Source organism: Clostridium sp. CM039 (assembly GCF_055081075.1).
The window spans coordinates 1,845,483-2,076,168 of sequence record NZ_CM143649.1 but is presented as its reverse complement, the minus strand read 5'-3'; the positions used below and the strand labels follow the sequence as shown (position 1 = coordinate 2,076,168).

202 protein-coding genes, 2 tRNA genes, 3 pseudogenes and 1 riboswitch (2 of these 208 only partly in view) are annotated in these 230,686 nt (G+C 31.7%); of the genes and pseudogenes, 151 read left to right on the top strand and 56 right to left on the bottom strand.

Features of this window, described 5'->3' with window-relative positions; all coding sequences use genetic code 11:
* Both yfcC and iadA read left to right on the top strand, forming a co-directional pair.
* Positions 1–978, top strand: the 3' portion of a protein-coding gene (yfcC, locus tag ACWJJ2_RS09785) for a putative basic amino acid antiporter YfcC (protein ID WP_258280750.1). 693 nt of this gene lie to the left of the window's left edge; the window shows 978 of its 1,671 coding nt (coding positions 694–1,671); its start codon lies off the left edge, out of view; the stop codon is at positions 976–978.
* A 27-nt stretch (positions 979–1,005) separates the two neighbouring features.
* Positions 1,006–2,181 carry a beta-aspartyl-peptidase gene (gene iadA / locus ACWJJ2_RS09780; RefSeq protein WP_216302709.1) on the top strand — a complete coding sequence of 392 codons (1,176 nt, stop codon included), beginning with the start codon at positions 1,006–1,008 and terminating at the stop codon, positions 2,179–2,181.
* Between the two features lie 46 nt (positions 2,182–2,227).
* On the opposite strand, the gene ACWJJ2_RS09775 is transcribed toward iadA, so the two are convergent.
* Positions 2,228–2,998 (bottom strand): polysaccharide deacetylase family protein, encoded by a 771-nt coding sequence (locus ACWJJ2_RS09775; RefSeq protein ID WP_220286454.1) that lies wholly within the window; start codon positions 2,996–2,998, stop codon positions 2,228–2,230.
* A gap of 350 nt (positions 2,999–3,348) precedes the next feature.
* Here ACWJJ2_RS09775 and ACWJJ2_RS09770 point away from each other — a divergent pair, with 350 nt between their 5' ends.
* A complete protein-coding gene (locus tag ACWJJ2_RS09770; RefSeq protein WP_220319914.1) occupies positions 3,349–4,500 on the top strand; it encodes a Rossmann-fold NAD(P)-binding domain-containing protein in 1,152 nt (383 codons plus the stop codon).
* Between the two features lie 167 nt (positions 4,501–4,667).
* Here ACWJJ2_RS09770 and ACWJJ2_RS09765 read toward each other — a convergent pair.
* Positions 4,668–4,769 (bottom strand): annotated as a pseudogene (locus ACWJJ2_RS09765) (chemotaxis protein CheV); the annotation flags it as partial.
* Between the two features lie 237 nt (positions 4,770–5,006).
* On the opposite strand from ACWJJ2_RS09765, the gene ACWJJ2_RS09760 reads away from it, so the two are divergent.
* From ACWJJ2_RS09760 to ACWJJ2_RS09745, 4 genes are all read left to right on the top strand, one after another.
* Positions 5,007–8,036, top strand: a complete 3,030-nt coding sequence (locus tag ACWJJ2_RS09760) for a DEAD/DEAH box helicase (protein WP_220286452.1) — start codon at positions 5,007–5,009, stop codon at positions 8,034–8,036.
* Between the two features lie 70 nt (positions 8,037–8,106).
* The gene (locus tag ACWJJ2_RS09755; RefSeq protein WP_216302713.1) at positions 8,107–8,919 is read left to right on the top strand and encodes an SWIM zinc finger family protein; all 813 of its coding nucleotides are present in this window, start codon (positions 8,107–8,109) and stop codon (positions 8,917–8,919) included.
* 46 nt (positions 8,920–8,965) lie between these two features.
* Positions 8,966–10,768, top strand: coding sequence for an ABC transporter ATP-binding protein (locus tag ACWJJ2_RS09750; protein ID WP_462953182.1), 1,803 nt, complete (start codon positions 8,966–8,968; stop codon positions 10,766–10,768).
* Positions 10,769–10,783: 15 nt separating this feature from the next.
* The gene (locus ACWJJ2_RS09745) at positions 10,784–12,616 is read left to right on the top strand and encodes an ABC transporter ATP-binding protein (RefSeq protein ID WP_462953181.1); all 1,833 of its coding nucleotides are present in this window, start codon (positions 10,784–10,786) and stop codon (positions 12,614–12,616) included.
* Positions 12,617–12,721: 105 nt separating this feature from the next.
* On the opposite strand, the gene ACWJJ2_RS09740 is transcribed toward ACWJJ2_RS09745, so the two are convergent.
* Positions 12,722–15,331: a cation-translocating P-type ATPase gene (locus ACWJJ2_RS09740; RefSeq protein WP_462953180.1), complete on the bottom strand. Its 2,610-nt coding sequence runs from the start codon at positions 15,329–15,331 to the stop codon at positions 12,722–12,724.
* Positions 15,332–16,039: 708 nt separating this feature from the next.
* Here ACWJJ2_RS09740 and ACWJJ2_RS09735 point away from each other — a divergent pair.
* The 5 genes from ACWJJ2_RS09735 to ACWJJ2_RS09715 all read left to right on the top strand — a co-directional run bounded on the left by ACWJJ2_RS09735 (position 16,040) and on the right by ACWJJ2_RS09715 (position 19,637).
* Positions 16,040–16,732, top strand: a complete 693-nt coding sequence (locus ACWJJ2_RS09735) for a response regulator transcription factor (protein ID WP_216302717.1) — start codon at positions 16,040–16,042, stop codon at positions 16,730–16,732.
* A 127-nt stretch (positions 16,733–16,859) separates the two neighbouring features.
* On the top strand, positions 16,860–17,009 hold the full coding sequence (locus ACWJJ2_RS09730) for a hypothetical protein (protein ID WP_462953179.1): 150 nt from the start codon (positions 16,860–16,862) through the stop codon (positions 17,007–17,009).
* 35 nt (positions 17,010–17,044) lie between these two features.
* Entirely contained in the window at positions 17,045–17,968 is a 924-nt protein-coding gene (locus ACWJJ2_RS09725; protein ID WP_462953178.1) for an ATP-binding cassette domain-containing protein, read from the top strand.
* Positions 17,961–18,698, top strand: coding sequence for an ABC transporter permease (locus ACWJJ2_RS09720; protein ID WP_462953177.1), 738 nt, complete (start codon positions 17,961–17,963; stop codon positions 18,696–18,698). The genes ACWJJ2_RS09725 and ACWJJ2_RS09720 overlap by 8 nt, the downstream gene beginning before the upstream one ends.
* 39 nt (positions 18,699–18,737) lie before the next feature.
* Positions 18,738–19,637 carry a sensor histidine kinase gene (locus ACWJJ2_RS09715; protein ID WP_462953176.1) on the top strand — a complete coding sequence of 300 codons (900 nt, stop codon included), beginning with the start codon at positions 18,738–18,740 and terminating at the stop codon, positions 19,635–19,637.
* Positions 19,638–19,673: 36 nt separating this feature from the next.
* Here the strand turns inward: ACWJJ2_RS09715 and gltX are convergent, their stop codons facing one another.
* The gene (gene gltX / locus ACWJJ2_RS09710; protein WP_462953175.1) at positions 19,674–21,329 is read right to left on the bottom strand and encodes a glutamate--tRNA ligase; all 1,656 of its coding nucleotides are present in this window, start codon (positions 21,327–21,329) and stop codon (positions 19,674–19,676) included.
* 511 nt (positions 21,330–21,840) lie between these two features.
* On the opposite strand from gltX, the gene ACWJJ2_RS09705 reads away from it, so the two are divergent.
* Positions 21,841–22,491, top strand: a complete 651-nt coding sequence (locus ACWJJ2_RS09705; protein ID WP_216302725.1) for a Type 1 glutamine amidotransferase-like domain-containing protein — start codon at positions 21,841–21,843, stop codon at positions 22,489–22,491.
* 53 nt (positions 22,492–22,544) lie between these two features.
* Here ACWJJ2_RS09705 and ACWJJ2_RS09700 read toward each other — a convergent pair whose 3' ends face one another.
* The gene (locus tag ACWJJ2_RS09700) at positions 22,545–23,963 is read right to left on the bottom strand and encodes an MATE family efflux transporter (RefSeq protein WP_216302726.1); all 1,419 of its coding nucleotides are present in this window, start codon (positions 23,961–23,963) and stop codon (positions 22,545–22,547) included.
* Between the two features lie 146 nt (positions 23,964–24,109).
* Entirely contained in the window at positions 24,110–26,194 is a 2,085-nt protein-coding gene (locus ACWJJ2_RS09695; protein WP_216302727.1) for a helix-turn-helix domain-containing protein, read from the bottom strand.
* A 211-nt stretch (positions 26,195–26,405) separates the two neighbouring features.
* Here ACWJJ2_RS09695 and ACWJJ2_RS09690 point away from each other — a divergent pair, with 211 nt between their 5' ends.
* The 3 genes from ACWJJ2_RS09690 (at position 26,406) to ACWJJ2_RS09680 (ending at position 28,421) form a co-directional block, all read left to right on the top strand.
* Positions 26,406–27,074, top strand: a complete 669-nt coding sequence (locus ACWJJ2_RS09690; RefSeq protein ID WP_216302728.1) for a hypothetical protein — start codon at positions 26,406–26,408, stop codon at positions 27,072–27,074.
* Positions 27,075–27,263: 189 nt separating this feature from the next.
* Positions 27,264–28,172: a GNAT family N-acetyltransferase gene (locus ACWJJ2_RS09685; protein ID WP_216302729.1), complete on the top strand. Its 909-nt coding sequence runs from the start codon at positions 27,264–27,266 to the stop codon at positions 28,170–28,172.
* Between the two features lie 102 nt (positions 28,173–28,274).
* Positions 28,275–28,421 (top strand): DUF2651 family protein, encoded by a 147-nt coding sequence (locus tag ACWJJ2_RS09680; RefSeq protein ID WP_369811888.1) that lies wholly within the window; start codon positions 28,275–28,277, stop codon positions 28,419–28,421.
* A gap of 8 nt (positions 28,422–28,429) precedes the next feature.
* On the opposite strand, the gene queC is transcribed toward ACWJJ2_RS09680, so the two are convergent.
* From queC to queD, 4 genes are read right to left on the bottom strand one after another with little or no spacing between them, the layout of a single operon-like run.
* Positions 28,430–29,086 (bottom strand): 7-cyano-7-deazaguanine synthase QueC, encoded by a 657-nt coding sequence (gene queC, locus ACWJJ2_RS09675; protein ID WP_216302731.1) that lies wholly within the window; start codon positions 29,084–29,086, stop codon positions 28,430–28,432.
* Positions 29,087–29,125: 39 nt separating this feature from the next.
* Positions 29,126–29,716: a GTP cyclohydrolase I FolE gene (gene folE, locus ACWJJ2_RS09670; RefSeq protein WP_216302732.1), complete on the bottom strand. Its 591-nt coding sequence runs from the start codon at positions 29,714–29,716 to the stop codon at positions 29,126–29,128.
* 3 nt (positions 29,717–29,719) lie between these two features.
* Positions 29,720–30,385 (bottom strand): putative 7-carboxy-7-deazaguanine synthase QueE, encoded by a 666-nt coding sequence (queE, locus tag ACWJJ2_RS09665; protein WP_462953174.1) that lies wholly within the window; start codon positions 30,383–30,385, stop codon positions 29,720–29,722.
* A gap of 1 nt (position 30,386) precedes the next feature.
* Complete coding sequence (queD, locus tag ACWJJ2_RS09660; protein WP_216302734.1) at positions 30,387–30,818, bottom strand: 6-carboxytetrahydropterin synthase QueD; 432 nt, start codon at positions 30,816–30,818, stop codon at positions 30,387–30,389.
* Between the two features lie 366 nt (positions 30,819–31,184).
* Between queD and ACWJJ2_RS09655 the strand changes: the two genes are divergently transcribed.
* Positions 31,185–32,693 (top strand): DUF1846 domain-containing protein, encoded by a 1,509-nt coding sequence (locus ACWJJ2_RS09655; RefSeq protein WP_165413913.1) that lies wholly within the window; start codon positions 31,185–31,187, stop codon positions 32,691–32,693.
* A gap of 90 nt (positions 32,694–32,783) precedes the next feature.
* On the opposite strand, the gene ACWJJ2_RS09650 is transcribed toward ACWJJ2_RS09655, so the two are convergent.
* Positions 32,784–33,542 (bottom strand): acyl-CoA dehydratase activase, encoded by a 759-nt coding sequence (locus ACWJJ2_RS09650; RefSeq protein ID WP_220319925.1) that lies wholly within the window; start codon positions 33,540–33,542, stop codon positions 32,784–32,786.
* Entirely contained in the window at positions 33,530–34,540 is a 1,011-nt protein-coding gene (locus ACWJJ2_RS09645; protein ID WP_462953173.1) for a 2-hydroxyacyl-CoA dehydratase family protein, read from the bottom strand. Before ACWJJ2_RS09645 ends, ACWJJ2_RS09650 begins: the two co-directional genes overlap by 13 nt.
* Before the next feature lie 342 nt (positions 34,541–34,882).
* Here ACWJJ2_RS09645 and ACWJJ2_RS09640 point away from each other — a divergent pair, with 342 nt between their 5' ends.
* Positions 34,883–35,677, top strand: coding sequence for a MerR family transcriptional regulator (locus ACWJJ2_RS09640; RefSeq protein WP_165413910.1), 795 nt, complete (start codon positions 34,883–34,885; stop codon positions 35,675–35,677).
* 223 nt (positions 35,678–35,900) lie between these two features.
* Positions 35,901–36,932, top strand: a complete 1,032-nt coding sequence (locus ACWJJ2_RS09635) for a PTS sugar transporter subunit IIC (protein ID WP_462953172.1) — start codon at positions 35,901–35,903, stop codon at positions 36,930–36,932.
* A 100-nt stretch (positions 36,933–37,032) separates the two neighbouring features.
* On the opposite strand, the gene ACWJJ2_RS09630 is transcribed toward ACWJJ2_RS09635, so the two are convergent.
* Positions 37,033–38,157, bottom strand: coding sequence for a 3D domain-containing protein (locus tag ACWJJ2_RS09630; RefSeq protein WP_220319927.1), 1,125 nt, complete (start codon positions 38,155–38,157; stop codon positions 37,033–37,035).
* Between the two features lie 485 nt (positions 38,158–38,642).
* Between ACWJJ2_RS09630 and ACWJJ2_RS09625 the strand changes: the two genes are divergently transcribed.
* Both ACWJJ2_RS09625 and ACWJJ2_RS09620 read left to right on the top strand, forming a co-directional pair.
* A complete protein-coding gene (locus ACWJJ2_RS09625; RefSeq protein WP_462953171.1) occupies positions 38,643–41,591 on the top strand; it encodes a DEAD/DEAH box helicase in 2,949 nt (982 codons plus the stop codon).
* Between the two features lie 54 nt (positions 41,592–41,645).
* The gene (locus ACWJJ2_RS09620) at positions 41,646–42,059 is read left to right on the top strand and encodes a hypothetical protein (RefSeq protein WP_220319929.1); all 414 of its coding nucleotides are present in this window, start codon (positions 41,646–41,648) and stop codon (positions 42,057–42,059) included.
* A gap of 87 nt (positions 42,060–42,146) precedes the next feature.
* On the opposite strand, the pseudogene ACWJJ2_RS09615 reads toward ACWJJ2_RS09620, so the two are convergent.
* A pseudogene (locus tag ACWJJ2_RS09615) lies at positions 42,147–42,461 on the bottom strand (tyrosine-type recombinase/integrase); the annotation flags it as partial.
* Positions 42,462–42,523: 62 nt separating this feature from the next.
* Here ACWJJ2_RS09615 and ACWJJ2_RS09610 point away from each other — a divergent pair.
* Complete coding sequence (locus ACWJJ2_RS09610) at positions 42,524–43,006, top strand: DnaB-like helicase C-terminal domain-containing protein (RefSeq protein WP_220319930.1); 483 nt, start codon at positions 42,524–42,526, stop codon at positions 43,004–43,006.
* A gap of 230 nt (positions 43,007–43,236) precedes the next feature.
* On the opposite strand, the gene ACWJJ2_RS09605 is transcribed toward ACWJJ2_RS09610, so the two are convergent.
* The 4 genes and pseudogenes from ACWJJ2_RS09605 to ACWJJ2_RS09590 all read right to left on the bottom strand — a co-directional run bounded on the left by ACWJJ2_RS09605 (position 43,237) and on the right by ACWJJ2_RS09590 (position 48,556).
* Positions 43,237–44,523, bottom strand: a complete 1,287-nt coding sequence (locus ACWJJ2_RS09605; protein ID WP_462954307.1) for a TolB family protein — start codon at positions 44,521–44,523, stop codon at positions 43,237–43,239.
* Between the two features lie 62 nt (positions 44,524–44,585).
* Complete coding sequence (locus ACWJJ2_RS09600; RefSeq protein ID WP_462954306.1) at positions 44,586–46,088, bottom strand: HAMP domain-containing sensor histidine kinase; 1,503 nt, start codon at positions 46,086–46,088, stop codon at positions 44,586–44,588.
* Between the two features lie 24 nt (positions 46,089–46,112).
* Positions 46,113–46,799, bottom strand: coding sequence for a response regulator transcription factor (locus ACWJJ2_RS09595; RefSeq protein ID WP_220319933.1), 687 nt, complete (start codon positions 46,797–46,799; stop codon positions 46,113–46,115).
* Between the two features lie 819 nt (positions 46,800–47,618).
* Positions 47,619–48,556 (bottom strand): annotated as a pseudogene (locus tag ACWJJ2_RS09590) (magnesium transporter CorA family protein).
* A 234-nt stretch (positions 48,557–48,790) separates the two neighbouring features.
* Here ACWJJ2_RS09590 and ACWJJ2_RS09585 point away from each other — a divergent pair.
* The 5 genes from ACWJJ2_RS09585 (at position 48,791) to ACWJJ2_RS09565 (ending at position 52,969) form a co-directional block, all read left to right on the top strand.
* Positions 48,791–49,339 (top strand): manganese efflux pump MntP, encoded by a 549-nt coding sequence (locus tag ACWJJ2_RS09585; protein WP_165411501.1) that lies wholly within the window; start codon positions 48,791–48,793, stop codon positions 49,337–49,339.
* Between the two features lie 17 nt (positions 49,340–49,356).
* Positions 49,357–50,817 (top strand): aminoacyl-histidine dipeptidase, encoded by a 1,461-nt coding sequence (locus ACWJJ2_RS09580; protein ID WP_216302740.1) that lies wholly within the window; start codon positions 49,357–49,359, stop codon positions 50,815–50,817.
* Between the two features lie 186 nt (positions 50,818–51,003).
* Complete coding sequence (locus tag ACWJJ2_RS09575) at positions 51,004–51,411, top strand: Fur family transcriptional regulator (protein WP_216302741.1); 408 nt, start codon at positions 51,004–51,006, stop codon at positions 51,409–51,411.
* Between the two features lie 15 nt (positions 51,412–51,426).
* On the top strand, positions 51,427–51,825 hold the full coding sequence (locus ACWJJ2_RS09570) for a DUF6762 family protein (protein WP_216302742.1): 399 nt from the start codon (positions 51,427–51,429) through the stop codon (positions 51,823–51,825).
* A 139-nt stretch (positions 51,826–51,964) separates the two neighbouring features.
* Positions 51,965–52,969 (top strand): rhomboid family intramembrane serine protease, encoded by a 1,005-nt coding sequence (locus ACWJJ2_RS09565; protein ID WP_216302743.1) that lies wholly within the window; start codon positions 51,965–51,967, stop codon positions 52,967–52,969.
* Positions 52,970–53,026: 57 nt separating this feature from the next.
* Here the strand turns inward: ACWJJ2_RS09565 and ACWJJ2_RS09560 are convergent, their stop codons facing one another.
* Entirely contained in the window at positions 53,027–54,790 is a 1,764-nt protein-coding gene (locus ACWJJ2_RS09560) for an ATP-dependent metallopeptidase FtsH/Yme1/Tma family protein (protein ID WP_216302744.1), read from the bottom strand.
* 416 nt (positions 54,791–55,206) lie between these two features.
* On the opposite strand from ACWJJ2_RS09560, the gene ACWJJ2_RS09555 reads away from it, so the two are divergent.
* The 5 genes from ACWJJ2_RS09555 to ACWJJ2_RS09535 all read left to right on the top strand — a co-directional run bounded on the left by ACWJJ2_RS09555 (position 55,207) and on the right by ACWJJ2_RS09535 (position 62,328).
* Entirely contained in the window at positions 55,207–56,136 is a 930-nt protein-coding gene (locus ACWJJ2_RS09555; RefSeq protein ID WP_216302745.1) for a ribonuclease H1 domain-containing protein, read from the top strand.
* 23 nt (positions 56,137–56,159) lie between these two features.
* Positions 56,160–58,892, top strand: a complete 2,733-nt coding sequence (locus ACWJJ2_RS09550; protein ID WP_462954305.1) for an ATP-binding protein — start codon at positions 56,160–56,162, stop codon at positions 58,890–58,892.
* 179 nt (positions 58,893–59,071) lie between these two features.
* Positions 59,072–59,248, top strand: coding sequence for a YtxH domain-containing protein (locus ACWJJ2_RS09545; protein ID WP_165411508.1), 177 nt, complete (start codon positions 59,072–59,074; stop codon positions 59,246–59,248).
* Positions 59,249–59,511: 263 nt separating this feature from the next.
* Entirely contained in the window at positions 59,512–60,810 is a 1,299-nt protein-coding gene (locus tag ACWJJ2_RS09540; protein ID WP_165411509.1) for a helix-turn-helix domain-containing protein, read from the top strand.
* Between the two features lie 222 nt (positions 60,811–61,032).
* Positions 61,033–62,328 (top strand): helix-turn-helix domain-containing protein, encoded by a 1,296-nt coding sequence (locus tag ACWJJ2_RS09535; protein ID WP_216302747.1) that lies wholly within the window; start codon positions 61,033–61,035, stop codon positions 62,326–62,328.
* Positions 62,329–62,364: 36 nt separating this feature from the next.
* Here ACWJJ2_RS09535 and ACWJJ2_RS09530 read toward each other — a convergent pair whose 3' ends face one another.
* Positions 62,365–63,090, bottom strand: coding sequence for a type 1 glutamine amidotransferase (locus tag ACWJJ2_RS09530; protein WP_216302748.1), 726 nt, complete (start codon positions 63,088–63,090; stop codon positions 62,365–62,367).
* A 32-nt stretch (positions 63,091–63,122) separates the two neighbouring features.
* Entirely contained in the window at positions 63,123–64,481 is a 1,359-nt protein-coding gene (locus ACWJJ2_RS09525) for a Mur ligase family protein (protein WP_216302749.1), read from the bottom strand.
* Between the two features lie 742 nt (positions 64,482–65,223).
* Between ACWJJ2_RS09525 and pckA the strand changes: the two genes are divergently transcribed.
* Together pckA and ACWJJ2_RS09515 are read left to right on the top strand one after the other, a co-directional pair.
* Positions 65,224–66,801 (top strand): phosphoenolpyruvate carboxykinase (ATP), encoded by a 1,578-nt coding sequence (gene pckA, locus ACWJJ2_RS09520; RefSeq protein WP_216302750.1) that lies wholly within the window; start codon positions 65,224–65,226, stop codon positions 66,799–66,801.
* Between the two features lie 416 nt (positions 66,802–67,217).
* Positions 67,218–68,045, top strand: a complete 828-nt coding sequence (locus ACWJJ2_RS09515) for an undecaprenyl-diphosphate phosphatase (protein WP_462954304.1) — start codon at positions 67,218–67,220, stop codon at positions 68,043–68,045.
* A gap of 101 nt (positions 68,046–68,146) precedes the next feature.
* Here the strand turns inward: ACWJJ2_RS09515 and ACWJJ2_RS09510 are convergent, their stop codons facing one another.
* Positions 68,147–69,013: a ComEC/Rec2 family competence protein gene (locus tag ACWJJ2_RS09510; protein WP_462954303.1), complete on the bottom strand. Its 867-nt coding sequence runs from the start codon at positions 69,011–69,013 to the stop codon at positions 68,147–68,149.
* Between the two features lie 153 nt (positions 69,014–69,166).
* On the opposite strand from ACWJJ2_RS09510, the gene ACWJJ2_RS09505 reads away from it, so the two are divergent.
* Positions 69,167–69,895 (top strand): lysophospholipid acyltransferase family protein, encoded by a 729-nt coding sequence (locus ACWJJ2_RS09505; protein WP_462954302.1) that lies wholly within the window; start codon positions 69,167–69,169, stop codon positions 69,893–69,895.
* A 114-nt stretch (positions 69,896–70,009) separates the two neighbouring features.
* Here ACWJJ2_RS09505 and ACWJJ2_RS09500 read toward each other — a convergent pair whose 3' ends face one another.
* Complete coding sequence (locus ACWJJ2_RS09500) at positions 70,010–70,231, bottom strand: DUF378 domain-containing protein (protein ID WP_165411517.1); 222 nt, start codon at positions 70,229–70,231, stop codon at positions 70,010–70,012.
* Between the two features lie 321 nt (positions 70,232–70,552).
* On the opposite strand from ACWJJ2_RS09500, the gene ACWJJ2_RS09495 reads away from it, so the two are divergent.
* Positions 70,553–70,939 carry a hypothetical protein gene (locus tag ACWJJ2_RS09495; RefSeq protein WP_462954301.1) on the top strand — a complete coding sequence of 129 codons (387 nt, stop codon included), beginning with the start codon at positions 70,553–70,555 and terminating at the stop codon, positions 70,937–70,939.
* Positions 70,940–71,057: 118 nt separating this feature from the next.
* Here the strand turns inward: ACWJJ2_RS09495 and ACWJJ2_RS09490 are convergent, their stop codons facing one another.
* Positions 71,058–74,090, bottom strand: coding sequence for a vitamin B12-dependent ribonucleotide reductase (locus tag ACWJJ2_RS09490; RefSeq protein ID WP_220319939.1), 3,033 nt, complete (start codon positions 74,088–74,090; stop codon positions 71,058–71,060).
* A gap of 467 nt (positions 74,091–74,557) precedes the next feature.
* On the opposite strand from ACWJJ2_RS09490, the gene ACWJJ2_RS09485 reads away from it, so the two are divergent.
* Entirely contained in the window at positions 74,558–75,088 is a 531-nt protein-coding gene (locus tag ACWJJ2_RS09485; RefSeq protein WP_462954300.1) for a gamma carbonic anhydrase family protein, read from the top strand.
* A 164-nt stretch (positions 75,089–75,252) separates the two neighbouring features.
* Positions 75,253–76,092 carry a CvfB family protein gene (locus tag ACWJJ2_RS09480; protein ID WP_220286427.1) on the top strand — a complete coding sequence of 280 codons (840 nt, stop codon included), beginning with the start codon at positions 75,253–75,255 and terminating at the stop codon, positions 76,090–76,092.
* Positions 76,093–76,149: 57 nt separating this feature from the next.
* Here ACWJJ2_RS09480 and ACWJJ2_RS09475 read toward each other — a convergent pair whose 3' ends face one another.
* The 4 genes from ACWJJ2_RS09475 to ACWJJ2_RS09460 all read right to left on the bottom strand — a co-directional run bounded on the left by ACWJJ2_RS09475 (position 76,150) and on the right by ACWJJ2_RS09460 (position 82,078).
* Positions 76,150–78,813, bottom strand: coding sequence for a cation-translocating P-type ATPase (locus ACWJJ2_RS09475; RefSeq protein ID WP_462954299.1), 2,664 nt, complete (start codon positions 78,811–78,813; stop codon positions 76,150–76,152).
* 44 nt (positions 78,814–78,857) lie between these two features.
* Positions 78,858–79,382, bottom strand: coding sequence for a chromate transporter (locus tag ACWJJ2_RS09470; protein WP_165411523.1), 525 nt, complete (start codon positions 79,380–79,382; stop codon positions 78,858–78,860).
* Positions 79,383–79,901, bottom strand: a complete 519-nt coding sequence (locus ACWJJ2_RS09465) for a chromate transporter (protein WP_216302766.1) — start codon at positions 79,899–79,901, stop codon at positions 79,383–79,385.
* Between the two features lie 266 nt (positions 79,902–80,167).
* Positions 80,168–82,078 carry an NAD(+) synthase gene (locus ACWJJ2_RS09460; RefSeq protein ID WP_216302760.1) on the bottom strand — a complete coding sequence of 637 codons (1,911 nt, stop codon included), beginning with the start codon at positions 82,076–82,078 and terminating at the stop codon, positions 80,168–80,170.
* Positions 82,079–82,508: 430 nt separating this feature from the next.
* On the opposite strand from ACWJJ2_RS09460, the gene ACWJJ2_RS09455 reads away from it, so the two are divergent.
* The 3 genes from ACWJJ2_RS09455 to ltrA all read left to right on the top strand — a co-directional run bounded on the left by ACWJJ2_RS09455 (position 82,509) and on the right by ltrA (position 85,793).
* A complete protein-coding gene (locus ACWJJ2_RS09455; protein ID WP_220286424.1) occupies positions 82,509–82,937 on the top strand; it encodes an NfeD family protein in 429 nt (142 codons plus the stop codon).
* A 30-nt stretch (positions 82,938–82,967) separates the two neighbouring features.
* The gene (locus ACWJJ2_RS09450) at positions 82,968–83,933 is read left to right on the top strand and encodes an SPFH domain-containing protein (RefSeq protein ID WP_216302762.1); all 966 of its coding nucleotides are present in this window, start codon (positions 82,968–82,970) and stop codon (positions 83,931–83,933) included.
* A gap of 450 nt (positions 83,934–84,383) precedes the next feature.
* Entirely contained in the window at positions 84,384–85,793 is a 1,410-nt protein-coding gene (gene ltrA / locus ACWJJ2_RS09445) for a group II intron reverse transcriptase/maturase (protein WP_462952630.1), read from the top strand.
* A 77-nt stretch (positions 85,794–85,870) separates the two neighbouring features.
* On the opposite strand, the gene ACWJJ2_RS09440 is transcribed toward ltrA, so the two are convergent.
* Entirely contained in the window at positions 85,871–86,464 is a 594-nt protein-coding gene (locus ACWJJ2_RS09440) for a flavin reductase family protein (RefSeq protein ID WP_216303397.1), read from the bottom strand.
* A 182-nt stretch (positions 86,465–86,646) separates the two neighbouring features.
* On the opposite strand from ACWJJ2_RS09440, the gene ACWJJ2_RS09435 reads away from it, so the two are divergent.
* Both ACWJJ2_RS09435 and ACWJJ2_RS09430 read left to right on the top strand, forming a co-directional pair.
* Positions 86,647–87,003, top strand: coding sequence for a hypothetical protein (locus ACWJJ2_RS09435; protein WP_216303398.1), 357 nt, complete (start codon positions 86,647–86,649; stop codon positions 87,001–87,003).
* A 363-nt stretch (positions 87,004–87,366) separates the two neighbouring features.
* Positions 87,367–88,290 carry an alpha/beta hydrolase gene (locus tag ACWJJ2_RS09430; RefSeq protein ID WP_165411530.1) on the top strand — a complete coding sequence of 308 codons (924 nt, stop codon included), beginning with the start codon at positions 87,367–87,369 and terminating at the stop codon, positions 88,288–88,290.
* A gap of 162 nt (positions 88,291–88,452) precedes the next feature.
* Here the strand turns inward: ACWJJ2_RS09430 and ACWJJ2_RS09425 are convergent, their stop codons facing one another.
* The 4 genes from ACWJJ2_RS09425 to ACWJJ2_RS09410 all read right to left on the bottom strand — a co-directional run bounded on the left by ACWJJ2_RS09425 (position 88,453) and on the right by ACWJJ2_RS09410 (position 92,052).
* Positions 88,453–89,229 (bottom strand): nitroreductase family protein, encoded by a 777-nt coding sequence (locus ACWJJ2_RS09425; RefSeq protein WP_462954298.1) that lies wholly within the window; start codon positions 89,227–89,229, stop codon positions 88,453–88,455.
* An 85-nt stretch (positions 89,230–89,314) separates the two neighbouring features.
* Positions 89,315–90,112, bottom strand: a complete 798-nt coding sequence (locus ACWJJ2_RS09420; protein ID WP_165411532.1) for a metal ABC transporter permease — start codon at positions 90,110–90,112, stop codon at positions 89,315–89,317.
* Positions 90,113–90,121: 9 nt separating this feature from the next.
* Positions 90,122–90,781 carry a metal ABC transporter ATP-binding protein gene (locus ACWJJ2_RS09415; protein ID WP_216303400.1) on the bottom strand — a complete coding sequence of 220 codons (660 nt, stop codon included), beginning with the start codon at positions 90,779–90,781 and terminating at the stop codon, positions 90,122–90,124.
* 209 nt (positions 90,782–90,990) lie between these two features.
* The gene (locus tag ACWJJ2_RS09410; protein WP_462953225.1) at positions 90,991–92,052 is read right to left on the bottom strand and encodes an IS30 family transposase; all 1,062 of its coding nucleotides are present in this window, start codon (positions 92,050–92,052) and stop codon (positions 90,991–90,993) included.
* A gap of 267 nt (positions 92,053–92,319) precedes the next feature.
* Between ACWJJ2_RS09410 and ACWJJ2_RS09405 the strand changes: the two genes are divergently transcribed.
* The 4 genes from ACWJJ2_RS09405 to cobS all read left to right on the top strand — a co-directional run bounded on the left by ACWJJ2_RS09405 (position 92,320) and on the right by cobS (position 95,334).
* A complete protein-coding gene (locus tag ACWJJ2_RS09405) occupies positions 92,320–92,580 on the top strand; it encodes a DUF3892 domain-containing protein (protein WP_253198210.1) in 261 nt (86 codons plus the stop codon).
* Positions 92,581–92,770: 190 nt separating this feature from the next.
* A complete protein-coding gene (gene cobT, locus ACWJJ2_RS09400) occupies positions 92,771–93,853 on the top strand; it encodes a nicotinate-nucleotide--dimethylbenzimidazole phosphoribosyltransferase (RefSeq protein ID WP_216303402.1) in 1,083 nt (360 codons plus the stop codon).
* Between the two features lie 19 nt (positions 93,854–93,872).
* Positions 93,873–94,463 (top strand): alpha-ribazole phosphatase, encoded by a 591-nt coding sequence (gene cobC / locus ACWJJ2_RS09395; RefSeq protein WP_216303403.1) that lies wholly within the window; start codon positions 93,873–93,875, stop codon positions 94,461–94,463.
* A gap of 118 nt (positions 94,464–94,581) precedes the next feature.
* The gene (cobS, locus tag ACWJJ2_RS09390; RefSeq protein ID WP_216303404.1) at positions 94,582–95,334 is read left to right on the top strand and encodes an adenosylcobinamide-GDP ribazoletransferase; all 753 of its coding nucleotides are present in this window, start codon (positions 94,582–94,584) and stop codon (positions 95,332–95,334) included.
* A gap of 322 nt (positions 95,335–95,656) precedes the next feature.
* Here cobS and ACWJJ2_RS09385 read toward each other — a convergent pair whose 3' ends face one another.
* Positions 95,657–96,568, bottom strand: a complete 912-nt coding sequence (locus ACWJJ2_RS09385) for a transposase (protein ID WP_216303405.1) — start codon at positions 96,566–96,568, stop codon at positions 95,657–95,659.
* Positions 96,569–96,781: 213 nt separating this feature from the next.
* Positions 96,782–96,966: riboswitch (cobalamin riboswitch) on the top strand.
* Between the two features lie 145 nt (positions 96,967–97,111).
* Here ACWJJ2_RS09385 and ACWJJ2_RS09380 point away from each other — a divergent pair.
* From ACWJJ2_RS09380 to ACWJJ2_RS09325, 12 genes are all read left to right on the top strand, one after another.
* Positions 97,112–97,945, top strand: coding sequence for a sirohydrochlorin cobaltochelatase (locus tag ACWJJ2_RS09380; RefSeq protein ID WP_462954297.1), 834 nt, complete (start codon positions 97,112–97,114; stop codon positions 97,943–97,945).
* Positions 97,946–98,014: 69 nt separating this feature from the next.
* Positions 98,015–99,133, top strand: a complete 1,119-nt coding sequence (locus ACWJJ2_RS09375) for a pyridoxal phosphate-dependent aminotransferase (RefSeq protein WP_216303407.1) — start codon at positions 98,015–98,017, stop codon at positions 99,131–99,133.
* Between the two features lie 41 nt (positions 99,134–99,174).
* On the top strand, positions 99,175–100,500 hold the full coding sequence (locus tag ACWJJ2_RS09370; RefSeq protein WP_462954296.1) for a cobyrinate a,c-diamide synthase: 1,326 nt from the start codon (positions 99,175–99,177) through the stop codon (positions 100,498–100,500).
* Positions 100,501–100,568: 68 nt separating this feature from the next.
* Positions 100,569–101,195 (top strand): precorrin-8X methylmutase, encoded by a 627-nt coding sequence (locus tag ACWJJ2_RS09365; protein ID WP_462954295.1) that lies wholly within the window; start codon positions 100,569–100,571, stop codon positions 101,193–101,195.
* Between the two features lie 92 nt (positions 101,196–101,287).
* On the top strand, positions 101,288–102,382 hold the full coding sequence (gene cbiD, locus ACWJJ2_RS09360) for a cobalt-precorrin-5B (C(1))-methyltransferase CbiD (RefSeq protein ID WP_165411543.1): 1,095 nt from the start codon (positions 101,288–101,290) through the stop codon (positions 102,380–102,382).
* Between the two features lie 59 nt (positions 102,383–102,441).
* Positions 102,442–103,047, top strand: a complete 606-nt coding sequence (gene cbiE, locus ACWJJ2_RS09355; protein ID WP_165411544.1) for a precorrin-6y C5,15-methyltransferase (decarboxylating) subunit CbiE — start codon at positions 102,442–102,444, stop codon at positions 103,045–103,047.
* Between the two features lie 67 nt (positions 103,048–103,114).
* Positions 103,115–103,780 (top strand): cobalt-factor II C(20)-methyltransferase, encoded by a 666-nt coding sequence (locus ACWJJ2_RS09350; protein WP_216303410.1) that lies wholly within the window; start codon positions 103,115–103,117, stop codon positions 103,778–103,780.
* 81 nt (positions 103,781–103,861) lie between these two features.
* On the top strand, positions 103,862–104,614 hold the full coding sequence (gene cobM / locus ACWJJ2_RS09345; RefSeq protein WP_216303411.1) for a precorrin-4 C(11)-methyltransferase: 753 nt from the start codon (positions 103,862–103,864) through the stop codon (positions 104,612–104,614).
* Positions 104,615–104,634: 20 nt separating this feature from the next.
* Positions 104,635–105,351, top strand: coding sequence for a precorrin-3B C(17)-methyltransferase (cobJ, locus tag ACWJJ2_RS09340; protein WP_216303412.1), 717 nt, complete (start codon positions 104,635–104,637; stop codon positions 105,349–105,351).
* Positions 105,352–105,450: 99 nt separating this feature from the next.
* Positions 105,451–106,218 carry a cobalt-precorrin-6A reductase gene (locus ACWJJ2_RS09335; RefSeq protein WP_216303413.1) on the top strand — a complete coding sequence of 256 codons (768 nt, stop codon included), beginning with the start codon at positions 105,451–105,453 and terminating at the stop codon, positions 106,216–106,218.
* 213 nt (positions 106,219–106,431) lie between these two features.
* On the top strand, positions 106,432–107,280 hold the full coding sequence (locus ACWJJ2_RS09330) for a DegV family protein (RefSeq protein WP_216303414.1): 849 nt from the start codon (positions 106,432–106,434) through the stop codon (positions 107,278–107,280).
* A 6-nt stretch (positions 107,281–107,286) separates the two neighbouring features.
* Positions 107,287–107,742, top strand: coding sequence for a PadR family transcriptional regulator (locus tag ACWJJ2_RS09325; protein ID WP_165411550.1), 456 nt, complete (start codon positions 107,287–107,289; stop codon positions 107,740–107,742).
* Between the two features lie 80 nt (positions 107,743–107,822).
* Here ACWJJ2_RS09325 and ACWJJ2_RS09320 read toward each other — a convergent pair whose 3' ends face one another.
* Positions 107,823–108,848: a PTS transporter subunit IIC gene (locus tag ACWJJ2_RS09320; protein WP_220319947.1), complete on the bottom strand. Its 1,026-nt coding sequence runs from the start codon at positions 108,846–108,848 to the stop codon at positions 107,823–107,825.
* Positions 108,849–109,195: 347 nt separating this feature from the next.
* On the opposite strand from ACWJJ2_RS09320, the gene ACWJJ2_RS09315 reads away from it, so the two are divergent.
* Genes ACWJJ2_RS09315 through ACWJJ2_RS09290 form a run of 6 tightly spaced genes read left to right on the top strand, consistent with a single transcriptional unit; the run spans position 109,196 to position 114,927 of the window.
* Positions 109,196–109,771, top strand: a complete 576-nt coding sequence (locus tag ACWJJ2_RS09315; RefSeq protein ID WP_216303416.1) for an RNA polymerase sigma factor — start codon at positions 109,196–109,198, stop codon at positions 109,769–109,771.
* Complete coding sequence (locus tag ACWJJ2_RS09310; protein WP_462954294.1) at positions 109,740–110,567, top strand: hypothetical protein; 828 nt, start codon at positions 109,740–109,742, stop codon at positions 110,565–110,567. Before ACWJJ2_RS09315 ends, ACWJJ2_RS09310 begins: the two co-directional genes overlap by 32 nt.
* On the top strand, positions 110,551–111,435 hold the full coding sequence (locus tag ACWJJ2_RS09305) for an ABC transporter ATP-binding protein (RefSeq protein WP_462954293.1): 885 nt from the start codon (positions 110,551–110,553) through the stop codon (positions 111,433–111,435). The genes ACWJJ2_RS09310 and ACWJJ2_RS09305 overlap by 17 nt, the downstream gene beginning before the upstream one ends.
* Positions 111,419–112,522 (top strand): hypothetical protein, encoded by a 1,104-nt coding sequence (locus ACWJJ2_RS09300; protein ID WP_462954292.1) that lies wholly within the window; start codon positions 111,419–111,421, stop codon positions 112,520–112,522. Before ACWJJ2_RS09305 ends, ACWJJ2_RS09300 begins: the two co-directional genes overlap by 17 nt.
* A gap of 35 nt (positions 112,523–112,557) precedes the next feature.
* Positions 112,558–113,589 (top strand): ABC transporter permease subunit, encoded by a 1,032-nt coding sequence (locus ACWJJ2_RS09295; protein ID WP_462954291.1) that lies wholly within the window; start codon positions 112,558–112,560, stop codon positions 113,587–113,589.
* 18 nt (positions 113,590–113,607) lie between these two features.
* The gene (locus tag ACWJJ2_RS09290) at positions 113,608–114,927 is read left to right on the top strand and encodes a S8 family serine peptidase (RefSeq protein WP_462954290.1); all 1,320 of its coding nucleotides are present in this window, start codon (positions 113,608–113,610) and stop codon (positions 114,925–114,927) included.
* A gap of 86 nt (positions 114,928–115,013) precedes the next feature.
* Here ACWJJ2_RS09290 and ACWJJ2_RS09285 read toward each other — a convergent pair whose 3' ends face one another.
* The 4 genes from ACWJJ2_RS09285 to ACWJJ2_RS09270 form a co-directional block, all read right to left on the bottom strand.
* A complete protein-coding gene (locus tag ACWJJ2_RS09285; protein WP_220286411.1) occupies positions 115,014–115,682 on the bottom strand; it encodes a DUF4397 domain-containing protein in 669 nt (222 codons plus the stop codon).
* A gap of 277 nt (positions 115,683–115,959) precedes the next feature.
* Complete coding sequence (locus tag ACWJJ2_RS09280) at positions 115,960–116,793, bottom strand: carbohydrate ABC transporter permease (RefSeq protein WP_165411558.1); 834 nt, start codon at positions 116,791–116,793, stop codon at positions 115,960–115,962.
* Positions 116,790–117,653 carry a carbohydrate ABC transporter permease gene (locus ACWJJ2_RS09275; RefSeq protein WP_216303424.1) on the bottom strand — a complete coding sequence of 288 codons (864 nt, stop codon included), beginning with the start codon at positions 117,651–117,653 and terminating at the stop codon, positions 116,790–116,792. Before ACWJJ2_RS09275 ends, ACWJJ2_RS09280 begins: the two co-directional genes overlap by 4 nt.
* Positions 117,654–117,747: 94 nt before the next feature.
* Positions 117,748–119,070, bottom strand: a complete 1,323-nt coding sequence (locus ACWJJ2_RS09270; RefSeq protein ID WP_216303425.1) for an ABC transporter substrate-binding protein — start codon at positions 119,068–119,070, stop codon at positions 117,748–117,750.
* Positions 119,071–119,661: 591 nt separating this feature from the next.
* On the opposite strand from ACWJJ2_RS09270, the gene ACWJJ2_RS09265 reads away from it, so the two are divergent.
* Positions 119,662–121,359 (top strand): oleate hydratase, encoded by a 1,698-nt coding sequence (locus ACWJJ2_RS09265; protein WP_216303426.1) that lies wholly within the window; start codon positions 119,662–119,664, stop codon positions 121,357–121,359.
* Positions 121,360–121,500: 141 nt separating this feature from the next.
* On the opposite strand, the gene ACWJJ2_RS09260 is transcribed toward ACWJJ2_RS09265, so the two are convergent.
* Positions 121,501–122,061, bottom strand: a complete 561-nt coding sequence (locus tag ACWJJ2_RS09260) for a TetR/AcrR family transcriptional regulator (RefSeq protein ID WP_462954289.1) — start codon at positions 122,059–122,061, stop codon at positions 121,501–121,503.
* A gap of 204 nt (positions 122,062–122,265) precedes the next feature.
* Between ACWJJ2_RS09260 and ACWJJ2_RS09255 the strand changes: the two genes are divergently transcribed.
* From ACWJJ2_RS09255 to ACWJJ2_RS09240, 4 genes are all read left to right on the top strand, one after another.
* A complete protein-coding gene (locus ACWJJ2_RS09255) occupies positions 122,266–122,685 on the top strand; it encodes a HutP family protein (RefSeq protein ID WP_216303448.1) in 420 nt (139 codons plus the stop codon).
* 414 nt (positions 122,686–123,099) lie between these two features.
* Complete coding sequence (locus tag ACWJJ2_RS09250) at positions 123,100–124,110, top strand: ABC transporter substrate-binding protein (protein ID WP_216303428.1); 1,011 nt, start codon at positions 123,100–123,102, stop codon at positions 124,108–124,110.
* Positions 124,110–125,003, top strand: coding sequence for an ABC transporter permease (locus tag ACWJJ2_RS09245; RefSeq protein WP_165411564.1), 894 nt, complete (start codon positions 124,110–124,112; stop codon positions 125,001–125,003). The genes ACWJJ2_RS09250 and ACWJJ2_RS09245 overlap by 1 nt, the downstream gene beginning before the upstream one ends.
* Positions 124,987–125,781: an ABC transporter ATP-binding protein gene (locus ACWJJ2_RS09240; RefSeq protein ID WP_165411565.1), complete on the top strand. Its 795-nt coding sequence runs from the start codon at positions 124,987–124,989 to the stop codon at positions 125,779–125,781. The genes ACWJJ2_RS09245 and ACWJJ2_RS09240 overlap by 17 nt, the downstream gene beginning before the upstream one ends.
* 80 nt (positions 125,782–125,861) lie before the next feature.
* Here the strand turns inward: ACWJJ2_RS09240 and ACWJJ2_RS09235 are convergent, their stop codons facing one another.
* Positions 125,862–126,146, bottom strand: a complete 285-nt coding sequence (locus ACWJJ2_RS09235; protein ID WP_216303429.1) for a DUF4491 family protein — start codon at positions 126,144–126,146, stop codon at positions 125,862–125,864.
* 426 nt (positions 126,147–126,572) lie between these two features.
* Here ACWJJ2_RS09235 and ACWJJ2_RS09230 point away from each other — a divergent pair, with 426 nt between their 5' ends.
* The 19 genes from ACWJJ2_RS09230 to ACWJJ2_RS09140 all read left to right on the top strand — a co-directional run bounded on the left by ACWJJ2_RS09230 (position 126,573) and on the right by ACWJJ2_RS09140 (position 142,611).
* Positions 126,573–127,742, top strand: coding sequence for a 1-propanol dehydrogenase PduQ (locus ACWJJ2_RS09230; protein ID WP_216303430.1), 1,170 nt, complete (start codon positions 126,573–126,575; stop codon positions 127,740–127,742).
* 220 nt (positions 127,743–127,962) lie between these two features.
* Positions 127,963–128,307, top strand: coding sequence for an ethanolamine utilization microcompartment protein EutS (eutS, locus tag ACWJJ2_RS09225; RefSeq protein ID WP_165411568.1), 345 nt, complete (start codon positions 127,963–127,965; stop codon positions 128,305–128,307).
* Positions 128,308–128,316: 9 nt separating this feature from the next.
* Positions 128,317–128,748: a EutP/PduV family microcompartment system protein gene (locus ACWJJ2_RS09220; RefSeq protein WP_220286410.1), complete on the top strand. Its 432-nt coding sequence runs from the start codon at positions 128,317–128,319 to the stop codon at positions 128,746–128,748.
* A 38-nt stretch (positions 128,749–128,786) separates the two neighbouring features.
* A complete protein-coding gene (locus ACWJJ2_RS09215; RefSeq protein ID WP_165411570.1) occupies positions 128,787–129,362 on the top strand; it encodes an ANTAR domain-containing response regulator in 576 nt (191 codons plus the stop codon).
* A complete protein-coding gene (locus ACWJJ2_RS09210) occupies positions 129,352–130,761 on the top strand; it encodes a sensor histidine kinase (protein WP_220286409.1) in 1,410 nt (469 codons plus the stop codon). The genes ACWJJ2_RS09215 and ACWJJ2_RS09210 overlap by 11 nt, the downstream gene beginning before the upstream one ends.
* Before the next feature lie 140 nt (positions 130,762–130,901).
* Entirely contained in the window at positions 130,902–132,335 is a 1,434-nt protein-coding gene (eutA, locus tag ACWJJ2_RS09205; protein WP_220286408.1) for an ethanolamine ammonia-lyase reactivating factor EutA, read from the top strand.
* A 22-nt stretch (positions 132,336–132,357) separates the two neighbouring features.
* Positions 132,358–133,722 carry an ethanolamine ammonia-lyase subunit EutB gene (locus tag ACWJJ2_RS09200; protein WP_216303434.1) on the top strand — a complete coding sequence of 455 codons (1,365 nt, stop codon included), beginning with the start codon at positions 132,358–132,360 and terminating at the stop codon, positions 133,720–133,722.
* Between the two features lie 17 nt (positions 133,723–133,739).
* A complete protein-coding gene (eutC, locus tag ACWJJ2_RS09195) occupies positions 133,740–134,618 on the top strand; it encodes an ethanolamine ammonia-lyase subunit EutC (RefSeq protein ID WP_216303435.1) in 879 nt (292 codons plus the stop codon).
* A gap of 30 nt (positions 134,619–134,648) precedes the next feature.
* Positions 134,649–135,302, top strand: coding sequence for an ethanolamine utilization microcompartment protein EutL (gene eutL, locus ACWJJ2_RS09190; protein ID WP_165411575.1), 654 nt, complete (start codon positions 134,649–134,651; stop codon positions 135,300–135,302).
* A gap of 14 nt (positions 135,303–135,316) precedes the next feature.
* Positions 135,317–135,895, top strand: coding sequence for a BMC domain-containing protein (locus tag ACWJJ2_RS09185; protein WP_220286407.1), 579 nt, complete (start codon positions 135,317–135,319; stop codon positions 135,893–135,895).
* A 14-nt stretch (positions 135,896–135,909) separates the two neighbouring features.
* A complete protein-coding gene (locus ACWJJ2_RS09180; RefSeq protein WP_216303449.1) occupies positions 135,910–137,355 on the top strand; it encodes an acetaldehyde dehydrogenase (acetylating) in 1,446 nt (481 codons plus the stop codon).
* Between the two features lie 47 nt (positions 137,356–137,402).
* Complete coding sequence (eutM, locus tag ACWJJ2_RS09175) at positions 137,403–137,699, top strand: ethanolamine utilization microcompartment protein EutM (RefSeq protein WP_165411577.1); 297 nt, start codon at positions 137,403–137,405, stop codon at positions 137,697–137,699.
* A gap of 85 nt (positions 137,700–137,784) precedes the next feature.
* Positions 137,785–138,540 (top strand): cobalamin adenosyltransferase, encoded by a 756-nt coding sequence (locus ACWJJ2_RS09170; RefSeq protein WP_216303437.1) that lies wholly within the window; start codon positions 137,785–137,787, stop codon positions 138,538–138,540.
* A gap of 13 nt (positions 138,541–138,553) precedes the next feature.
* A complete protein-coding gene (eutD, locus tag ACWJJ2_RS09165; protein WP_165411579.1) occupies positions 138,554–139,180 on the top strand; it encodes an ethanolamine utilization phosphate acetyltransferase EutD in 627 nt (208 codons plus the stop codon).
* 97 nt (positions 139,181–139,277) lie between these two features.
* Positions 139,278–140,042 carry a hypothetical protein gene (locus tag ACWJJ2_RS09160; RefSeq protein WP_220286406.1) on the top strand — a complete coding sequence of 255 codons (765 nt, stop codon included), beginning with the start codon at positions 139,278–139,280 and terminating at the stop codon, positions 140,040–140,042.
* 45 nt (positions 140,043–140,087) lie between these two features.
* Positions 140,088–140,366, top strand: coding sequence for a EutN/CcmL family microcompartment protein (locus tag ACWJJ2_RS09155; RefSeq protein WP_165411581.1), 279 nt, complete (start codon positions 140,088–140,090; stop codon positions 140,364–140,366).
* 42 nt (positions 140,367–140,408) lie between these two features.
* Positions 140,409–140,951, top strand: a complete 543-nt coding sequence (locus ACWJJ2_RS09150) for a BMC domain-containing protein (RefSeq protein WP_216303439.1) — start codon at positions 140,409–140,411, stop codon at positions 140,949–140,951.
* Positions 140,952–141,024: 73 nt separating this feature from the next.
* Complete coding sequence (gene eutH / locus ACWJJ2_RS09145) at positions 141,025–142,122, top strand: ethanolamine utilization protein EutH (RefSeq protein ID WP_216303440.1); 1,098 nt, start codon at positions 141,025–141,027, stop codon at positions 142,120–142,122.
* Between the two features lie 36 nt (positions 142,123–142,158).
* Positions 142,159–142,611, top strand: coding sequence for a cupin domain-containing protein (locus ACWJJ2_RS09140; RefSeq protein WP_220286404.1), 453 nt, complete (start codon positions 142,159–142,161; stop codon positions 142,609–142,611).
* Between the two features lie 79 nt (positions 142,612–142,690).
* Here the strand turns inward: ACWJJ2_RS09140 and ACWJJ2_RS09135 are convergent, their stop codons facing one another.
* On the bottom strand, positions 142,691–144,262 hold the full coding sequence (locus ACWJJ2_RS09135) for an acyl CoA:acetate/3-ketoacid CoA transferase (protein ID WP_220286403.1): 1,572 nt from the start codon (positions 144,260–144,262) through the stop codon (positions 142,691–142,693).
* Positions 144,263–144,484: 222 nt separating this feature from the next.
* Here ACWJJ2_RS09135 and ACWJJ2_RS09130 point away from each other — a divergent pair, with 222 nt between their 5' ends.
* The 22 genes from ACWJJ2_RS09130 (at position 144,485) to ACWJJ2_RS09025 (ending at position 170,557) form a co-directional block, all read left to right on the top strand.
* Positions 144,485–145,648: an iron-containing alcohol dehydrogenase gene (locus tag ACWJJ2_RS09130; RefSeq protein ID WP_462954288.1), complete on the top strand. Its 1,164-nt coding sequence runs from the start codon at positions 144,485–144,487 to the stop codon at positions 145,646–145,648.
* Positions 145,649–146,494 carry a class II fructose-bisphosphate aldolase gene (locus ACWJJ2_RS09125; protein ID WP_462954287.1) on the top strand — a complete coding sequence of 282 codons (846 nt, stop codon included), beginning with the start codon at positions 145,649–145,651 and terminating at the stop codon, positions 146,492–146,494. It abuts the gene before it with no gap.
* 9 nt (positions 146,495–146,503) lie between these two features.
* Positions 146,504–147,520, top strand: a complete 1,017-nt coding sequence (gene iolC / locus ACWJJ2_RS09120) for a 5-dehydro-2-deoxygluconokinase (protein ID WP_216303445.1) — start codon at positions 146,504–146,506, stop codon at positions 147,518–147,520.
* Between the two features lie 11 nt (positions 147,521–147,531).
* Positions 147,532–148,320: a 5-deoxy-glucuronate isomerase gene (locus ACWJJ2_RS09115; RefSeq protein ID WP_216303446.1), complete on the top strand. Its 789-nt coding sequence runs from the start codon at positions 147,532–147,534 to the stop codon at positions 148,318–148,320.
* Between the two features lie 35 nt (positions 148,321–148,355).
* The gene (gene iolD, locus ACWJJ2_RS09110; RefSeq protein WP_216303447.1) at positions 148,356–150,290 is read left to right on the top strand and encodes a 3D-(3,5/4)-trihydroxycyclohexane-1,2-dione acylhydrolase (decyclizing); all 1,935 of its coding nucleotides are present in this window, start codon (positions 148,356–148,358) and stop codon (positions 150,288–150,290) included.
* A gap of 19 nt (positions 150,291–150,309) precedes the next feature.
* Complete coding sequence (gene iolG / locus ACWJJ2_RS09105) at positions 150,310–151,323, top strand: inositol 2-dehydrogenase (protein WP_216304652.1); 1,014 nt, start codon at positions 150,310–150,312, stop codon at positions 151,321–151,323.
* An 18-nt stretch (positions 151,324–151,341) separates the two neighbouring features.
* Entirely contained in the window at positions 151,342–152,238 is an 897-nt protein-coding gene (iolE, locus tag ACWJJ2_RS09100; protein ID WP_220286536.1) for a myo-inosose-2 dehydratase, read from the top strand.
* 26 nt (positions 152,239–152,264) lie between these two features.
* Positions 152,265–153,860, top strand: coding sequence for a solute:sodium symporter family transporter (locus ACWJJ2_RS09095; protein ID WP_216303165.1), 1,596 nt, complete (start codon positions 152,265–152,267; stop codon positions 153,858–153,860).
* A gap of 96 nt (positions 153,861–153,956) precedes the next feature.
* Positions 153,957–154,712 (top strand): DeoR/GlpR family DNA-binding transcription regulator, encoded by a 756-nt coding sequence (locus ACWJJ2_RS09090; RefSeq protein ID WP_216303164.1) that lies wholly within the window; start codon positions 153,957–153,959, stop codon positions 154,710–154,712.
* Positions 154,713–155,339: 627 nt separating this feature from the next.
* Complete coding sequence (locus tag ACWJJ2_RS09085; protein ID WP_216303163.1) at positions 155,340–156,038, top strand: FadR/GntR family transcriptional regulator; 699 nt, start codon at positions 155,340–155,342, stop codon at positions 156,036–156,038.
* Positions 156,039–156,254: 216 nt separating this feature from the next.
* Positions 156,255–157,043 carry an electron transfer flavoprotein subunit beta/FixA family protein gene (locus ACWJJ2_RS09080; RefSeq protein WP_216303162.1) on the top strand — a complete coding sequence of 263 codons (789 nt, stop codon included), beginning with the start codon at positions 156,255–156,257 and terminating at the stop codon, positions 157,041–157,043.
* Between the two features lie 17 nt (positions 157,044–157,060).
* Positions 157,061–158,269, top strand: a complete 1,209-nt coding sequence (locus ACWJJ2_RS09075) for an electron transfer flavoprotein subunit alpha (RefSeq protein ID WP_216303161.1) — start codon at positions 157,061–157,063, stop codon at positions 158,267–158,269.
* Positions 158,270–158,358: 89 nt separating this feature from the next.
* Positions 158,359–159,756 carry an FAD-binding oxidoreductase gene (locus ACWJJ2_RS09070; RefSeq protein ID WP_216303160.1) on the top strand — a complete coding sequence of 466 codons (1,398 nt, stop codon included), beginning with the start codon at positions 158,359–158,361 and terminating at the stop codon, positions 159,754–159,756.
* A gap of 110 nt (positions 159,757–159,866) precedes the next feature.
* Positions 159,867–161,390, top strand: coding sequence for an L-lactate permease (locus ACWJJ2_RS09065; RefSeq protein WP_216303159.1), 1,524 nt, complete (start codon positions 159,867–159,869; stop codon positions 161,388–161,390).
* A 12-nt stretch (positions 161,391–161,402) separates the two neighbouring features.
* A complete protein-coding gene (larA, locus tag ACWJJ2_RS09060; protein ID WP_216303158.1) occupies positions 161,403–162,677 on the top strand; it encodes a nickel-dependent lactate racemase in 1,275 nt (424 codons plus the stop codon).
* Between the two features lie 508 nt (positions 162,678–163,185).
* Positions 163,186–163,677 carry a MogA/MoaB family molybdenum cofactor biosynthesis protein gene (locus ACWJJ2_RS09055; RefSeq protein ID WP_216303157.1) on the top strand — a complete coding sequence of 164 codons (492 nt, stop codon included), beginning with the start codon at positions 163,186–163,188 and terminating at the stop codon, positions 163,675–163,677.
* A gap of 17 nt (positions 163,678–163,694) precedes the next feature.
* A complete protein-coding gene (locus ACWJJ2_RS09050; protein WP_462954286.1) occupies positions 163,695–164,918 on the top strand; it encodes a molybdopterin molybdotransferase MoeA in 1,224 nt (407 codons plus the stop codon).
* A 14-nt stretch (positions 164,919–164,932) separates the two neighbouring features.
* Positions 164,933–166,840, top strand: a complete 1,908-nt coding sequence (locus ACWJJ2_RS09045; protein ID WP_462954285.1) for a molybdopterin biosynthesis protein — start codon at positions 164,933–164,935, stop codon at positions 166,838–166,840.
* Between the two features lie 11 nt (positions 166,841–166,851).
* Entirely contained in the window at positions 166,852–167,811 is a 960-nt protein-coding gene (gene moaA / locus ACWJJ2_RS09040; protein WP_462954284.1) for a GTP 3',8-cyclase MoaA, read from the top strand.
* A gap of 4 nt (positions 167,812–167,815) precedes the next feature.
* Positions 167,816–168,295: a cyclic pyranopterin monophosphate synthase MoaC gene (moaC, locus tag ACWJJ2_RS09035; protein ID WP_253198186.1), complete on the top strand. Its 480-nt coding sequence runs from the start codon at positions 167,816–167,818 to the stop codon at positions 168,293–168,295.
* Positions 168,295–168,729 carry an MOSC domain-containing protein gene (locus ACWJJ2_RS09030; protein WP_165411605.1) on the top strand — a complete coding sequence of 145 codons (435 nt, stop codon included), beginning with the start codon at positions 168,295–168,297 and terminating at the stop codon, positions 168,727–168,729. Before moaC ends, ACWJJ2_RS09030 begins: the two co-directional genes overlap by 1 nt.
* A 31-nt stretch (positions 168,730–168,760) precedes the next feature.
* Positions 168,761–170,557, top strand: a complete 1,797-nt coding sequence (locus ACWJJ2_RS09025; protein WP_220286531.1) for an aldehyde ferredoxin oxidoreductase family protein — start codon at positions 168,761–168,763, stop codon at positions 170,555–170,557.
* A gap of 175 nt (positions 170,558–170,732) precedes the next feature.
* Here the strand turns inward: ACWJJ2_RS09025 and ACWJJ2_RS09020 are convergent, their stop codons facing one another.
* From ACWJJ2_RS09020 to ACWJJ2_RS09010, 3 genes are all read right to left on the bottom strand, one after another.
* On the bottom strand, positions 170,733–171,764 hold the full coding sequence (locus ACWJJ2_RS09020) for an ABC transporter substrate-binding protein (RefSeq protein WP_268064209.1): 1,032 nt from the start codon (positions 171,762–171,764) through the stop codon (positions 170,733–170,735).
* 74 nt (positions 171,765–171,838) lie between these two features.
* Entirely contained in the window at positions 171,839–172,621 is a 783-nt protein-coding gene (locus tag ACWJJ2_RS09015) for an ABC transporter ATP-binding protein (protein ID WP_216303152.1), read from the bottom strand.
* An 85-nt stretch (positions 172,622–172,706) separates the two neighbouring features.
* Positions 172,707–173,750 (bottom strand): FecCD family ABC transporter permease, encoded by a 1,044-nt coding sequence (locus ACWJJ2_RS09010; protein ID WP_220286542.1) that lies wholly within the window; start codon positions 173,748–173,750, stop codon positions 172,707–172,709.
* A 206-nt stretch (positions 173,751–173,956) separates the two neighbouring features.
* Here ACWJJ2_RS09010 and ACWJJ2_RS09005 point away from each other — a divergent pair.
* The 6 genes from ACWJJ2_RS09005 to ACWJJ2_RS08980 all read left to right on the top strand — a co-directional run bounded on the left by ACWJJ2_RS09005 (position 173,957) and on the right by ACWJJ2_RS08980 (position 179,732).
* Positions 173,957–174,048: transfer RNA gene (locus ACWJJ2_RS09005), tRNA-Ser, on the top strand.
* 469 nt (positions 174,049–174,517) lie between these two features.
* A complete protein-coding gene (locus ACWJJ2_RS09000; protein WP_220286529.1) occupies positions 174,518–175,219 on the top strand; it encodes a response regulator transcription factor in 702 nt (233 codons plus the stop codon).
* Complete coding sequence (locus tag ACWJJ2_RS08995) at positions 175,194–176,657, top strand: sensor histidine kinase (RefSeq protein WP_258876419.1); 1,464 nt, start codon at positions 175,194–175,196, stop codon at positions 176,655–176,657. The genes ACWJJ2_RS09000 and ACWJJ2_RS08995 overlap by 26 nt, the downstream gene beginning before the upstream one ends.
* 86 nt (positions 176,658–176,743) lie before the next feature.
* Complete coding sequence (locus ACWJJ2_RS08990; RefSeq protein ID WP_220286527.1) at positions 176,744–178,063, top strand: hypothetical protein; 1,320 nt, start codon at positions 176,744–176,746, stop codon at positions 178,061–178,063.
* Between the two features lie 37 nt (positions 178,064–178,100).
* Positions 178,101–178,343 (top strand): hypothetical protein, encoded by a 243-nt coding sequence (locus tag ACWJJ2_RS08985; protein ID WP_462954283.1) that lies wholly within the window; start codon positions 178,101–178,103, stop codon positions 178,341–178,343.
* A 249-nt stretch (positions 178,344–178,592) separates the two neighbouring features.
* Entirely contained in the window at positions 178,593–179,732 is a 1,140-nt protein-coding gene (locus ACWJJ2_RS08980; RefSeq protein ID WP_220286526.1) for an MFS transporter, read from the top strand.
* A gap of 129 nt (positions 179,733–179,861) precedes the next feature.
* Here the strand turns inward: ACWJJ2_RS08980 and ACWJJ2_RS08975 are convergent, their stop codons facing one another.
* The 4 genes from ACWJJ2_RS08975 to ACWJJ2_RS08960 form a co-directional block, all read right to left on the bottom strand.
* The gene (locus ACWJJ2_RS08975; protein ID WP_220286525.1) at positions 179,862–180,644 is read right to left on the bottom strand and encodes an ABC transporter ATP-binding protein; all 783 of its coding nucleotides are present in this window, start codon (positions 180,642–180,644) and stop codon (positions 179,862–179,864) included.
* Between the two features lie 15 nt (positions 180,645–180,659).
* On the bottom strand, positions 180,660–181,676 hold the full coding sequence (locus ACWJJ2_RS08970; RefSeq protein ID WP_462954282.1) for a FecCD family ABC transporter permease: 1,017 nt from the start codon (positions 181,674–181,676) through the stop codon (positions 180,660–180,662).
* Positions 181,676–182,671: a FecCD family ABC transporter permease gene (locus tag ACWJJ2_RS08965; protein WP_462954329.1), complete on the bottom strand. Its 996-nt coding sequence runs from the start codon at positions 182,669–182,671 to the stop codon at positions 181,676–181,678. Before ACWJJ2_RS08965 ends, ACWJJ2_RS08970 begins: the two co-directional genes overlap by 1 nt.
* A 142-nt stretch (positions 182,672–182,813) precedes the next feature.
* Complete coding sequence (locus ACWJJ2_RS08960; RefSeq protein ID WP_462954281.1) at positions 182,814–183,752, bottom strand: ABC transporter substrate-binding protein; 939 nt, start codon at positions 183,750–183,752, stop codon at positions 182,814–182,816.
* A 326-nt stretch (positions 183,753–184,078) separates the two neighbouring features.
* Here ACWJJ2_RS08960 and ACWJJ2_RS08955 point away from each other — a divergent pair, with 326 nt between their 5' ends.
* On the top strand, positions 184,079–184,942 hold the full coding sequence (locus tag ACWJJ2_RS08955) for a YitT family protein (RefSeq protein WP_462954280.1): 864 nt from the start codon (positions 184,079–184,081) through the stop codon (positions 184,940–184,942).
* A gap of 38 nt (positions 184,943–184,980) precedes the next feature.
* Positions 184,981–185,898 (top strand): S66 peptidase family protein, encoded by a 918-nt coding sequence (locus tag ACWJJ2_RS08950; RefSeq protein ID WP_462954279.1) that lies wholly within the window; start codon positions 184,981–184,983, stop codon positions 185,896–185,898.
* A 49-nt stretch (positions 185,899–185,947) separates the two neighbouring features.
* Here the strand turns inward: ACWJJ2_RS08950 and ACWJJ2_RS08945 are convergent, their stop codons facing one another.
* The gene (locus ACWJJ2_RS08945) at positions 185,948–187,333 is read right to left on the bottom strand and encodes a tryptophanase (protein WP_462954278.1); all 1,386 of its coding nucleotides are present in this window, start codon (positions 187,331–187,333) and stop codon (positions 185,948–185,950) included.
* A gap of 433 nt (positions 187,334–187,766) precedes the next feature.
* On the opposite strand from ACWJJ2_RS08945, the gene ACWJJ2_RS08940 reads away from it, so the two are divergent.
* From ACWJJ2_RS08940 to ACWJJ2_RS08930, 3 genes are all read left to right on the top strand, one after another.
* Complete coding sequence (locus ACWJJ2_RS08940; RefSeq protein WP_462954277.1) at positions 187,767–188,456, top strand: helix-turn-helix transcriptional regulator; 690 nt, start codon at positions 187,767–187,769, stop codon at positions 188,454–188,456.
* 150 nt (positions 188,457–188,606) lie between these two features.
* Positions 188,607–189,569 (top strand): aromatic acid exporter family protein, encoded by a 963-nt coding sequence (locus ACWJJ2_RS08935; protein ID WP_462954276.1) that lies wholly within the window; start codon positions 188,607–188,609, stop codon positions 189,567–189,569.
* 143 nt (positions 189,570–189,712) lie between these two features.
* The gene (locus tag ACWJJ2_RS08930; RefSeq protein WP_165413093.1) at positions 189,713–190,171 is read left to right on the top strand and encodes a hypothetical protein; all 459 of its coding nucleotides are present in this window, start codon (positions 189,713–189,715) and stop codon (positions 190,169–190,171) included.
* A gap of 165 nt (positions 190,172–190,336) precedes the next feature.
* Here ACWJJ2_RS08930 and ACWJJ2_RS08925 read toward each other — a convergent pair whose 3' ends face one another.
* Both ACWJJ2_RS08925 and ACWJJ2_RS08920 read right to left on the bottom strand, forming a co-directional pair.
* Positions 190,337–191,704 carry a TolB family protein gene (locus tag ACWJJ2_RS08925; RefSeq protein ID WP_462954275.1) on the bottom strand — a complete coding sequence of 456 codons (1,368 nt, stop codon included), beginning with the start codon at positions 191,702–191,704 and terminating at the stop codon, positions 190,337–190,339.
* An 81-nt stretch (positions 191,705–191,785) separates the two neighbouring features.
* The gene (locus tag ACWJJ2_RS08920) at positions 191,786–192,052 is read right to left on the bottom strand and encodes a hypothetical protein (protein WP_462954274.1); all 267 of its coding nucleotides are present in this window, start codon (positions 192,050–192,052) and stop codon (positions 191,786–191,788) included.
* 156 nt (positions 192,053–192,208) lie between these two features.
* Between ACWJJ2_RS08920 and zwf the strand changes: the two genes are divergently transcribed.
* The 11 genes from zwf (at position 192,209) to nadE (ending at position 203,254) form a co-directional block, all read left to right on the top strand.
* The gene (gene zwf / locus ACWJJ2_RS08915; protein WP_216303138.1) at positions 192,209–193,714 is read left to right on the top strand and encodes a glucose-6-phosphate dehydrogenase; all 1,506 of its coding nucleotides are present in this window, start codon (positions 192,209–192,211) and stop codon (positions 193,712–193,714) included.
* Positions 193,715–193,725: 11 nt separating this feature from the next.
* On the top strand, positions 193,726–194,352 hold the full coding sequence (locus tag ACWJJ2_RS08910) for a cyclase family protein (protein WP_462954273.1): 627 nt from the start codon (positions 193,726–193,728) through the stop codon (positions 194,350–194,352).
* Positions 194,353–194,488: 136 nt separating this feature from the next.
* On the top strand, positions 194,489–196,261 hold the full coding sequence (locus ACWJJ2_RS08905; protein WP_462954328.1) for an aminopeptidase P family protein: 1,773 nt from the start codon (positions 194,489–194,491) through the stop codon (positions 196,259–196,261).
* Between the two features lie 558 nt (positions 196,262–196,819).
* Positions 196,820–197,239, top strand: coding sequence for a SoxR reducing system RseC family protein (locus ACWJJ2_RS08900; protein WP_462954272.1), 420 nt, complete (start codon positions 196,820–196,822; stop codon positions 197,237–197,239).
* A gap of 73 nt (positions 197,240–197,312) precedes the next feature.
* Positions 197,313–198,650, top strand: coding sequence for an electron transport complex subunit RsxC (gene rsxC, locus ACWJJ2_RS08895; RefSeq protein ID WP_216303136.1), 1,338 nt, complete (start codon positions 197,313–197,315; stop codon positions 198,648–198,650).
* The gene (locus ACWJJ2_RS08890) at positions 198,647–199,639 is read left to right on the top strand and encodes an RnfABCDGE type electron transport complex subunit D (RefSeq protein WP_220286520.1); all 993 of its coding nucleotides are present in this window, start codon (positions 198,647–198,649) and stop codon (positions 199,637–199,639) included. Before rsxC ends, ACWJJ2_RS08890 begins: the two co-directional genes overlap by 4 nt.
* Positions 199,640–199,645: 6 nt before the next feature.
* Positions 199,646–200,218, top strand: coding sequence for an RnfABCDGE type electron transport complex subunit G (locus tag ACWJJ2_RS08885; RefSeq protein WP_220286519.1), 573 nt, complete (start codon positions 199,646–199,648; stop codon positions 200,216–200,218).
* Between the two features lies 1 nt (position 200,219).
* A complete protein-coding gene (gene rsxE / locus ACWJJ2_RS08880; RefSeq protein ID WP_165413101.1) occupies positions 200,220–200,843 on the top strand; it encodes an electron transport complex subunit RsxE in 624 nt (207 codons plus the stop codon).
* On the top strand, positions 200,843–201,424 hold the full coding sequence (locus ACWJJ2_RS08875) for an electron transport complex protein RnfA (RefSeq protein WP_165413102.1): 582 nt from the start codon (positions 200,843–200,845) through the stop codon (positions 201,422–201,424). Before rsxE ends, ACWJJ2_RS08875 begins: the two co-directional genes overlap by 1 nt.
* 29 nt (positions 201,425–201,453) lie before the next feature.
* Complete coding sequence (gene rnfB, locus ACWJJ2_RS08870; RefSeq protein WP_165413126.1) at positions 201,454–202,320, top strand: RnfABCDGE type electron transport complex subunit B; 867 nt, start codon at positions 201,454–201,456, stop codon at positions 202,318–202,320.
* Positions 202,321–202,450: 130 nt separating this feature from the next.
* Positions 202,451–203,254, top strand: a complete 804-nt coding sequence (nadE, locus tag ACWJJ2_RS08865; protein WP_216303133.1) for an NAD(+) synthase — start codon at positions 202,451–202,453, stop codon at positions 203,252–203,254.
* Positions 203,255–203,341: 87 nt separating this feature from the next.
* Here nadE and ACWJJ2_RS08860 read toward each other — a convergent pair whose 3' ends face one another.
* Entirely contained in the window at positions 203,342–204,967 is a 1,626-nt protein-coding gene (locus ACWJJ2_RS08860) for a methyltransferase (protein WP_220286518.1), read from the bottom strand.
* A 292-nt stretch (positions 204,968–205,259) separates the two neighbouring features.
* On the opposite strand from ACWJJ2_RS08860, the gene ACWJJ2_RS08855 reads away from it, so the two are divergent.
* The 9 genes from ACWJJ2_RS08855 to ACWJJ2_RS08815 all read left to right on the top strand — a co-directional run bounded on the left by ACWJJ2_RS08855 (position 205,260) and on the right by ACWJJ2_RS08815 (position 214,762).
* Positions 205,260–206,969 carry a peptide ABC transporter substrate-binding protein gene (locus ACWJJ2_RS08855; protein ID WP_216303131.1) on the top strand — a complete coding sequence of 570 codons (1,710 nt, stop codon included), beginning with the start codon at positions 205,260–205,262 and terminating at the stop codon, positions 206,967–206,969.
* Positions 206,970–207,036: 67 nt separating this feature from the next.
* Positions 207,037–207,993, top strand: a complete 957-nt coding sequence (locus ACWJJ2_RS08850) for an ABC transporter permease (protein ID WP_165413127.1) — start codon at positions 207,037–207,039, stop codon at positions 207,991–207,993.
* Positions 207,994–208,008: 15 nt separating this feature from the next.
* Entirely contained in the window at positions 208,009–208,926 is a 918-nt protein-coding gene (locus tag ACWJJ2_RS08845; protein WP_216303130.1) for an ABC transporter permease, read from the top strand.
* Between the two features lie 13 nt (positions 208,927–208,939).
* Entirely contained in the window at positions 208,940–209,965 is a 1,026-nt protein-coding gene (locus ACWJJ2_RS08840) for an ABC transporter ATP-binding protein (protein WP_216303129.1), read from the top strand.
* Complete coding sequence (locus tag ACWJJ2_RS08835; protein WP_462954271.1) at positions 209,962–210,930, top strand: ABC transporter ATP-binding protein; 969 nt, start codon at positions 209,962–209,964, stop codon at positions 210,928–210,930. The genes ACWJJ2_RS08840 and ACWJJ2_RS08835 overlap by 4 nt, the downstream gene beginning before the upstream one ends.
* Positions 210,931–210,975: 45 nt before the next feature.
* Positions 210,976–211,326 carry a hypothetical protein gene (locus ACWJJ2_RS08830; RefSeq protein ID WP_462954270.1) on the top strand — a complete coding sequence of 117 codons (351 nt, stop codon included), beginning with the start codon at positions 210,976–210,978 and terminating at the stop codon, positions 211,324–211,326.
* 210 nt (positions 211,327–211,536) lie between these two features.
* Positions 211,537–212,097, top strand: a complete 561-nt coding sequence (locus ACWJJ2_RS08825; protein WP_462954269.1) for a nitroreductase family protein — start codon at positions 211,537–211,539, stop codon at positions 212,095–212,097.
* 258 nt (positions 212,098–212,355) lie between these two features.
* Positions 212,356–212,432, top strand: a tRNA-Lys gene (locus tag ACWJJ2_RS08820).
* A 107-nt stretch (positions 212,433–212,539) separates the two neighbouring features.
* A complete protein-coding gene (locus ACWJJ2_RS08815) occupies positions 212,540–214,762 on the top strand; it encodes a flotillin family protein (RefSeq protein ID WP_165413112.1) in 2,223 nt (740 codons plus the stop codon).
* A 68-nt stretch (positions 214,763–214,830) separates the two neighbouring features.
* On the opposite strand, the gene ACWJJ2_RS08810 is transcribed toward ACWJJ2_RS08815, so the two are convergent.
* Positions 214,831–215,409 (bottom strand): NUDIX hydrolase, encoded by a 579-nt coding sequence (locus tag ACWJJ2_RS08810; RefSeq protein WP_165413113.1) that lies wholly within the window; start codon positions 215,407–215,409, stop codon positions 214,831–214,833.
* 45 nt (positions 215,410–215,454) lie between these two features.
* Positions 215,455–215,739: a hypothetical protein gene (locus ACWJJ2_RS08805; protein WP_165413114.1), complete on the bottom strand. Its 285-nt coding sequence runs from the start codon at positions 215,737–215,739 to the stop codon at positions 215,455–215,457.
* Between the two features lie 744 nt (positions 215,740–216,483).
* Here ACWJJ2_RS08805 and ACWJJ2_RS08800 point away from each other — a divergent pair.
* The 9 genes from ACWJJ2_RS08800 to ACWJJ2_RS08760 all read left to right on the top strand — a co-directional run bounded on the left by ACWJJ2_RS08800 (position 216,484) and on the right by ACWJJ2_RS08760 (position 230,277).
* Positions 216,484–217,959 (top strand): Na+/H+ antiporter NhaC family protein, encoded by a 1,476-nt coding sequence (locus tag ACWJJ2_RS08800; RefSeq protein ID WP_220286513.1) that lies wholly within the window; start codon positions 216,484–216,486, stop codon positions 217,957–217,959.
* A 212-nt stretch (positions 217,960–218,171) separates the two neighbouring features.
* The gene (locus tag ACWJJ2_RS08795; protein ID WP_462954268.1) at positions 218,172–221,270 is read left to right on the top strand and encodes an insulinase family protein; all 3,099 of its coding nucleotides are present in this window, start codon (positions 218,172–218,174) and stop codon (positions 221,268–221,270) included.
* 143 nt (positions 221,271–221,413) lie between these two features.
* On the top strand, positions 221,414–224,665 hold the full coding sequence (locus tag ACWJJ2_RS08790; RefSeq protein WP_462954267.1) for a DEAD/DEAH box helicase: 3,252 nt from the start codon (positions 221,414–221,416) through the stop codon (positions 224,663–224,665).
* Between the two features lie 69 nt (positions 224,666–224,734).
* Positions 224,735–225,925 carry a sensor histidine kinase gene (locus ACWJJ2_RS08785; protein WP_462954266.1) on the top strand — a complete coding sequence of 397 codons (1,191 nt, stop codon included), beginning with the start codon at positions 224,735–224,737 and terminating at the stop codon, positions 225,923–225,925.
* 52 nt (positions 225,926–225,977) lie between these two features.
* Entirely contained in the window at positions 225,978–226,652 is a 675-nt protein-coding gene (locus tag ACWJJ2_RS08780) for a response regulator transcription factor (RefSeq protein ID WP_462954265.1), read from the top strand.
* 126 nt (positions 226,653–226,778) lie between these two features.
* Entirely contained in the window at positions 226,779–227,918 is a 1,140-nt protein-coding gene (locus ACWJJ2_RS08775) for an ABC transporter permease (RefSeq protein WP_216303119.1), read from the top strand.
* A gap of 16 nt (positions 227,919–227,934) precedes the next feature.
* Positions 227,935–228,639, top strand: coding sequence for an ABC transporter ATP-binding protein (locus tag ACWJJ2_RS08770; RefSeq protein ID WP_216303118.1), 705 nt, complete (start codon positions 227,935–227,937; stop codon positions 228,637–228,639).
* On the top strand, positions 228,617–229,747 hold the full coding sequence (locus tag ACWJJ2_RS08765; RefSeq protein WP_220319989.1) for an ABC transporter permease: 1,131 nt from the start codon (positions 228,617–228,619) through the stop codon (positions 229,745–229,747). The genes ACWJJ2_RS08770 and ACWJJ2_RS08765 overlap by 23 nt, the downstream gene beginning before the upstream one ends.
* An 83-nt stretch (positions 229,748–229,830) precedes the next feature.
* Positions 229,831–230,277: a DUF2383 domain-containing protein gene (locus tag ACWJJ2_RS08760; RefSeq protein ID WP_216303116.1), complete on the top strand. Its 447-nt coding sequence runs from the start codon at positions 229,831–229,833 to the stop codon at positions 230,275–230,277.
* A gap of 48 nt (positions 230,278–230,325) precedes the next feature.
* On the opposite strand, the gene ACWJJ2_RS08755 is transcribed toward ACWJJ2_RS08760, so the two are convergent.
* On the bottom strand, positions 230,326–230,686 hold the 3' end of the coding sequence (locus ACWJJ2_RS08755) for a tetratricopeptide repeat protein (protein ID WP_220286507.1). Its footprint extends 392 nt past the window's final position; the window shows 361 of its 753 coding nt (coding positions 393–753); the start codon falls outside the window, past its right edge — the gene reads right to left on this strand; it ends in the stop codon at positions 230,326–230,328.

Genomic DNA, 230,686 nt, shown 5'->3' with positions numbered 1-230,686 from the left:
ATAGCCATGGGATATGATGCAATAGTTGGTATTATGATTACTTATGGTGCAACTCAAATAGGGTTTGCTACATCATGGATGAATCCATTTAATGTGGCCATTGCACAAGGTATCGCAGGTATACCTATTTTATCTGGTGCAGGATTTAGGATAGTTTTATGGGTATTCTTCACTACATTAGGCATCGCATATATTTGGTTTTATGCTAAAAAGATAAGAAAGAATCCATTATTATCAGTTGCATATGAATCAGACGGCTTTTATAGAACGGATTTCAAAAAAAAGGAGCTTAAGGATATTGATTTTACATTTGGACATAAGTTAGTGCTTGTTACCATAGTACTCGGAATGGTATGGGTTGTATATGGGGTTACTAAATACGGGTACTATATTCCGGAAATTGCAACAGTATTTTTTACCATGGGACTTGTTTCAGGTATTATTGCTGTAATATTTAAGCTTAACAATATGAGTGTAAACGATATTTCAATTTCATTCAAAGAAGGAGCAAAAGACTTAGTTGGAGCTGCATTAGTAGTAGGTATGGCACAGGGTATTATTTTAGTGCTTGGAGATTCGTCTCCTGTAACTAACTCTGTTCTAAATACTATGCTTAATGGTATGGCTATTACACTTAGTGGGCTTTCTTCAGGATTAAATGCATGGTTTATGTATATATTCCAAGCGATATTTAACTTCTTTGTTGTTTCTGGATCAGGTCAAGCGGCTATAACAATGCCACTCATGGCACCACTTGCAGATATGGTAGGTGTAAGCAAACAAGTTGCAGTATTGGCGTTCCAATTAGGTGATGGATTTTCAAACCTAATTGTTCCAACTTCAGGATGTCTAATGGCTGTATTAGGTGTTGCAAAATTAGACTGGGGTAAATGGGCAAAATTCCAAATGAAATTTCAAGGTGTATTATTTGTTACATCTTCAATTGTAATGTTTACGGCTGTAGCAATAGGTTACTAAAATACTTATAATGAAAGGAGAATTAGCATGTTAACGTTAATTAAGGGAGGAAAAGTATACTCGCCACAGTATATGGGAAAGAAAGATGTTTTAATATGTGGTGATAAAATAGAGCTTATAGAGGATAGTATTAATATAGAAAATAGTGGGTTAGAAATTAAAGTCATAGAAGCATATGGAAAATTATTATTCCCAGGATTTATTGATTCGCATGTCCATATTTTAGGAGGAGGAGGAGAGGGTGGATTTAAAACCCGAACTCCAGAAATAAATTTATCTGATTTAACAACTGCAGGGGTAACTACAGTAATTGGGTGTTTAGGGACTGATGGTATATCAAGAGATGTGAAGTCTTTACTTGCAAAGGCAAGAGCCCTTGAAGAAGAAGGAGTATCAACATTCATATATACAGGATCGTATAAGATACCGATTAAATCTATAACTGGAAATGTGCAAGAAGATATTATTTTAATTGATAAAATTATAGGTGTTGGAGAAGTAGCCCTGTCAGACCATCGATCAAGCAATCCAACATTTGAACAGTTCTCACAATTAGTAGGAGATGCAAGAGTAGCTGGGATGTTATCTGGAAAAGCAGGAATCATAAATGTTCATATGGGTGATGGTAAGGATGAACTTAACTATCTGGATAGGTTAGCTGAAGAAACGGATATACCGCTAACTCAAATTATTCCAACACATATAAATAGGAATCCATCCTTATTTAAAAAAGGTTTAGAATATGCAAAAAATGGTGGGTATGTTGATTTAACGACAAGTACTACAAAAAAATTTCTAGAAGAAGGAGAACTGAAATGCAGCACTGGTCTTAGAATTATGCTTGAGGGATGTGTTAATATTAAGAATATAACATTTACTTCAGATGGACAAGGAAGCCTTCCAGACTTCGATGATAAAGGCGAATGTATTGGTCTTAAGATTGGGGGATGTGATTCGCTATATAAAGAGGTAAGAGATGCTATAATTAATGAGAATGTTAGTATAGAAAATGCAATTAGTGTAATAACATCAAATCCTGCAGAACACTTAAAACTGAAAACAAAAGGATACTTAAAGGTTGGCTTTGATGCAGATATTGTTGTAGTTAATGAAGATGATTTAAATATCAATACTGTAGTAGCAAAGGGTATAACAATGATTCATGAAAATAAGGTTTTGGTTAAGGGAATGTTTGAAAAATAAACAAGCTATTAGTTGTAAAATATATATTTTACAACTAATAGCTTGTTTATTTTTGTTTATTTATAATATCTATTAAAATCTTCATTCTTTCATGAATATTTGGTTCTATGTTATCACGCTTATAATGAAAATCATTTGGATCTAATAAGTAACTATGAGTTACTCCAAACAGTGTTTTATTTTCCTTGATTCCTTTTTTTAATATTTCTGAAAGTTTTTCAATGTTAAAGTATTCGAGTCTTAACTCTTCATTCTCATTTTGTGCGTAGACAGGTAAAGAAGTTAATATATTTTTTGTTACTTTATACTGAGGTCTATAAATATTGTGAGATTCATATTTTATATTAGTTAACTCTGATAATATTTTTGATGTATTATCATCTATTGAAAAATATCCTCCACGAAAAGCCTCAATAGGCTCAATTCCTATTTTTGAAATATATTCGTAACAATGCTTTATTATAATCTTTTGCTGATCATAAGGGTAGTAGGATATTAAATCTTCATCGCTTTTTATAAATGGACAAAGCTTTTCTATATGTTCTGGCAAATTATTTGGATGAATATGAAGGCCAAATATAACTTTATAATTATTTTTTATCTTTTCTATTAGATTTAGCTCATTCATCATTTCGGCAAAAAACGGAGTTATGAATAAAAGTGTATATATATTGTTCTCGGAATTTAATTTTAAAAGCCTCTCTAAATTCATTACATTGCTTTTTAAATTTTTATCGAAATTGTATCCTTCACAATCTATAGTTAAAACAAAATCGAAATTTGGATATTTAATATACTTATCTAAAAAATACTTCATAAATTAACACAACCTCCTAATAAACATTGCAAACTTGCAATTTGCATTGTATAATCAAATTACAGTAAGTAACAACTTAATTATACAATGCAGATTGTTACTTGTCAAAAAGTTAGTAACACTCAGTCTCACACTGCTTCATAATACAATTTTAAAATTAATACTTTGAAATTTTAAAGCCTTTCAAAATATAATTCAATTATTAGTACATCTATTTTTCAAAAACAAAAAAATAAAACTAAGAAGGATAAAGGTGTTATTTTATTTTAAAATAACAACTATTTTGGTTGTGCAATTTTTCAAAAAAATGAATTAAACAAAAGAAGAGAAAGACAAGGAGGATGATAATATTGAAAACTATAGGTTTTCCAAGAATGCATAAAGAAATAAATGAGAAAAGAGATTTTTTGCCAACATTTTTTGATATACTTCAAAAGGAAAAAGTGAAAATATTTCTTGAAGAAGGATATGGTTCGGCCTTAGGTTATACAAAGGAAGATTATTTAAATAAGAATAGCACAATACAATTTGTATCTAATAAAGAATCTTATGAAAAAGATATAGTTGTAGTTTTAAGATCTCCAGAGTTTGAGCAAATTGATTATATGAAAGAAGGAAGTATTTTATTAAGTATGCTCCATTATCCAACTAGAGCTACCAGAGTAGAAAAGCTTAAAGAAAAAGGCATATTTGCTGTTTCTATGGATTCTATTAGAAATGATTTTTCAGAAAGAATTGTTGTAGATTATGAGGGAACTTCAGGAAATGGAATTAATGCAGCATTTACTGAACTGGCAAAAAACTATAAAAATACTTGCATTGAAGAAAGAAAACCTATAATTGTGAGTATAATGGGAATGGGACGGGTTGGTTTAACCGCAGCAAGACTGGCAGGTAAATATGGGAATAACAAAGCAAATGAAGATATACTTAAGGAAAAAACTAAAGGTGTACTTGTTAAGATGCTACCTAGAAATATAACTGATGATAAAAAGCATATGATTGAAATTCTAAAAAATACGGATATTTTAGTAGATGCAACTACTAGGGATGATGCAACAGAGTATATTGTCAGTAATGAATTATTAGGATATTTAAAGGAGCATTCTATAATTTTAGATTTAACATCAGATCCTTATTTATCAGATGTTTTTCCTATTCAAGTAAAGGCAATAGAAGGTGTACCACATGGAACACTAGATAAAATTGTTATTTACCCTGCTGATGACGAGTATAGTACTATACCAAAGTGTTTGAAATCACTTAATCGAAGAACAGTAGTAAGCTGTAATGCTTGGCCGGGAGTTAACCCAAAGGGTTGTATGGATTTATATGGTAAACAACTTGTATATATTGTACAAAATCTTATAGGATATTCTGTTGATAATTTTGATTTATATAATAATGACTATTTTAATAGATCAATATACAGAGGAACTATTGAATGTTTTGAAGAAAGTTTGAATGATTATGGAGATGAAATAGTAGATGTAGTAATATAATCGTAAAAGCTGTGAACTTGACTTTCACAGCTTTTACAAGTATATAGGATAAATATCCATCTGAGTTATTTTAATATCGGTTATAATTATAGTATAATGAGGGCTAATATTAGTAACTATTTTTTTTAAAACCAGTAATAATATTATTTTATTGTCTAAAATAATATTTCTATAACTAGTGAATTAATTGCATAGTGTTTATTATTTATGATGAATTCTAGTATTTCAAGTTCACCAGTTCCAGATTCTAATAGTATATTATTATTCATATTTTTCCTCACTTTCAAATAGGTATAAACATAGCATTTTAAAATAAATATTTATATTTATATTTCAAGCAAAATGTCCATAGCTTTACTTTTAAATGTTAAAATAAAGCTTTAAGTAACAAGTTAAATTTAAAAATAGTAAAATAGAATATAAAAGTGAAATTTTCCAGTAAAATATGGTAAACTATATAGTATATAGTAAAATGTTAACAGCATTATTTAGAGGGTGAAGTAAAATTGATATTAAATGGCGGATGGATAGAAACTACAGAAGGTATGCATACATTTATATTGTGGGGCGAGAGTGGAGAAACTAAGTGCACAAGACGAGGTAGAAAGCCTAAAAATGCACTTCCACTATATGAAAAAATGGCTTCAGTTGTAGAATTGCGTAGCAAAACAAATAATTCAGCAATAGATATAAAACATGGGAAATATAAATATGATGCAATAAAAAAGGAACTTCTAAAAAGAGAAATTAGGGGTATTACTTTTAGTAATTTAGATTCATTTAATTTGATTTTGAATATAGAAAGAGACTGTACGAAGCAGATAGAGTTATCAGGGGAAATAAAGTTTTGGATTACAGTGGCAAAGTTTACTGCTGAGCTAATTATAAAGCATAAGTATTTACCCTCTTTAACCATCGATAGAGCAAAGAAAAAAGTGAATTCTCAGTGGAGATGGCACACAAGCGATCCTGAGTATATTGATAAAAAGAAGGTTTTATGTAGTAATATGCCTACAGAGTGTAAGGCATATTTTCATTTAGATGATCAGCAATTCATATACACAAATAGTAATAAACTGGTAAGTAATTTTATGGATTCTATGATTGACAGTATGGTAAGAAGTAGTTGTAACGAAATAAACAAAGATAATGATTACTTAGAGTATGATTTTAATAATTTAAGTAGTACTTGGATGCATTCTCTTTTTTCAGAATTGCCTGAGATACCGATAGACACAAGTGATCAGGTTAAAATGCTAAATGAGTATAAGAAATGGATAGAACCTATAAAAATTAAAAATAATAATTTTAAATTCCGTACATGTTTCAAAGTTATTCCACCTACAAGAGAAGAGGAGTGGACAATTGAATATTTGCTTCAAGCAAAGGATGATCTTAGCCTTGTGCTACCAGCAAAAATGATTTTTGAAGAATCTGTGGATACAATAACCTATTTAAATAAAAAATTTAATAATCCCCAAGAAAGGCTTCTAGAGGATTTAGCAGTTGCCTCAAAAGTATTTATTCCTATTGAAAGGAGTCTTTATGATGCAGTACCCATAGAGTGCAAGCTATCTATGGAGGAAGCCTATTCATTTTTAAGAGAATCAGCTTATTTCTTGAAAGAAAAAGGATTTGGTATTATTGCACCAGCCTGGTGGAAAAAACCTTCAAGGATCTCTGTTAAGCTAAAGGATAAAAAGCACATTACAAATACTAATTTAGCAGTAAAGAGTACATTCAATATGGATACTATTCTTGAATACGACTGGAAATTGGCATTAAATGGAGAAGAGATAAGTGAGAAGGAATTTGAAAAAATTTCAAATTTGAAAATACCATTTATTCAATTAAGGGGTCAGTGGGTACAGGTTGATATACATCAAATTAAAACACTTTCCAAGATGAAAATGAATAAAGGGTTAAATGGGAAGATTCCTGTCGGAGAATTATTAAGACTCAACTTAAGTGATGAGGAGATAATTCCAGGAGTTACTGTTGATAATATAGATAATCAAGAAGCTGTGGGGCATTTTTTTGAGAAATTGTTTAATTTGAATAATATAGAAGAAGTTGATATTCCATTAGGATTTAGAGGTACCCTTCGTGAATACCAGAAAAGAGGGTTTTACTGGTTAACTTTTTTGCGAAATCATGGTATAGGGGCATGCCTTGCTGATGATATGGGGCTTGGAAAAACTGTACAAAGTATATGTCTTATGCTTTATGAGAGAGAAAAGGGGTTAACGGATAAACCTACTTTAATAATATGTCCTACGTCTGTTGTGGGAAATTGGGAAAAAGAAATTGAAAAGTTTGCACCTAATCTTAAATCAGCAATTCATCACGGAAATAGTAGGTGGAGTTATGAAACTTTTAGCGAGGAAATACATAAAAATGAGGTTGTTATTACAACTTATGCGCTAATGGTAAGGGATAAGGAGTTATTCCAAAAAGAAGAATGGGCAGGGATTATATTGGATGAAGCTCAAAATATTAAGAATAGCGCGTCCAAACAAACTCAATATATAAAAAAACTTAAAGCGGAATATAAAGTTGCATTAACAGGAACGCCGGTTGAAAATAGACTTTCAGATTTGTGGTCTATTATGGACTTTTTAAATAAAGGATATCTATATAATTGGTCAACATTTAGGAGTGAATTTGCAGTTCCTATAGAGCGGGATGGAGATTCTAAAAAAAGTAATAAACTAAAAAAAATAATTGCTCCATTTGTGCTACGAAGACTTAAAACTGACACAAATATTATCAAAGATTTGCCAGAAAAAATAGAGACTAAGGAATATACAGCTTTAACAAAGGAACAGGCTACTTTATATCAAGCTGTGGTAAATGATTGCATAAATAAAATTGATGAATCAGAAGGTATTCAGCGTAGGGGACTTATTATTTCTTCATTAACAAAGTTCAAGCAAATTTGTAATCACCCTGTGCAATTTTTAAAGGACGATGGCGACATTGAAGGACGCTCTGGAAAACTTGAAAGGCTTCTAGAAATGCTGGAAGTTGTTATAGAAGAAGGGGATAGGTCGCTTGTATTTACGCAGTTTGCGGAAATGGGACATATTTTAAAATCAGAAATTGAGAAAAAACTAGGGGTAAGAACACTATTTTTACATGGAGGAACCAGCAGAAAGAAAAGAGAAGAGCTAATTAATGTTTTTCAAGAAGATGGTAATGAGCCTATGGTATTTATATTATCTTTAAAGGCTGGTGGACTTGGGTTAAACCTAACAAAAGCCAATCAGGTATTTCATTTTGATAGATGGTGGAATCCTGCTGTAGAAAATCAAGCAACGGATAGGGCATTTAGAATAGGGCAACTTAAGAATGTCCATGTTCATAAATTCATATGTATGGGAACCTTAGAGGAAAAAATTGATGTTATGCTAGAAAAGAAGCAGGCACTTGCTGAAAGTGTAGTTTCAACAAATGAAAACTGGATATCAGAGATGAGCAATGAGGAGCTTCACGAACTCTTTACATTAGAGCAGGACAACAAAGATTACAATTGATAGATAACATCGAAGGTGATAATTAATAATTGTTACCTAAACATAGACATTGGCAAGGAGGTGGAAACCTGTGGCTGGAAGAATAAGAAATGAATTTGGTAGCAATTGGTGGTCTAAAAAATGGAATAACGCAATTTCGAGCTTTACTATAAGTTCTAGAGTTGACAGTGGACGAGAATATGCAAGAGGTGGAAATGTACTGAGCATAGAGGTTTCAAAGGGGAGAATTGAGGCAGAAGTTCAGGGAAGCAGATTAACACCTTATAAAGTGAATATGGAGCTTGATAGTTTTTCGGAGCAGCAGTGGGGGAAAATCATGAAGATTATGTCGCAAAAAGCTATATTTTGCGCTAAACTTTTAAATGGAGAAATGCCTGAAAATATAGAGGAAGCTTTTAAAGAAGCCGGAGTTTCTCTTTTTCCCAAAAAACAAATACATTTAGTAACTCAGTGTTCCTGCTCAGACGTTGCAAACCCATGCAAACATATCGCTGCAGTTCATTATATGCTTGGGGTTGAGTTTGATAAGGATCCCTTTGTAATTTTAAAACTGAGAGGCATGGATAAAGATGAATTTTTACAAGCTTTGAGAACTTTAAGAAGTGGAAATGAAGGTGAAAAGGTTAAACGAAAAGCAAAAATACACCGTAGGTCAAGAAAAACTATTGAAGATTTAAAAAGAGAATTTGAAAATTTTAATAAAATAGATGATGATGTATTAAACATGACATTTTCTTATATAACACCCGAAGTTAAGCATGGAGTTATAAAAACATTGGGTATTCCAGACTTTTGCACAAGCACAGATGAGTTTAGGTGCAAAATGGGGACAGCGTATACTAGCGCTGAAGAGGAGACTAGAAAGTATATACATGAAAAGTGATTAATAACCAGTATCAAATAGGCCCAGCTACAAGGAGACAAATTATATGAAAAAACTTTTAAAGTTAACTAAAGGAAATAGATTATTATATATTACAGCAATAATTTCTATAGCAGTAGCTACTTTCATAGCAATGCTGGAGCCTATGGTTATAAAAGTAACAATAGATTCAATAATAGGAAATAAACCAATGGACGTTCCATTACCTATGCAAAAATTGGTTATGCTATTAGGTGGCACAGGTATGCTTTCGAGAAATCTATGGATATGTGCTTTGGGGCTTGTAATATTAACATGTATAAGAGGGGTTTTCTTATTCCTAAGAGGGAATCTTTCTGCTCGCGCTGCTGAAAATATTGCAAGAAATATGAGAGTTAAGCTGTATGATCATATTCAGAATTTGCCATATGGATATCATGTAAAAGCAGAAACAGGTGATCTTATTCAAAGATGTACGTCAGATGTAGATACCGTTAGAAAATTCTTTGCGACGCAAATGGTGGAAATAGGAAGAGCGTTTTTTATAGTAACATTCGCAATTTTAATGATGTTATCACTTAATAAAAAAATGACGATTATTGCCATGGTAATAGTACCAATTATATTTGTATTTTCATATGTGTTCTTTTATAAAATAAAGGATACTTTTGAGCACTCAGATGCACAAGAGGGGGTACTAACCTCAGTGCTTCAAGAAAATATAAGTGGAGCACGCGTGGTTAAAGCTTTTGGAAGGCAAAAGTTTGAGATTGAAAAATATGAAAAAGAGAATATGAAATATAGAGATTTAAATTTCAAATTAGTAAAGCTACATTCAATTTATTGGTCTACATCAGATATACTTTGTATGACTCAAATTGGTTTGGTTTTAGTATCGGGCATATATTTTGCAGTTAATGGAGAAATAAGTTTGGGCAGTTTGGTGGTATTTAACACATATGAAGGAATGTTATTATGGCCAGTAAGGCAGCTGGGTAGAATTCTTTCAGATATGGGCAAAATGTCAGTTTCGCTTAAGCGAATAACGAATGTTCTTGAAGAGCACGTAGAACAAGAATATGGAAAAGCACTTAAGCCACAAATTAAAGGTGATATAAGCTTTGAAAATGTAAACTTTGAATACGAGAAAGATAATAAAATTTTAAGCGATATAACTTTCACAGTAAAGAAAGGCGAAACAGTGGCTATTGTTGGACCAACAGGTTCAGGTAAGTCATCGCTAGTGCATCTATTATTAAGACTTTATGACTACAATAGTGGGTCTATAAAGGTTGATGGAGTAGAGCTTAAGGATATTGGAAGAAAGCATATGAGAAGTAATGTTGGAATAGTGCTTCAGGAGCCTTTTCTCTATTCAAGAACTATAAAGGAAAATATCAAAATGGCAAAGATAGACTCTGAAGATATAGAAATTCATGATGCGGCTACAGTAGCTGATGTGCATAATGTTATATCTTCTTTTGAAAAGGGGTATGACACTATTGTAGGAGAAAAGGGTGTTACCTTGTCAGGAGGACAAAGGCAAAGGGTCGCCATAGCAAGGACACTTATAAACAATATGCCTATGTTGATATTTGATGATTCACTAAGTGCGGTGGATACTGAAACTGATAGAGTTATAAGGCAAAAACTTAAAAAGAAAAGTGAAAGTAATACTACCTTCATAATCTCACACAGAATTTCTACAGTTATGGCTGCGGATAAAATTATTGTAATAAATCATGGAAAGATTGAGGACATAGGAACCCATGACATACTCATTAAAAAGGATGGTATCTATAAAAGAATATGGGATATACAGACATCGTTAGATTCCATAAAGGATGAAAAGCAGGTGCTTAATGAGTAAAAGGCAGGTGATATTATGGATAGGATAGATGAAAATAAAGCTATTAAAAAAATAGATATAGGTATATGGAGAAAGCTCTTTAAATATCTTACAGAATTCAAAAATGGACTTATATTTTTGGCTTTCCTAATGGTAGGTGTGGCAGGCGTAGATGTAGTAATGCCACTACTTACAAGGTATGCTATTGATAATTTTATAGCAAAGAAAACTATAGACGGGCTTACAATATTTGCATTGGTTTACTTTTGCATAATTGTTTTTCAAGCGTTAAATGTAAGATTATTTATAATGCATGCAGGTAAAATTGAAACGCACTTGGCTTATCATATAAGAAAGCTTGGGTTTAAAAGGCTTCAACAGCTATCTGTTTCATATTATGATAACTCATCAGTGGGATGGCTTATGGCAAGGATGACCTCAGATGTAACAAGGCTTAGTGAAATAATATCCTGGGGATTAATTGATATGGTGTGGGCAATAGTTATGATGACTGGGTTTATAGGAGTAATGCTTTATAATAACGTAAAGCTAACTCTTATAAGCATGAGTGTGGTGCCATTCTTATTTTTAATAGGGATATTTTTTCAAAAAAAAATATTAAAATCATATAGAAAGGTTAGAAAATTAAATTCACATTTAACTGCGGATTTTAGTGAAGAGGTATCTGGAGCTAAAACTACTAAAACTCTTGTTCGTGAAGAAGAAAACTTAAACGAATTTAAACAAGATGCAGGCAATATGAGAAATTCTTCAGTTAAGGCAGCTATGTTCTCTGCTCTCTTTCTTCCAATTGTTATATCTATGGGTAGCGTAGGAGCAGGTTTTGCTTTATGGCTAGGAGGGGATAGGGTTATATCACAATCGCTATCTTATGGTACTTTTGTAATGTTTATTGCTTATACTGTGCAGTTCTTCGACCCTGTAAGTCAGCTAGCTGGAACCATTGCAGAACTTCAGAATGCTCAAGCATCTGCAGAGAGAATTATAGCTTTAATAGAAACTGAGCCAGATATATGGGATAAAAATGATGTAATTGAAAAATACGGAGATTTATTTAATGCAAAACAAGAAAACTGGGAAGAAATACATGGAGATATTGAATTTAAAGATGTGTGCTTTTCCTATAAAAATGGAGAAAAGGTGTTTCAAAACTTTAACCTAAAAGTGAAAAAAGGTGAAACTATAGCGTTAGTTGGAGAAACAGGTTCTGGTAAAAGCACCTTAGTAAACCTACTTTGTAGATTTTATGAACCAAGTAGTGGAGAAATATTAATTGATGGAAAAGATTATAGAGAAAGATCACTATTGTGGCTTCAATCTAATGTAGGCTATGTACTTCAAAGCCCACATTTATTTAGTGGAAATATTAGAGATAACATTATATATGGAAAGCTTAATGCAACCTTCGATGAAATTGAAAATGCATCAAAGCTTGTAAATGCTCATGGGTTTATAAGTAAACTAGAAAAAGGCTATGATACGCAGGTTGGTGAAGGGGGAGGGAATCTATCCACAGGAGAGAAACAACTTATTTCCTTTGCTAGAGCCATTGTAGCAGATCCAGCACTATTTGTTCTTGATGAAGCTACATCATCTATAGATACGGAAACAGAAAGAATGATACAAAATGCCATAGAAAAAGTTTTAAATGGTAGAACTAGTTTTGTGGTTGCCCATAGACTTTCTACCATAGTATCTGCAGATAGAATTCTTGTTATAAGGAATGGAAAGATTACGGAGTCAGGAAATCACAGAGAACTACTAAAAAGAAAAGGTTATTACTATAAACTATATACAAATCAGCTCTTAGAAGATAAGGAAATGGAAAGCAAAACGGTGCTTTCTTAAGAGAAAGCACCGCATAGAAAATTCTGATATAATAAATTATAAATACAAGGGACGGTTAATAACTTTACTAGAAGTTATTAACCGTCCCTTGTATAGTTTAGTATATTACGTATGAGCTCTTACAAATAATAGTTTATATATTTGAATAAGAATTAGAGGCATAAGGGAGAGTCCATATATCATAGCACGTTGGGTTATTGTTAAAGTAGCTACTTCGAAAACTCCCATAAATGGCTTAAAGCTTAAAACAAATTCTAAAAGTAAATAACCTAATATAGTGGCAATCCATAAATATTTATTTGAGAAAACTCCTATTCTAAATATTGATTCTTGTGACCTAGAGTTAAATCCATGGAGCAGTCTTGATAAACACAGTGTTGCAAAGGCCATTGTGCTTGCAACCACAGTATCACCGGTGGATAATCCTATATGGAACGCTGTCATTGTACATAGTGCAATTAGTAACCCTTCAAGTAGTACTTCTATTGAAAAGGATTTATTTAATATAGGTGAGTTTATATTTCTAGGTTTTTCATCCATTATATTTTTATTATGAGGCTCAAGTCCTATTGCAATAGCTGGAAGGCTATCTGTAACCAAATTGATAAACAAAAGGTGCACTGGTGCAAAAGGCATTGGAAGCGATGCAAGTGAAGTATAAAGCACCGAGATTACAGCGGCAGAATTTCCAGATAATAAAAATTTGATTGAATTTTTTATGTTTGAATATATACTTCTGCCATTGGAAATTGCCTTTACAATGGTTGAAAAGTTATCATCCATAAGTACTATAGAAGCAGCATCTTTAGCAACCTCAGTACCCGTTATTCCCATAGCTATACCAATGTCTGCTTGTTTTAAAGCAGGGGCATCATTTACACCATCACCGGTCATTGCCACTACATTTCCTCTTTCTTGCCATGCTCTTACTATTCTTATCTTATGTTCAGGGGATACTCTTGCATATACAGAAATATTTTCTACCTTAGATTTAAGCTCTTCATCATTCAAGGAATCAATTTCATAGCCTTCTATAGCAACAGATCCATTATTTAATATACCTATTTGTTTAGCTATGGCAGAAGCGGTTATTTTATGATCTCCAGTTATCATTACTGGCTTAATGCCAGCCTTGATACATTCTGCAACTGCGACTTTAGATTCCGCTCTTGGAGGATCCATCATGGAAATTAGACCTACAAATGTCAAGTCATTTTCATCGCATGTATCAATTGTTTTTCCATTTTCTATTTCTTTATAAGCAAAAGCTAAAACTCTGAGTCCACTTTCAGAAAATTCCCTATTTACCCTTTCAATTTCCGTTTTATCATCATCAGTGAGGGTTTTAACTCCACTTGATGTAACAATAGTTATTGTCCTTAATAAAAGTACATCAAGTGCACCCTTGGTTATCATAAAGGTTTTGTCTTTAAGTTTATTTGCTGTACTCATTAGTTTTCTATCGGAATCAAAGGGTACCTCGAAAGCTCTTGGATAGTCTTTTCTGATATCTAGCTCATCCAAATCGTATAATTCACCTAGGTTTACAAGTGCAACTTCAGTGGGATCACCAATCTCTTTGTCTTTAATAGTTACAGCATCATTACATAATAGCGCCATTAGTACAAGATTCTTTTCCAAAAGATTATCATGGTCAAGTTCATCATGAGACAATACTTTTTCATCAACATATACCTTTTGTACAGTCATTTTATTCTGTGTTAGCGTCCCAGTTTTATCTGAGAATATCACTGAAATGCTTCCCAAGCTTTCAACTGCATGAAGCTTTCTTACAACAGCATTTTCATGAGACATTTTTTGGGTTCCAATGGCAAGAACTATTGTTACTATTGAGCTTAAGGCTTCAGGTATTGCAGCAACAGCAAGAGATACAGCAAACATGAAGGAGTCAATAATTGCATAGTCTCTAAATATATTGAGAGCGAAAATAAGAGTTGATATTGCAAGTATAACAAAGGCAAGTTTTTTACCAAAGTTATCCAAATTAACTTGTAATGGAGTCCTCTTTTCCTTTGCAGTTTCTAAAAGGTTAGCTATTTTACCTAGTTCTGTTTTCATTCCAATAGATGTAACTAAAACAACAGCTCTTCCATAGGTTATAAAACTTCCGGAAAACACCATATTTTTTTTATCACCAATTGATACATTATCCTCATTTATTATATTTGTTGTTTTTAAAACGCTTTCTGACTCACCTGTTAAAGAACTTTCATTTACCTGAAGACTGTAGTTTTCAATTATTCTTCCATCAGCACTTACATAGTCTCCTGCATCTAAATATAAGATATCTCCAACCAGCAATTCCTTTGAGGGGATTTCTAGCTTTTGACCATTTCTTAGAACCTTGGCTGTGGGAGAAGAAAGAGCCTGAAGGCTTTTTAAAGATTGTTCTGCTTTAATGTGCTGAAGAGTTCCAAGAATCGCATTTATAACAACAACTACAATTATAACAAGGGTACTCTCAAACTTTGAAAGAAAGGCTGATATTATTGCAGCGCCTATAAGTATTAATACTAAAAAGTCCTTGAACTGATCTAAAAACACCTGTATGTGACTTTTTCTAGCAGTTTCAGTTAATTCATTAAAGCCCTGTTCTTCCCGCCTGTTTTTTATTGCAAGGTCATCTAATCCTTTGTCATTAACCCCCAGAGTGCTCATCACTTCTTTTGATGTTTGATTATAAAATATTTTCATTATTGGCCCCCTTCTCAAAGTAGGATAGTGTAAGCACTATCTCTGTTTTATTACTATTAAATGAAAAATAGCTAATAAAAATAGATATAAAACTATTGATTATAATAACAGGGCAAAACAAAAAGACTCTACAATTGATAGTTATATCAATTGTAGAGTCTTACTAAACTTTAGAAGTTATCAAAGCCGGGATTTAATCCGTGGTGACGACTTTGAACCTGCTAAAAAAAACAGGAAGTTACTCCCTCTACATATATTATTTTGTAACCCGTACATAATCTTTATACTCATATACTAATATTTTTAAGTGAATTTGTCAACATAAATATATCAAATATTCAATATATTAAGAGATGAAGGTAACTGCAAATGTTAATTATGATAAAAATAAGAGAGTGTAAGTACATAATTTTTAATGACATTTCAGAAGGAAAGTCTCCCACTTCTATAAGCAAGAGTACCTACTATAAGTAGGAGTTACTTACCCTAACAAATAGAAAACTTCAGTCGGAGTATAAATCTCCTTTTGAAGTCGTCAATGCACCTTCTGCGAAGCTGTTGCAGCTCCGTAGAAGATTTAATGGTAATATTTAAAATAAAAAAGTATAAATCATGATATAGTATAAGGGTAACCTTCCGGATGCCCTTAAAAAACAATAAATACATAATGAAATAGGTGGTATAAAGGTTGCAGATTGGGGGTGGAGTATGAATAAGGATATTAATATATTAGTGATAGAAGATGATGATTATATAAATAGTATGTTAGCTAGACTTTTGCAAAAAGATAATTATAACGTAAGACAAGCTTATTCAGGTACAGAGGCTATGATGTATATTGAAAACAATGATTTTCAATTGGTACTACTTGATTTAATGTTGCCTGGAATGAATGGAGACGAAGTATTAAAGGGTATAAGGGAAATTAAGCAAATGCCAGTAATTGTGATTTCAGCGAAAATAGATAAACAAGATAAAATAGATATGCTAAAGCTAGGAGCAGATGATTATATTACAAAGCCTTTTGATATAGGGGAGGTTTCAGCTAGGGTTGAAGCAAATATTAGAAGATATATGGATTTTAATAATAGTGATAATTGTGAGCGGAATTTAACATATAAAGATATAGTTCTAAACAAAGAAACTAAAGAAGTTATTGTAAATAACCAGGAGTTAATATTAACAGCTAGAGAATTTACAATACTTGAGTTGTTTCTGTCTCACACTAAAAAAGTATTTAGTAAAGCTAATTTGTTTGAAAGTGTTTGGGAAAGTGAGTATTTAGGAGATGACAATACAATTAATGTTCATATGAGTAATTTAAGAAGTAAATTACATAAGGCAAACCCTAATGAACAATATATAGAAACAATATGGGGTATGGGATATAAAATATCATAAAAAATAACTAGTAAATACGCTAGTTATTTTTTTATTCTTAAGGTTTTCTTAAGGAGTTCTTTAATTTCTCTTATGCATTGAGTATTAAGATAAATATATAAGAAATAAAAAATTTGGGGGAGTTAAAGTGAGTGAAGTTTTAAGGGTAAGTAATATTAGTAAAGTTTATGGAAGGCAAAAGGTTCTTGATAAAGTAGGTTTATCTATAAATGAAGGAGAAATTATAGGCCTTGTAGGTAAACACTATATTTCTTATAGCAACCTGCATTATAATTAATAAAAAAAATATCTAAAGAAAGGGTGGAGCTGATTATGAATAATGTAATAGTAAAAACTACAGCAATCTCAAAGATATATAAAGGAATAAAGGCATTAGATACAGTAGACATGACTATTAATAAGGGGCAGATATATGGACTTATAGGATTAAATGGAGCGGGGAAAACCACATTAATGAGGGTTATAGCTGGCCTTTGCGTAAAGGACAGTGGAAGTGTGGAGTTATTTGGTGAAAATGATGAAATGACTGTTGAAGCTAATCGAAAGCGTATGGGGTGTTTAATAGAAACACCAGGGATTTATGTTAATAAGACTACTTATGAAAATTTAGAAATTGAAAGGATTCAAAAGGGTATACCAGGAAAAGAGTGTATAGAAAAAGTTTTAAATGATGTAGGATTAATAGATTTAAAGAATAAAAAGGTGAGAAATTTTTCTAAAGGTATGAAACAAAAATTAGGCATAGCAATGGCACTTCTTAGTGAACCAGAATTTTTAATACTAGATGAGCCTATTAACGGATTAGATCCTATTGCAATAATGCAGATAAGGGAGTTATTAAAAAAGCTAAACACTGAAAATGGAGTTACAATGTTAATATCTAGTCACATATTAGCAGAACTTCATCAACTGGTAAATTGCTATGGAATAATTCATAATGGTAAACTCATAGAACAAATTAGTGATAGTGAATTAGAGGAAAAATGTAAAAAATTTATTCACATTAAAGTAGACGATGCTGCTAAAGCATCAGTTGTGTTAAATACAAAGTTACAAACAAGGAATCTTGAGGTTTTACCTAATAATATAATTAAATTATATGATTATGTAGATAATGCAGGTAAAGTGTCGAAGGTCCTTTCAGGGGAAGGAATTTCAGTAGAAGAAATTATGCCTATGGGAGATGACTTAGAAGATTACTTTACTAAAGTAATAGGGGGCGAATTAGATGCTTAATTTATTAAAAGTTGAATTTTACAAGTTGAAAACATCAAAAACATTCAAGTTGATATTAGTGTTAATGGTACTCCAATCAATTTTGTGTCCTATATTATTTAGTAAGGAAATGACTGGGAAACAGGTGCTATTACAGGTGTTTGGGGCACAAGAATTTATAGCTTTATACATGTTAATAGGCGCGTTCGCAGCATGTTATATAGGCGATGATTTTAACTCAGGATGTATAAAAAATTTAATTGCTTATGGACATAAAAGAAGCAATATTATTATAGCAAAAAGTATAAGTTATTATTTTGGCATTGCAATTATTAGCTTAACATCTCCAATTTTAATTACTACAATAAACACTATTATGAATGGATATGGTGAGGTATTTACTTTGATTTCACTTGCATTTATACTTAAAGTATCATTTCTTATGGTTCTTATATATATTGGCATAGGAAGTATTGCAGTTTTAATATCATTTATATGTAGAAATGGCATAATTACAGTGGTAGCCTTTATTTTAATAGATACAGTTAATAGAACTTGCAGAGGTTTAGTTTTTCAAAAATACCTTAGTGGTGAAATTTACACTAGAACTATATTTGGTCAATCATTGTTTTTGGACACGCATTATGTAGAATTTTCACAGGGATTTAAAATAATAGGAGTCGCTATAACAACAATAGTAGTTTCAACATTATTAAGTGTGTATTTTTTTAACAAAGCAGAGATTAAGTGATTTTAGAAAAAAATATATATAGCAAAGGTGGAAGATAAAGTGATATTTATAGTTGTAGGACTATTAGTTGCATCAGTAGTTTTGTTCGTTCGCCTATTTTATATGAAAAAGCAAGTAATAAGTATAACAAATCAACTTATAGATATTAATGAAAAAAATATAGATAAAAAATTAACTATAAGTCTTATAAACCCAGAAATTGAAGCATTAACTAAAGTTATAAATGACACTACAAATATGAGAAAACAATGCGAAGCAAGCAAAATTAAATTTCAGAATGAGCTAAAACAAAACATTGCAAATATGTCACACGACCTTAGAACGCCATTAACATCAATAAAAGGATATATTCAATTTTTAAAACTAGATAATATAAGTGATGAAGAAAGAGTGGAATATTTAAACATATCGGAGCAGAGGACTAAATCTCTTGAAAGCTTATTAAATGATTTTTATGAACTATCTTTAGTTGAATCCCAAGATTTTGAATTGAATCTTGAAAAAATAAATATCACTAATATATTGCAAGAAATATTACTTGGCAAGTATAGTGATTTTACAAGTAGAAATTTGAAGCCCAATATACAAATACCAAATCAAAACATTTATATAATAGCAGAAAAAAAATCTTTAGAGCGAATAATTGAAAATCTGTTAAGTAATGCTATTAAATACGCAAGAAATAATGTATCGATTTATTTAGAAACCAACTCAAATGTGGTATTATTAAAAATAACAAACACAGTTATAAATTTATCTGTGGAAGATGTAGAAAAGATTTTTGACAGATTTTACATGGCAGACAAAACCCGCTCAGAAAAAGGAACAGGACTTGGACTTTCTATTGTAAAAACATTAGTAGAGAAAATGAATGCAGTCATAATAGCGGATATTAATAATGACGTGTTATGCATTTGTTGTGAATTTAAAAGACTATAAAAATTGCCACCTACATGTAGGTGGCAATTTTATTTCTTAAATAAAATTTTGACTTAATCTTTCAATAACACGGTTTTCACCCATAACCTGCATTACTTCATGTAAATCTTGAGTTTGTGTTTTATTGGTTATTGCTACCCTTACTATTGTGGCAACATCTGATAGTTGACCTATAAATAAATCTGGGTTCTTTTTATAAGTTTTAGCATTTTTTGCATACCCAAGTTCGAGTGCTAGCGCTTTAAGGGTTGCAAACCAGGTGTCATTATCATGGGAATGATCATATACATCTATATAGCTAGTAAGTACTCTTCTTACCTCATCCATTGGTATATGGGTAGGGAAATTGTAACTACCTTTTATGCTGTTTTTATAAAGATCATCAAAGAAATATTCAATATGTTCTTTTACATCTAACCATTTTACAAAATCTTTTCTTGGCTTTTCATTTTCTCTTTCAATATTAAATATTTTTTTAGAATAATCTTCATTTTCAATTAGTTCATTTGCAATTGTAGTATCATAATGTTTAGCCCAATTAAGATAAAGGTCGTATACGGTGGATGCATCCATAGTGGCTATAACATTTTTACTAATATCATTAAGTTTTAAAATATCAAATAGAGCTCCACTTTTGCTCATGTTTTCAAGGGTGATATTAAAGTTTGTGCAAGGTTCATCTTCATGGGTATCTCTCCACTCTTGAAAATTAGAGTTAATAAGATTTACAAGGTACTCAGTTACAGCTATAAAAGGATAACCTTGAGATTTATAAAAATCTACGGAAATTTCAGGGTCGTTTCTTTTACTGAGCTTACGTTTTGATGTCCCATCCATTTTCATAATTGTAGGTATATGAGCGTATTCTGGAGGAGTACATCCTAACATTTCAAATAGTTGCAAATGTATAGGAAGAGACGAAAGCCACTCTTCACCACGGATTACATGGGTTGTTCCCATTAAATAATCATCTACTGCATGTGCAAAATGATATGTTGGAATCCCATTAGTTTTAAGGATCACAATGTCTTGGTCATTTTCTGGCATACTTATAGTCCCTTTAATTAAATCATTACAAACTACTCTTCGACCTGATTCTTCAGGAGATCTAAGTCTTATAACATAAGGTGTGCCCTTTGATAACTCAGAATTAATTTCATCAAGACTAGAATTTCTGTGAATAGCCCATTTTCCATGATACCCTGTATTAATCTTAAGTTCTTGTTGAGTTTTCCTTGTGTTATCTAAAGCTTCTTCAGTGCAAAAGCAAGGGTAAGCTAATCCTTTTTTTATTAGTGATTTTACAAAAGCATGATATATACTAATTCTGTCGCTTTGTTTATAAGGTCCATATGTACCCTTTTCATTATCAGAATCTACAACTCCTTCATCAAAAAGAATTCCAAAATCCCTTAGAGTGTTAGTGGTGTCTTCAATGGCGCCAGCAACCTCTCTCTTTTTGTCAGTATCCTCTACTCTAAGATAAAATATTCCTTCGCTTTGATGAGCTAGTCTTTCAGATATAAGAGCCGCAAATACACCTCCAAGATGCTGGAATCCAGTAGGGCTTGGGGCATATCTTGTAACCATAGCATTAGGTTTAAGATTTCTTTTTGGATAAAACTCTCTATAGTGTTCTGGAGTTGTGGTTATGCTAGGTAGCAGTAAATCTGATAGTTTTATATAATCCATTTTAATCATCCTTTCTTATAAAAGTGAAGCAATGTACGTGATAATTTAATTAAAAATAAAAAAACCTATCATCCTATAATAGGATGAAAGGTAAACTTATTGGTTATCTTTAAATTGAAATTACAATTACTTTTCTTTTCCATTATAGTTAACACTAATTATACATATATTATCTAGATTGTCAACATACAACAAATTATATTTTAAGCAAAAATTAACAATATATATATATTGGGAGATAACTTGGCGTCAATTTTATAATAAGGCTAGCATTTAGAATTACATAAGGTGTCAAGATGTAGTTGTATAGAATAGAATAGCATCACGAGTTGAAAAAGTATAAGAAGTCAAAGATTTAGAAGTGCACCTATGGCTAATGAAAAAGCAATAAATCTATACAAATGTCTAGGTTTTGAAAAATAAGGTATAATATATAAAATAAATGAAACATATAATTAGAAGTTATCAAAAGTAAAGACTTAAGGGAAAAATATGGAAGTGAGATGATGATATGGGAGCATTGGTTCTGCTAAGCGATTTTACTGAAAAAGATAATGTTTTTTTGAAAAAAAAGATGAAAGAATTATTTTTAGATAAAAAATATACTTTAAGCTATATACCTTCAATGACTGATAGAAATTTAAAGTGTTTTGAAAAAACAAAAAATAAGTTAAGTGAATATGGGAACTTCGAATTTAATTATTTTGATATAGATTATTTTTGTAATATAGAAAAAATAGATAAAATATTTAAATCGGAAGTAATATATCTATCATCAGGGAATACCTATTATTTTTTAAATAGCTTAAAGAAAAGATATTTTATAACTAGACTTAGAAGGTATGTTGAAAATGGAGGTTATGTTATAGGATTAAGCGCAGGGGCAATAATGATGGCAAAAGACATATCAGCTGCACAATTTGGTGATGAAGATATAGTTGGATTATCAGATTTATCATCTTTAGATCTAGTTGATTTTGACTTTATGCCGCATTGGAATCATCACAGTCATTATTTAGAGGATTTAAAGGAGTATTCTAATAATACGGGCAATACAGTTTATACATGTAATGATGGCGATGGAATCATTGTGATTGATAATAAATTGCACTTTTATGGGGATATAAAAATGATAAAAGAAGGTGAAATAAGGAAAGCTTAGTTAAAAGTCGATGTAATAATTTATACATCGACTTTTACTGGAAATATAAAATATTAAATAGTTGCATTAGCAAGTCTAAGTTTAGTCTTATTATTCTTGAAAATTTGATGCATCTCTAGTATTTCTAAAGAAATATAAGTATATTTAATGAATATAGCAGCTGTAATGAAGGATATCATGTCCGATACAGGATAAGCAAGCCATGCTCCAAATACACCCATATCCAAACCACTTACAAAGGCATATACTAGTGGAATAAATACTATTAGTTGTCTAAAAATAGATAATTTTAAAGAGGCTTTAACTCTATTTATAGCTTGGCAATAGGCGATTGATAAATAATATACTCCAATGCAAGGGAATACAGCTATAACTACTTTAAAAGCCTTTGCTGTCTGTTGTATAATGGCAGGATCATTTATAAATAATCCTATAAGTTGTTTTGAAAAGATCATGAATATTGCCCATAATAAAGTTGAACTTACAGATACTGCAATTATAGATGTTTTAACAACTTCTTTTAATCTTGTATAATTTCCAGCACCATAATTATATGCGGCTATAGGTTGCATAGCTGAACTTATACCCATAATCGTCATAAACAAAAACATTGAAACTCTTGTAGTTAAACCAACTGTTACGATGGCCAAATCTCCGCCATAAGAGGCTAGTAAATTGTTTAAGATAGCAGCGACTACGGCATCTGATATCTCTATTATAAAGGTTGAAAACCCAACACATATTATTCCAATTGATACTGCTTTATTAAGGGTTAATTTAAAAGAAAATTTTAATCCCTTTTTTATTTTTATAAATACAATTAAAACATATATAAAAGCGATTATCTGAGATATTACTGTTGCGATAGCAGCTCCCTTTACTCCATATGAAAATATATTTACTAGGAAATAATCTATAATTACATTACAAATTGCTCCAATAGAAGTACTTAATAAAACTATTTTAGTGTTTCCAAAAGCAGTTATAATATAAGATGCAATTAATGTAAAGGATTGAAATAAAACTCCCATTAATATTATACTTACATAATCTTTTGCAAGAGGAAATGTATTTTGCGAAGCACCTAAGCTAAGTAAAATTTTATCTTGAAAAATAAAAATGCTAAAACTAAACACAGATATTATTATAAACATTAGAACTATAGCATTAGGTATAATAATTCTTAAATTTTCAAAATCCTCGTCTCCACAGCTTCTTGCAACGGCGGTAGAAGCACCAATGGCTATAAGCATAGATATAGCTAAAAATAATCTTTGAATTGGAAAGGCTATGGTTAAAGCACCGATTGCATTAGCTCCTATTGATTGTCCCAAAAACATAGAATCTACCATGTTGTACATTTCTGCTACCATTAAAGAAATTATTGCTGGCACGGAAAATTTTAATAACAGTTTCCAGATTTTTTCCTCGCCAAACATTTTATTGCTTTCTGTGACGCTACTCATTGTCATGAAATCCACTTCTCCTTAATCAATTTGTTTCCTTAATATTATTATACGCTGTTATGAATATTTTAACATTCACACAATTGCTACATAAAAAGTACAAAGTTGCTGACATGTGAGAATGGATAATACTTAAATAACACAAAAACACCTTAAAACAGGTGTTTTTGTACTTCTTGAAGAACTATTAAGGTAGAACCATAGCCTTCAATCTTTATTATGTTATTATAAACTGCAGTTTTTTTTGCAAAAGATAAAGAAATATTGGGAGCAGAAATCTTAGTTAGAATTTTCCATTCATCATAACCCAGTCTTTTCGGCTTACCCATGCGTAACCAAATATCGTAAGCTGATCCAACTTTTTCTCCAATTTCATATTTAATAACTTTATAGTCATGCACTAAATTTTTAATGGATAATGATATTTTTCTTTCAGTAATATTTTTACTACCCTTACCTTTAGATAAATCCTCTAACTTAATCAGGGTATTAAGTTCATCACTGTAACTGTAAAGTAAGACCTGGATATCTTCATCTTGCCTTGTGATAATATATCCATCACCTTGGTCTACAACCTCATTTCCTAGTTTTGATAATAAATAATAAGCGTAGTAGGAAGCTTTCTTTATACCATCTAAAGTAAGTAGGCCTGGTGAACCAAAAAACAATTCGTTGTTTAAAATTGAGTTCTCCTCCACGGTATCAAAAGCTTTTAGGGTGAGCAGACTGCTATTGTTGTTAATAAAATTATGAATAATATATGGAAGCATATAGGAAGAATCATAAATAGTATTTATAGCTTTAGGAACATTAAAAGGATCCTCTATTAAATTTTGCAATTTATATTTTACAAAAATTTCGCGAGTAATATTTATGTACTCTACAGATAAATCCTTTGAGGCTTGGAATTTCCACAGCTTTACTACCTCAATTCCATATATATTAGCAAAATATAGTATAAAGCTTTCTAAAAGTTTTATGAAAGAACTTTTATCTTCAAAAGTCTGATTCAAAATTATTAATGGTACAAGGGATATATCCATTAAGAATTCTAAAAGTTTTTCAACTTCATTCCAGTTTAAAAACCTTACATTCTCATTGAAATATATTTTCATTTCTTTTCCAAATAGGTTTTGAACTATACCATTTTTAAAACCTATAGCATCTTGAATAGCTCTTAAATATCCTTGTTCCCGTGCTTTAATAAGTTCTTTTGCTTGTCCTAAATTTATTTTTTCCTTCCATTTATGTTGTAATTCTGTGCTTGGGTATGCGAAATCTGTTTGGAGTTTTATAATTTTGTTAGTATAGTTAAATCTATCATAGTCCTCTAAATAATAAGATAAATACTGAAGTGAGCTAGATAAATCATAAGTTTCTACTTTTTTAAAGCTATCAAATTCTTCCTCTGGTATATGATATTTTTTTCTGAATTGCAGAGGAGTACACTTGTAGTAATCTTTAAAGCTCTTATTATAATACCTAGCATGAGAAAAGCCAACATCCAAAGAAATATCTGAGATTGTTTTATCAGTATCTAATAGTAGTTTAATAGATTCATCTACTCGAACATTATTTACTAAATCTTTAAAAGTTGTTCCAGAGATGTCTTTTATTTGATGACATAAATAGTAAGAACTTAAGTATTCTTGATTAGCTATATCCTGTAAAGTAATTTTATTCATGTAGTTATTATATATGTACTTGATGATTCTATGATACCTCTGAAATTGCATTACATTTTCTTTTAAAGCGTTCTCATAAGTAAGATAGTGAAAGTTATTTATTAAATGGAATAATAATTTTACTAAAACAGCATCTATATGATCGTCAAAGTTTTCACTTTTTTGTATTACCTCGCAAGCTAGTATAGATAAGTATTGCCTTAAAACATCATATTTTTCTTCATGTTGTGCACCTTCTTTACTAGAGTTCGTATAAAAATAAATATTTTTCATATCATCATAATACTTTTCAAAAAATGTAAAATCCAAGTGAAAAATTAAAACCTTATTTTTCTCATTTGAATAAATTCTATGGGGTTCATCACAATTTATGATTTCAAGCTCATGTGCGTATACTTCATAATTCTCTGATTCTATAAGTACATTAATAGTGCCCTCAAGCACAAAGATTATTTCTATAGAATTATGCCAATGGATTGGATAATCCTTTATATTCTCAAGGGAAATGCTTATAGGTAAATCGTTTATATAACTTATATATTCTTTTCTCATTGTAATAACCTCTTCATTAATTATTATGTATAGGTATATTATACATCATGAATTTAAAAGTTATACCCACATGGTAAGTTGCAGGAAAAAATAAAAATATGGAGGGTTAACAATTTACTGAAAAATTACATAATAAATGAATAATATGGAAACAATATTATTGTAATACTTCAAGAATTGATATGTATTTAGAAGTTGTAAGGAGGAGTTAATGGGGAAATATATTTATATTGTTATTTCAAGAACACCAACTTCTACAGGCAAGATAGTTAGAAAATTTTTAAAAGAAAAATATAATCATGCATCAATTAGCCTGGATAAAAATTTAATTCAAATGTATTCCTTTTGTAGATTTTCAATTAGCAATCCCCTTGTAGGAGGTATAGTGAGAGAAAGTGCATTTACGCTTACCATAGGACTTGAAAAAGATGTTCCTATTAATGTATATCGGATACCAGTAACTGTTAGAAAATATGAATTAATAAGTAAATTCATATATGATATATATAATGATACTGAGATATATTACTATAATTTTCTTCAAGCTATTGGGATTATTTCTAATAAGAAGCATGCTGTTTACAAGACATATATATGTTCTGAATTTGTCATGGAAGCATTAAGGCAAGGAGGGATCAAGCTTACTTCATTAGAACCCTATCAGATAACACCAACAGAAATTTGTGACATTATGGAAAAGTTTATTTGTTATTCTGGAAATCTCAACGACTATCCATTTAAACAGAAGGTAAAAACAAAAGAGGATGAGCTTTTCTTTTGTAAAACAGGTTTTCTTTATGAATGGGTACATACGCTTAGACATTTTTGGAAGGTTATATATAGAGATATGAATAGCAAAAAAAATAGTAGTAGGATCTAAATTTAAATTGTTGATAAAGTGTCTTATTTAGGGTAGTAACATATAATGCAAGAATTAAAAATAAAAATAAAACATATAAATCGTATGTATCAATAATTTATACATCTGATTTATATGTTTTTTGCATTGAGATACACTAAAATGTAGATTATACTTTAAATATGAATTTTTAAATTAGGGGGAAAAACGATGGATAATTATCATCATACAATTTCTATAAAGTTGGAATTAAATGAAGAAGAATATGAAGCTATTAAAAGTTTGGAAGCTGCTTGCTATGAAAAACAAAAAATTAATTTGAAATTAGAACTTGGTCTTAAAATGCGCCAAAGAAAAAAAAATGTAAAAAATAAAATTGTTGGAGAGTTCCTATATTATGAAAATGAAATTCTAGTAGGTTATTTAGGCTTATGCAATTTCGGAGGAGCTACAGTAGAAATAAGCGGTATGGTACACCCTAATTTTCGTAGAAAAGGAATCTTTAAAAAACTATATTTAATTGCTAAGGAAGAATGGCAAAGAATATGTCCTCAAGAGGTGTTAATGATATGTGACCATACATCGGTTTCGGGCCTTGCATTTATTAACTCCATTGGAGCAGAATATGGTTGTTCAGAGTATAAAATGTGCTTAAATAAGAAAGTATTAGAGGCTACTCCTAGCAATGTAATTAAACTTAGATTGGCATCAACAAGTGAAGACGCGGTTGAAATTGATAGGCAAAGTTCTATTTATTTTGGAACTCCTAAAAAAGATGCTCATGATAAAGAGGATAAAATGGACATGGAAAAACCGTCAATTAATGTGGATGATAATTTTATTAGTTATATGGCTGAGCTTAATGGGGAAATTATAGGTAAAATTCATATTTGTATAAATGATAATGAGGGGTTTATTTATGGAGTTGGAGTAATTCCAGATTTTCGAAGAAAGGGATATGGACGAGAAATTTTAAATTCTGCCCTTAATATATTAAATAATAAAAATGTAGATAATATTTTTATTGAAGTTTCTAGGTCAAATAAAAATGCACTTGGACTTTATGAATCCTGTGGATTTGAAGAAATTTCTGTAATGGATTATTATGTAGTATATTAAAGCACTAGATGTTCATTATATCTACTGAGGAACATCTTTTTTTATATTGATTTCGATTTAAATCTATTAAATGCTTGTTATTTTACTGATTAACTTTGGAGTTTGTTGAGTGTAACCTTTACTGTATTTAATTCAAGTTTTCTAATTTGGTGTTTTGTATACACCCTTATTTCTTTTTTTGGAACACTTATAGGAGATTTAATCATTATATCTAGGAATGAGTTGGTTAACAAAAGAAAAAATCTATAAAATAATATTTATAGATTTTTTTCTTTGAATTCTAAATATCCATTTTTTCTTAGTTTACAAGAGGGGCAGTCTCCACAACCATTACCTTTTATTCCATTATAACAAGTTAAAGTATCCTCTTTAACTATATCAAGTACACCTAAATCATAAGCCATTTTCCAAGTTTCTGCCTTGTTAATCCACATTAAAGGTGTTTCAATTACAAAATCATAACCCATAGCTAAGTTTAAGGTAACATTTAGAGATTTTATAAATACATCTCTACAATCTGGGTATCCACTAAAATCACTTTGAGATACACCAGTTATAATATTGCTTATACCTCTTTGCTTTGCAAACACAGCTACAAAACTTAAGAATAATAAGTTTCTTCCATCTACGAAGGAATTAGGTACACTATCTTTAGGTGCTGACGTGTCCACCTCTATATCTTTTCTTGTTAATGAATTTGGTGCTAGTTGGTTTAATAGGTTTAAGTCTAAAAAATGATGCTCAACGCCGTGCTTTTTACATATATCCTTTGCACATTCGAGTTCTAATATATGTTTTTGACCGTAATCAAAAGATACAGCTATAACTTCTTTATATCTCGCCAGCGCCCAAAATAAACAAGTTGTGCTATCTTGTCCGCCACTGAATACTACTACTGCTTTTTCTCTATTCATAATTAATACGCCTCCCCTTATTTACTATAAACCCTCTATTTATTTACTATAAAGCATCATCAATTTATTATTTAAAATCACATCAGTATTAAATCTTCCCCTAAAAGTAGTTGACAATGTTTTAGTGCCTGGCTTTTTTACTCCACGGGTCGTCATGCAGGCATGCTCACCTTCTATAATAACAGCCACATCGCGTGAGTTAGTAACCATCTGCATAATCTCAGCTATGTCTGTACCTATTCTTTCTTGAAGCTGTAATCTGCGACCTACCATATCAGCTATTCTTGCAATTTTACTTAAACCAATAATTTTTTTGGTAGGAACATATGCAACTGTAACTTTCATATCATACATTAAAGCTAAATGATGTTCGCAATGACTAAAGATTTGGATATCCTTCATTATTACCATATCACGAGACCCTTCTTCAACTATTAAATCATCAACAAATGTTGTATTAAACATTTTTGAAATTTCATCATTGCTATATCGCATGCCAGCGAATACTTCTTCGTACATTTTAGCTACACGGGTTGGGGTATCTTTAAGGCCTTCCCTTGAAGGATCATCACCTATTGCTATTAAAATACCTTTTATATGTTCTTCAATTGCTTTCGTATCAATTGCCATATTTTACACACCTCTCTTATTTGGATCCCAAATGATTTTATGAAGTTGTACTTGAAGATTAATACCATTCATTTTATTATACTTCATAAATTCTACAATCTCTTCTAGGTCAATTTGTCCGAATACTGGACTAATATATACATTTGTTTTGCTAGTTAGCTCATATTTATCTATTATAAATTTGGCCTTTTGTAAATCTGACCTGCTGCCAGATACAAATTTAACTGTGTCTTTATAACCTAAATATTTAAAGTTATTTAAAGTCATTTTATCTTCCATATTACTTGAAGGTAATTTATAATCCATATTAAAGCTTGGTGGATTTTCTATACTTAAAAATTCATCTAAAATAACACTACCATTAGTTTCTATTTCAACATGAAGCGATCTATCGCTAGAGAGCGTTTGTAATAGTTCTATAATTCCTTCTTGAAGCAGTGGCTCACCACCAGTTAAGGTTATATTTCTAATTTTAGTAGATTTTATATATTTGTATATCTCAACAGGCGTCATGAAGTCATAACGAACATTTTCATTATTGGCCCAGGTGGTATCGCAATAGCTACAATGTAAATTACAGCCTGCAAATCTTATAAATACTACTAGTTGTCCTGACAGAGGACCTTCTCCATTAACACTTATAAATTTTTCAACTACTTTGTATTTCATTTTAACGTGCCCCGCTTTCTTCATATGATGCACTATTAGTAGGCGTTTCATAAACCGTAGTTTTTTTTACAAGATAACCTTTATCTTTCATTAGTTCAAAAAAAAATGATGCAAAGTTTTCAGCTGTTGGTCTAAAATCAACCAGAATTACATTAAAGCCATCTTGCTTTAGACAATTTAAGGTTTCGCTTCTCATGGTATCTTCTTGCACTATTAAGGCATGGTCATAAGAATCTACCATATCTTTAACATCTTTTTTTAGATCACCAAAATCTATTATCATGCCGTCAAGTTGTCCGCCTTGTGCCAAGGTTTCTGATTGAACGTAAACTTCAACTTTCCATCTATGTCCGTGAATATTTGAACACTTTCCTTTATAACCAGAAAGAAAATGTGCACTGTCAAAGCTGTGTTCTGTCTTTAAAATATACATGGGTTCACTCCTCTTAATATTTATGTTAATATCCTTAATATTTCGAAAAAATCATTTTATTTTTCATGTTTATAATTTTTTGTAAATAAAAAAGGGCATAATCTACCCTCATACAAAAAAAGCTACCTAAAACGGTAGTTACGTCCTAGTTTTGTTTATAGACAGGATGGTTTAGAACTGTCTTATTAGGTTTTATTATTACTAATTTTACTATAAGTTATGAGGTATGTCAACTCAATATAAAGTTTACTTTAAACTGAAATTGTGTAATAATATAAAGTTGTAAAAGCATATTCAATTATAGTATCATGGAGAAATATTGGGTATAATATATCTAAAAAATAATGTTGTTAGTGAGGAGTAAAAATGAAAATAGGATTTGATCAGAAAAAATATTTAGAAGAACAATCAAAATATATTTTAGAAAGAGTTAATAATTACGATAAATTATATTTAGAATTTGGGGGGAAACTTTTCAATGACCTTCATGCAAAAAGAGTTTTACCAGGATTTGATGAAAATGCAAAGATTAAGTTACTACATAAATTAAAAGAAAAAGTTGAAGTCATTATTTGTGTATATGCAGGAGATATCGAGCGAAACAAAATTAGAGGGGATTTCGGTATTACATATGATGTTGATGTTTTAAGATTAATTGATGATTTACGTGAATATGATCTTGATGTAAATAGTGTTGTAATAACCAGATATGATGGGCAACCAGCAACTACGATTTTTATAAATAAGCTAGAGCGTAGAGGAATAAAAGTATACAAACATAGGGCAACCAAAGGATATCCTACAGATGTAGATGCAATTGTAAGTGATGAGGGATATGGCAAAAATCCATATATTGAAACAACAAAATCTATTGTAGTTGTAACAGCACCAGGGCCAGGAAGTGGCAAGTTAGCTACTTGCCTTAGTCAGCTTTATCATGAACATAAGCAAGGCAGAGCAGCCGGTTATTCAAAGTTTGAAACCTTTCCAGTATGGAATATTCCTTTAAAGCATCCTTTAAATATAGCCTATGAAGCTGCAACAGCGGATCTTAACGATGTAAATATGCTGGATTCATTCCACTTTGATGCTTATGATAAAATATCCGTAAACTATAATCGCGATATTGAAACTTTCCCTGTACTTAGGCGAATTATAGAAAGGATAACAAATGAAGAAGCTGTTTATAAATCTCCAACAGATATGGGAGTTAACAGAGTAGGCTTTGGAATTATTGACGATACGGTTATTAAAGAAGCATCTAGACAAGAGATAATAAGAAGGTATTTCAAAACAGGATGTGAGTATAAAAAAGGTTACATAGATAAAGAAACCTTCGAGCGGGTAAAGCTTCTTATGGAAGAGCTTAATTTAAAACAGCAAGATAGGAAAGTTGTTATTCCTGCAAGAGAACGCTCGTCGGCTTTAAAACAATGTTCGAGTAAAAATGAAACTTGCCCAGCAATGGCAATGGAGCTTAATGATGGAACAATAGTAACTAGTAAAAGTTCATCTGTAATGGATGCAACAGCTGCCATAATTTTAAATGCTGTTAAATATTTTGCAAATATAAATGACGAGATTCACCTTATTTCTCCAGTTATACTTGAGCCAATTATAAATCTAAAATCAAAAACATTAGGTAGTAAGAAACCAGCTTTAGATTGTGAAAATGTGTTAATTGCCCTTAGTATATGTGCTGCTACAAATCCAACAGCAAAGGTAGCCATGGATAAATTAGTAATGCTAAAAGGATGTCAAGCTCACTCAACTACAATCATAAGTACAAATGATGAGCAAACTTTTAGAAAACTTGGCATAGATATAACCTGTGATGCAGAATATGCAACTGAGAGTCTTTACTATAACAATTAGTTATTTTAAATACCTTGTTTCTAATAACATAGAAGTAAAAGCTCACTCTATCAAAGTAGGGTGGGCTTTTATGATAAAAAAAGAGTAAGTTTATAAAAACTTATCTCCATAATAGCAACATCCAATGGCTCCATTAAATTGTGGATGCTCAATTGATACTATCTCTTCATAATCTTCTTTTAAATATCTTTTTAGTGCGGTATTATTAGCAACACCACCAGTTAAAATTAATTTTTTACCTTTAAATCTACTTAAAAGAGGTTGAAGTCTCTTGTATAGAGAATAGTTAACACTGGAACATAAGTTTTCTATACTTACACCTTCAGCTATTTTTCCAATTAACTCTGACTCAGAAAACACAGCACATGTTGAATTAAGTTCTACAGGATTTTCATAATTCACACTCATGTCATCAAGAGATATTTCAAGTACATTTGCCATATTCTCTAAATATCTACCACAGGAAGCAGCACATTTTTCATTAAGCTCTAGGTCAGTGGTGATGCCTTTTTCTACTTTTACAACCTTAACATCTTGGCCACCTACATCTAAAAGTATAAAATCTTTTAAGCCAGTTTGATAGAGCCCCCCATACACGTGGGCCTTTATCTCATTTATTGGTGTGAATAACAATAAGTCAATATTATTTCTTCCGTAGCCTGTAGATACTGCCTTATCAATTTGCCTAATATCAAGCTTATCTAAATTAACAACAATCTTACCATCAAAGTCGCAGTAATTTCTGTAAAAGCTCATGGTACTTACTTTAGCCTTCTGTATTATCTTATTATTTTCCATTAAAACAATTTTAACCTCGCGGCTTCCAAGGTCAATTCCTAACACTCGCATTTTTCAGCCTCCTTCAAATCTAGTAGCATATCAAGAAAGGCTTCTAACCTAAGTTTTGTTCTTGCATCTAAGATATTTAACTTGTCACCTTCGATATTTAATATGGGTATATCTAGTTTTTCTTTTAAAATAATATTTTCGACTGCTCTATAGCAAAAGGCTTGAGTGTAGTGAATTATTCCATCTAGTTTACGTTCGTCAATTTGCGTTTGTAACTCTTTGATCCTAAAGTCAGTATCATAAGGATAAGTGTAGTCATAATATTGCTGAAATATATTTAGTGATTTATCTGCTCTTGGAAAAGCAAATTCTCTTTGAACTTCATTGTATACAAAATTAGCATTAAACTTCTCAACAAATTCATAGATATCGCAAGTCATGGGAGGAACCCCTATATATCCAAGTCGTAGTTTTCTAATTACTGGTTTTTTATTTTTCATATAACAAATAGATTTTTTAAGTTCGACTTCAAAGGTATCTATATCTCCATTAAAATCACTTAAGCTTACTTGATATAGATGATTTTCAAAACCAGTTACCTTATTATGGATATGTGTTAGTTCATCAATTGTTTTAGCTAAGGCTCTAATTTCATTTAGCCTTTTTCTAACTACTTCAACTTCTTCAATCGTTACATTAAAGATACTCATAAATTTATTTATTTCGTGTTCTACATCATCTAATTTGTGACTGTGTGGAAAGGAAAAGGGATAAACTTTTATTCCTTTTAACGTAAGCACTTCAATAAGGGCTTTGGTATTAGAACAGTCGCCCTCCACAACTCCGATTATCTCTTTAATGCCGTTTGCTAAGCACGCTCCATAAATTCCCTTTATCCAAGTGCACAAGCTTTTAGGAAAGCCATCTTTTTCTGCAATGTCTATATATTTCAAATAGTCCTTAGAGGTTATAAAAACATTATTTAAATCTACAGGGGTATAACCCGCCGCAATTAGAACCTCTACAGGTACGGTAGTTGTTAAGCCTATTTTCTTCATTTTAAATCCTCCTAAAAAATAAAAAAGGGCGTAAAACGCCCTTAACGTCCTAGTTTTGTTTATAGACAGGATGGTTTAGAACTGTCTTATTTAAGTTTTATATTAATAAAGTTTACTTCATATAATTAAGTATGTCAATTAGACATTATTTCTACGTACATAAATAAAATTTAAAATATTATTGAAAAATATATTGACGCTAACGTTACGTTATAGATTATTATAGATTTGTAGGGAAGAAAATAGAGAAGGGATTTCTAGGGTAACGACACTTTAGTTTATGAAGATGCAAAGCTGATTCGGTATTGATGATGATTAATAAAGAACGAAGGAGATGATTTTATGTCCTACAAAATAAAAGAAGTAGCTGACATGGTTGGAGTAAGCGTACGTACACTTCATCATTATGATCAAGTAGGTATTCTAAAGCCAGATTCTGTAACAACAGCAGGATACAGACTTTACACTGAGATGGACATTGAAAGATTACAGCAAGTTTTATTTTTTAAAGAACTGGATTTTACTTTGCAAGAAATAAAAGAAATTTTAGATAATCCAGGTTTTGATAGAAAACATGCGTTAATGACACATAAAGAGCTACTGATAGAAAAAAAGAAGAGACTTGATAAGATAATAAAATCTGTAAATAAAACTATAGATTCCATTGAAGGGGGAACAGATATGAATAAGAAGGAAATGTTTGAGGGATTTGATATGACTGGAATAGAGGCACATAAAGAAAAATATGCAGAGGAAACAAAGCAAAAATATGGTAACTCTGATGAATACAAGGAAAGCGTGAAAAAAACCTCAAAGTACACAAAAGATGATTGGGCCAGAATCAATACAACAAGTGGACAAATATACAAGAAAATTGTAGATAATATGGATAAAGGTGTAGAACATTCGGAAGTTCAAAAGGCAGTAGGCGAGCTAAGACAGCAAATTACAGATAACTTCTACAATTGTACTATAGAAATATTTAGAGGACTTGGAGATTTATATGTTTGTGATGAACGATTTACAGCTAATATTGATAAGTATAAAGAAGGTCTAGCTAAGTTCTTAAGTGAGGCAATGTATTACTATTGTGATAAGGCAAAAAAAGGTGTCACCCACTTGGAAAGTAGCAAGTAAAGAAAAGGGACAGTTAATAATTTGTATAAATTATTAACTGTCCCTTTGAAAATTTCATTCAGGTTTTGTTTTATAATTTGATTGTAACATGTATATTGGAATGTTATTATTAGATTGTAAAACTTTAAATTTCGCTGCAAGGATAAATATTACAAATATAAGAACTAACAAATTAAACAAGTATAATAAATGATAGTATTTCAAAATGAAAAGGGGGATAAATTTGTTTGTATTAATTAAAGGTATAGGATTATTACTTTTTACATTGTTCTTGTTTTCACTTTTTAGTTTAAAAATGCCTAAAGGTCAAAAAGCTATGTCAGGCCTGGCAAATGCTGCTGTAGCAACATTTTTAGTAGAAGCGATACATAAATATATAAGCGGAAATTTATTAAACATTAAATTCTTGGGTGAAGTAGGCGCTTCCTCAGGAAGTATGGGTGGCGTAGTTGCTGTAATATTAGTTAGTATAAATATGGGGTTGAATCCTATATATGCTGTAACAGCTGGTGCTGCAGTATTTGGGTATGGTATTCTTCCAGGCTTTGTAGCTGGATATATAATTGCATTTATCGGCCCAATTTTAGAGAAAAAGCTACCCAAAGGACTAGATATAATAGTTGGTGCAATTTTGATTGCACCACTTGCTAGGGGTATCGCTTTAGTGGTAGATCCAATAGTAAATTCAACTTTACTTAGTATTGGAAGTATGATAACTGTCGCTGCTAATCAATCCCCTTTTATTATGGGGTTCTTATTAGGTGGAATTATGAAGATGATATGTACATCTCCTTTAAGTGCTATGGCACTAACCGCGATGCTTGGGTTACAAGGTCTTGCAATGGGGATAGCATCTATTGCCTGTGTTGGTGGAGCTTTTTCAGATGGTATAGTATTCAAAAGACTTAAACTTGGTGATAAAAGTAACATAATAGGTGTGATGCTTGAACCGCTAACACAGGCTGATATAGTAACTTCAAATGCACCTCCTATATTTTTTTCAAACTTTATAGGAGGTGCACTAGCTGGTTTAAGTGCTGCTTATTTTAAAATAATAAATAATGCTCCGGGTACAGCTGCACCTATTCCTGGATTATTAGCACCATTTGGTTTCAATGAACCTAAATCAGTTATTTTTGCTATATTATTTGCCATATGTGGTGGAATTATTGGTGGACTCTTTGGTTCTACTATAGTTCTTAATATTAGAAAAAAAAGAAATAAAAAAGTAGAAAAGAAAGATGTTGTAGCGTAAAGTAGAAAAATCAAGGACCGTTAATAATTTTATAAATTATTAACGGTCCCTGATTTTGGTTTATTATTCTCTAATCGCATATGAGGCATTTACAAAATAATTAATCTAGTATTTGTACGTTTAAGTATTTAACGCCCCAGTTATTAACTTCTTCAGGGGTGTTGAAAAATACATCTATAAAGTTACCTTTTATTGCAGAACCAGTGTCCGCAGCAATTGCATTGCCATAACCTTCAACATATAATTTTGTTCCTAAAGGAATGACATTAGGGTCTACGGCTATTGTACTATAGCCATTTGGATTTCGCTCTGTCTTTCTTCCGGAGGCAGTATAAGTATTACCTGGAGAATCTGTCGAATAGGCAGTGGCCTTTACACTAAAAGACCTACCAGAAGATGCAGTAGCTTTTAAATTAGCAGCCCTTGAAGGAGCTGAACCATTTTGAGGATTCACAGAATTTTTTAAAGATTCTCCTCTTGAAGGGGTTATGGGTGACAAAGTGCCTTGAGCTATAATTTTACTCTGAGGTTCTTTAACTACAGCTTCTTTAACAACTTTTCTAGTTACTTCTTTCCCATTCTCATAAGTTACATTTAAAGTAATACTTTTTTCGCCTTTTGTTCCATTTTGTACAACCTTACTTTCAGATTTTAATGTATCGCTATCCTTTTTAATAACAGTTTTAAAATCAATGGGTTTTGTCTGTTTTAGTGTTTCTATTTTAACTCTAGTTATGGTAACATCCATACCTTTAGATAACTTCGTTTTTACTGATGGTGAAATCTTATCAGTAGGGCTTAAAACGATTTTTTCTGTAGTTAACATTCGGGCGATATCTTTTTCAGCAGACTTTACGTTAAGCTCTTTATTGTCTACTAAGACTTTAATATTTACAGCGCGATCTATAGTTATAACATCATTGGTAGTTATTTTTGAATTTAAAGATTTGTCAATCCTATCTTTTACTGCTATATTTATACCAGCTTTTTCTAAGGCGCTGTCAAAAGTTTTTTGGTAAGTTACTAATTTAGTAGGTTTGCCATCTACAACCACTGTAATATTTTTTCTGATAAAGCTCATGAAAACAGTTAAAGTTGCAAGTATGGTGATAAGAATAGATCCAATAACAATTTTTGTTCGCTTATCTTTCATAAATTTAAGCAGAATATCATCTCCTATTATAAAATTCAGTACAAAGCATCTACAAAAAATAATACTAATCATTCTAGTCTATTTTTTTTGATGATTAAGTACTGGTGTCAGATGCCCAAAATACAGTAATCTTAAACATATTATAGTTAAAATCACTCTCAAAAGATGCATGAGAAGTAGGGGAATCATGTATCTGTACCAATATATGGAACGATAGAATATTTCAACAATATTGTAGCACGTTTATTTGTGGGAGGCAACTATTTTTTGTTGCAAGTAGGTTGTAGAGTGCAAGCAACTCATTTGTAGCGTGAGCGGCACCATGCTATAATATGACTATAAATATTTGAACAAAATTATACAAGGCCTCAGAACGATATCTAAAAAATTACAGTATTTGCAAGGTAACTGTGCAAGCACTTGTGAATATGGTAAGGATATCAAAAGGTGCTTTTTATATATTTATGAATCAAAAGAAATATTATTCTTCGAGGTACCTCAAAATTTTCTCGAAAAATATGACAATAAGTGATATAAACAATTAGTGAGGAGCATTTATGAAATTAAAAGAGCTTGAGAATATAGTATTTAAATCATCTTCAGAGCTTATGAGAAGTGAGGGAGAAAATGCGTTTAATAGTGGATTAGTTATTAAGATTAAAGGCAAGAAAATAGAAAATATATATCATATTTATGGTCGCGTCAAGAGTGATACTCAATGGAGTGAGTTAAACACGCATATTAAAATAGATTTATTAAAGAAAAAATTGGATGGTATAAAATGTACTTGTGAGGATTTCAAAACAGCATCTAATGTGGGATATTTATTTATGTGTAGCCATTTAACGGCTACAGCATATAGTTTTTTTAGCATAACTGCAAAAAAAAATTATGAGAAAAATGAAAAAACGGAAAAGTTAAAAGAAGATAATTCAAATAATCAGGGAAGCGAAAGTATTATAAAGTTAGTTCGTAAGGTTTCAAAAGGCCCAACTTATTATGAAGCGCAATATGCAATAGGTAAGGAAAAAATAAAGATAGAGCCTAAGGACTTGAGAACTTTTTTAACTGGGACTAACCATAAGAAAATTAAGCTAAACTATGATAGTTTTGAGTTTGAAGCTCCAATAGTGCTAAAAGATTTACCACTAAACTTTACATTAAAGATTAGAAACGAATATTTTGTTTTAACAACTCATAGGCAGTTCCCAGTATCATTAAATGATAAAAATGATGTGTATTTATTTAATTGGAAACTTTATATACCATCAAAAAATCAAGTTCTAAAATATGTTGCGTTATGTGAAAAGTTAAAAAAAAATGGTGAAATTCTATACCCCGGCGGAATAGAAAACTATAACAAAATTATCTCATTTTTAAGTAGTATTTCAAATAATATTAATATTAGTGAAGAGATAAAAGATTTTGCAGCAAATTTCATAAAACCTGAGTTTTACATATATGAGATAGGCAGTGATATTTATTGTGATATAGAAGTGATTTACGATAATGATAAAATAAATATATTAAAGAAAGATAAAAGTAAAAATATAATTACACGTAATTATAAAAAAGAAGACAAAATACTTATGGAACTAGAAAAGTATAGGTTTATAAAAAGAAATGAGAAGCTACTTTTTATAGGCTCAGATGAGCAATTGTTTGACATATTAAGTAAGAACGAGAAGAATCTACATTCTCTTGGCAATGTTACATTTGGAAAAGGGATTAAAGACAGGAAAATATATGATTTCACGGCTATTGAAGCAGAAATTAAAGAAAAGGATGGCTACTATGATTTTTCCTACGGTATACATGATATCGAAAATAAAGAATTAAATAGTGTACTCTCTTCATTTAAGCAAAAAAGAAGGTTTTATAAAACTAATAATAATAACTTTTTAGATTTTAAAGATGCGGGAGTTAAAAATTTCTTTGATTTAATAGAAGTGTTTAATATTAATAAAAAAATAGAAAATGGATTAATGCATATGGATAAAGGTAAGGCATTATATTTAAATGAAAAGATGAAAAACAAGGGTATTCAGTTTGTAAAAGGTACTGAAGTGTTAAATGATATAGAAAACGCTTTATTGGATATAAATAATATGGATATAAGGGTGCCAATGAACTTAAAAGCCACACTTCGTGAATATCAAATAGATGGTTTTAAATGGCTTAAAAGTCTAAGTCGGTTAGGATTTGGAGGGATATTAGCCGATGAAATGGGACTTGGTAAAACAATTCAAACAATAGCTCTTCTATTATCAGAAGAGAATAAAAAATCTATTATTATTAGTCCAACTTCCCTTATTTATAATTGGAAGGCTGAACTAGAAAAATTTTCACCTAGTCTAAATGTAGCTATTGTACATGGCGAAAAAAGCCGGCGACTTAAATTGATTCATAGTTTAGAGGAGTATGATATAATACTAACAACCTATGGAACTTTAAGAACAGATATAGGGTTATATGAGGATATTAGTTTTGATTATTGTATTATAGATGAAGCCCAAAATATAAAAAATCATTTAGCACAAAATACAAAGGTTATTAAAGAAGTTAAAGCTAAGGTAAGATTCGCATTAACAGGCACTCCTATTGAAAATAATTTAATAGAACTTTGGTCTATTTTCGATTTTATAATGCCCGATTATTTATACTCTAAAGAAATTTTTGAATCAAAATTTATAATTAATAAAGAAGGTGATTTAGAAGAACTTAAATTGCTAATTAAGCCTTTTCTCCTAAGGAGAACAAAAAAAGAAGTATTGAAAGAACTACCAGATAAAATAGAAAAGAAGTTTATAGTTGAGATGACATCAGTTCAAAAGGCTGTATATAAATCTTATACTAAAGTTGTCAGGGATAAAATGAAAAATAATAACGGTGATGATAAAATAGAGATTTTTTCTTGTTTAACTAAGTTGCGACAAATTTGTTTAGATCCTTCACTTGTAATAGATGAATACAAAGGTGGAAGTGGAAAGCTGAAAATTGCAACTGAGCTTATAGAAAAGCATATGGAAACATACGGAAAAGTGTTATTATTTTCTCAATTTACGGCAGTACTTAAAAATATAGGAGAGAATTTAAATGAAAAGGGAATTCGGTACCTTTATTTAGATGGAAAAACAAAAGCAAAGGATAGAATTAAACTGGTAGATGAATTTAATAACAGTTGTGAATCATTAGTTTTTTTAATCTCGCTAAAGGCAGGGGGAACAGGTCTTAACTTAACCTCTGCAAATTTAGTTATTCATTTTGACCCTTGGTGGAATCCAGCAGTAGAGAATCAAGCAACAGATAGGGCTCATAGAATTGGTCAAAAAAATGTAGTAGAAGTGATTAAGTTAGTTACTAAGGGGACTATAGAAGAAAAGATCATTCTACTCCAAGAAAACAAAAAACATTTAATAGACAGTGTAATTACAGGGGAACTTACAAGTAGTGATATTCTAGGCAAACTTACAAAGAAAGAACTTCTGGAAATTTTTAGATTTTAGGGTTTAGAGTGAGGGTGCCACGCGCTAAAGATAGCACCAAAAGGAGATATAAAAATGTACGTAGAGTTTAATAATAAAATTGTAGATAGCAAGGATATAAAAGATATAATTGAAAAAAATACAGAATTTAAAGTAGTTAAAGACATGAGTAAAGGTTCAAAGAGAAATGATATATTAGCTTTTAATTTAAGTGTAGAAATAAATACATTAAATGACCTAATGGAAGGTGAATTTAATTTAAATGAATTAACAGAAGATGAATTATTCGATGAATACTTATCACTGGCAGAAGAAATTGCAATGGACATTGAAGAATACGTTCCTGACGGTGCTATTATGGACATTAAGTCTTATAAATGGGATAAATCAGATGATGGGATAAAGTTAGTTATAATTATAGCATCAGAGGATACTACAGAATTAAAATTAAAGGATATTATGAGGAAACTTATAACTCAAGTGGAGTAAAATTGCAGACTAACGTTGAAATAACTAGGGTTTACAAGTAACCAATCTTTTGATTTGGTCTATATGCCACCCCTTTGCCACCCTTAATTATTTTTGGGTGGCAAATATATTTTCAAGAATATTTACAGTATCATTTTTCATTTTTAAGGTTACATGAGAATAAGTATCCATAGTGGTGCCTATTTTGCTATGTCCAAGTCTTTCTTGAATATCTTTTGGAACAGTGCCACCTTCTAAAAGAATGGTGGCATGAGTATGTCTTAAAGAATGAAAATTATATTTAATTCCTAACTCATAATTAACTACACGATATATATATATTAAACTATTATTTGAGACAAGTCCACCATTTTCTTGAGTACATACAAAATCATTTTTAGTATAAAATTCACCATAATATAAAAACAGTTAAGAACTTAAGTATTAAACGAGAACTAATAAAGGCGTGTCAAGATGATCTAAACATGGTGTATGGAGAAAATATAGACATAAGAGACGTAATTGCTACCTTAGAAACTAAGATGTTTAGCGCAAGCGATATGTACGAAGAAAAAACAGTAAACTTAGAAGAACTAATGACTCAATCAATAGATTTAATTGATAATGGATATAAAAATGGGGGACAACTACTAGGAACGACTACAGGATATAAGCCTCTTGATAATGCTATAAATGGTTTTGTAAAAGGAGATTTACGTATTATAGCTGTAAGGCCTAGTATGGGCAAAACTGCACTGAGTATGGAAATGTTAAACAAACTACCTCCTGGGAAAAAAGGCTTAATATTTGAAATTGAAATGCCTAAAGGTAAATTAGGAATAAGAATGTTAGCACCCAGGACATGCATAAACCAACAAGATTTAAGCAAAGGATTAATAAAAGATACTGACTTTAGTGTGATCCAAAAGGAAGCTGAAAAAATGGCATTTAAAAATATAGTCTCATAACTTAACTTAGTGGTCAAGTATTAATACTATGATTCTGAGATAAGATTTGATACAGTTTTGATGCCCTTTTATTAAAATTCACTTAAAACCAAATAAGTCTCAAAAACGAACGTTTTTGAGACTTGTTTATATATTTCAAATAATTTAACTAACTCATTTTGAGAGAATCAACAAAAGCATTATCATTTAATGCAGTCTTTGATAACCATTCTAAATAGGATTACTTTTTTCTATTTTAAATATATGCTATGAATACTTCCATTTTCAGCAAAAATCCTACTATCTAAATTTAAAATTTTAGATTCAAAAATTGTAACTTTATTGCTATCATTATTCCAAAATACTCCATTAGGGTTAAGTATATTAAAATAATTTATATCTTTAAGCAATAAAATCTTATTAACTATTTCGTTTCCATTAAACTTTGCTGCATATATACTCCATACTCCTTTATAATCTTCACCACTATATGTTGCATAAACAATTTTGTTTTCATCCGGCGAAATCCAAAATGGTACAATATGGCTTCCTATTGATTGTGCGAATTTATTTGTTTTTTTACTATTTACATCATAAATAAATAAGCCATCTTCCCCATTTATGTTTCCTTCAAAAACTATTTTTTGTCCTTCATTAATAACAGCAAAACCATAGTTAACTATACGGTTTTTTTGTGTCTTTGCTTCAGCAGATGGTAAAACCATCACAGGTTGCACTTTCCCATCATCTGTAGTTATCTTATAAATGCCTTCTGTTATAATTGTTTTTTCATTGTTTTTTGTTTTAGCAGTCCCTACAAAGTAAACATCTTTTCCATTATTACTATAAACACCTGCTAATTGATTTATTCTCTGATTACCCTCTTTAAATTCTTTCAATTTGTCATTCTCCACGTCATATACAACTATTGATGGGCTTTTAGCAAATGTTAATCCTACTATATATTTACTATTTATAGACCATTGTCCCAGCATATTGCCTTTCACATTAATTTTCTTCTTGGAATTGCTTTTTATATCAACTATATAATAACAGCTTTCATCATTTTCCTTTGTGTTATACATATACTTTGTTTTATCGGGAGAAATTGTAGCACCATCTTCTAAATTGGAAGGTGACTTTTCAAAAGTAGATAAGTTAAGTTTATAGGTGCCTCCTCTAACCTCCTTAATAAATTTAAGTTCTTCTTCTTCATTTGTATTTTCATTATCAATCTTTTCAAATTTCTCCTCTATATCCTTTCTACTGAGGCCTATTTGAACAATAGCTTGGTTATCTCCTACCAGGCCTATCATATTATTAAGTCCTTCTATTCTATCTGTTTTTTCACTCTTTACTACTTGAAGTGGTTTATATTCATCTGGGGCGATTGCCTTTATTTTGTTATCCGACAGCACTACAGAATTATTACTTGCCATTAAGGGCTTGGAGTATGAATATACTACACTCACTGCCCCTAACACTAATATCCCTACAACTACAGCCCCTACTTTCCAATTCTTATTTCCTTGTCCCATAATTTCTTCCTCCTAAATTTAAATTTTATAAGTTAATTATAAACAAAAGTTGTGACATTGAGTTAACACGATGTTACAATGTTGTAAACTTTTAGAGGAATTACTATATGTACTTCAGTGCCTTTTCTCTCTTCACTAATTATTTTTATACTTCCATTATGTTTATCTATAATTTTTTTTACTATAGATAGTCCTAATCCAGAACTTCCTGCTTCTCTTGAAGTTTGTTTATTCACCCTATAAAAAGGTTCAAATATCATTTCTAACTTATTAGAAGGTATTCCTTGTCCTTTATCTTTAATAATTATATTACAGTTACCATTTTCCTTGGATAACTTCACATTTATAGTAGAGTTAACATTGCCATACTTAATAGAATTATCTATTATATTTATAATTACCCTTCTAATCTCGTTTGGATTACCTAATACAATAACCTCTTTATCTATAACTTTTTCTATATGTATCTCATATTTATTTGCTCTTATTTTCATATCATTACATGCTGCACCTAAAATTTGTGATACGTTAACTTCTTCTTCTATATTTGAGATCATGTTTGATTCAACCTTTGAGATTTCCAATAGTTCAATTACCATGCTATGCATTCTTTCACTTTCATCATTTATCTTGTTCATACTTTTTCTAGCGAATTCTTTGTCCTTAAAGTCTTGCTTAAGAAGTATTTGACAATATCCAGATATTATAGTCAAAGGAGTTTTCATTTCATGAGTTATATTATCAAAAAAAACTTTCCTATGGCCTGCAATCTTTCTTAAATCATCTCTGTCATTTTCTATAGTTTCTATTTGATTTTTTATCTTGTTTTTCATTTTATTAAAATTTAAGGATAGTTCCTCTATCTCATCCTTAGAATTAATATTTATATCCTCTTCAAAATTGCCTTTTGAAACCTCTTTTGTAAACTTGCTCAATTTCAATATTGGTATAGTTATTTTTGTAGCTAACAATACTACAAATAAGAAAATCACTCCGAAAACTAATAATACAAAGGTATTGGTTAGCTTTAACAAATTTTTACTAGAACTAAATATTTCTGAATAATCCATAACAGATCTAACAATTCCTATACTTATTTTGTTGTTTATAATAGGACATGAAAAAACAACTAAATATTTATCTTTAACGGGTACTATTGTAAATGCAGACTTGTTATTAATAGATAGTTTTAAATCTTCATCACTATAATTATTTTTATTATCACTATCTTCATAATTTAGTACTTTTCCATTTGCATTTGCAGAATCAACTAAAAATTTTCCTTCGTATGAGTAAATCATTATTCTATTTCCAACCTTTATAGACAAATCTGAAGCTATACCATTGCTAGAATTATTAAAATTATTAGAATACATATCCTTATTTTTCAATTCAAAATACTGTCTTAAATATGTGTTCAAATCCTTTTCAAAGGTTACTAATTCCTTACTTATTATCTCTTCATTGTTTTCTACAATAAGCTTATTCATGAAAAAGCTCATTGTGTTATACCCTATATAAAATATAACTAAAAAACCAATGATAAATTTACGCTTTATAGACATTTTCATGAAAAATATATCCCCTTCCTACATAATTTTATACCCTACTCCAAATACAGTTTTTATAACAGAGTTATTTTTATCACTAGATAATTTTTTTCTTAACCTTTGAATATGAACATCTACAGTTCTGCTTTCACCTTCAAAATCAAACCCCCATATAGTTTCTAAAAGTTTATCGCGTGAAAATACTTTTCCCCTATTCTCTGCAAGTTTATATAGCAATTCATACTCTTTTGCTGTAAGATTCACTAATTTATCTCCCTTAAATACTTCATAATTATCTTTAAATATTGTTATGTTTTTTTCTAATTTTATAATATTTTCTTTATCCTTAATGTTTTTAAATTGTTCTATCCTTCTTATACTAACTTTTGCTCTTGCAACTACTTCTCTTATGTCAAAAGGCTTGGTAATATAATCGTCTGCTCCAAGTTCTAAGCCTACTACTTTGTCCATAATATCATTTTTTGCCGTAAGCATTATTATAGGGATTTTATATTCTACCGATACTTTCTTACATATTTCAAAACCACTTATATCAGGTAACATTAAATCCAGTATAATTAGTTCTATATATTGATTTTTTAAGATTTTTAATCCTTCTATACCCGTTGCAGCTTCAAAAACTTTAAACCCTTCTTCTTTAAATGAATATGTCAAAATTTCGCTTATACATTCATCGTCCTCAATTATAAGTATATTATTATTCATAGCATGGCCCCCTTACTTCAATAAGTATACAATACAGTTGTTACAAATTTATAACATATATCTCAAAATATCGAGCCAAATACTGTACAAAGTTCAATAACAAATTTGTATATTAAAATAAATGCTGAATTGAGAGTTGTATAAAGGGCAAATCGGTAGTCAATATATAGTTATTGATAGAAACAAAAGTAGTATATTAATTTTGCCCCTTATAGGTTGAATTAAATAGGTATTACTTAAACTTAGTTAAAAAGCAAAATGGCTAGGTATAAAGGATTGACGATATTTTAAACTTAATAAGAACTGCTTCTTTCGAATCTGAAGGTCGAAGGTTGTACAGGTCAAAATTGGAACCGTTAAATGTGTAATGAATATTCTATTGAATACCAGCTAAAGGAACATAATTGAACAATAGAGAAATGTTTATGGTGTGATTAGAAAATATAAGGGTTATAAAAAGGGTAGCAAATTTATCGTATGCCACCCTTTTGCCACCGCTCTATAAAAGATAATTAGATACAATTACTTAATATTTAATCAAAAATAATATTTTACACCTCATAGATGGCTTAATATCAATGATTATATGGTTGTTTATAATATATATAGATAAGTTGAAATACAAGGTGTAAATATATAACTCAAGTGGAGTAGTAACAAATAAACTAATGAAACAAAGTAAAGAGTAAATAAGACGATATGATTCTTATTTGTTATAAAAGCCTCATACTATAAATCTAGTATGAGGCTTTATCCTATTAAAGATTATTTTTTTATTATTATAATGTAGCTACTCAAGCTATATTCCATTTCAATTGTTTAAAACATGTCCTTCTTATTCAAGAAATATATAACAAATATTACGATAAGTCCAATTAATGCAACCACATACCAAAAACCCACAGCATTAGCGGAAAACGGTATTCCAGATAGGTTCATTCCAAATAGCCCAGATATCATATTAGGTATAGCCATAACTATAGTAATAGCAGCAAGAAATTTCATTACTATATTAAGTTTATTTGATATAACAGAGGCATAGGCATCCATAGTACCATTTAAAATATTACTGTAAATAGTACACATCTCTATAGCCTGTCTATTTTCAATAATGACATCATCTAATACGTCTTTATCTTCTTCGTATTTTTGAAGAATGTCTAATTTAAGCATTTTCTCTAAGGTAATTTCATTTCCCTTTAAGGAAGTGGAAAAATACACAAGAGATTTTTCGAGTGCCAATAATTGAATAAGTTCTTTATTTCTTAAGGTCTTGTGAAGTTGTTTTTCTACTATGTAGCTTTTTTTATCAATTTGTCTTAAGTATATTAGATAATAGTTGGCAATTCTATATAAGATTTGTAGCATAAACCTTGAACGCTTAAAGGTATAAAAGGAGCTAATTTTCCCTTCGGCGAAATCTGACAATACTTTACTGTTTATCAAACAAACTGTAATTATATTACTTTGTCAGTATGAATCATAGCTATAGGGTAAGTGTCATAGGTTAAAGAGTTATCATCCATAGCTGTAAAGGGAATATCCAATATAATTAATGTACAATCTTCTATGTCAATACGGGAGGTTTCTTCTTCATCCAAAGCAGCCCTTAAAAAATCCATAGAAACATTAGTGTTTTTTGAAATTAATATTAATTCTTCATCTGATGGATCAATCATGTTAATCCAACAACCTGGCTCTATATTTTCTAGCTTTGCTAGCTGGTTGTTTTCTACACTACTATATATTGAAATCATTGCAACACCTCCTAGTGTAATTCCCTTTATATTATAGTCTATAAAAGGCAGGATAGACAACTCATAATTATTTTAACCATAGCAATTCGAATACTAAACCACAGTTGACAAGGAAGCTCGAATAATTGATAATAGTATATGTAAAGTTTTTCACATAAATTTAAAAAAATGGAATAATAATAAAGAAAACAGACTAAATATATTGTGGAGTATTATTGGGGGGCGTAAAAATTCATGGATATGTACCCATTATTTACAATTGCTTTAGCATTATCTTTAGATGCTTTTGGAGTAGCTTTATGTATAGGATTAAACAATCAAACTAGATTTATAAATAAGGTAGGTTTTACAATTTCTTTTGGACTATTTCAATTTTTATTATCATATATAGGAGCTTATGCAGGCTTCCTTTTCAATACATATGTAGCTTCAATGCCTACCATAATTGGTGGTATGATTATATCTTTCGTTGGAGTGATTATGATTAAGGAAGGCTTTGAAAATCAAGGGAAGTGTCCACTGCTTAAACCTAAAATGTATTTTGTTTTAGGGATATCCGTAAGTATAGATGCAATGGTGGTAGGATTTACGGTATTAAATAATATAACAAATGCTATATTATTAAAAAATACACTATTCATTGGGGGAATAACTCTAGTAATGTCAATAATGGCCTTTGTAATTTCTAGATACCTAAAAAAAATAGAAATTGTAGGAAAATATGCAGACTACATTGGAGGAATAATCTTAATAATTTTCGGTCTAAAAATGATGTTTTTTTGAAAGGGAGGATGATATAAATGTTAAACAAATTAAAGGATTTAAATTCATTTAAGGCATTTAAATATTTTAAAGAGATGAACGAGATCCCAAGAGGTTCCGGCAATGAGAAAGCTGTAAGTGATTGGTTAGTAACCTTTGCAAAAGAACATAATTTGAAAGTTATCCAAGACACCGCATTAAACATTATAATTAAAAAGCCTGGTACAGAAGGTCGAACTAATGCTCCAAAGGTAATACTTCAAGGTCATATGGACATGGTCTGTGAAAAAAACATAGGGATAAAGCATGATTTTTTAAGAGACCCTATTGAGTTTATTGTAGAGGATGATTTTTTAAGGGCAAATGGGACTACACTAGGCGCGGACGATGGAATCGCAGTAGCATTAAGTCTTGCAGTACTTGCGTCTAATGATATACCGCATCCACCAATAGAGTTATTAGTAACTACAGAGGAAGAAACGGGTATGGGCGGAGCTCAGGCAATAGATCCTAAGAATTTAGATGGAAGAATATTAATAAATATAGATTCAGAAGAAGAAGGAAAACTTTTAGTAAGTTGTGCAGGGGGAGTGCGTGAAAAAATAAGGCTTCCAATAATTTGGGAAGAAGCAGATAAAAACTTTATAAGCTGTGAAATAAGACTAAGAGGATTAAGAGGCGGCCATTCTGGAATGGAAATAAACAAAGAAAGAGGAAACGCTAACAAAATTATGGGACGTTTTTTAATGGATTTAAGATCAGTTATAGATTTTAAAATAAACTCTATAAATGGAGGAGCTAAAAATAACGCAATTCCTCGTGATGCTGATGCTATTATATTGTTTAGAGAAAATGATAAAAAAATAGTTAATGAAAAAATATCACAGTGGAATTCTACATTGAAAAATGAATTAAATACTATTGATCCAGATGTTGATTTAACTATTAAAATATTGGAAAATAAAGTAAATAAGATTTTTTCAGATGACACCGCTACAAAAGCACTTCAAATACTTTTCTTAATTCCAAATGGAGTTAAAAGTATGAGTATGGCGATTGATGGATTAGTGCAAAGTTCAGCAAATATAGGGATTCTTACGACGAGTGATGAAAATATAGTATTTGACTCTGCAATAAGAAGTTCTGTAAAGACTTTAAAGAAAGCAATATGCGATGAAACTATAGTGCTTGCAGAAATGGCAGGAGCAACTATTGAATTTGAATCTGAATATCCAGAGTGGCAATACAATCCAGATTCTAAAATAAGGAGTATACTAGAGAAAGCATATACTGATTTATATGGTAAAATGCCTGAAATAGCAGCTATTCATGCAGGCCTCGAGTGCGGATTATTTAGTGAAAAGTTTGAAGGAGATATTGATCAAATATCTTTTGGACCAAATATGTATGATGTACACACACCGAGTGAACACCTAAGTATTTCATCAACAGAGAGGACATGGGATTACTTAGTAGCAATATTAAAAGAAATAAAATGATCAGGTACATGAAATAGATAAAGCTACTTTAGTAGATAAAGCTACTTTAGTAGATAAAGCTATTTTAATGGCTTATAAAAAGGCTCCTACTTTTGTAGAAGCCTTTTTATAAGCATTGCTTGTATTCATGACCATATTGAGGTATATTATAATTGTTATAATAATGTAGTAAGGTGATGTATATAGATGAATATAATTTCATATTTAAAAGAGAATAATATTAAAGTAACTAATGCAAGAAAAAGCATATTAGAAATTATAATTTGCAGTAAAGATGCTATAAATGCAAACCTAATATATGCTCTACTTAAAAAAGAGAATATAAAAATAGATTTGTCCACGGTATATAGAACCCTAGATTTGCTAGAGGGTAAAAAGATTTTAAATAAGTTTGATTTGGGGAATAATATGTATAATTACACTATAAATAACAATTCCCACAACCATGTAATTGAGTGCGATTTATGTCATAAGAAAATGGTCATAGATTGTCCAATACCCCAAATAGAAGAACAAATAAAAGCAAAGACAGGAATAACTCTTACAGAAAGCCATGTTTATTTAAAAGGCATATGTAAAGAATGTAAAAAATAAGAGAGGATGAGATTTATGCAATTTTCTTCATTGGTATTAATGGAAGTAGATAAAGAAACTAATCAATTTGTTAAAGAGCTTGGAAGTTATGAAACTTCTGAAGGGGCAGAATTTGTTACAAAATTAAATTATTCTGGAGAACTGATCAACTTGACGTTTGATACTCATGATGATGTGGAAGAGTGGCAATTTACAGCAATTTATGATTGTTTTAATGAAGAAATTTTTAGGTCTAAAGGTTATTCTATTGAAGCAGTAGATGATGAGTATAACCCAACTTGGTTAGTTAAGTTCAAATATTCTGACGAGCATATGATTGTTAGGGAAGATTTAATCAAAATTTGTGAATTAATAAAGCAAGAACTTAAAGAAGTTTTTATTAAAATTAAAGAAAAAGAAGAAGAGTACAAATAGAGATTGTATACGTAGAAGATGCTATATGGAAAATAAACTAGGGAACCTATTAAATTTTATGAAATAGATTTGTTGAAATGCAATAACATTGCGGTGCAGTCAATAATATAAAAAATATAAATTTGAGTAGGAGTAAAATATGAAAGAAAAAAATATAAAAACAATTATAACTGGTTTTACTCAGCAAAATGGATATTTTTTAGAGGAAATAATAAGTAAGAATAACAATTTGAATATGTGGACAGTGAGCAAAGATATAGGTGGAGAGTCGTATCGGTTAATATTTATGATGTCGCTTAGCCTGCATCAATTAATACAATATGACATTCCAGATGACAAAAACAATATATATATACTATTTTCTAATGATGAAATCAATAAGGAAGAAGTTTCAAAAGAGATTGCAATAAATAATTTATTAGAAAAATCCTTAATTAGAGTGAATGTTTTGGAGAAAAAAGTGAATTATTCTGGAAATGTAAATTCACAAGTGGTTCAAGATTTAGCTTCCGTAATGAATAATACAAATTTACATAGTGATAGTGAAAAAACAAGTGCAAGAGATAGACCTTGGGTTACTATGGTAATTATAGCTATAAATGTAATGATGTATATAGTTACAGCTTATTTGAGTTATGTTTATGCTAAAGGTAGCATATTTAATAGTGACATCAAAATTCTAATTTTACTAGGTGCGAAAGTTAATGGGCTAATTGCACGAGGCCAGTATTTTAGACTCATTTCTTGTATGTTTTTACATGGCGGACTTGTGCATTTAGGGGTCAATATGTATTCACTTTATGCCATTGGGGCAATGGTTGAGAGGGTTTATGGAAAGATAAAGTATATTGCTATTTATTTTGTTTCTGGAATATGTGCATCAATGCTTAGTTATATCTTTTCAACAAGTGTTTCTATTGGTGCCTCTGGTGCAATCTTTGGACTACTCGGGGCAGTGCTTATTTTCGCAATTAAGTCTAAAGGAAAAACTGGAAATGATTTTATAAGAAGTATTTTATCGGTTATATTTATAAATATATTTATAGGAGTTACTCTACCAAACATTGATAATTTTGGTCATATAGGTGGACTACTTGGTGGCATAATTACATCATTTCTGATTAGTTTTAGAGCCGAAATCTAATAGTCACCATTAAATAAACAGACCCCCGAAGATTTAACTTCGAGGGTCTTAAAAACTTTAGGCAACTCCATTATTATGTCTATCTCTGATAATATTAATTAAATCCTCATGATCTATAGTTTCCTTCTCAATTAATAAAGCAGTCATAGCCTCTAAAGTTTCTTTATCACCTAATAGGATATTTTTAACATCTTCATATAGTTCTGAGATTAAATTTTTACATTCTGAAAGTACTGCTTCTTGATTCGTAAAGCCTGAGTCTTTTAATTGGTTCATAGTAAGTAGTCCTAAAGATTCACCCATACCATATTCTGTTATCATATTTGTTACAAGCTGTGTACTCCTTTGTAAATCATTATAAGCACCTGTGGTTACATGGTCTGATCCAAAGATAATTTCTTCAGCAGCCCTACCACCTAAAAGTACCATTATTTTTTTCTTTAAATGTTCCTTGTTCTGGTATAGCGTGTCTTCAGGAATACTTAAAGTATAACCGCCTGCACCTTTGGTAGTTGGAATTATAGTTACTTTAGAGACTTTATCCTTTGGTAACATCTTAAGTGAAACAAAAGCATGTCCTGCTTCATGGAAAGCGGTAATTTTTCTATCCTTGTCTTTAATGTAATCCCTATCAACTTTTTCATAACCAGCTAGCATTATTGAATAAGCTTTATCTAAATGTTCATTTCCAATAAACACAGAATTGTCTTTGCATGCAATAATAGCAGCTTCATTAGTTAAGTTCTCTAGCTTTGCACCTGAAAAAGATGAAGTTTTATGTGCCCATTCACTATAATCTATATCTTTAATAGGTTTATTTTTAAGGTGAAGTTTTAAGATTTTCTCTCTGGCAGATACATCAGGCAAAGTAACTTCAATATGCCTATCAAAACGTCCAGGTCTTAGTAGAGCTTCATCTAACATATCAAGCCTGTTGGTTGCTGCAATTATAATTATGCCCTCCGTTTCATTAAAACCAGACATCTCCGTTAAAAGAGCGTTAAGTGTTTGATCTTTTTCGTCAGAGCCCCCGCCGCGTCCGTTATCCCTTTTTTTACCAATAGCATCGATTTCATCAATAAAGATAACTGCTCTGCCATGACTTCTTGCTTTCTTAAATAAGCTTCTAATTCTCCCAGCTCCAACCCCTACATATATCTGAACGAAATCAGAACCGGATACCGCATAAAATGGAACGTTTGCTTCTCCTGCTACGGCTTTTGCAAGTAAGGTTTTACCAGTTCCAGGGTCTCCATATAAAATTACTCCTTTTGGCATTCTAGCACCATATGCGGAATATTTTTCAGGGTTTTTAAGGAAATCCACTACATCCTGTACACTATCTTTAGCCTCATCATTACCTGCTAAACTATCAAAGTTAAAACCTATATCCTTTACTGCGGTAACATCAAGATTCGTAGATGAGAACATACTTTTAGATTTTATCTTTGTATGTTTGAAGGACATAATTCCAAGTGCTATAAGTGAAAGCACAAATCCTGCAATTGATGCTATTTCAGCAGGATTTGTTAGAGTTTGCTCAGAAACATCTATACCATTCTTTAATAAACCTTCTTTGAAATTATTAGTTCTTGGATTATCAGTTTCATAAACAGTGCCATCTTTAAGTTTAACTTGAATTTTAGGAGCGGTTGTTACGTATACAGTTGAGACAGCCCTTAGCGAGGCATCTTTAAGAAAATCGGTATATTGTTTATTTGTAGGTGGTTTAAAGGGATTACTCACAAAAACAAGAAATACTAACGAACAAATTGCGGTGATAACAGGAAGTAAAATATATTTGTTCTTAAGTTTAATCATATGATAGAAGCGAGAGACCACTATGCTGTTTAAATCAACCGTGGAATCGCCTCATTCACCATCCTTTCGAGTAAGGCACATTCAAATAAACAATAAGTCGGTATAGGGGCCTATACTGGGATAGTACATTTATTTGAATGTGCCTAATATTTTTTTCCTTGTTTCTAATATTTAAATGTTATACTAATATATCTGTTATAGTAGTTTGTGAATTTTGAATGTTATACAAAATTGTATTGAAGAAATATCAACTTATAATGGCTATTATAATATTTTTATGAGGCCTTGTCCATTGAACCTAATAGAATTTGGAAATGTAAATAATGTAAAAATTATAATTGATAAATTCATTATTTGTTGTATACTTTATTTAAGGTTTAACACTAGGATAGATTTAAAAAAGGAGAACAGATAAAATGGGAAAGAAAGTTTATGCAATAAAGGAAGGATTTAATTTTAGTACTAATAAAAAAATAGTGAATAAAATAGTTGGCACTTGGGCAGAGTGCTTAAAATATGTAAAAGGTGTAAAAGGTGCTAAATATAAGAGTTTTGAGGATATAAATGAAGCTAAAAAGTTCTTAAGTGGGGTAGGAGATGTATTAAAAAAAATAGATAATAATTATCCGGAAAATTGCCTTCATATTTATGTTGATGGCAGCTACAATTCTGCCACGGAGGAGTATAGTTATGGAATGGTAGCTACGCGGAATGATGTAGTTATACATATAGAGAGCGGTGCAGGGAAAAGCGATACAGCAAAAAATATAAGACAAATAGCAGGAGAACTAGAAGGTGCATTAAAAGGTGTGCAGTATGCTCAGAACAAAGGTGAAAAGAAAGTAGTAATATTTCATGATTATGTAGGGATTTGTTACCATGCTACAGGATTTTGGGATAGAAAAGAAGAATCGTCAAAGAAATATTATGAGAAAATGCAAGAATTAATGAGTAGTGGAATAGAAGTTATATTTGTTAAGGTGGATAGTCACACGGGAGATTTATTTAATGAGCTTGTTGATGAAAAATGCAAAGAAAGGTTAGGTATAAAATCAGATAAAGTTGTAGAAAAATGGTTGCTTAAAAATATTATAAATGTAGCAAGTGACGTTGTAAAACAAGAAATTTTAAAAATAGCGAGCAATGGGGAGTCGAATATAATTGTTATAAATTCTAAGGATGAGAAAAGTAAAGAAGAAATTAAGCTAGATGGGTTTAGCAATATTCTTAGTGAATATATCTTAAATCCAGAAGATGTAAGGTCGGTAATAGATAATCTAAGTAGTTCTGATAAAACAAATTTTATTACTTATTTATTAGATAAAATTAAAAAAACACAAATATAATATGAATATGGGGGAGGAATACATTGGGAAATATTTTTAATAGCAGAATAATAGAACCATATTTCTATTGTAGTGGGAGTATTTTAACAGAGGTTAATCAAGGGTTTCTTGATTTTACAGGATATTCATTGGATGAATTGTTAGGTAAATCACTTATAGAAATAGGGGAAATGCTTAAAATCAATTCACAAATATTTCTTGATAGTATAATCAGTGAGTACTCGGGATATATATTCACAAAATCCCTCAGTGCAAGAGAAGTAAATATATCGCTTTTTCATGATACCGAGGCAAATATAAAAAAATATACTTTTGTTGAGGAATTAAATTCTAGACTTGATGAAAAACTCATTTTTGTAGAACAAATATTTGTAGATGAGATATCGGGCGCAGCTGTTTACAGTTTGCCCGATTTAATACTGCTTAGAGCAAATCAGACGTATCTTAATCTTTTAGATTCACCTTTTAATAAAGAAGAAAATAGTATAGGTAGATCTATTAAGGAAATTCTAACAGGGTTTGCAGGAAGTCAAGTTGAAGCTATTTGGAATAATGTTCTTGTTTCGCAAAAGACCAGATATATAAATGAAGTCAGATTTGATGAGTTTGCACGAGGTACAACTTATTGGGAATCTACGCAAATGCCTATATATGAAAACAGAAAGATGAAATACAGATTTGTAACCGCTAATGATATTACTGAAAGGGTTTTAAAAAATAAAAGTATAAAACGACAAAACAAGATATTAGAACAGCAAAAGGAGAAGTTAGAACAATTAGAACAACAGAATATACAGTTAATTAGCGTAATTGAAAATTTATCTGAGGGAGTAATGTTTGCAGATAATAAAGGTGAAGTTATAATGGTGAATGCAGAAGCGAAGAGGTTAGTTTGTCAATCAGACATAGGAATTACCCTAGGCGATGCTTATAAAAACACTAAAGCATTTGATATGAAAGGCAAGGAGATACCATTTGAAAATTTTCCTTCAGTTAGAGCATTAAGAGGCGAAAGAATAAAAAATATTAAGATATTCGTATGCCATCCTAATAAAGAGTATTTTGCTGAAATTAGTTCAATTCCAATTTATAATGCGAGTGGAGAGTTAACTATGATAGTATCATGCTTTCATGATATTACTGAAACAATTAAACAATCTAGAAAAATTGAAGAACAGAAAAAGGAATTAGAAGCTATCATAGAAAATATATCTGATTCTATTGCTATTTTTGACAATAAAGAACGATATGTATTAATTAACAAAGCATCGAGGGAAATGTTTTTCCAATCTTATAATTGCATGGAAAATATAGTTGATGGGTATAAAACATCTGAGTTTTATGATGCTTTTGGAGAAAAAATTGAGACTGAAAATATTCCATCTCATAGAGTTATGAGGGGTGAAAAATTTAAAAACATGAGACTTATAGTAAAGTCCCCTTATAAAACATTACAATTAGATGTTAGTGGAACGCCTATATATGACCTCGAAGGGAAATTTACTTTAGGTGTGATTTGCAGCAAAGATATGACAACCTATTTAAAGCATGAAGAAGCTATAAGAAGCCGATATGAATTTTTGAACAGAATGGTAAATACTTTTGATTTACCTCTTGTCAGATTATCATGTCCTGATTTAAAGATTGTGGATATTAATAAAAAGGCATTTAGTATAATTAAGTTGCTCAGACCTACCGTTAAATCAATGGAGCAAATAAAAAATAATGGGATTGAAGGGTTATTTAAAACATTAGAGACAAGAGAATATTACCAGTGTATTGGTGAAGTGTTAAAAGAAAAGAAAATTAAGTATTTGAATAAAAAAAATCTTTTAATAAATGGGAACGAAGTATATTGGAATATTATTTTTGAACCCATGATTGAATTAAATGGAGAGGTCAGAGAAATATTAATTTTAATAATAGATGTTACTAATGAAATAAAATCTAATATGATCATGGAAAAAGCATTGAAATTACAGGGAGAATTTCTTGTTAACATATCACATGAGCTTAAAACACCTCTAAATGTTATATTTGCAACAGCTCAGTTATTTAATATGTATTGCAATAGTGGGTCCCTGGACGAGAAAAAGGATTCAATTATTAAATACATTGAATCAATTAAGCAAAATTCCTATAGATTATCTAAAATTATTAATAACATAGTTGATTTATCAAAAATTGAAGCAGGATTCTTTAAACTAAATCTATCAAATAACAATATAGTTGAAGTTGTAGAAGAAATAGTTATGTCTGTAACTGCACTAACTGAAAGTAAAGGATTAAATATTATTTTCGATACGGATATAGAAGAAAAAATTATTGCTTGTGATACAGAAAAGGTAGAAAGAATAGCATTGAATCTTATATCAAATGCGATAAAATTTTCAGATGAAGGTGATGAAATATTTGTGGACATTAAGGATATGAACGAGTATGTAGAAATATCAGTGAGGGATAATGGCATTGGTATTGAAGAAGAGCACTTGGATATGATATTTGATAGATTTAAGCAGGTAGATAAATCTCTATCAAGAAATGCAGAAGGTACAGGCATTGGCTTAAGTTTGGTTAAGTCGATTGTAGGATTACATGGTGGTAATATATATGTTGAAAGTAAATTTGGGAAAGGAAGTAAGTTTACAGTTGTGCTTCCTTCAAAAAAGGTACTTCATGAAAATATGATATATAGTAGCAATGTGAGAAGTAAAAACGAAAGTATACAAGTTGAACTGTCAGATATTTATTCGTAATGTCGTTATACTTTATGAAAATTTATAAAAACTTTAAGTTATGACATTAATATTTGTGAATTATTAGCTTTTTTAATGTCAGATATAAAGATAAAGTTTAAAAAAAAGAGATTAATTATTTGAAAAATGCACATCCTATAAAGAGTAAATAAACTAAAGAAGGAAAGGATGTGTAACTTATGCATAATAAATTTATATCAACAATTACAGCAGGGGCAATAATTGGAGTAGCAGCAGGTGTAATGCTAATTCCTAATATGGACAGGAGCACAAAAAGAAGAGCTAAAAAAGCTGGTAAAGTGGTAATGAATATGGCAGGAGATATGTATGATAACGTGAAGGATTATATTTTATAAACATAATTAGAAAACTCCAAACTATATTAATAAATATATAGTTTGGAGTTTTTAATTGATATCATTATTACGAATTAAAATTCCAAAATATACAAATAAATGTATAGTTTACAATTTTTAATTTTATTAATGAGAATCAAAGAATTGTTCATAAAATTTTAATTTTATAGGTAAACTATGTTATAATTGAATTAAAATTGTCTAAGATTGTTTAAATTAATAATATTTTATATATATTACCATGTTGTAAAGGAAGAGTGATTATGGAAATATTGTCTTTAGGAGAAAAGATAAAGAGGAAAAGAAAAAATTTCAATATGACATTAAAGGATCTTGCAGGAAGCAGAATAACTCCTGGACAAATTAGTTTGGTTGAATCGGGGAAGTCTAATCCCAGCATGGATTTATTAGAATATTTGGCAAATGCCTTAAATACATCTGTTGAATATCTAATGGAGTCGGAAGAGGCTCAAGCTGAGAAAATATGTTTATTTTATGAAAATATTGCTGAAGCACTTATTCTAAATAGTGACTTAATACAAGCGGAGCAAAATATCGAAAAATCTATATGTTATTCTGAAAAATATAAATTGGAATATAGAAAAGCCAGAAATTTATCATTAAGAGGGGATATATATATGGCTAGGGAAGAGGTCGCATCAGCTCAACAGGCTTTCATTTCCTCAAATGTTATATTCATCAAAAATAACTCTTATGAAGAAATAATTGGAACTTTTCTGAAGCTTGGGAAAATAACACTTGAACTTAGGGGTTATCAGTCAGCTTCGAGTTATTTTAAGCAAGCCGAAAAGGTTTTTACGGATAACCAGATTGGAAATGATTTTTTATTAGGTGAAATATATTATTACATAGGGTTTACTTATTTCAAATTAGAAAATATAGAAAAGGCTATAGAATATTCATATTTAGCTCAAGAAAAGTTTAAGCAAATAGATAATAAGAAAGAATACGCTAATTCACTTTTATTATTAGCACATGAATATAATAAAAAAGGCGATATTAAGAATGCTATAAAATATTCAGAGATTACTTTAAAAGTTTTTTATGAAATTAACAATTTAAGTTATGTGTCAGATATAGAAAACAATTTAGGGAGATTATTCTATGAGTTTGAAAACATGGAAGAATCATTTATACATTTAAATAAAGCTAAGGAAATAAGGCAAAAGACTAATGACTTAAAGTTAATAGATACCTTAGTAAATATTTGTGAAAATTATATTAAGCTTAAGTATGTAAATGAAGCTAAGGAAGCTTTAGATCGTATTATAGAATATATAGAAGATGGAAATTATAAAGAGTTATGCCATTACTATTTATTAAAATATAGGGTCGATTTATTAGAAGACAATAAGAATGAAGCAGAAAACACTTTAGTACAAGCACTAAATTTTGTGAAAGAACAAGGGCAAATAAAGGAAGCCGCTGAGATATCTATAATGATTGGAAAGTTCTATATTGAAGGCGGTAGAGGTACGGACGCAGCTAAATACCTAAACGAAGGTGTAGAGTTATTTAAAAAACTAGGAATAATTAAGTAGTTTAACGACATTTCAGAAGGAAAGTCTCCCTCTTCTATAAGAGGGGGTTACGGACTATAACAAAGAAAAAACTTTAGTGGGAATATAAATCTCCTTCTGAAGTCGTTGATATTGCAGCACCGCAGGTGATGATTTAACGACATTTCAGAAGATGATTTAAGTAAAGCTATTTTATGGTTAGCTTCATAAATTAGTTATTTGACTTGTGGATGGGTGATGAGGATGGAAATATTATCAACGGGAGAAAAAATAAAAAGGACTAGAATATACAAAGGATATACATTGAGAGAAATATGCGATGACAAGATCTCAGTGTCTAAAATGAGCTGTATAGAAAATAACAAGGTCATGGCGGAACGTTGGGTACTTGAACTGATTAGTAATAAATTGGACATAGATCTTGAATATTTAAATGAAAACGTGTTTGATCAAATTGAGGAAAACATTAAGGAGTTGAAACAGAATGACATGAATGTCATTCATGTAAATGATATAAATGATATCAATGATGATGCATTTGAAGCTAAAGTATCTTATAATTTGAAGTTTGCTGAAAAATATAATTACTATGATTTAGCAATTGAACTAATACATATGTTGTTTAATTTTTACTTAGATAAAAAAGACTTTGAGAAGACTCAATTAATTACTTCAAAATATTATGATTTACACCTAAAAACATCAATAGAGGATAATCAATTAACTTACTATATAGACATGGCAAGACGCTTATATATAAAAGAAGATTATCTTCAAGCCTCGAGCTATTATTGTAATGTGAGAAAAGGGTTAAAAGCGAGCAAGACGCCTAATTATAAAAAAATAATAACGGTAACTTATAGTGAGGCTGCCTGTAACATTATGCTTGGAAATTTTGAACGCGCTTATCATGTGGGAATAAGATTATTAGATTTACTTAAGCACGTGGATACAGAATTTAAAGCGGCCGAGATATATCATATGTTGGCTATGCTATCTATAAGAGTGAACAATGGTAAGTTCCAAGAATATGAAAAAAAGTCGTATAAGCTGTATAAAGATGAAAATTCTAGTAAGGCAATAGCTATTTTTAATTATGGATCCACAATGTTCGACTGTAATATGAAAGATAGAGCAGTTGAATATATCAATAAGGGTTTAAGCGTATATCCTAGGGGCGATAAGAGAGGACTAGTTAGCTTTATGCTAGATATCGTTAAAGAGCTTATTAAAAATGACGTAATAGAGTTCGCACAGTCTATTTCGGATGAAGTGTTAAACTATGCAATTAATTTAGATGATATTAAATTAATTGAAAAAAGCTATTATTATAAAGCTATTATTCTTGACAGACAAGGAAAGGCATCTAATGCAGAGATGTATATGAACTTGTCTTTAGATTCATTATTGAAATTCGGTGCGAAGCAAAATATATATTCGCGTTACTTAGAAATGGGAAGTATGTATCATAAACTTGGTAATGTAGCTGATTCTATAAAGTATTTCAGTTTAGCGGTCCAATTAGAAAAAAAGATGTAGGTTTGGAATTATCCAAGTCCTACATCTTTTTTTATTTTATTTAGAAGTTTCTCTATTTATTATAAATTGTTTAGCTTTAATTTCTAAACTATCATCTAAAGAAGTTAAGGCTACTTCATTATATTTATTAGTTAATGCTAGTGTAAGTATTCTGTCTGCGAGCTCAGGATTTTTAGATAAAAGGGAGCCATGGAAATAAGTACAGAATGTATTTTTGTAAACGCAGCCCTCATAACCGTCTTCTCCGTTGTTGCCATAGCCAACTTCAACTGTGCCAAGTGGCTTTAAGTTGTTAATGTAGGTTCTTCCAGAATGATTTTCAAAGCCTACGTAGGTTTCATCAAAAGCTTCATTATGAATAACTGTGTTGCCTATGAAACGTTTATCTCCGCCTTCAGTGTAAATATCTAAAATACCAAGACCATCAAGCTGCACGCCCTCAGGAGTAGTATAATATTTACCAAGCAATTGATATCCACCACAAATGGCTAAAAACACTTTTCCACTTTGTATATATTCTTCTATAGCAGATTTTTTGAATTCTATTAAATCAGGGGAAACTATGGCCTGCTCATAATCTTGTCCTCCACCAAAAAATACAATATCATAATCCTCTACTTTGAAAATATCGCCCATAGATATATTAACAATGGTTACTTTAATGCCACGCAGTTCAGCTCTATGTTTCAATATTAAAATATTTCCTACATCCCCATAAACATTCAATAAATCAGGATATAAATGACAAATGTTAATTTCCATAATATTCACCTTCTAATTTAAATTTTTTTATATTACCAAATTTTATCTATGTATCCTTTAGCGTGTAAAGATTTTCTTAAATTTATCATGGCAGTATAGGTAGCTAGTATATAAACTATTTCACCATCGCAAGCTTTGATTTGATGTAGTAAGGACTCTTCGTCTTTGCATAAGAGGAAGGATTCTGAGGTAAAACCTGCTACTTTAAGTCTTATGGCCATATCATACAAACGTATTCCTGATATCATAATTTTGTTAATATTAAGGCTAGTTAGACGTTCAAAATTAACATCCCAAATCCATGAAACATCTTTTCCATCAGCATAATTGTCATTTAGCAGAAGCGATAAATTTATTTTCCGTTTATCAAGATTAATAGTGTTTACTGCTTCATCATAGCCAGCTGGATTTTTAACTAATATTATTTTAACCTCTTTGCCTTCAATATTAAGGGTTTCTTGTCTGCCAAAGCTACTAGCTACTGTTTTAAGAGAGTGCTCTATAGAGGTATCTTCAAGGCCAAGTAACTTAGCTACGGAATATGCACATAGGGCATTATAAATATTATAAGTACCTGGTTGGTTTATGTAATACTCTTTATTATTAATATGAACAGTGGAACCACTGGTGTTTAAATCAACAATTTTATCCACAGAGTATGTAAGCTTTGGACGTTTATATCCACAACCGCTGCAATAGAAGTCCCCTAGATGGTTGTAGGTAATAAAATTATATTCATAAGGAGATTTGCAGATTGTGCAAAATTTAGCATCAGCATTGATATCTACAATGTTGTTATCATTAACTTTAGTACCGAAACCATAGTATACAATATCATTTTTGAGGTTTAAGTTTCCGAATAAAGATTCGTCCCCATTAAGAAGAAGTGTCGCTGTGGGAGCTTTTTCTACACCTTCTAGTATCTTCTTGAGCGTTGTATACACCTCACCATATCTGTCCAGTTGATCTCTGAATAAATTGGTAACAGTAATTATACGCGGAGATATATATTCAGTTACAAACTTTACATTGGCTTCATCTACTTCTATAACAGCTATTTTTTTCTCGCAAGACTTTTTAAAAGAATAATTTGAAATAAAACACGCAACTATTCCTGTATACATATTTGCTCCAGTATTGTTAGTAATTACTTGCTTATTGCTATCTTTTACGATGCTGTAAATCATGCTTGTTGTTGTGGTTTTTCCATTTGTACCGGTTATGAGTATAACCTCATAATTATTAGCAATTGTTTTTAAAATATTTTTATCAAGCTTTAAGGCAATTTTGCCGGGGAAATTTGTGCCACCTTGAAATAAAAATTTTGATAATTTCATAATAGACTTTGAAACTAATATACTGAGTAACGACTGAATTTTAATGTTGAACACATCCTTTAATTGTACTTATGCACTTAGTTATTATTATTGACATTTATATAGAAAAACTCATCACTAATTTTAAAACGTGAATCTTTGGAGAGGTTACTTAATCTACTTAGTAAATTTAGCTTAGCATAGCCATTTATAGGCGTTGGGCAATAGTCATTTGTATAATTCACAAAAAAAGTCAGTAGTAAAGATGAATAGCTTATTTCATTTTTTCTGTTAATTATTCTTATAGGTGATCCTTTTAAGAAAATGCCTCAACCCCACCATTGTTAAATAAATAATTATATATTTAAGCCAATATATAATTATAACATATTTGCATAAATCTCTAACATATTAATGTAACTCAAAATTAAATAATTTGGATTTTTAGTTATGCATTTATTAGAATATAACTATAACACACAAAACGTTAGATTTAACGACATTTCAGAAGGAAAGTTTCAAACCTCTTTAAGTGGGGGTTCCATACTGTAACAAATACTGTTAGTAACAGAAGCCGAAAACATTTTTTTATATTAATAAAATTTAGTTATCTATAACAATAATAAATTACTATAATGAAGGAATTTATGCATAAAAAGCATCGAAGGAATTTTTTTCAATTTTTATCTTGCATTTTTGTTGGAATGTTGTACTATATTATTATAGTAACTAATTTTATAGGCAGGTTAAATATACTAATTATTTTTAAAATTATTAGATATAGAAATAATGATATTATGTAATTGGGGGTAACATTGTGGTTTGTTTAAAAAACTTGAATTATTTAAATATAAGAACATCAAAAAAAATATACAGGAATTTACCTGTATCCGATCTAGTAAGTTTTGCGCTGCAAAGAGAAGAAGGTACTTTATCAGAATCAGGTGCATTGGTTGTAAACACAGGAAAATATACAGGCAGATCGCCTAAGGATAGATTTATAGTTTCACAAGAAAGTGTTGAGGAATTAATAAATTGGGGCGATATAAATTTACCAATTGAAGAGGGGATTTTTGAAAATTTGTATAGTCAAGTGTGTAAATATTTAAGTGATAAAGATATATTTGTGTTTGATGGTTATGTTGGTGCTATGGAAGAATATAGACTACCTATTAGAGTAGTAAATGAATTTGCATCAGAGGCATTGCTTTCTAATCAATTATTTAGAAGACCAGATAAAACAATGCTTGAGTATCATAAGGCTGAATTCACGGTAATTGCGGCTCCGGGATTTAAAGCAAAAGGAGCAGAAGATGGAGTAAATTCTGAAGCTTTTATTATAATAAATTTTGATAAGAAAATTGTTTTAATTGGTGGAACACAGTATGCAGGAGAAATTAAAAAATCAATTTTTTCAATAATGAATTTTTTATTACCTGGAAAAGGCGTATTCCCAATGCACTGTTCTTCCAATATAGGTAAAAATGGAGACACAGCAGTATTCTTTGGCCTTTCAGGTACAGGAAAAACCACATTGTCGGCAGATCCAGAAAGAAAGCTTATCGGAGATGATGAACATGGTTGGTGTGATAAAGGAGTATTTAACTTTGAAGGTGGATGCTATGCCAAAACTATAAAATTAGATAAAAATAATGAAAGTGAAATTTACTCAGCATTAAAATTTGGTGCATTGCTTGAAAATGTCGTGCTTGATGATAATAATATGCCTAACTATGATGATGATAGCTTAACAGAGAATACCAGAGGCGCATATCCTATAGAATATATCGAAAATGCAGAACTAAGTGGAATTGGTGGACAACCAAGCACTATAATATTTTTAACAGCAGATGCTTTTGGAGTTCTTCCACCAATTTCAAAACTTTCAAAAGAAGCTGCAATGTATCATTTTATTTCGGGATATACAAGTAAGCTTGCGGGTACAGAGCGTGGGATTACAGAACCGAAAGCGACTTTTTCATCTTGCTTTGGAGAAGCTTTTATGCTAATGAACCCTTCAGTTTATGCAAAGCTTTTAGGTGAGAGAATAGACAAATATGACACTGAGGTGTTTTTGGTAAATACAGGTTGGATTGGCGGAGAATATGGGGTAGGTTCAAGAATGAAACTATCATATACGAAAGCTATGGTAAAAGCTGCTCTTGAAGGTAAGCTTAAGGATGTTGAGTATAAAGAACATCCAATATTTAAAGTAGATATACCGGTGGCGGTGCCAAATGTTCCAACAAAAATGTTGAATCCACAAAATACATGGGGAGATAAAGAAAATTATGTTTTAAAAGCTAAAGAATTAGCATTCAAATTTGCTGAGAACTTTAGCAAATTTAAAGGAGTTGCAGAAAACATAAAAAAAGCTGGACCTATATATAAATAATATAAAAACCCGACGGCTAGAAGCATTATAATCCGACGGGTTTTTATGTGATTTTTTGCGTAAATATGATATACTCATTAAATATATGAGTATCTATAGGTATTTTGAATAAGGAGGAATAATGAAAGAATGGTATTTTTTATAGGATTTTAATTTCTGCTATTATAACAATAGGTATAGTTATTTAGAATCTTAAAGCTGGAACGGATTTAAGTTATTCATTTTTATTAATTGAATTCTCGAAATGAGAACTTATCAAAATTTAAAACAAAGTATGGACTAAATAAACTTATAGATAATAATGATAATAAATTTGAGAACTCAATAAAAATCATGCAATTTATTAATAGAAAAATAAACATATCTACATACAAATAGAATATAATAAATTATGCTTAGAAGGGAGCAGACATTAGATGAATTTAAACGTTATATTGGTGTTAAAAGCTATAATAATAGCTATAGTAGAAGGGGTAACAGAATTTGTTCCTATTTCCTCTACTGGACATATGATCATTGTAGGAGATATTATAAATTTTAAAGGGGCATTTGCAAATCAATTTGAGGTAGTCATTCAATTAGGAGCTATTCTTGCAATTATAGTTTTATATTGGAATAAAATATGGAAGTCAGTTGTGGAATTTTTTCAAGGGAAACCCTCAGGTATTAAGTTTTGGACTAATATTATAGTTGCATTTATACCAGCTGCAGTCTTTGGGTTTGTTCTAAATGATAAAATAGATAAATATCTTTTTAATTCAGGAACTGTAGCCGTGGGGTTAATAGTTGGCGGAGTTCTAATGATTATTATAGAAGGTAGATTTAGGCAAAAGTATACAACGGAAAGTATAGAGAAAATAAGTATTAAGCAATCATTTAAAATAGGTTTTTTTCAATGCTTAGCACTATGGCCAGGTATGTCAAGATCAGCATCGACGATAATGGGAGGTTGGATTTGTGGCGTTTCTACAGTTGCTGCAACTGAGTTTTCTTTCTTTTTAGCGATACCAACTATGGTTGGAGCTACAGCATTAACTTTATTTAAAAGCGGAATGAATTTTAGTAGTGGAGAAATTATAACTTTGGTTATTGGATTTGTAACAGCCTTTTTAGTTGCATTAATTGTGGTTGAAAAATTTGTTTCTTATTTAAAGAAAAAACCTATGAAGGTTTTCGCTATTTATAGAATAATTGTTGGTGTAGTTTTGCTGTTTTTAATTAAAATTGGTACTATTTCATTATAAATAATAATATTATGGCAATTAGATCATTACATGATTCGCTACATAGATTCGAAGAAGATTTAAATTAATGTTTTCTTGATTTAAATAAAAAAACTAGGTAACTAGTTTTTTTTATTTATGTTCGTGCCATCGCTTATAAGTATAATATTTTTATCTAAATCAGTTCTATAGACAATAGAATTTATCTTTTTCAATTTAGCTAAGGTTCCTTTATTTGGATGACCATAAGTGTTGTAAGTTCCACAACTTATTACAGCAATTTTTGGAGAAACTTTATTTAGAAATTCTTGTGAGGTTGATGACTTACTGCCATGATGAGCTACTTTAAGCACCTGAGATTTTAAATTGTAACCATTGTCTAGTAGTTCCTGCTCAGCTAGGGACTCTATATCACCTGTAAATAAATAAGTTGAATTTTTATAAGATACCTTTATTGTACAGGAGTAATTATTAGTATTTTCATAACTTGTTTTATTAGGTGATAGCATAACGCATGTTGTATTAGGGCCTAAATGTAAAGATATATTAGGGGCGGATACTTTTATTTTAAGATTTTTATTTCTTAGAGAATTGATCATATCAACAAATGACTGCGAGGAAGATATGACTTTAGGGGCATAAAATTCATCTATATCGAAGGTTTTAATTATTTTAGCCATACCGCCTATATGGTCTTCGTGGGGATGAGTTGCAACTACATAGTCAAGTTTTTTAACATTATTTTTTTTTAGATATCTAATTAACTTTTGAGTTGAATCAACGGTGCCACTGTCAATTAGTAAGTTTTTATTATTTACTTGAACAAGTATACAATCACCTTGTCCTACATCAATAAAATGAGTAACCATATTATTTTCTAAATTTAAGTTAGTTTTTATAGTAGATTTATGACATATAGTTACACAGACAGATATAAAAACTAATACGGTACAAAGTAAAATATATTTTAACCAGGTTTTCTTTGGCATATGATTAATCTCCTATGAAATATTTGAAGCATATAAATGATTTTATCCAATTATATAAAAAAATATCAATATCCAAGGACAAATTTGAAATAAGTCTTATAAACTAGTATAATTATAGTTGTAATTCAATCGTAAAATGAAAGGAACAGTGATATGAGAACTATATATTTTTATTTGTGTTTTATTATCAATTTGATCGGTAAAAGCTTTGAGAAGATAAAATTTAATAGCATAAAAAAACATAAAACTAGAGAAGAGGCAGATGTGTATATATTCAAAGTAGCTACGAAGTGGTCTAATTTTGTGCTTAGGGTTGCAGGATTAAATTTAACAGTCGTAGGAAAAGAAAATATACCAAATGAGCCTTGTGTTTTTGTGGGAAATCACCAAAGTAATTTTGATACACCAGTAATATTATCTAATATGAATAGACTTACTGGTGCAGTTGCTAAAAAAGAAATGAAAAAAATACCAATAATGAGCTATTGGATGAGGCAAATACATTGTGTATTTATGGATAGGGAAAATCCAAGAGAAGCTTTGAAGGCAATTTCGGAAGGTGTTCAAAATTTAAAGAATGGATATTCTATGATTATTTTTCCAGAGGGTACGAGAAGTAGAAGTAACAGCTTAGGTGAGTTTAAAAAAGGTAGTATGAGGCTAGCAATAAAGGCTGGGGTACCTATTGTTCCTATAACATTTTATGATACTTATAAAGCGATGGAAGGTAATAATGGGAAAATTAAAAAGACAAATGCTAAGCTTATAATAGATAAACCTATATATATGGAGAGTATGTCAAAGGAAGAAAAAGTAAAAATTTCAGAGGTAGTACGAAATATAATCCAAAACAATTTAAATAAGGAACGTGAGGAAAAATAGATTTATATGGTTACTTGTTATTTATTTAAATGCCCTAAAGCTGAAGTAATATAAAAGAAGCTGAATTTGAAACTTCAGCTTCTTTTATATTGTATAGAAATATTTATTTGAAAATTATTTAACCTCAGTTCTATCGCTGTCGCTAGCTCTGTCTCTTCCTAAGAAAGATAAAGAGTATAGACCGCATAAACCTACTAGAGCGAAAATAATTCTCGTAAATGCTGTTCCAGTGCCAAATAAGCTTGATACTAGGTCAAATTTGAAAAATCCAATTAGTCCCCAATTTATAGCGCCTATGATAACTAATACTAGTGCAGTACCATCTAATGCTTTCATTGTAAACATCTCCTCTTTCATAAGTCTTAGTATTATTGTTTACAATTTTTAAAAAATTATTACTATATTAAAAAAAAATATTTAATTTCACCATGTATTTAATAGTGGATTATTAATAATATGTTAAATAATTAAGTACAGTTCTTATTAAATACCGCTCACAGATATTTTGGTATAAACTTTTTTTAAATACAAATATAAATAGATAAATTAATGCATAAGCTATTGATATATATTAAAATATGTTTGATAATGTATAGTATACATTTATTTATAGAAAGATAGTGTTAACATTATCTATAAAAAAGGGAGGGATAAAATATGAATATCTTAATACAAATACTTAGCGTTGTTGCATTTGCAATTATTGTTCTTGTAATATATAATGTTTTAAAAACTTATGTACTAGATAAGATAAATATTAACAAGTGGATAGTGCTTTTATTAGCTATTGTAATATATGTGGTTCCTGTGCTCATATGGCCTAATATTATAAATCATGTAACTTACTATGTAATGACAGGAATATCTGCTATTATGATTTTATGGTTTACGGATTTATCAGGTTTTTTAAAAAATTCGAATATTTTTAAAAAAAATTCAACAAGCATAGGTTCTGCAAATATTAATGCTAAAAAAGATAAGAAGGACGATGTAGTAATTAGGTCCAAGGCTAAACCTAATAGGAATAAAAATAATAAAAAATAATAAAAAGGAGTACAAATTTCCATGGGGAATTTGTACTCCTTTTGAATGTGTCTATATATATAATATTTAATACTTTTTGACTGTCACAAAATAATTGTGAGATTTTGGTTTGTTGAAGCTAACTACATCCAGTAGTAGTTCCACATTCAAGGCAAACTTTACAAGTACCGTTTCTAACAAGCCTAGTACTTGAGCAATGAGAGCAGGTTTCAGAGTATAATCTTTCCCCTTGGATAGTGTCTGTGCTTATGTTAGTAGGGGCGAGGACATTCTCAGCGTCTGCTAGGCCAGTTGAAATTTCAGTCTCACCAGGCATTAGTGGATTTTTAGGTATATTAGCGTTGTCGTAATTTTCAGGTTTAATTTGACATCTACTATAATCTCCTAGTTCTATATCAATAATCTTACTAATTAAATCAGATATAGAAGAAACAGATTTAATATAAGGATGCTTTTGTACAAAACCATAAGGTTCAAATTTTTGTCCGCGAAGCATTTTAGAAATGGCTTGCGCAGGTACATGATGCTGAAGCATTACTGAAATTGCCTTTGAAAGAGAATTCAATAATCCAGTAATTATAGTACCTTCCCTATCTGTAGTTATATATATTTCAGAAATTTCTCCGTTTGAGCGCCTATTTATCGTAGTATAGACTTTTACATCATCAATTTGAGCAGGATGAGTAGTTCCATAACGTATTCCAATTGGCTTTTCTCTTGTGGAGTGGTTTGAAGTTTCTTGTAATGACTTTGCTTTCTTTAAAAGCGCCTCGTATGATAAATCCTCAAGTAACAGTTCTTTGTCAACAGATAAAGTAGTGTTTAAAGGTTGACTTGCTTTTGAACCATCTCTATATAAGGAGATACCTTTCACGCCTAGCTTCCAAGAATTTAATATCACTTCTTTAAAGTCTTCTATGGTAGCATTTTTAGGTAGATTTACAGTCTTTGATATAGAACCTGATATCATTGGGGTTATTGCCGCCATCATGAGAACATGTCCCATAAATGAAATATATCTTTTTCCGCTACCGCATTTGTTTGCTGTATCGAATATAGGCAAATGTTCTACCTTTAAATGTGGAGCACCCTCAATTTTTCCATCAATGATTTTTTCATATTCAAAGCCGTTTTCATCAACCTTTTCTTTTCTTAGAATATAATCAAGAATATCATTTGTTTCACTTTCGGAATATCCAAGGTTATCCAATGAGTCTTTAATTACAGGGTTTACGATGGTCATAAATCCACCACCAGATAATTTTTTATAAATAAAATGGCTGAAATATGGTTCAACTGAGGTTGCACCACAATCCATTGCAAAAGAAATAGTGCCAGTAGGAGCTAGAACTGTAACTTGAGCATTTCTAAAACCATATTTTTCGCCACTGCTTAGTACCTTTGACCAACAGTTTTTTAAGGTTTCACTTATATTGCTTAGGGAATCATTACCTAAAATATCATGGTTAACTTTTATAGGATCATAATTCAAATGTTCATAGTTACTATTTAGAGCTCCAGCAGCTCTTGCATGATTCCTTATAACTATTTGCATATGTTTTTTGTTGATTTCATATTTTTCAAAAGGAGCTAGTTCTTTTGAAAGTAGAGATGATACATAATAAGCCTGTGCAGTCATTATTCCACTTAGCGCTGCAGCTATATTTCTAGCATCTTCTGAGTCATAGGCATAGCCCATTACCATAAATAAAGAAGCTAAATTTGAAAGCCCAAGACCTGTGGTTCTAAATAAATAACTTTTCCTTGCTATATCTTCAGTTGGAAACTGGCCCCAATGAATGGAGGATTCAAGGACTAATTGAGTAAGTCCTATTAGATGGACATATCCATCTACATCAAATTTTTTAGTCAAAGCATCATAAAATTTATAAATATTAATAGAAGCTAAATTACAAGAGGTATCATCTAAAAAAGCATATTCTCCACAAGGATTAGTCGAATTAATTCTATTATGTTTAGCGTTAACTACTCCATCTTCTCCACCGGGGCAAGTATGCCATGCATTAAAGGTGTCATCAAATTGAGGCGCTGGATCAGCACATTGCCAAGCAGCGGTATTAAAGGTATCCCATAGCGTCTTAACACTTATGTCTGCATCAACTGTGGAATCACATCTCCCTTTAAGAGTAATAGTCTGATTAGGATTTTTCGATAAGGTATCAACTTTCATCATAAATTCATCTGAGAATCTTATGGAGTTGTTTCCATTTTGGCCAGATACAGTCTCATAAGCCTCTCCTTCAAAGCTACCATCATAACCCATTTTAGTAAGAGCGCGTACTTTATCTTCTTCTTTAGCTTTCCAAGTCATAAACTCCATTATTTCAGGGTGATTGATATCAAGGCATAGCATCTTAGCAGCACGCCTTGTAGTTCCACCAGATTTTATAGCTCCAGCATTTCTGTCAAGTCCTCTTAAAAAACTCATAAGACCTGATGAAACTCCACCACTAGATAAGCTTTCACCTATACCTCTTATGGATGAGAAGTTAGTTCCGGTGCCAGAGCCACCTTTAAATAATTTAGTCTCTGTTACATACTGCTCAGAGATTGAATGATTGCCAAGTAGTTTATCTTGGATTGATAGAATGAAACAAGCTGAAGCTTGAGTCCTTGTATAAGCATCTTCGCTTTTAACTATCATTTTTTCTTTTTCATCGTAATAAAAATTATCTAATGATTCGCCTTTTATACCATAGGATAGGTTAAGGCCCGTATTAAACCATTGAGGAGAATTTGGTGCAAACATTTGATTTAAAAATGCATATATTAATTCATCATAAATAATGCTTTTTTCCTCTTGAGATTTAATAATAGTCTCATCAGTCAAGGATTCACACCAAAAATTAACAAGTCTATGAGCTACCATTTTCATACTATCCTCATAACCTTGCTTATTATTAACACCAGATTTTCTGAAATATTTTGAAGCAATAATATCGCAAGAATTTTGAGAGTAATGCTCTGGAAATTCTAAAGCCTTCATATCTAAAAGCACTTTATTTGTTTTATGGTCTTTTAAAAAAACATTTACCTTTTTCCATTTGAACAAATCAAAAACAGTAATAGTTTTATCTTTTTCTAATTCCTTTGTATAAAATCGTTTGATTAAATTTTTTATCTCCGCCATAATTAATACTAGCTTAAAAAGCTAGTATATTCACCTCCTATTAGTTGCATGATAATTAAGATTAAGTCTAAATTATGTAAAACATACTTCTGTATGGTTGATATTACTACACTAAAAGATTTTCTTGATTATTTAGTTTAATTATTATGTGTTATATTAGTATAACACCATATGTAGTAAGTAGAAAAAGAATTATAACTACAGATGGTATTATATAATAGAATCAAATAAAAATCAACATTAAATATTAACCAAAAATATGACGAATAAACGGCAAATTTATATAATATAGTAGTATAATAAATACATATTTATTATTATGTAAAATAATAAACCTAAATATTTATTATTATGTAAAATAATAAACCTAAATATTTATTATTATGTAAAATAATAAACCTAAATATTTATTATTATGCATAATAAACCTACGTATTTATTATTTTGGAAGAGGTGATGATGAAATTATGATACATCAATTTGATGGAAAAATACCTAATGTACATAAACATTCTTATATTGCTTGCAGTGCAGATGTTATAGGAAATGTGTCTATAGGAGAGTACAGTAGTATTTGGTTTGGAGCTGTATTAAGAGGCGATATGAATTCCATGTCTATAGGTTCTTATACAAATATTCAAGACAATTGTACAGTACATAATGATGATGAATTTCCGGTTAATATTGGAGAGTATGTAACTATAGGACATAATGCCATAATACATGGTTGTAAAATTTCAAGTTATACTTTAATTGGAATGGGAAGTACTATACTAAATGGAGCAGAAATAGGGGAGTATACTATAATCGGCGCTGGTAGCTTAGTTACTCAAGGAAAGAAAATACCCTCAGGGGTTCTTTGTATGGGAGTGCCGGCAAAGGTCATTCGCGAACTAACTACAGAGGAAAAGGAAGGATTAAAAAAATCAGCTCAGCATTATGTAGAGCTTTCAATGAAATATAATACAAAACAAATAAATGACCATACCTTAATTTAGATTGTTATAGAGCGCGAAAAATGATAATATTAAATGGAATAGAAAAGGTGACAGATGAGCAGAAATATAAATACATGTTTATAGAAAATATTTAGTACAATATGTTGATAAATTTAACAAATATATAGATTGGTCAAAAGTTTAAAAAAGGTAGGAGATAATAAATGATAAAAATAGGAGAATTTAATAATTTAAAAGTAGTTAGGCGAGCAGAATTTGGGTACTATTTGGGCGCAGAGACTGAAAACACTAGTGATGATATATTATTGCCAATGAAAAGCACTTTAGGTAGAGCACTTAATATTGATGATGAAGTTGAAGCCTTCGTATATAGGGACTCAAGTGATAGGTTAATTTCAACTTTAAAAAAACCTCTTGCAAAGGTTGGTGATTTAGCCTACCTTAAAGTAATTGACATGACTGCAATAGGAAGTTTTGTAGAAATTGGTTTAGAAAGAGACGTATTAGTTCCTTTTAAGGAGGAAAATTACAAATTAGAAACAGGCAAAAAATATCTTTTTTATATATATTTAGATAAGACTGGAAGAATAGCGGCCACTACTTTTATTGATAAATATTTATACGATACAGATTCATATGATATTGATGAGGAAGTGGAAGGAACAGTATACGGAATCCAGACTAATGGTACAGTAATGATAGCTATTGATGATATTTATAGGGCGGTTATTCTAAGAAATGAGAATTATATGAGTGTAATACCAGGAGATAGATTAAGTGTACGAGTGAAAAAATATTATGAAGATGGCAAAATGGACGTAACAGCAAGAAAACCAAGACTAGAAGAAAGAGATGTAGTTGAGGAACAAATAATAGAATACTTAGATAAAAGTGATGGCTTTATGCCATACAATGATAAAAGTTCTCCAGATGATATAAAGAAAGTTTTTAAAACAAGCAAAAATGCATTTAAAAGGGCATTAGGAGGACTTATGAAAAATGGGCTAATCCATCAAGATGAAGAAGGTACTAGATTAAAGTAATTAGATATATTTATAATAGTAAAAGGCTGATGAGTTAACTCATCGGCCTTTTACTATTTATATTTTAGATGAACTACGTTTAAATATCTTTACAATTTCATTAAAAAGTAATGGCATTAAGGCTAAAATAGTAACGATACCCCAATCTGCTAAACTTAAAGCATGAACACTAAAAGCATTTGCTAGAGGTGGAATAGTTATTATCAAATCTTGTAGCAGTATACCTAAAACTATAGCTGCAATTAAATATTTGTTTGAAAATAAACCTATTTGGAATATGGATTTTTTATTATTTCTCATATTTAAAGAATGAACAAGCTGAGAAACACTAAGTACTACAAATGCCATAGTTTGTGCATGTTTTAAAGCATCTTGTGAAATGTTTTGAGGGAATAGTGGGAATAAGTTAGTTATGCCACTATAATATTTTGCACCTATTATAAAGGCTGCTAAAGTTACTAAACCTATTAACAATCCGTTAAGAAGTAAACCTAATGTTGAACCTTTAAATAAACCATCTTTTTGGTTGCGTGGTTTATACTTCATTACGTCGGGGTCGCCAGGATCTACACCTAAAGCTAAAGCTGGAAGCGTATCTGTAATTAAGTTAACCCATAATATATGGATAGGTCTAAGTGGCGATGCCCAACCTAAAAGTATTGCAAGAAATAAAGCAATAATTTCTCCAACATTACAGGAAATAAGAAATACTACAGTTTTCTTGATATTCGTGAAGATATTTCTTCCTTCCTTTATAGCGGAAACGATAGTTGAAAAGTTATCGTCTATTAATATCATATCAGCAGCACCTTTAGCTACATCAGTACCTGTTATACCCATGGCTACACCTATATCTGCCATTTTCAGGGATGGCGCGTCATTTACTCCATCACCAGTCATTGATACAATATTTCCTTTGGATTTAAGAGCATTTATAATTTTTACTTTATGCTCTGGAGACACTCTTGCGAATACCCTTATATTATCAATTTTACTATTTAGTTCTTCATCTGAAAGTTTATCAAGCTCAGAGCCAGACATAACTGCTAGGGGATCTTTAGTAATATTAAGGTCTTTCGCTATAGCAAAAGCTGTGTTTTGGTGATCGCCGGTTATCATTACAGTTTTTATTCCGGAATTCGTGCACACAGAAATAGAATCCTTAACTTCCAGTCTAGGTGGATCTATCATACCTACCAGGCCAATAAGTATTAAATCACTTTCTAAAGAATCAATATCCACATGAGATGTTGGAAGAATTTTATAAGCTGCGCCTAGAACTCTTAAAGCATCATCAGACATTTTATTAGACACATCTAATATTTCTTTTTTTATGACTGGAGTAATTTCTATTATATTGCCTTTAATACAGGCTTTAGTACATAGTTTTAAGAGATTATCAATAGCCCCTTTTGTCATTACATAATATTCATTATCATATTTATTTACAGTAGTCATTAATTTTCTATCTGATTCAAAAGGAATCTCAGCGATTCTTTTATGGATTTTTTCTAAATGGTCTTTAAATATATTGTAAGTTACCCCAGCTACTAGTAAAGCAATTTCAGTTGGGTCACCTGTTTTTGAACCCTCAGAGTACGTAGCATCATTACATAAAATAAGATTCTCAAGTAAGAGCTTATGCTTATTGTCATTAATGTTTAAATTGGTTATATTACCTAAGAGGCCATCTGTATAGAATTTTGTTACAGTCATTTTATTTTGAGTTAATGTTCCTGTCTTGTCTGAACATATAATATTTACTGAACCTAAAGTTTCAACTGCGGGTAATTTACGTACAATTGCATTCTTCTTTATCATTTTTTGAACGCCCATAGCAAGTACTATAGTGACTATTGCAGGAAGACCCTCAGGTATCGCAGCTACTGCTAAACTAATAGATGTAAGTAACATTTCAAAAATATCTCTTTTTTGAAGAACGCCTACTATAAACATAAGAGCACATATAAACAACGCACCTATTCCTAGGTATTTTCCAAGTTCAGCCAGTTTTTTTTGAAAGGGGGTCTGGTCGTCTACTTTTTCATCTAGCATTTTAGCAATTTTACCTAGCTGAGTATTCATTCCAGTAGATACGGCAATGCCTATACCTCTACCATAAGTTGCGAGTGTTGACATGAAGAGCATATTCTTTTGATCGCCGAGTGGAATATCATCACCAGTTAAGACCAGGCATGCATCTTTATCTACTGGCACAGATTCTCCTGTAAGTGTAGATTCTTCAATTTTTAAATTTGCAGTTTCAATAAGCCGTAAATCGCAAGGCACGTATCTTCCAGCGTCAATAATAATAATATCACCGGGTACAACTTCGTTAGATGGAATTTCTTTTAACTGCCCATCGCGTCTAACTACAGCCTTAGGTGTAGATAATTTTTTTAGTGCATCAAGAGCTTTTTCAGCTTTTGACTCTTGAATAATTCCGACTGTAGCATTAATAACAATTACAATAGCAATTATAACTGCATCACTTGTTTCACCAAGGAGGGCAGAAATTACAGCAGCTGCAATTAAAATATAAATTAAAATATCATTTAATTGGGAAAAAAACATAGATATTAAAGTTTTAGGCTTTTTACTTTCTAACTCATTTAGTCCGAATTTTTCTCTTTTTAGGGCTGTTTCTTTTTGAGAAAGTCCTGTTAGTGGATTGGAGCCTAATTCTTTTAGAACTTCCTCTATAGTTTTGTTAAAAAACATAAATACCACCTCGTGTATAGTATTTGTTGTTACCGTTTAATTTATTAAAAATAAAATACAATACCTAATATTCCTGAAATTATTATTACTAAAATTGGATGGAGTTTATTAGTTAATAATATTCCTAAAATTATAATTCCAATTATTATACTTTTAATATCTTTATATGATTCCCTTCCCATGGATAAGAATACAGAGATTATAAGGCCAATTAGTGCAGGCCTCATACCGGATAGTGCGGCCTTCATTATATAGGATTCCTTAAATTTTAAAATATAGTGATTAGCTATGGAAACTAAGATAAAAGAAAATGAAACTACGCCTAGGGTTGCAGAAATAGCACCGAGTACTCCAGAAACTTTATAACCTACAAAGGTAGCTGAATTTATTGCTATAGGTCCCGGAGTCATTTGTGATATACCAATAATATCAACAAACTCTTTAAAGGTAATCCAATTATTAGTGGATACAATTTCTCTTTCGATAAGTGGAAGCATAGCATAGCCTCCACCAAAGCTAAAGGCACCTATTTTAAAGAACGATAGGTAAATTTTAATTAAAATAGACATTTACTTCACCTTCTTTCCAAGAAATATAATCCCGTATAAACCAGATAAAAGTATAACTATAACAGGGTGTACATTAAAAAATAATATACTTACCATAGAAATTAAGATTATAATAAGATTCACATAGCTTTTCTTTAAAGATTTGGATAAGCTTACTACAGCTATGAGTATAAGAACTGGTACTGCAGCCGAAATGCCTTTGAAAACTAAATCAACATAATAATAATCTCTAAATTGCATAAAGAAAACTGCAATGCATAATATTATGAAAAATGAAGGTAAAATCACACCTAGAAGCCCGATGATAGCGCCAAGTAGGCCGTTAATTCTATAACCAATAAATATACTACTATTAACTGCTAAAGCTCCAGGAAAAGTTTGGGAAACAACAATTATATCCATGAAATCTTCTTTTGAAAGCCATTGTTTTTTACTTACAACTTCAGTCTCAATGAGTGGTATCATTGCATAACCTCCACCAAAGGTAAAAGCTCCAATTTTAAAGAAAGTCCAAAACATATTAAGTAATCTTTTCGTTTTTCTCACCTCAAATAGTTTAAATTTTTGATTATATCAATAGAAATGCCCTTAAAAGTATGAACCTATACTTTTAATCTATAATAGTTACCATATAAGTATACTATTATAAAAAAAATAGGCAAATATATAAACACTATTGATGAAATTTCAGGATTAATTGTAGATATTTATAAATGAAAAAGTACACATATTTTGTAAAGGTTGTTATATAAACTTCACAAAATATATGCACTTTTTTCAGAAATCTAAAGGAAAGAATTAAAACTAGCATCTGACGGCATTCTAAGATCTCCTCTTGGGGATACACTTATAGTTCCTACTTTTGGACCGTCTGGCAGAGCTGAACGTTTAAATTGTTGGGTAAAGAATCTTTTTATAAATTTATCTAACCATTTGCGTATATCTTTTTCGCAGTAATCAGCTTTGAAGGCTTCCTTAGCTAAAAATAATATTTTACTTGGCGAAGTACCTTGCTTCATAAAATAATAAAGGAAAAAGTCGTGTAATTCATATGGTCCTACTATGTCTTCAGTTTTTTGAGTTATTTGACCGTTCTTATCTTTGGGTAGAAGTTCAGGACTTATAGGAGTGTTAAGGATATCTAAAAGAATGTCTGTTACTTCCTTTGAAGCTTCTTTATCTGCTACATATTTAACTAAATATCTCACCAAAGTCTTAGGGATTGAGCAGTTTACGGAATACATAGACATATGATCACCATTATATGTGCACCAACCTAAGGCGAGTTCTGATAAATCTCCAGTACCTATTAAGAGTCCACCTTCCTTATTTGCAACATCCATAAGAATTTGAGTTCTTTCTCTCGCTTGAACATTTTCATAAGTTATATCATGTTTTTCCACTGGATGATCTATGTCTTTAAAATGCATCAGACATGCATCTACTATATTAATTTCTCTGAGTTCTGTTCCTAAATTTTTACATAGGTTTATTGCATTCATATAAGTCCTATCTGTAGTTCCAAAACCAGGCATAGTTATAGTAATAATATTTTTTCTGGGTATTTTTAACAGGTCGAAGGTTTTAACTATAACGAGTAATGCTAAAGTTGAATCAAGCCCACCAGAAATCCCAATAATAGCCTTGTTAAGACCAGTATAAGAGAATCTTTTAGCAAGGGCTGAGGATTGAATATTAAATATTTCCTTGCAACGTATTTCACGTTTATATAAATTAGAAGGAACGAAAGGATGCTTATCAATATTTCTATCAAAAACGCCAAAACCTGCACTCCCAAATTCAAAAGGAATTTCACATGCTTCAAAAGGGCATATAGAAATGCTATTTCTAAAACTGGTATTTTTTAATCTTTCACTGTTTAATTTATCTATATCAATAATTGAAGTAACAACTTCATTTTCTCTTTGAAATCTATTATTTTCTTTTAATACTAAACCATTTTCGCTAATTAAAAGATGGCCACTGAAAAGTAAATCTGTAGAGGATTCAAAAACACCAGAGGATGCATATAAATAAGAACACATACATCTTGCGCTCTGGGATGAAACTAAGGATTTTCTATAATCAGCTTTGCTAACTAATTCATTTGATGCAGATAGATTAGCAATTATATTTGCACCTTGAAGAGCTAAATAGCTGCTTGGAGGAATAGTTACCCAAAGGTCTTCACAAATTTCAAAACCAAATTTAATATTGCCACTGGTAAATAATAAATTTGTCCCAAAAGGGATGCCTTTTGCAAAAGAAAGGTTTACGGTTTTGCTTATGAGGCCAAGACCTTCAGTAAACCATCTTTTTTCATAAAACTCAGAGTAATTTGGAATATAGCTTTTTGGTACTATTCCTAAAAGTTTACCATTAAATATTATATAAGCACAATTATATAGAGAATTGTTATAGTATAAAGGAGACCCTACAGCAATTAGGATATCTTTATTTTTAGAAAACTCACATAGAGATTTAATTGCATTTTCAGATTTTTCAATTAGCTGATGTTGTAAAAATAAATCCGCACATGTGTAAGCTGTTATGCAAAGTTCTGGGAAAACTATGAATTTTGATTTCTCATCATAAGCCTGATTAATGCAGTTTTTTATGTTGATTAAGTTAAATTCTATATCTGCTACATTTACAATTGGACAAGCAACAGAAACCTTTATAAAAGAAGTTTCCAAACTAATTCACGACCTTTCTTTAGTTTTTCAAATATAGTATATGTAAAATTGACTTTAAATAATAAATATTTACTGAAATTATATCATATTAGCTAGATTAGTAGGGTCGGTTAATGATTATTTTACCATTATTTTTTATTGCCTTTTTAATAGTTGTTAACTGTCCCTTGCTATTGTGACAATTTTAATTGTGAAGAGAATGAGAGCAGACATGAGAAAGAAGAAGTCTAAAACAATAAGAAGATGTATAATGCACTAAAATTAAACTTTATTAAGTTTAATATATAAAACATAAAATATATAATTATTGTAGTAACATAATAAAATTGTATTATAAAATGCACAGAAGATGTATAATTAAGATAGAAGTTAGTAATACGTAGTTGAAAAGAGCGTATAATATTAAGTGATATTCGTAAGGGGGTACAACATGAACTGGACGCCGATGATATTTTGGATAGTTGTAGCATTAGCAGCATTAGTTATTGATATTACAACTAGTAGTTTTATGTTTATATGGTTTGCTGTAGGTGCAATGGCGGCAATAATTGCTATTGGGCTAAGTGCATCAATAATTGTTCAAGCAATTGTTTTTGTAGCAGTTAGTGCAGTGGTTATGGCTGTGGGTTATCCTATAGTCAAGAAAACTATAAAAAAAACTGTGAAAAAAACTTTAACTATGGAGGAAGGGTATGTTGGGAAAGAATTTACAATAACAAAAGATATTGATGAAAAAGCAAACATTAAGTTTCAAGGGATTTATTGGACTGTAAAAAATGTTGGAAAACCTTTGAAAAAAGGTGAATCAGTTCAAGTTATCGGTATAGAAGGGAATAAATTACTAATAACTAAAGTATAAGATATATTAAAATATAAGGGGGAATTTGTAATGGGAATAGGAACAGTTATAGGCTTGTTTATATTATTTGTAATAGTTATAATGATTTTATCATCGATTAAGATTGTTAATACTGGATCTGTGTATTTAGTAGAAAGATTTGGTCAGTTTCATAGGATACTAGAACCAGGCTGGCATTTTACAATTGTATTTGCAGATTTTGTTAGAAGAAGGATTTCTACTAAGCAGCAAATATTAGACATACAACCACAGAATGTTATAACTAAGGATAATGTTAATATATCGATTGATAATGTTATATTTTATAAGGTTATTAACTCAAGGGACGCGGTCTACAATATTGAGGATTATAAATCAGGTATAGTTTACTCAACTATAACTAATATGAGAAATATCGTGGGAGATTTGACTTTAGATGAAGTATTATCAGGAAGAGATAGAATAAATTCTAAGCTTCTTGAAATAATCGATGAAATCACGGATGCTTATGGAATAAAAATATTATCTGTAGAAATTAAAAATATAATTCCACCGGCTGAAATTCAACAGGCTATGGAAAAACAAATGAGAGCAGAGAGAGATAAGAGAGCATTTATTCTTACAGCAGAAGGTGAAAAACAAAGTCTAATTGAAAAAGCTGAAGGACATAAGCAAGCTCAAATATTAAATGCAGAGGCTGAAAAACAAGCAAATATTAGACATGCAGAAGGAATGAAGGAATCTCAACTTCTTGAAGCAGAGGGTAAAGCTCGTGCTATAGAGACTATTGCAATTGCAGAAGCAGATGCAATAAGAAAAATAAATACAGCTATTATAGAGTCAGGTACAAATGAAACAGTAATAGCATTAAAACAGATAGAAGCTCTTAAAGAAATGGCAAAAAATCCAGCTAATAAACTTATACTTCCAAATGAAACATTGTCAAGTTTAGGCAGTATAGCAGCCATAGCTGATATGTTAAAAATGAATAAGAACTGTGAAAATAAATCAATATAAAAGAAAGCCTGAGCGATCAGGCTTTCTTTTTATTGTGCGCCCGGCATGGGCGCAATCTAATGGGTGAAAGTCCCTAGCACGGGTTAATAGTGCCAAGTGCATAGCTTAAGACAAGGGTGTCCATCGTGAGATGGAATCTGAAGGAAGTTGGCGGCCAAACTCCGGTCTGACGAACAGAAACTACATATAAGGCATATGCTTGTGGGTAAGTTTGCAATACAAAACGAAGCCCAAAACTATTCGAAACAAGTGGTGTAAATGTAGCAGATAGATGGAGTGAAAGATTGCGTTCTTACCCGGGGAGATCTGATAGGTAAGTTGTGGATATGAATTTAGAAATAACAACCCATACAGTGATGTATGGCTGAACTATCAGAAGTCAGCAGACGTCATAGTACCATGCAAAACGCGTTAGCGTGGGAAGGACTGAACAATAGGAGGTTTGGAATTTTGAAGGATACGAGAAAATATGATAAAAGCAGACAACTTCATAAAGAAGGCTCTCTACGAGAGAATAGAGTGGAACTCGAAGGTAATGTAGAAGTGCATAGTATTTCCTCTATGTCAGAAGAAGGAAGAAACGATGTGAATGAATATGATAATGGTTTACTCGAGCAGATATTATCGAGAGATAATATGAATAAAGCATATAAAAGAGTAAAAGCCAATAAAGGAAGTCATGGGATTGATGGTTTGACAGTAGATGAACTTCTACATTATCTAAAAGAGCATGGACAAGAATTAAGGCAATCATTATTAGAAAGTAGATATAGACCTCTAGCCGTAAGAAGGGTAGAAATACCAAAACCTGACGGTGGAATTAGGCTACTTGGAATACCTACTGTATTAGATAGAGTTATTCAACAAGCGATATCACAAACTCTAATACCAATATATGAAAAGAAATTTTCTGATAATAGTTACGGTTTTAGACCTTTAAGAAGTGGAAAACAAGCTGTTGAAAAATGTAGGGGATATATTAATGCTGGACATACATGGACGGTGAATATAGACCTTTCTAAATACTTTGATACGATAAATCATGATAAATTAATAAGGATACTATCGGAAGATATTAAAGATAGTAGAGTAATTTCTCTGATACGAAAGTATCTACAAAGTGGAGTGATGATAAATGGGGTATTTATGAATACAGAAGAAGGAGCACCTCAAGGCGGGCCTTTGTCCCCATTATTAAGTAACGTAATGTTACATGAACTCGATGTAGAACTAACAAAACGAGGACTAAACTTTTGTAGATATGCTGATGATGCGAATATATACGTCAAAAGTGAGAAATCAGCAAATAGAGTAATGAAGAGTATTACGAGATTTATTGAGGAAAAGTTAAAGCTTAGAGTGAATAAAGAAAAGAGTACAGTAGATAGACCTTGGAAACTTAAATTTTTAGGATTTTCATTTTACCGAGCAAAAGGTGAATACAGAATGAGAGTTCCTCAAAAACCTATAATCAAATTCAAAGCAAAGCTAAAAGAATTAACTTCAAGAAGTAATGCGATGAGCATGAAATATAGGTTTATGAAACTTAAGCAAGTGATAGTTGGATGGATAAATTATTTTGCTATTGCAGACATTAAAAGTATTCTTAAAACACTTGATGAATGGTTAAGGCGAAGAATTAGAATGTGTTTTTGGAAACAATGGAAAAAGATTAAAACAAAATATGGGAACCTTGTTAAATTAGGAATACCAAACAATAAAGCTTTGCAATATGCAAATACAAGGAAAGGCTATTGGAGAACATCCAATAGCCCTATATTAAACAAAACATTGACCAATAAATACCTTAAAAATATAGGATTAGTTTCTATATCTGAGACATATTTATTAAAACATTAATTTCTATTGAACCGCCGTGTACCGAACGGTATGCACGGTGGTGTGAGAGGTCGCTAAATAAATTAATTATTTAGCTCCTACTCGATTTTTGAATGAGATTTATTGTTTTTTTTCTGAACTGAATAACCAAATTTTCCTAAAGCGTTAGAATTAACACTAAAATACTCGCCATGAGAATAGGTAATAAGATCTGCCTTTTCAAAATGAATTTTTCCAGAAGCATCTATTAAGCTATTATCTACATGAGTATTCACAATTTCAGCTAAAAATAAATCATGGGTACCTAAAGGTGTAATGCTTTTAACTTTGCACTCTAAAGCTATTGAGCATTCAGAAATTAGAGGCGCTATGACATCCTTGCCATTTTCAATAGTGAAGTTCATTTCGTGAATTTTATCTATTTGCTTACCAGAGCGTACCCCGCAATAATCAACTTCACGAACCATTCTAGAATTAGGTAGATTTACTACAAAGTCACCACTTTCTTTTATATATTCATAAGAAAGTCTGTCGGGTCTTATGGCTACAGTTATCATTGGTGGTTTAGTACAAGCCATTCCTATCCACCCTACTGTAAAAACGTTTATTTTTCCCTCTTTATTTTTTGAGGTGATTAATACCACGGGAACAGGGTTTAACATTGCACTGCCTTTAAATATAGTTTTTGTCATATATTTTCACTCCTATATCTTTATATTGTATAACATTACCCATTATACAATACCTTAAAAGATTTATACAGATGAGAGTAAATTGATTTAAAGAAGTCTTTAAAAAAGGTTATTAATAATAATTTTTTGATAATATGGTATAATAAGTGTATATAAATATAGGTATGGTGATAATTATGACGATGGCAGGAAAAATAATATATGGTTTTGGAAAATTAGTTGGAAATACCGCGGGATATAGTGTTAAACTAACGGGTAATGTTATATCATCTATAGCGGAAATCTCAGGAAACGAAAAATTAGCCATAAACACTAAGGAGTATGCTACGATAGCTTCTAAAGGGATTGATAAAGCTGTGAAAATAACAGCAGCAGTAACCGCTGTTGTAATAGATAAAACTATTGATGTAGCTTTAAACACTGCACAATATATTGAAGAAAACGCTGTGGAAACAAAAGTGCGGGTTTATGGGCAATCAGAGAAATTCTACGATAAAGATAAATATATAGAGGTTGACTATGAGGTCCTGGAGAAATAAATGGTAATATGTTAAAAAAGATACTTTAATGCAATATTAATTAATTATTTAAATAATATTACTTTGCAAATATATAGTTTAGTGATATAATTTATATGAGAGTAAATGTGAAATATGAAATATTGCTAAAAAAAAATGAGAGCTACACTAACCAATCTGTTAAATAATGGATTAATTAGTGTGGCTTTTTGTGTTTAACGACATTTCAGAAGGAAAGCCTTCCGCTTATATAAGGGCGAGTTCAATACTATAACAAAGAGAAAACTTCAGTGGGAGTATAAATCTCCTTCTGAAGTCGCTAATATTGTAGCGACCCAGGAGATGATTTAATGACATTTCAAAATATAAATAGGGGATGAAGTTATGATAGTAGAAAATTTTAAGTTTAAAGATAAGGGTGACTTAGAGATATTTGTGTACAAATGGCTACCTGATGTGAACGTACAAATTAAGGGGGTAGTTCAGATAGCTCATGGAATGGCAGAGACAGCAGCTAGGTACGAAAATTTTGCAAGTGCGCTAACAAATGATGGGTTCATTGTTTATGCTAATGACCATAGAGGGCATGGAAAAACTGCAGGCGAAGTCCGAAAACTAGGAGAATTAGGTGATGATGGATTTAATTCGATGGTTGAAAATATGCATGAACTAAATGAGAAGATTAAAGAAGAAAATCCTAATTTACCTATATTTTTATTTGGGCATAGTATGGGATCTTTCTTAACACAAAGATATATTTGTTTATATGGAAGTGGATTAAAGGGGGCAATTATTTCAGGATCCTGCGGCAAACAGGGAATTATTATAGATATAGCAAGACTAATAGCAAAAAGAGAGATTAAGAAAAATGGAAAAATTGCAAAAAGCAAGAAACTAGATAGGTTATCTTTTGGAAGGTATAACAATTCTTTTAAACCAAATAGAACAGCATTCGATTGGTTAAGTAGGGATAACAAACAAGTAGATAAATATATAGACGATCCATTCTGTGGGACGGTTTTTACAACGGGATTTTTCTATGATTTTTTAGGTGGACTAAAGGGTATAGCTGACGACAAGGAAATTAAAAATATTCCTAAAGATTTACCCATTTATATTTTCTCGGGAGATAAAGATCCCGTAGGAAAGAATGGAAAGGGTGTTCTAAAACTGGTTAAGACTTATAAACGACATGGGATCAAGGATTTAACTTATAAACTTTATAAGAATGGAAGACATGAGATGCTTAATGAAACCAACAAGGAAGAAGTAATTGTGGATGTAATAAGATGGATTAAGGAACATTGAGTTTATTATAAAATAGTAAAAGCAACAGGAGACATGGGTATTGTCTACTGTTGCTTTTAATTTTAAGAAATATCTATTGAAAATTTAATTTAACTTAATAACTTCTGTAGAGTGAACTTGTGAATATTATATGTTTACAACTTGCAAACGTCAATATATTAATTAAGATTTATTTAATATGGCACTAAGAATATAAAGGGAGTTGCCTACGTCATGATAACTTTGCTTTAGTTCGACCTTATAGCCTAGTTCAATTGCCGAATTATATAAATGACTAAGCCCTATGCCCATATCTATACGGTTGGTGTCTTTAAGCATCTTTTTAGTTAAAATATTTCTGTTATCTAGATATAAGTCAAATTTATTATTGTTAATTGATAATTTCCAAGGTTGAGAGTTAATTGCAGAGGGGGCATCAATAAGTGATTGTATTATAGTTTCATATTGATTTTCATAATCACCAGTAACTAGTTTGATTTTATCAAATCTCTTTCTATTTACAACTGGTTTTAATTGAGAAGTTGGGTACCCAAAAGCAACTAAAATTATATAACTTTGTTTGTCTTTTACTTTGAATATTGTTTTAAATAACTCCTGTTTAATCGCACTTCCTAACCAACAAGTTCCAATACCAAGCTCTGTTAACTTAAGAACTATTTCCTCACCAATGAAGCCTATATTATCTAAATGACCTTCCTTAATTTCGGAAGTAAAGGCTAAATAATGTGGAGCTTTAACTTTTGTATATTTGGAAATAAGACCTTTAAATGTATCCGTAATTTTTTCACCATCTTCAATTAGTAATACTTCCATAGGTATATTGTCAAACAAAGGTTTAGCATCATTTATAATAGTTTTAATCTCTTGCAAATGTTCCCCGGATATTTTTTTATCTTTATAATTTCTTATGGATTTTCTTAAATTTATAGCTTGTATCATAATAAATTCCTCTACTTTATCTAAATTTTCGACTGCTATTTAATATTACAGCATTGAATATGATGAACGGCTGCACAGGTGACAATTAAACTCTAGACAATGCTTTTTTGCTGCCGATTACAAGTACTAAGACAAAGACAGAAGTCAGGGCTATAGTTCCCCCAGGGGCACAGTTTATGTAGTAAGATATAAGAAGTCCTAAAATTATGTCAATAAATCCGAACATTATTGAGTAAAGTAGGGTATGCTTAAAACCTTTATTGAGCTGCAGTGATGTTGCTACAGGTAACGCTATCATAGAGGACATAACAAGTATTCCAAGTATTCTTAGCGATGCTGAAATAGTAGCGCCTACGAGTAGCGCAAAAACATAGTTAATCACCTTAACTTTTACACCAGAAACCTTAGCACCCTCTTCATCGAAGGTAATATATAATAATTGATTATATAAAGAAAGTAGAGTTACTATAGAAATAATACTAAGTACAAGCATTATGTATAAATCATTTTTTGTAACAGTCAGAATGCTTCCAAATAAATAAGAATTAACATTGGCACCTGCTTTGCCTGTACTTACTAAAGTTATACCAACACCTACACTAAATGTAAGTAAAATTGCCAAAATCAATTCTGCGTATTTTTTATAATAATCTCTTAAAAATTCAATAGATAAACCGCATAGAGCTGTAAAAACAAAAGCACAAATTATGGGGTTATATCCAAGAACTAAGCCAATAGCCACCCCAGCGAAGGAGGCGTGCGACATAGTATCTCCCATCATGGAATACCTTTTTAATACAAGAAAAACCCCTACAATTGGGAACAAAATAGAAATTAAAACTGATGCAATTAAAGCATTTTGCATAAAACCATATTCAAACATAAAGTAATGTTACCCCCTTTCTTCATTTAATTTGTTTTTATAATTATGTATATTATAAAGTATTCCGCTACCATTACCCATTTCAAAAATATTAGTTGAATTATCTAATGCAGCTTTTAAATTATGTTCTACAGAAACAACTGTAATACCTAGGTTTTTATTTAAGCCTTTAATAATTCTATATATATCTTCCATACTTTGAATGTCTACACCAGTAGAAGGCTCATCTAAAATTAATAACTCAGGGTCACCAATTAAACTTCTAGCAATAAAGATTTTTTGTTGCTGACCTCCAGAAAGATTTCCAATAAGCGTATGAGTATGACTTTCCATACCTACAGCTTGCAGACTTTTTAAAATTAAACTTTTATCTTTAAGCTTTAATACTTTCCTGTGGCAATTTAGCATCTCATAAACTGTTATAGGAAACTGCGCATTAAAATTTTCAACTTTTTGCGCTACATATGCGATTTTAGAAGTAAATATAATAATTTGACCACTATTAGGTTTTAATAAGTTCAATATTAATTTAACTAAAGTACTCTTGGCACTACCATTTTCACCTAGTATTGAGACGTAGCTACCTTTTTCAATTTTAAGATTAACCTTATCTAATATATATGGCTTTGAATTTGTATATGTAAAACATAAATTTTTTATGTTAATCATGTAAATCCTCCTCACTAATTCTTTCAGTTAACAACTATTAATTATTACAAAATTAACTATGCAAAAGGCAATAATAATATGTGCACAAAAATAGTAGCAACAAATAGTATACACCCAAATGCGAATAACTTGCAATAATCTCTTAGTGTTATTGATAAATATGTAGATTGCAATATAAAATGTCCGAAATTTTCAAGAAAAATATAATGTTAAGTTGTAATGGTTTTCTGTTCCATCATATTGGCAGATAAACCGTTGAAAATCCTTCTTGGATAATTGTTGATCCAGTGCTGTATTCGCATAATTTGTTTTTTAGAGAATGCTGAAATATCCACACCTTTTGGGATAAATCGTCGTATCATTTTATTGATATTTTCGTTTGTGCCTCGCTCCCATGAACTATATGGGTGAGCATAATACACTTTAGTTCTCTTTCGTTTATTTCTTACTGAGTTCTCAATACCCTCGAAATCAAGGTTCTCACAGCCGTTATCACAGGTGATTGTTTTAAATGTTTTCGAGAATAACATTCCCATTTTACGCTCCAATTTGTCCAATTCTTTCACGACAGCCGCCTGTGATTTAGATGGTATTTTAAAGACTAACTCCTTACGAGTTACTCTTTCACTTAACACCATCAAGACAGTTTTTGTACCCTGTTTGCCAACTACAGTGTCCATTTCCCAGTGGCCTATCTCATCACGTGCAGCTACCGCTGCAGGTCTCTCCGATATGCTAGTTCCTTTGGTATTGTTATACGCTGATCTTATTTTTTTATAGTTTCTCTTTTTAGCATTCTTTTTAACAGGCAGATCTTTGTTACTTATATTTAAAAACAAATTATTATCCAAATAGTTATACACAGTTTTGAAGCAAATAGTTGTTTCAAATTGTAGATCTTTATTTGTGATATTTTGAATAGCTGCATACGGAGATTCGCCATCTATACCAATAGCTTTTTCTAAGTACTTCACCAATTTATGATCTTTTCCTATTTTTAATGCAGGACCTTTAGCGGTACCTTGTTTGTCATGCTCTGACTGCCCAATTTCTGCGCTATATTCCATGCGAGTGGTTAAGTCACTATTCAATAGTTCTACAATTCCTTTAGCAATTTCACGCCTTATTGTACGTTCTGAACGCCCACCTATTTGCTCCGCAATACGAGTTGAATTAAGTCCCATTTTGTGTAAAGCTTCTAACTTTATGCGTTCCTCGTATGTTATGTGTTTACCTTTTCTGCTCTGTGTGATAAAATCTAATTGACTCATTTGAAATCCTCCCGTATATGTTGGTTTAGTCACTTAACATTATACAAGAGTATTTCTCTTGAGTCTTTATTTTTTGTTACTCTTCGGTCATTTCATTATACAACTTACCTGTTATTGATAAATAAATATATTAATATTTTTCATAAAATTTATATAATTGGTAAAACTGTATATGGCGATACTTAATTTAAAAGTATATATAATATTGTTTAAGTATCTACCAATAAGAGATACATGTTTATATGTATTAAGAAAGGTAGTGTTATTTTGAATAAAAACGAAATCTCAGCTCATGTTATTAGTAGAGTAGCGAAAGACAATCAAGGAGAAATTACAGCTTACGAACTTGAAAATGGAGAAATAGTTTCAAAAGAACAAGCAGTGCTGCTTGCAAAACAAGGAAATATAAGTGGAGTATCTGTCTCAACTTCAAAAAAAGGTGAAGAATTTTTAAAAAGTCTACCTGATCAAGATAAATCCAATAATTTAGACAATTTACCAGTTATAGATGATAATGATATCTATTAAAAACATTAAAAAACAGGGATAACGAATGTCCCTGTTTTTTAATGTTTTTAATGAGGGACGGTTAACAACTAATTCACATTAGTTGTTAACTGTAATTTATATCCAAAAAGTTTTTCCTTTGAAAAAGGGGGAAGGTGTGTTTAAATGTGTTAATATTATGTAATAACTATATAAGCAGGAGGGTAAACAAATGGTATTGCTAAACAACACATTACAGTGCATTAAACCACTAAATAAAGAGGCTATGAAAAAAGCGTGGGATAGACTTGATAGTTTATCAAAACCTATAGGAAGTCTTGGTGAAATAGAAAATATTATAGCTAAGATGGCAGGGATTACTGGAGACATACATAATAAAATTAATAAAAAGAATGTAGTTATAATGTGCAGCGATAATGGAGTGGTGGAAGAAGATGTGTCTAACTGTCCTAAAAACGTAACGGCTATAGTTACTAATAATTTCACTAAAAAAATCACGGGTGTATATGTTTTATCAAAATTTGTTGGAAGTGAGATTACAGTTGTAGATATAGGCGTTGATGCAGACTTTAACAATCCTAAAATTGTAAATAAAAAAATTGCATATGGTACCATGAACATGATGAAGGGGCCCGCAATGACTAGGGAGCAAACAATTAAAGCTATAGAGGTTGGAATCGATACAGTTGATGATTTAGCGCGTAAGGGGTATGATTTGTTTGGTACCGGGGAAATGGGGGTAGGAAATACTGCCACAAGTGCAGCAATTTTGAGCGTTCTTTCAGGACTTGAAGTAGAGGTGTCAGTAGGTAAAGGTTCAGGAATTACGCAGGAGCAATTTATTAATAAAAAGAGGGTAATTAAGAAAGCTATTGAAGTAAATAAACCAGATAAAAATGATGTTATCGATGTACTTTCAAAAGTTGGAGGATTTGATATTGCGGGACTATGTGGGTGCTTCCTGTCAGCTGCGAAGAATAGGGTGCCTATTGTTATTGATGGATTTATAGCCTCAGCAGCTGCATTATGTGCTTATAGACTAAACCCATTAGTGAAGGAATATATATTTGCATCTCACTTATCTGCGGAACCGGGGGCAGCTTTTATAATGAAGGAAATAGGATTAAAACCTATGCTTAATTTGAACATGAGACTGGGGGAAGGGTCAGGTTGTCCACTTGCTTTTAATATAATTGAGGCGGCGCTTTTCACTATGGATAATATGGGGACATTTGAAGAGGCAACGCTTGATAGTAAAAAGTATATAGATATAAGGGAGAATACCGTAGGGTAAAATTTAGGTGTGAGAATTTATGAATATTTATTTGTTAAGACATGGCCAGACTGAAGAAAATAGAAAAGGGTCTTATTATGGTAATTTGGATATAAGTCTAAATGAAATTGGCATAGCTCAAGGCAATAAGGCTAAAGATTTCTTTGATGGCATAAAATTAGATAGAGTATACGTTAGTGATAAAAAAAGAACTTTAGAGATGGCAAAGTTAGTTTTAGGACAACAGGAAATTGCAGTTATACAAGATAATAGAATAAATGAAACTGATTTTGGAGATTTTGAAGGGAAAACATACGAGGAAATTAAAGTTTCATATCCCCAACAGTGTATTTGTTGGCAAAATAATTGGAAAGAATTTGTACCTCCGAATGGAGAAAGTTATATTAAACTATGTGAAAGAGTTAAGAACTTTATGGAGCATATTAAAAAGATAGAATGCGATAATATTTTAATATGCGCTCATTCGGGAGTCATAAGAGCTATATATTGTTATATTATGAATGAAAATATAGATTTGTTTTGGAAATTTGGTTGTAAAAATGGGGATATAAGCATTATAAAATATGAATATGGTAATTTATATATTGATGCTATTATTCATAATGCATAGTTAGAAAATTGATTTGAGGTATATTTAGTTCTTGACGATTAACTTTAAAATTAAAATAAACATTACTATTTAGGAAAGAGGTGAGCTTTGCAAGGACCAGTCTTTGCGAGCAAATAAAATGAGAGAATATTTAAATGATTTTTTACTGTTTTTCCAATTCTTCACACGGATACCTATAAATAAAAGTTTAAACTGTGACAAGGAAAACTTTAGGCGGGGATCTGTATTTTTTCCGGTGGTAGGATTATTTATAGGAATTGTCCAGTGGATAACTTATTATATATTAATAAAAGTGCTGCCAGTAGATATTACAGCAATATTTGTAGTTATTATACCGATAGTTATTACTGGAGGATTACATGTGGATGGACTTGGAGATACTTGTGATGGTTTCTTTTCGTTTAAAGGAGACAAACATAAAATAATAGAAATTATGAAGGACAGCACAGTAGGCACTTATGCAACTATTGCTATAGTATTTGATATGTTAGCACGATATGCAGCGGTCTGCACTATCATAGGAAAGAATTTACCACTCATATTAATTGCAACGCCAATAATTGCAAGATTTACCGTTGTTTTTATATCTTTTATTGGTAAGAATGCTAAAGAAACAGGCTCGGGTAATATATTTATTGGAAATATTGACATCAAAAGGGTGGTAATTTCAGGTATTATAACTATTGTATTTGGAACCTTATTAATAGGATTTAACAAAAGTGTTATATTGATACTATCAGCGTTACTTTTAAGTTTTCTATTTAATAAGTTTTGCGAGAGTAAAATTACGGGACTTACGGGAGATAGCTTAGGAGCTAATAATGAATTAGTTGAAATTCTAACTATGATCTTATTTATAGCAATAAGTTAAGATAAGATAATGGGGACGGTTAACAATTATTTATATTATAATTGGGTGCAAGTTGTTTATGGAAACTTGTACCTTTTTATCGTTGAATTAATTTATTGAACACTAATTTTAATTATTTTTATATTATACATAAGTAAAATGTATATTTTTGATACTTGTCCATGTTTATTAAATGCATATATCCATCTGTTATTCTAATCTTTTTTATTTAATATAACAGATTTAATAAATAGGTAGGTTAAAGTAAATAATTAGAATGAATTTTAATGATTGTCATTAAGTTATTAATGATAATATTGAAGATTATATTAATAAATTATTACTAAGCATAACGTTTAATAAAATCCATGATAATATTCTCATATTTATCTTCTGTTCCAATTAATTCGATGCCAATAGTGCTTAATTTTGATACTCTAGCCTGTGTAATGTTTCCAAGAGTGCTGGATATATCGCTAGATTTAAAATTACAGAGGCTCCTCATTAGAACAACGGTTAAGGCTTTTGCCCGTACAAGCTTTCTGCTGTACTTCATATAAAGATGAGTTTTTGATACATTCATCTTTGACGCTATATATTCTATTATATCTTCTGGCTTAAAGTTCCTTACAAGTATTTTTCGTTCACATTTATACTCTGATTTTTCATCTTTAAATTCTATTTCTTGTTTTAATTTTTCTCCATTACAGCGAAAGACAAGATTATAGTAATTCTTTCTTGCATTTTTTAGGTTATTACCAAAAGAGCTCATAATAAATCCATAATCAACTAATTTAAAAGAATCATGTCTTTTTCCTAAAAATATGGCTAGACTAGAAAAAGCATATTTTTCAGGACAATTTTTATATTCATCTATATCCGTAGGATTATTGTGTATATATAGAGATAAAGTCTTCAAATATCGTTCATTATTAACTATTTTACTCTTAAATCTATCTTTAAAAAGATGTCCTTCCCTTTTATATTTTTTATTAAAGTACATTGCATAAGAAAAATTTATTCCATGCATTGCCTTTGATATATCAGTACCATTAGCATCAATCATTAAATGAGAATGGTTATCCATAAGACAGTAACCGTAGATTTTAAAATTATAGAGATATTTATACTTTTTTACAAGTGATAAATACTTGTTCTTATCCTCATCATCCTTGAATAAATTTATTTCGCTGATACTTTTGCACATAATATGAAATATCGAGTCATCTGTTTTTTCTCTTGCCTTTCTTGGCATTAAAATCACCCTTCCTCATAGATTTTTATTTGAATTATTGCCTATGAATCGGGATGATATTCATAATCTTAAGCTAATATATACATATAAATAATTTAAATAGTTGTTAACCGTCCCTAACTATTTTTCTGAATCATTTTTTTGCCTATTAAACTAAGGAGACACTCTAAATATTGACAGTACGGCTTAAATATAATAAACTAGAATTAATAGAGAATTGAATATGATTTTAGGTGCCTTGAAATAGGTGAAAAGGGAATGCGGTTTAAATCCGCAGCAGCCCCCGCTACTGTAATTGATGAAAAACTTTTAAATGCTACTTCGTAAATTAAAAATGAGGAAGGATAATTAAAGGAAGAATCAAAAGCCAGGAGACCTGCCTAAATGATGTTAACAAGCTTTCGGAGGGAAAGAACTATTTAATTATGGATTAATTAAAAAGTAGTCGCTATCGTATGCGTACTATTTTTTTTGTTTTAAAAAGCATTATATGTAAATGTTATGATAGATTTCGGAAAATATTTAGCAAGGTGGATGATCGAAATGAAGAAGGCAATTTTAATTGTAAGTTTTGGAACAACACATGAAGATGCAAGAAAAGTAACTATCGATGCAATAGAAGATAAAATAAGACATACTTTTGAAGAGTATGATATAAGAAGAGCATTTACTTCACATATTATTCTTAGAGTACTTAAGAATAGGGATAATATTCATGTAGATACTCCAGAAGAAGCTTTGGAAAAGTTAAAAAGCGAAGGATATAATGAGGTAATTGTTCAGCCTTTGCATGTTATTCCTGGAGTAGAATTTGATTATATAAATAATGTAGTTAATAGATACAAAGAATGTAAAGCATTTAAAAATATCTTAATAGGAAGACCTCTTTTATGTTTTAAGGGAGAAGAAGCAGGCGTGCCAGATGATTACTCAATAATGGTGGATGCTCTATCAAAGCAATTGCAACCAATGGATACAGTAATTTTGATGGGGCATGGTACAAACCATATTGCAAATGCAGTATATTGCTGTTTTGAAAGCGTTTTAAGGGATAGAGGTTTTAACAATGTACATGTAGCAACCGTGGAAGGGTATCCAACTTTGGAAAGAGTAATACCTAATGTTACTACTCAGAGTATTAGCGAAGTCACTTTAATGCCACTACTGCTTGTAGCAGGAGACCATGCCAAGAATGACATGGCGGGAGATGCAGAGGACTCCTGGAAGAGTATTTTAGAGGCAAAAGGGTTTAAAGTTAAAATATATCTGAATGGGTTAGGAGAAAATAGTGACGTTCAAGACATTTATATACAGCACATTAATGATGTAATTAATGAAAAGTTTAAGAATGTAGGGAAAACACATAAGGGAAATTAAAATTCTTCGTAAGTTATAAGTAACTAAAGTACGGTAGATGAGAGTTACAAGTAGAAAGGAAGGTATTCAATGATACATGGTGGAGATGTTTATACTAATGGATTACTTGAGGGGCGAGAATTAATAGATTACAGTTCTAATATTAATCCATTAGGGGTTCCTAAAAGTTTCACTGATAACATTAGTGAAGCCGTAGATGCTTTAACAAGATATCCAGATATTCAATATAGGGAGGTATTGAAAGAATTAAAAGAATACATTGATTGCCCAAAAGAATATTTTGTTTTAGGAAATGGGGCTGCAGAAATAATTGACTTAGTTATAGCTTGTCATAAAAATCTACTAATTGTGGTGCCATCTTTTGTAGAGTACGAAATTGATGCTAAAAAGTGGAATTGTAGTATAGAGTATTCTTATTTAAAAGAGAAGATTAATGAGAATACCTTATTAAAGCATGAATATGCTGAGCTTTCCTATGATTATGAGGATATTCTTAATAGATTACAGAGTGTAGAAGGTGTGGTTTTAGGTAATCCGAATAACCCCAATGGCAATATCATAAATAAGGCTGAGTTTCAAAAAATTCTTGAATATTGTGAATGTAACGACAAAGTCATAATAATAGATGAGGCTTTTATAGAATTTACTGGAGATTCACAGCACAGTTTCAGTGAAAAAGTTAAAACATACAAATGTTTATTTATAATAAGAGCATTAACCAAATTTTTTGCGATGCCTGGTATAAGGTTTGGGTATGGAATAAGTAGTAACGTAGACCTATTAAAAAAAGTTAAAGAAAAACAAAACCCCTGGAACATAAACTGTTTTGCAGAAATGGCTGCACGTCATGTGTTAAAAGATAACGTTTATATTGAAAAAAGCAAAGAGTGGATAAGAGCGGAAAGGCCTAGGTTTATAAGATCACTTGAAAATATTTCATTTATAGATAAAGTGTATTTAACCTATGGAAATTATGTATTATGCAAATTAAAAGGACTAGACTCAGGGACACTTTATAAACTATGCCTAGCTCAAGGATTTGTTATAAGAAAAGCAGATAATTTTAGAGGACTAGATAAACAATATGTAAGGCTTGCTATTAAGGATAATGATAGGAATGGAAAATTGATTCAGTGTTTGAAAAACTTAGAATTGATAGTGAAAACATTAGGGACAGTTAACAACTAATTGCACATTAGGGGATAGTCCGCAAAAGGATGTGAATATAAATGAAGAGTATAGTCATAGCTTCAGATTCAAGTGGTGGTGGTAAGACCACAGTAACACTCGGAATTATGAAAGCGTTTAAAAATAGGGGATTTGAGATACAAGGGTATAAAGTAGGACCTGATTATATAGACTCAGCTTTTCATACAAAGATAACAGGTAAAGGTTCAAGAAATTTGGATTTGTATCTTATGGGAGAGGCGGGAGTTAAGGCTAGCTTTTCTAGAGGATGCGGAGAATTGGGTGTAGTCGAAGGTGTAATGGGTTTATATGATGGAAAAGGCATAAATACATCCTATTCTACGTATCACGTGTCAAAGGTTTTAGACTTGCCGATCATACTTGTATTGTCTCCAAAGGCTCAGGTAGCAACCCTCTGTGCAGAAATTAATGGAATAGTAAATTTTAAAGATGCGAATATAAAGGGCATAATACTAAATAATATAACAGAAAATTATTATAAGTTACTTAAGGCAGCAATTAAAGAAAACTGTAACTTGAAAGTGTTAGGCTATCTTCCAAAAGATGAACGATTAAGCTTAAAAAGTAGGCACTTAGGGCTAATTCAAAGCAGTGAAACAGAGGATTTAGATGAGAAAATTGAAATCTGTGCCAAGTTATTAGAAAAGCATTTGGATATGGATTTATTGTTAGAACAATTTAAAGAAAGTGAAAGGCATATAGATGATTTCCATGTGGAGAATAAGGGGAAAAGGATAGCGGTAGCCTATGACAAGGCCTTTAGTTTTTATTATAAAGAAAATTTAGAGCTTCTAGAGGAAATGGGACAAGTTATATATTTTAGTCCAATTAAAGATAAGAAGCTACCCAGTAATATTGATTTTCTTTACATAGGTGGAGGGTACCCTGAGGTTTTTATAAAGGAGCTATCTGAAAATACATCAATGCTTGGCAGTATAAAAAAAGCTCTTGATAATGGGCTACACTGTTACGCCGAATGTGGAGGATTAATGTATCTTACTGAGGGAGAAAAACTGCAAGGCGAAGAAAAAATATCACATAATACCGTTGGCTTTTTTAAGGGGTATTACACCTTAACAAAAAAGCTTCAGAACTTTGGGTATGCAGAAATAAAGGTAGGGGTAGAAAATAATATTTTACCACAAAATATGAGTATAAACTGTCATGAGTTTCATAAATCTATTGTTAATTTATCTGAAGAAAAGGTATTTAAGCTTTCTAAAGAGGGTTATGATGGATATGAGAAAAATTGGAAATGCGGATATGTTAAAAAAAATACTATGGCAGCTTATGGACATGTGCATTTTTGGGGAAACTTACAATGGTTTAAGGAGATTTTCAAATAGATTAATTAGTTGCTAACCGTCCCTACCTATGAACACTTATTTAAATTAAAAGAAAAGGAGATTAAAATATGGATTATATAAAGATTCCTATGGATATAGAAAAAAAAAGCTTCGAAATTATTGGACAAGAAATGGGAGAACATAAATTTTCTGACAAAGAGCTTTCAATAATCAAAAGAGTAATACATACTACAGCAGATTTCGATTATAAAAACATAGTTTATATTAGGGATGGAGCTATTGATGAGGCTGTAGAGTTACTTAAAAATGGAGCTACCATTTATACTGATACAAAAATGGCACTGGCAGGTATAAACAAAAAAGCTCTTAAAGATTTAAATTGTAAGGCTTTATGCTATGTAAGTGATGAAAAAGTGGCAGAGATAGCAAAAGCGCGTCACATAACGCGGTCTATGGCAGCAGTTGAAAAAGCGGTAGATGATGGAGTAGAATTTTTCATATTTGGTAATGCACCTACAGCTTTGTTTAGATTAAAGGAACTAATCGAGGAAGGAAAGTGTAATGCTAAATTTATATTGGCAGCACCTATAGGTTTTGTTGGAGCAGCAGAATCTAAGAAAGAAATTGAAAAATTAGATCTGCCAATGATAACAGTGCGAGGAAGAAAAGGTGGAAGCACAGTAGCTGCATCCATTTTAAATGCACTGATGTACATGATAGTAGATAGGAGTTAGTAATCCGCTAGAGTTTCATAGTTATTAGGCATTTTGAAATAAATGTTAGGTATCTTTAAATGAATAAGAAACTTAACAGGGGGTACGTAATAATGCTGAATTTATATGTTAATAGTAATGGAAAAAAGCTTAGATGTGGATATACCACTGGTTCTTGTGCTGCTGGGGCAGCAAAAGCTGCCACACAAATTTTATTTTATGATACCGAAATAGACGAGATAAGGATAGATACTCCAAAGGGTATAGAATTATTGCTACCAATATCTAAGGTAGCAAAGGGAGAAAATTTTGCTGAGTGTTGTATTATAAAAGATGCGGGGGATGACCCTGATGCAACTAATGGTATAGAAATTTGGGCAAGGGCTGAAAAAGCAGAATCAGTATATACATTAAAAGGTGGAAAAGGTGTAGGGATAGTTAGAGGAGAAGGATTATATGTACCCAAAGGGGAATGGGCAATAAACCCAGTACCTAGAAAAATGATAGAAAAAGAAGTAAAAGAGGTGCTTCCTAAGAACTCTGGGATTACAATAACTATATTTGTACCTAAGGGAGAAGAAATAGCCAAGAAAACATTTAATCCTAGACTTGGCATTGAAGGTGGTATATCAATACTCGGAACAACAGGAATTGTGACACCAATGTCAGAAGAAGCTCTCACACAATCTATACATATAGAAATATGTCAAAAGGTAGCTGCGGGGCATAAAAATCTTACCTTAGTTTTTGGTAACATGGGTGAGGATGTGGCTGCACAGGTAGGCCTTAAAGTTGACAATATAGTAATGATTTCAAATTTCATAGGATTTGCACTAAACAGCTGTATGGAAAAGGAAGTAGAAAGTGTAATTTTAGTAGGACATATAGGAAAGGTAAGTAAAATTGCAGCGGGATGTTTTCAAACTCACAGTAGAGTATGTGATGTGAGGCTTGAAGTAATAGCTTTAGAACTGGCGTTGGCTGGAGCACCTACGCAGCTTATTACACAGGTATATAAGGAAAAAACTACTGAAGGAGCAATAAAGCTAGTAGGTGAAAATTATAAGGATATATATGAAAACATTGCAAATAAGGTAAAGCGAAGATTATTCCAGTATACTTATGAAACAATTCCGGCAGAGGTTATTATGTTTTCTATGGATAAGGGAATTCTCTGTGACACAAGAAAGAATAGTTATAATGGTTAAAATGATTAGGGACAGTTAACAACTAATAGATGAATAAATAATGAAAGGTAGCAGAGTATATGGTTTATATAGTGGGGATTGGGCCTGGAAGCCCTAAATATATTATTCCTTTGGCAGTAGAGACTATAGAAAAGGTTGATGTAATCATAGGATTTGAAAGAGCTGCAATGAGTATACCAAAGATTAATGTCGAAAAGATAGTAGTGAAAACATTAAAGGATATTATGAATTTTATAACAGAAAACATAGAGAAGGATATCGCAATAATAGCATCAGGTGATCCATGCTTTTATGGTATCACAAATTATATAAAGAGTAATTTTAAAAGCAAAATAGAAATAGTACCTGGTATAAGTTCTTTTCAATACTTAATGTGTAAGCTCCAAAAGCCGTGGCAAAACGCTTATTTAGGTAGTATGCATGGAAGACGAGAAGAATTCATAAAAATAGTGCGGGAACACGAGATATCTGTGTGGCTTACGGATAAAAGTAATTCGCCACAGGCTTTATGTAGAAAGCTCTATGAAAATAATATTAAAGCCACAGCATATGTTGGGGAAGAATTATCATACGAGGATGAAAGAATAATAAAAGGTACAGTGGAAGAAATTAAGGAAAAAACTTTTAATGACCTTAGTGTGGTTGTTATAGAAAATTTAAATTAAGTAAGACACATAAAAATAAACAATAATATTGATTTGTTTGTGCTTACTTAGATATGGGGGATTAAACATGGCAAAATTATATGGTGTAGGGGTAGGACCAGGAGATAAGGAATTACTTACAATAAAAGCAATAAAAACTATTGGAAAATGCGATGTAATAGTAGTGCCTAGTGCTATGAATGGAGGCAAAAGTATAGCACATGAAATAGCAGAAGAGTATATTAATAAGGACTCTGAGGTGCTAGTTAAGCATTTTCCTATGGGGGGAGAAGAGCAGGAATCTAAAATATATGAAGCATTTAAAGCTGTTGAAGAAAAGCTAAAAGCTGGGAAAGATGTGGCTTTCTTAACTATAGGCGACCCGTTTGTATATAGTACATATATATATCTTTTAAATTATATTATGGAAAGCGGATATGAAGTTGAAACAATTCCAGGTATAACATCATTTTGTGCTTGTGCGAGTATTGCAAATGAGTATTTAGTAATTGGTAATGAGCCTCTTTTAATACTTCCAGCATCTAGGCTTGATACTATAAAGGATGAAAAATTCTTAGTAATTATGAAGGTTTATAAAGTAGAAGAGGAAGTAATAAATCATCTAGAAGCAAAGGGATATAGCTATGTATATGTTAAAAAAGCAGGTAGGGAAGGACAAGAAGTTCTAAGAAGCCGTTTGGATATATTAAAAAATAAAGAGTACATGAGTTTAATAATTGCTAAGAAGGAATAGGGTAGGGACAGGTAACAACTAATTAAGCGGGGACGGTTAACAACTATATCAATAATAATTAATAAGGGATAGGTGGATTTTATGGTTTATTTTATAGGTGCAGGGCCAGGAGATGTGGATTTAATAACAGTTAAGGGAAGAAATATATTATCTAGTGCAGATGTAGTTATATATGCGGGATCGCTTGTGAGTGCTGAGCATATGACTTTCTGTAAGGAAGATGCAGTAATTCATAATTCCGCTTCAATGACACTCGAAGAAGTTATTGAGGTTATGAGAAAGGCACATATTGAAAATAAAAATGTAGTAAGACTACATACTGGAGACCCAGCTATATACGGAGCTATAAAAGAACAAATGGATGAGTTAGATAAACTAAATATAGATTATTCAATAGTACCAGGAGTAAGCTCCTTTTCAGCAGCAGCTTCTGTTATAAAAAAAGAATTCACACTTCCAAGTGTAACTCAAACTTTAATTTTAACAAGAGTAGAGGGTAGAACCCCAGTACCTGAAACAGAAGATTTAGAAAAACTTGCATCAGTTGGAGCATCTATGGCTATTTTTTTATCTATAAGTATGATAGACAAGGTAGTTGCAAAGCTTAAAGCAGGTTACGGAAGGAATGTTCCAATAGCTGTGATTGAAAGGGCTACTTGGCCAGATGAAAGAGCTATTATTGGGAATTTAGATGATATAGCAGAAAAGGTAAAAATAGCTAAAATAACAAAATGTGCTCAAATTCTTGTAGGCGATTTTATAGATTGTGAATATGAAAAGAGCCTTTTGTATGACAAGACCTTTACACATATGTTTAGAGAAGGAAAAAAATAGATAGCGAAGGGGATGTAGAATTGGGTAAATTATATGTAATAGGAATAGGACCAGGTGGACTTTCTCATATGACAATAAGAGCAATGGAAGCCATTAAAGAGAGTGATATAGTTGTAGGCTATAACAAATATATAGATATGATAAAACCATTATTACAAGGCAAGGAAGTATTCTCTACAGGCATGATGGGAGAAGAAGAAAGATGCAAAAAGGCATTAGAGCTTTGCCGTGGTAAGATAGTTAGTGTAATAAGTACTGGTGATGCTGGAATTTACGGAATGGCGGGATTAATTCTTCAGCTTCGAATAGATGAGGAGGTTGAGGTTATTCCGGGAGTTACAGCATCGTCAGCTGCAGCTTCAGTACTAGGAGCACCTTTAATGCATGACAATTGTAACATAAGCTTAAGCGATTTAATGACTCCATACGAATTAATTACAAAAAGAGTAAAGTTAGCCGCAGAAGGCGATTTCATAATTTCATTATATAATCCTAAAAGTAAGGGTAGACCTCATTATTTAAAAGAAAGTATAGATTTAATAAAAAAATATAGAGAAGGAACCGTACCAATAGCCGTAGTTAAAAACGCGCTTAGGGATGGACAAGAAGTAAGTATATCTACATTAGATACCTTTGATGAAAACATAGTTGATATGCTTTCAATTGTTATAATTGGTAACAGTCAAAGCTATGTAAAAGATGGTAAGTTTATAACACCAAGAGGTTATAAGGTTTAAAAAAATTGAGGGACAGTTAACAACTTTTTAGCTATTAGTAAACTAATAAGTAAGAAAAAGTTGTTAACCGTCCCCAACTATTTTAGGATGTGAATAAAAATGATAGGTTTAATTGTAGGGACTTCAGAGGGGAAAAATATTCTTGCAGGACTGAATGGGTTTACAGAGGATATTTTCATCTCAACAGCTACGGCTTATGGCGCAGAGCTTTTGAAAAATTATAAATATAAAATTTTCAATGAAAAACCATTAGACCTTTCAGGGTTAATGAAAGTCATACGATTACATGATATTAAAATATTAATTGATGCATCTCACCCTTATGCTCTAGAAATTACTGAAAATGCAATGGAAGCATGTAAAATCTATGGAGTACAATATGTTAGATATGAGAGGCCATCAGTTGTGGAAAAATTTAAGAAAAATAAAAATGTTATTGTGGTGGAGGATTATGATAGTCTATATACACAGCTTACAAAAGTAGAGGGAAATATTTTAAATACCACTGGTAGCAGAAATATAGATAAAATTCTAAGTTTTAATTTAAATAATAGGATAATACATAGGGTTTTACCTTCTGTTAAGGTTCTAGAAGAGATTTTAGAATTAGGAATAAGAGTTGAGGATATAGTGGCGATGAAGGGTCCTGTAGGCTATGAATTAAATTGTGGCTTTATTAAAGAATACAAGGCTAAGGCAATACTCATGAAGGATAGCGGAGTTCAAGGTGGAACTTACGACAAAATAAAAGCAGCTATAGATAATAATATACCAGCGTTTATAATAGGAAGAAAACCAATGGTATATTCACAGGTGTTTTATAGTGAAATAGAACTTATAAAATATATATCGGAATTAACGATGTAAAAATTAGTTTATACAAACCCCTTTAGTTTAATATTAGCTAAAGGGGTTTATAATTATGTATTATTTAAATTCATTAACTGTCTCACATACCTGTATGCATACATTTGTAGTTATTTGTACAAACTAATTAAAATGATTGTGGATGTATCACTATTGATACACATATATTATAGTGATATAATATTGATATTATGTAATGTAGGAGGATTTAATTTGAATAAAATAGCGTTGATTACAGACACTACAAGCGATTTAAGTAAAGAAACAATAGAGAAATATAATATAAATGTATTACCCTTTAGGATTATCTATTCTGATAGAGAATATTTGGATAATATAGATATATCGCCACAAGAAGTTTACGATAATATGAAAACAGAAGTACCTACATCCTCTTTGCCATCAATGAAGGATATGGAAGAACTGTTTTTGAAATTAGAAGAAGAAGGATACACTCATGTTATAGCAATAACTTTATCTACTGGGTTATCAGGTATATTTAATGCTGTGAAGCTTACAAGTGAAAATCATCCAAGTATTATTACTCATGTATGTGATTCACAATCTATAGCCCTAGGCGAAGGATTAATAGTAACGGAATGTGGAAAGCTGATACAAGAAGGAAAGAGTTTTGAAGAAATTGTTGAAGCTATTCCGTCTATTAAAAAAAGAATCCATCTATACTTTGTAGTAGGGACTTTAGAGTACTTAAAAAAAGGTGGAAGAATAGGGAAAGTTGCAGGCACAATAGCTGAGCTTTTAAACATTAAACCTATAATTTCGTTTGATGATGAAGGTAAGTATTGTACATGTGAAAAGGTAAGGGGTAGAAAGCAATCTCTTAATAAACTTGTAGAACTTACAAATAGCATTTTAGATAAAAAGAAGTGTAGGGTTTATATATTACACGGTGATGCATTAGAAGAGTCTAAAAAAGTAATGGAAAGTATAAGTCTCCATCCAAATGCTATTTCCGTAGAATTCGGAGGATATATAAGTCCTGTATCAGGGGTTCATAGTGGACCAGGTTTGGTAGGAATGGTTTGTATAGAGGAACCTTAAATAAAAATGGATGATATAGTGAATAAAGAAAGTGAGATAGACATTAGGGTGCAGGAAAAGAGGTTGTATGTTGAATACAAGAAAAAACTTTTACAGCTTCGAAAAGTTCAAAAGGAAAAAGAAGCTGTAGGTCAAGTATTCACAAAAGGGTTACTACCTTTGTACGTGCTATACATTCTAAGTTTAGGCGAAACTAATGGAAACGATATATCTCATAAAATTGGTGATAGAACAAATGGTCTTTGGATTCCTAGTACAGGCGGAATATATCCTCTTTTAAAAAAAATAGAAAAAGAAAAATTGATTATTGGGGAATGGAGTAATTCCAAGAAAGCACAGAAAATTTATAAAATCACGGTGGAAGGTAGAAGGCAGCTAGAAAATAAAAAATACCTACTACAAGATAAAATAGAAGAGGCTTTAGAAGTATTTAAAATTATTTATAGTGATTTATACAATTAAATATTATAACAAAAGAAGCTGCAGGTGAACTCACCCAAAGGGTGTATTATCACCTGCAGCTTCTTTTGAATTTCACTAACTCAAAGCTTAAGCTTTAAGTCTCCTTGACTAATCCACCCTTTCTTCCTCATAATCTCTGAGAAGAGTAGGGTTAAAACAGCAGGGGCTATAAAGTGTAGAAGTAATATTTTTAAAACTATCACCGAAGTAGGTTGGCTCCCCTGCATAGCGGCAAGGGTTCCAAACTGACCTACAAGACCGCTAGTACCCATACCTGCACCTAGAGAGTTGTTTTTCATGGAGAAAACCGTAGTAGCAAGAGGGCCGAGTATTGCACCGGCAAGTGTTGGAGGTATCCAAACCTGGGGACGTCTTATTATGTTAGGTACTTGTAGCATAGAGGTACCTAGTCCTTGAGATACTAAACCACTTATCTTATTTTCTCTATAACTAGAAACAGCAAAACCTATCATTTGAGCACTGCAACCAACAGTGGCGGCACCGGCTGCAAGGCCAGACATTTTTAGTGAAATTGCTATGGCAGCACTACTAATTGGAGCAGTAAGCGCTAAACCCATTAAAGTAGATACAGCAATACCCATTGGAATAGGCATAAGAGTTGTAGCAGAATTTATGACTGCACCAATATTCGTCATAAGAACTGAGATATAAGGGCCAACAAACTTACCGGATATACTTCCAGTAACAATAGTAACAATGGGAACTATAACAATATCAATCTTAGTTTTTCCAGACACAAAGTTGCCAAGTTCTGCACCTATTACTGCAGCAATGAAAGATCCTACTGGGCCACCACCCATATACATATATCCAAAAGCACCAGTAGCAGCGCAGGAGAACATAGTAAGTGGGGTAACTTTTAAGCCCCAAGCTATAGCCACACCAATAGCTGCGCCAACTACAGGGGATTTAACTGAAATGATTTCTGCAAACTCTTCAAGGAAAGCTAGTGCAGGTATTTTTGATAATTGACTTAGTATTAGTCCAATAATTAATGAAGCAAATAGACCTAATGCCATTGCACTCAAGGCATCTAAAAAATATCGTTTAAGGCCTTTTTTTACAACGATTTTGAATTTTTCCATGAGGTTTCCTCCTAATAAAATATATACTTTGTTAAGTTATGAATATAAATAATGTTTATAATATTATGCACATAAACGGTTATTTAACTCAGGCGCACATGTATATACTAGTGTATATACATGTGCGCCTGACAACATTATAACATCTTATTATAAACACATCAATAAGATATACAAAAAAATGACAAGCCTAATATATAGTGAATTATTAGTGAGGTTATTAGCCTATAAAGTAAAGCCTATATCTTATTTTACATAGTAATTTAAGATATAGGCTAATTTTATTTTTTTATTTAAAACTTTTAAATAAAACTTTACGTTATTATATGTAGAAGGGTGGTGATGGAATGTCGACTGATGAAGAATTAATTAAGGAAATACAAAGCGGAAATCAATATGCAATGGAAATTTTGGTTAAAAATAATTATAAATTATTGTTTTCATTTATATATAGACATATTGGAGACTATCATACATCTTACGATATTACACAAGAAGTTTTAATAAAGCTTGTTAAATCAATTAAATCTTATAAAGATGAAGGAAAGTTTAAAAATTGGTTGCTACGGATTGCAGCAAATACATGCAATGATTATTTTAGAAGTAGCGGCGCTATAAAAAATAAAAGTAACATAGAGCTTAATACAAATATAATTGATAAAAATAGCAATGTTTATGAAATAATGAGTAGGAAAATTGAGAGGCAGAAGATAAAAAATGCAATTACGACACTTCCCCAATTTCAAAGAAATGCTATAATTTTAAAATATTATCATGATTTAAAGATTAAGGATATTGCATATATAACACAAAGTAATGAATCAACAGTAAAGTCGAGACTAAAGCAAGGCATAGGAAAACTTAAACAAGTATTTGAAAGGAGTGAAAAAAATGAAAAAAGTGCCAAAGAATCTTATCGCTAAATCTCAGGTCATACCAGATAATGATGACAAGGCAGTAGAAGAGTTGCTCACGTATATGCAAAATTATACAATAGAACTCCCAGGGGAAGAGGAAATAGATGCAACGATAGAAGTTCTGAGACAATATGTACCGATAAAAAATGAAAGATTTAAAAAGTTCTGCCATATTATAAGGATGGCAGCAGGAGAAATAACTTTTATAAGTAAGATTTACTGGGTTTTCTGCACCGCAATATTCATTATAGGGTATTTTATATCTATTAATCAGATTGATCCATACATTACCATTATGGCGTTAGCGCCTTTGCCTTCTATTTTAGGTATAGTTGAGGTATTCAAAGGTCGTGACAGTGGTGTGCTTGAAATTGAACTAAGCTGTAAAATATCAGCTATTGAGATAATGCTTTCGAGAATATTAGTTATAGGAATTTACAGTATATTTATGAATACAGCACTTTCCGTCGTTCTATACATGTTTAGGAGCAATATAGATCTATGGAAGCTATCAGTACTGTGGCTAACACCGCTTACATTGGTTTCCGGAGTATCACTTTGGATAGCAATGAAAATCAAAGGAGATTATGCGGTAGCTGAGATTGTATCAATTTGGTCAATGGTAATTTTATATATGTGCATCGATAAGAAATTTGTAAATACCATTATGCAACTTGATACTGTTGCATATATGGTTATATTATCAATCAGTACATTAATGTTAGTACTACAGCTTAAAGCTTTACAAAGCAGATATAATAATATTTTTGAGAGGGGAAATCAAATTGAAATTAGTGCTTGAAAACATATCAAAACAGTACAAAGACAAATATGCGGTTAAAAATCTAAAGGTTGAACTAACCCCAGGAGTGTATGGACTTCTTGGTCCTAATGGTTCGGGGAAGACAACACTTATGAGAATAATGACGGATATTTTAAATCCAACAGGAGGAAGAGTTATTCTTAATGGTGAGGATATTAAGGTAATGGGAGATAGGTATCGGGATATTCTGGGATATTTACCGCAAAATTTTGGTATATATAAAGATTTTACTGCCCATAGGTTTCTTATGTACATTTCAGCCTTGAAGGGACTTGATACACGTTCTGCCCAAAGAAAGGTTGACGAACTGCTTGAACTTGTTAATTTGAAGGCAGTTAGTAAAAAAAAGCTGGGAACATTTTCAGGTGGAATGAAACAAAGAATAGGAATAGCACAGGCATTACTAAATGATCCTAAAATTCTTATATTGGATGAACCTACCACAGGACTTGATCCAAAGGAGCGGATAAGATTCAGAAATTTGATATCAGATATGTCAAAGGATAAAATTATAATATTTTCTACTCACATTGTTTCGGATATAGAATATATTTCAAAGGAAGTACTTCTGCTTAAAGATGGAGAGCTTATTGAAAAAGATTCTATCGATAATATTCTAAAGAATATGGAAAACAAAGTATGGAGCGCTATAGTTGAGGAAAATATGCTAAATGAGCTTAACAAGGATTTTAAAGTAGGCAATATAATGAGAAAAGAAAAAGGCATTGAAGTAAGAATAATAAGCGATGAAAAACCGTTACCTAAAGCGAAAGTTGAAGTTCCAAGACTAGAGGATTTATACATGTATTATTTTGAGGAGGAACAAACTGATGAGCAAGCTATTTAATTTAATAAAGCATGAGCTTTATAAAATTTTTTATAAGAAAAGTGTTTTAATTTCCTTGGCAGTGTTTGTAACAATTCTAATATTAAGTACAATATTGACAGGTGGTGGGAATAAAGCGATAGAGGCTAAAAATCTAGTCAAAGAATATTATAAAACTGGTGGTAATGTAACAAAACTTAGTCAAATTACGCAAAAAGAAAAAGAGGGATTATCAATCTATACAAATATCTTTAACTTAGAGGAATATAAAACAAATAATGCTGAAAATGTTGCTGAATTGCAAGATAAGTTAAATGGAATGAAGGCCAGTGGCATCACTGGATATGAGTACAAATCAAAGGTTATGGAACTTAATATGTATAAAAAAGTAAATAAAGATGCAAAGCCTTATTACTTAGGTCTTTGGGGGGATATTAATCTTATAGGTACAAGTAGCATTATTGTTGGGTTATTACTACTTTTATGTTTGGGGCTTTCAGGAGTATTTTCAGAAGAATATTCGAGTGGTATGGATGCACTTATATTAAGCAGCAAGTATGGTAAAAAAACTATAATTACTGCAAAACTCATTGCTTCATGTATCTATTCTTCTTCTATTGCTTTAATATTTGGAATTATACCGATTCTATCATCTGTTTTATGCTATGGAAATATAGAAGGTTTTGATAGCCCGATGCAAGCTTTGGGAATGTATTCTTTTAGCCCATATCAGCTAAATATATCTCAGGTATATTTATTGCAGTTCTTGATGATGTTTATAGGGATATTAGCCTTTGGGTTATTGATTTTAATGTTTTCCTCACGTATAAGGAATCTACTGGTAACGTTCTTCGTTAGTTTTGCAGCAATTATAATGCCTTTATATCTTGCTGGAAATATGGGGATTGAGCATTCTATACTTGGACTTATAAATTCATATTGCTTTTTTATAAGTCCTTCTGATTCATTACAAATGGTTAATACCTATAATATATTTGGGACACCTGTGATAAATATAGTCGCTTGTGGTATCGCTTTAATAATATTTTCTATGATTTCTATATATATTACAAAGCACTCTTTTAGAAAACATGAAGTTGTTAATTAAATTACAGTTTTTGAAGTATAGATGGAGGTGAGTTTATGGATTTAGTAAGACATGAATTATATAAAATTTTTTCGAAAAAGATAGTAATTATTGGAATAGTGATACTTGCAGGTTTCATTGTATTAATAGCTTCGCAGCTTTCTAATGTAAATAATACATTTAAAAAATATAATAATGCAATTAATACTGGTAAAAGTACAATAATGGTAAGTAATATGGAGCAGGAGATATTATATAGCACAATTTCTCGTCCTAACATATTGTGGTCAAATCACAAAGAGAAGCTTACTAAACTAAAAAATGAAATAACAAAAATTCAAAAAGTAAAGGGGATAAGTAGTTATACTTATAGGAAAAAGAACCTAGAATATAATTACCTTAAAAAGATAGGATCACCAGAAACCATCAGTTACCATAGTATATGGCCGGCTATTCTTAGAAAAAATGATATATATTGCTTTATTGCGTTTCTTATTATACTTGGAATATCTCCTATATTTTCTGAGGAATATTCAACTGGTGTTGATGCTCTAATACTAAGTAGTAAAAAAGGAAGAAATACTATAGTAAGAGCAAAAATATTAGCGGCGGTAGTATATATCATTGTTATTGCAGGTTTTGCATGTACACTTCAGACAATTTTCGATATAAGTATGCTGGGTAATTATAGCGGTGTTGCATTCCCTTTAAGCATGTTTGGACATTTTGTTCTTCAATTTCTAACTAATCTTACTGCGGGTATAGCTCTTGGTTTATTCATTTTAGTTATTTCTGCAAAAGCTAAAAATTTGCTTATTCCGGCATTCACTGGAATTGCAGCTGTTGTAGCTATAAATGTAATTGAAATTATTCAAAGTATTCTTCCAGAGTGGCTAAAGAATTTAACAGATTTTTATTATATAAGATACATTTATTCGGATTATTTGTATAAAGACTTTAAAGCGTTTAATATACTGGGATATCCTGTATTATATCCTTATCTAGCATTCTTTGTAATGTTAGTAGCATCAATAAGTTGTATATTAATGACTAAGCGCTTATTTATTAATCATAATGTTTCAGATTAAGAAATTTGGAGGATAAATATGAGAAAAATATATTTGTTGTTGGCATTATCTATAGTTTTAATGCTTTCAGGTTGCAATGCAAAAAATAATGCTGTAACTACTGCATTACAAAGCTCTAATAGTGAAAATACTCCTACTTCTAAAAGTGGGACGTATATTGTGAGGCATCCTCCTGCATCTGGAGAAAATATTGGTGGTCTTAATGTAATAACAGGTCACAAATCAAAGTTCTTAGGAGATGCGAAAAATTTTAACGGTTATCTTGATTTACGGTATAGTGACTTAAGTAATGTCAATCTAAGTCAAAATAGTGAACAACTTAGTAATTGCTTTTTTAGTAATCATACTAAATGGCCTGAAAAAATGACAAAAGAATATAAGCCAGATACCATTTTGGAGCTTGGTAAAAATCAAGGATTAGGAATAAGCAAGCTTAACAATGAGGGTATAGATGGTAGAGGAATTAATATTGCTATAATAGACCAGCCCTTATTAGTTGATCATGAAGAATATAAAGATCAGATAAAGTTCTATGATGAGATCAATGGCAATGGAAAAGCATCAATGCATGGGCCTGCAATGACTTCAATAGCTGTAGGTAAGTCAATAGGAGTTGCACCAAAAGCTAATCTTTATTATATTGGTTGCTATAATTTTAATACTAAAGAAAATAATTCTAAAATAGATTACACGTTGGCGGAGGTAAAGGCAATTGATAAAATTGTAAAAATTAATAAAACTCTTTCTGAAAAAGATAAAATAAGAGTATTATCAATTTCAGCTGTATGGGGTCCCAATAATAAAGGATATAAGGAAATGAATGAAGCTGTGAAAAGAGCCGAAAATGCTGGGATTTTCGTTATTTCTGCCAATATATTTGAAACTTCTAATTATAAGTTTTGGTATTATGGAGTTGATAGAGAACCTATGGCTGATCCAGAGAAACAATCCTCCTACAAACCTCATAAATGGAGTAATTGGATTTCTTTCGTAGCAGAGATACCTGGATTTGGTAAATATTATGAAGAAAAGTATAATAAATTAGCAGCAAAAGAATTGCTATTAGTTCCAATGAGCTCAAAAACCTTTGCGATTCCTGAAGATGTCAAGGGCTACAGTTTTAATAGAATAGGTGGGTGGAGCTCGGTAGAACCTTATCTTGCTGGACTATATGCCCTGTCTTGTCAAGTAAAACCCAATATCACTCCTGATTTATTTTGGAGTACTGCACTGAGAACAGGCGATGCCATGGATATAAGCAATGAAGGTAAAGAAACCAAAACAGGCAAACTGATAAATCCAATAAAATTAATAGAAGCATTAAAGGATGATAAGTAAGAATTTCAGCGCACCATAAAGTTCTAGGAATTTTTGCAAATCCTAGAACTTTAATTTTAATATTTTTTATCAAAAACACGCAATAACTAATCTTCGCGTAAATCTAAATAAGAACTACCATCAAGAGGAATTAGAGCTTGAAGGCCTGGAATATCGTTAGCTAATCCTACAGCATAAACAGTGTAAAAACGATTAGGTTTTAGTTTTATATTAGGGACGTATAAAGCAATATTCGTGGTACCAGTAGGTCTAACTTCTAAAGTATAAGTTCCAACAGGGACTTCTATATAATCAGTAAATTGTTTGTACTTAATATTTTTAAGTAGAATTTTACCGTCTGGTAATGCAACATCTACAGCACCAAGATTAGGTGATAAATGAGCAAATTTAATATAAGCATTGTTACTAGGATTTATAACTATAGGTTCTGGAATAGGTAGTAACTCAATGTTAGGTAATAGACCAATAACTGCAACGGTGTAAATTTTTTCAGGCGGAATAAAAATATTTTTATTAAGTACAGGTGTAGTTTTAGTACCTGTAGCATACAATTTTACATTGTAATTTCCAGCCATAACTTCTATATAATCTGTAAAAGCACCATAAGTAAGGTTTTTAAATTTTAACATATCATTAATATATACATCAACAGCTGGGGATTTAGGTGAAGCATGAAGAATCCTAAAATAAGAATTCTTAGGGGTAACTCTATATAGCGGATAAGGATCATTATAATTGTTTGGACAATAGAACATAAAAGGCTCCCTTCAAATATTTCTACTGTATTAATATATGAAGAACAATCCTAGAATGTTACTGAAATTAGTTGTAACTCGACTATCACATGGTAAAACTCGTATTATTGAATGAATCTGTTGAATAAATAGCCAACTAATAAATCCCGGAGAATTAACATCTTCCGGGATTTATTAGTTGGCTATTTATGTAGAAATTTTTAAATAAGCTTAGAAATTGTATGGATTCCTAAGTTTGGTTCACACTAAAGATATCTACAATTTAAAGAAAAACTGATTATTTTATGCTTCCAGCTGCAATAGATTTTATAATTTGTTTTTGTGCTAAAAAATAAAATATTATAACTGGAATAATTGCGAGAGTTAGTCCCGCAAGAGCTAAATTCCACTGTTTGGTATATTCACCAAAGAAAAAGAAAGTTCTCAATGGCAATGTTTGTGTTCCTGGTCTATTAATAACTAAGGATGGCAATAAAAAATCATTCCAAATCCAAACGGTATTTAAGATAGAAACTGTAACAGTTATTGGTTTTAACAAAGGAAATATTATATACCAAAAGGTTTGAAATTTGTTGCAACCATCTAACATGGAAGCTTCATCTAACTCCTTTGGGATTCCTTTTACAAAACCATGATACAGGAATATGGATAAGGCTGATCCAAAGCCAAGATACATAAATATGAGTCCACCCATATTCAATAATTTAAATTTACCCATAATTCTAACTAGGGGCAACATGATTGCTTGAAAAGGTATTAACATGGATGAAATAAATAACAAAAGAATTGCGTTGCTCAGTTTTGTTTTTGTCCGCTCTAACATCCAGCCCGCCATTGAAGCGAATATTGCAATAAAAATAACACCAGATATTGTTATTGTTAAAGAGTTAGTAATTGCATTTAAATAGTGCAACCTATCAAATGCTTCTTTATAATTATTTAAAGTGAATATTTCAGGAAAGGACAATACACTTGCAAATAATTCTTTTTTTGTTTTAAGGGAATTGATAATAATGATATAAAAAGGTGATAAAAATAATGCGCCTAAGGCAATACCAATAACTCCTAGAGCTAGTTTACCTACATTTAATTTTCTGGTTTTTTTTATCATGCTTCCACCTCATTTTTCTTAGAAAGATATACTTGTGTTAAAGTAACCGCACCAACTATTAGTAAAAATATAACAGCTTTTGCTTGCGCTACGCCCATTTGATTAAATTTGAATGCGGTGTTGTAAATATTCATAGAGAGCATCTGTGTTGAATTTGCAGGACCACCTGCAGTTAAGGATAAATTTTGGTCATAAAGTTTAAAGGAATTAGATAAAGTTAAAAATAAACTTACTGTAAAGGCAGGTCCTACTAGAGGGAATGTAATATTCTTTATTCTCTGCCATGCATTTGCACCATCAATCTCAGCTGCTTCCGTAAGCTCTGGTGGTATGTTTTGAAGAGCAGCTACATAAATAACCATTAAATATCCTGACATTTGCCATGACATTAAAATTACTAACCCATAAAATCCAGTAGTCCCATCCGATAACCATCCAAGTAACCATTGCTGATGAAAAATAGTTCCAAGTCCAGAAAAAACTTGTGTGAAAATAAACTGCCAAATAAATCCAAGTATAAGTCCTCCTATCAAGTTAGGCATAAAAAATATAGTTCTAAGTAGATTATTGCTTTTCATACCAGTTGTTACAAGTAAAGCGAGGCCAAATCCAATACAATTTATTACAACAACTGAAACTATAGTAAATTTAGCTGTAAATAAGAATGAAGCAAGGAAAGTCTCATCCTTAAATGCAGAGACGTAGTTTGCAAATCCGATCCAACTTATATCGGATGCAATTCCATTCCAGTCTGTAAAAGAATAGTAAACTCCAAAAAGCAATGGTATGATCAAAACTATAGTGAACACAGCTAAAATTGGACCTACAAACATCCAAAATGACGCATTATTTTTTTTCATTACAGTATCTCCTTTCGTACATTAGCTTGATATTAATAAAATCCTGGAACAGATTTGAACTTTCCCAGGATTTTGAAATCTTAAATCATATTCATTATTTTTTTCGTGCTGCTGACCAGGTCGTTTTCATATTATCTACTAATTTATCCCATGTGATGGTGCCAGCAATATATTTTTGAACGTCTGTTCCGAATTTTTCCATACCCCATGCAGTAGGATATCCCATAAATACCCATGGAATTGTTTTTCCTTCGTTTACGTATCTAAGTACTTCTTTACCTAGTGCATCTGTTGGTTGTAATTTCTCACCGTCATAACCTTTGAAAGCTGGTATAAACTTAAAGTCTTTAATGATCATTTCTTTACCTCTGTCTGAAGTATATAACCAGTTTAAGAAGTCTGCAGCAGCTTTCTTAGCTCCATCATCTTTTGAACTGTTAATAGCCCAATACATAGGTACTCCAACTTGGATACAACCTTCTTTAACGCCATCTAAAGGCATTGGTAATATACCAATATTTTTGGACAATTCTGGATCGATACCATCTATTGATCCAAAAGCCCAGTTTCCTTGTTGAATTATTGCTACTTTACTCATAGAGAACATTTTTTCAACTTGAGTAGAATAGTCCACGCTGTTAATTGATTTATTAGTACCATCTGGCTTATAAGCATATTTAATTTGAAGATCTAATAGTTTCTTTAATGGCTCATTTTGTTTGAATGTTATTTCTTTTGCATTAAATGCATCTACAACTGTTGGAAATTCATTTGCAAAAGCAACGTTAGATAAATGTAATCCTGTTACCCAAGTTTCCTTGCCAGGTAAAGCAAATACTGCATCTATCTTTAATTCTTTCTTCTTTGAATCCAATGTTTTCGATGCGGCTTTTAAATCTGCATATGTTTTGATTTTTGAAGCATCAATTCCTGCTTTTGTGAATATTGTTTTATTGTAAATAAGTCCAGATCCTTCTTGGTTAAACGGCATACCATAAAGTTTACCATCCATCTTTACAGCATCTAAAGTTCCTGGGTAAGCTTGTGATACCCATGGTTCGCTTGATAAATCTTGAAGTTTAGCTTTCCAGTCAAGGACATCTTGAGTTCCGCCAATATTGTATATTGTTGGTTCTTGTCCTGATGCAAATTTAGATTTTAATGCCGCACCGTAGTCTTCTCCACCGCCAACTGTTTGTACATTAATTTTAACATTTTTATTTAATGCCATGTATTCTTTTGTAGCTTTTTCAAGAGCATCCTTAGCTTCAACTTTAAATTGGAATATGTCCACTACGACATCCTTGCCTACCGCTTTTGAAGCAGCAGGATCTGTACTTTTACTACAACCAGACAACATACCTGTCATTATAGCAACTGTACATGCAACTGCTATAAGCTTTTTTGTGTTCTTCATTATTAAGCCCCCCCTATTTTCTAATTAAATCTTATCTATGCAATCGTTTGCTTAAACATTATAATAAACCATTTAGAGAATATTGTCAATATAGTAATTTTATTTTTTTCTTTCAGTATTTTAGTAAATACTAAAAGAGAAGATATAACATTTCTACTGATATTATTCTAATAAATTTTTTTGATATGTGACAGCCATTCCGTGGATATCAGTACATTGCTGAGCTTTTATTATAACTACCACTGGTGAAGTTTCAGGGCCCTATAACTATGGTATTTAAGAGAGCGTTCCAATATTTCAAGTATGGTCAATGAGGAGTGATTTTAGTAATTATAAACCTAATTTTGTTAGCATTTAGTATCGTATTTATTAGAACTCAAAAATAAGAAGAGTAGAGGTGATTTGTATGAAAAATAATGAATTTCAGATTTAATGGAGAATTATGTTTGATTCTGAATTTATTGCACAAAATTATGATTTTATTGCAAAATTGCACATTCGTTGAAGATTGATGATTTGTTTTTTTCTGTAGTTGTAGTAAATTACTTAGTAGACGTATGAATTAATTAACATTTAGGGGGATGAATATTTATGGGGAATTTTCAAAATATTAATACTTTAAAGCCAGAAGGCATTGAAAACAAAAAAGCATATTTAGTCGGAGGAGGTATAGCCTCTCTTGCGGCTGCTGCATACTTAATTCGAGATGGTCATATGGATGGTAAAAATATCACTATTTTAGAACAAGCACATATTATCGGTGGTAGTATGGATGGAGCTGGAAACGCAAAGGACGGTTACGTTGTTCGCGGTGGACGCGAAATGGAAGAACATTATGAGTGTTGTTGGGATTTATTTAGCGCGGTTCCTTCTCTAAGCGCCCCTAATCGAACTGTTTTGGACGAATTTCGAGAGCTAAATATGGCTGACCCTAACGAATCGACTTGTAGGTTACTTCATAACTGTGGTGAAAAGGCCGATTTTTCCTCTCTTGGATTAAACGATCTTCATATTAAGCAACTTACTATGCTTCTTCTTGCAACCGAAGAAAATTTGGGAGCCACAACTGTTGAGCAGTATTTTCACCCATCTTTTTTAGAAACTAATATGTGGTGCTTCTGGCGCTCTATGTTTGCATTTGAAAATTGGCACAGCGTTGTGGAAATGAAACGATATATGCAACGTTTTATGCACTTGCTTCCTGGAATGAGCCATATGAAAAACATTATGTTTCCAAAGTACAACCAGTATGAGTCTATGATTCTTCCTTTGGAAAAATGGTTGCAGTCTAAAAATGTAGTCATTAACCTAAATGCACAGGTTACAGATTTGGATATTGATATAGAAACTGATAAAAAAACTGTTACGGCCATTCGACTGTTGCATAATGGCAAGGAAGAAATAATTCATACAACCGAGAATGATTTGGTATTTGTTACCAATGGATCTATGACAGAAAATTCTACGATTGGAAGTATGCACGAGCCTGCAACAATTAATCGTGGAACAGCAGGTTGCTGGGATTTATGGAAAAACATAGCTAAGAAAGATCCTTCATTTGGAAAACCAGAAGTTTTTTGTAGTGACATAGACAAAAGCAAATGGGAATCTTTTACTATAACTAGCGCGGATCCTAAAATAGCAGATCTTCTTAAGGAATTAACAGGTAATGACCCATATTCCGGGAAAACTGTTACAGGAGGTATTATAACTATCAAAGATTCAAGCTGGCTTTTGAGCGTAACTTGTAATAGACAGCCTCACTTTATTGACCAACCTAAAAATGTATTGGTACTATGGGCTTATGGTCTTTTCCCTGACAATATTGGAGATTTTGTAAAAAAGAGAATGTGTGATTGCACTGGTGAAGAACTTGTAACGGAACTTTTATACCATATGGGTAAGAAAGATGAAATACCAGAAATCCTTAAAAACGTTAATGTTATCCCTTGCATGATGCCTTATACAACCAGTCAGTTTATGCCACGTGTCAAGGGTGATCGTCCTGACGTTATTCCGAAAGGCAGTAACAATCTTGCCTTTTTAGGACAATTTGCAGAAGTTGCAGATGATTGTGTATTCACAGTTGAATATTCCATTCGTTCAGCTATGATGGCGGTTTATACGCTACTTAATCTTGAGAAAGAAGTACCAGATGTATATCCCACTAAATACGATGTTCGCGTGATTGCTGCGGCAACAAAGGCATTATATAGTGGACGTCCTCTCCCCGCTGAGATGATTGTGAAAAAACTTTTAAAAAACACAACACTTGAAGGGTTAATTTAAATATAAAAAAAGAGAACCAGGAGAAATTTAATTCCTCCTGGTTCTCTTTATTATAAATATTTTTATAATAACTACCACATACAATTTCTGATGTTTAAATAAAAATACTATCAGTGACAGTATGGTTGGCAAAAGTGTTTACTATTTTTGTATTTTGCATTTTGATAATGCTCTATGGATATCGCCACTTATTACATTATTGAGATCGGCGATAAGTTGTTCTGGATTTTTAACCATCTTTGTTCTTATCCAATCAAGCAATAACCCTACAAATGCAAATTTATAAAAATTAACTATAAATTCTTTTTTTTCTTCCCAAATCTTCATGTCCACGGCGATCTCATCAACAACATTAAAGACAAGGGTGTACACTGCATTGTATAAATGGGTTTCCAAATACTCACGCCCAACGGAATTATAGGTATTTAACACCATTTTATGATTTTGATCTAAATAGAGAAATATTTGCAAAAATCCCTGTTGCCACGTTTGATACGTTTTATTTTCTGCCATGACACTAGCAACTTCAGTTTCGAAAACCCACTCTAAAAGTGCATAGATATCTTGAAAGTGATAGTAGAATGTACGGCGATTTACTCCACAGTCGTTAACAATATCATTAATTGTAATTTTTGTTAATGGAGTAGTATTCATTAGTTTTTTCAATGATGATGCTAAAGCTTTTTTTGTGGTTTGTGACATACATTACAGCTCCTTTCCCTGCGCATTATATATATTATATTTATAATGAAGGAGTTAGTCAATGAGGTAGTAAGGAGCTGGATTTAGTTATATCCTACGGAATCATGTTCGTAGCCTAAAAAATATAAAATGATAAAACTTTTAGATGCAAGTATAATATATGTTATACTAAAATTGAAAAATATTAATTTAGAGGTGATACTTATGGATCATAAAAGTACAGATATTGCTAAAATTTCTGTGAAAATGTCCCTATGTCCAAGAGCTAGTGAAGAAAAATTTATCGCAGCTTATAAAGAAAAAGGAATATTGGTTACTGCAATAGATATTGGAGGTAATTTTTCTGCATTTACTACAAAGGTAATTGAAAGTGCTATTGTAGCTTCAAAAAGAGGTGGACTTATAAAGGATTGTCATGTTCATGAGGGTGCTGTAGCTGGTGCTACTAAAGATGCTTTAGCCCAAGTTGCACCTAAAGCTAACGGATTAAATGTAGGTGGGAAAATGGGAATAGCGAGATCTGGTGAACATATAAGTGTATGTATATTTTTAAGTATAGGTTTGCTCCATTTGAATGAGGTTGTAATAGGACTTTCACATCGTTCTATACCTGATATTTATTAACTGAAATTTTATAATTTAAAAATCTAATATTTTAGAAATATATTGACAATTTGAAAAAAATGCTATAAGATTAATAAAAAATTTAACATAGAATAATAATGTAGTTAAGGTATTTTGTAGCATGTAGTATGGTAGCGTAGTAGGGTAGTATGGTAGTGTAATAATGGTAGGGATTAAGACGTAAATAAAGCTAACTATAAAATTAATGACATTTCAGAAGGAAAGTCTCCAACTTTTATAAGTGGGAGTTCTATACTATAACAAAGAAAAAATTATTGTGGGAGTATAAAGCTCCTTCTGAAGTCATTAATATTGCAGCTCCGCAGGAGATGACTCCGCAGGAGATGACTCCGCAGGAGATGATTTAACAGTAGCTTTTATTTTTATAATTAAATATTTTAGGAGGATGGTAGTATGGTAGCGAAAAAGAGATTATTATGTGTAATTGGCACGTTGTTTTTAGGTGCCTCAGTTTTAGCAGGTTGTTCGACTGCTAAAACAAAAAGTAAAGGTAATTCTGGTAAGGTGACAAGTATTGGAATAATCCAACTTGTAGAACATCCCGCACTAGACAAAGCTCACAAAGGATTTATGGATGCTCTTAGTTCTAAGGGGTTTATAGATGGTGAAAAAATAAAAATAGACTTTCAAAATGCTCAAGGCGATATTCCAACAGCTCAAACTATTGCAAGCAATTTCACTTCAACTAAAAAGGATTTAATATATGCTATAGCAACGCCTTGCGCACAGGCAGCATATAACAGTACTAAAAGTATTCCTATACTTATAACTGCTGTAACTGATCCTGTAAAATCAGGTCTGGTAAAATCTCTAAACAAACCCGATACAAATGTTACAGGCACTAGTGATGAATTGCCTATGGATAAACAATTTCAATTAATTAAAATACTAAAACCTAACTGTAAAAAGGTAGGTATATTATATAATACTAGTGAAGCAAATTCAGAAATTCAAGTAGAAATGGCAAAAAAGCAAGGTTCAAAGATGAATTTAGAAATAATAGCTGTGGGGATTTCAAGTTCTAACGATATATCTCAAGCATTAGCTTCATTACTTCCTAGAATTGATGTTTTATATACAACAACTGATAACTTAGTAGCATCTTCAATGCCTCTCATCAGCTTAAAATCCATTGAAAAAGGTATTCCTATAATAGGCGCTGAAAAAGCCCATGTAGATGCTGGTGCATTAGCTACAGAAGGTATAGACTACTATAAACTTGGTTTTGAGACAGGTCTTATGGCAGTAGATATCATAAATGGTAAAAAGCCAAATGATATGCCTATACAAACTTTAAAGGAATCAACACTTACCATAAATGAAGATACGGCAAGCAAACTTAAAATTACTATACCAAGTGATTTAAAGGCAAAAGCAGTGATAGTTAAGGGCGGTGCTAAGTAATGGATGGCCTTATCATAAACATACTAGAACAAGGATTTATTTTTGCAATAATGGCTATAGGAGTTTATATAACTTATAGAATATTAGATTTTCCCGATTTATCTGTAGATGGAACTTTTGCATTAGGAGCTGCAGTTACAGCAGCCGCATTAGTAAAAGGTGTAAATCCTTTTATATCACTAATTTTAGCTTTTATTTCGGGCATAATGGCCGGAGGAATTACTGGGATACTTCATGTGAAGCTTAAAATAACAAATTTACTTTCAGGTATTTTAGTTATGATAGGACTTTATTCTATAAATCTTAGGATAATGGGTAAAGCTAATGTGCCATTATTTTCACAAAGCACTATTTTTTCTAATGATATTTCTCCAGTAATCATAATTGCCTTATTTGCTATTTTAGCTAAGATAGTTTTAGATTTGTTTTTGAATACAAAACTAGGGTTTATATTAAGAGCTACAGGAGATAATTCTCAAATGGTAACTTCCTTAGGAATTGATATAGGGACTATCAAAATACTTGGTCTTATGCTTTCAAATGGTCTTGTAGCAGTTTCTGGTTCTATGATGGCTCAATATCAAAGATTTTCTGATGTAGGCATGGGAACTGGAATTATAGTTATGGGTCTAGCGTCTGTTATATTAGGAGAAGCTATTTTCAAAAAAACTTCATGGATGCTTCCAACGACTACTGCAATTTTAGGTTCAATATTATATAAAGGCAGTATATCTCTTGCTTTAAACTTAGGGTTACCTCCAACAGATTTAAAACTTATAACTTGTATAATTGTTATATTTGCTTTGTCCTTAAATGGGAGAAAGGTTAATTTAAGTTTTAAAATGTTAAAGAAATTTAAGTCAGGAGGTGTTCCAATTGCTTCAGATAAATAATCTTCAAAAGGTTTTTAACAAGGATACAATAAATGAAAAAGTTATATTTAATAATTTGAACCTTCATTTAAACAAGGGAGATTTTATTACTGTAATAGGTAGCAATGGTGCCGGCAAATCATCTCTATTAAATTTAATATCTGGTTCAATATTACCTGACAAGGGTTCTATTTGTTTAAATGGAAGAAATATATCATCGCTTCCAGAACATAAAAGAACAAAATTTATAGGAAGGGTATTCCAAGATCCAACTTTAGGTACTTCTCCTTCTATGTCCATATTAGAAAATTTATCAATGGCTTATAATAAAGGGAGTAAATTTGGATTAACTCCTGGCATTAACAATAAAAATTTAGAGTTATTTAAGGAATCATTATCCAGACTTTCTTTGGGCCTTGAAAATAACTTAAATAAAAAGGTTGGTTTATTATCTGGTGGTCAAAGACAAGCTTTGTCACTACTTATATCAACTATATCTAATCCTGATTTATTGCTTTTAGATGAGCATACCGCAGCCTTAGATCCAAAGACTTCTGAAAATATAATAAAATTAACTAAAAATACAGTTAGTGAAAAAAATATAACTACACTTATGATAACTCATAATTTAAATTATGCCATAGATATAGGAAATAGGCTGATAATGCTTCATGGTGGAGAAATAGTTTTAGATATCAGCGGAGAAGAAAAGAAAAGTTTGACTATACCCAAACTTTTAGACAGATTTAACAACAAAAATTCCAATGACTTTATAAGTGATGAAGTGGCTTTTTCATAAAATTTTAGCAAGGAACTAACTAAAATGTACCCTATAGAGTAGACAATTTTAAAAAAGTCTATCCTGTAGGGTAGTTTTAGTTATTTCCTATTTGTTTTTTTTGGAAACCATCCTTTTTTAACTCTTTCTTCTTGCTCTATAATTTCATGAATACTCCAAATGCATGAGAAACCAGCTACCCCTACTATAGCTGATAGTGTAGTATTTTTAATATACAATGAGACAAGCACAAAAACAATTCCTAAAATTAAAAATACAGGCCATATTTTTTTACCAAAATAGTATTCTCCTTTAATTACTATAGGATGAAAAACTCCAATAATAAGAAAGGCAGCAATGCCAATAAAAATTCCATGAAAATTCATTATAAGACCTCCTAAGCATTCTGAATAGTGTTAACACTATCGTTGTTGTATATATAGTATCATATAAAAACATCTTCCTCACCTAATCCGTTTTTACTAACAAAAAATGTAATATTATTAATCCTTGACATATTATAATTAAAAATATAGAATTTAAGTGATAACATAATTTTATATTTTTAATTATGCACAATGAAGTGTATTAAATGAGCATTGAGGCTCCGTGGGAATTGATTCCTATGGCGCTTTTTTATTTAACGACAGTTTAGAAGGAAAGACTCCCACGTCTATAAGCGGGAACTACGTACCATAACAAATAGAAAACTTCAGTGGGTGTATAAATCTCCTTCTGAAGTCGTCAATGCAGCTTCCGCGAAGCTGTTTCAGCTCCGCAGGAGATGATTTAATTCTGAAAGGAGAATATTAATGGAAAGTTTTAACATTAAAACGCAGATATATTTCGGAGACGGTTCATTAGAAAGATTAAGTCAACTTGATTGTAAAAGGGCATTTATAGTTACAGACCCTTTTATGGTAAAATCAGGTGCCATAAACAAGATTACTGATGAAGTTTCGAAGGGTGACATTCAGTATATGGTATTTTCAGATATTGTACCAGACCCACCAATCGAAGTTGTGGTAAAAGGTATAGAGGTTATGATGAAATTTAATCCAGAAGTAGTAATAGCTCTAGGTGGAGGTTCTGCTATAGATGCAGCAAAAGCAATATGTTCTTTTAGTTCTAAGATACATGATCGTATGGATTGTGGCGTGAAGAATAATAAAAAAATTAAATTTATAGCTATACCTACAACTAGTGGAACAGGTTCAGAGGTTACAAGTTTTTCTGTAATTACAGATAAAAGTAAGAATATAAAATATCCTTTAGTATCAGATGAACTACTACCTGACGAAGCTATATTAGATGCAGAACTTGTTACAACTGTGCCAAATTTTATTACAGGAGATACAGGGATGGATGTACTAACCCATGCTATAGAAGCTTATGTATCTACTAAAGCAACAGATTATACAGATGCATTAGCAGAAAAATCTATAAAATTGGTTTTTGAAAATTTAATGAGAGCTTATAAGAATGGTAATGATTTAGATGCAAGAAAAAAAATGCACAATGCTTCTTGTATAGCAGGGATAGCTTTTAATAATGCATCACTAGGGTTAAATCATGGAATGGCACATATTGTTGGTGGAAGATTTCATGTGTCTCATGGAAAAACTAATGCTATATTACTGCCATATGTAATAGAATACAATGCAGATTTAAAAGGTTTTAATTCAAATGATTATACAAAGGCCGCTAAAAGATATTCAGAAATATCCAAAATATTAGGATTGCCATCATCAAATGTTAGACAAGGGGTAAAAAGCCTAATAGCAGCTATAAATAAGCTTTTAAATGAATTAAATATGCCTACATCGCTAAAAGAAACAGGGATAAAGGCAGATGATTTTAAAAAAGAAGTTTCACAAATGGCCCTAATAGCTATAGAGGATAGATGTACTGAAACGAATCCACGAGTACCTAATATAGAGGAAATAATAGCTTTATTTGAAAGGGTTTTTGATAAAAAATAATAGGTCACATTGATATAAATAGCACGGAAAAATTAACAATATTAAAAACGTTTTCCATATTAATTTTTCATATTGACAAATTAGAATAAAGAGTATAATATTTAAGCATAGGTACACAATGGCGTGTACATTTTAAAGAAGGCAATGAGGCTTGTTAAAAATATAATTATATTTTTAGTGAGCCTATTTTTTTATAAAAATTCAAAGAAGTGGTGATACTATGGAAGAGAAACAAAGAGTAATACAAGAATATGTTCCTGGCAAGCAAGTTACATTAGCCCACTTAATTGCAAACCCCAACAAAGATCTATATAAAAAACTAGGACTTACAGCAGATCATAAGGATGCCTTAGGTATACTTACTATAACACCTAGCGAGGCCTCTATTATAGCAGCAGACGTGGCAACAAAGTCGGCAGATGTATCTATTGGATTTGTGGATAGATTTAGTGGATCAGTGGTTATAGTTGGTGATGTAGGCAGTGTAGAGTCAGCACTTACTGAAGTTATTAAGGTTCTTAGTAATGTACTCGATTTTTCTGAATGTAAGATAACCAGATCTTAGAGGTGATATATGAAAACCTTAATGTTAATTGGAAAAACATATTGTGGCAAAACTACTTTGACTCAAGCAATAAACGAAGACGAGTTACATTATAAGAAAACTCAGACAGTTGAAATTATCGACGGAATTATAGATACTCCTGGTGAGTACATTGAAAACAGATCTTATTATAGAGCTCTTATAGTTACTTCTGCAGATAGTGATGTAATCGCTATGATTCAGGATTGTACGCAGGAAGATAGTATTTTCCCGCCAAGCTTTGCTAGTATATTTGCAAAGCCTATTATTGGAATTATTACAAAAACTGATTTGTGCTGTGATGAAAACAAGTTAAAAGCAGCAGAAGAAGTTCTAGTAAGCGCAGGAGTAGAAAGAATTTTTAGAATAAGTGCTTTTGATAAATCTGGTTTAGAAAATTTAAAGGATTATATTATGAATTAAACTTTTTAAAAATCTATTTTTATTTTATGAGGTGAAGTATGAATAAAAAAATAGTAATAGCCGATGATGAGCCTATTACAAGAATGGATTTAAAAGAAATACTAGAAGCGGCAGGATACGATGTTGTAGGAGAAGCTTCAGATGGATTTGATGCAGTATCATTGTGTAGAAAACATTCACCAGATTTAGTGCTTATGGATATAAAGATGCCTCTTCTTGATGGATTAAATGCAGCTAAAATAATTCAAAATGAAAATTTGGCCAGTGGGATAGTTCTGCTAACTGCTTATAGTGGCAAAGAGTTTGTAGAAAAAGCTATCAAAGTAGGGGCTATAGGATACATAGTTAAGCCTATAGATGAAAAATCACTTATTCCAACTTTGGAGGTAGCTATATCCAAGAGCGCAGAAATAAAAAAAATGAAAATAGAAATTGAAAAAGGTTGTAGTAAGCTAGAAGAAAGAAAAATTATTGAAAAAGCTAAAGGCTTATTGATTCAAAGAGATAAAATTACTGAGCAAGATGCTTATGACCAGATTAGAACACTTAGTATGAATAAAAGATGTTCAATGGGAGATATAGCTGAGGCTATAATAATGAGTTATGAACAGTGAAAAAATATATGAACTATGTAGAATGTACACTAATTTAGATGAAGATGACATTTTAAAAATACAGCAAATGTCATCTTGTATTAAATATTTTGCCGACATTTTAAATGCAGATGTTTTTATAGATTGTCCAACTAGAGAAGCTGACGAAGCTATAGTAATAGCTGAGGCAAAACCTATTAATAGACCTTCGATGTATCAAAATACTGTAGTAGGAGAACTAGCATTAAGAGATAATGAGCCTGCTGTGCTTAGAACATTAGATCTTGGAATAACAACCAAAGACTTGAAGGCTGTAACTCAAGAACATATAAATGTACGACAAACGGTGTCACCTATAGAGAATAACGGCAAAATTATAGGGGTTCTAATAGTAGAGAAGGACATAACAGAAAAAATAAAAAAAAAAAAACATATGGAAATGCTAGCACAAGGCTACGAGGAGTTAGCTAATACTTTAGTATCTTCTACAGAAAATGAAAATAACATAGCTGATCACTTAGATGAAGCTATTATTATCTTTGATGAAGAAGGGGTAGTTAGGTTTAAAAATCCTATTGCTGATTTACTATATAAAAAGCTTGGCTACAAGGACAGCCTACTAGGCATGGATTATGATAATTTAGCCTTAGATGATATTAATTTTACGGAGGTAATGAATTTTCCTAATTCTAATGAATGTGAAGTGCATTTAGGAAAACTGTTTTTAAAAGTTAAGAGAATAATATTAACTGATAAAAAATTAAAACTTGTTACTATGATTAGGGATATAACAATGATGAAGGAAAAAGAGAAGGAATTAATTTTAAAATCTGTAGCTATTAAAGAAATTCACCATAGAGTGAAAAATAATCTACAGACTATAGCAAGTTTATTAAGACTTCAAGCAAGAAGAAGTGATAACCAGCAGACTAAAGATGCATTAAATGAAAGCATGAATAGAATTTTAAGTATAGCAGCTACCCATGAGATATTATCGCAAGAAGGTCTGGATGAAGTAAGTATACAAGAAGTTATTTCTAATATTAAAGATAACGCTATAAGATATTTTAATGCAACTAATAAGAATATTAAAGTGAATTTAATTGGAGGTAATTTTAAAGTAAGTTCAGATAAAGCAACTTCAATAGCTCTTGTAGTAAATGAATTACTTCATAATTCTATGCAATATGCTTTTGTAGATAAACCTTCAGGTAATATAGATATTGTAATCGAAAAAAGTGAAATATATTCTACCGTTGTAATAGTTGACAACGGTACGGGATTTGATATTAATAAGGTTAGAAAAAATAGTTTAGGACTTAGTATAGTAAAGACTATAGTTAAGGATAAGCTAAATGGAGATATTAATATAGCAACAGATTCAGAAGGAACTAGAGTTGTATTTGATTTCAAAAATTAATATGGATAATGGAAACACAAGGGCGTGTTTTTAAGATAAGCGATGAGGCTTAAAGTTATTTTTTAAATGACTTTAAGCCTTTTTTTGTTCTTAAACTGTGTTTCTGAAAATTCATAAGGCATTTGAAAAGAGGAATTAATATGAGAGAAGAAATTATAAGTGTTGGTATAGACATTGGTACTTCGACAACACAACTTGTATTTAGCAAGATAATTATAGAAAATTTGGCCTCAAATTTCTCTATACCTAGAATATCCATTGTGGATAAGGAAATTATATATAGAAGTGAAATATACTTCACACCACTTAAATCACAAAAGGAGATAGATGGTGAAAAGGTTCGCGAAATAGTAAAAAGAGAGTACCTTGCAGCAGGAATAGCGCCCTCAGATGTTATAACTGGGGCGGTTATAATAACAGGTGAAACTGCTAGAAAGCAAAATGCTAATGATGTTTTGCAAAAATTAAGTGGACTTGCAGGAGAGTTTGTTGTAGCTACTGCAGGACCTGATTTAGAATCAATAATCTCAGCAAAAGGTGCAGGAGCAGATAAAATTTCTGAGGATGAAGAGTCTACTGTAGTTAACTTGGATATTGGTGGAGGAACTACTAATATAGCAGTCTTCAAAGAAGGAAAACTTTTAGATACAGGATGTTTAGATATAGGTGGAAGACTTATTAAAATTGATAAGTCTTCGGGCAAAGTTCTATATATTGCGGAGAAGATAAAGGAATTAGCTAAGTTAAATCATGTTTCTATAGAAGAGGGGCAGAAGCCAACCTTTGAGGCTTTGAATATTATAGTCGATGAAATGGTTAAACTTTTAGAGGAAAGTGTGAATATAAGAGAAAAGAGCAGCTTCTATGAAAGAATACTTACCAATAAGGGAATTAGAAGCGATATAGCAATAGATTACATTACCTTTTCTGGAGGAGTTGCTGATTATGTTTGCAATCTGGAACCTGAAGAAATGTTTAAGTATGGAGATATAGGTATATTACTTGGTCAAGCTATTAGTAAGTCAAAGTTATGTACTAAAATTGTGGTTAAAAAATCTATAGAGACCATAAGGGCTACGGTGGTAGGAGCTGGTTCTCACACCACAGAAATTAGCGGCAGTACAATAACATATACAGAGGATAAGTTTCCTATTAAAAACCTTCCAATACTAAAACTTTCAGAGGATGAAGAAAATTCAGGTCATGAAAACATGGTTAAGGTTATAAAGGAAAAACTTAAGTGGTTTACATTAGAGAATGAGCTTCAACCCGTGGCTATAGCCATAAAAGGAAAGTTGAATCCTAGCTTTGTAGAGGTGCAAAAACTAGCGGAGACTTTGCTTTTGGGAATGGAAGAGATTTTGAAAGGTGATTTTCCAACTGTTTTAGTAGTTGAAAATGATATAGCTAAAGTCTTGGGACAAACTTTATATAGACAGCTTAATTTCAAAAAAGAAGTTGTGTGTATTGACACTATAAACGTCGAAAATGGCGATTACATAGACATAGGTAAACCTCTAGCAAATGGTAGGGTTGTACCAGTAATAATTAAAACACTAATATTTAATTCATAAAAAATAAGAGGGGTGAATTATCTTGAAATTAAAAACAAAGTTATTTGGAAAAGTGTATGATTTTAAATCAATAATGGAAGTTATGGCAAAGGCAAATGAAGAAAAGTCAGGAGATAAGCTTGCAGGAATTGCAGCAGAATCTTCAGAAGAAAGAGTGGCGGCTAAGGTAGTTTTAAGTCATTTAACTTTAGAGGATTTGAGGAATTGTCCAGCAGTACCTTATGAAATAGATGAGGTAACAAGAATAATTCAAGATGATGTCAATGAAAAGATATACGCTGGAATTAAAGACTTAACAGTATCTGAATTTAGAGAGTGGATATTAAATGAAAATACTACTGGAGAAGATATTAAAAGGATAAGTCGCGGACTTACTAGTGAGATGGTAGCTGCTGTAGCTAAGTTAATGTCTAATTTAGATTTAATTTATGGAGCAAAAAAAATAAGAATTACTGCACATTGTAATACAACAATAGGACTAGACGGAACCTTATCTGCAAGACTTCAACCTAACCATACCACAGATAATCCACAGGGAATTTTAGCTTCTCTTATGGAAGGATTAACTTATGGTGTTGGAGATGCGGTTATAGGCTTAAACCCAGTTGATGATTCCGTTGAAAGTGTAATGCGAGTTCTTAAAACCTTTGAAGACTTTAAGAATAAATGGGAAATACCAACTCAAAACTGTGTATTAGCTCATGTAACAACACAAATGGAAGCTATAAGACGTGGAGCTCCTGCGGATTTAATTTTCCAAAGTATAGCAGGTTCTCAAAAAGGAAATGAAGCTTTTGGAATAACTGCAGATATGATAGAAGAAGCAAGGCAGTTAGCACTTAAAGAAGGCACAGGATCTGGCCCTAATGTAATGTATTTTGAGACAGGACAGGGTTCAGAATTATCTTCAGATAGTCATAATGGTGTAGACCAAGTAACTATGGAAGCAAGATGTTATGGATTTGCTAAGAGATATAACCCATTCCTAGTAAATACTGTTGTTGGATTTATAGGACCCGAATATTTATATGATAGTAAAGAAGTTATAAGAGCAGGTCTTGAGGATCACTTCATGGGTAAATTAACTGGAGTACCAATGGGTGTTGATGCTTGTTATACAAACCATATGAAGGCAGATCAAAATGATATAGAAAATTTATCCGTACTTCTTACAGCGGCAGGATGTAACTTCTTTATGGGATTACCTCATGGTGATGATATAATGCTTAACTACCAGTCTACTGGATACCATGAAACAGCAACACTAAGAGATTTATTACACTTAAAACCAATAAAAGAGTTTGAAGTTTGGATGGAAAAAATGGGATTCACAAAAGATGGGAAATTGACTGAAAAAACAGGAGATGCATCTGTATTTCTTAAATAATGAGAGGAGGAAAAATAATGGTATCAGAAAATGATTTAAAAAAATTGGTTGAACAGGTACTACTTGAAATGACAAGTAAAGATAAGAAAGTTACAGCTAAAGTTGAAAATTCTATTAAAACAGAGGTTGAAGATGGATTTATTGATGATATTACAACTGTTGATATTAAAAAACAACTTTTAGTTCCAAATCCAGCAGATGCTAAGGGATATTTAAAAATGAAGGAGTCTACTCCAGCGAGATTAGGAATTTGGAGAGCAGGTCCTAGATATAAAACTGAAACAGCTTTAAGAGTTAGAGCAGATCATGCAGCAGCTCAAGATTCAGTTTTCTCAGATGTTTCAGAGGAATTCTTAAAGGAAATGAATTTATTTTCTGTTAAAACAGAATGCATCAATAAAGATGAATTTATAACAAGACCAGACCTTGGGAAAAAGATAACTGAAGAGGGTATAAAAGCTATAAAAACTAACTGCAAAATGAGACCACAGGTACAAATATATGTATCAGATGGATTAAGCTCAGCAGCTATAGAAGCTAATATTCGTGATGTACTTCCAGCTATGGTGCAGGGCCTTGAGGGTTACAGAATTTCTGTAGGAACTCCATTCTTCGTTAAAAATGGAAGAGTTGGCGTTATGGATGTAGTATCTGAAACCTTAGAAGCAGATGTTACTTGTGTACTTATAGGGGAAAGACCAGGCCTTGTTACAGCAGAAAGTATGAGTGCTTATATAGCATACAAAGCTACTGTAAATATGCCAGAAGCTAGAAGAACAGTTGTATCTAATATACATAAAGGTGGTACTCCTCCAGTAGAAGCAGGTGCTCATATATCTGACATAATAAAATTAATGCTAGAAAAGAAAGCAAGTGGAGTAGATTTAAAATTATAGTAAAGAAATTATAATTAGGAGGCAAAACACATGAAAAATGAAGCTATTCGTGCAACGGTATTAGGTGTAAAAATAATATCAAATGTTAGTCAAGATTTGGTAGAAGCCTTTAATTTAGCTCCACATCATAAGAGTTTAGGAATTATAACAGCAGATATAGATGATGTTACTTATACAGCTTTAGATGAAGCTACGAAATCAGCAGAGGTAGAAATAGTATATGCAAAATCAATGTATGCAGGTTCTGCAAATGCAAGTACAAAACTAGCAGGTGAAGTTATAGGAATAATGGCTGGACCAAGTCCAGCAGAGGTTAGAAGTGGACTTAATTCTGCTCTAGATTTCATAGAAAATGGAGCAAGTTTTACAAGTGCTAATGATGATAATACAGTTCCATATTATGCTCACTGTGTATCAAGAACAGGCAGCTTTTTATCGAAAACTGCGAACATTAAAGAGGGAGAGCCTATAGCTTATTTGATAGCTCCTCCACTTGAAGCTGTATATGCATTAGATGCTGCTTTAAAAGCAGCAGATGTTAAATTAGTAACTTTTTACGGACCACCATCAGAAACTAACTTTGGTGGAGCATTGCTTACAGGTAGCCAATCAGCTTGTCAAGCAGCTTGTGATGCTTTTGCAGCAGCAGTCCAATTTGTAGCTGAAAATCCTACAAATTTTTAAAGTGAAGCAATTAAATGTATAAGGGAGCATTAGGGTTAATTGAGGTACATGGGTACCTTGGTGCCATAGAAGCTGCAGATGTGGCACTTAAGACATCTAATGTAAATCTTATAGGTTGTGAAATAGTTGATGGTGGTTTGGTTACAGTAAAGATAAAGGGTGATGTTTCTTCAGTTAAAGCAGCTGTTGAAGCGGCTGAAATTGCTGTGACAAAGTTAAATATTTTAGTAGTAGCTCATGTAATTCCTGGACCAGACTTATCAGTATGGAACACTATTGTGGAAAATACAAGCACTAAGGATTGTGACCATAAGGAATGTAGTGAAGAGGTTTTAGTTGTTGAAAGTAAAAAAATCAAGAATGTAAATCAAGACAAAAAAACACAAGAGATTAAAGCGATAGAATTTGGAGATAACACTCTAAGTAATAGTACAAGCCTAAAAGAGCAGTTAGAGAGTGAAAAAGTAAATGAACTCAGAACATTAGCGAGAAGTCTTGACTTAGATAATATGACTAAGAAACAGATAAAGTTTGCTAAAAAAGATAGGCTTGTAGAAGAGATCGTATTATTCTATCAAAGGAGGAGTAAATAGTGGATAAGGATTTAATGTCAATTCAAGAAGTTAGGGACCTAATAGCTAAAGCAAAGATTGCACAAAAGAAATTAGGCGAAATGAGCCAAAGCGAAATCGACAGAATAGTTAAAGCCATTAGTGATTCAGCTTATAATAATGCTGAAAAATTAGCTAAAATGGCAGAAGAGGAAACTGGTTTTGGAAAATGGCAAGATAAGATTGTGAAAAATACTTTTGCTAGTAAGGGAGTTTATGAATATATAAAGGATTTAAAAACTGTAGGAATAATAAATGAAGATAAAGATAAAAAATTAGTTGAGGTGGCAGTTCCAGTAGGGGTTGTTGCAGGACTTATTCCATCAACTAACCCTACATCTACAGCTATATATAAAGCTATGATATCTATAAAAGCAGGAAATTCAATAGTTTTCTCACCACATCCAATGGGTAAAAAATGTATATTGGAAACTGTAAGAATAATATCTGAAGCAGCTGTGGCTGCAGGAGCACCAGAAGGAACTATTGGATGCATGTCTATACCTACTATGCAAGGTACAGATCAGTTAATGAAACATAGTGATATTTCATTAATACTCGCAACTGGTGGTACACCTATGGTTAAAGCAGCCTATAGCTCAGGTAATCCAGCTATAGGAGTAGGACCAGGAAATGGACCAGCTTTCATAGAAAAATCTGCAGATATTCCTTTAGCAGTAAAGAGAATATTAGATAGTAAGACTTTTGATAATGGAACTATCTGTGCTTCAGAACAATCTATAGTAGTTGAAGCTTGCTCTAAGGACAAAGTAGTTTCTGAATTAAAAGCACAGGGCGCTTATTTCTTAAATAGAGAAGAAGCTGATAGATTAGCAGGATTTATACTTAGAAGTAATGGTTCAATGAATCCTCAAATAGTAGGAAAAAGTGTTGAAGCTATAGCTAAAATGGCTAACTTAAATGTTCCTACTGGAGCTAGAGTACTTATATCTGAAGAAACAAATGTAGGACATAAGTATCCATACTCAAGAGAAAAGTTAGCTCCAATTTTAGGTTTCTTCTGTGAAGAAACTTGGGAAAAGGCTTGTGAAAAATGTATTGATATATTAAACAATGAGGGAGCAGGGCATACTCTTATAATACACTCAAATAATGAGGCTGTAATTAGAGAATTTGCACTTAAAAAACCTGTATCAAGATTATTAGTTAATACTCCAGGTTCACTAGGTGGAATAGGAGCTACTACAAGCTTAGTACCAGCTTTAACTTTAGGCTGTGGAGCAGTTGGCGGAAGTGCAACTTCTGATAATGTTGGACCTATGAACTTATTGAATATAAGAAGATTGGTTTATGGAACCCGTGAAATAGAGGATATAGTAGATAGAAGTAACACTGTTAATTCTAATATTAGCAAAGAAGATTTAAATGAAGACTCTATAAATCTAATAGTAGAAAAAATCATGGAAAAATTGAAAAGCTAGTTATATAAAATTAATATAGATAAAAAAAATTTTAGGAGGAATATAAAATGGCAAGTACAAACGCATTAGGAATGGTTGAAACAAGAGGACTCGTAGGTGCAATAGAAGCTGCAGATGCTATGGTTAAAGCTGCAAATGTTACATTGGTAGGAAAAGAGCAAATTGGTGCAGGACTCGTAACTGTAATGGTTAGAGGAGATGTTGGAGCTGTTAAAGCAGCTACAGATGCTGGAGCTGCTGCTGCAGAACGAGTAGGAGAATTAGTTTCTGTTCATGTAATTCCAAGACCACATGCTGAAGTAGATGCAATACTTCCAAAAGTAAAAGAAGTAATAGAAGAATAATATTTAAAAACATACTATCCCCACAATTCAAAAGGTTGTGGGGTAGTATGCTTATATACAATCTTCTCAAGGGGATGTGAGTTATATGAGTTTGTTAACTGAAAGTGAACTAAGAAAACAACTTAAAAATACAGATATTAAAGAATACGAAGTAGTAAAGGGTGTTATTATTACCCCCTCTGCAAAACAGTATCTACAAGATAAAAACATTAAACTAATAATTGTTGATACATTGAGTGCTAAGAAACAAGGTAATTCCAAAACTGAAAAGGAAGATGAAGGAAAAATTTTCCCGAAATATATTTGCCTCAAGGGTGGTTATGTAGAGGAAAAACCAGAGCATATGACACAGTTATATGGAAATAAATTAGTACCTAAAGATCATAGGAAAATAGAGTTTAGAGGAAGACTTGATAGTCTTCAATCTAAAATTTTGGAAGTTCAAGTAATAGCTTCAAAACTTCAAAATGAAGGAGTAGCAAAAGACTTAGAGGAGATTCTATCTTTTGTACGTAACATATTAAGGGCGGAAGTATTAGAAGAAAATCTTCCGGAATTCTCTATTTTAGGAATTGGTGAGAATGACCTGAGGGAAATGTCACATAATCCTAAAAAATATTTTAATATGGATCATTTTATGCCTAATTATAAAATGGGTGAAATAGTTGTTGGACTTAATTCCATAAGAAGTAATATAAGAGAAGTTGAAATATGTGGTTTCAAGGCATTTAAAGACATTGACGCAGAGATAACAAGAAACGATATTATAAGATATTTAAATAGATTAAGCAGCTGTTTATATATAATGATGTTTAAGTTTTTGTCAGGAAAATATAAATAGAGGGGGCACATCAGTGACCGGTATAGACATTGAATACATTATAGAAGAAGTCATAAAAAGAGTAAATGAAAAATTTAAAATTACAGTGGAAGCTTCAGGAAAACATGTTCATCTTTCAAGAGAAAGTATTGATACATTATTTGGTAAGGGTTATAAATTAACAGAGGTAAAGAAATTATCACAACCAGGTCAATATAGCTGCAACGAAAGAGTTAGCCTAACTGGGCCTAAAGGAACAATTAAAAATGTAGTTGTACTTGGACCAGAAAGAACACACACACAGGCTGAAATATCTAAGAGTGATGCTGTTATTTTAGGAGTAAAAGCACCAATTCGTGAATCAGGAAAATTACAGGGTAGTGCAGGTGTAACCATATCTACAGAAAAAGCTTCTTTAACAATTAAAGAGGGGTTAATAGTTGCAAAACGTCATATACATTTAACATTAGAAGATGCAAAGTTATTTAAGGTTCGTGATAAAGATATAGTTAAAGTTGAAGTTTCTGGGGAAAGACCGCTAATCTTTGATGATGTTGTAATTAGGGTAAAGAAAGAATTTAGAACATTTATGCACATAGATTATGATGAGGCAAATGCCTGTGGATATAATAAAGGCACTACTGCAAAAATTATAAAATAGAATTGTTGTTTTATAGATGATTTTAAAAATAAGATGATATACCTTATATGTTAAGCTGTATTAAACATTATAATTTTTATATAAGGAAGTGATTTAAGTGGATATAGAAAAATTAGTAGATATGATCACTAAGGAAGTTATGAAGAGGATTCCTAGCAGTAGAAATAGTACTGCAATGGATAAAGAAAAGGTATTGGTAATAAGTTCCTCTGAAGAAGAGTTAATAGTGATTAAAGAGCTTGTAGAAGATAAATACGAGGTTCATATTTATGATAAAGAAGATATAAATTTGAGAGACTATGAGCATATAATAGTTACAAATTTATGTAATAAAGGATTATCATCAATGGCGCTTGGGTTATGTAATAATGGTGTACAAGCGTTTATAGTAGAGGCTCTTTTTAACGGTAAGAAGGTTTATGTATTAAAAGAGGGAATACAGTACAGAAAACATTTAAGTACGTCTAATGAAGCTTTATATAATCTATATAATCAATATGAACACAAAATCATGTCTTATGGAATTGCTTTAGTCCATCAAAAGGATTTATTAAAAAGCATGCAAATGGGCGCTAATCGCAATGATGAATCAGTGCAAAAATCCTGCTCAATAGAATCAAATATAGTAATCGATGATATGCATAATAAAACTGAATCACAAGCTAAAAAAGCGGTTTCAGAGGATACTGTGCAATCTCATCAAATAGTAGAAATAAATAATAAAAGACTGATTACAGAATCAGACCTTAGAAAATTATATATGAACGGAATAAAGGAAGTAAACTTAATTAAAAAAGCTATATTAACCCCACTTGCTCAAGATTTTATAAGAATAAAACGATTAAAGATAAATAGAGTTTAGGGTTATTCTAAAACATTTTAAAAAATAAAAAGGGGGGGGCAGTTAATGATTATTGGTAAAGTTATAGGCAATGTTTGGGCTACAAGAAAAGATGAAAAATTAAATGGATTAAAATTCTTAGTGATAGAACCATCTAAAGCTGCAGCCGGCGAGGGGAGCGGAATTTTTGTTGCCGCAGATATAGTAGGGGCTGGCATAGGGGATAGTGTATTAGTGACTAAAGGTAGCGCTGCAAGCGCATCACTGCATATAAAAGATGTGCCTGTGGATGCTGTTATAGTAGGTATAATAGATAGTTTAGAAGTAGATGCAGAATTTCTATAATAAAGCACTTCTCGTATAAATAAATTTATTTGGAGTGAATCTATGATTAAAACTTTAGGAATGATGGAATTTAGAAGTATTGCAAAAGGAATAGAAATAGCGGATGTAGTTCTAAAAGCAGCAGAGGTAGAATTAGTATTTTGTAGAACTATTTGTCCAGGGAAATTTATGATACTTATATCAGGAGAAGTAGGATCTGTTAAAGAAGCCTTAGACAAGGGGACGAATCAAAGTAAAGGTTTTTTGATAGGAAGTTTTCTACTTCCTAATGTACATAAGGATATTATACAATCATTAAAAAATAAAATAAAAGTAGTACCTAATGGAGCTATAGGAGTAGTGGAGACCACTAATGTAGTTTCTGGAATATTTATCTTAGATAAGGCGCTTAAAGCAGCGGAGGTAAGGCTTTTTAAGTTAAGTCTCGGCACTTTAATTGGTGGAAAATCTTATTTTATTATATATGGTGATGTGAGTTCTGTGCAGGAAGCTGTAAAAGAAGCTTTAAGAGAAATTGATGAGAAAAAAATAGTTTCAAGTATAGTAATTCCATCACCATCTAAGGAACTAATCAGTAGCTTATAATAATAGTTAACAATGTAGATAAATTCTAAAAAAATACATATGATCAAAAAATAATTTTCTGGAAGGAGAAAAAATGGGAATAAATGAAATTATTATATATATAATGGTTGTTTTCATGGTTTTAGGTGCAATAGATAAGTGCATAGGAAATAAATTTGGTTTAGGAGAACAATTTGAAGAGGGATTTATGGCAATGGGTTCATTAACTATAGCTATGGTTGGTGTAGTTTGTTTAGCACCAGTACTTGCTAGTGTATTAAAACCTGTAGTAGTCCCAATTTACACTGCATTAGGAGCAGATCCATCTATGTTTGCTACTACTTTACTTGCTTGTGATATGGGAGGATATCCTCTTGCAAAAGAACTTGCACAAACAGCACAAGCAGCAAGCTTCTCAGGCGTAATTATAGGATCTATGATGGGACCAACTATTGTATTTACTATACCAGTTGCTCTTGGAATAATTAAAAAAGAAGACCATAAATTTTTGGCAACAGGTGTACTTGCAGGGATAATAACAATTCCTATAGGAGCGCTTATAGGTGGACTTGTAGCTGGATTTGGAGTAATAATGTTACTTAAAAATCTTGTGCCAATAATAATATTTGCAGCACTTCTTGCTGTAGGATTATGGTTAATTCCTGAAAAAATGATAAAAGGCTTTACCGTTTTTGGAAAAGGTGTAGTTGTGCTTATAACAATAGGTCTTGCAGCTATAATAATAGAAACTTTAACAGGAGTAGTTGTTATACCTGGAATGGCACCACTATCCGAAGGTATTGAGATAGTAGGTTCTATTGCAATAGTACTCGCAGGAGCCTTCCCAATGGTTTATGTTATAACGAAAGTATTTAAAAAACCTCTAATGAAGCTTGGTTCATTACTAGGTATGAATGATATTTCAGCAGCAGGTATGGTGGCAAGTCTTGCAAATAGTATACCAATGTTTGGAATGATGAAAGACATGGATGAACGGGGTAAGATAATAAACGTTGCATTTGCAGTTAGTGCAGCTTTTGTATTTGGAGATCATTTAGGTTTTGTTGCTGGAGTAGAAAAAGGAATGATATTCCCTATGATAGTTGCAAAATTAGTCGGTGGAGTTGCAGCGGTTGCGTTAGCTTGTTTTATACTTTCGAAAAATAAAAAAAATAAGTCTGTTCAAGCATAATAGCATTATAAGATAATAATGAATGGAGGAATTAAAATGGAAAATATAGATGCAAAATTAATTGAGGACATGGTTAGAAAAATCATAGCAGAAAGTTTATCAAAGGAAAAATGTGAATTTGAAAAGCACGTAGATCCTAGTGGTATAATGTCAATAAAATTAGACACTGTAAAAATGGGTAAGTTTGATACTGGCAAAGAGGGAGATGACGTACTTTTAACAGATGTTTTAACATTAGAAGAAAGTCCGAGACTTGGATGCGGTCTTATGGAAATGAAAGAAACGTGCTTTGATTGGACATTAAAATATGATGAAATAGATTATGTTATAGAGGGAACTTTAGAAGTAAATATTGATGGAAGAAAAGTTGTAGCCAATAAAGGGGAAATGATTTTAATTCCTAAAAACTCAAAAATTCAATTCAGTGTTCCAGATTATGCAAAATTTATGTTTGTGACATATCCTGCTAATTGGGCCGATATAAAGTAGATATTTTTTAAGGTAAAGACTTAGAACAAAACAAAAAAAAAGCCTCATACTATTAATTTAGTATGAGGCCTTTATCTTATTAAATATCTTGCTCTCTTGATAAACTAAAATCTATTAATCCCATTGGTTTATCATAGAAAATACGCTCATCCATAAGTTTGGGAATATCATTCATTTTTGGCTTGAAAGCCATTAAATCTAAAACATCCTTTTGCAAATCAATACCTGGTGCTATTTCAGTAAGATAAAGTCCATCCTTTTTAAGTTCGAATACAGCTCTTTCAGTAATGTACATTACTGGCTGATTTACCTTTCGTGCATATTTCCCACTAAAAGTAATTTGCTCAACTTGATCAATAAATTTAAATAGCTTACCTTCTTGTTTGATAACAAGCTTTCCATCTTTTATTTCTTGTTTAAGTCCTTGGGCTGTAAATGTTCCACAGAATATAACTTTTTTTGCATTTTGGGTAATATTGATAAAGCCACCGCATCCTGCAACACGTGTTCCAAACTTACTTACATTTAAGTTACCGTCTTTATCAACTTGAGCTAATCCTAAGAATGCTAAATCAACTCCACCACCATCATAAAAATCAAATTGGCATGCTTGGTCTAGAATTGCTTCTGGATTTACTGATGCACCAAAAGCTAATCCACCCTGTGGCAATCCACCAACTGCTCCTGCTTCTACTGTAAGTGTCATATAATCGCAAATCCCTTCTTCACTAGCAACTAATGATATTACCTCAGGTATTCCAATTCCTAAATTTACAACAGTATTAGATTTAAGCTCAAAGGCAGCTCTCCTTGCTATTATTTTCCTAATATCTAAAGGTGTATTTTCAATTGAATCCATTATTGCTTTTATTTCACCTGTACAAGCTGGATTATATTCAAATCCAACGGTCTGCTCATGTTCCTCTGGTTTTGAAACAACAACATAGTCTACATATATACCAGGAATTTTCACAAGTCGTGGATCAAGGGTGCCAGCAGCTACTACTCTTTCAACTTGAACTACAACTATTCCACCGCAGTTTTTTGTTGCTTGAGTAATGGATGTTGCTTCAAGAGTAGCTATTTCTCTTTCTAGACTAATATTACCATTTTTATCTGCATATGTACCGCGTACAAAACAGATATCAATTGGAAATGATTTATATAGTAGCTTCTCCTCACCTTCGATTTCAATTATCTTTACAATATCCTCCTTTGTAATATCATTTAATTTCCCTCCTTCAATTCTAGGGTCAACAAATGTGTTTAGTCCTACATGAGTTATAGTACCGACCCTTTTACCAGCAATATCCCTAAAAAGCTGAGAAAGAGTTCCTTGTGGAAGATTATAGGCTTCTATTTTATTTTCTACAGCTAATTTTCCTAGGGCAGGTGCCATGTTATAATGACCACCTACTACTCTTTTAGTCATTCCTTCGTGTGCAAAATGATCTGCACCTCTTCCATTTTGATTACCCTGAGCAGCGGCGTATATAAGATTTAAATTTATAGGCTTACCAGTTTCTAAAAAACGCTTTTCTAAAGCTGTAGTAAGGGTTTCAGGACAACAACTGCCAACAAATCCATCTGTTACAATATAATCGCCATCCTTTACTAACTCAGCAGCTTCTTTAGGTTTTAATATTTTCATAGAACTACATCACCTTTCACAGTATACTGTAAAATTATTAATATAGATTAGCATCATAATTATAACTATTATTCAGTTGTCTAGGATATTCCAGGGAAAATGATAATGATAATGAATATGAAGAAATAATTAAATATACTACTATTATTAACATATATTGGTTAAGTTGCGCATAATATACTTAAGAAGTGACATTAAAACAACAACATGGGAGGTTATATAATGAGCAACTTGTTTTTAACACCAAGATATATAATTACTGGAAAGGAAGCACTTAATCTAGCTGGCGAAAACATTAAACAGCTAGGGGAAAAAGCTTTAATTGTAACCGATGATGTAATGGTCAAGATTGGAAGTTTAAAAAAAGTAACAGATATGTTGGATAGTATTAATATTGAATATGCAATCTATAGTGAAGTAAATAGTGAACCGACAGATATCATGGTAAACGATGGAACTAAAGCTTATAAAGAAGAAAAATGTGATTTCTTAATTGGATTAGGTGGAGGAAGCCCTATAGATACAATGAAAGCTGTAGGGGCTATGATAACGAATACAGGGGAAATTAATGATTATTTAGGGAAAACGATTCCTAATGCAACCCCTCCTCTAGTTGCATTACCTACAACAGCAGGAACGGGTTCAGAAGCAACTCAGTTCACTATAATATCGGATACAAAGAGGGACATAAAAATGTTGTTAAAGGGATCTTATCTAATGCCAACTTTAGCAATAATAGATCCGATTTTTACAACGACAGCTCCACCTAACGTAACAGCAGCTACAGGATTGGATGCATTAACTCATGCAATCGAAGCATATACATCAAAGAAATCGCAGACAATGTCAGATACATTTGCTCTTTCTGCGGTTAAAAGGATAACTAAGTATTTATTAAAAGCTTATCAAAATGGGAATGATGTTGAAGCTAGAACAGAAATGTCAATAGCTGCACTTGAAGCTGGAATTGCTTTTAATAACTCTTCAGTGACAATAGTTCACGGTATGAGTAGACCAGTGGGTGCACTTTATCATGTACCACATGGATTATCTAATGCTATATTGTTGCAAGATTGTTTGAATTTTGCATTATATGGAACACCAGAAAGATTTTGTGATTTAGCTAAAGCTATAGGCATCTATAAGAAAGGTGAGAGTGATATAGAAGCAGGTCAAGCTTTTATAAAAGAAATTGGAGATCTATGTAGAGACTTAAACATTCAAACCCTTGAAGAGGTTGGTGTTAATAAGCAAAAATTCTTTGAAAATTTAGAAAAAATGGCGGGTGATGCTTTAGACAGTGGCAGCCCAGGAAATACAAGAAGAAAGACTGAAAAGGAAGACATAATAAATATTTATAAATTATTATGGAAACAGGTGAAATAAATGCCACTAGTAAATATGCGGGATTTATTGAGTAAAGCAGAAAAAGGAAAATATGCTGTTGGATCTTTTAGCGTAGCAAATATGGAAATGTTAATCGGTGCTATAAAGGCTGGTGAAGAGTTAAATTCTCCGATGATAATTCAAATTGCAGAAGTAAGATTAAATGCATCGCCATTAGAGTTAATAGGATCTATGATGGTTGCAGGAGCAAAAAAAGCGAAAATACCAGTAGCTATACATTTTGATCATGGTTTAACTTTAGAAAAGATAAAGGAAGCTCTCCAGCTTGGATTTACTTCAGTTATGATAGATGGTTCAAAATATCCACTGAAAGATAATATAAGGTTAACAAGAGAAGTTATAGATGAAGCAAAAAAATATAATGCAGACGTAGAAGCTGAAATAGGACGAGTAGGCGGTAGTGAAGATGGCTTAAAAGAAATATCAGTTTTGTGTACTGGGGTAGATGAGGCAAAGGAGTTTTTCGATGCAACAGGCGTTGATGCATTAGCAGTGGCAATAGGAAATGCTCACGGAGTATATTTAGAAAATCCAAAATTAAATTTTGATGTATTAGACAAAATAAACAAAAGGGTAGATGTTCCATTAGTATTGCATGGGGGAACAGGTATAAGTGATGACGATTTTAGAAAATGTGTAAGTCTTGGAATTAGAAAAATTAATATAGCAACAGCAACATTTGCTTCAGTTGAAGAAAATGTTGGGAAGTTATATGAAGAGTCCGAAAAAGTTGATTATTTCGAGTTGCATGAGAAAGAAATAGAAGGTGCTTATATTAATGTAAAGAGGCATATTAAGATATTCGGAAGTCAAAACAAAGCATAGGGGGAAATAATGGGTTACATTAAATTTGATAATAGTAGAGAATTTGATATTGTGCCACTCGGAAGAGCTGCAATTGATTTTAATCCTATTGATATAAATATGCCACTTTCAGAAAGTGCGACTTTTAAAAAATATTTAGGTGGGTCACCAGCTAATACTGCAGTTGGACTTGCAAGACTAGGTAAAAAGGTAGGGTTTATTGGTAAAGTATCAAATGATAGGTTTGGTGAATTTGTTATTAACTATTTTAAAAATGAAGAAATAGATACGACGCAAATTTATTTTGCTAAAAATGGAGAAAATTTAGGACTTACTTTTACTGAAATACTTAGTCCAACTGAAAGTAGTATTTTAATGTACAGAAATGGTGTTGCAGATTTAGCGCTGGAAGCCTCCGAAATTAGTGAAGAATATATTAAGAATACTAAAGCTATTATAATATCTGGGACTGCTTTATCTCAGAGTCCGTCAAGAGAAGCAACCTTGAAGGCATTAGAGTATGCAAAGAAAAATAATACAGTAGTTATTTTCGATATTGATTATAGAGAATATTCATGGACTAATAAGGATGAGATTGCAATTTATTATGCTCTAGTCGCAAAAAACAGTGATGTTATAATAGGGTCAAGAGAAGAATTTGATTTAACGCAAACAATAATTGGACAAGATAGTAGCGATCAGGAAACCGCTAATAGATGGTTTAATTATGGTAGTAAAATTGTTGTTATAAAGCATGGAAAAGATGGATCAACTGCTTATACATCAGATAAAAAAAGCTTTAATATAAAGCCTTTCCCAGTTAAACTTCTTAAATCTTTTGGTGGCGGGGATGCATATGGGTCTGCATTTGTTTATGGATTACTTGAAGGATGGGATATTATTGACTGCTTAGAGTTTGGTAGTGCTTCAGCTTCAATGTTAGTTGCAAGTCACAGCTGCTCTGATGCAATGCCAAAAGTCGAAGGGATTAATGAATTTATAAGAAAGAGCAAAGAGGAATATGGTGAAATGGTCGTAAAATCATAAGGAGGATTTAAATGGTAGAAAGTTTAGGTAATCTAAAATACGGTGAAAATACAATATGCGAGATTAACGGTAAAAATAAAGAAATGTTAATGGATATTGCTGTAATAAAACTTGAAAAAGGTTCAGTTAAAACGTACTATTCAGATTTCAAAGAATTGGCTGTATTGATGTTAACAGGAAAACTTGAAATTAGGTGGTCAGGAAATAAAAAAGTAATAGAGAGAACTTCAGTATTTGATGAAGGTCCCTGGTGTTTACATGTGCCAAAGGATACAAAGGTCCAAGTAGAAATTTTAGAACAAAGCGAAATACTTCTTCAATATACAGATAATAAAAATACCTTTGAAGCAAAATTATATTATCCAGAAGATTGTAAAAGTGAAGTATTTGGTGAAGGGGTATGGAATGGTACTGCAAGAAGAGTAGTTAGAACAGTATTTGATTATAAAAATGAACCATATTCAAACATGGTAATGGGAGAAGTTATTACTTATCCTGGTAAATGGTCAAGTTACCCACCACATCATCATCCACAACCTGAAGTTTATTACTATAAATTTAATAAACCTCAAGGATTTGGTTTATGTCTAATAGGTGAAAATGCTTATAAGATAACAGATAGAAGCTTTGCTTTAATTCAAGGAGGCCTTGTTCATCCTCAAACAGCTGCACCAGGTTATGCTATGTACTATTGTTGGATGATAAGACATTTAGATAATAACCCATGGACTGACAGAATAGATGATAAAGATCATACTTGGCTTTGGGACAAAAATGTTAAGATATGGCCAGAAAAATAGTATAAATGATTGATTAAGATATAAGGGGGTTTGAGATGGGTACAATTAGACTGACTACTGCACAAGCAGTGGTTAAATTTTTAAATAACCAGTTTGTAAGTTTTGATGGCAAAGAAGAAAGATTCATCGAAGGAATTTTCGCAATATTCGGACATGGAAATGTATTAGGTCTTGGTCAAGCATTAGAACAAGATCCTGGCAAATTAATAGTACGTCAAGGTAGAAATGAACAAGGCATGGCCCAAGCAGCTGTGGCTTTCGCTAAGCAAAAAAGAAGGAAAAAAATATATGCATGTACATCATCGGTAGGTCCTGGATCTGCTAATATGGTAACTGCTGCCGCAACAGCAACAGCAAATAATATACCTGTATTATTATTTCCAGGTGATACATTTGCTACAAGGCAGCCAGATCCTGTACTTCAACAAGTCGAACAAGATTATGATGCTTCAATTACTACAAATGATGCTTTTAAACCTGTAAGTAAATATTGGGATAGAGTGAGCAGACCAGAACAATTGATGTCAGCTATGATAAATGCAATGAGAGTATTAACAGATGAGGGAGATACTGGCGCAGTATGTATTGCACTGCCACAGGATGTTCAAGGAGAGGCTTACGATTATCCAGAATATTTTTTCAAGAAGAGAGTGCATAGAATTGAAAGAAGAAAAGCTACGGATTTAGAACTAGAAGATGCTATAAGTTTAATAGCTAGAAAGAAAAAACCATTAATCATTTGTGGCGGAGGAGCCAAATATTCAGAAGCAGGTGAAGAACTAAAGAAATTTGCGCAGGAATTTAATATACCTATTGCAGAAACGCAGGCAGGAAAAAGTGCAGTAGAATCAACCCATTATCTGAATCTAGGAGGTATTGGAGTTACAGGTACCCTTGCTGCAAATCTTATAGCTAAAGATGCAGACCTCATAATAGGACTTGGAACAAGATTTACAGATTTTACAACAGCTTCTAAAGGATTGTTTAAGAATGATGAAGTTGAATTCTTGACAATAAATACATCTAGATATAATGCAACTAAAATGGATGCTACTAAAGTGGTCGGGGATGTATTGGTTAATTTAGAACAACTTAGATATAAGCTTATTGAAAAAGGATATAAAAGCGAGTATAACAAGGAGATTTCTGATGCCAAAAATAAATGGGGAAAAGAAATTGAGAGATTATATAGTATAAAATATAGTGAAGATAATTTCAAACCTGAAATGCTAGGACAAAATGAAGCAAGCTTAAGAGAATTTTATGAACTTTGCGGAGAAGCTCTTCCACAAACCACAGTTATAGGTGAAATTAATAATTTTCTTAAAAAAGATTATGTTGTAGTGGGTGCTGCAGGAAGTTTACCAGGCGATTTACAAAAGTTATGGACTTCAAGAGATAAGTATAGCTACCACATGGAATATGGTTATTCATGTATGGGATACGAAATATCAGGAGCTTTAGGAGTGAAGCTTGCAGAACCTAATAAAGAAGTATATGCATTTGTTGGTGATGGAAGTTACTTAATGCTTCATTCGGAATTAATAACGTCTATTCAAGAAAACAAGAAGATAAATGTATTACTATTCGATAACAGCGGATTTGGTTGCATTAACAATCTAGAAATGGGAAATGGAATGGGCAGTTTTGGAACAGAGTTTAGATATAGAAATGAAAAAAGCGGCAAGCTTAATGGTGGATTGATTCCAATAGATTTTGCAAAATGTGCACAAGGGTATGGAGTAAAAAGCTATACAGTCAAAACAATAGAAGAGCTTAAAGAAGCGCTAGTAGATGCAAAAAAACAAACTAGATCTACTTTAATAGATATAAAAACACTTCCAAAAACAATGACAAACGGTTATGAGTCTTGGTGGCATGTAGGAGTTGCTGAGGTTTCTGATAAAGATTCAATAAAAAATGCGTACATTAACAAAACAGATAATCTTACAAATGTAAGAAAATATTAAAACGGGGAGAGATGTTATTATGTTAAAGGTTGGAATTATTGGTGTAGGAAGAATTGGGAAGGTACATGGAGAAAGTATATCAAAATATGTTAAAAATGCTGAAATTAAATCAATTGCTGATGCATACTTAAACGATGCTACAAGAGAATGGGCAAAGAGTAAGGGAATACTTGAGGTATATACTGACTATAAAAAAATATTAGAAGATCCAGAAATTGATGCAGTATTAATTTGCTCCTCAACAGATACACACTCACCAATCTCAATAGAAGCAATAAGAGCAGGAAAGCATGTTTTCTGTGAAAAACCAATTGATCATGATTTAACTAGAATAAAAGAAGTCATTAATGAATTAGGTAAATCTAAGGTTAAGTATCAAGTAGGGTTTAATAGAAGATTTGACCACAACTTTAAATCAATTAAGAATGCGGTTGCTAGTGGAAAAATTGGAGAACCTCATATTTTGAAAATAACTTCAAGAGATCCTGAGCCACCTTCAATAGATTATGTGAAGATTTCTGGTGGCATGTTCTTAGATATGACAATTCATGATTTTGATATGGCTAGATATCTTTTAGATAGTGAAGTTGAAGAAGTTTATGCACTCGGTAATGTATTGATAGACAACGCTATAGGCGAAGCTGGGGACATTGATACAGCTATTATAACATTAAAGATGCAAAACGGAACTTTAGCAGTAATTGATAACTCAAGGCAGTCAGCTTATGGATATGATCAAAGGGCTGAAGTGTTTGGATCATTAGGTCAGGTTTCAATAGCAAATGATAGCACTTCATCGGCAGTAATATCAAATGAAAATGGTGTTACAGGAGAAAAACCATTATTCTTCTTCCTAGAAAGATATATGCAGGCTTATGCGCAGGAAGTAACAGAATTTATTGACGCAATTGTAAATAATACAGATACACCTGTAGATGGTGAAGATGGGTTACAAGCTGTATTAATTGGTGAAGCTGCTACAAAATCATTACATGAGAACAGACCAGTTAAATTATCTGAAATTAAATTTTAATTATGAGGGGTGTTAATTATGTTAAATAGTAAAAAGGTCAAATTAGGTATTGCTCCAATTGCATGGACAAATGATGATATGCCAGATTTAGGAAAAGAAAATACTTTTGATCAGTGCTTGAGTGAAGCCGCATTAGCCGGTTTCCAAGGAACAGAGGTCGGAAATAAGTATCCAAAGGATGTTAAAGTTTTAAAAAAGGCTTTAGAGCTTAGAGGGTTGGAAATTGCAAGTGCTTGGTTTAGTTCGTTCTTAACTACGAAACCATATGAAGAAACTGAGGCAGAATTTGTTAAGCATAGAGATTTTCTACATGATCTTGGGGCTGATGTAATCGTTGTAGCTGAGCAAGGACATAGCGTACAAGGTGAACTAGATACTCCAGTGTTTGATGGGAAGTACCATTTTAATGAGGAAGAATGGAAGCTGCTTGGAAATGGATTAAACAAGCTAGGAAAGTTAGCTCAAGATAAGGGAATGAAAATGGTTTACCATCATCATATGGGAACAGGAGTACAAACAACAAAAGAGATAGATAAGCTTATGAGTATTACTTATGAAAATTTAGTTTACTTGTTATTTGATTCAGGTCATTTAGTATATTCAGGTGAGGATCATATAGCAATACTTAAAAAATATATAAATAGAATCAAGCATGTTCATTTAAAAGATATTAGACCGGAAATAGTAAAAAAGGTTAAAGATGAAAAACTTAGTTTCTTAAAAGGAGTTCGATTAGGAGCTTTTACAGTGCCAGGTGATGGAAGCATTGATTTTAAGCCAATATTCAAAATTTTAGCAGACAATAATTATGAGGGTTGGCTATTGGTGGAAGCAGAGCAAGACCCAGCAAAGGCAAATCCATTTGAATATGCAGTAAAAGCAAGAAAATATATTAAAGATATATGCGGAGCATAATCCTATTACAAAAAGGGGGTGACTTAATGAATCTCTTTTCAGGAATTACATTTATGGCTATCGTTGCAACTGTATGGTTTATTGCTTGGAAAAAATCACAATTAATTAACAAAGATGATGCGGATGGTTATTTCCTTGGAGGACGAAGCCTAACAGGAATAACAATTGCTGGAACAATTCTAATGACGAATCTATCTACAGAGCAAATTGTTGGACAAAATGGCCAAAGTTACGTAGCTGGAATGGAGGTAATGGCTTGGGAGGTTACAGCTGCTTTTGCTTGTGTGCTACTGGCGTTTGTTTTCTTACCTAAATACTTAAAACATGGAATTAGTACTATTTCTGATTTTATTGAAATTCGTTATGATACAACGACTAAAAGAATTATATCATTTTTGTTTCTAGTAAGTTATACAGTTACTTTTTTACCGGTCGTATTGTTTTCAGGAGCGTTAGTTTTTAATAAACTTTTCCATATAGATAAGTTATTAAATGTAAATGGCCAAGTTGCAATTATAATTGTAGCAGCATTTATTGGCTTGGTTGGACTCTTGTATGTGTTGATTGGAGGAATTTCTTTAAGTGCCTTTAGTGATACGATTTATGGTGTTGGTTTAATTGTTGGAGGTATTTCAATTCCAATTTTAGGATTAATCTTGCTCGGTAACGGTAGTTTCACTGGAGGAATTCAATTAATAATCCAGCGAACTCCAGACAAATTAAATGCTATCGGAGCACTTGATTCAAAATTGATTCCTTGGCCGACATTGTTCCTCGGGATGTTTTTCAATAATCTATTTTATTGGTGTACTAATCAAATGATTGTTCAAAAAGCATTAGCTGGAAAGAATCTCAAAGAAGCACAAAAGGGTGCTTTATATGTAGGCTTTTTTAAAATTTTTGGAGCTTTATTTTTAGTTTTTCCGGGGATTATTGCATATAATATGTTTGGAAAGACACTAAAAGTAGCTGATGATGCGTACCCATCTTTAGTCACGGCAGTACTTCCAACATGGGCTTATGGTATTTTCGGAGCAGTAATTTTTGGAGCTATTTTAAGTTCTTTCGCAGGAGCTTTAAATAGTACTTCAACCCTATTCGCATTAGACTTTTATAAACCAATAATTCGTCCTAAAGCTTCTGACAAAGAAGTTGTTAAGGTTGGAAAAATAGTGACAGCATTTGTAGCAATAGTTTCAATAGTTGTAGCCCCTTTTATTGCTTATGCACCAGCAGGTTTGTATACTTTCCTTCAAGAATACAATGGCTTTTATAATATGCCATTACTAGCAATTATTCTGCTTGGTTTCTATACAAAACGTGTTCCTGCCTTAGCCGCAAAAGTAACAATGATTTTTCATATTATAGCCTATACGATTTCTAAATTTTTATTTGCTGATGTTAATTTTTTATACGTATTGAGTGGTTTATTTTTCTTGGATATTTTAATAATGTTATTAATTGGTAAATTAAAACCGATGGAAATACCATTCAAAATTCAAGATGATGAAAGTAAAGTTGATTTAACACCTTGGAAATATGGAAAGTGTATTGGAATAGCTGTTGTAATTTGTATGATCGGAATGTATATATTATTTTCACCACTAGGACTTGCTAGATAAAAAAGAAATAAGAGAATGTTCTTATGGGTTTTTGCTATAAATACTGAAATTACAATCTATCGCCTAGAAAAATCATGTGCGAAAGGATAATTGATTATGAAAATTAATAGAATCAAAGAAATTGAGGAATATATATTAAGAAATGAATCAGTCACTTTAGATTCATTATGCGATATTTTTAAAATCTCTAAAAATACAATTCGCCGATATATAAATGAACTTGTAAAAAAAGGGAGTGTAAAAAAAGTTTATGGAGGAGTAACAGCTATTATTAAAGAAATAATTCCTTTCGAAGAAAGAAACATTAAAAATAATTATGAAAAAATGGCAATAGCTAAGGTTGCATCTGAATTTGTAAATGATGGAGATGTAATATTCATTGATTCTGGGACAACAACAATTAATATGATAGACTTCTTAAAAAACAAAAATGATGTAACTATACTGACGAATAGTTTGAATGTTATAATAATCGCACTCCCTTTTCCAAATTTAAATGTTATTTGTACGGGAGGAAGGTTAATAAGAAAAACAAATTCTTTTGAGGTGATAAATACTCTTACAATATTCAAAGATTATAATATAAATAAAGCATTTATGGCTGCTTCAGGTATTTCTATATCTAATGGAGCCACAAATTCTTCACCATTAGAATATAAAATTAAAAAAATTATAGTAGAAAAGAGTAATGAGTTGTATTTGTTAGCAGATTCGTCTAAATTTGAAGTTTCATCACTTATGACTTATTGTCAATTAACAGATATAGATTATCTTATAACAGATAGAAAACCATCTGAAAAATATATAGAATTTTTTGAAGAAAATAAAATTAATTTTATTTTCTCTGAATAATGGTTCAAGGGCATTTTTAATTATTGAGGATTATAATAAAAATAATAAAAAATTTATCAAATTAAACTGTTTTTCAGTATAATTTTTTGTTATAATTATATTCATAAAGAACATCCCTTTTGGTTTTTGTTTGTTGTCATTCAATTATGCCAAATAAGGGGATGTCCTTCTATTTTTCAACCATAAATACTGAAATTAAAGGCTATCGCATTAAAAATTTATGTGAGAAGGCTTTGCTTATAAAAATCAATCCAAATTAGCGGGAAAACTGAATAGCATGGTTCAAAATTTAAACTGTAAGATTAATTTTGCAGCGTCCAAGATGATGAGCAGCTACGAAGGTGATGATTTAACCGATAAGACTGTATGAGTCTTGTCGGTTTTTTAATCCACTCTGATGATGTTTATTATGCCAATCCACAATTATATATAGTTATTAAGAAATTTTTTGAAGTATTATGAAACTATAATTATTACGTTGCAATACATATATTATGTTATAATGTATATATTATGTGGAATTTGAATAAAATGTATTGTGCGGGTTTTGAATATTAGAAGAAGCGTAATAGATAAAAATGTAAAATTTATATTTAACTATTTGCAGAAATATACAGGGGGAACAAAATGTTTAGTCCAATAAAAAACACAAAAGTTTATGAACAGGTAATAGATCAAATAAAAAATATGATTGATAAAGGTACGCTTAAAAAGGGTGACAAACTTCCTTCAGAGAGGAATTTAGTGGAGCAATTAAAGGTAAGCAGGGCTTCTATCCGTGAAGCGCTTAGAACATTAGAAGTCATTGGACTTATAGAGTGCAGACAAGGAGAAGGTAGTTATATAAAAGCAAATTTTCAAGATAAATTATTTGAACCGCTATCAATTATGTTTATGTTAGAGGGAAGCAATCCAGAAGAGATATGGGAGCTTAGAAAGATTGTGGAGGTTGAGGCTTCAGGCCTTGCTGCGAATAGGATAACCAGTGAACAACTAAAAGAGTTAAAAGAGCTTACTCAAAGATTTATGAATTGTGCGGACGAGAATACTAATGTTGAAATTGATAAAGAGTTTCATTATAAGATTGCTGAGTGTTCGGGCAATGTTTTAGTATTTAACATTCTTAAAACAGTTTCAACGCTTGTAGATCATTTTATTAAGGATGCAAGAAAATTAATATTAGTTGACCCAGAAAATAAAGAAATACTTTTTTCTCAGCACAATGAGATATATTTATCTATGGAAAAACATAGCTCAGCTGATGCTAGAAAAGCAATGCGGGAACATTTAGATTTTGCAAATAGGTATATGAGTAAAATAAAATGATTTCAAAACATATAATTTTGTCCAAAGCAAAAAGTGAGAGTAATAACAAATATTACCCTCGCTTTTAAATTTTTAAATAAAATAAATATTGTTAATTAATTAATTAATAATAGTAGAAATATTTTCAATAGTGTGTTATTATGATTTAAAAGATGGTCAGACCATCTTACCATTAATGAGTTTTAGATTTTCTATAAAAAGAATGGAGGAGCACATATGGAAATTTTAGTTTGTATAAAGCAAGTTCCAGGAACTTCAAAAGTTGAAGTAGATCCAGTTACAGGTGTTTTAAAAAGAGATGGTGTAGATTCAAAAATGAATCCTTATGATTTATATGCATTAGAAACAGCACTTAGAATAAAGGAAGAAAAAGGTGGGGTAATTAAGGTTATAACTATGGGACCACCACAAGCAAATGATGTAATTCGCGAAGCATATATGATGGGAGCAGATGAAGGAGCACTTGTATCTGATAGAAAGTTTGCCGGAGCAGATGTTCTTGCTACAGCTTATACACTTTCACAAGGTGTAAGGAAAATGGGAGAATTTGATCTCATATTATGTGGAAAGCAGACAACAGACGGAGACACTGCTCAAGTAGGACCAGAAATGGCTGAATATCTTAATATTCCTCACATTGCAAACGTTTTAAAAATAATAGAAATAAAAGAAAAATCAATTATTGTAGAAATGGATATGGCAAATACTGTTGAAGTAGCAGAGATTCAATTTCCATGTCTTTTAACTGTAGATAAAGATATATTTCAACCAAGACTTCCATCTTATAGGAAAAAATTAGCTACAAAAGATAGAGAAATAAAAATGATAACACTAAACGATTTTGAAGATAAAGATGAAAAGAAATATGGACTTAATGGTTCACCAACTCAGGTAGAAAGAATATTTCCACCAGATGTAAATAATGATAGAGAAACATGGACAGGCAATGGTGCAGAGCTTAGTTTAAAAATAGCTGCAAAACTTAAAGAATTAAAATTTGTATAGAGAAGGGTGGAATTTTCATGAGTAAGTTAATTTGTAACCAAGAGAAAGTAAACGATTCAAATATTCAAGAATTAATAAAGGTTTGCCCTTTTGGTGCTATTGAATACATAGATGGTAAAATTGAAGTTAATGCAGGATGTAAAATGTGTAAGATTTGCGTTAAAAAAGGTCCAACAGGTGTAATGGAATTTATTGAAACAGAGGCCGTGCAAGTTGATAAAAGTTTATGGAAGGGTATAGGAGTATATGTTGACCATGTAGAAGGAGTTATACATCCTGTAACAATGGAGCTTATCGGAAAAGCTAGGGAGCTTGCGGCAGTTGTTAATTTCCCAGTATATTGTGTATTTATTGGTTATAACATAAAGGAAAAGGCTAAAGAATTGCTTCATTATGGAGTTGATGAGGTCTTTGTATACGATTATAAAGAATTTGAAGAGTTTAGAATAGAACCTTATACAGCTGCATTTGAAGACTTTGTAAACAAGGTAAAGCCATCATCATTATTGGTTGGTGCTACAACAATTGGTAGATCTCTTGCCCCAAGGGTAGCCGCAAGGTTTAGAACTGGACTCACAGCTGATTGTACAATACTTAAAATGAAAGAAAATACAGACCTTGTACAGATAAGACCTGCTTTTGGTGGTAACATTATGGCTCAAATTGTATGTCCTAATAATAGACCACAGATGTCAACAGTAAGATATAAGGTTATGAATGCACCTGAAAAACAGTGCGATGCAAAAGGTAAGATTACAATCTGTGAAATGGATAGAGCAAAACTCGATTCGAATATTGAAGTATTAAAGGTTACAAAGAAAGAAGTTGAAGAAAATATTTCAGATGCAGAAGTAATCATTGCAGTTGGTAGGGCGTTAAAATCAGAGAAGGATATGGTTATGATTCAAGAATTAGCAGACATTCTTGGTGCTCAAATAGCTGGGACAAGACCAACAATTGAAGCAGGTTGGATTAATGCTAAGAAACAAATTGGTCTTTCTGGTAGAACAGTTAAACCAAAGCTAATAATAGCTCTTGGAATTTCTGGTGCAGTTCAGTTTACAGCTGGTATGAATAGTTCAGAGCGTATATTTGCAATAAATAAAGATGAAAATGCTTCTATATTCAATGTAGCTCATTATGGGATAGTAGGAGATATTTATGAAATAGTTCCTCAATTGATTGAAAATATTAAAAATTCAGGAGCTGAGTATTGTATACGTTAACTTTTAAACTGGAGTTATAGATAATAGGCAAGTTAGTGTTTAAACTAACTAAGTTTAAACACTAAATTCAGAATCGAGGAGGTAATTTTATGGATTACAAAAAACTTGATGCTAAGGATATAGAGTTTTTAGTGTCAATATTAGATAAAGATAGGGTGTTTACTGGAGAAGCAATAAATGATGATTTCAGCCATGATGAGATGGGTGGAATAAGCAAGATGCCCGACGTATTAGTTGAGGTTCTTGAAGCAAGCGAAGTATCAAAGATTATGAAATATGCAAATGAAAACATGATTCCTGTTGTAGCAAGAGGTTCTGGAACAGGACTAGTTGGAGCATCAGTTCCAATTCACGGTGGAATTATGATAAATATGTCCAGAATGAACAAAATACTTGAGATTGATGAAGAAAACTTAACATTAACTCTTGAACCAGGCGTACTTTTAATGGAAATAAGCAAATACGTTGAAGAGTTTGATTTATTTTATCCACCAGATCCAGGTGAAAAATCGGCTACAATTGCTGGTAATATCAATACAAATGCAGGTGGAATGAGAGCTGTTAAGTACGGAGTTACTAGAGATTATATAAGAGGCCTTGAAGTAGTGCTTCCAAGCGGAGAAATACTTGATGTTGGAGGGAAAGTAGTTAAGAATTCTACTGGATACAGCATAAAAGATTTAATATGTGGATCGGAAGGAACCCTTGGAATAATCACAAAAATTATATTAAAACTTATACCACTACCTAAGAAAGCTGTATCGCTCTTAATACCTTTTCCAAATCTTGATATGGCAATAGGAACAGTACCTTTGATAGTTAAATCAAAATCTGTACCAACTGCTATAGAATTTATGCAAAGAGAAGTTATTATTGCTGCTGAAGAATTCCTAGGAAAAAAATTCCCGGATAATTCGTCAGATGCATATCTTTTACTAACTTTTGATGGTAATAGCATAGAAGAAATAGAAAGAGCTTATGAAAGTGTAGCTAACATTTGCCTTGAAGAAGGTGCTCTTGATGTATTTATAACTGATACAGATGAAAGAAAAGAAGCTGTTTGGTCTGCAAGAGGAGCTTTCCTTGAAGCTGTTAAAGCAACGACAACTGATATGGATGAATGTGACGTTGTTGTTCCAAGAAATAAAGTTGCGCAGTTCATTAAGTATACTAATGAACTTCAAAAAGAATTTGATGTGAGAATAAGAAGCTTTGGTCATGCAGGTGATGGTAATTTACATGTGTATGTATTAAAGGATGAGCTTACAGATAAAGAATGGTCAGTGAAGATTGAAGAAGTATTTGAAGCAATGTATGAAAAATCAAGGGAGCTCAAGGGTTTAGTATCTGGAGAACATGGAATTGGATTTGCTAAGAAAGCATATATGCTTGAACAATTTGGCCCTGTATATGTAGGACTTATGAAAAATATAAAATTGGCATTTGATCCTAATAATATATTAAATCCAGGAAAGGTTTGTGAATAGAAAAAATGATATCGCCAATGTCTTTTAAAGATGTTGGCGATATAATAATACTTTGATGTAGTCGATTTCAGTATTGTGACTAGTATTATTAATAGAGGAGGGAATAAAAGATGAATAATTATTTATTATTTTTCATAGCACTTATCCCCATTGTATGGCTCATGGTTTCGCTCGGTGTTTTAAAAATGCCAGGACATAAAACTTGTTCAATCACACTCGTAATTACAATAATACTTGCAATCCTAGTTTGGAAGATGCCAATTAGTCAAGCTCTCACAGCGACACTTGAGGGTGCAGCAATGGCAATATGGCCAATAATTGTTGTAATAATTGCAGCAGTGTTTACCTACAATCTTTCTATTCATACAAAAAGTATGGACGTAATAAAGGATATGATGACAGGAATCACAACTGATAAGAGAATTTTAGTTTTAATTATTGCTTGGGGTTTTGGTGGATTTCTTGAAGCAATTGCAGGTTTTGGTACGGCAGTTGCAATACCTGCCAGTATTTTAGCCGCACTTGGCTTTAATCCTGTATTTGCAGCAATAATATGTCTTATTGCAAATACAACACCAACAGCTTTTGGAGCAATAGGTCTACCTGTAACAACCTTAGCAAAGGTTGCAGCAATTGATCCTGTTACTTTAAGCTATGCAGTTGCAATTCAATTATTTGTATTAATTGCAGTTTTACCATTAATATTAGTAATGCTAACAGGTAAAAGTGTAAAGGCAATAAAGGGAGTTGTGCTTATTTGTATTGCGTCAGGACTAGCTTTTGCAATACCAGAACTTCTAGTTGCAAAATATATGGGTCCTGAACTTCCAGCACTAATTGGTTCAATAATATGTATTATTGTAACAGTTGCAATAACTAAAATATTCTATAAAAATACTGCATCTAAAGATAAAGTTAGTATATCCGCAAAACAAGGGTTATTGGCATGGGTGCCATTTATCTTAGTTCTGACTTTTATATTAATAACAAGTTCTCTTATACCAGCAATCAATAAACCATTATCATCTATACAAACATCTGTTCAAATATATAATGGCCCAGATGCAAAAATTAGTTCTTTTATATGGATTGCTAATCCAGGGACACTTATAATTCTTGCCACATTTATAGGGGGACTTATTCAGGGAGCTAAGTTTAAAGAAATAGTAAAAGTATTTATTGATACTTGCAAACAAATGAGTAAAACTGCAATTACAATACTTGCAATAGTCTCTCTTGCAAAGGTAATGAGTCATAGCGGAATGATAACATCTATTGCCGTGGTTTTAGTTGCAGCAACAGGAAGCTTTTATCCATTGTTTGCCCCAATCATAGGTGCTTTAGGTACTTTTGTAACTGGGAGTGATACCTCTGCAAATGTATTGTTCGGACCACTTCAAGTTGAAGTTGCAAAAAATTTACATATGAGTCCTTATTGGTTAGCAGCTGCTAATACTGGTGGTGCCACTGCAGGTAAAATGATTTCTCCTCAAAGTATTGCAGTTGCCACAGCAGCCACTGGACTTGTAGGAGCTGAAGGTAAGATATTAAAGGCAACTTTAAAATTTTGCCTTGCATATGTAGCAATATTAGGATTAATTACGTACTTTGGAGCAAAATATTTTATAATGTAGGGAGGAATATATATGACTAAAGTAAAAATACCATATTCAAAACAGTTTTTGGAAATTGAAATTCCAGATAAAAATTTGGTAGCAATATTAGAATCAAAAGCTCATGCATACAAAGTTGAAAGTACTCAGCAGGAAATTGTAAAAAAAGCACTTGATAACCCTATTGGAAGTGCAAAACTAGAAGAGCTAGTTAAGGGGAAGAAAAACTTAGTATTAATAACTAGTGACCATACAAGACCTGTACCAAGTAAAGTAACACTGCCAATACTACTTGAAAGAATAAGATCATCGAACCCTAAAATTGAAATAACAATATTAATTGCTACTGGTTTCCATAGACCTACTACAAGAGAAGAAATGATTGATAAGTTTGGTCAGGAAATAGTAGATAATGAAGTTATAATAAATCATGTATCAGAGGATTATGGCGATATGGTACGCGTCGGAACTCTTCCCTCAGGTGGAGAACTATTGCTTAATAAGATAGCGATGGAAGCTGAACTTTTAATTTCAGAAGGATTTATAGAACCACACTTCTTTGCAGGTTTTTCTGGAGGACGCAAGAGTGTTCTCCCCGGAGTGGCATCAGCAAAGACAGTTATGGCAAATCATTGTTCTGAATTTATAGCAAGTGAGTACGCACGGTCCGGAGTTATTGAAAATAATCCAATTCATAGAGATATGTTATACGCTGCTAAGCAAGCTAAACTGGCATTTATACTAAATGTTGTTATTGACAGTGAGAAGAATGTTATAAATGCATTTGCAGGAGATAGTGAGCTTGCCCACGTTGAAGGTTGTAAATTTGTTATGGAACTTGCAGCTGTGAAAGCTGTGAAGGCAGATATTGCAATATCAACTAATGGAGGATATCCACTAGACCAAAATATATATCAGACTGTAAAAGGTATGACTGCAGCAGAAGCAACTTGTAAGGACGGCGGACTTATAATCATGGTGTCTGCTTGTAATGATGGACATGGTGGTCAGTCATTTTATGACAATATCGCAAATGCAAGTAGCCCAAGAGAAGTTCTTGATAGGGTAATTAAAGTAGGAAGAAATGATACAGCACCAGATCAATGGGAATTTCAGATTCTTGCGCGGATACTAGATGCGCATACCGTAATTCTTGTTACAGATATGTGTGACCCTGAAATGATAAAGAATATGCATATGCAGCATGCATTTACCTTTGAAGAAGCGCTTGTTAGAGCTCTTAAAATAAAGGGAGATGATGCGACGATAACAGTAATACCAGATGGAGTTTCAGTTGTTGTAAAATAACATTCAAATTAATACTACTATTGAATATAATTTGGGGGCGGGTAAAATACATTGGGTGGAAGAATTCACATAATTTTATTTCAAGACTAATAATACTGTGGAGTGGGGAACTGAATTTTGAGTTTCCCACTTTTTTTCAATTTTAGGTAAATGTAAAAAAATAAAGATAGAGAGGAGGGGTGAGTAGTCACTAATATTGTTACGTAAGTAGCCACATAGTATATAAATTAAAAATGTGGTAAAATACTTGTATTATAGTAAAGTGTTATAATTAAACAAAAAAGTACAAAATTTAAAAAATAACCAATAAGTATAACTTTGTCATTTATTATACCTTACTTGTGAATTTATAAGAAGAGATATATTAGTTATACTTCAAAAGCCCTATTTATTGAATTCTTCAGTAATTGAAAATATAATAATGAGATTAAAATTAAGTAAAAAAATAAGGTTCTTAAGTTTCTAGAGCATAAATTGTTAAGACCGATGTTGAAAAGGAGTGATGAAAATGATAAAAACTGCAATTTTAACCATGAGTGATAAAGGTTCTAGGGGAGAAAGAATTGATGGGACAGGTCCTGCAATAAGAAATGAATTAGAAGGTAAAGGATTTGTTATAAGTTTCTATAAAATAATTTCTGATGAGAAACAGGAAATAGAAAAAGAATTGATTTATTTATGTGATGAGCTTAAGGTGGATTTAATTTTAACTAATGGAGGAACGGGGTTTTCAGAAAGAGATGTTACGCCAGAGGCAACTAGAAATGTAATTGAGAAATATGTACCCGGCATTGGTGAGGTTATGAGGATGAAATCAATCCAGATTACATCAAAGGCTGTGCTTTCAAGAAGCATTGCAGGAATCCGCAAAAAAACCCTAATTATTAATCTTCCAGGAAGCCCAAAAGGTGCTGTAGAAAATCTTCAATTTATAATACCTGCAATTCCACATGGAATTGCTATACTTACAGGGGAAGCTAGCGAGTGTGGTAGAAGTTAACAAAAGGGAGAATGAGAATGGAATTTTTTAATGTGGTATCTGTAAAAGAAGCTAAACAAATAATAGATAGTTCTTTTATCTATAAGATTGAATGTGAAAAAATTAACATTATGCAAAGCGTTAATAGAATTAGTTTTAAAGATATAAAAGCAGAATGTAATATACCAGAATTCAAGAGATCGACAGTAGATGGCTTTGCAGTAAGATCAAGAGATGTATTTGGAGCTAGTGAAGGACTCCCGTCTATGCTTGAACTAAAGGGTGAGGTATTTATGGGGAATATCCCACCCTCGGATATTGCAGGGGGGGAGTGCTTATACGTACCTACAGGAGGGATGCTTCCGGAAAGCGCAGATAGTGTTGTTATGGTTGAGTACAGCCATAAGCTAGATGATAATACAATACTTATTTATTCACCTGTGGCTATGGGTGATAATGTAATACAAATTGGTGAAGATATAAATACTCAGGATATTGTCATAAAAAAGGGAAGTAAACTCAGACCTTATGAGATAGGTGTTCTTGCAAGTATAGGAATTTCCGAGGTGATGGTTTATAAAAGACCTAGGGTTGGTATTATTTCAACTGGTGATGAAGTAGTACCCTGCGAAGTAAAGCCTTCTTTGGGTGAAGTGAGGGACATAAACACTTACCTGATTTGGTCTCTACTTCTTGAGGATGGAATGGAGCCAGTAAGCTATGGAATTATTAAGGATGATTATGAACTGTTAAAGAGTGCAACACAAAAAGCATCTAATGAATGTGATGTGGTACTAATTTCAGGAGGTAGTTCTGTTGGCACGAAAGATCACACTTTAAAGGTTATAGCTTCATTTGACGATGGAGAGGTCTTGGTACATGGAATAGCAGTAAAGCCTGGGAAACCAACTATAATAGGAAAACACAAAGAAAAAATAATATTTGGACTTCCAGGACATCCACTTGCATGTTGTATTATATATAAAATACTTGTTCAAAATTATATATATAGCCTAATGCTTCAAAGCGAAAAGATTTATGGAACAAATGCAGTAATGAGTATAAATTACCATAAAGCTAAAGGCCGGGAAGAATATCTACCTGTAGAGCTTGAAACAATAGAAGGCATGGTTATTGCAAAGCCGGTGTTTGGTAAATCTGGGATTATAACAGCATTTTCAAAGGCATGGGGGTATATAAAGATAGAAAAAAACGCGGAAGGTTTAAAAGAAGGACAAGCAGTTGAAGTCTATAAATTATAAAGGAGATGAGAGTATTGGCTCAAGAAGTCTTTCTATCAAATGTTGATTTGAATGAAGCAGTTAAAATATATTTTAATAAGTTATTATGCATTAAAGGTGAAAAGGAAAATGTGGTTACTTGGGAATCTGTAGGAAGAGTTTCATACTCATCAATTTTTGCGAAAATATCTTCACCCTTTTATAATAGTTCGGCTATGGATGGTATTGCAACTATAAGTACCAAAACATATGGAGCAACAGATCGGAGTCATATCCAACTACGAGAAGGAATTGATTATTTAGTAGTGGATACTGGAGATCCAATACCTAAAGAATTCGATTGTGTAATTATGGTAGAGGATTTGATAAATTTAAATAAGGGAAAAGTAGCTATTTATAAAAGTGCTGCCCCTTTTCAGAATATTAGACCAATTGGGGAAGATATTGTAAAAACACAACTTATTATCCCTTCAAATTATATGATTAGACCAGTAGATATAGGCTCTATTATAGCTGGGGGAGTAAATAATATTGATGTTTATAAAAGGCCGGTGGTTGGAATAATTCCGACTGGAACTGAGATGGTCGAGCCAGGTGAAGAACTTAATATTGGAGACATAATTGAGTTCAATTCAAGAGTATTTTCTGCCCAAGTTCAGGAATGGGGAGGTATACCCCTAAGATTTGATATAGTAAAAGATGATTATTTACGTATTAAAGATGCTGTAAAAAAAGCAGTCCAGCAATGCGATATTATACTTATTAATGCAGGATCTTCAGCTGGTAGAGAGGATTTTACTTGTAATGTAATAGAAGAATTAGGTGAGGTTTATGTACATGGAATAGCTATAAAGCCTGGTAAACCTGTTATTCTTGGAAGTATAGAGGGAAAGCCTGTGATTGGTATACCTGGATTTCCAGTATCTGCTTATGTCGTAATGGATAATATATGCAAGAAAATGGTACATGCTTATATAGGGATAAATGAAGAAGAATATACCACTGTTGAGGTTGTACTTACTAGGCGTATAATGTCAACTTTAAAATATTTAGAATTTGTAAGAGTTAAAATTGGATTTGTTTCGGGAAAATATATTGCAACACCTATAGGTCGTGGAGCTGGAACAACAATGTCATTAGTAAGGGCAGATGGTATATTAGAAATACCACAAAATATTGAGGGCTATGAAGTAGGAACTGCGGTGAATGTTAAACTTTTAAGAAGCAAGGAAGAAATTAAAAATACAGTTGTATGTATTGGAAGCCATGACCCAATAGTTGATATAGCTTCGCATCTTTTTCATATAAAAAACGGGAAGTATTTTCTTTCTTCTGCTCATGTTGGAAGTATGGGAGGAATAATGGCATTAATAGGTTCAGAAACTCATATAGCACCTATTCATTTATTGGATATGGAGAATGGTAGTTATAATATTTCTTATATTAAAAAGTATTTACCAAATAAACCTATGGTATTAATTAAAGGTGTTAAAAGAGTTCAGGGAATTATGGTTTCTAAAGGGAATCCTTTAGATATTAAATGTTTACAGGATATAGTTATAAAAGGTAGAAGATTTGTAAATAGGCAAAGAGGTTCAGGTACAAGGTTATTTCTAGATTATAATTTAAAAAAGCTCCATATTAATCCACAAAATATATCAGGATATGAAAGAGAAGAATTCACCCATATTGCCGTTGCAGCAGTAGTTGCAGCAGGAGATGCAGATTGTGGACTTGGAATTTATTCTGCAGCCAAGCTTTTGGGTCTAGATTTTATAAAACTTGGGGATGAGGATTATGATTTTGCTGTGCCTAAGGAATTTATAGATATGGATATGATAAGGGAATTTATCAAAATAATTAAAACAGATGAATTTAAAAGTGAGCTTGATAAACTTGGAGGCTATGATTATACGCAAATAGGGGAAATAATTGAACTTTAGGAGACGGTTTTATGAGGGATAGTCATGGAAGAGATATCAATTATTTAAGGATATCGGTAACTGATAGATGTAATTTAAGATGTATATATTGCATGCCAGAGCAGGGAATTAAGAGTAAGAATCATGTGGATATTCTACGTTTTGAAGAGATATTAAAAATTGTGAAGGCAGCAGAAAAATTAGGTATTAATAAAGTAAGATACACTGGTGGGGAACCACTAGTAATGAAAGATTTAGACAAGCTTATATATGAAACTTCAAAACTGCCAGGAATAGATGATATTGCTATAACTACAAATGGTATTTTGCTATCTGGTATGGCATCAGATTTGAAAAAAGCTGGACTTAAAAGGGTAAATATTAGCCTTGATACTTTAGATAAAGAAAAGTTTAAAAGTATAACCAGAATAGGAAATCTAGATAAGGTAATGGAAAGTATAGATAAATGTTTAACCCTTGGGTTAAAACCGGTCAAAATAAACACAGTATTAATGAAAGGCTTTAATGATGCAGAGTTTGAAGGCTTTTTAACCTTAATTCGAGAAATGCCAATCGAAGTAAGGTTTATTGAACTCATGCCAATAGGTGAAGGTATTAAACTTTATGAAAAAAGTAAATTAAGTTTTAGGGAAATGCTAAAGTTGCATCCTGAGTTAACTGAAATAGAAACCCCTAAAAGTAGCACCGCTCAATTGTACAATCTTAAAGGGACAAAAGGAAAAATTGGATTCATTAGTCCAGTAAGTTGTAAATTTTGTGCGGATTGTAATAAAATAAGGCTCACATCTACAGGAACTATTAAAGCATGTCTTCATTCAAAGGAAGAAATAAATATTAGGAAATACCTAAATAACGAAGAGATGCTTAAAAATGTATTAAAACAAGCAATTTTTAATAAACCGCTCGAACATCATCTTGAAGAGGAAAAAACCAGTAGAAGTGAAAAGATGATGTATCAGATAGGAGGATAAAGTGATGGAACTTACGCATATAAATGAAGAAGGAAGAGCTAAAATGGTTGATGTATCTGAAAAGTGTGACACTGTTCGGGAAGCTATAGCAGTTGGGTCAATTTCTATGAAAAGAGAAACACTTGAAAGAATAAGGGATGGGTCTATTTCAAAAGGAGACGTACTAGCTGTAGCACAAGTAGGGGGAATTATGGGTTCAAAAAGTACTTCGCAAATAATACCAATGTGCCATCCTATAATGATATCTGCTTGTGATATAAGTTTTAAAATTGACTTTAAAAATACTAAAATAGAAATAGAAGCAACGACAAGGACTGTAGGAAAGACAGGCATTGAGATGGAAGCGCTAACTGCGGTATCTGTCGCAGCATTAACTATTTATGATATGTGTAAGGCAATTGACAGGGAAATGCTTATAAATAATATTATGCTTGTGAGAAAAAGCGGGGGAAAATCAGGAATATTCGAAAGGAAGTCGTTATAATGGCAAAGGTTATTGCAATAAATACAAGTGAAAAAAAAGGTGTGATAAAACACCCTATAGAGAAAGGCTTTTTTAAAGTCAATCACGGACTTGAGGGAGATGCACATGCAGGTAATTGGCATAGACAGGTGAGTTTTCTTGGTGTTGAGAGTATTGATAAAATGAAAGCTAAGGGAGCTCTGGGCTTATGTTCAGGAAAGTTTGCTGAAAATATTACTACCGAAGGAATAATTTTGTATGAACTGCCAGTGGGAACTAAACTTAAAATAGGAAATGTAGTTTTAGAGGTAACACAAATAGGTAAGGAATGTCATAAGGGTTGTGAAATTATGAAATTGGTTGGTGACTGTATAATGCCAAGAGAAGGGATATTTGCTAAGGTACTAGAGGAGGGGTATATCCAGGCTGGAGATGAGATTGTAGTGGAGGAATAAGTATTTAGAGAAAATAAAAGGGGGAATTTTAATGTACGGTTACAATGGTAAAATATTAAGAATTAATTTAAAAGATAAGACTATTAAAGTTGAGGTACTTGATTTAAAGCAAGCTAAAAAATTTATTGGTGGTAGAGGGCTTGGAACAAAAATATTTATGGATGAAGTAGATCCGAGAGTTGATCCATTAAGCCCTGAAAATAAACTTATAATTATTACAGGGCCATTAACAGGTACGCCTGTTCCAACCGGTGGAAGATACATGGTAGTTACAAAATCACCACAATCAGGTACAATTGCTTGTTCAAATTCAGGTGGTTATTGGGGAGCTGAATTCAAAGCTACAGGCTATGATATGATCATATTTGAGGACAAGGCTGATGCACCAGTTTACTTAACTATAATAGATGATAAAGTGGAAATAAAGGATGCTAGCAGTCTTTGGGGAAAGCTTGTTACAGAAACTACAGATATTCTAAGGAAAGAAATGCCTGATAAATCAAGAGTTATGACCATTGGACCGGCAGGAGAAGGACTATCCAATATGGCTGCTATAATGAATGATTATGATAGAGCAGCGGCCCGTTCTGGTGTCGGAGCTGTTATGGGTTCGAAAAATCTCAAAGCTATTGTAGTTAAAGGAAGTTCAAAACCACAAGTAGCAGATGCGACAACGCTAAAAGAGGTTTCGAAAGTTTGGTTGAAGACTATAAAAGCCAATGGGGTTACAGGCACAGGTCTCCCAACATACGGAACTGCAGTACTTGTAAATATACTAAATGAAAATGGGATATATCCAACCAATAATTTTCAAAAGTCTTACTTTGAAAAAGCTGATGACGTAAGTGGAGAGGCAATGACAAAGGATTACCTTGTTCGTAAAAACCCTTGTTATAGATGTCCCATTGCCTGTGGCAGGTATGTAAAAATAGAGGATATGGGTATAGAAGTAGGCGGACCTGAATACGAAACACTTTGGGCTTTTAGTGGAGATTGTGGTATTTCTGATATGGTTACAACTTTCAAGGCGAACTACTGGTGTAATGAATATGGTATGGATACAATCTCTGTAGGTACAACTATTGCAGCGGCTATGGAACTACGTGAAAAGGGATATATTAAAGACGAAGAACTTGGAGGGACTCCTCTAGAATTTGGAAACATAGAGGGTGTAGTTGATTGGACAATAAAAATAGGTAAAGCTGAAGGACTAGGAGCAAAAATGTCTGAAGGTTCATACAGACTATGCGCATCTTATGGTGCACCAGAGTTTTCAATGTCAGTTAAAAAGCTTGAAATTCCTGCTTATGATCCAAGAGGTATAATGGGGCAAGGGCTTCAATTTGCTACTTCAAACAGAGGTGGATGCCATGTTAGAGGATATATGATATCACCAGAAATATTAGGCTTGCCACAAAAATTGGATAGATTTTCACTTGAAGGGAAAGCTACTTGGGTTAAGATTTTCCAAGACTTAACTGCATCTATAGATTCCCTTGGATTGTGTTTGTTTACGTCTTTTGCTATGGGAGCTCAAGATTATGCTAACTTGTATAATGCAGTATGTGGTACAGAGCACACTGCAGAATCCATACTTGATTCAGGAGACAGAATTTGGAACATTGAAAGACAATTTAATTTACAGGCTGGAATAGATGCGACGCAGGATACACTACCCAAAAGATTACTAGAGGAGCCAATTCCAGAAGGACCTTCAAAAGGGAATGTGCACAGATTATCTGAACTTCTTCCATCATATTATAATGAAAGAGGCTGGAATGAAAAAGGTATTCCAACGGAAGAAAAATTAAAAGAATTGGGACTATAGTTACATTTTAGTTATAAATGGACGCGATAGACAATTTGACAAGGTATATGTATTTCAATGAAAAAAGCTAGATATGACGCAACTAATGATAAGGGAATCAGTTCTGATTTAACTGATTCCCTTATCAGTAATTGCGTCATATGCATTATAAAAGTCATAATTAATACATGAAACCTTACTGCGCTTTAACTGGAGGCTTACCGCTGATTATAAGCTTTGCTTCAGCTTCGGAAAGGTCATAATTTAGAAATGTCTTATAGAAATTTATTGTCTCTGAAACAATATTTAACTTTGAAAATTTATCAGGATTTATTAATTTTGCAGCCCACTGTATCTGTAATGCTTCTTCAGCGCTATAACGATCCCACATGTATGCGCCGTCAGGATTTTGAACTACCTTTTCATTTTTAACTGCTGAAACATTTCTCCATGAATTAGTGTTCATTATAGTTTTTGCATCTTTTGAATCAGCACCCAATATTATAATATCCGGATTCCATTTTATAATTTGTTCCATAGAAGCTTCTTTCATATTACCTTTGATTTCTGATGCTACATTAATTCCACCTGCAGCTTCAATCCATGCATTGATAATTGTATTACTACCATCTACTGTTAGAGGTGAAAGGGTGTTGATATGTAAAACCTTTGGCTTCTTGTCAGTTGGTATTGCAGATGTGATATCTGTAATAATTTTTAATTTACTGTCAAGATAGGAATTGAATTTATCAGCCTTTTTTCTGGCGTCAGGGCCAAGAATATCTCCCGTTACTTGGAAACATTTTTTTAATCCATTAAAATCCGTAAAAGTCAACTGTACAGCGGGTATACCAACGCTTGCTACCTTATCTGCATATTTAGAAGTAGTAGTTAAAAAAACAATATCAGGTTTCGTCTTTAACATTTCCTCAATATTGACATCAGCTGTAGTAAAAGCAGTTGTTGCCTTATTCATCTGTGGATTTATTTGATATAACCAAGGTCTTCCTTTTGTAGTAAGTATTGTAGAAACGATTTTATTTCCTTGACCCAACATACATAAAACTTCATTATGTGCTGGCCAAGAATCAGCAATTCTATCGATTTTAATAGGAATCTCAACTTTTTTATTAGCCATGTCAGTAATCGTTTTTTTTGCTACTTGTGTTTGAACTGCAGTTGATGGACCAGTATTTTGAGTACATCCAATCATAAGAAAAATAAACATAAGTACCATCGCTAATGGCAAAATTCTTTTCGTTTTAATAAAAACACATCCTTTAATGTTTTATTTTAAAAAAATTAACTTAAAAGTGGTATTACTGATTTAATAATTTCACCATTTTTATTTTTTAAACTAATAATTTTAACATCTATGCCATAGGCAGACTTGAGATTTTCCTCTGTAACAACATCATCTACATTTCCAACAATAAAATTATTATTTTTTTGCATTAATGCCGCTTTAGTAGAACAAAGGAATGCATGGTTAGGAAAATGTGATGTCATGATTACCCCAAGACCTTTTTTAGCAAGATTATTTATCTGTTCTAAAACTCTAATCTGATTTCCAAAATCTAAATTTGAGGTAGGCTCGTCCATTATCATTATTTTTGCCTGCTGTGCCAGAGCTCTGGCAATTAAGACCATCTGCCTTTCGCCACCGCTTATCTGTGTATATATACGGTTCTTCAAATATGAAATATTTAATGTATCAATTGCCTGTTCCGTAATTTCTTTATCTTTTTTTGATGGAGAAGCAAATAAGTCTAAATGTGCAGTTCGCCCCATTAATACGACATCAAATACACTAAATGGGAAAGGAGGAGTATGAGCTTGTGGGACATAGCTGATTGCTTTTGCAAAACGTTTTCTTGACCAATCTCTAATATTTTCATTATCCAATAAAATTTCTCCACTTTGAAGCTTCAAAAATCCCAATATAGTTTTAAATAACGTAGTTTTTCCCACTCCATTTGGACCGAGGATACACAATATTTCTCCGGATTTTATACTAACAGATATATCATTAATAACATTTTTAGTGCCATAACCACAGGCAACATTTCGAATAACAAGTTCCATATGCAGAACTTCGCCTCCTTTTTTTATTTAAAGAAAAAATAAATTATAAAACAAAAAAGTTAATTTAATAATTACACTTTTGCCTTTATAGCCAACCTTTCTTACCATTTAGCAACAGATAGATAAAGAATGGTGCACCAATCATAGCAGTCAAAATCCCTAGAGGAATTTCCACTGCAAATAAACATCTTGCTAAATCGTCGACAGCTAACATGAAAATGCCTCCAATCAAAAATGAAGCAGGTAACAGCACTTTGTAATTAGGTCCTACAATCATTCGTGCCAAATGAGGGATGACTAACCCTACCCAGCCTATCATTCCGCAGATAGAAACTGTACTGGCAGTAAGTAGAGTAGAACAAACTATTGTAATAGCTCTCATTTTCGTTGTATCAATGCCAAGTGATTTGGCTTCTTCATCACCAAATGAAAGTACATTAAGTTTCCATCTTATTAACATTAAAGGTATAACCCCTAAAAGCATCGGGATAAGAACGATTTTAATATCATTCATTGTAATTGAAGATAGTCCTCCCATAAGCCAGAAGGTAATAGCGGGTAGTTTGCTGTCAGGATCCGCTACATATTTAGTTAATGAAATAGAAGAGGTAAATAAGGCTTGAACAACCATACCCGTCAGGATCAGTACCAACATCTGACTGCTACCTCGACCAACAGCCTTGCTGATGGCATAAGTTAATGCAACTGCAGCAAATCCAAAAACAAATGATAAAAGCTGAATCCATACTGTTCCTAAGGAAAGTAAAATTGCAACTGCTGCACCAAAACCAGCTCCCGCAGATGCACCTAGTATATCAGCTGATACCATTGGGTTTTTAAATAAGCCCTGGAATGTTGCTCCTGATACGGAAAGTGCTGCGCCAACCAGAATTGCAGCAATAATTCTAGGAAGTCTTACATCGAACAGGACTGATTGAGTTGTATCCTTTAATAAAGCTTCACTTCCGGTGATTCTTAGATAAAATGTCTTTATTAATTGGTTTAATGAAATAGGAAACCTGCCTATTGTGAATGAAACAATAAATGTTGCAATTAACGACACAATTAGAATAAAAACAATCAAATTTTGTCCAGTTCTCTTTTGAATTTCGTTTTTAGTATAGTCCATTTCAGCTATTTCAATGTTTTTCGTATTATTCAAGTATATTTCCTCCCTGATAAATGTAAAAATTATTAAGTTTCTCTTTTATATTAACACAAATGGATATTTTATTAAATTACCAGCATGAACTATCAGAAAATATTTAATTAAAGATAGAAAGGTATTTTAAATAGAATTCAAATATGGTATAATTAAAAAGCAATTTAATACATGGAGAGATGTCCGAGTGGCCTATGGTACCTGCCTCGAAAACAGGCGAACGGGTTATTCCGTTCCGGGGGTTCAAATCCCCCTTTCTCCGCCAAAATAAAGAACTCGCTGAGAAGCGAGTTCTTTTACGTCAATTATAATAGGGATTTGAACGTGAGGGAGCATAGCGGTAAGAAAATGTTTTTAGCTATGATTATGGAGACAGGACCCTACTAGAATTACATAAAAATGGATAACAAAATGTTACTGATTTATGTAAAGTATAATTCAATTACAAAATATAAAATTTAGAAGTGAATAATAGATGACAATACCTTTGATAATTTAGTTTGAAAACAATAAAATACTATAAATAGATTTAAGTTATAAATCTATTTATAGTATTTTTATTTGCTATTTTATATTCCAACATTGAGTCTCTTTATTTCCATATTTGTATAAAAGTTATAATATTTGATATAATGTTTTTATTAAAGAGAAAAATATAACTTAATTCGTCGATAAATGTAGAATAGGTACTATAGTGAATCAGCTATTCACTATAAAATATGGGGGTGTAACATTTGAACGAGAAAATACTTGTAGTAGATGATGAAAAAAGCATTTTGGATGTATTAACTTATGCATTAAAAAGAGAGGGGTATTCAATAGAAAGAGCTTATGATGGACAAGAAGCCCTTGATAAAGTAAAAAGCTTTAACCCACATATAATAATTCTGGATTTAATGATTCCTGTAATAAATGGTTATGAGGTGTGCAAAAAATTAGAAAGTGAAAATATCGGCATTATTATGCTTACAGCAAAAAATGATATTGTAGATAAATTAGTAGGACTAGAACTAGGAGCAGATGATTATTTAACAAAACCTTTTGATCTAAGAGAAGTTCTTGCAAGGGTAAAGGCTCTGGCAAGAAGGTTCAAAAAAACTACAGATGAGAAGCGTAATGATAATCTAATTAATATTAAAGATTTTAAAATTAATAAAAACCAAAGAACCGTAAGTGTAAAAAAACTAAAAATAGATTTTACACAAATGGAATTTGATTTGTTATATTTGCTCCTATTAAATCCCAATGTAGTTTACTCAAGGGAACGGCTTTTGGATATAGTGTGGGACATGGAATATATTGGTGGCACAAGAACGGTTGATACACATGTTCAAAGAATAAGAAAAAAGTTGGGTAAAACTTATGAAAAATTAATACAAACTGTTCATGGTGTAGGATATAAAGGGGTTGATGAATTATTTGAAAATAGGGATTAAATTCAAACTTATAGCTTTTACAGCCTCACTTTTATTAGTTGTTATATCGTTTTTAAGTATTTTTGTACTTAACGGAATAAAAAATTATCAAGATAAGCAAGATCAAGCGACTTTGTTTAAGCAAAAAGATATGTTTGAGCAATATTTTAGTGAACGCTCTAACTTAGGTGATAATGGAACTAGTGATAAGGCTCAACTTGCTAGAGGAAGCGTATTTAACAAGCCATGGCTTAGAACTATACCTGCCAGTGTATATGATACAAAAGGAGAGCTTCTTTCTGGATTTAAGGTAGATGGTAAAGTGAATGAAAATAAAGATAAAAATCTTATGATTGAGTATGCTATTAAAGGTAAAGTATCATTTATAAAAAACAATGATGTAATTTACTTTTATTCACCAATTAAATATAAAAATGATATAGTAGCAATTTTAGAACTTGAATATTCAATTAAAGAAAGCAGTTTATTTTATGATAATACAAAAAAAATGTTTTATGGAACAGGTTTTCTAGCTTTGATATTTGGTGTAATCCTTGGCATTATTTACTTTTTCAACCTTACCAGAGATATATATATGATGAAAGATTCAGTAGAAAATATTCAAAAAGGTGATTTTCATGAAATAAAACTAGTCAATCGTAATGATGAATTAGGGGAATTAAGCAAAGGTATAGTATTCATGAGTAATACTATAGAAAAAAATATTGAAGATCTTAAAGTTGAGAGAGATTCTTTGAGTATGGCGATAGAAAAATTACAAAAAATGGACAAGGAACAAAAGGAATTTATAGGTAATGTAACTCATGAATTTAAGACCCCAATTACTATTATAAAAGCATATGCAGAATTAATCGGAATGTATGAAAATGACGTAAGTTTAATTAATGATGGAACCACAAATATATCAAAAGAATGTGATCGCTTGGCAACTATGGTAGATAAGGTTTTAAATTTGTCTGCTCTAGAAAAATACGACTTTGAAGTACGGAAAAAAGAAGTGAATTTAAAAGAAACATTTGATGAAATTTGCGCGCGAATTATGGGGAAAATAAAGAAAAACAACTTAACATTTAAATGTGATGTTGAAAATATTATTGTTACAATAGATGAAGAAAACTTGAGACATATTATTATTAATTTAATTGATAATGCTATAAAATATAATAGGCTTAATGGAAGTATAGATATTGAATGTCATAAAAATGGTAATAAAATAACTATAACAGTTGCGGATACAGGAATAGGCATTTGTGAGGATGATTTGTTTAAAATTTTTGAACCATTTTATAGAGTTGAAAGTCATAGAAGTCGTGAAACAGGGGGAGCTGGGCTAGGGCTAGCCTTGGTGAAAAAGTTAGTTGAAAAGCAACAGGGAACTATAAATGTAGAGTCCAAGTTAGATGAAGGTACTATCTTTTTTATTGAATTTTCTATATAGAATTTACAAAATTGTGACATTTGTTTATAATTTTGTGAAAAGTTTTTGTTACTATAAGATTACAAAGAAAAAAGGAGGGAAATTCAATGGTTAGAAAAAAGATTTTATCCCTAATTTTAATGGTAGGAGTTGTAGGTGGCATTAGCGCATATGCAATAAACTATCATAATTCATCTATGCAAAACATAAAGGTAATGGCATACAAACCATCTGCTCAAACAAATGAAAAGGGTTATCAAATCGACAAATATCAAAATATTGAAAGTGCTGCTTGGATTAATGACAATGAGGTTTTAACATTAACTAAAAAGGGAGAGTTTAAAACCCCGGATTCTATGGTGCCTATAAACTACTGCAGTATCTATAATTTAAATACAAAAAGTTCTAAAGACTTTAAAGAGGTAAATATAGATGAATTTATGGGTGTGTCTCCTGATAAAAAGTATGTTCTTTATTCAGAGGCAAGAACCATTCCTAAATGTGAAAGTCCGGAATGGCAAAAAGCTCTTGATTCAGGAGAGCTTCTTCATAAAAACGTAAAATTATTAAATTTATCTACAGGCGAAATCACGAATGTAAATACAGAAAGACTTAATAGTGATGCACAATTTATATGGATAAGTAAGAATAAAATTTTAGCAAATTATTTTGAAAAATGGGCAATCATTGATACAACTGGAAAAGTATATGCAAATGGCAGCTACAATGCTGGTAAATTTGATAATGCCCGGATATCTGGTGTTGATGATATTAAAGATTTAGGAACCACTGTAGAAGGTAAATTCTATTACACTCAAAGCAAAAGTGGAAAAGAAGGAGTTAAATTATGTACAGCGGATGTTAAAACTAAGGAAACAAAAACTATTTTTTCAAATCAATACGCTGGCATGGCCGATAAAAAAAGCAAAACAATTATAATTGATCATTTTAATAATAATGGTGAACAATCACCTGATGGAGTATTTGTAAATAGAACTTTTGGAGCTATTATTATGGATGAAACTGGTAAACAACTGCAAGATATAAAACTGCCTAAAGGTAAAATTAATAATACCTACGTAGTATCACCTGATGGAAGTAAAGTTGCTTATGAAGAAGGAGTTAATCATGATGGCCATACTCCACCTGACCCTGATACATCTATTAAAATTATAGATACTAAGACAGGTGCTATAAAAGAAATAGTTAATGGTACTAGTTTAAAAGATAAAGATGCAAAAATTGAATATCGTACATTTCACTATATAGACAAAAACGGTAAGTATGTAAAAAAGAAGATACCTGTATGTATAGCAATTTCAAATATTTGTTGGGATAGTACAAGTACTGCTTTATCATTTACTTATGGAAATTATCGTTCAGGTAATAGTGAAATAAATACGTATATTGTTAGTTTGGATAAATAGAATGTGGTTACATATAATTTAAAAGAGGAGCAAAAATATGAATATCCATCATAAAATAATAAAAAAAATTTTAAAGTTACTCATTATGGCAATATGTTTATCTTTAAGCATATTTATCCTGGTAGCTTATTCACATAAAAGCGATAATACCTATAAAAATATAGGTCAGAATAAAACAGTGATTAACACTAAACTAACAAAGATAGCATTTGAGAGGAATAATAATGTGTATCTTTATGATGAAATAAATGAACAGGTTGAATCCATAGGGGATAAGTAAAAATCAAAGGAGTTATTTCAGTTGTAACAATATTGGAAGAGATGGATATACTTAATATGGTAGAATTTTAGAATGTAAAATTAATTTATGCTTATATATATACTATCAATTAAATAGAAGAATAATTGATTGTTAAGGAGCGAGGCAAATGTATTCACCTATTTAATACACAATAAAGTTATAAAACATTTCAAAATTAACTTTTAAAACAAGGTTTTTTTGTTGTGCAACTTTGGAGGTGTATTAAAAGTGAATAAAAAGGCTAACGTTTATATAATGTATATTATTGTGTTTCTACAGGGATTTGTTTTTTATGGGCCTATAGCTACATTGATAAGGCAAAATAGAAACTTATCTTTGTCTAATATGTTTTTAATAGAGTCTATATCCTGGATATTAATGATTATTTTTGAAATCCCATGGGGATGGTTTGCAGATAAATTTGGGTATAAGAAAACACTTGTTATCTCAAATTTTATATTTTTTATATCAAAAATAGTTTTTTATAAATCAACTTTCTTTGGGATGTTCCTCATAGAACGAGTGTTATTAGCAGTATCATTAGCCGGAATTTCAGGTTGTGACATTGCTCTAATATATTCATCAGTTAAGCAAGAGGAGAGTGAAAAAGTATTTGGAATATATAATGCATTTTCAACTGGTGGTTATTTAATTGCCTCTATTATGTTTTCAATACTCGTAAAACAGTCCATGGATAGTACTGCATTTTGGACTATTATACCTTATGCAGTGGCAGCAGTATTAACTTTGTTTATAAAAGAGGTTAATGTGCAGCAAATCGAAAAGCCTAAGTTTAAGCAAAGTTTACTAACAGCTTTTAAAAACAAAAGCATTATTATATTGGTAATTTCTTTTGCCTTAATAAATGAAGTAGTTCAAGTAGTAGGTGTATTTTTAAATCAATCACAATATGTGCGTTGTGGAATAAGTATTAAATATTTTGGAGTATTGGCAGTTGTTATGCAAATAGTTCGATTGAGTTCAATTAAAGCTTATAAAGTAAGCATTAAGCTAGGTTCCAATAGAAGTATTCAAATTATATATATGATTATTACTATATGTTGTACAATACTTATATTTACATCTAGCGCTGCATTAACTATACTTTCAATAATTGTTATATGTGGAAGTGCAGCTATAATTTCACCTATAGTTTTAGATATTGAAAATAGAAATATAAGTACTGCTAGCAGGGCGACCCTTTTATCAGTATTTGCTATGTTTGGAGATTTAACTGCTGCAGGAGCAAATGTAATTATTGGAAAGACGGCTGATATTTCAACGTCCTCAGCATTTATAACTTGTGTGATTATGTGTGTTTGTGCATATATATTATTGCTTCTCTATAAAAAAACATCAAAGAAATAAATACAAAAAAACAAGTTAAATAATAGTAGCCTCTAAAATAATGCAACAATATCAGTAATACCAATGGATTATTATGCATGCCTATGAAATCGCACTTTGCATCAAACATAGGAAAGCATATTACTAACTTTATATTAAGTTATATGTAATACAAACTGGTTTATTATTTAGGGGCTCATTAATGACTACAGCATCTATATTAAATATTTTCCTTAAGTTATCTTTAGTCATTATTTCTTTAGGACTACCAGTGCAAACTATGTTACCATCTTTAATTCCTACCATATAATCTGCAAATCTTGCGGCATTATTTAGATCATGAATAACCATAACAATGGTTTGTCCTTGCGTCTTATTCAAACTTTCTAGTAATTGTAGAATTTCTAGTTGATGTGCTAAATCTAAATAGGTAGTAGGTTCGTCTAATAATAATATTTCAGTTTCTTGGGCGAGTGCCATAGCTATCCATACTCTTTGCCTTTGGCCACCTGACAATGTCTCTATAGGTCTGTCCTTAAATTCTTGCATGCCAATTATTTTCAGTGACCAATCTATTTTTTCTTTATCTTGACTCGTTAGTTTACCGAATCCACTTTGATGAGGAAATCTTCCGTAGGCTACGAGCTCACCAACAGTTAATCCATTTGGTGCTTGAGGACTTTGTGGCAAAACTGCCATTTCTTTAGATATGAAATTAGAACTTAAATCTTGAATGTCATTATCATTTATGTATATGACTCCACTTTTAGGCTTCAATATTCTTGCAATAGTCTTTAATATAGTTGATTTACCACATCCATTAGAGCCTATAATAGTTGTGATTTTTCCTTTAGGTATGTTCAAATTTAAATTTTTTACTATGTCAAAATCTCCATAAGATATAGATAAATTTTCGGTTTTTATGCTGTTCATATGTAACCTCCTAAGTTATTCCTTCATAATTAAATAGATGAAATAGGGTACTCCAATAATTGAAACGACTATTCCAACGGGCATTTCAATAGGAGCTAAAATATTTTTAGCTATGGTATCAGACAACAATAAAATTATTGAACTAACTAGTGCTGCAGTTGGTATTAATAATTTGTGCTTTGGCCCAACAAGCCGCCTTGCTATGTGTGGCGAAATTAGCCCTAAGAATGATATGGTTCCGGCAACCGCTGTAGCCGTACCAGCTAATGCCACGGTATATATAAGTAGTGATCTTCTTTCTTTTTCTATATTTACGCCGAGTCCAACTGACAGTTCGTCGCCTAAACTTAAAACATCTAGATATCTTGCTTTATAAATTATAAGTCCGGTAAAAATAAATACAAATGGCAGAGTTGCAATAACATAACTCCAATTGGTTCCCCAAATACTTCCTGAGGTCCAAATCATTATTTTGTTGAAATCTTGAGTTGTAAATCTAAATTGAAATAGGATCAATATAGCGTTGAAAGCAGAATTAATACCTATCCCCATCAAAATCAATCTAGTAGGATTTAGACCCTTTTTCCAAGCTAAAGTATAAATAAGGAAAGCTGCAAAACCTGCTCCAAGCAAAGCTACGATAGGCATGGTAAACACCGTTAGCATGCTTATATCAGAATATACTTCTCCATTCATAAAATATATATAAATAACTACAGCCAAGGCTGCACCAGAACTTATTCCTAATATGCCAGGGTCAGCAAGATCATTTTTAGTTATGCCTTGAAGTACGGTTCCTGCTATAGCTAAGGCACTTGCCACAAGTATAGCTATAATTATTCGTGGAAGCCTCATAGTGAAGAGTACCAGTTCATGCTTTTTATTTCCCTGTCCAAATAAAGTTTTAATTACATCTAGAGGACCTATAGCAAAAGTTCCAATATTAAAACTAATTATAAATATTGAAAAGAGTAGAACGAATAATATGATTATAATCAAAATTAGCTTTTTCTTTCTTTTATGGTTTTGCATTATAATGAATTGGCCTCCTTTCTGACAATATATATGAAGAAGGGTACACCTAGTAATGCTGTTAGCGCCCCAATAGGAGTTTCATAAGGCTGATTTATCATCCTAGCTGCTATATCGCTATAAACTAGCAAATCCGCACCGAGTATTAGTGAACATGGGATTATAAATCTATAATCTGGTCCAACTAAACTTCTTACAATTTGTGGCACAATAAGTCCAAGAAAAGAAATATTTCCGGCTACAGCCACTGAACTACCGCTAAGTAATATTACGATGACTATACCAATAAATCTTATGATATTTGTCTTTTGACCAAGTCCTATGGCAATATCTTCCCCTAGGCTTAAAATGGTTATTTTAGGAGAAATGATTATTGCGGCAATGACACCAAAGGCACCAACGGAGGCTAATAATTTTACCCCTTGCCATTTTGCAGTAACAAATCCACCACCAACCCAAAAGCTTAGTTGCTGAGATAAATTAGAATACATTGCAATAGCGGTTGCGAGAGATATTAAAAGAGTTCCCAGAGCGGTTCCTGCTAAAATAAGTTTAATGGGACTAACACCTTTGCTAGATTTTGAACTTAATATATACACGAATACACCACTTAAACTAGCTCCGATAAAAGCAAAAAACATCAGTCCTGAAGTCCCTATATTAGCCCTCATCGCAAAGGCTATAGCTATGGTAAAAGTTGCACCTTGAGTGATACCCATTATAGAGGGGTCAGCTATTGGATTCCTTGTTATTCCTTGCATTATAGCACCAGACACTGCTAAAAAAGCCCCAACCAAAGCAGCTGCAATCATCCTGGGAAGTCTTATATCACGGATGATCTTTGAGTTTATATCAACGCCATCTGAAAATATGCTATTAAATACTGTATATAAGTCTATATGTTTTGCACCCAGGGATACGGACAATACCATACCAAAAAATAATATAATAAGTCCAATTACAATTAATAATGAGCTTATGATTAGTCTATTCATTTTTTTCTTATGTTCTGTAACTATCGATTTTTCCATTAAAACGGTACACCTCACATTAGCCTTAGATTAAAATGTATTAGGATAAAAGGGTGATAACGGTATATGGGAATATATCATTTATCACCTAGAAATATAATATATATTATTTCATAAATTCTTTCTTTATCAAATCAAGTAATAATTCTCTTCCTATTGGAGAATAACCTTGTGCAAAATATGGGCTGCTATCAAGCGTTGTAACATTTCCATTTTTTACAGCTCTCATGCTTTTCCAAACAGTACTACTCTCTAAATCTTTTTTATCAGCATCAGTTGCTATAACCACAATATGATCTGCGTCAATGGATGATAAACCTTCCATAGTTACTACTGGTAAACTTATTCCTTCTTGATTTGGCATGTTAGACGGTTGAGCTAATTTCATATCTGACAATAGTATTGAACCTATACCTGCATCACTGAAAATATAAAATTTGCCTGAACTTGCAAGTATCGTAAGGTAAGTTTGCGGGCCATTTTTTTTCTTTATCTCAGATCCTATACTTATAGCTTTTTTATCGTAAGCCGCTAGCCATTTTTGAGCATCTTTTTCTTGCTCAAATAGTTTCGAAATATCAGTTAATCGGGTCCGCCAATCGTTAGCATAGTCTTTAAGCATTACGACAGGTGCAATAGCTTTTAACTGATCATATATTTTTGTTTGCCTTTCGCTCATTAAAATTAAATCTGGATCTAATTTTAGTATAGCTTCCATATCCATAGTATCCATCATGGAAAAGCCTACAAGCTCAGAGGTACTCATTTTATCTTTTAGATAACTTGGTATTTCCGTAGTTTTATAAGAATCAGCATTTGCAGTACCTACGGGGATATGGTTTAAAATTAATAATTCCTCACTTGATCCAGATATATCTACAATACGTTTAGGGGTAGTAGGGACTGTTACATCACCTTTTATTGTGCTAACCACCTTGGTTACACTCTTTTCTTTAACTTCTTTCGCAGCCTTTGAACAACCTGTAAAAACGCTAATAGAAATTACTGTTAATGTTATTAATCCTAATAATCTTTTTTTCTTCATAATAAATCTCTCCTTGTTTAAGTTGAATTAGCTATGTATACGACCCAATGATTAACCAAAATCATAAATTATTTATATGAGTGATAATTGCAAATGACAATCATTATCAGTGAATCACAATTTTCATTATATCAGAACTACTAAATATGTCAACAATTTCTTTTCAATTTTAATAAAGACAAAATTGGGGGCAAAGTTTAAGGCTAAATAAATCTTTAGCCTAGAAACGGTACAAAAAAATAATTTGACTATATATTGGTATAAAGAAGAACTATTTACGTTTATGAGTAAAGATAATTAAAATAAATAAAAATGGAGAGGCTAGTATGAAAGTTAATACAATATTAAACAAGCAAAATATAAAGAATGCATTTTTTGTGATACTGGGGTGTTTATTATCTGCTATAGGTGTAAATATGTTTTTAGTAAATGCAAAACTATTCAGTGGAGGTCTGTCAGGTATGGCAATTTTAATACAGTATGCTTTGAAGGTTCCAGCAGGATATACTGTACTACTAGCTAATATACCTTTATTGGCATTAAGTTATAGGAAATTAAACAAAAGATTTACTATATACAGCATGATAGGGACTGTATCACTATCTCTATTTTTAGTAATGACTAAAAATTTAAGCAGTATTATTACGGTACATGATGCGCTTCTAATTTCTGTATATGGAGGGGTATTAATGGGCGCAGGTGCAGGGCTTGCATACTCAAACCACGGTTCAGAGGGTGGTATGAACATAATAGTAATGTTAATTAAAAAGAAATGTGATAGTTTTGATGTAGGTCAATTGGGTTTTATTGTAAATTGCGTTATAGTATTTTTAGGAATGCTATTAAATGGAATAACTATTGCATTATACACGTTAATGAGCATGTATATAGCAGCTTTTGTTACAGATAAGATAATCCGTGGTTTATCACGAAAAAAGGTATTACTTATAATTACAGATAAAGAGGAGGAAGTTTGTGAGTATATAACAAACTCTAAGCACCGTGGAGCTACAATACTAAAGGGCAACGCACTTACAGGCAAAGAAAGAAAAGTTATCTATTGCATAGTACATGTATCAAAATTACCAGAGTTTAAATATTCAGTGCAGAAAATAGACGAGGATGCTTTAATTTCAATAATAGATGCTTCAGAAGTAGATGGTAGAGGATTTAATTCGAATATTTTATAAAAGATATTATCTCAAATTAATTAGAGGAAGTGTTAATAATGCTTGGAAAAAGACTATGTTTAGGAGACACTATTGGACTCATTGCTCCTGCCAGCCCAGAAAATATTGAAGCAATACAAAAGGTAATTTCATTTCTAAAAAATAGAGGGTTTAATATAATAGAAGGAAAACACCTATATGATAAGTGGGGATATCTTGCTGGCAAGGATGAAGACAGAGCAACAGATATAATGGAAATGTTCAAAAATAAAGCAGTAGATATGATCCTCTGCATAAGAGGGGGATATGGTTCAAGCAGAGTACTCCCTTATCTAGATTTTGATGTAATAAAAAAAAATCCAAAGATATTTGCGGGTTTTAGTGACATAACAGCTTTTCTAAATTCATTTTATGAGAAATGTGAACTAACTACATTTCATAGCCCAATGGGCAGTTCTAATCTAGAAGATATTGAAACTTTTAAAAGTTTTATGTTCACATTTATGGAAGGGTATAAGCCCTATACTATTAAAAACCCATCTGGATTTACTACTAAGTGTATTACAAAAGGTAAGGCTCAGGGTAATCTTATAGGTGGTAATCTTGGGCTATTATGCAACTTGCTTGGAACTCCCTATGAAATTAATATGAAAGATAAAATCTTCTTTATGGAAGAGGTTGGCGAAGAACCTTATAGAGTTGATAGGATGCTAACACAACTCCTATTAGCTAAAAAACTTCAACAGTGCAAGGGGATTATTCTAGGCCAATTTAAAGGTTGTGATTTACCTAGTTATCAAAGAAGCCTTACTTTAGAAGAGGTTTTTCAAGATAGATTATATAAGTTAGGTATCCCAATGTTTTCAGGGTTTTGCTCAGGTCATGATTATCCAAAACTAACCCTTCCCATTGGGGCAAGGGTGAAAATGGATGCTGAGGCTGGAGTTATTCATGTAATGGAAGGCGTAGTGGAGTAATATAAAAGCTTGCAACTTAAAAAAATTGCAAGCTTTTATTTAAAATATCTTATTTTTTAACTGGTTCGAGACTTGCTTGGAAGTGTCTAAGAACAGCTGGCTCCCATGTAATTCGGTAACCTGTTATTTCGCTTGCTCTTTTTTTAATTGCAATTAGGGCATCTGCCATAATATCGATATGGGATTGAGTATAAACACGACGTGGAATTGCAAAACGTGTAAACTCAAATTCTGATTCTATTTGTTTTCCTGTATCAGGATCATTTCCCATCATATAAGATCCAATATCGCATGTACGAATTCCAGCTTCTATATAAAGTTCAATCGCAAGGGCTTGCCCCGGGAATTCATAGTATGGAATCTGAGGTAACAACGCCTTTGCATCTACAAATACACCATGGCCGCCTACTGGTGATTGGTACGTAACGCCTGCATCATCAAGTCGTGCTGCAAGATACTCCATTTGTCCAATACGATAGTTAAGGTAATTTTCATCAAGTCCTTCATAAAGACCAAGTGCTAAACTCTCAAGATCACGACCTGAAAGACCGCCATAAGTAATAAAACCTTCGAATAAAATTGTACGTGCCTTACAAAGTTGGAACAATTTTTCATCATCTTTAATGCCAATTAATCCACCCATATTGACAATTGTATCTTTCTTAGCACTCATTGTAAACATATCTGCATAACTAAACATTTCTTTTACAATTTCTTTAATTGATTTATCTGCAAACTCTTTTTCTCTTAATTTTACTAAGTAAGCGTTTTCAGCATAACGTGCAGCATCGATACATAATTTAATACCGTATTTTTTACAAACATTTGATGTTTCTCTTACGTTTTGTACAGATACTGGCTGGCCACCTGCTGAATTATTTGTAACTGTCATAACAACAAGGCCAATCTTATCAGCACCGTACTCTTTAATTAAGGATTCTAATTTTTCAACATCCATATTTCCTTTAAAAGGTGCTCTTATAGCTGGATCTTTAGCCTCAGCAACAACACAATCAATGGCTCTTGCACCTGTTGCTTCTACGTGTGCTCTTGTTGTATCAAAGAAGGTATTAGAGATAGCGTATTTACCTTTTTCCATTAATAATCCAAACATAACCTTCTCCGCTGCGCGACCTTGATGAACTGGCTGAATGTATTTATAACCAAAAATATCTTGACCTGCTTCTACAAGTTTATAGTAACTTGATGAACCGGCATAGGCTTCGTCGCCTCTCATGATACCAGCCCATTGTTCTTGACTCATTGCATTAGTTCCACTATCTGTTAATAAGTCAATATAAACATCTTCACCACGAAGGTTAAACATATTGTATTTTGCTTCAGCAATCTTTTGTTTCCTTTCCTCACGTGTAAGCATCTTAAGAGTCTCTACCATCTTAATTCTAAATGGTTCTGGTACATATTTTATGCTCATAATAAAAACCTCCATTTTATTTATTTAAAATGTAATTATGTTGAATGAATAAATCATTGCCCCCCTGTAATATAATGGTTTTTATATTTTAAACCCCCTATAGAAGGATTTTATCACTGCAATAATATATAGTCAATGGTCTTAATAAAATTATTAACAATAAATAGAAAAAAATACTAGCAAATGGGATTTGTTATACTGTTTTGCCTGATTTAAGGATTTTTTATAGCTTTAAATGAATTTGTAGTCGATAAGTAATTACTTTATTAATAATAAATTATTAAAAAATAACGTTTACGTTGTAACTTTTATATAATTGTGATAATCTATATAGCATATTATAAATTTGGATTTTAAAATTTCTATAATAAATACACTAGTTATGAAGTCCCATATAAAGTGGTGTAATAAATATATAAGAGTAGGTGGAAAAATGAATGACATTATGTTAAAACAATATAGCATTCTTGTGGAATTTTTAGGAAAGTCCCTAGGTCCAGACTATGAAGTTGCTTTACATGATTTTGGATATGATACAAATTCCATAGTTGCAATAGCGAATGGATATATTAGCGGACGAACAGTTGGTGCTCCCATGACTAATCTTGCACTGAGTATTATATCAGATAAGAGTTATAAAAATAACAACTATAAACTCAACTATAATGGAGTTTCTAAAGATCAACGCATATTGAGATCTTCAACCATGTTTATTAAGGACGAGAACGATGAGCTTGTGGGAATGTTGTGCATTAATTTCGACGATAAAAAATATGTAGATATAAGCGACCAAATATTAAAGCTTTGTCACCCAGATAAATTAATTGAGCAAAATAGCACATATGAATCTGTTAATTCTCTTTTGAATGATAATACTGAGACCTTTTCGGGATCTATTGCTGAAGTAACAGAAACTGTTTTAAATAAGGTATTAGATGACAATAACATCCCTATTGATCGATTGTCGAAGAATGAACGGATAAATATCATTGATATATTAAACCGAAAAGGTGTTTTTATGCTTAAGGGAGCTGTAAGTGAAGTGGCAAAACAACTTTATTGTTCAGAGCCTAGTATCTATCGCTATCTCAGCAAAGTCAATAGAAATATGGATTGTACTTGATAAAGAAAACAAATAAAAAACCTTGAAATTTAAAGGTTTTTTGTTATATGATGCACCATAATAAGAAACCTGACTGAAATAAAAAGCAAAAAAGTTAATTATAAATAAAGAACATACCATATAATTATGGTAGTAGGAGAAAGTTGTGGAATGATAAAATATTTACAATCAAAAACAGTTAAGATAACTTTGTCTGCAACAATAGCAATTATTGTTGCAAATTATATGGGGTTAGAATTTGGAGTAACTTCGGGTATAATTGCAATATTAAGTATTCAAGATACGAAGAAAGAATCGATATTAGTTGCAGGTAGGAGAATAATCGCATCCACCGTAGCTATACTTTTATCTTTTATGCTATATATTTTACTTGGTAATAATCCTATTGTATTTGGACTATTTTTACTTATATTTATACCAATAACTAATATTTTGAAAACAAGTGAGGGTATGGTTATTGGCGCAGTATTATCAACACATCTTTTAATAAGTACAGATATTAATATTTTTTGGATTATAAATGAAGCAAAGTTAACTATAATAGGTATTGGGGTTGCAATGGTTTTTAATTTATATACAGCATCATTAGAAGAGGATTTTGAGAAGAACAAAGAGAAGATAGAAGAACAATATAGATTAATATTATCAGATATGGCATTAAGTTTGATTTCACAAGCTGTACCAATTTATGAGCAAGAAGTAATTTCAAGTGTTGAAAAGCTAATTAAAAATACTAAATTGATGGTACAAATAATAAATAATAATCATTTGTTTAAGAGTAATGATTATTATGTAAGTTATATAGATATGAGAAAAATACAATTAGAGGCTATAAAAAGAATGAAAAGACATTTTTCAAGATTTTATATAACCTATGATCAAACTATAATATTGTCAGAATTTACTAATGATGTTGCAACTAATATTCATGAAGATAATGATTGTATCGAACTTATTAATAAGCTCACTTTACTTAGGAAAGATTATGAAATTATGGCATTGCCAAAGAATAGAAATGAATTTGAAAATAGGGCATTATTATTTCTATTTTTAAATGATTTAGAGGACTTTTTAATTATCAAGAAGGAATTTAAAGAATGTTTTGAAAATTAACAATACGTAGTCAAGTCTAAACAAATTCATAACATATTATTTACAATTAACTACTATAATAACTACAACGAATATATATATCAGAGGCTTTGAAAATTTTAGTTTTATTAATCTAGTATTTTATTAGAAAGGTGAGGATTAAAATGAAAGAAGAAGAATTGTTATATAATGTGATTTTTCCTGAAGATAGTGATCCTAATTATATTAATTATGGTTATTTTATTGGGAAGAGTAAAAAAGATGTATTTAAATTGAAAGCTATTATAAATGAAAGTCAATTAAATCCAATATTAATTTGTGATGGCAATAAGGCAAATGCTTTTTTTGCTAAAGTTTTTCAAAGTGAAGTAGATAGGTTTTTGAAAATTGTAAGTGAACTTAAGTTTAAACAAATTAAAATAAATAGTTGTCATATGAACGAAGTAAAAAACATGTTTGAGGAAGATATAATGAATCACCGGAAAAAGGGGTATAAGCCAGCTAGATATCTATTACCACGGAGATTTAATAGAGGAATAAGAAATTGGAAATTACCAGATATAATAGAGCTAAATTCAAGAGATGAAAACAAACCAACATTAAATGGAGTAATTAATCTATAAAGATTCAAAAGGTCTATTTATTTTTAATATATATTTTTCTCGCTATTAAATAAAGGGCTTTAGCAATTTTGCTAGAGCCTTTTTGAACTTTATTTATCATAAATGAAAGTAATAAATTTTATATCACGTAAAAATCATCCATAGAAAGGGGATAACTTCAATTGGCTATCGTATATCAGTATACTGAGTGGTGTTAAAATGACCAAAATAGTTTTGGGCTGGATAATCCATATCATCATAAAATATTAAACCATCTGCAAGCATAGTTTCCTGGCCATTAGCATATTTCCAAATAGACACATTTTCAGATTTATCACTACGGAAGAATATGATGTCTTTGTTATTTATATATATTGGTGAAAAATCGAAATAATTTTGGTTATTTGTAAGCTGTTTTATTTGTTTTGTAGTTGTATCAATACTGAAAATATGGTGTTGCCCGTTTAAAAGCCATTGAGTTAAGCCGCTAGGCACATATTTTTGTTCTTTAGAGGAAGCATATAGGATTGTATTCCCATCATTTGTGTAATAAGGTGTCATGGTTGTTTCTCCCTTTGGGGATAAGGACTGAAATTTGCCAGTTAAGATATCTAAAACAACTAAATCTTTGTTATTACCCATCTCTCTACCACCACCGTAGATTAATGCTAAAGAGTTACTGTTTTTAGGGTTTGGGGATATATTATCACTATAGCCTAGTGAAACTATATTTGGATTAGTATATTCTATTAATTTATTTTGTGAAATATCGTACACTGCCAAATCAACTCCATCTGCTGCAAGAGAGCCTGCATGTGGATGTTTCCATATATACAGATACTTATCATCATTTGATATACCGATTATTATAGGATACATTCCTAAATCGTCAACTGTATCTATTTTACTTGGGATTGATTTTATAACTATTTTTTGTGTTTTTGCTATTGGATCAAAAAATAATATTCCATAATCATTTCTATAATCAGATCCATTTTTTTTATAGTATACGTACTGCTCTGCATATATTCTTCCTTTACTATCTAAGGTAATATTTTGGTAATTAAACTCATTTTGAAGGTAAGGTTTACTGATTTTATTTACAACATCATAAACATATAAGCCGCCAGTGGTAGGAGAGTATAGTAAAGTATTTTTATCTTGCCATGCAAATGATAACTGTGACGCATTATCGACTACTTTTATATGTTCTAGTTTATCCGTTGTAATATATAAAACACTATCCTTCATGTATGAAACCAGACTTTTATCAGGAGATATGAGTGGGTGAGAAAAGGTACCTCCACTATCTAATGTGATATTATCATTTTTATCATTTAACGAGACTAAAAGTAATTCATTTTTCCGTATTACCACAGCGTTCATACTTTTAATGTCTGGAGTTTTTTTTATTGCAGTATTTTGTAATTTAAATGTTCCTATGCTCTTTTCGCTTTTACTGATTTTTGATGGACAGCCGCTTGTAATGCCAATAGCAGCTAGCAATAACATTGTAATTGTTAGGCTTTCCACCTTTACTTTTATATTTATCATGATTTCATACCACCAATCTATCTTTTTATAGATAGCATTCCCTGATTTCTATGAAACAAACTGGAATAAAAATAGCCTAAATTATATTATACAATTTAGGCCGTTTTGAATAAATATCTCTTTATATGAGTTTAAATCTTCTTCATGTAGTTGCGCAACATCTGCAAACTTGCATTCCTTATTTAATAAGGAATATTTATTTTGTACAAATTGATGGAAGGGTAATAGATTTACTTCGGCTACATCCACTTCTTTTAATAGATTACAAAAGCCCTGAGCATCTTCCGAAAAATACAATATATAGAAATTCAACAAAAGTACTTGCAAATATACTTTTACGCATTTCATGAGTTTGTGGTATATTATTATTAATTGAAATTGTAATATGATAGCTATTTCATTTAAGTAAACCCGTAGATGTAGTTATTAATTAATATGCTATGATCAGAACAAAAAAATAAGAAATAGTGCGTATGAAAAGAATTGCAGGAAGGAGCACTTTTAATGGAGAAAAGTATGGATGAAGAACTTTCTAGTATATTTATAATTTTTGGTGGAACTGGTGATTTGACAAAAAGAAAACTTATTCCAGCTATTTTTAGTTTGATGTACGAGGAGAAATTACCTGAAAATTTTACAATTGTGTCTATAGGAAGACGGGAAAAAACAAATCAGCAATATAGAGAAGAAATGTATGAATCAGTGAAAAAATTCTCTAGGTTTTCTTTAAATGAAGAACTATGGGATAAATTTAGTAAGAAAATTTTTTATAAGAATTTTGATTTTACTTCAGATAATGAAGCGTACAAGGATTTAGATTCATTTTTGGAAATAATGGAGACTAAATATTTAACTGGAGGTAAAAGATTATATTATTTAGCAGTTGCACCAGAGTTTTTTGAAGGGATAATTAGAAATTTAAAGAATAATGCTATGGTTTGCAAAGACACTGGCTGGCAGAGGATAATGATCGAAAAGCCTTTTGGATCAAGTTTGAAAACGGCTAGGATTTTAAATGATAATATATCAAAGCTTATACCTGAAGAGGATATATTTAGAATAGATCACTATCTGGGAAAAGAAATGATCCAAAACATATTAGCAATAAGATTTGGTAACTCATTATTTGAACCACTATGGAATGCAAATTATATTGATAATATTCAAATTACGTCCTATGAACTTTTAGGCGTAGAGAACAGAGGCGGATATTATGAAAATGCTGGTATTTTAAAAGATATGCTTCAAAATCATTTGTTACAAATATTGACTATGATTGCGATGGAACCTCCAGTAGACTTTCAACCAGAATCTATAAGAGATGAAAAAGTCAAGGTATTACGATCACTCAGACCTTTTACCGCTGAGACTTGCACGGAAAATATTGTTCGGGGTCAATATGGCTCTGGCTTTGTCAATGGTATAAAAGAGGTGGCGTATAGAGACGAAGATAGGGTATCAAAAGTGTCAAACACAGATACTTTTATAGCCCTTAAGACTTATATTGACAATTTCCGGTGGGGAGGAGTACCCATATATATAAGAGCAGGAAAAAGAATGGATACTAAAAGCACAGAGATAGTTATTCAGTTTAAAAAACTTCCTGGAATTAATTATTATAAGGAGTTTAATCAGATTAGTCATAATCTTTTAGTCTTAAAAATTCAGCCAGAAGAGGGCTTTTTCTTTCAGATAAATGCTAAAAAGCCAGGTAGTGAATTTAAAATGGAAAAAGTTGAATTAGATTATTGTCAAAGCTGTAAGTATTTAAATGATTCACCCGAGGCTTATGAGAGGCTATTGCTTGAAGCAATTAGAAATAACTCATCTTTGTTTACTAGATGGGATGAACTTGAATACTCGTGGAAATTTATTGAAAGCATTGAAAAAGGATTTGAAAATAATATACCTAATTATCCTAATTACTCAGCAGGGACCTCAGGCCCAGAGGAAGCAATGCATTTAGTTGAGCGGGATGGCGGACAGTGGTGGAATACAGCACAAAATTAAGGAGGCGTAACATGATTATATATGATATATCTATGACTATAGAAAAAAGTATGGGAGTATACAAGAATATAGAGGGAAAAAGACCAGTGATTAAATTTGAAAGGAAAATCCCAAAGGATAGCATTAATGAATCTAGTATATGTATGAACTTACATACAGGAACTCATATTGATGCACCGTATCATGTAGATGATATGGGTGCTACTATTGATGCTATTGATTTAAATAAATTGATTACAAAGTGTAGAGTTTTGGATTTAACAAAAATAGTAAATGGAATAACAAAAGAAGATCTTATGGATAAAAACATTAGGCCAGGTGAATTCTTATTGCTTAAAACTCGCAACTCATTCACAGATGAATTTGAATTTGATTTTGTTTTTCTTGAAAAAAGTGGAGCAGAGTATCTAGCAGAAAGAGAAATAATTGGAATAGCAATAGATTCACTTGGAATAGAAAGGTCTCAGCCAGAACATGAAACCCATAAAATTCTTTTTAGCAAGGGAATAACTATAATAGAAGGTGTTAGACTAAAAGAAATAAAAGAAGATGAATACTTCATGTGTGCTATGCCACTTAAAATTAAGGGAGCAGATGGTGCTCCTGCTAGGATAGTTTTAATAAAAGACTTAATATAAGTACTTATAGTTCAAAACTTAAAAATTATATAAAATTACAGTTTTTGTTTTAATAATCCCAACTTATTTATGGTATAATTAAACAAGTAATTTAAAAATTGTAAGTAAACGCTTGCAAATTAATGGGGTGAATATGATGAATGTAAAAGAAAGAATTGAAGAGTTAAGAAATGGTATGAGAGAAAGAGGCATAGAAGCATATATAGTACCTAGTTCAGATCCACATCAAAGTGAATATGTAGCAGAACATTATACTGCTAGAACGTTTATAACAGGATTTACAGGTTCTGCTGGTACTGCAATTATAACACTTACGGATGCTTATCTTTGGACAGATGGAAGATATTTCATTCAAGCAGAAAGTGAATTACAAGGTACAGGTGTAACTTTATTTAAAATGGGAGAGAGTAATGTTCCAACTGCTGAGGAATTTTTGAAGGAATCTCTTAGCGAAGGAGCAAAGATTGCTTTTGATGGCAAGGTTATTTCAGTAGAGTATTTTAGAGGGTTAGAGAAAGCGTTAGAAAGTAAGAAATTTTCATTTGAAGTTAATGAAGATTTAATAGATAAAATATGGAAGGATAGACCAGCAAGACCCTCCAGTGAGGTGATTTTGCACGATATAGTGTATGCAGGAAAGTCAAGAGGAGCAAAACTTGCGCAAGTAGTCCAGGAAATGAAGAATATGGGAGCAAATTACTATGTTATATCAGGACTCGATGATATAGCATGGCTATTAAACATTAGAGGAAGAGATGTAAAATGTAATCCCTTAACAATAGCTTATACAGTTATCTCAGAGGAAAAATGTTATTTATTTATAGATGATATAAAGATTAATTCAAAAGTTAGATCTGAGCTTGAAAAGGCCAATGTAGAAATAATGCCATACGATAGCATAGGGGAATTTCTAAAAAATATTAAAGCCGGAACAATATTATTTGATCCAGCGAAAAACAGTACTTGGATATATAGTGCCATAAAGATTAAAACGGTAGAAGCTATGGATATAACTACAAAATTTAAGGGTATAAAAAATGATGTTGAAATTCAAAATGTTAGAAAGGCAATGGTACGTGATGGCGTGGCTATGGTTAAATTTATAAACTGGATGAAAAAAACTATAAAAACGCGTAATATTACTGAAATAGAGGCATCAGATAAAATTTGCGAAATAAGAAAAGCAGGAGAAAATTTTTATGATTTAAGTTTCGCATCTATTTCGGCTTACGGAGCAAATGCATCTATGCCTCACTATACTGCTACAGAAAAAAATCAGGCTACTATAAAGAAAGAAGGCCTTTATTTATTAGATTCTGGTGCTCAGTACTTAGATGGAACAACAGATATTACAAGGACCCTAGCAGTAGGCCCATTAACGGAAGAAGAGAAAACAGATTTCACTCTAGTTTTAAGAGGAATGATTGATTTAAGTATGCAGAGATTTTTATATGGAACCACTGGTTCAAACTTGGATATTATAGCTAGAATTCCACTTTGGAATGCAGGTATGAATTTTAAACATGGAACAGGGCATGGAGTAGGTTTCTTTTTAAATGTTCATGAGGGGCCACATCGAATATCTATGGCTGCCAGTACTGTTAAGCTTGAAAAAGGAATGATAGTGTCCAATGAACCAGGGGTTTATAAGGATGGAAAACATGGTATAAGAATAGAAAACTTAGTTACTGTTAAGGAAGATGAAAAAACTCAATATGGTGGACAATTTATGAAGTTTGAGACTTTAACCTTTTGCCCTATAGATTTAGAAGCTATAGATGCGCTTTTATTAACATATGACGAAAAGGCGTGGCTAAATAATTATCATAGAACCGTATTTGAGAAACTTTCTCCATATTTACAAGGAGAGGACCTAGAGTATTTAAAGGTTGCAACAATAGCAATATAAATATAAGATTAATGAATTAAGAAGGGTTAAAGAGATGCAAATGCATCTCTTTTTTAGTTCCTTATTAGCAATGCTTTCGCATGATTACCTTTAGTTTTAGTATCATAAGAAGAAATTGTTAATATTTTAACACGATTTAACAATAATATTAAATTGAGTTTAAAAAAAAATATTATTAAATAAAATTGTAATAATACTGAAAAAAGAATATATAAAAGCTTACGCTAATACTTTAACACAGTAATATGATTAGGGATTGTTCAAAACATTAGTACGAATAAGTAGGAATTGTGAAAATAAAAGGCGGACAAAATGTTTTGTATACATTTACAAAAGAATGGTTTTCGAGTAAAAAAAATGAAAATCAGCATATATTTGTTTGTTAAAAAATTAATTATCATTGACTTTTACTCTAAAAAAAACTATCTTAAGTTGTAGAAATTGAAATTAATATATAATTTAACAGGCGGTGTATAATTTTACATGTGGAATATATAAAAACTTTATCGTAGCCTTACAATAAAATTAATATTGTAGTCAAGGAGAGGAGCTGTAAAGGTGATAAAAGAGGAAGAAGGAATTATAATAGAAATATTTGAGGATAACATGGCGAAAGTCAAGGTAGGTAGGCATAACGAATGTAAAAATTGTGGTGCATGCCCAGGTGATAGTTCATTGGTGATTCAGGCTCAAAATTTTATTGGGGCTAAGGCTGGACAACGAATTGCTTTTGAAACGAAAGAAACAAATATGTTAATGGCAGCTTTTGTTGTATATATAGTGCCTCTTATTGCTATTGTAGTGGGGGTTATCGCTGGACAAGTAATAGCAAAAAAAGTTGGTTATTCTGTGCGAGGTTTTCAAATAGGAGGCGGAATACTAACATTTATATTGTCCATACTGAATATAAAAATTTTTGATGAATTTGCTCATAATAATGACGAAATGCAACTTGTTATTACTCGAATTCTATCTTAAAATAGTTTTTTTGATTTAAAGATATCTATATAATTCAATATATTTTAAAATATGCTAAAAGAGGGGTGGGAAAGTGATAAAAAGTTTTCGTGGAGGAATACATCCAAATGATAATAAAAATTATACCGCTGATAAGACTATAGAAATAGCACTAATGCCAAGTAAGGTTGTTATTCCTGTGAGGCAGCATATTGGTGCGCCGTGTTCACCCATTGTAGTTAAGGGTGATTTTGTAAAAAAAGGACAGGTTATAGCGAATAACACAGTTTTTGTATCTAGCCCTGTGCATGCATCAATATCCGGTATTGTTATAGATGTGGCAGAATACCCTCATCCGGTATTTGGAAAGTGTCTTTCTATTGTAATTGAAAATGATGGCTTCGATGAATGGATAGAAGGAATTCCATTTGAAAGAGATTGGGAGAAGTTAAATGATAATGAAATAAAAGATATTATTAAAGAAGCTGGTATCGTTGGAATGGGAGGGGCAACTTTTCCAACTCATGTAAAATTATCGCCACCAAAAGAAAAGAAAATTGATACTTTTATTTTAAATGCGGCCGAATGTGAACCGTTTTTAACCGCAGATCACAGAATGATGCTAGAGTATTCCCAGCAAATTCTTACTGGTGTAAAAATAGTAATGAAGGTCCTCGGTGTTCAAAAAGCATATGTGGGAATAGAGGATAACAAGCCAGATGCAATTAGTGCTATGCAAAAAGCTTTTGCAGGAACCACAGTAGAAGTTAAGGCAATTCCTACTAAATATCCACAAGGTGCGGAAAAGATGCTTATTAAAGTGTTAGTGGATCGTGAGGTTCCATCCGGTAGTTTGCCAATGGATGTAGGAGTCGTTGTTCAAAATGTAGGAACAGTTATTGCAATATATGATGCTGTGGTAAAAGGAATTCCTTTGATACAAAGAGTAGTAACTGTAAGTGGAAGTGCTGTAAATGAACCTAAAAATCTTTTGCTTAGAATTGGAACAAGTTTTAAAGATGCTATTGAAAATTGTGGTGGATTTGTAGAGGCACCAGCTAAAATTATTATGGGTGGTCCCATGATGGGATTTGCTCAATCAAATTTAAATGTTTCTATTGTTAAAGGCGTTTCTGGAATTTTATGTTTAAATAAAAAAGATATTAATAATGGAAAGCAATCTCCTTGTATTCGTTGTGGGAAATGTGTAAGCATTTGTCCTTGTGGACTTAATCCAAGTATGCTAAGTATATTGGGAGAAAAAAACATGTATGAAGAAGCAAAGCTTGAACAAAATCTTTTTGATTGTGCAGAATGTGGAAGTTGTGTTTATGTATGTCCCGCTAAGCGGAACATAGTACAATACATTAGATATTGTAAAATGCAAAATACAGCGGATGCTGCAAAAAAAAAGGAGATGTTAGCTAAATGAATAGTGAAATAAAATTACAAGATAATCTCTTTACCATTTCAACATCTCCACATATACGTTCAGAAGCATCTATTTCTAAAATTATGTGGACTGTGAATTTGGCTTTGTCGCCAGCTGCAATTTTTGGGATTTATCACTTTGGGATTCCTGCTTTAATTATACTTCTTATGGGAAGTCTGTCAGCAGTTGGATTCGAGTGCCTAATGCAAAAAATTAGAAAAAAGAAAATAACTATAACTGACGGAAGTGCATTCCTAACAGGACTATTGCTTGCAATGTGTTTGCCACCGACGATTCCACCTTATATGGCGATAGTTGGTTCATTTATTGCTATTGTAATAGCAAAACATTCTATGGGTGGTCTTGGGTATAATATTTTTAACCCAGCTCATATTGGTAGGGCAGCTCTTATGGTATCATGGCCTATTGCAATGACAACTTGGACAAGAATGAGTACAAGTGTAGATGTAGTAACTACTGCAACGCCTTTAAATATTTTAAAACAACAAGGATATGGAAAACTCATTGATACATTTGGAAGTGCACCTCAAATGTATAAAGCTATGTTCATTGGTGCTCGCAGTGGAAGTATTGGTGAGACATCTACAGTTTTACTAGTGATTGGAGGCATATATTTAATTTATAAAGGATATGTAAATTGGGAAGTTCCTGTATTTATGATTGGAACTGTAGGTATTTTAACTTGGATATTTGGACCGACAGGTTTATTTAGCGGAGATCCGCTATTCCATATTATGGCTGGAGGCCTTGTTATAGGAGCATTCTTTATGGCTACAGATATGGTTACTATTCCTATTACAAAGAAGGGGCAGGTGATCTTTGCTATGGGTGCTGGGGCGCTTACTGTTCTAATTCGGTTAAAGGGTGGATATCCAGAAGGGGTTTGTTATTCCATTTTGTTAATGAATTCAGTTACACCGCTTATAGATCGCGTGATAAAGCCGGTTAAATTTGGAGCAAGGAGGTAGCGGAAAATGTCAGATGACAATAATGTTTTGCATAATAAAGAGTATAGTATTTTTCAAATTGCTATGAATTTAACAGTTGCTTGTTTCATATCAGGCGCAATTATTGCTTCAACCTATTTTTTTACAGCACCAGTTGCAGCAGAAAAAGCGGCTATGATGAAGACTAATGCAATGAAGTCATTGGTGGTGGATGCAGAAAAGTTTGAGCCAGTGAAGGGGAAGAAAGAATGGTTTATTGCAGAAAAGAATGGGAAAGTAATTGCATATATAGTTCCAGCAGAGAGTAAAGGATATGGGGGAGCAATAAAAATGATTGTATCTGTGTCGCCACAAGGTAAAATTATTGAATTTGCTATATTAGAGAGTAATGAAACGCCCGGACTTGGAGAAAATGCAGGTAAAGAACCTTTTAGATGTCAATTTAAAGGTAAAAAAACCAAAGATTTAGAAGTCGTAAAAGATAAATCAAAAGAAAATAATATTCAAGCTATGACTGGGGCTACCATTTCTTCAAAAGCGGTAACGAAAGGTATCAAAGAAGCTGTGGAACAGGTTACACAGTTTGTAGGGGGGAAATAATATGAGAGAGTTATGGAATATATTTAAAAAAGGGATTATTGAAGAAAATCCAATTTTTGTTCTTGCACTTAGTCTTTGTCCTGCTTTAGCGGTAACGAATAACTCGATAAATTCTCTAACTATGGGTTTAGCAGTTATCTTCGTTATTACTGCAAATAATACTATTGTATCTATTAGTAGAAAAGTAGTGAATCCTAAGGTCCGTGTACCGGTGTATATTACATCCATAGCAACCATTGTTACGGTAGTACAGTTGGTATTACAAGCATATGCGCCAGTGCTTTATAAGGCATTAGGAATATATTTAGCATTGATTGTTGTTTTTGCAATTATTTTAGCTAGAGCGGAAGTTTTTGCTTCAAAAAATTCAGTGATTCCATCCTTTTTTGATGGACTAGGAATGGGATGTGGTTTTGCACTTGCACTTTTATCTATCGGGATGATACGTGAACTTTTTGGTACAGGAGCTATATTTGGGATAAAAATTTTTGGTTCTTGGTATAATCCTGCACTTATCATGATTTTACCGCCAGGTGCATTTATACTCATTGGCTATATGGTAGCCGGGTTTAAGATGCTGACTGAACATATGGAAAAAAATAAAATTGAGAGAGGCGAAGCATAATGGGTGAGTATCTAACTCTGTTTGTAAGTGTGGTAGTCGTAAATAACTTCGTTTTAACAAGGTTTTTAGGGCTTTGTATTTTTTTTGGGGTTTCTAAGAGCTTAAAAGCCTCTATTGGTATGGGAATGGCTGTAACTTCTGTTATGACTCTGAGTTCCATGCTAGCATGGTTGGTATTCCATTTTATATTGGCTCCATTTCATTTAACATTTTTAACAACGGCGGTGTTTGTGCTTTTAATTGCTAGCTTTGTGCAGCTTTTAGAAATGATTATTAAAAAATATGCACCTACCTTATATAATATGTGGGGAATATATTTATTACTAATTGCTACAAATTGTGTTGTACTTGGCGTACCACTTTTAAATGTAGAATCAAATTTTTCATTTGTAAAAAGTGCAATATCTGCCGTTGGATCTGGTTTGGGGTTTGCTTTGGCAATTATACTTATGGCAAGTTTAAGAGAAAAACTAAGATTAGCAGATGTCCCTAAACCATTAGAGGGGCTCGGCATTGCGTTTATTTTAGCGGGCATGTTAGCATTAGCTTTCATGGGGTTTTCTGGGATTATAGCAGCATAGAAAGGAGCTGAGAAATTAATATGAGTAATATAAGTATAGCGATTGCAGTTTTAGTTGTAATGACATCAGTTGGGCTAGTGTTTGGTTTAATTTTGGCGGTTGCAAATAAAAAATTTGCCATTGAAGTAAATCCATTGATTCATATTGTTGAAGATATATTACCAAAAGGTCAGTGTGGAGCCTGTGGATATGCTGGTTGTATGGCGTATGCAGAAGCTGTGGTTATAAACCCAGATGTAGCACCAAATCTTTGCATTCCAGGGAAAGCACCTGTTGCAAAAATGGTAGCAAATCTAACTGGTAAAGTGGCAGCAGAAATGGAGCCAAAAGTGGCTTTTGTAAAATGTGCTGGTACAGTAAGTAAAGCTATTAAGGATTATAAGTATCAAGGTGTTCAAGATTGTGTTGCAGCATCAGTGCTACAGGGAGGACCAAAGGGATGTAAATATGGTTGCCTCGGTTTTGGAACATGTGTTAAAAATTGTCCTTTTGATGCAATGACAATGAGCAAAGAAGGCATACCAATTATTAACAATAAAAAGTGTACGGGTTGTGGAAAATGTAAAATAGTTTGTCCTAAAAAAGTTATTGAATTAGTTCCAAATGGAATTAATGTATCTTTGAATTGTAATTCAAACGACAAAGGTGTTGTGACACGTAAACTTTGCAAAGTAGGCTGCATTGGATGTGGAATTTGTGTTAAGAATTGTCCATATGGTGCAATAAAAATTGAGAACAATCTAGCTGTAGTAGATTGTGATGTATGTGTTTCAATATGTAATGAATCTACTTGCTTATATAAATGCCCAACGGGTGCAATTAAAAAGTCTATAGAAAGTATATCGCAGACAAGAATAGCAGCTAAATTATCTGAAAATAAAACTCTCTCTGATTAAAATGGGATGTTTTTTCTGATTTATCAATAAGGACGGATATTAATTTTAATCTTTCATTTTAATAATTTGTGGTTAATATGGGATTATATGTGATACAATAAACATATAAACAAGTTTAAGGAGGCTAGATATGGATAAAATTAAACAACAAGAAATAAGGAATGAGTTTGGTATACCTTGTCCTCTTGAAAATGAGTCAGATGAAAAGTATGCATATAGAATGATAGAAGAAATTTGTACTTTCTTAAAAAAGTATGCTATGCATACCGGAAAAAAAGGTTATGTTTGTCATCTTACAGGTGGAGTAGATAGCTTTGTTACAAGTATGCTTATAAAAAAATCAGGAATATATCTAATCAATCTATCTCTCCCATTTGGAATTAAATCAGACATGGCAGATGTAGAACTTGCAAGAGACATTATAAAGCCAGATGTATTTCAAACCTATGATGTAATGGGTCCCGTAATTGAATCCATTGAGCTTCTTCGTGGGTTACCTCCTTCAAAAGTAGATATAGGGAATACAAATTCTAGAGTGAGAATGACCGTGTTATATAGAGTAGCTGAAGTTTATGATGTTCTAGTTGCTGGCTACACGAATGTAGCCGAGCTAACTCTAGGAATGGTGACGAAACATGGTGACGATGCAGCAGATATACAACCACTTGAGGGAATAACAAAAAGCATAGTTTACGAAATGGCAAAAATATTTAATGCACCTAAATCTATAATTAATAAAATTTCTACAAGTGGTGTATGGGACAATAGATCCAATCAAAAAGAAGTAACAGAACTAAATCATCAGGTTTGTATGTATTTAAGGGGTAAAGACATCTCAGAAGAATACGAGGAGAAAATATTAAAATTATATACAGTTTCTAAACACAAAAGACATTCACCAGTTTCTCCAAAAGACACTTGGTGGCTTGAATAAATTTGTAAAAAAAATAGATGCACCTAATGTATAGGTGTATCTATTTCTTTTATAAGTACATTAGACTCATTATGTATTTCATGTGCATTATTTTACTTTTAGCACAAATACATGAGGTGTAAGCCTACCACTTTCAATTTTTATCTCTTGAAGTAATTCAAGCTTATCATTATCCAGCAGAACTTCCCTAAATAATTGCTTTTCTATTGTATAAACAAATGCCATTCCTCCTGGTCTTATAAAATCAGGGATTTTATTTACAAATGCACTATACAAATCCGCGTACTTATTATGGGTGGTGGACTTATTGTCAAAAGGCATATTTGTTATCATCTCATCAAATTGGCCGTAAGGCACAAATTCTAATATATCTTCAGCTATAAGGTCTATATCCACATTAGCTAATTTAGAATTTATTGTTGCAGCGTTTATAGCTGTTCTAAATATATCAACTCCTGTTAAGGATCCAAATTCTTCTAATTTAGCTCTTTCAATAAGCATTGTTCCAGCGCCACAAAAGGGGTCTATAACTTTAGCACTAGGGTCTAGCCATTTTTCTATTGATTTTATTGCAATAGCCGCAGTTACAGGATTTATGGATGTAGCTAAGTCGTTTTTTCTATAGTCAAATCTATTATCCTTTACAGAATACAGTTTGACAAATACACTGCAGAGATTATTTCTTTCAAGTATTCGAATTTCAACTTCATATGAGGAAGGGCTATTTCTTAAGTTTCCACAAGAAAGTTCATCTAATTCTCTAGATAGGTTTTTTACAAACTCTGACCGTTCTCTATTAGAATCCATAGTTTTAAATTCAACTCTATACCCAAAAGGATCATTAGAATCATTATCATGGCACTGATTTAAAAAATCTACAAAATTTGCATTTATAATTGCATCAGCTATTACCTTATAATCAAAGTCTAAATCTTCACACTCAGCTAAAGGATACAAAAGTTCATAAAAGGTCCTGCAGGTGTAAATCTTATCTAAATCCTTCTCGCAGATAAGTATACCGTCATCTACAAGTCTACCATCAATCCATTTATCATCTAGCTCCTTTAAAGTAAGCTGATACTGATAATTCATAACAGTGAGCAGCATAGGTACAGGACTTTCAAATCCTTTAAACTCATGGCGCGCTGTAGGAGACAATTTATCTATGGCTCTTGTTAGTGCAAGCTTTTCCTCATTAATATGCTTATTAGTTGTTACTAGTGAGTCATTTTCTTGACAAGCTTTTTCATTTGTTACTACATCTTCAAACATTCTCTTTAACTTTTCTGCGTCATTTGCACTGCCGCAGTTCCCGATTGCAAGTACGTAGGAGTATCTTACAAATAATTTATCCTCAGCGTTATAGGCATTATATAAAGCTTCTAAATACACAGGGTCTGCGAGTTCTCCAATAACGCCACATACATTCTTTCGTACCTTTGGATCTGAATGAGAAAGAAGAGCGCTAAGTTTTTCTTTTGAATTACCAATAGTTCTTTTGAACATTCCTTTTGGCTTTTCCTTTTTTAAAATATCCCTTAAAACGGAAAGTATTCCTCTTGGATCATCCTCAGTTATTATTTTTGACCATAACATGGGAATTGCATTGTTATAATCTAGAGAAAGTTTATTTATTATAGCAGATCTCTGTTTATCATCTGAAGTTTTTAGATTTTCTATTAAACTTGATATCTTATCAGTATTTTCTATCATTTGTTACACCTCTTATGCTTAAATTTATTAAATTATAATTAATCTATTAAATACAATTATATCATACATTTATTTTTTTAGTGTGATGGGTAATTTTAAATATTTAAATATATTGCAAATTACCAAATTATAGATTAATATAATATAAAATACATACATATACTATTAATGTCAACAATAAAGATTTATTGGATAAAACAAGAATTAAAACACCAAAATGTTAAGGATATATTCCCTTATACTTAGTATAAGGTCTATATAGAAATTATTAATATTTAGGGGGGATTATTTAGTGAAAACAAAAAGGATACTTAGTTTGCTGCTGACATCAACAATGATGTTAACGGTTGCAACAGGCCTAGTGGGATGCAAAAAAGACAAAGCAACAGTTTCAACGAATACTAGTACTAAAAAAGATGATGATCAACATTTAAAGTTAGTATTTATTGAACCTTTGACCCTAGATCCAAATGAAGCATCGGATGTAGATTCTTTCACAATAATAAATGAAATGCAAGAAGGGTTAGCAAGAATAAAGGTTGTAGATGGGAAGGACAAAATTGAACCAGCAGGAGCTGAAAGCTGGGAAACATCTAAGGATGGATTAACTTGGACTTTTCACTTAAGAGATTATAAATGGAGCGATGGAGTGCCAGTTACGGCTCAGCAATACGTGGATTCATTCCAAAGATTGTTGAAAAAGGAGAATGCCTTTTCATATGCTTACTATGCCTATGAAATAAAAGGTGCTGAAGATTTCAATAAGGGTACTGGAAAGTCTGAAGATGTTGGGGTAGTGGCAAAAGATGATAAGACATTGGTTATAAATTTAGTTAAACCTACACCATATTTTGAAAAGAAATTACCGTTTGTCAATTTTGGACCAATAAGACTTGATGTTATAAAAAAAGGTGGAGAGAACTGGAAAACAGACATTGCAAACCAGGTTTATTGTGGACCTTATAAAATAAAGGAATGGGTAAAGAATAACAGCATGACATTTGAAAAGAATCCTACCTATTGGGATGCTGATAACGTATTCATTAAAACGGCAGAGATGAATGCAATTCCAGAATTCTCAACCCAAGCTCAATTATTTGAGAGTTCACAGCTAGACGTTACTGGATGTAGTCAAGAGTATGTTAAGAAGTGGCAAGACGAAGCAAAGGCAGGGAAATTTCAATTTGCAGAAGGGGACAAAGCATCTACTGGGTATTTAGCCTTCAACAATGATGGTGGACCAAGTGGATTAATGTCAAATAAAAAGATAAGACTTGCAATGTCATTAGCATTTGATAGAGAAGACTATATAAATACACTTTTGAGTAGATATTCTCCAGCCTATGGGTGGATTCCAAAGTCATTACAATCAGGTAAAGATGTATATAGAGATGAAGTTAAGGAACCATTAAAAGATTTAGCAACTGAGTATGTAAACAAGCCTGAAAAACTTCAAGCATTATTTAAAGAAGGACTTAAAGAGCTTGGGGTAAATAAAGATTTAAGCAAGATAAAGATTAAATATGTTACTTCGGGAGATTCCTCAGCTGCAAAACAAAAAAATGAATGGTGGCAGCAACAATTCAAAACGAATTTAGGAATAGATTTATCTGTAGAAGTATTTGGAACTGCTCCACTTTTAGAGCAAGCTAAAAAAGATAGAAAATGGGATGCTTGCTACGGTGGATGGGGAGCAGATTTCGATGATCCAATAAACTTTTTTGAAGTATTTGCTAGTGAAGGTGACAATAACAAAATTAAATATAATAACCCAGAGTATAATAAGATAATTAAAGATCTTGAAACTGAGATAGACCCTGCAAATAGAGTGAAAAAATATCAAAAACTTGAAGCGATGCTAGTTAAAGATGACGTTGCTTTAGCTCCAATTTATTATCTAGATACAAGGAGATTTTCACAAAATTATGTTAAAGATTTTATGAGTCCTCATTTTGGAGCTACTTATGAATGGAGATGGGCATACACTTCTGGTAGAAAATAGTAATCATAATAATAATGCACAGGAGCTCATTGCGAGCCCTGCGCGTTATAAAAAAGGAGAGAGTTTCATGATTCATTATACTATTAGAAGATTTGGGGAAATGTTACTCACGCTTTTTATAATAGCAACAGCTACATTTTTTTTATTGCAAGCGGTGCCAGGTGATCCACTAATTTCAAGAGTGGAAAAATTACCAACAAATATAAAAGAACAAGTTTATATAAAATACGGATATGATAAACCGGTTGGTGAAAGATATGTTAAGTGTATTACGGGTATGTTAAGAGGCGACTTTGGTGAATCCATAGTTTATCCTGGACAAACTATGGGAAGTATAATAAAAGACAAGCTACCAGCATCTGCAAGGCTTGGAATACAACAAATGGTACTGGGAATGGTTATTGGAATTATGCTGGGGATTCTTGCAGCTATGAAAAGAGGTACATGGATTGACTACACCGTAATAACCAGTGCTGTTTTTCTTATTTCTATACCATCCTTTGTATTTGCATTACTACTTCAAAAATGGTTTGCAGGAGATCTTGGGTGGTTTCCAGTAATAGGATGGCCTAAAGGTAAAGATTTGTGGCTGGGTGGATGGGAGTATACAGTTCTACCTACATTAGCAGGATGTTTTGGCTATATTGCACATTATTCAAGACTTTTAAAAACTTCTATGCTTGATGTTATTAATCAAGATTATGTATTAACTGCAAAATCTAAAGGATTATCAACTAAAAGATTAATATCTAAGCATATAATGAGAAACTCAATGATACCAATAGTTACATTTCTTCCTATGACTATTGTAATGTGTATAACGGGATCATTTTTTATTGAAAGAGTATTTTCTATTCCGGGACTGGGGCTTTATTATATAGGAGCAGTTCAAGGACTAGATCTTCCGATAATTATGGGACAAACAATATTAACTACGGCTATGTATATATTGTGTATATTTATGTCCGATATATTGTATACAGTTGTTGATCCAAGAATAAGACTTACAGGTGGTAAAAAATAAAGGGGGGAGTTATCAATGACAAAATTTAAAAAAGAAGAGTTTGAATTAATTGATTGTGAACAGCAAAATGCTGATATGATAACAAGACCCAATATAACATACTGGCAGGATGCTTGGAGAAGACTTAAAAAAAATCCTATTGCAATGATATCGTTAGTGATATTAATAGTATTAATATTAATGGTTATTTTTGGTCCGTATATAAATGGAAAGGATTTCAAGACGGTTAATGGAAGCAAAAAAAATATATCACCCTGTAGTGAATATTGGTTTGGAACTGATGCATTAGGAAGAGATTTATTCGCAAGAATTTGGTATGGTGGTAGAGTATCCATTGCAATAGGGTTGATTGCAACAGGCATACAAATAATTGTTGGATGCTTATACGGCGGTGTAATGGCTTACTTTGGCGGATGGATAGATGAGGTTATGATGAGAATTATAGAGGTATTAACTAGTATCCCATCATTACTTTTAACAATACTAATAATGGTAGTTTTAGGTAATAGTATTACAACTTTAATTATTGCATTGACCATTACATCATGGTGTGGTACATCAAGAATGATAAGAGGGCAGTTGATGCAACTTAGGGAAAATGAATATATACTTGCAGCTGAGGCATTAGGCGCTTCGCCGGTAAGAGTTATAATAAAACATTTAATTCCAAATACAATAGGAGTATTGATATTAACTATTGCAACTAGCATACCGGGATATATATTTGCAGAAGCAGGACTAAGCTTTTTAGGACTCGGACTTCAGGCTCCAAATACAAGCTGGGGTGTACTTATATCCTATGGACAAAGTGCAATGGCTTTTTATCCATATCAATTATTTTTTCCAACATTTGCAATTTGTTTAACGGTGTTAGTATTTAATTTGTTTGGTGATGGCTTAAGAGATGCACTTGATCCAAAACTTCGTCAATAGTAGGAGGAAAGCTATGGAAAAGCTAATAGAAGTTAAAAATTTAAAAGTATCATATAATACTTATGCCGGTGAAGTACAAGCGGTAAGAGGAATGTCCTTTGACATAGATAAAGGAGAATGTATAGCAATAGTTGGAGAATCAGGATGTGGTAAAACTGTTACTTCTAAGGCAATAATGGGATTAATACAATCACCACAAGGAGTTGTTAAAGAAGGTAGTGAAATTATATATAAAGGTGAAAATATATTAAAATTTACTGAGAAGCAGTGGCAAGATTTTAGGGGTGAGCAATGTAGTATGATTTTTCAAGATGCTTTAACAGCCTTAAATCCAACTATGAAAGTTGGCAACCAAATCGCAGAAAATTTAATAATTCACAGAGGAATGAATAAGAGTGAGGCTTTAAAAGAGGCTTTAAAAATGTTAGAACTTGTTGGAATTCCTAATGCGGATAGAAGACTTAATCAATATCCACATGAATTTTCAGGTGGTATGAGGCAAAGAGTTATGATTGCTATAGCCCTTGCATGTAATCCAAGCATGATAATAGCTGACGAGCCAACCACAGCATTAGACGTTACAATACAAGCACAGATTATAGATATAATTAAAAGTCTTCAACAAAAGCTAGGAACATCGGTTATACTAATTACTCATGACCTTGGAGTGGTTGCTGACCTAGCTAACAGGATATTTGTTATGTACGCTGGCAAGGTAGTTGAAGGAGGGAATTCTGAGGAAATATTCTACAACCCTAAGCATCCTTATACTTGGGCATTACTTAAAGCAGTGCCAAGATTAGATCTTGAAAATAAGGAAAGATTAGTAGCTATTAAAGGCACACCACCTGACATGGTTTGTCCTCCAAAGGGCTGTGGATTTGCACAAAGATGTATATATTGTATGAAGATATGTTTAACAAAGGAACCTCCTACATACAAATTTGGAGGAGAACATAGGGCATCTTGTTGGCTTCATCATGAAATGGCTCCAAAGTTAAATCTACCTTTTGAAGTTGGTGGGGGTGAGTTACAATGACAGAAAACAAAAAAGATGTAGTATTAGAAGTTAAGAATTTAAAGAAATATTTTGATGTAGGAAAAAATGCAGTTTTAAAAGCAGTTGATGATGTGAGTTTTGTAATAAGAGAAGGTGAAACTTTAGGCCTTGTTGGGGAATCTGGCTGCGGGAAGACTACTTGTGGTAGAACTTGTATAGGAATGTACAATAAAACTTCCGGTAGTGTCCTATATAAGGGAAGGGATGTTCATAAAATACAGGGGGTTGAAAAGAAAGCATTTTACAAAGAAGTACAAACAATTTTTCAAGATCCATATGCATCATTAGATCCAAGAATGACAGTTGGAGACATAATAGCAGAGGGAATTGATATCCATAAGATTGCGGCTAATGGTAAAGATAGAACAGATAGAATTCAGAATCTTTTACAACTAGTTGGGCTTAATAAAGAACATAGTAATAGATTTGTTCATGAGTTCTCAGGTGGACAAAGACAAAGAATAGGGATAGCAAGAGCATTAGCTGTTGAACCTAAATTTATAATGTGCGATGAACCTATATCAGCCCTTGATGTTTCCATACAGGCGCAGGTTGTAAATCTTCTTATTAAACTTCAGAGAGAAATGGGACTTACTTATTTATTTATTGCCCATGATCTTTCAATGGTTAAACATATGTCTGACAGAGTAGCTGTTATGTATCTAGGTGTTATAGCTGAAATTACAGAGAGTGGAGAGCTTTATAAAAATCCTCTTCATCCATATACTAAAGCTCTTTTATCAGCAATTCCAATTCCTGACCCAAGACTTGAAAGAACAAGGGAAAAGATAATGCTTAAAGATGAGGTTCCAAGCCCAATAAATCCTCCAATTGGATGTAGATTTAAGACAAGATGTAGCTATGCTACTTCCTTATGTAGTGAGCAAACACCACTTCTTAAAGAAGTAGCTCCAAATCATTTTGTAGCTTGCCATTTATATTAAAATGATTTGTCATTTTAATATAAATGTATAGGGGAGGATAACCATATGGACAAAATTTCAATTTTTATTAAGGATATTATTAAATCAATAATATTGGGATTAATAATATCTCTAATATTAATATTAATATCTATATTAGGAGCTATTTTAGTAAAACACGGTGGAACTAAAGTCACACTAGAAATTGTACGTAGTACATTATTCATTGTAGGAGGCCTTGGCTTAATTGTTTATTCTGGCTTTATATTAAAGAGAAACGCAAGAAGATCGCTTAGAAATGATAAGCAGTGGAAAGAAAGATTTCAGGTTATAAACTTTGTTAATGTATTACTTATTATAAATATCATGATTCTGGTTTCTGGAATTGTAATTGATAATATAAGATATTATCTGTAGGGTTAGCTTAAATATAATGATGGTATTATTTTAGTGACTATATGTTGTAAAAGTGCGTACTTACATTAAACTAATACAGTAGTATTATTATAACTAATGACAATAAAAATAAATGTTTGTTTTATGTAGGGCAAATAGGGTATTATACTGTTATTAAAAGGCTTTACAATGCGGTGTATTCAAAAAAATAAGTAAACGGAGGACTTTAAAATGAATGAAACTTTAAAAAACATAAGAAATAGAAGAAGCACAAGGGCGTTTTTACCAGAACAAGTTAATGGAGCACATGTGACAGATATAATAGATGCAGGTATTTATGCACCGAGTGCTAATAATACGCAGCCATGGCATTTTACGATAATACAAAGAAAAGATATTATAGACAGATTAAGTGATGCTTTTAAAGAAATTGCTAAAAAATCTGATAATGAATATATTAGAAGGTTTGGTGATAATGAAAAATTTCATGTGTTTTACAATGCACCAACAGTAGTATTAGTTTCAGGAGACAAAAGTATACAGTCTGCCCCAGTTGATTGCGCAGTGGCAGTAGAAAATATGCTTATAGCAGCAGAATCATTAGAAATTGGTACCTGTTGGATTGGTCTTATTGCACATCTATTAAATAGCGAAGAAGGCGCAGAGTTTGTTAAGGAGCTTGAAATACCAGAAGGATTTAGACAAATACATGCATTTTGCCTTGGATATAAAAAAATTGAGATAACTAATGCGCCAGTAAGAAAAGAAAATACAGTAAATTATATAAAATAATGATATAAGGCACCTTCAAAAAATTCATCAGACTAAATTAATTCTGATGAATTTTTGCATAGGAAACAGGAAACTTCACGATTATAAGTAAAAATTATGAATTTTAGTGTTAATATAAATAATATAGTTAATATAGTAGTGATATATAGGATTTACTATTCTTATAAAACTAATAAATAACTAGTTATCTATTAGTTTTATAAAATAAGTCTTTACAAACACGTAAAAACAATATATAATAAAGATGTTGTCGGACATGCTTCATTAGCTCAGCTGGTTAGAGTACCTGACTCTTAATCAGGGTGTCCAGGGTTCGATTCCCTGATGGAGCACCATAAAGAAACATCAAGATCTTGTGATCTTGATGTTTCTTTTTATATAGACTAATTTTAAAATATTAACATATAATACAATAAAATATAAATTATACAAGGGGGAAATTATGGGTTCATACACCGTGTTAATTACAGTAGGTATAGTTGTAGTATCATTAATTTTAATTGCTTATGGCATAGGATTTACAAGCATAGGAACAGATGAGGTAGGGATTGTCGAGAAGTGGTGGAGTTTAAGCGGCTCAGTGCCGGCCGATAGTCTTATAGCACTAAAGGGAGAAGCAGGTTATCAACCAGAAGTACTAAGGGCTGGTGTTCACTTCAAAACGCCTTTCAAGTATAAGGTTAAGAAGGTAAGGCTCGTAACTATACCACAAGGTCAAATAGCTTATGTATTTTCAAGGTCAGGGGAAAGTTTAGGGGATGGTCAAACTTTAGGTAAGGTTATACCACAAAGTAAGTCATTTCAAGATGTTGTGGCATTTTTGAATAATGGTGGACAAAAAGGTCCACAGAGACATATTCTTCGTGAGGGTACTTATGCATTTAACTTGGCACAATTTATTATAATCACGAAAGACAAGGTACACTCTATATTTACGTCAAAAGATGAGACGGCACAAATAGAAACAATGCGAAGTGACTTAGCTAGAGAAGGTGGGTTTAATCCTGTAATTATATCAAGTTCAAAAACTACGGAGCAATACACTCAGCAGAATGATGGTAGTGAAATGGAAGCCTCATATAATAAAGGAAGGAATAAGGACGGTAACCTTGATACTATAGGTATTGTAACTATCAATGAGGGGCCTACACCGGACAATGGAGCAATTATAGCACCTATTGTTGGTGAGAGTATAAATAATGAGTTCTATCACAATAACTTCCAAGAGCCAGAAAAGTTTTTAGCTGCAGATGGCAGAAAAGGTAAGCAGATGCAAGTACTTACGGATGGAGTTTACTTCATTAATAGAATGTTTGCAAGTGTTGATATAGTACCTAAAAGTATAATAGATATTGGTTATGTAGGGGTTGTGGTAAGTTATTTTGGTGATAAAGGGGAGGATGTTTCAGGTACGGGTTATTCTCATGGAGAACTTGTAGAGCAAGGCAAAAAAGGTATTTGGAGAGATTCCATGATGCCAGGAAAGTATGCATTTAATACTTATGCAGGTAAAGTTGTACCAGTTCCTACTACTAATGTAATATTAAAATGGATTACTGGTCAAAGTGGAGTGCACAAGTTAGATGATAATTTAAAAGAGATTAGTTTAATAACTAAGGATGCCTTCGAGCCTAATCTACCACTAACCGTAGTATTTAACATCGATTATAGAAAAGCATCATCAGTTATACAAAGGTTTGGGGATATTAAAATGCTTATTGAACAATCGCTTGACCCAATGATAGCTGGTTACTTCAAGAATATTGGGCAAACTAAGACTCTTATACAATTAGTTCAAGATAGAAGTGAAATTCAGAAGCAGGCATCAGATGAAATGAAAGAGAAGTTTAAACTATATGATTTAGAGCTACAAGAAGTATTAATTGGAACACCGGCAGCTTCTGCTAGTGATACAAGAATTGAAAAAATTCTTGCACAGCTAAGAGATAGACAAGTAGCTATGGAAGAGATTAAGACCAATGAAGCTAAACAAAAATCTGCTGAAAAGCAAAGAGAATTAAATGAAGCTCAGGCAAAAGCAACAGCACAGTCAGCTCTTACGCAATCAAGTATTGACATAGAGGTAGCGGATAATAAGGGTAAATCTGAATTGAGATTGGCAGAACAGTTAGCACTAAAAACGCAGAAACTTTCCGAAGCGGACAAATATAAGAGAACTCAAGAAGCTGATGCTGAAAGATATACTAGAGAAGCCCAGGCAGCGGCACAAGCCAAAACTATTGAATTAACTGCGGGTGCTAATGCTAAACAAGTGGAACTTGCGGCAAGAGCAGAATCATTCAAACTTGAAACAGTAGGTAAAGCAACAGCACTAAATATTAAAGCAGTTGCAGATGCTACTGCTGAGCAAGAAACAAAGGTAGGTATCGCAAAGGGGACAGCGGCGAGGGCTTTAGTTGAGGCATATGGCGGCCCAGATTTACAAGTTAGGCAAAGCGTTATGATAGCATTTGCAGAGGCGTTAAAAATAAGTAAATCTCCACTAGTACCACAAACCATAATAATGGGTGGAACTGATGGGAAAACACCTAATGCAATGGAAGGTATAATGAGTATGGTGCTTGCAAATATGGCAAATGATAAAAGTGTAGTGATGCCTAAAGATATAGATAATGTAAATGCTAAAGATGTAATAAAACAATAAAGAAACTAATGTAAAAAAACCATCAGAATAAATTAATTTATTCTGATGGCTTTTTTATTTAACAACATCTAACCTATAAAGTTTTGTATTGCAAGAAAAGCCTTAATATCTATCTTCTCATTAGAACTGATTAAAATACTAGCTTCTTCCTTGGATAATAACATAACTTCAATATCCTCATCTGGTTCTAAATAATCTTTTGATATTTCGCCTGAGCAAGTACAATACACTAAGGCAGCAGACTCGTCTGTCATACCTGTAGATATATACGCCTTAGATTTGGTCTTATCATAATCAATTTGAATCAAATCAAGGCCGGTTTCTTCTTTTAGCTCGCGGCTTACAGTAGTTTTAAAATCCTCTCCACAATCTATAAGTCCAGCTGGGATTTCATAAACATAATTATTAAGAGGAACCCTAAATTGCTTTATAACCACTAATTTATTTTGAGCTACATGAGTAGCTACAATTATAACAGCGTCTATATTGTCCTCTGCGCCATTAAAATAGTTATTTTTTAATGTAGCTAAATCTTTTCTAGAAGCTATGGACCAATTTCTAGGTTCTCCACTTTTATTGGTATACTCTGCATTATAAAGTTTTAAATACTTTGTATCTGCTAGTGTTGTAATGTTTTTTATACTCATTATTTCATCTCCAGTAATACTTCATTTTATGCTATCTATATTAGGTTACTCAAAATCCTCTGATTTTAAATTATTCACATAATCTAAAACGGCATCTAGTGATTTAGAGGAGTACATTGCGTCTACTCCGCCTTTATGATAATAAACCGAAAAGCGATCATTTTTGAAATAGAAAATGTGATAGCTTCTACTACCTACCTGTCTATGCCCTAAACAACTTTCGTCATCTATAATAAGCTCATTCAATATTTTATTTCCTACATTGACATCATTTATGACAGCTAAACTCAAATAACGAGGTTCAAAAGTAAATTCTTTCATTGTGTTCATTTTAATTCCTCCTTAATTAATGTATATAAATTAATAGTAGCACTTTGAATGAATAAAAACAAATAAAGGAAGAAGTAATCATTAAGAAATATATGAAATATTTTACCAATATTCAATAGAGAAGTTACAATTAATAGCTAAATGTTCAATTTAAATAAATTCGATTGATTTATATTAAATAGTATTATATACTGTTTGTAGTGGAATAAAAAAATTGTAAAAAAATCGTATATGATGAAATAAGTTATACTTTTATGCTTGTTTTGTGATCAAATCAATCAAGTTAAAACTTATATTTACGTTATTTATTTTTTGTAACTTACGGTGTAATCGTTATATATTTATTTTTTATAACTTGCAATGTAATCGTTATACATACAAAGAAATGAAAAAATTTTAATGATTTATGCAATGTGAAATTATATTAGAAATCTAATAGCTAATCAAAGAAAACTTTCAAGGAAATATGGAAGTTTAAAATGACACACTAATGTGTATGATCAAAAATTACATAAGAAAAATTAACTCTTTATCAAAATTTAAGACATAATTTTTATTTTGAAATTTTGTTGAAGTTTTAAAAAAATATCGAAAGGGGGAGCTACTCTCAAATTATTCAACAGTAATTATTAACGTACGAAAATTTAATTTATAATTGTATATATATTAAAAAAACTGCGTAAATGAAATTATTAATTTATTAGTGAATATATTTGACCATATTTTGAGTAGCATATATGTTTAATGAGTTTATTAAAACTATCACCAGTATTTTTAATGGCGGGATTGATGATGTCCAGAATGGATGCATTAATTGCAGCTCCAATTTCAGTAATTTATGCAGCTATAATAGCGGCAATAACTTGTAAGTTCAAATTTAATGATATTGTTGATTCTGCTGTGGAGAACGTAAAAGAAATGCAATTAGTTTTTTTTATACTAATGCTAGCATATGCACTAGCAGAAGCGTTTATGTCAACAGGTGTTGGAGCTGCGATAATTAATTTAGCACTTACGCTTGGAATAACGGGTAGAACAGTAGCGCTTACAGGCCTTTCAGTAACAGCTGTTCTGTCAATTGCAACAGGATCTTCATGGGGAACATTTGCAGCTTGTGCTCCAATTTTCCTATGGCTAAATCATATAACAGGTGGAAATATAATGCTTACTACAGCTGCTATTGCAGGAGGAGCTTGCTTTGGAGATAATATAGGACTTATTTCAGATACAACTGTTGTAAGTTCTGGTATTCAAAGTGTTGATGTCACTGATAGAATAAAACATCAAGGTGTATGGGCTCTTATAACGTTAGTAATAACGGCAGGTATTTTCTACTTTGTAAGTGTGTCAATGAACCTTCCAACTATAGTTGGAAGTTCATCCCAAGCAATAGATCAAATCCCAGAAAGTGTGTGGAAATCCCTTGAAGTAGCTAAACCATCAGCAGTAGTACTATTAAATCAAGTTAAAACCGGAGTTCCAGTTTACATGATTATTCCACTATTGGTAGTACTTGTAGTTGCGGTAAAGGGAATGCCAACACTTGCTTGTTTAGGACTTGGAATAATAACATCGTTAATCCTTGGATTAACAGCTGGAACAATAACAGACATACCTCAATTTTTAGAATTAATGAAAAAAGGGTTCGCAGATGCAGGTTCATGGGTTATAGTAATGATGATGTGGATTGGAGCTTTTGCAGGTATAATGGGTAAAATAAATGCATTTGCACCATTGTCAAGATTGGTTTCAAAAATGTCATGCAACGTAAAACAACTTATGTTTTGGAACGGGATGCTTTCAATTCTTGGGAATGCAGCATTAGCAGATGAAATGGCTCAAATCGTAACAGTTGGACCAATAATTAAAAATCTTCTTGAAGACAACGTGGAAGGTAGTGAAGAAGACTTATATACGCTACGGCTTAGAAATGCTACTTTTGGAAGTTCTCTTGGAGTATTTGGATCTCAGCTTATTCCATGGCACGTATATATCGGATTTTATGTAGGGATAGCCTCTGCAGTTTATCCATTATACAAATTTGCTCCAATTGATATAATAAAATATAACTTTATGGCTATGGTAGCAGTATTTTCATTATTAGTTCTTACAATAACAGGTTGGGATAGATTTATACCACATTTCAAATTGCCAAGGGAACCTGATGTAAGATTAAAGAAAAATGTAGAAGAGGAAGTAAAAGAAGAACGTTCTGCATAAAAGTAAATAAACATATCTTTATAAAAAGCTCACTGAAAAGTGAGCTTCTTTTTTATTGTAAAATTTTAATCTTATAGTTATTTTTTGATTATTTCTAAGTTAAATTTAGGATATACAATAATTGATGCATTGAATGTTGTAAATAAAACATACTACTTATAACATAAAAAATTATAATATTATTATAAATTTTATAGTTAAGGGGGAATCAAATGAAGAGGTTCACAAAAATAACTTCTATATTGGTAGCAATTGGATTATTATTTAATAGCTTCAGTAATGTTGTACATGGTACACAAGTCGCACTAGGTGCGCAAGTTGCGAAAACGAAGCAGGCACAATTAAATAATTCATTGTCAGTTATAAGTGATAGGGAAGAGTTGAAAACAGGAAAAAGTATATCAGGCTTTAAGTTAGAGTCTAAAAAATGGCTTCCCGATGTACACTCAACTGCCATGATATTTAAGCATATTAAAAGTGGGGCTAAACTGATTTATTTACAGAATGAGGATGAAAACAAAGTATTTTCAATAAGTTTCCGTACTCCAGTGAATGATAATACTGGTGTTAACCACATTATTGAGCATTCAGTTTTATGCGGTTCAAAGAAGTATCCTGTTAAAGACCCATTTTTAATTATGACTAAGCAATCATTAAGTACATTTATAAATGCGTTTACAGGACCGGATTTTACAATGTATCCAGTAGCAAGTAAGAATGAAAAGGATTTTGATAATTTGATGGGTGTATACATGGATGCAGTGTTTTATCCAAATATATCTAAAAATCCTAAAATACTTAAACAAGAAGGGTGGCATTACGAGGTTAATAGTAAGACAGGAGAGTTACATTATAATGGAATAGTATACAATGAAATGAAAGGGAATAACTCTTCTCCAGAGGTAATATTATCTAATACTATTAATCAATCGCTTTTTAATGAAAATTCATACAGTTTTGAATCGGGAGGTAAGCCAGATAATATTCCTGACCTAACCTACGACAAATTTATCGAAACATATAAAAAATATTATGTTCCATCAAATAGCTCTATATATTTATATGGAAAATTGGATATTGAACATACATTGAAATTTATGAATGATAATTATCTAAGTAAACTTAAAAAAACAACAGTGGATAGTAAAATTAAATTACAGAAACCTTATGAAAATGAAAAAAAGGTTGAAAAAACAGCTTTATATCCTGTGGCTAAAGGTGTAGGTACAGCAGATATGACGTACTTATCATCTAATTATATGATCGATAAGGTAACAGATGTAGAAAATATTTTAGGTTTTCAAATATTGCAAGAGATTCTTTTGAATACTAAAACTTCACCTCTAAGGAAATCATTATTAAATAATGGGATTGGAGGGGATGTCTATGCAAGTTTTAACCCCTCAACTAAGCAACCAACTTTCAGTATAATTGCTACCAATGCAAATGAATCAGAGAAATATAAATTTAAAGGTCTTGTTGATGATTCCTTAAAACAAGTGGTAAAAGAGGGGTTTGATAAAGAATTAGTAAATTCAGTATTCAGTGCTGTAGAACTAAGTTTGCGTACTCAAAATTCGGATGCTAACAGAGGTATGAATTATATGTCTTCAGCTTTAAATTGCTGGAATTATGATGTGAGCCCTACAGAATATCTAGAGATTACCCCAGCACTTAATAAAATAAAATCTAAAATATCCGATGGGTATTTTGAAAAGTTAGTACAAAAATATTTATTGGATAATAAAAATAATTCATTAGTTGTTTTAAAACCTTCTAGTGGATTAAATGAAATAAAAGAAGAAATGGTAAAAAAGAAACTTTCAGAGTATAAAAAATCACTATCGCAAATTGAATTAGCTACAATTAAAAAAGACGCAGAAGAATTAAAAAAATGGCAGGGAACATCAGATTCAAAAGAAAAATTATCGAAAATACCAACACTTACTCTTAACGATTTAAATTTAAAATCGGAAGAAATTCCAACAATAGAAAAACTAGAAGGAGGTATAAAAGTATTAAGTCATCCTATGTTCACTGATGGAATTACTTATTCTAATTTATATTTTGACAGTTCAAAGGTTCCTCAAAACAAAGTATTATATTTGAAATTACTTGCGAGTGTTTTAGGAAATGTTAGTACTGAAAAATATAATATTATGCAACTTTCAAATAAAATGATGAAGTATACCGGGGGAATTGCCTTTAATTCAACATCATTTAAAAATAATACTGATAGTAATAAATACTCTCCTAAAATGAGTGTTTCAGTAAATTCTATTAATAATGCATTACCAAATTCTTTGGAACTATTAGATGAAATAATGAATCATAGTAAGTTTGATGATAAGGAACGGATGAAAGATTTAATTAAAAAAATAAGAGTAAATTATGAATCTATGTTTGTTAATGAAGGTAACCGAATTGCAATAAAACGTGCATTGTCCTATTTATCATATAGTGGTAAGTATACTGATTTGGATTATTTGCCTTACTATGATTTTATTTGTGATTTGGATGATAACTTTGATGTGAAATTTGAAGAAACGGTAAAAAATTTAAATGATGTTAAAGATATTGTATTTAACAAAGAGGACTTGGTTGTAAGTTACACTGGAGATGAAAAAAATTATGAAGACTTTGTTGTTAGTCTTAATAAATTAGGAGAAAGAATTAAGGATAAAAAATTTCCTAAGCAGAAATATGAGTTTGATTTTTCGAAAAAGAATGAGGCTTTTGTAATTCCATCTCAAGTGCAATATGTGGTTAAGGCTGGTTGTTTTAAAAAAGCAGGGTACAACTATAATGGACATATGAAGGTTCTTGAAAATATTTTAAATAGTGATTATTTATGGCAGGAAGTTAGAGTGAAAGGCGGTGCATACGGTGGGGCTATGAGTTTTACAAAGGACGAGGTATTGTTCTATTCTTACCGCGATCCAAATTTAAAGGAGACATTAAACACATTTGATGATGCTTTAAAATTTTTAAAAAACTTTAAAGCAAGTGAAAAGGATATGACTAATTATATAATAGGAACGATAGGAAGTATGGATTCTTTAGCAGGGCCATCTTCTAAAGGTCTAATGGGGGACAATATGTATTTTACAGGAACTACTCAAGCTGATATTCAAAAGCTACGTGATGAAGTGTTATCGACTACCGCGGGTGACATAAGAAACTTCGCGGATCTGTTGGATACTATAAAAAAACAGAAATTACACTGCGTTGTTGGTAGTGAAACTAAAGTAAATCAAAATAAAGATTTATTCGATAGGATTATAGTACCTATTAAGAAGGCTAAACATTAATATTTCAGCTCCGCAGCGGATGATTAAATATGCTTTAAATTGCAGTATACATTTAGAAAAGAACATAAAGCGCAAGTTTTATGTTCTTTCTGTGTTTATGGTATAATTAAAAGATTATAAAACTTAAGAACTAGGGAGAAAATATGTTGAAAGAAGATATGATATTACAAATATTTAATGAAGGAACCAGTGGTAAAAATCATGCCAGTGGGCAAAGGGTCCTTAATAATGATTTGGTTTCTTCTATAAATATTACAAATGAAGATAAATTAATATGTATAGATGGCAATGTGATTTCAGAGAAACTTTTTAATGAATATCACACGAAAATTGAGATGGATGCAGTTCGGAGAAGTATTTTTACTACATTCTGTAGCTGTTCTAATTTTGAAAGCAATGAGTTTAAAAAAGAAAATTATTGTTGCAAACATTTAGTAGCAACATTTTATAAAGCATTAGAGGATTTATCAAGTCACCCACTTTTAAGGGAAGATGATGTTATGAATCCAAGTACATTTAAAAATAGTAGTAATGTACTATCTATGCTTTTGGGCGATGAAAGACATAAAGAAGAAATTAAAATAGAGGTGTACATAAATAAAAATCAGTGGACTAGCGACCTTACAGCTGAGTTTAAAATAGGGTTAAGTTCTATGAGTGCAAGTAATCTTTATGTTTTAAAGGATATCAATCACTTTTTATTAGGGTATTATAATAATATTCCTATAAACTATAGCAAAAATTTTACTTTTAATATGGAAAATCAAAAAATGTCCACAAAGGATAAAAGGATTATTGATTTTATTGAAATGTTAAAGACGATTGAGGGAACTCGAAGGTACGTTAACAGACGTGAAGACCGGTATGTAGATGGAAAAAACATAAATATTCCTAAATATCTAACCAGGGAATTTTTCGAAATTATAATTAAGCATAGAGTCTATTTAAATGATGGCTTTTTTTATAGACCTGTGGATACAGAAATTTTATATGAGGCTCCACCCCTAGATTTTGATTTGAAAATAATAAAGGATAATTATGTGCTCAAATCTTCAAGTGGAATGCCAGCATCTTTAGGATCTAAGAATGATGTTTTTTTGTATGGTACCAATATATATCTTCCAGATTATGAGTTTTGTTATAAGATAAGTCCGTACCTTCAAGTTTTTAATGAGGCAAAGGTCGTAACTATGACAAACCTCGAGGAGGAAAACATATTAAGGCGGCTAATTCCAGATCTTAATTTATTGTCACCGAATGTTGTCTTATCTAAGACTATAAAAGATAAAATAGTAATGTGTAAAAGTCAGTTTAATTTCTACTTTAATCAGGAGGGGAAAGATATTACTCTAACATTAAAGGTGAAGTATGGAAATTTTGAGTTTAATATCTTTGAGGATTGCGCAGAAAAAATAATATATAGGGATTCTAAAGAGGAAGCCCAAGTTACTTCGGTTTTAAAAGTCTTAGGTTTTCAGGAAATAAAAAATAAGTTTTATTTTTCAAAGGGAGAGGACTATATATTCAAATTTTTTAAAAGTGATATTGCGAGACTTCAAGAAATAGGGGAAGTATATTACTCCGAAAACTTTAAAGGTATAAAATCATTAGGTGCTAAGGGTATTAGTGGAGATATTAAAAGCGGAAAGTATAATTATTTTGAAATGGATTTCAAAATAGGGGATATTGAGCCACGAGAAACTACAAATATACTAAGAGCTTTTAGAAATAATCTTAAATATTATAAGCTGAAAAATGGTGAGTATCTCGATTTGGAGGAATTAGAGCTTAATAAATTCTTAAAGCTTTTGGATGTGATTACATCATCTGATAGTTACAATAATCATATTGAAATATCTAATAGTAAAGGCATTTTCCTAGATGGTTATTTAAAGGAAAATAACATTAGATATATAAAAGGAAAAAAAGAATTAAAAGAAGTAAGAGATAAGATTAAGGACATTGAGAAATTGAATTTTAAAGAACCAGTTGGTTTCAAGGGGAAATTAAGAGAGTATCAAAAAATCGGATATAATTGGTTTAAAACCTTAGATTATTTAGGGTTTGGTGGAATTTTAGGAGACGAAATGGGTCTTGGTAAAACCATTCAAGCTATTACTTTTATATTAGCGAGTAAGGGGAGTAAGACTTTAATTGTAGCGCCTACATCCCTAATATATAACTGGATAAGTGAACTTGAAAAGTTTGCACCTAGGTTAAAGGTTGCTGCGGTTAATGGGTTAAAGGATGCGAGAGAAGAAATAATAAATAGTATAGCAAATTATGATGTGATTATAACTACCTATAATCTATTAAAGAGGGACTTGGAAAGCTACAAACCATTAGAGTTTGATTGTTGCATACTAGATGAAGCTCAGAACATTAAAAATCCAAACTCTCAAAATGCAATAGCTGTGAAGGAGATAGGGGCGAAGACAAGATTTGCACTATCAGGCACGCCGATAGAAAATTCTCTTATGGATTTGTGGTCTATATTTGATTTTATAATGCCAGGATACCTATATGATCAAAAGAGATTTAGCGTGAGATATCATAAAAAGCTTAAGGAAAGTCCGGAGATATTAGAAGATTTAAATAGGCTTATAAAACCTTTTATTTTAAGGCGTCGAAAAAAAGATGTTTTAAAGGAATTACCTGATAAAATAGAAAAAACGCTTTTGGTAAATTTAGAGCAGGAACAAAAGAAGGTTTATAAAACCTATGCAAACCATGCAATGGAACTTATTGAAAAGAAGGTAAAAAATGATGAGTTTAAAAAAAGTAAAATAGAGATACTTTCGTATATTACAAAGTTAAGACAAATATGTTTAGATCCTACAGTACTCATGAATGATTATAGTGGTGGTAGCGCAAAAATAGAAGCTTTAGTGGAACAACTTCATAAGAGTATAGATGAGGGACATAGAGTAATTGTTTTCTCCCAATTTACTTCTGTTCTTAAGAATATACAAAAAAGACTTATAGTGGAGGGAATATCTTTTAGTTACTTAGATGGATCGGTGACTTCAGAGAAGAGAATGAATTTGGTAAAAGATTTCAATGATGGCGAAAACTCTGTGTTTTTAATAAGCTTAAAGGCTGGAGGCACAGGCCTAAATTTAACTTCAGCAGATGTAGTAATTCACTTTGATCCTTGGTGGAATCCAGCAGTAGAAGAGCAGGCCACAGATAGAGCTCATAGAATAGGTCAAAAGAATGTGGTGAGTGTTATAAAAATTATAGCTAAGGGCACTATTGAGGAAAAAATTCTGTCACTTCAAGAAGAGAAGAAAAAGCTTATATCAGAGCTTATGGGGGATGAACTATCCGGAGGCAAAGGCTTTGCAGCAATGAGCGAGGAAGATATATTTGGATTATTTGAAATGAAGGAATAAAACTTGCATGGAAATCCTTTTTATTGTAAAGTTGAGTAATAATACTATATAAAATTTATGAGGTATTTTATGAAAAATAAGATTAAGGACATTTTGCTTATTATCAAGTATATACTATTTACCGCAATTTTTTTAATAACTGCACTTTATAACGCTCAAAATCAATTGTTAATTATTACTTTAACTTTTTTATTTTTAACATCTTACACAATTAGAGTATTTTTCATATATGATAGTGAAAATCATAAAAATCTAAGTTGTTTTTCTTTAGCAATAGATTATATATTCATATTTATACTTAATATATATGATAGCTCTCATCTATCTTTATGCTTATATTATTTTATGTTGGAAGATATTGTTCTAAATTTCAAAGTAGCAGTTGGTATAGTTGCTTCAATTTTTTCATTTGTACTTTACTGCATAAATTTAAGTATTATGGTGAATTTTGAATTTACAAGAATCATCGTGAAAATACTTTTAAGTCTATCAGTTTTTTCTATGATTTATTTAATGTTTTTCCTTGTGAGATATTTATTAAAGCAAGCAGAAATAATTGAAGTCTCTTTAAATAAAATAACTATGGAGAAATTAGAAAAAGAATACATATATATGAATTTAAAGGATGCATATGAAAAGTTAGAGATGATGACTGTTATTAAAGAAAGAAATAAGATCGCACGGGAAATTCATGATACAGTGGGACATACACTAACAACTGTACTAGTCGAAATAGAGGCTAGCAAAAGACTGATGAAGGTGAATTCGAATTTATCACTAGAAAAACTTTGCCTAGCACAAAGTCAAGTGAGAAAGGGTCTTAATGATATCCGTGCCTCTGTGCGGGTGCTTGAAAAAGGTGACGAATTACTGGAGTTTTATCCTTCTTTAGATACGATAATAAAGGATACCCAGCTACATTCAGGAGTGGTAATTAAAACTGAAATAGACCCTTCATTAAATTTAACTAAAGAAGCGAAAAATGTAATTTTATCTTCTCTACTAGAGGGGCTGACAAATGGGATTCGTCATGGTAAAAGTACTGCTTTTTTGTTTAAACTTATAAAAAAGGAGGATAAAGTATGTTTTTCTCTTGAAGATAATGGAGAAGGTGCAGGTATATTAAACTACGGATTTGGGCTTCGGGCTATGAGAGATAGAGTTTACGACTTAGAAGGAAGCTTTGACATTAACTCTGATGTGCAAGAGGGATTAGAACTTCTCATTACGCTTTCTTATTCTAAAGCCTGCGTGCAATAACTTTTAGGAAAATATAATAATATTGAATGCTTTATTTTCGAGGGAGGCTTTTATGGACAAGATAAGGGTGTTAATTGCAGATGATCAAACCCTTATGAGGGATGGACTTAAGACAATACTTGAACTAGAGGAAAATATAGAAGTAGTGGCCCTTGCAAAGGATGGGGTGGAGGCATTAGAATTATGCTCTGAAACTAAACCTCAGGTGGTGCTAATGGATATAAGAATGCCAAATATGGATGGAGTACAATGCACCAAATTAATAAAGGAAAAATTCCCTAATATAGTGATACTCATTCTTACCACCTTTGATGATGAAGAATTCATAGTTAAAGCTTTAAGCAATGGTGCCTCTGGTTATATTTTGAAGGACATAGAGGGGGATGGACTTATAAAATCAGTGAAGGATGCTTACAAGGGTGCTTTTATATTGCCTTCTAAAATTGCTATAGTGCTTGCTGGTAAAATAGTCAAACAGTACAGTAATGACAATCAAAAAAATAATGAAAATAGTGAAGCTAAATTATTAAATTCTTTTGGGCTTTCAGAAAAAGAAACTGAAATTGCAAAAATGCTAGCTCAGGGTTTTACCAATAAGCAAATTGCATCTTCACTATACATATCTGGTGGAACAGTAAAAAACTATGTAAGTAATCTGTATAGTAAAATAGGCATTTCTGATAGAACATCAGCGGCAATATATATTAAGGATTTGCTTTTGGAATAGATATACATTAAAAAAGTAACCCTGGTCACTTTATTTTGTGACCAGGGTTACTTTTATATTACTCCTAAAATTGGTAGTATTTTATTAAAGAAATTATAAATTTTAGTTTTGAAAGGAGTTAGTAAAATGAAACCTTTATCAGCTTTAAGTTATTGCAAAAATAACAAGAAAAAACTTATTACTTCTACCATATCAATATTAGTGGCTGTTTCATTTTTATATATTTTTCAGACATTTGTAAAATCTATAGGGGACTCACTGCAAGATCTAAAAGTAAACCCATATAAAAATCATATGACGGTGCAAAGTATTGGAAAAAACAAACCAATACCAAAAAGTATCATGAGTATCCTTAAAGACAACTCTAATGTAGAAAACATAATTTCATTTGTTTCATATGAAACAGTCTATACTATACCTGGAGCTAGCACTAGTGCTTTTATTTTAGGTATAAGACCTGAAAATATAGAGTATGTTATGAAAAAAAACAACATTACATTAAAGGAGGGAAGGCTACCACTAGAAAATCATAAAGAAGTGGCACTAGATTATAGAGTATCAAAAAATAAAAATGTTGTGATTGGAGATAAAATTGGAAATTCTATTGAAAAAAATGATGCCTTAAATGGTGAGTATACAGTGGTAGGAATAGTTAAAGGCGACGGGTTTTTATCATTTATGCCTTATAACACTGATGTAGCAACAACAAATACCAATGATGCAATTACAGCGGAAAAATCCATATTAGTTTTTCCAAAGAATAACAAAATAAAAGAGGTGGATAAACTACTACTAAGTTTCCCTAAAAAAGGGGTAGCAGTGATGACTTTAAGTGGAATGATTAAACTTTATAATAAAGGAGCATCTATAATGCGTACATTAGATATGATTTGTATACTTGCGATTATTGTAATGGTTATTTCCACTGGAAGCTCTAAATATGTAGAGTTTTTTAGTAGAAAACAGGAACTTGGTATTTTAAATGCCATGGGGTATACCAAGGTGGAATTAATGAAGAAGGTATTTTGGGAAGTATTTATTGTAAATCTACTAGGATTTACTCTAGGGATAATAGTTGGATGGTTGTCTTCTGTATTAATTAATAATGGAGCATTTGGAGCCGTTGGTGGGGTTTCAGTACACTATTCTTCAAAAGCATTTTTAATGGCGCTTTATATACCACTATTTACAACGCTATTTACATTAATACCAGTAAACAGAATGATAAGTAAGCTAGATCCTATAGTTATGATTGAAGGAATATAAAAAGGAGTGAATTATTATGTTATTTAAAGTGGAAAATCTAAATTTAATATATGATATTGGAAAAGAGGTTCAGACATATGCTTTAAGAAATATTAATCTTTCATTGGAAGGAAATAGATTAATAGGCATAATGGGACCATCTGGTAGTGGTAAAAGTTCATTGCTATATTCCTTAGCAGGACTAAAAATCCCATCATCGGGAACCATAAGTTACAATAATGTGAAATTTAATGAATTATCTATTTCTAAAAGTACAGGGCTTAGGCGTAAAGATTTTGGGTTCATTTTTCAAAGACATTTTCTTATAGATTATATGACAATAGTAGATAACGTATTAACACCAATAAATGATAATAGTACTCCTGCAAAAGAAAAGGCGTTGGGTTTATTAAAAAAGCTTGGCATTGAGCATTTGGCCAATAAAAGGCCTCATCAATTATCCGGTGGGCAAAGACAAAAGGCTGCAATTGCTAGAGCACTTATAAATGACCCTAAAGTAATTTTTGGTGATGAGATTACTGCATCCTTAGACCATGCCAGTGCAATGGAAGTAATGAAGATATTGGACGAATATAAAAATAATGCCTTAGTTATAGTTGTAACACATGATGCTTCCATACTTGAAAATGCAGACGATATAATTAATATATGGGATGGCGCTGTTACCTCAATTAAAAAAAGAGGAATGGAGGGATATAATGAATCCGCTATCACCCTTTAAGTATATTAAAAATAATACTTCTAAAATATTGCCAATACTAATGTCTATAATGGTAGGTGTCTTACTAATTTATTTTTATTCACTAATAAATAAAAGTGCTACTGAGCTAACAAAGATAACAGCTACCAATATTTTCAGTAAATACACAACAGTAGCTAGCAATAGCGAAGAGCCTATTTCCAAAGATTACTTAGACAAAATAACTAATGATAATAATGTAGATTATATTGTACCATTAATTGGTGAGTATGGTTTTCTTCAATATAGTGGATTTTTGGGTGGAATGTCTATTGATGTGATAAATTTTTATGAAAAAGATATATCAAGGATTATTACTACCCTTGATATGAAACTAATTCAAGGTAGACTTCCACGGCCCAATAAGAATGAAATCATTATCCCTAAAAAATATGCTCTGCAAAACGAATTAAAAACAGGAGATTATATTGGCTCAGAGGTATCCGATAGCTACGGAATAGAAGGTAAATTTAAAGTGTCAGGAATTACAGATGGTCCAGTAATGCTTGCAGTAGTCAGCGATAATAAGGATAATGTTCCGAGAAGTGCAGTAATGAAGAACTCTATAGTGTTTCATGTTAAAAATATAAAAGATAAAAATTTAATTAACTATTTATCTAAAGACACACCTAAAAATATTTTGATTAGGGATTATTACAGTGTTTCAAAGCAATATGATGAAATTCTTAAACCAATGAATAGTTTATCATTTATGCTTAATATGATAATAATAGTAGTGCTATTTATATCACTTGGAAATTTGAATTACATTAACTTCCTTAATAGAAAATACGAATTTGGAGTATTATTAGCTATAGGTTATAAAAAAAGTACACTTTATTTTAAACTTTGGAAGGAAAATTTTACGGTATGTTTACTGGGATATATATGTGGAATACTATTAACTACGTTTATAACTTTTATTTTGAATTTAACTGTACTTTATCCAACTGGTAAATTTATTCCTTTATGGAGTATTTCTGGTGCAAAGGTAGCGCTGTTTATACCAATAATTGTATCGTTTTTAAGTTTAATTGCACCTATTAAGGAACTTCGAAAAACCGACCCAATTGATGTAATTGGAGGTTAAGGGATATTAAAGTAAATAATTATGTATGACAAAATTACGAATAATGTAATTAACTAATGCTCACAATAAACAGAGGTGAGATTATGGCTTTAAATAATGATGTAAAAGAAATGAACAAATTTTTAAAGGGCATACACATGGGAGGTACTACTTTTAAGGATTATCTCCGCAAAGCTAAAGGGCAAGAGCTCAAAAATGAACTAGTTCAAATTATAGAATCATTTAAAAGACATGAAGAGGCAATTACCAATAGGATAGAAAAGTTAGGTGGTAATGCTGCCGATACTCTTGGGGTAATGGGCACTATGGCCGATTTTTTTGAGAAAATTAAACTTATACCCGTAAACACTGATTTGGAAGTGTGTGAGCATGCAATAGATGCTATGGAAATGGGAATAAAGCAAGGTCAAAAGTTTATAGAGCAGAATAAGGATTTGGATGCTAGTCTAATGAGCGAAGTAAAAGCTGTTGTAGCCGATTATGACAATCATTTAAGAAAAATACAAGAAGCAATGAGAATATGTAAATAGTAAAGTGCTCTCACATATAAGGTGGGAGCATTTTATTATTAAGCGACATTACAACAGCGAAGGAGATGATTTAATACCTATGTACATATTTTTTAATACGGTATAATGGCATTTATACCATTCATTTTCAGGTTCCAGTTCATATGCTTTTGCTGCATATTTTAAGGCTATTATTCGATTTTCCATAGCCATACATACTTTTGATTTTCCAAAATATGCAACACTTCTAGTGATATCAACTTCAATGGCTTTATTATATATTACAAGAGCCTCTTTACCCTTATGTAGAGAGAGTAGTGCACTTCCTTTACCACATAGTGCATCATAAAAATCAGGACTTAGTTTTAGGGATTCATCAAAACATTCTAAAGCTTTTTCAAAATCGTTAATAATAGCTAAAAATTCTGCT

Coding starts and splice junctions, on each gene's coding strand:
- iadA (WP_216302709.1), top strand. CDS start 1,006: ATGTTAACGTTAATTAAGGGAGGAAAAGTATACTCGCCACAGTATATG.
- ACWJJ2_RS09775 (WP_220286454.1), bottom strand. CDS start 2,998: ATGAAGTATTTTTTAGATAAGTATATTAAATATCCAAATTTCGATTTT.
- ACWJJ2_RS09750 (WP_462953182.1), top strand. CDS start 8,966: ATGAAAAAACTTTTAAAGTTAACTAAAGGAAATAGATTATTATATATT.
- ACWJJ2_RS09745 (WP_462953181.1), top strand. CDS start 10,784: ATGGATAGGATAGATGAAAATAAAGCTATTAAAAAAATAGATATAGGT.
- ACWJJ2_RS09740 (WP_462953180.1), bottom strand. CDS start 15,331: ATGAAAATATTTTATAATCAAACATCAAAAGAAGTGATGAGCACTCTG.
- ACWJJ2_RS09735 (WP_216302717.1), top strand. CDS start 16,040: ATGAATAAGGATATTAATATATTAGTGATAGAAGATGATGATTATATA.
- ACWJJ2_RS09725 (WP_462953178.1), top strand. CDS start 17,045: ATGAATAATGTAATAGTAAAAACTACAGCAATCTCAAAGATATATAAA.
- ACWJJ2_RS09720 (WP_462953177.1), top strand. CDS start 17,961: ATGCTTAATTTATTAAAAGTTGAATTTTACAAGTTGAAAACATCAAAA.
- gltX (WP_462953175.1), bottom strand. CDS start 21,329: ATGGATTATATAAAACTATCAGATTTACTGCTACCTAGCATAACCACA.
- ACWJJ2_RS09705 (WP_216302725.1), top strand. CDS start 21,841: ATGGGAGCATTGGTTCTGCTAAGCGATTTTACTGAAAAAGATAATGTT.
- ACWJJ2_RS09700 (WP_216302726.1), bottom strand. CDS start 23,963: ATGACAATGAGTAGCGTCACAGAAAGCAATAAAATGTTTGGCGAGGAA.
- ACWJJ2_RS09695 (WP_216302727.1), bottom strand. CDS start 26,194: ATGAGAAAAGAATATATAAGTTATATAAACGATTTACCTATAAGCATT.
- ACWJJ2_RS09690 (WP_216302728.1), top strand. CDS start 26,406: ATGGGGAAATATATTTATATTGTTATTTCAAGAACACCAACTTCTACA.
- ACWJJ2_RS09685 (WP_216302729.1), top strand. CDS start 27,264: ATGGATAATTATCATCATACAATTTCTATAAAGTTGGAATTAAATGAA.
- queC (WP_216302731.1), bottom strand. CDS start 29,086: ATGAATAGAGAAAAAGCAGTAGTAGTATTCAGTGGCGGACAAGATAGC.
- folE (WP_216302732.1), bottom strand. CDS start 29,716: ATGGCAATTGATACGAAAGCAATTGAAGAACATATAAAAGGTATTTTA.
- queE (WP_462953174.1), bottom strand. CDS start 30,385: ATGAAATACAAAGTAGTTGAAAAATTTATAAGTGTTAATGGAGAAGGT.
- queD (WP_216302734.1), bottom strand. CDS start 30,818: ATGTATATTTTAAAGACAGAACACAGCTTTGACAGTGCACATTTTCTT.
- ACWJJ2_RS09655 (WP_165413913.1), top strand. CDS start 31,185: ATGAAAATAGGATTTGATCAGAAAAAATATTTAGAAGAACAATCAAAA.
- ACWJJ2_RS09650 (WP_220319925.1), bottom strand. CDS start 33,542: ATGCGAGTGTTAGGAATTGACCTTGGAAGCCGCGAGGTTAAAATTGTT.
- ACWJJ2_RS09645 (WP_462953173.1), bottom strand. CDS start 34,540: ATGAAGAAAATAGGCTTAACAACTACCGTACCTGTAGAGGTTCTAATT.
- ACWJJ2_RS09640 (WP_165413910.1), top strand. CDS start 34,883: ATGTCCTACAAAATAAAAGAAGTAGCTGACATGGTTGGAGTAAGCGTA.
- ACWJJ2_RS09630 (WP_220319927.1), bottom strand. CDS start 38,157: ATGATTAGTATTATTTTTTGTAGATGCTTTGTACTGAATTTTATAATA.
- ACWJJ2_RS09625 (WP_462953171.1), top strand. CDS start 38,643: ATGAAATTAAAAGAGCTTGAGAATATAGTATTTAAATCATCTTCAGAG.
- ACWJJ2_RS09620 (WP_220319929.1), top strand. CDS start 41,646: ATGTACGTAGAGTTTAATAATAAAATTGTAGATAGCAAGGATATAAAA.
- ACWJJ2_RS09610 (WP_220319930.1), top strand. CDS start 42,524: ATGGTGTATGGAGAAAATATAGACATAAGAGACGTAATTGCTACCTTA.
- ACWJJ2_RS09605 (WP_462954307.1), bottom strand. CDS start 44,523: ATGGGACAAGGAAATAAGAATTGGAAAGTAGGGGCTGTAGTTGTAGGG.
- ACWJJ2_RS09600 (WP_462954306.1), bottom strand. CDS start 46,088: ATGTCTATAAAGCGTAAATTTATCATTGGTTTTTTAGTTATATTTTAT.
- ACWJJ2_RS09595 (WP_220319933.1), bottom strand. CDS start 46,799: ATGAATAATAATATACTTATAATTGAGGACGATGAATGTATAAGCGAA.
- ACWJJ2_RS09585 (WP_165411501.1), top strand. CDS start 48,791: ATGGATATGTACCCATTATTTACAATTGCTTTAGCATTATCTTTAGAT.
- ACWJJ2_RS09580 (WP_216302740.1), top strand. CDS start 49,357: ATGTTAAACAAATTAAAGGATTTAAATTCATTTAAGGCATTTAAATAT.
- ACWJJ2_RS09575 (WP_216302741.1), top strand. CDS start 51,004: ATGAATATAATTTCATATTTAAAAGAGAATAATATTAAAGTAACTAAT.
- ACWJJ2_RS09570 (WP_216302742.1), top strand. CDS start 51,427: ATGCAATTTTCTTCATTGGTATTAATGGAAGTAGATAAAGAAACTAAT.
- ACWJJ2_RS09565 (WP_216302743.1), top strand. CDS start 51,965: ATGAAAGAAAAAAATATAAAAACAATTATAACTGGTTTTACTCAGCAA.
- ACWJJ2_RS09560 (WP_216302744.1), bottom strand. CDS start 54,790: ATGATTAAACTTAAGAACAAATATATTTTACTTCCTGTTATCACCGCA.
- ACWJJ2_RS09555 (WP_216302745.1), top strand. CDS start 55,207: ATGGGAAAGAAAGTTTATGCAATAAAGGAAGGATTTAATTTTAGTACT.
- ACWJJ2_RS09545 (WP_165411508.1), top strand. CDS start 59,072: ATGCATAATAAATTTATATCAACAATTACAGCAGGGGCAATAATTGGA.
- ACWJJ2_RS09540 (WP_165411509.1), top strand. CDS start 59,512: ATGGAAATATTGTCTTTAGGAGAAAAGATAAAGAGGAAAAGAAAAAAT.
- ACWJJ2_RS09535 (WP_216302747.1), top strand. CDS start 61,033: ATGGAAATATTATCAACGGGAGAAAAAATAAAAAGGACTAGAATATAC.
- ACWJJ2_RS09530 (WP_216302748.1), bottom strand. CDS start 63,090: ATGGAAATTAACATTTGTCATTTATATCCTGATTTATTGAATGTTTAT.
- ACWJJ2_RS09515 (WP_462954304.1), top strand. CDS start 67,218: ATGAATTTAAACGTTATATTGGTGTTAAAAGCTATAATAATAGCTATA.
- ACWJJ2_RS09510 (WP_462954303.1), bottom strand. CDS start 69,013: ATGCCAAAGAAAACCTGGTTAAAATATATTTTACTTTGTACCGTATTA.
- ACWJJ2_RS09505 (WP_462954302.1), top strand. CDS start 69,167: ATGAGAACTATATATTTTTATTTGTGTTTTATTATCAATTTGATCGGT.
- ACWJJ2_RS09500 (WP_165411517.1), bottom strand. CDS start 70,231: ATGAAAGCATTAGATGGTACTGCACTAGTATTAGTTATCATAGGCGCT.
- ACWJJ2_RS09495 (WP_462954301.1), top strand. CDS start 70,553: ATGAATATCTTAATACAAATACTTAGCGTTGTTGCATTTGCAATTATT.
- ACWJJ2_RS09490 (WP_220319939.1), bottom strand. CDS start 74,090: ATGGCGGAGATAAAAAATTTAATCAAACGATTTTATACAAAGGAATTA.
- ACWJJ2_RS09485 (WP_462954300.1), top strand. CDS start 74,558: ATGATACATCAATTTGATGGAAAAATACCTAATGTACATAAACATTCT.
- ACWJJ2_RS09480 (WP_220286427.1), top strand. CDS start 75,253: ATGATAAAAATAGGAGAATTTAATAATTTAAAAGTAGTTAGGCGAGCA.
- ACWJJ2_RS09475 (WP_462954299.1), bottom strand. CDS start 78,813: ATGTTTTTTAACAAAACTATAGAGGAAGTTCTAAAAGAATTAGGCTCC.
- ACWJJ2_RS09470 (WP_165411523.1), bottom strand. CDS start 79,382: ATGTCTATTTTAATTAAAATTTACCTATCGTTCTTTAAAATAGGTGCC.
- ACWJJ2_RS09465 (WP_216302766.1), bottom strand. CDS start 79,901: ATGTTTTGGACTTTCTTTAAAATTGGAGCTTTTACCTTTGGTGGAGGT.
- ACWJJ2_RS09455 (WP_220286424.1), top strand. CDS start 82,509: ATGAACTGGACGCCGATGATATTTTGGATAGTTGTAGCATTAGCAGCA.
- ACWJJ2_RS09450 (WP_216302762.1), top strand. CDS start 82,968: ATGGGAATAGGAACAGTTATAGGCTTGTTTATATTATTTGTAATAGTT.
- ACWJJ2_RS09440 (WP_216303397.1), bottom strand. CDS start 86,464: ATGACAAAAACTATATTTAAAGGCAGTGCAATGTTAAACCCTGTTCCC.
- ACWJJ2_RS09435 (WP_216303398.1), top strand. CDS start 86,647: ATGGCAGGAAAAATAATATATGGTTTTGGAAAATTAGTTGGAAATACC.
- ACWJJ2_RS09430 (WP_165411530.1), top strand. CDS start 87,367: ATGATAGTAGAAAATTTTAAGTTTAAAGATAAGGGTGACTTAGAGATA.
- ACWJJ2_RS09425 (WP_462954298.1), bottom strand. CDS start 89,229: ATGATACAAGCTATAAATTTAAGAAAATCCATAAGAAATTATAAAGAT.
- ACWJJ2_RS09420 (WP_165411532.1), bottom strand. CDS start 90,112: ATGTTTGAATATGGTTTTATGCAAAATGCTTTAATTGCATCAGTTTTA.
- ACWJJ2_RS09415 (WP_216303400.1), bottom strand. CDS start 90,781: ATGATTAACATAAAAAATTTATGTTTTACATATACAAATTCAAAGCCA.
- ACWJJ2_RS09410 (WP_462953225.1), bottom strand. CDS start 92,052: ATGAGTCAATTAGATTTTATCACACAGAGCAGAAAAGGTAAACACATA.
- cobT (WP_216303402.1), top strand. CDS start 92,771: ATGGTATTGCTAAACAACACATTACAGTGCATTAAACCACTAAATAAA.
- cobC (WP_216303403.1), top strand. CDS start 93,873: ATGAATATTTATTTGTTAAGACATGGCCAGACTGAAGAAAATAGAAAA.
- cobS (WP_216303404.1), top strand. CDS start 94,582: ATGAGAGAATATTTAAATGATTTTTTACTGTTTTTCCAATTCTTCACA.
- ACWJJ2_RS09385 (WP_216303405.1), bottom strand. CDS start 96,568: ATGCCAAGAAAGGCAAGAGAAAAAACAGATGACTCGATATTTCATATT.
- ACWJJ2_RS09380 (WP_462954297.1), top strand. CDS start 97,112: ATGAAGAAGGCAATTTTAATTGTAAGTTTTGGAACAACACATGAAGAT.
- ACWJJ2_RS09375 (WP_216303407.1), top strand. CDS start 98,015: ATGATACATGGTGGAGATGTTTATACTAATGGATTACTTGAGGGGCGA.
- ACWJJ2_RS09370 (WP_462954296.1), top strand. CDS start 99,175: ATGAAGAGTATAGTCATAGCTTCAGATTCAAGTGGTGGTGGTAAGACC.
- ACWJJ2_RS09365 (WP_462954295.1), top strand. CDS start 100,569: ATGGATTATATAAAGATTCCTATGGATATAGAAAAAAAAAGCTTCGAA.
- cbiD (WP_165411543.1), top strand. CDS start 101,288: ATGCTGAATTTATATGTTAATAGTAATGGAAAAAAGCTTAGATGTGGA.
- cbiE (WP_165411544.1), top strand. CDS start 102,442: ATGGTTTATATAGTGGGGATTGGGCCTGGAAGCCCTAAATATATTATT.
- ACWJJ2_RS09350 (WP_216303410.1), top strand. CDS start 103,115: ATGGCAAAATTATATGGTGTAGGGGTAGGACCAGGAGATAAGGAATTA.
- cobM (WP_216303411.1), top strand. CDS start 103,862: ATGGTTTATTTTATAGGTGCAGGGCCAGGAGATGTGGATTTAATAACA.
- ACWJJ2_RS09335 (WP_216303413.1), top strand. CDS start 105,451: ATGATAGGTTTAATTGTAGGGACTTCAGAGGGGAAAAATATTCTTGCA.
- ACWJJ2_RS09325 (WP_165411550.1), top strand. CDS start 107,287: ATGGATGATATAGTGAATAAAGAAAGTGAGATAGACATTAGGGTGCAG.
- ACWJJ2_RS09320 (WP_220319947.1), bottom strand. CDS start 108,848: ATGGAAAAATTCAAAATCGTTGTAAAAAAAGGCCTTAAACGATATTTT.
- ACWJJ2_RS09315 (WP_216303416.1), top strand. CDS start 109,196: ATGTCGACTGATGAAGAATTAATTAAGGAAATACAAAGCGGAAATCAA.
- ACWJJ2_RS09310 (WP_462954294.1), top strand. CDS start 109,740: ATGAAAAAAGTGCCAAAGAATCTTATCGCTAAATCTCAGGTCATACCA.
- ACWJJ2_RS09300 (WP_462954292.1), top strand. CDS start 111,419: ATGAGCAAGCTATTTAATTTAATAAAGCATGAGCTTTATAAAATTTTT.
- ACWJJ2_RS09295 (WP_462954291.1), top strand. CDS start 112,558: ATGGATTTAGTAAGACATGAATTATATAAAATTTTTTCGAAAAAGATA.
- ACWJJ2_RS09290 (WP_462954290.1), top strand. CDS start 113,608: ATGAGAAAAATATATTTGTTGTTGGCATTATCTATAGTTTTAATGCTT.
- ACWJJ2_RS09285 (WP_220286411.1), bottom strand. CDS start 115,682: ATGTTCTATTGTCCAAACAATTATAATGATCCTTATCCGCTATATAGA.
- ACWJJ2_RS09280 (WP_165411558.1), bottom strand. CDS start 116,793: ATGATAAAAAAAACCAGAAAATTAAATGTAGGTAAACTAGCTCTAGGA.
- ACWJJ2_RS09275 (WP_216303424.1), bottom strand. CDS start 117,653: ATGAAAAAAAATAATGCGTCATTTTGGATGTTTGTAGGTCCAATTTTA.
- ACWJJ2_RS09270 (WP_216303425.1), bottom strand. CDS start 119,070: ATGAAGAACACAAAAAAGCTTATAGCAGTTGCATGTACAGTTGCTATA.
- ACWJJ2_RS09265 (WP_216303426.1), top strand. CDS start 119,662: ATGGGGAATTTTCAAAATATTAATACTTTAAAGCCAGAAGGCATTGAA.
- ACWJJ2_RS09260 (WP_462954289.1), bottom strand. CDS start 122,061: ATGTCACAAACCACAAAAAAAGCTTTAGCATCATCATTGAAAAAACTA.
- ACWJJ2_RS09255 (WP_216303448.1), top strand. CDS start 122,266: ATGGATCATAAAAGTACAGATATTGCTAAAATTTCTGTGAAAATGTCC.
- ACWJJ2_RS09250 (WP_216303428.1), top strand. CDS start 123,100: ATGGTAGCGAAAAAGAGATTATTATGTGTAATTGGCACGTTGTTTTTA.
- ACWJJ2_RS09245 (WP_165411564.1), top strand. CDS start 124,110: ATGGATGGCCTTATCATAAACATACTAGAACAAGGATTTATTTTTGCA.
- ACWJJ2_RS09235 (WP_216303429.1), bottom strand. CDS start 126,146: ATGAATTTTCATGGAATTTTTATTGGCATTGCTGCCTTTCTTATTATT.
- ACWJJ2_RS09230 (WP_216303430.1), top strand. CDS start 126,573: ATGGAAAGTTTTAACATTAAAACGCAGATATATTTCGGAGACGGTTCA.
- eutS (WP_165411568.1), top strand. CDS start 127,963: ATGGAAGAGAAACAAAGAGTAATACAAGAATATGTTCCTGGCAAGCAA.
- ACWJJ2_RS09220 (WP_220286410.1), top strand. CDS start 128,317: ATGAAAACCTTAATGTTAATTGGAAAAACATATTGTGGCAAAACTACT.
- ACWJJ2_RS09215 (WP_165411570.1), top strand. CDS start 128,787: ATGAATAAAAAAATAGTAATAGCCGATGATGAGCCTATTACAAGAATG.
- ACWJJ2_RS09210 (WP_220286409.1), top strand. CDS start 129,352: ATGAACAGTGAAAAAATATATGAACTATGTAGAATGTACACTAATTTA.
- eutA (WP_220286408.1), top strand. CDS start 130,902: ATGAGAGAAGAAATTATAAGTGTTGGTATAGACATTGGTACTTCGACA.
- eutC (WP_216303435.1), top strand. CDS start 133,740: ATGGTATCAGAAAATGATTTAAAAAAATTGGTTGAACAGGTACTACTT.
- eutL (WP_165411575.1), top strand. CDS start 134,649: ATGAAAAATGAAGCTATTCGTGCAACGGTATTAGGTGTAAAAATAATA.
- ACWJJ2_RS09185 (WP_220286407.1), top strand. CDS start 135,317: ATGTATAAGGGAGCATTAGGGTTAATTGAGGTACATGGGTACCTTGGT.
- ACWJJ2_RS09180 (WP_216303449.1), top strand. CDS start 135,910: ATGTCAATTCAAGAAGTTAGGGACCTAATAGCTAAAGCAAAGATTGCA.
- eutM (WP_165411577.1), top strand. CDS start 137,403: ATGGCAAGTACAAACGCATTAGGAATGGTTGAAACAAGAGGACTCGTA.
- ACWJJ2_RS09170 (WP_216303437.1), top strand. CDS start 137,785: ATGAGTTTGTTAACTGAAAGTGAACTAAGAAAACAACTTAAAAATACA.
- ACWJJ2_RS09155 (WP_165411581.1), top strand. CDS start 140,088: ATGATTATTGGTAAAGTTATAGGCAATGTTTGGGCTACAAGAAAAGAT.
- ACWJJ2_RS09150 (WP_216303439.1), top strand. CDS start 140,409: ATGATTAAAACTTTAGGAATGATGGAATTTAGAAGTATTGCAAAAGGA.
- eutH (WP_216303440.1), top strand. CDS start 141,025: ATGGGAATAAATGAAATTATTATATATATAATGGTTGTTTTCATGGTT.
- ACWJJ2_RS09140 (WP_220286404.1), top strand. CDS start 142,159: ATGGAAAATATAGATGCAAAATTAATTGAGGACATGGTTAGAAAAATC.
- ACWJJ2_RS09135 (WP_220286403.1), bottom strand. CDS start 144,262: ATGAAAATATTAAAACCTAAAGAAGCTGCTGAGTTAGTAAAGGATGGC.
- ACWJJ2_RS09130 (WP_462954288.1), top strand. CDS start 144,485: ATGAGCAACTTGTTTTTAACACCAAGATATATAATTACTGGAAAGGAA.
- ACWJJ2_RS09125 (WP_462954287.1), top strand. CDS start 145,649: ATGCCACTAGTAAATATGCGGGATTTATTGAGTAAAGCAGAAAAAGGA.
- iolC (WP_216303445.1), top strand. CDS start 146,504: ATGGGTTACATTAAATTTGATAATAGTAGAGAATTTGATATTGTGCCA.
- ACWJJ2_RS09115 (WP_216303446.1), top strand. CDS start 147,532: ATGGTAGAAAGTTTAGGTAATCTAAAATACGGTGAAAATACAATATGC.
- iolD (WP_216303447.1), top strand. CDS start 148,356: ATGGGTACAATTAGACTGACTACTGCACAAGCAGTGGTTAAATTTTTA.
- iolG (WP_216304652.1), top strand. CDS start 150,310: ATGTTAAAGGTTGGAATTATTGGTGTAGGAAGAATTGGGAAGGTACAT.
- iolE (WP_220286536.1), top strand. CDS start 151,342: ATGTTAAATAGTAAAAAGGTCAAATTAGGTATTGCTCCAATTGCATGG.
- ACWJJ2_RS09095 (WP_216303165.1), top strand. CDS start 152,265: ATGAATCTCTTTTCAGGAATTACATTTATGGCTATCGTTGCAACTGTA.
- ACWJJ2_RS09090 (WP_216303164.1), top strand. CDS start 153,957: ATGAAAATTAATAGAATCAAAGAAATTGAGGAATATATATTAAGAAAT.
- ACWJJ2_RS09085 (WP_216303163.1), top strand. CDS start 155,340: ATGTTTAGTCCAATAAAAAACACAAAAGTTTATGAACAGGTAATAGAT.
- ACWJJ2_RS09080 (WP_216303162.1), top strand. CDS start 156,255: ATGGAAATTTTAGTTTGTATAAAGCAAGTTCCAGGAACTTCAAAAGTT.
- ACWJJ2_RS09075 (WP_216303161.1), top strand. CDS start 157,061: ATGAGTAAGTTAATTTGTAACCAAGAGAAAGTAAACGATTCAAATATT.
- ACWJJ2_RS09070 (WP_216303160.1), top strand. CDS start 158,359: ATGGATTACAAAAAACTTGATGCTAAGGATATAGAGTTTTTAGTGTCA.
- ACWJJ2_RS09065 (WP_216303159.1), top strand. CDS start 159,867: ATGAATAATTATTTATTATTTTTCATAGCACTTATCCCCATTGTATGG.
- larA (WP_216303158.1), top strand. CDS start 161,403: ATGACTAAAGTAAAAATACCATATTCAAAACAGTTTTTGGAAATTGAA.
- ACWJJ2_RS09055 (WP_216303157.1), top strand. CDS start 163,186: ATGATAAAAACTGCAATTTTAACCATGAGTGATAAAGGTTCTAGGGGA.
- ACWJJ2_RS09050 (WP_462954286.1), top strand. CDS start 163,695: ATGGAATTTTTTAATGTGGTATCTGTAAAAGAAGCTAAACAAATAATA.
- moaA (WP_462954284.1), top strand. CDS start 166,852: ATGAGGGATAGTCATGGAAGAGATATCAATTATTTAAGGATATCGGTA.
- moaC (WP_253198186.1), top strand. CDS start 167,816: ATGGAACTTACGCATATAAATGAAGAAGGAAGAGCTAAAATGGTTGAT.
- ACWJJ2_RS09030 (WP_165411605.1), top strand. CDS start 168,295: ATGGCAAAGGTTATTGCAATAAATACAAGTGAAAAAAAAGGTGTGATA.
- ACWJJ2_RS09025 (WP_220286531.1), top strand. CDS start 168,761: ATGTACGGTTACAATGGTAAAATATTAAGAATTAATTTAAAAGATAAG.
- ACWJJ2_RS09020 (WP_268064209.1), bottom strand. CDS start 171,764: ATGTTTATTTTTCTTATGATTGGATGTACTCAAAATACTGGTCCATCA.
- ACWJJ2_RS09015 (WP_216303152.1), bottom strand. CDS start 172,621: ATGGAACTTGTTATTCGAAATGTTGCCTGTGGTTATGGCACTAAAAAT.
- ACWJJ2_RS09010 (WP_220286542.1), bottom strand. CDS start 173,750: ATGGACTATACTAAAAACGAAATTCAAAAGAGAACTGGACAAAATTTG.
- ACWJJ2_RS08995 (WP_258876419.1), top strand. CDS start 175,194: ATGAATTATTTGAAAATAGGGATTAAATTCAAACTTATAGCTTTTACA.
- ACWJJ2_RS08990 (WP_220286527.1), top strand. CDS start 176,744: ATGGTTAGAAAAAAGATTTTATCCCTAATTTTAATGGTAGGAGTTGTA.
- ACWJJ2_RS08985 (WP_462954283.1), top strand. CDS start 178,101: ATGAATATCCATCATAAAATAATAAAAAAAATTTTAAAGTTACTCATT.
- ACWJJ2_RS08975 (WP_220286525.1), bottom strand. CDS start 180,644: ATGAACAGCATAAAAACCGAAAATTTATCTATATCTTATGGAGATTTT.
- ACWJJ2_RS08970 (WP_462954282.1), bottom strand. CDS start 181,676: ATGCAAAACCATAAAAGAAAGAAAAAGCTAATTTTGATTATAATCATA.
- ACWJJ2_RS08965 (WP_462954329.1), bottom strand. CDS start 182,671: ATGAATAGACTAATCATAAGCTCATTATTAATTGTAATTGGACTTATT.
- ACWJJ2_RS08960 (WP_462954281.1), bottom strand. CDS start 183,752: ATGAAGAAAAAAAGATTATTAGGATTAATAACATTAACAGTAATTTCT.
- ACWJJ2_RS08955 (WP_462954280.1), top strand. CDS start 184,079: ATGAAAGTTAATACAATATTAAACAAGCAAAATATAAAGAATGCATTT.
- ACWJJ2_RS08950 (WP_462954279.1), top strand. CDS start 184,981: ATGCTTGGAAAAAGACTATGTTTAGGAGACACTATTGGACTCATTGCT.
- ACWJJ2_RS08945 (WP_462954278.1), bottom strand. CDS start 187,333: ATGAGCATAAAATATGTACCAGAACCATTTAGAATTAAGATGGTAGAG.
- ACWJJ2_RS08940 (WP_462954277.1), top strand. CDS start 187,767: ATGAATGACATTATGTTAAAACAATATAGCATTCTTGTGGAATTTTTA.
- ACWJJ2_RS08935 (WP_462954276.1), top strand. CDS start 188,607: ATGATAAAATATTTACAATCAAAAACAGTTAAGATAACTTTGTCTGCA.
- ACWJJ2_RS08930 (WP_165413093.1), top strand. CDS start 189,713: ATGAAAGAAGAAGAATTGTTATATAATGTGATTTTTCCTGAAGATAGT.
- ACWJJ2_RS08925 (WP_462954275.1), bottom strand. CDS start 191,704: ATGATAAATATAAAAGTAAAGGTGGAAAGCCTAACAATTACAATGTTA.
- ACWJJ2_RS08920 (WP_462954274.1), bottom strand. CDS start 192,052: ATGAAATGCGTAAAAGTATATTTGCAAGTACTTTTGTTGAATTTCTAT.
- zwf (WP_216303138.1), top strand. CDS start 192,209: ATGGAGAAAAGTATGGATGAAGAACTTTCTAGTATATTTATAATTTTT.
- ACWJJ2_RS08910 (WP_462954273.1), top strand. CDS start 193,726: ATGATTATATATGATATATCTATGACTATAGAAAAAAGTATGGGAGTA.
- ACWJJ2_RS08905 (WP_462954328.1), top strand. CDS start 194,489: ATGAATGTAAAAGAAAGAATTGAAGAGTTAAGAAATGGTATGAGAGAA.
- ACWJJ2_RS08890 (WP_220286520.1), top strand. CDS start 198,647: ATGAATAGTGAAATAAAATTACAAGATAATCTCTTTACCATTTCAACA.
- ACWJJ2_RS08885 (WP_220286519.1), top strand. CDS start 199,646: ATGTCAGATGACAATAATGTTTTGCATAATAAAGAGTATAGTATTTTT.
- rsxE (WP_165413101.1), top strand. CDS start 200,220: ATGAGAGAGTTATGGAATATATTTAAAAAAGGGATTATTGAAGAAAAT.
- ACWJJ2_RS08875 (WP_165413102.1), top strand. CDS start 200,843: ATGGGTGAGTATCTAACTCTGTTTGTAAGTGTGGTAGTCGTAAATAAC.
- nadE (WP_216303133.1), top strand. CDS start 202,451: ATGGATAAAATTAAACAACAAGAAATAAGGAATGAGTTTGGTATACCT.
- ACWJJ2_RS08860 (WP_220286518.1), bottom strand. CDS start 204,967: ATGATAGAAAATACTGATAAGATATCAAGTTTAATAGAAAATCTAAAA.
- ACWJJ2_RS08850 (WP_165413127.1), top strand. CDS start 207,037: ATGATTCATTATACTATTAGAAGATTTGGGGAAATGTTACTCACGCTT.
- ACWJJ2_RS08845 (WP_216303130.1), top strand. CDS start 208,009: ATGACAAAATTTAAAAAAGAAGAGTTTGAATTAATTGATTGTGAACAG.
- ACWJJ2_RS08840 (WP_216303129.1), top strand. CDS start 208,940: ATGGAAAAGCTAATAGAAGTTAAAAATTTAAAAGTATCATATAATACT.
- ACWJJ2_RS08835 (WP_462954271.1), top strand. CDS start 209,962: ATGACAGAAAACAAAAAAGATGTAGTATTAGAAGTTAAGAATTTAAAG.
- ACWJJ2_RS08830 (WP_462954270.1), top strand. CDS start 210,976: ATGGACAAAATTTCAATTTTTATTAAGGATATTATTAAATCAATAATA.
- ACWJJ2_RS08825 (WP_462954269.1), top strand. CDS start 211,537: ATGAATGAAACTTTAAAAAACATAAGAAATAGAAGAAGCACAAGGGCG.
- ACWJJ2_RS08815 (WP_165413112.1), top strand. CDS start 212,540: ATGGGTTCATACACCGTGTTAATTACAGTAGGTATAGTTGTAGTATCA.
- ACWJJ2_RS08810 (WP_165413113.1), bottom strand. CDS start 215,409: ATGAGTATAAAAAACATTACAACACTAGCAGATACAAAGTATTTAAAA.
- ACWJJ2_RS08805 (WP_165413114.1), bottom strand. CDS start 215,739: ATGAACACAATGAAAGAATTTACTTTTGAACCTCGTTATTTGAGTTTA.
- ACWJJ2_RS08800 (WP_220286513.1), top strand. CDS start 216,484: ATGAGTTTATTAAAACTATCACCAGTATTTTTAATGGCGGGATTGATG.
- ACWJJ2_RS08795 (WP_462954268.1), top strand. CDS start 218,172: ATGAAGAGGTTCACAAAAATAACTTCTATATTGGTAGCAATTGGATTA.
- ACWJJ2_RS08790 (WP_462954267.1), top strand. CDS start 221,414: ATGTTGAAAGAAGATATGATATTACAAATATTTAATGAAGGAACCAGT.
- ACWJJ2_RS08785 (WP_462954266.1), top strand. CDS start 224,735: ATGAAAAATAAGATTAAGGACATTTTGCTTATTATCAAGTATATACTA.
- ACWJJ2_RS08780 (WP_462954265.1), top strand. CDS start 225,978: ATGGACAAGATAAGGGTGTTAATTGCAGATGATCAAACCCTTATGAGG.
- ACWJJ2_RS08775 (WP_216303119.1), top strand. CDS start 226,779: ATGAAACCTTTATCAGCTTTAAGTTATTGCAAAAATAACAAGAAAAAA.
- ACWJJ2_RS08770 (WP_216303118.1), top strand. CDS start 227,935: ATGTTATTTAAAGTGGAAAATCTAAATTTAATATATGATATTGGAAAA.
- ACWJJ2_RS08765 (WP_220319989.1), top strand. CDS start 228,617: ATGAATCCGCTATCACCCTTTAAGTATATTAAAAATAATACTTCTAAA.
- ACWJJ2_RS08760 (WP_216303116.1), top strand. CDS start 229,831: ATGGCTTTAAATAATGATGTAAAAGAAATGAACAAATTTTTAAAGGGC.